Consider the following 230686-nt stretch of genomic DNA (forward strand, 5'->3'; position numbering starts at 1 on the left):
GACTTTGCCAAGGGTGCCTTCGGCCAATCCCTCCTTTGACTTCTTGTCGTACCAAGATTCGGCTGCAGCACGGAAGGTGGTATGGAGGGATTTGGCTGCGTGCTCAACGTCGCTGACCTTCTTCTCGACGGGGTCGACGCCCTGGTCGATCAGGGTAATGGCCTGGCCAGCCTTCTCTCGGGCCTTCTTTGCCGACACTTCGGGGTATCCGCCCAGGCCCATGAACGACCACTTGCCGTTAGCCTTTTTGTAGCGGAGCTCCCAGCGCTTCCGGCCATTGGGTGAGACGACAAAGTAGATTCGGTCGACGCCGTAGGTTTCGCGGTACTCCTTGGCCTCTGGCTCCAGGGACGCGAGCACTGTGTCGGCCAGCGGCCGGCGCTTGATGTCTGTGCGTTTCATGGCTTCTGTGTATGGGAAAGTTCGAGAATAAATCGACCATACACCTGGCCATACACGGCTTCAAGATTCATGGTGTTTTATGGCGCACCATGAAGAAACAAAAAAACCGCCTAAATAGGCGGTTTTATTGAGTTTCCTGGCCATGCTGCTGCATGAGGAAACATGCGGTTGGTGCCCCGAGGGAGACTCGAACTCCCACTCCTTTCGAAAACGGATTTTGAATCCGCCGCGTCTACCAATTCCGCCATCAGGGCTTGTGGGGGCGCAGTATAGAGAGCCGCCGTGGGTCGGTCAATCGGGTTTCATGGTCAATTTTCGTTCGTTGGGCTAAACTTTCCGACCCTGTCGAACCGAACACCATCATGCGCGTCGCCGATTTTTCCTTCGAACTCCCCGATTCCCTGATCGCCCGTCATCCCCTGGCCGAGCGCCATGGCAGCCGTCTGCTGGTCCTAGATGGGCCGAGCGGGGAGCTGGCGCACCGGCAATTCACCGACTTGCTGGAATACCTGCGCCCCGGCGACCTGATGATCTTCAACAATACCCGGGTCATCCCGGCGCGGTTGTTCGGCCAGAAGGCCTCCGGTGGCAAGCTGGAAGTGCTGGTCGAGCGCGTGCTGGACAGCTACCGGGTGCTGGCCCATGTGCGTGCCAGCAAGGCGCCCAAGCCGGGCACGCAAATCCTCATCGATGGCGGTGGCCAGGCCGAGATGGTGGCGCGCCACGAGACGCTGTTCGAGCTGCGCTTCACCGAGGAGGTGCTGCCGCTGCTGGACCGTGTCGGGCACATGCCGTTGCCGCCATACATCGATCGTCCGGACGAAGGTGCCGACCGCGAGCGCTACCAGACGGTCTATGCCGAGCGTGCGGGCGCCGTGGCGGCGCCGACCGCAGGCCTGCATTTCGATGAGGCCCTGCTGGAAAGGATCGCCGCCAAGGGCGTGGAACGTGCCTTCGTCACCTTGCATGTGGGCGCCGGTACCTTCCAGCCGGTGCGCGTGGACAAGATCGAAGACCACCACATGCACAAGGAGTGGCTGGAGGTCAGCCAGGAGGTGGTGGACGCTGTCCAGGCCTGTCGCGCCCGAGGTGGCCGGGTAATTGCCGTGGGTACCACCAGCGTGCGCTCGCTGGAGAGCGCCGCCCGTGATGGCCAGTTGAAAGCTTTCAGCGGCGACACCGATATCTTCATCTACCCGGGTCGGCCGTTCCATGTGGTCGATGCCTTGGTCACCAACTTCCACCTGCCGGAGTCCACGCTGCTGATGCTGGTCTCGGCCTTCGCCGGCTACCCCGAGACCATGGCTGCCTACGCGGCGGCGGTCGAACAGGGGTACCGCTTCTTCAGTTACGGTGATGCCATGTTCATCACCCGCAATCCGGCGCCACGCGGCCCCGAGGATCAAGCATGAGTCGCACCTGTCGAATGTCGTTCGAACTGCTGGCCACCGACGGCAAGGCCCGTCGCGGCCGTCTGACTTTCCCCCGTGGCACGGTAGAGACTCCGGCGTTCATGCCGGTGGGTACCTATGGCACGGTCAAGGGCATGCTGCCACGCGACATCGAAGCGATCGGCGCCGAAATCATCCTGGGCAACACCTTCCACCTGTGGCTACGTCCAGGCACCGAGGTGATCAAGAAGCACGGCAGCCTGCACAATTTCATGCAGTGGAAAGGCCCGATTCTCACCGACTCCGGTGGTTTCCAGGTGTTCAGCCTCGGCGCCATGCGCAAAATCAAAGAAGAGGGCGTAACCTTCGCCTCGCCGGTTGATGGCTCCAAGGTGTTCATGGGCCCCGAGGAGTCCATGCAGGTCCAGCGTGACCTGGGCTCGGACATCGTGATGATCTTCGACGAATGCACGCCATACCCGGCCGAGCACGACGTGGCGCGCACCTCCATGGAGCTGTCGCTGCGCTGGGCCCAGCGCTCGAAGAATGCTCACGCCGACAACACAGCGGCGCTGTTCGGTATCGTTCAGGGCGGTATGTATCAAGACCTGCGCATGCGCTCGCTCGAAGCGCTCGAAAACATCGGTTTTGACGGCCTGGCCATTGGCGGTCTGTCGGTGGGCGAGCCCAAGCACGAGATGATCAAGGTGCTGGACTACCTGCCAGGCCAGATGCCGGCTGACAAACCTCGTTACCTTATGGGGGTAGGCAAGCCGGAGGATCTTGTAGAGGGTGTGCGCCGCGGCGTCGACATGTTCGACTGCGTGATGCCGACGCGCAATGCGCGCAACGGTCATCTGTTCGTCGATACCGGGGTGATCAAGATCCGTAACGCGTTCCATCGTCATGATGATTCGCCGCTCGATCCGACCTGTGATTGCTACACCTGCACCAACTTCTCGCGCGCGTATCTTCATCATCTGGATAAATGCGGCGAAATGTTGAGCAGCATGCTGAATACCATCCACAACTTGCGCCATTACCAGCGCTTGATGGCCGGTTTACGCGAGGCTATTCAACAAGGTAAATTGGCCGCCTTTGTCGACGCCTTCTATGCCAAGCGCGGGCTGCCTGTGCCGCCTTTGGACTGACTATTCGCATCCATTATTAGAAAATATCCATTAGGAGTGCCCAATGAGCTTCTTGATTCCCGCCGCCTACGCGGACGCAGCAGCCCCTGCCGCCGGCCCTGCCGGTACCGGTTTTGAATGGATCTTCCTGGTCGGTTTCCTGGTCATCTTCTATCTGATGATCTGGCGCCCACAGGCCAAGCGTGCCAAGGAGCAGAAGAACCTGCTGAGCAACTTGCAAAAAGGTGACGAAGTTGTCACCAACGGCGGTATCGCCGGCAAGATCGTCAAAGTCTCCGATGACTTCGTGGTACTGGAAGTGTCCGACAACGTCGAGCTGAAGTTCCAGAAGGGCGCCGTTGCCGCGACCCTGCCAAAAGGTACGCTCAAGGCTATCTGAGTTACCGGTTATCTTTTCCAGTCGGGGCGCGCAACGCGCCCCGCGTCTTGAACGGGCGGCGTGATGCTGAACAAATACCCTCTGTGGAAATACCTGCTGATCCTGGTGGTACTGGCGATCGGCTTTATTTATTCCGCTCCCAACCTCTACCCGGATGACCCGGCGGTGCAGATCAGCGGTGCGAGCTCCGCGCTGCATGTGAGCCAGGCCGATTTGGATCGCGCCACCAAGGCGCTGACCGATGCCGGTATCGCCGTCAAGGGCGGCAGCCTGGGTGAGAAGGGCAGTGCGCTGGTGCGCCTGACCAACCAGGAAGACCAGCTCCCAGCCAAGGATGTGGTACGCAAGGCACTGGGCGATGATTACGTCGTGGCCCTGAACCTGGCCCAGACCACCCCGCAATGGCTGCGCAACCTCGGCGCCAGCCCGATGAAACTGGGCCTGGACCTGTCCGGTGGTGTGCACTTCCTGCTGGAAGTGGACATGGACAAGGCCATGAGCGCCCGTATGAAAGTCTACGAAGGCGAGGTCAAGACCTTGCTGCGCAAAGAGCGCATCCGCTATCGCAGCCTGCCCCAGCAGGACGGCGCGATCATGCTGGGCTTTGCCGACGATGCCACCCGCGAACAGGCTCGCAGCCTGGTCCGCAAGAATTTCAATGACTTCGACCTGACCACCACCGAGCGCAACGAGCTCGCCGTGCTGCGTCTGGCGCTGACCCCGGCCAAAGTCGCCGAGATCCGCGAATACTCGATCAAGCAGAACCTGACCACCGTCCGTAACCGGGTCAACGAGCTGGGCGTCGCCGAGCCGCTGGTTCAGCGTCAGGGTGCCAACCGTATCGTGGTCGAGCTGCCAGGCGTGCAGGACACCGCCGAGGCCAAGCGTATCCTGGGCAAGACCGCCAACCTGGAGTTTCGCTTCGGCGCCGAGCCGGGCGCGTCCAAGGCTACCACCGAGGTCTTCGAGTTCCGCGAAGGTGGCCGTTCCGCTGCAGTCGAGCGTGGCCTGATCATCACAGGCGACCAGGTGACCGACGCCCAGGCCAGCTTCGATGAGCATGGCCGTCCGCAGGTGAACATCCGTCTCGATGGTCACGGCGGCGAGCTGATGAGCCGCGCTACCCGTACCAACGTCGGGCGCAGCATGGCGGTGATCTTCATCGAGCAGAAGCCGATGACCCGCTACGAGAAGCAGATGGTCAACGGTGTCGAGAAAGACGTCGCGGTCCAGACCTTCAAGGAAGAGAAGAAGATCATCAGCCTGGCGACCATCCAGTCGCCGCTGGGCAGCCAGTTCCGTATCACCGGCCTGAACGGCCAGGGCGAATCGTCCGAGCTGGCCCTGCTGCTGCGCGCTGGTGGCCTGGCGGCGCCGATGTACTTTGCCGAAGAGCGCACCATCGGCCCGAGCCTGGGTGCCGACAACATCACCAAGGGTATCGATGCGTCCCTGTGGGGCATGCTGTTCGTCTCGCTGTTCATCATCGCCATCTACCGTGCCTTCGGCGTGCTGGCGACCATCGCCCTGGCGGGCAACATGGTATTGCTGTTGGCGCTGATGTCGCTGCTGGGCGCTACCCTGACCCTGCCGGGTATCGCCGGTATCGTACTGACCATGGGTATGGCGGTGGACGCCAACGTGCTGATCTTCTCGCGTATCCGTGAAGAGATCGCGGCGGGCATGTCGGTTCAGCGCGCCATTCACGAAGGCTTCAACCGTGCCTACTCGGCGATCGTCGATGCCAACCTGACCACGCTGCTGGTCGGCGGCATCCTGTTCGCCATGGGTACCGGTCCGGTCAAAGGCTTCGCCGTCACCATGTCCCTCGGGATTTTCACCTCGATGTTCACCGCCGTCATGATGACCCGTGCACTGGTCAACCTGACTTGTGGCGGGCGTGACATCAAGAAGCTGTGGGTTTGAGGGAGCTGACATGAAAACCATCAACTTCATGGGCGTACGCAACGTCGCGTTCGCCATCACTGCGCTCCTGACTGTCCTGGCGTTGTTCAGCTGGTGGCAAAAGGGCCTGAACTTCGGCCTGGATTTCACCGGCGGTACGCTGATCGAGCTGACCTATGAGCGTCCTGCGGACCTCAAGGCGGTCCGTGCCGAGCTGGTCGACTCCGGCTTCCACGAGGCTGTCGTGCAGAGCTTCGGCGCCACCACCGACCTGCTGGTGCGTATGCCTGGTGACGACCCGCAATTGGGTAATAAGGTGGCCGAAGCCCTGCAGAAGGCAGGTGGCGACAACCCGGCAACCGTCAAGCGTGTCGAGTTCGTCGGCCCTCAGGTGGGCGAGGAGCTGCGTGACCAGGGTGGCCTGGGTATGCTCCTGGCGCTGGGGGGCATCCTGGTCTACCTGGCATTCCGCTTCCAGTGGAAGTTCGCCGTTGGTGCAATCGTCTCGCTGATCCACGACGTGGTGGTGACGCTGGGTATCCTGTCGTTCTTCCAGATCACCTTCGACCTGACGGTGCTGGCGGCGGTCCTGGCGATCATTGGTTACTCGCTCAACGACACCATCGTCGTCTTCGACCGGGTACGTGAAAACTTCCGCGTCATGCGCAAGGCCTCGCTGATCGAGAACATCAACGTTTCGACCACCCAGACCCTGCTGCGTACCATCGCCACCTCGGTGTCGACCTTGCTGGCTATCGCTGCGCTGCTGTTCTTCGGTGGTGACAACCTGTTCGGCTTCTCCCTGGCGCTGTTCATCGGTGTCATGGCGGGTACCTACTCGTCGATCTACATCGCCAACGTGGTGCTGATCTGGCTGAATCTGAGCAGTGAAGACCTGATTCCGCCCGCCAAGACTGACGGTGTGGACGACCGTCCGTAAGGTTGTTTCCTACGCCATTTGGCGTAAAGAGAGGCGCGAGTATTGAACTCGCGCCTTTTTTTTTGCTCCAAGACTGGGAGAAGGCGGGCGCGAGCCCGCAGGTGCGATCAGGAGGTTCACGTGAATAAATCAATGCTGGTGGGTGCGGTTCTGGGTGCTGTCGGTGTTACCGCCGGAGGTGCTGTGGCGACCTACAGCTTGGTGAACAAGGGGCCGGAGTACGCCCAGGTCACGGACGTGCAGCCCATCAAGGAAACCATCAAGACGCCGCGTCAGGTCTGCCGGGACGTCGCGGTCACGCGTCAGGCGCCGGTCAAGGACCAGCACCAGATCGCCGGTACCGTGGTCGGAGCAATCGCAGGTGGCCTGCTGGGTAACCAGATCGGTGGCGGCACCGGCAAGAAGATCGCGACCGTGGCCGGTGCGGTCGGTGGCGGCTATGCGGGAAACAAGGTGCAGGAGGGCATGCAGGAGCGTGACACCTATACCACCACGCAAACCCGCTGCAACACCGTCAATGACCTGAGCGAGAAAGTGGTCGGCTACAACGTGACCTATTCCATTGGAGACAAGGTCGGACGGGTGAAAATGAACCACGAGCCGGGTTCGACCATCCCGCTGGACAAGAACGGCAACCTGGTCCTTAGCGAAAACCAGGCAGGACAATGACGCTCACGCCGGCACTCTGGTGCTGGCCGCTTCGCGGGTGAGTCCGCGCTCCCACAGGTTCTAGGCTTGCACAGCGCTTGTGGTCTTTCTCTGAACCATAAAAAAGAGCACCCCGAGGGGTGCTTTTTTTATGCGACAATCGGCGCTTAGCGTTTCATGTGCTCGGGCAGGTGTGGCTGGATGGCAGTCAGCACGGCCTTGAAGCACTTGATGTTGCCGGCCACGATGTGGCCTTTGTCGAGGAAGTCGTGGCCGCCATTGAAGTCGCTCACCAGTCCACCAGCTTCCTGGATCAGCAGTACACCAGCGGCCATGTCCCACTCGGACAGGCCCGACTCCCAGAAGGCGTCGAAACGGCCGGCAGCAACATAGGCCAGGTCCAGGCTCGCGGAGCCGGCCCGACGGATGCCGGCGGTCTGGCCAGTCAGGGCGCGGAACATACCCAGGTAGTTGTCCAGATCGGCCATCTGGTTGTCGCGGAACGGGAAGCCGGTACCCAGCAGGGCGCCTTCCAGGCTGGTGCGCGAGCTGACGCGCAGGCGACGGCCGTTGAGTTGCGCGCCGCGACCCCGGCTGGCGGTGAATTCTTCCTGGCGAACCGGATCGACGATGACGGCGTGCTCAAGGCGGCCACGGTACTTGCAGGCGATGCTGACGGCGAAGTGAGGAACGCCACGCAGGAAGTTGGTGGTACCGTCCAGTGGGTCGATGATCCACAGGTAGTCCTTGCCTTCCTCGCCGGAGCCGGCGTGCAGGCCGGTCTCTTCACCCTGGATGGAGTGGTTCGGGTAGGCCTTGCGCAGGGCGTTGACGATGGTCTGCTCGGCGGCGCGATCGACTTCGGAGACGTAATCCTTGGCGTCTTTCTCGTCGACCTTGAGGCTATCCAGGCGTTCGATGGAGCGGAAAATCAGTTCACTGGCGCTGCGAGCGGCGCGCAGCGCGATATTCAGCATAGGCTGCATGGGCGTTTCACCTGGGATGTTAAAGAAGAAAGCCGCACATTCTATCAGAAAACTGTTCCGGCAGAAGGGTGACATTTGCTTTCATGGCGTTACGTCTGTCGGTTCTGTAAGATCGACTCCCCCTTTTCCTGTCTCTGTGAGCTCTACACCTTGCTGCAAAATATTCGTGTTGTTCTGGTCAATACCAGCCACCCCGGCAATATCGGCGGCGCTGCGCGAGCCATGAAAAACATGGGCTTGTCGCGCCTGGTGCTGGTCCAGCCACTGGATTTCCCTTCGGTGGACGCCACCGCCCGCGCATCCGGCGCCGATGACGTGCTGGAAAACGCCCAAGTGGTCGACAGCCTGGAAGCGGCGCTGGTCGGCTGCAGTCTGGCGATCGGCACCAGTGCCCGCGATCGCAGCATTCCCTGGCCCTTGCTCGACCCCCGCGAATGCGGTGCAAAGACCGTCGAGCAGGCGGGGGCTGGTGAGGAAATCGCCCTGGTGTTCGGTCGTGAGCACGCCGGTCTGACCAACGAAGAACTGCAGCGATGTCACTTCCACGTGCACATTCCCTCGAACCCCGACTTCAGTTCGCTGAACCTTGCCGCCGCGGTCCAGGTGCTCGCCTACGAGGTGCGCATGGCTTGGCTGGCGGCCCAAGGTTCGCCAACCAAAGTCGAGAAGTTCGAAGCCAACTCGCTGCGTAGCGGTGAGCTGGCGACCATGGACGAAATGGAGCTGTTCTACGAACACCTGGAGAAGACTCTGGTGGAGATCGGCTTCCTCGACCCTGAAAAGCCCAAGCACCTGATGCCGCGACTGCGCAGGCTCTATGGGCGCAGCTCGGTCAATCGTTCGGAAATGAGCATTTTGCGCGGCATTCTCACCGAGACCCAGAAAGTCGCCCGGGGCGAGCCGCATAAACGGAAGGACTAGAAAGAGATGTTCGAGCGTCTGCGTGAAGATATCCAGAGCGTATTCCATCGGGACCCGGCGGCGCGCAACGCCTTCGAGGTGCTGACCTGCTACCCGGGCATGCATGCAATCTGGCTGCACCGCCTGGGCCACGCCTTGTGGATTCGTGACTTCAAGTGGCTGGCGCGCCTGGTGTCGAACTTCGGTCGCTGGCTCACCGGCATCGAGATCCATCCGGGAGCGACCATCGGACGGCGCTTCTTCATCGACCATGGCATGGGCATCGTCATCGGCGAAACCGCCGAAATTGGCGACGACGTCACCCTCTACCAGGGCGTGACCCTCGGCGGCACCAGCTGGAACAAGGGTAAGCGCCATCCGACCCTCGAGAATGGCGTGGTGGTGGGGGCGGGCGCCAAGGTGCTTGGTCCGTTCACCGTCGGGGCCGGGGCCAAGATAGGCTCCAACGCCGTGGTCACCAAGGCAGTGCCTGCGGGTGCCACAGCGGTCGGCATTCCGGGGCGTATCATCGTCAAGACCGAGGACACCGAGGTCGAAGCCAAGCGCAAGGCCATGGCTGAAAAAATCGGTTTCGATGCCTATGGCGTCAGTGGCGATATGCCTGACCCAGTTGCCCGTGCGATCGGTCAGATGCTCGATCATCTGCAAGCGGTCGACGAGCGGCTGGAAGGTATGTGCGGGGCGCTGACCAAACTCGGTAGCGATTATTGCGGCAAGGAGCTGCCTGCGCTGCCCGAGGAAGACTTCGTCGAAGTCAAGCAAGCCGCACAGAGCGACACTCAGCCGCATTGATTACGGCGCCATGACACACGGGGCGTGTGCTCGCGCCCCTGGTCTGTTAAACTCGCGCCCGCCTCCCTGATGCAAACCCGACTAAAGCAGTAGGTCTAATAGTTGACTTAAATGCTCGGGAATCGCATACTCGCTCACATCCTGTAACTCCCGTGGTACCCATTAGCCATGCGACTGACTACCAAAGGCCGATATGCCGTGACCGCCATGCTCGATCTGGCGTTGCACGCGCAGCATGGGCCGGTGTCTTTGGCCGACATTTCCGAGCGCCAGGGCATTTCCCTCTCTTATCTGGAGCAGCTGTTCGCCAAGTTGCGCCGCAGCAGCCTGGTTTCCAGCGTGCGCGGCCCGGGTGGCGGCTACCAGCTGTCGCGGGGCATGGAAACCATCCAGGTGGCCCAGGTCATCGATGCGGTCAACGAATCGGTCGATGCCACCCGTTGCCAGGGCCTGGGGGACTGTCACGCCGGTGACACCTGTCTGACCCATCACCTGTGGTGCGACCTCAGCCAGCAGATCCATGAATTCCTTAGCGGTATCAGCCTGGCCGACCTCGTCATGCGCCGCGAGGTGCAGGAAGTCGCCCACCGCCAGGACCTGCGACGCGTCGCGGGCCGTACCGCCCAGCTGGACAAGATTGAGACGTCCGCCGTCGACTGATAGCAGCGACGAGCGACGCCACCGCCTGATAGGAGATACTCAATGAAGTTGCCGATCTACCTCGATTACTCCGCGACCACTCCGGTCGATCCCCGTGTCGCCCAGAAGATGGCCGACTGCCTGCTGGTCGACGGGAACTTCGGTAATCCGGCCTCGCGCTCCCACGTCTTCGGCTGGAAGGCCGAGGAAGCGGTCGAGAACGGCCGTCGCCAAGTCGCCGAGCTGATCAACGCCGACCCGCGCGAGATCGTCTGGACCAGCGGTGCCACCGAGTCCGACAACCTCGCCCTCAAAGGCGTGGCGCACTTCTATCAGACCAAGGGCAAGCACATCATCACCTCCAAGATCGAGCACAAAGCGGTCCTGGATACCGCTCGCCAGCTCGAGCGTGAAGGTTTCGAAGTCACGTATCTGGAGCCGGGTGAAGACGGCATCGTCACCCCGGCCATGGTCGAGGCTGCACTGCGCGAAGACACCATCCTGGTCTCGCTGATGCACGTGAACAACGAAGTCGGCTCGATCAACGACATCGCCGCCATCGGTGAGCTGACCCGCTCGCGTGGTGTGCTGTTCCATGTCGACGCCGCGCAGTCGGCCGGCAAGGTCGAGATCGACCTGCAGAAGCTCAAGGTCGACCTGATGTCGTTCTCGGCGCACAAGGTATATGGTCCGAAGGGCATCGGCGCGCTGTACGTCAGCCGCAAACCACGTGTACGCCTGGAAGCCATCATCCATGGTGGTGGTCATGAGCGCGGCATGCGTTCAGGCACCCTGCCGACCCACCAGATCGTCGGCATGGGCGAGGCCTTCGCCATCGCCAAGCAGGAAATGGCCGCCGAGAACGCGCGCATCAAGGCCCTGAGCGACCGCTTCTTCGAGCAGGTATCCAACCTCGAAGAGCTGTACGTCAACGGCAGCCGCACTGCCCGCGTGCCGCACAACCTGAACCTGAGCTTCAATTACGTTGAAGGCGAATCGCTGCTGATGTCGCTCAAGGACATCGCCGTATCGTCCGGTTCGGCCTGTACCTCCGCTTCGCTCGAGCCGTCCTATGTGCTGCGCGCCCTGGGGCGCAACGACGAACTGGCGCACAGCTCGATCCGCTTCTCCTTCGGCCGCTTCACCACCGAGGAAGAAGTCGACTACGCCGCGCAGAAAGTCTGCGAGGCCGTGAACAAACTGCGTGAGCTGTCGCCGCTGTGGGACATGTACAAAGACGGCGTTGACATCTCCAAGATCGAGTGGGCCGCCCACTAAGCAGTCGCCAGCAAGAGCGGCTCCCTGATGAGGAAGGAATTGCACCATGGCATACAGTGAAAAGGTCATCGACCACTACGAAAACCCACGCAACGTCGGCAAGATGAACGCCGATGATCCGGATGTCGGTACCGGCATGGTCGGCGCGCCGGCTTGCGGCGACGTCATGCGCCTGCAGATCAAGGTCAACGAGCAAGGCGTCATCGAAGACGCCAAGTTCAAGACCTACGGTTGTGGCTCGGCGATCGCCTCCAGCTCCCTGGCCACTGAGTGGATGAAGGGCAAGACTCTGGACGAAGCCGAGACCATCAAGAACACCCAGCTGGCCGAAGAACTGGCGTTGCCGCCGGTGAAGATCCACTGTTCGGTACTTGCCGAGGACGCCATCAAGGCGGCCGTGCGCGATTACAAGCAGAAGAAAGGCTTGCTCTAAGTCGCCTGTCGCAAGGCCACTGACGTTGAGGAAAGAGTTCCGATGGCTATCAGCATGACAGAAGCCGCCGCCAACCACGTGCGGCGTTCCCTCGAAGGGCGCGGCAAGGGCGAAGGCATCCGCCTGGGCGTGCGCACCACCGGCTGCTCGGGCCTGGCTTACGTCCTGGAGTTCGTTGATGAGCTGGCCGCCGAAGACCAAGTGTTCGAGAACCATGGCGTGAAGGTCATCATCGACCCGAAGAGCCTGGTGTACCTCGATGGCACCGAGCTGGACTTCGTCAAGGAAGGGTTGAACGAAGGCTTCAAGTTCAACAACCCCAACGTGCGCGGTGAGTGTGGCTGCGGCGAAAGCTTCAATGTCTGAGGCTTGACGTGGGTACTCCTTGCCATTTCGCTCTGTTTGACCTCCAGCCTGGTTTCCGTCTGGACCTCGATAAACTGGCCAATCGCTATCGCGAGCTGGCCCGTGAGGTCCATCCGGACCGTTTCGCCGATGCCTCCGAGCGTGAGCAGCGCGTGGCGCTGGAAAAATCGGCGGCACTGAACGACGCCTACCAGACTCTGCGCAGCGCACCGCGCCGTGCCCGTTACCTGCTGGCCATCAGTGGCCATGAAGTGCCCCAGGAAGTCACCGTGCACGATCCGGACTTCCTCCTGCAGCAGATGCAGTGGCGCGAAGAACTCGAAGAGCTGCAGGACGAAGCCGATCTGGAAGGTGTGGCGGTGTTCAAGAAGCGCCTGAAGGCTGCGCAGGAGACGTTGAACGAGGACTTCGCCGCCTGCTGGGACGTGGCTGGCGAGCGTGACAGGGCCGAGCGCCTGATGCGCCGCATGCAGTTCCTCGACAAGCTCGCCCAGGAAGTGCGCCAACTCGAAGAGCGCCTCGACGATTAACTCCGGCGTTGCCCGTGACGACGCCTAAGGTACTCAGATAAGCATGGCCCTACTGCAGATCGCCGAACCCGGTCAAAGCCCTCAGCCTCACCAGCGTCGCCTGGCGGTGGGGATTGACCTGGGCACCACCAACTCCTTGGTCGCTGCCGTGCGCAGTGGTCGCAGCGAACCCCTGCCCGATGAGCAGGGCAACGTCATTTTGCCGTCCGCGGTGCGCTACCTCGACGGCCGCAGCGAAGTCGGCCTGGCTGCGCGCGAAGCCGCTTCAAGCGACCCGCTCAACACCATTCTTTCGGTCAAGCGCCTGATGGGGCGTGGCTTGGCCGACGTCAAGCAATTGGGTGAGCAACTGCCGTACCGCTTCGTCGGCGGCGAGTCGCATATGCCGTTCATCGACACTGTCCAGGGGCCCAAGAGCCCGGTGGAAGTGTCTGCAGACATTCTCAAGGTATTGCGCCAGCGCGCCGAGCAGACCCTCGGTGGTGAGCTGGTGGGGGCTGTGATCACCGTTCCGGCCTATTTCGACGATGCCCAGCGCCAAGCCACCAAGGACGCTGCGCGCCTGGCCGGTCTTAACGTCTTGCGCCTGCTCAACGAGCCTACCGCAGCTGCCGTGGCCTATGGCCTGGACCAGAACGCCGAAGGGCTGGTGGCCATCTATGACCTGGGTGGTGGCACCTTCGATATTTCCATCCTGCGCCTGACCGGTGGTGTCTTCGAAGTCCTCGCCACTGGCGGCGACACGGCCTTGGGTGGCGACGATTTCGACCATGCCATCGCCGGCTGGATCATCGAACAGGCCGGTCTTTCGTCCGACCTTGACCCATCTGCCCAGCGCCAGCTGTTGCAGGCTGCCTGTGCTACCAAAGAAGCCCTGACCGACGCCGATGTCGTCAGCGTGCGTCATGGCGACTGGCACGGAGAGTTGAGCCGTGCCGGTTTCGAAGCGCTGATCGAACCGCTCATTGCCCGTAGCCTCAAGGCCTGCCGCCGCGCCGTGCGCGACAGTGGCGTTGAGCTCGAGGAGGTCGGTGCGGTGGTGATGGTCGGTGGATCGACCCGCGTACCTCGCGTTCGCGAGGCGGTGGGTGGCCTGTTCGGCCGTACTCCGCTGACTTCGATCGATCCGGACCAAGTGGTTGCCATCGGTGCTGCCATCCAGGCCGATACGCTGGCCGGCAACCGTCGTGAAGGCGGCGAACTGCTCTTGCTGGACGTCATCCCGCTGTCCCTGGGCCTGGAAACCATGGGCGGGCTGATGGAGAAGGTGATCCCGCGCAACACGACCATTCCGGTGGCTCGCGCGCAGGAGTTCACCACCTACAAGGATGGCCAGTCGGCCATGATGATCCACGTCCTGCAGGGCGAGCGCGAGCTGATCAGCGATTGCCGTTCGCTGGCGCGCTTCGAGTTGCGCGGCATCCCGGCCATGGCGGCGGGCGCGGCGAAGATCCGCGTCACCTTCCAGGTGGATGCCGATGGCCTGCTCAGCGTCTCGGCCCGTGAGCTGGGTTCGGGCGTTGAGTCCAGTATCCAGGTCAAGCCGTCTTATGGGCTGACCGACGGCGAAATCGCCCGCATGCTCAAGGATTCCTTCGAGCATGCCGGTTCCGACAAGCAGGCGCGCCAGTTGCGCGAGCATCAGGTCGACGCTGAACGCCTGCTCGAAGCGGTGCAGGGCGCCTTGGATGCCGATGGCGATCGACTGCTCAGCAGCGACGAGCGCGAAGCGATCGAGTACCAGATGCAAGAATTGCGTGATTTGCTCAGCGGCACCGATGGCGCGGCCATCGAGCAGCAGACCAAGCGTCTGTCGCAGGTGACCGATGCATTTGCCGCCCGTCGCCTTGATTCGACGGTCAAAGCCGCACTGGCCGGGCGCAACCTGAATGAGATCGAGGAGTAACCGATGCCCCAGGTGATTTTCCTGCCGCACGAGAAGTTCTGCCCGGATGGGCTGGTGGTGGAGGTGGAGCCAGGCACCAATATCCTGGAGTTGGCTCACGAGCACCACATCGAAATGGAGAGCGCCTGCGGTGGCGTTTGTGCCTGCACCACCTGTCATTGCATCGTCCGCGAGGGTTTCGACTCGCTGGAGGAAGCCGATGAGCTGGAAGAGGATATGCTGGACAAGGCCTGGGGTCTGGAGGCGCAATCGCGTCTGGCCTGCCAGGTGATCGTCGGGGAAGAAGACCTGACCATCGAGATTCCCAAGTATTCGCTCAACCACGCCGCCGAAGCGCCGCACTGAGGTTTCAGCATGAGCCTGAAATGGATTGATGTACTTGAGATCGCCATCCAGCTTGCGGAAAGCAAGCCGGACGTCGATCCTCGTTATGTGAATTTCGTCGATCTGCACCGCTGGGTGCTGGCTTTGCCAGAGTTCAGCGACGATCCGTCACGCGGCGGTGAGAAGGTGCTCGAGGCCATCCAGGCGGCCTGGATCGAAGAAGCCGACTGAGCGTTACCTGCAGGTTAGGCAATCCCCTGGAACCCGCGTATAATTCGCGGGTTTAATTTTTCGCAACACTCAATTTTCTGGAGTTATCCATGGCTGTTCAACGTACTTTCTCCATCATCAAGCCTGACGCCGTCGCCAAGAACGTCATCGGCGAAATCACCACTCGTTTCGAGAAAGCCGGCCTGCGTGTCGTCGCTTCGAAAATGAAGCAACTGTCCAAAGCCGAAGCCGAAGGCTTCTACGCTGAGCACAAAGAGCGCGGTTTCTTCGCTGATCTGGTTGCCTTCATGACCTCTGGTCCAGTCATCGTTCAGGTTCTGGAAGGCGAAAACGCCGTTCTGGCCAACCGTGAGCTGATGGGCGCTACCAACCCGAAAGAAGCTGCTGCCGGCACCATCCGCGCCGACTTCGCCGTTTCCATCGACGAGAACGCTGTCCACGGTTCCGACTCGGAAGCTTCGGCTGCCCGCGAAATCGCTTACTTCTTCTCCGCTACCGAGCTGTGCGACCGCATTCGCTAAGCGAAGCAGGTCTTGGGTGATTCCATGAGTGACATGACTGGCAAGATCAACCTGTTGGGCCTGACCCTGCAGGAAATGGAAAAATTCTTCGAGTCCATCGGAGAGAAGCGTTTTCGTGCCGGTCAGGTCATGAAATGGATTCACCACTTTGGCGTCGATGATTTCGCTGCCATGACCAATGTCGGCAAGGCCTTGCGCGAAAAGCTCGAGGCCGTTGCCGAGATTCGGGCTCCGGAAGTGGTCAGCGAAGACATTTCCGCCGACGGTACCCGCAAGTGGGTGGTCCGCGTTGCCTCCGGCAGTTGCGTCGAGACCGTCTACATTCCCACCGACGATCGCGGCACCCTCTGCGTTTCGTCCCAAGCCGGCTGCGCGCTGGATTGCAGTTTCTGCTCCACCGGCAAGCAAGGCTTCAACAGCAACCTCACTGCCGCCGAAGTGATCGGCCAGGTGTGGCTTGCCAACAAATCCTTCGGGACCGTCCCGGCCAAGATCGACCGCGCCATTACCAACGTGGTCATGATGGGCATGGGCGAACCGCTTTTGAATTTCGACAATGTCATCGCCGCCATGAAGATCATGATGGATGATCTGGGCTATGGCATTTCCAAGCGCCGCGTCACGCTTTCCACCTCGGGCGTGGTGCCGATGATCGACGAGCTGGCCAAGCACATCGATGTGTCCCTGGCCCTGTCGCTGCACGCGCCCAATGACGAACTGCGCAACCAACTGGTACCGATCAACAAGAAGTACCCGCTGAAGATGCTGCTCGAATCGTGCATGGGCTACATGTCGACCCTGGGCGGCAAGCGTGTGCTCACCATTGAGTACACCCTGCTCAAGGACGTCAACGACCAGCCCGAGCATGCCGCCCAGATGATCGAGCTGCTGCGCGATGTGCCGTGCAAGATCAACCTGATCCCGTTCAACCCGTTCCCGCATTCGGGCTACGAGCGGCCGAGCAACAATGCCATCCGCCGCTTCCAGGATCTGCTGCACCACGGTGGCTTCAATGTCACCACCCGCACTACCCGCGGCGAAGACATCGATGCCGCCTGTGGTCAACTGGTCGGCCAGGTCATGGATCGCACCCGTCGCAGCGAGCGCTACATCGCCGTGCGCCAGTTGAGCGCCGATGCAGAGCGCCAAGACAACGCCCCGCGCCACTGACGGTACCCGCCCATGACCTTGCGCGCCGCGCTGTCGATCCTGTCGCTTTCGCTGCTGGCCGGCTGCGTGTCTGGTGGCGCAGGTGACCCTCTGGCCAGTCGCCAAGGGCGCGAAGAGGCCGGGCGGGCCTACGTGCAATTGGGTCTGGGTTATTTGCAACAAGGTTTGACCGGGCAGGCCAAGGCTCCATTGGTGCGAGCCTTGGCACTCAACGGCGGCGATGCCGATGCCCACGCCGCGCTGGCGCTGGTGTTCCAGGCCGAAGGCGAGCCAGAGCTGGCCGAAGCGCATTTCCGTAAGGCCCTGGCAGCGCGCCCGGGGGACACGCGTATTCGCAACAACTACGGCAGTTTCCTTTATGCTCAGGGGCAATTTGCCAAGGCCGAGCAGATGTTTCGCCAAGCCGCCGCCGATACCCTGTATCCTGAGCGCTCGCGAATCTACGAGAATCTTGGCCTGGTCGCCCTGAAGCTCGAGCGTCGGGACCGGGCGCATGAGTATCTGGTCAAAGCCCTGCAACTCAATCCGCAGCAACCGAAGGCGTTGCTCGAAATGGCTGAGTTGTCCTATGAAAACAGGCATTATGTGCCGGCCCGGGACTACTACGATCGTTTCAGCCAGCTGAACGACCCGAGCGCCCGTAGCCTGTTGCTGGGTAGCCGCCTTGCCCAGGCATTCGACGAGCCTGGCACGGTGGCCGAACTGGGCCAGCAATTACAACGACTTTATCCCGGTACGCCGGAATATCAGCAATACCTGTCGGAGCAACGATGAAAGCCGCGCACCCCGAAGTAGCAGCAGCGACTCGCCAGAATCCCGGTGAGGTCTTGCGCCAGGCCCGCGAGAATCGGGAATGGTCGCAAGCCGAGGTGGCCCGCAAGCTCAACCTCACGGTAAGTTCGTTGAACAACCTTGAAAACGGCGCCTTCGACAAGCTGCCGGGGCACACCTTCGCCCGCGGATACATCCGTGCCTATGCCAAGCTGATGGGCATGGACCAGGCGCCTCTGGTCGAGGCATTCGATCACTACACCGGCACTCATGCCAAGGGCAGCGAGGTCCATTCCCTGGGCCGGATCGAAGAGCCGGTGCGTCTGTCGCACAACATCCTGCGCGGCGTCAGCCTGCTGTTGCTGGTGGTCGTAGTCGGTGGTGGCTTCTTCTGGTGGCAGGACCAGAGCAGCCTGCGCGGCAAGGACCTGGCCAAGATCGCCCTGGAGCATGTCGAGGTCGAAAGCGCCGACGGCACCACCCAGATCCACCCGCTGGACGAGCCGGAAGACCAAGCTGTCACCGAAGGCCAGCAACCGGAAGCCTCACCGCTGCCGCTTGAGCAGGCCACCGAGGGCTCTACGCCTGAGGCGGTCATCAGCAGCGAAGCGCCGGCAAGCACGACCGAAACCCCTGCAGTCACGCCAGCGCCTCAGGCCCCAGCCGCAGCCCCAGCCGCCAACGCGCCTGTGGCACCTGCTGCTGCGCCCGTGCTGCCCGCCGCAGCTCCGTCGGCACCGGCCGCTCCTACCAATGCACCGCTCACGGCCGCTACGACCCCGTCCGAAGCGCCGGTGGGCAGCGCCAAGGTTCAAATCCAGTTCACCGCCGATTGCTGGACCCAGGTCACCGACGGCAACGGCAAGGTGCTGTTCAGCGCCATCAAACGCAAGGGCGACAGCCTCGACCTGAGCGGCAAACCGCCGTTCTCGGTACGCCTGGGCTTTGCCCGTGGCGCCCAGGTCAGTTACAACGGCCAGCCGGTCGACGTAGCTCCGTTCACCAGTGGCGAGACCGCTCGCCTGAAGTTGGGACAGTAACCATGCACGGCGAATCTCCGATCAAACGTCGCGAATCCCGGAAGATCTGGGTCGGCAATGTACCCGTGGGCGGCGATGCCCCCATCGCGGTGCAGAGCATGACCAACACCGACACCAATGACGTCGCTGCCACGGTCGCGCAGATCCAGCGCCTGGTCGATGCCGGCGTCGACATCGTTCGCGTTTCGGTACCGGACATGGACGCCGCCGAGGCGTTCGGCCGCATCAAGCAGCAGGTCAGCGTGCCGCTCGTCGCCGACATCCACTTCGACTATCGCATTGCGTTGCGTGTGGCCGAACTGGGCGTCGACTGTCTGCGCATCAACCCGGGCAACATCGGCCGCGAGGACCGCGTGCGTGCGGTGGTCGACGCTGCCCGTGACCGTGGTATCCCGATCCGTATCGGCGTCAACGCCGGTTCCCTGGAGAAGGACCTGCAGAAGAAATACGGCGAACCGACCCCGGCAGCGCTGGTCGAGTCGGCACTGCGCCATGTCGAGCACCTTGATCGCCTGGACTTCCAGGACTTCAAGGTCAGCGTCAAAGCGTCCGATGTATTCATGGCCGTGGAGGCCTACCGCTTGCTGGCCAAGCAGATCGTCCAACCGCTGCACCTGGGCATCACCGAAGCCGGTGGCCTGCGTTCGGGGACGGTGAAATCCGCTGTCGGCCTCGGTATGCTGCTGGCCGAAGGCATTGGCGATACCATCCGCATTTCCCTGGCCGCCGATCCGGTCGAGGAAGTGAAGGTCGGCTACGACATCCTCAAGTCGCTGCACCTGCGTTCGCGTGGTATCAACTTCATCGCCTGCCCGAGCTGCTCGCGCCAGAACTTCGATGTGGTCAAGACCATGAACGAGTTGGAAGGGCGCCTGGAAGACCTGCTGGTACCGCTTGACGTGGCCGTAATCGGCTGCGTGGTCAACGGCCCGGGTGAAGCCAAGGAGTCCCATGTAGGCCTGACCGGCGGCACGCCGAACCTGGTCTACATCGACGGCAAACCGTCGCAGAAGCTGACCAATGACAACCTGGTCGATGAGCTGGAAAAACTCATCCGCCAGAAAGCGGCCGAAAAGGCCGAGGCCGACGCGGCGCTGATCGCCCGCGGCTGATTCCCAGATTCGTAAGGACTTTTCGTGAGCAAATCGCTGCAAGCCATCCGTGGCATGAACGACATCCTGCCCGACCAGTCGCCCCTGTGGCGCTACTTCGAAGGTACCGTGGCCGGCCTGCTGGACACCTATGGCTACAGCCAGATCCGCACGCCGATCGTCGAATTCACCGAGCTGTTCAAGCGCTCGATCGGTGAAGTCACCGATATCGTCGAAAAAGAGATGTACACCTTCGAGGACCGCAACGGCGATTCGCTCACCTTGCGTCCTGAAGGCACTGCCGCCTGCGTGCGCGCCGTCCTCGAGCACGGCATCACCGGCAACGGCCAGGTGCAGAAGCTGTGGTACGTGGGCCAGATGTTCCGCCATGAGCGCCCGCAAAAGGGCCGCTACCGCCAGTTTCACCAGATCGGTGTCGAGGTGTTCAACCTCGAAGGGCCGGACGTCGATGCCGAGCTGATCATGCTGACCTGGCGCCTGTGGGGCCTGCTGGGCATCCAGGACGCGGTCAAGCTCGAACTCAACAGCCTGGGCACCAGCGAGGCCCGTGCCCGCTACCGCGAAGCGCTGGTCGAATTCCTGTCGGCACGTCTCGAGCAACTGGATGAAGACAGCCAGCGTCGCCTCAAGAGCAACCCGCTGCGTATCCTCGATAGCAAGGACCAGGGTACCCAGGCGGTGCTGGTCGGTGCGCCAAAGCTCGAAGACTACCTGGACGAAGCGTCCCGCGTGCACTTCGAGGGCCTCAAGGCTCGCCTGGACGCCGCCGGCATTCCGTTCGTGATCAACACCAAGCTGGTCCGCGGGCTGGACTACTACAGCAAGACCGTGTTCGAGTGGGTCACCGACAAGCTCGGCGCCCAGGGCACTGTCTGTGCCGGTGGCCGCTATGATGGGCTGGTCGAGCAGATGGGCGGCAAGCCGACCCCGGGCGTTGGTTTCGCCATGGGCATCGAGCGTCTGATCCTGCTGCTGGAGACCCTGGGCAAGGTGCCCGAATCCATTAGCCGTCAGATCGACGTCTACCTGTGCGCCTTTGGCGAGCAGGCGGAGCTGGCCGGCCTGCGTCTTTCCGAGGCCCTGCGCGATCGCCTGCCGGGTCTGCGCCTGGCGGTCAACGCCGGTGGCGGCAGCTTCAAGAGCCAGTTCAAGAAGGCCGACAAGAGCGGGGCGCTGTTCGCCCTGATCCTCGGTGATGACGAACTGGCGCAGCAAATGATTGGATTCAAGCCCCTGCGTGGCCAGGGCGAACAACAGAACATTGCCTGGGATGCTCTGGCCGAGCATCTGCAAGCCGCTGTCGCGCAGGCGTGACAGGGTCAAACAGCCGAATTGCTGAAAAGGAGTATTGGGGTGTCGAGTACCGATGATGAAGGCCTGGCCGCAGCCAAGGACTGGTGGAACCGCAACGGCAAGCCGCTGCTGACCGGTGCCCTGCTGGCCGGCGTGGTGGTTATGGGCTGGCAGACCTGGCACAAGTACCAGAACAACCAGTCGCAAGGCGCCTCGGCCCTGTACCAGGCCCTGCTGGAAACCAGCCTGACGCCAAGCGGTCAGCCAGACGCAACCAAGGTTGCGGAACTGTCCGGCAAGCTCAAGAGCGAGTTCGGTGGCTCGGCCTATGCCCAGTACGGCAGCCTGTTCGTGGCCAAGGTCGCGGTCGACAGCGGCAAGCTTGACGACGCTGCCGCCGAGCTTAAAAGCGTGATGGAAAAGCCGGCCGATGCCACCTTGGGTGAGATCGCACGTCAACGTCTGGCCCGTGTGCTCGCCGCCCAGGACAAAGCCGAAGAAGCCCTCAAGCTGCTCGACGGTGATGCCGACAAGGCCTTCCTGGCCAGCCGCGAAGAACTCAAGGGCGATTTGCTGGTTCAGCTGGGGCGAGCCGACGATGCCCATAGCGCCTATGAAAAAGCCAAGGCTGCGTTGTCCGATGACGCTGCGGTCGGTGGCTTGCAACTGAAGCTGGATGACCTGGCCAAAGGGGACGCCTGACGTGATCGGTTGGAAACAAGCAGCAGTGCTCACCCTGGCCGTGCTGGCCGCAGGTTGCAGCAGCAACAGCAAGAAGGAACTGCCTCCGGCCGAGCTGACCAAGTTCACCGAGGAAGTGGTCCTCAAGAAGCAGTGGAGCCGCTCGATCGGCGACGGCCAGGGTGAGACGTACAACACCTTGGTTCCGGCCATCGAGAACGACCGCATCTATGCCTCCGACGTCAACGGTCGGGTCATGGCCCTGAACCGCATCGACGGCGACGTGGTGTGGAAGAAGGACTTGGACCTGTCGGTCTCCGGCGCAGTCGGCGTGGGTTACGGTCTGGTCATGCTCGGCACCCTCAAGGGCGAAGTCATTGCCCTGGATGCCAGCACCGGCGAAGAGCGCTGGCGTTCTCGTGTGACCAGCGAAGTGCTGGCGCCGCCTGCCAACAACGGTGACGTGGTAGTGGTGCAGACCCAGGACGACCGTTTGATCGGCCTCGACGCTGCCACCGGTGACCGCCTGTGGATCTATGAGAACACTCCGGCGGTACTGACCCTGCGCGGCACCGGCGCACCGGTGGTGACCAACCGCCTGGCCGTGGCCGGCCTGTCCACCGGCAAGGTGGTCGCGGTGGATGTGCGCAACGGCGTGCCGGTGTGGGAGAGCCGCGTGGCCATTCCGCAGGGCCGTTCCGAGCTCGACCGCGTGGTGGACATCGACGGCGGCCTGCTGCTGTCCGGCGGCACCCTGTACGTGAGCACCTACCAGGGCCGTGTTGCGGGCCTGGACCTGGAAACCGGACGTGTGCTGTGGCAGCGCGATGCCTCCAGCTACGTCGGTGTCGCCCAGGGCTTCGGCAACGTCTATGTCAGCGAAGCGTCGGGCACCGTGGAAAGCGTCGATGAGCGCTCGTCCAGCGCCCTGTGGACCAACGACTCCATGGCACGCCGTCAGCTGTCAGCGCCGGAAGTGTTCTCCAGCTACGTGGCCGTAGGTGATTTCGAGGGCTACCTGCACCTGCTCAGCCAGGTCGATGGTCGCTTCGTGGGTCGCGAGCGGATCGACAGCGATGGCCTGCGCGCCCGTCCCCTGGTGGTCGGCGACACCATCTATGTCTTCGGCAACAGCGGCAAACTCGAGGCACTGACCATCCGCTGAAGCTAAGCTTGAGGCCGGATACGGCCTCGAGCCGCGGCGCTTGATGCGCCGCACGAACTCCGGCCGCTGCCTTGCAGCGGCCTTTGCATTTTCAAGAATTCAAGAGTGGAGAGCCGCATGGTTCCCGTAATCGCCCTGGTGGGACGGCCGAACGTCGGCAAATCCACCATGTTCAACCGCCTGACCAAGACCCGCGATGCCATCGTCGGTGACCTGTCGGGCCTGACCCGTGACCGCCAATATGGTGATGCCACCTGGCAGGGTCGTTCCTACATCCTGATCGACACCGGTGGTATCACCGGTGACGAAGTGGGCATGGACGAGAAGATGGCCGAGCAGTCGCTGATGGCCATCGAAGAAGCCGACTATGTGTTGTTCCTGGTGGATGCCCGCGCCGGTATGACCGCCGCTGACCAGATGATCGCCGAGCACCTGCGCAAGCGAAACAAAGAGGCAATCCTGGTCGCCAACAAGATCGACAACATCGATGCGGACGTTGCCCGCGCCGAGTTCTCGCCACTGGGCATGGGTAATGCCATCCCGGTCGCCGGCTCCCAAGGGCGTGGCATCAACGCCTTGATGGAAGCCGTGCTGGGCCACATTCCGCGCGACAAGGTCGAGGAAGCCCTCGACGAAGACGTTGCCGAAGGTGAAGAAGCCGCACGCATCCCGGGGCCGAGCGAGAAGGATGGCATCAAGATCGCCATTATCGGTCGTCCCAACGTCGGCAAATCGACCTTGGTCAACCGTATGTTGGGCGAAGAGCGCGTGGTGGTCTACGACCAGCCGGGCACTACCCGGGACAGTATTTACATCCCGTTCGAGCGTGACGACGAGAAGTACACCTTCATCGACACCGCCGGGGTGCGCAAGCGCGGCAAGATCCACGAGGAAGTCGAGAAGTTCTCGGTGGTCAAGACGCTGCAGGCGATCAAGGACGCCAACGTGGTGATCTTTGTCATGGATGCCCGTGAAGGCGTGGTCGATCATGACCTGAACCTGCTGGGCTTCGCTCTGGAAGCGGGTCGTGCCATCGTCATCGCCCTGAACAAGTGGGACGGCATGGAGCCGAGCGAGCGCGAATACGTGAAGACGGAGCTCGAGCGCCGGCTATTCTTCGTCGACTTCGCCGACATCCACTTCATCTCTGCGCTGCACGGCACCGGTGTGGGCCATCTGTACAAATCCGTGCAGGCTGCGTTCAAGTCGGCAGTCACCCGCTGGCCGACCAGCCGCCTGACCCAGATCCTCGAGGACGCCATCAGCGAGCACCAGCCGCCAATGGTCAACGGTCGTCGCATCAAGCTGCGTTATGCCCACCTCGGCGGCGCGAACCCGCCGCTGATCGTGATCCACGGCAACCAGACCGACAAGATCCCGCGGTCGTACTCGCGTTACCTGGAAAACACCTACCGCCGGGTGCTCAAGCTGGTCGGCACTCCGATCCGTATCGAGTACAAGGGCAGCGACAACCCGTTCGAGGGCAAGAAGAACACCCTCACCGATCGTCAGGTCAACAAGAAGCGCCGCCTGATGTCGCACCACAAGAAAGCCGAGAAGAAGCGCAAGGACAAGCGCAAGTAAGCGGCGAGCTTCAAGCTTCAAGCCTCAAGAGAGAGCAGTGCACCGAGTCCGCTCTTTCTTGCCGCTTGAAGCTTTTCGCGTGTGGCTTCGTCCTTTTTCCTGACCGCTCGATCCGCTATGCTCGGGCTCTACCCCGTGCCGTATGCAGTGTTCAGGAAAGAGGGCTTCATGATCCGCAGCAAATTGCCGAACGTCGGCACGACCATTTTCACCACCATGTCGCAGTTGGCCGTACAGACAGGTGCGCTCAACCTGTCCCAAGGCTTCCCAGACTTCGACGCGCCCCAGGCGCTGCTCGATGCCGTGTGCCGCCATGTCATGGCCGGCCATAACCAATACTCGCCGATGACCGGCCTGCCAGCCTTGCGCCAGCAAGTGGCGGCCAAGATCGCACGCCTGTATGGCGTGACGGTCGATGCCGATCAGGAAGTGACCATCACGCCAGGTGCCACCGAGGCGATCTTCTGTGCCATCCAGGCGGTGATCCAGGCGGGCGACGAGGTGATTGTCTTCGATCCGTCCTATGACAGCTACGAGCCGTCCGTTGAACTGGCCGGCGGACGCTGCGTGCACGTGCAACTGTGCGATGGCGAGTTCCGTATCGACTGGCAGAAGTTCAGCGATGCACTGACGCCGCGCACGCGCATGGTCATCCTGAATTCGCCACACAACCCCAGCGGCGCATTGATTAGCCGTGAGGAGCTGGACCAGCTGGCACACTTGATCGAAGGTCGTGATATCTACCTGGTCAGCGACGAAGTGTACGAGCACTTGATCTATGACGGCGTGCGCCATGCCAGTGTATTGGCCCATGAGCAGCTCTACTCACGTGCATTCGTGATCAGCTCGTTCGGCAAGACCTATCACGTCACTGGCTGGAAGACCGGCTATGTGGTGGCGCCACCGGCGTTGAGCGTGGAGTTGCGCAAGGTCCACCAATACGTCAACTTCTGTGGTGTAACGCCCTTGCAGTGTGCCTTGGCCGACTACATGGCCGAGCACCCTGAACATCTGGATGAGTTGCCGGGCTTCTATCAGGCCAAGCGCGACCTGTTCTGCGACTTGCTGCAGGACTCGCGTTTCACCTTCACTCGTACCCCAGGTACTTACTTCCAGCTGGTGGATTATTCGCAGATACGCCCGGATCTGGGTGATGTCGAAATGTCGCTGTGGCTGACCCGTGAGCACGGCGTGGCGACCATTCCGGTTTCGGTGTTCTACCAGCAACCTATCCCCGAGCAACGCCTGGTGCGCCTGTGCTTTGCCAAACGTGAGGAGACGCTGCGTCAGGCGGCGGAAAAACTATGCGCGATCTGAGCCAACTGCCTAACCTGAAAGTCGCCCTGGTGCAGACAACCCTGGCCTGGCACGACCGCGAGGCCAACTATGCGCATTTCGAAGAGCTGTTGGCCCAGGTCGGCGAGGCGGATCTGGTGATCCTTCCCGAGATGTTCACCACTGGCTTCTCCATGGAGTCCGAAAGCCTCGCCGAGCCTGAGAATGGCCCCACCTACAAATGGCTGAAGGCTCAGGCCAAGAAGTTCGATACGGTGATCACCGGCAGCGTGATCATCCAGGCCGCCGATGGCAGCCACCGCAACCGCTTGCTGTGGGCGCGGCCCGATGGCGAGATCCTGCATTACGACAAGCGCCACCTGTTCCGCATGGCCGGCGAGCACCGGCACTACACACCGGGCGAGCGCCAGGTGCAGTTCGAGCTCAAAGGTTGGCGCGTGCGTCCGCTGATCTGCTACGACCTGCGCTTCCCGGTGTGGAGCCGTGATGCCCAGGACACCGACCTTTTGCTTTATACCGCCAACTGGCCGGCCGCGCGCCGTCAGCACTGGAACCGTCTGTTGCCGGCGCGGGGGATCGAGAACCTGTGCTATGTGGCGGCAGTGAACCGTGTCGGCACCGACGGCAAGGGCTTTGCCTATTCAGGCGACAGCCAGGTGCTGGATTTCCAAGGGGAGAGCCTGCTCAGTGCCGGCGAAGCCGATGGGGTGTTCACCGTGGTGCTCCGGGCGGCGGAGCTGGCGGCGTATCGCGCACGTTTCCCGGCCAACCTGGATGCCGATACCTTCGAACTGCATTATTGAATCTTTCGCAGGTCAACCCGCTCCCACCAGTACTGCGCTGAGCCACAGGACAGCGCAATACCTGTAGGTGCGGGTTTGCTCAATCAATACACATCCCGCCGATACCGCCCATCCTCGATCAACTGCTGCACCATCTCGGCCCCGAGGATTCCATTGAGCGCTGCATCCACGCCAGCGGCCATCCCCTGCAAGCTGCCGCAGACATAGATACAAGCCCCCTCGGCCACCCAGCGCTTGAGCACCTCGGCCTGCTGCAACAGGACATCCTGCACATACACTTTCTCTGCCTGGTCCCGTGAAAACGCCAGGTCCAGTCGTTGCAGGTCGCCAGCGGTCAACCAGGCCTGCAGCTCGTTCCCGCACAGCAAGTCATGAGCGCGGTTGCGCTCGCCGAACAGCAACCAATTGCGTGTTTCGCCAGCGGCGATACGCGCCTTGAGCAGGCTGCGCAGGCCCGCAAGGCCTGTGCCGTTGCCGATCAGAATCATCGGCGCGGGTGCATCCGGCAGGCGGAAGCCGCTGTTGCGACGCAGGCGCAGGGTGACATTGCCCTGCAGCGGTAAGTATTCAGTCAGCCAGCCTGAGCCCAGGCCCAGGCTGCCGTCGGGGTGCAGTTCTTGACGAACGATCAGCTCCAGCATGCCGTCGCTGGCGATCGACGCGATGGAGTACTCCCGTGGGGTGATGGGAATCAAGGCATCGACCACTGCCTGGGCATGCAGACCCACCAGATGTTCCCGGCCCAGCGGCAACTGGCGGGTGGCCAGGGCCTTACCGAGAGGCTCGCACAGGCCGTCCAGTTGCACCGGGGTCGTCACGTCCAGCCCCAGGCCGGCGAGCAAGGCGTCAATGCGCGGTTGACCGTTGCGCGGCAGGACCTCTACCAGATCACCCGCTTCCCAGGTGTGGGGCTGGTCTGACTGCAGCGCCAGCAGGTAGACCGGTGCGCCCTGGCTGCCTGGGTTCAGGCATTGGCGCTGGCGCAGGGTCCAGTTGGCGAACGACGGCGCTGGCCAGGCAGTCACCGGTTCGGCTCCGGTCAGTCGGGCGAGTGCCTGATGCCATTGCAGCAGGGCTGCCGGATCAGCGTTGTCCACTTCCACTGGGCTGAAGGCACGGGTGGCGCCGCGCTCGCCCAGCCAGGCCTGGAGTCTGCGGGCGAAGCCACAGAAGTGCGGGTACTGGCGATCGCCCAGCGCGAGCACGGCGTAGTTCAGGTGGTCCAGCGCCCACGGTTGGCCGAGCACCTTGCGCTCGAAGGCGCGGGCGCTGTCAGGGGCTTCGCCGTCGCCGAAGGTACTGACCACGAACAGCGCGCGACGGGCCTGTTGCAGGTCGGCTTGACCCAATTCGGCGAGCGCACGGACTTGCACCGGCAGACCGGCTGCTTGCAGTTGGCCGGCGCTCTGCCAGGCCAGCTGTTCGGCGAAACCGCTCTGGCTGGCGAAACCGATCAGCCAGTTGTCGCCACCGGCCTTGGCGGGGGTTACCGAGCTGCGGGCCGCCTGCACTTGGCGTTTCTTGCGTCGGCGATCGAGGTACAGCAGCCAGCCGGTGATGAAGAACAGCGGCATGGTCAGGCTGGCCACGGTGACGATGATCCGACCTGGCAGGCCGAAGTAGCTGCCCACGTGCAAGGCATAGACGCTTTGCAGCAACTGCGCTTTGAACGGTTTGTCGGCGTAGCGCTCGTGGTGTTTCACCTGGCCGGTGGCCGGGTCCAGCGTGAGGGTGTTGAAAGCGCGCTCGTGGTCGGCACCTTCGAGGAGGTAGAAGAGCGTCGCCGGTCGCCCTCCGGCAGGCGGCAGGCGCAGGTTGTAAGTCAAAAGGCCGGGGCCTGCGGCCTCCTTGAGGCTGGTCCAGATGGCGTCGTAGTCCACCACCAGAGGCGGTGCGTCCTTGTCGAGCTTCTGCGGGCCGTGGCGGCCACGACCCTCTCCACGCTTTTGCTGCTGCCCGGCGGCGGGGGCCTCGGCCAATAGTTTGTTCAGGCCTTCGCGGTACCATTCGTAGGACCAGAACAAGCCCGTCAGGGCGAACAGCAGATAGAACAGCAGACACCAGGTCCCGGCGACGGCGTGCAGGTCCCAATTGAAGGCACGGCCTTTCTTGGCCCACTCCAGCGTCAGCCATGCCCGCCAGTTCAACGCCTGACGTGGCCAGCGCAGATACAGGCCTGAGAGGCAGAAGAACACCAGCATCAGGGTGCAGGCACCGGTAATTTGGCGACCGGTGTCGCCCATGGCCAAGAAGCGATGCAGCTGCAGCATCAGATTGAAGAAGCCTTGCCCCGTGACGTCACCCTGGAACTGGCCGGTGTAGGGGTCGACATAGCGCATCTGGCCGCGGCGCTCACCGGGTGGCGGCTGGAAGAAAATGCGTGCAGCGTTGCCCTCACGGGTATCGACCCACAGCATCGAGACGGTGTCGCCCTGGGCCGCCTCGACCCGGCGCACCAGCTCGGCCGGCGGTAGCACGCCTTCCTGGCGTACCTGCACCTTGAGCACGTGCGGATTGAACAGGCGCAGCAGTTCTTCCTGGAACGAATAAACCGCCCCGGTGACGCCCATCAACGCCAGCACCAGGCCGGCGGTGATGCCAAAGAACCAGTGCAATTGGAACAGCGACTTCTTCACCACATCATTCACCTTGTCTGGACGCCGGGCGAGGCGCGGCGAGCATTATGCCTTGGTGCGCGAAAGCCCCGGTCACCGGAAAGGTGAGCGGGGCTTTGGGGCGCGACTTGATTAGAAGTGGAAGTTCGCGCTCATCAGTGCAGTACGTCCTGGTGCGACGTGCGCATAGTGCGGAGCGAACACCTGATCGAAATAGCGCTTGTCGGTCAGGTTCTGCACGTTGAGTTGGAGATCGACGTTCTTGGTCAAGCGATAGGTCGCCATCGCATCGTAACGCCAGTACGACGGTACTTCGACCGAGTTGGCTTCATCGCCAAAGCGGGAATCCATGAAGGTAGCGCCTGCACCAACGGTCAGTTGCGGAACGATGTCGTAGGTAGACCAGAAGGTGAAGCTGTTACGAGGCGTGTTAGGCATGTGATTGCCCTTGTTCGCCGGGGTCGTGGTCTTCACGATCTCGCTTTCCATATAGGTGTAGCCGCCATAGACCTTCCATTTCTGGGTGAGGTTGCCCGCGTAGGTGAACTCGAGGCCTTGGACACGCTGTTCACCGTCCAGTACTTGGTAGCTGGCATTGTCAGGGTCCGTTACCCGCGCATTGGTCTTGTCGGTGCGGAACAGTGCAGCGGTCAGCGAGAGGTTGTCATCGAAGAAGTCCCACTTCGTGCCGATCTCGTAGTTGCGGTTACGTTCTGGGTCGAGGTCGCTGTTGTTTCTCGTCAGATCCAAGCCACCGTTGCCGCTGGTTTCACCCGAAGGGTTGCTCGAAGTTGACCATGCGGCATAGATGCTGCCATTGGGCAGAGGGTTGTAGACCACGCCCAATTGGTAGTTCCACAGGTGGGTATTGTTCTCGCGCGAGAAGCTGCCGGCCGGGCCATTACGACCTGCGTTGGCGTAACCACTGGACTTGGTCTGGTAGTCGTCGTAGCGCAGCCCCATGTTCAACGACCATTGCTCATTGAATTTCAACGTGTCGAAGACGTAGACAGCGCTGGTCTTGGTGTCGGTGTCGGTAAACGCCTTGCTGTCGGTGATGGTGCCGGACCATGCGTCATCTGGAGACGGATCGTGCAGACTGGTGCAGTCGCCAGATGCCAGCAAAGCAGGGGTGCACTTGGTGCCATTGCCCGCCGCGGATTTGATGTCGTAACCACGGTTGTGCGTATCGCTGTAGGTGAACTCCAAACCAGTGACGAGGCTGTGCTCGATGGAACCGGTATTGAACTTCGCGCTCAAGTCGGTCTGGTTGACCCAACCTTTGGAGGTCGAATTCCGGTTCTTGGTCGCACGGTAGACTGTGCCGTCGGCCACGTTGCCCTTGCTGTCGTCAGGGTTGGTGACGATGTAGTCCAAGGTTGAACGCGACATGCGGAAACTGTTGGACAGCGTCAGGTTTTCGTTGAAGTCGTGCTCGATCTTGATCGTGCCGCTGTCGTTGGTGGTCTTGCGATAGTCGCGATCGTTCAGGCCGTAGAAGTTGTCGCGGTCCACATGCGCGGGTTTGTCGACGTTGTATTTGCTGCGATTGGCGCTACGCGTGAGCGGAATGCCGTAGTCCGGCATGTCGTCGGTCTTGAGGTGGTAGTAGCCGACGGTCACGCGAGTATCGGTACCGAGGCCGAACGCGAACGAGGGGGCGACACCCCAACGGCTGACATCCACATCATCTCGGCCGGCTACGTTGGCTTCGTGCTTCATCAGGTTCAGGCGAAACGCCGAAGTGTCGGTCAGCTGCTTGTTCAGGTCCAACGTGGTCCGCTTGGTCTGGTCAGAGCCCCAAGTAAAACCACCATTGTAGGCATCACCGAGCTTGGCGGTTTTGGTGACCAGATTCAGGCTGCCACCCGTGGAGCCTGCGCCTGTGAAGGCCGAGCCAGGGCCTTTGCTGACTTCGATCGATTCGACGTTGAAGATTTCACGGCTCTGCGAAGCCACGTCGCGCATGCCATCGACGAATACATCGCTTTCTGCGTTGAAACCGCGAATGATCGGACGGTCGCCTGCCGGGTTGCCGCCTTCGCCAGCACCGAAAGTGATGCCAGGGGTCGTACGCAATGCGTCTACGAGACTGGTTGCGCCCGTATCACGAATGACCTGCTGTGGGATGACGGTGACACTCTTGGGTGTTTCGCGCAGCGGCGCCGTGTACTTCTTCGAGGTTGCCGTGTCGGTCTTGTAGCTGGTGGTGTCCTGTGCCGCGTTGACACTGGTGGCATCCAGCGAGACGACGCCATCGGTTGGCTGTTCCGCCGCTAGGGCAAGCTGGGCGGCGGAGGAAGCAGTGATGGCAACGCCGATGGCGGAGGCGAGCAGACGTGGTGAACTCACAGCAGATGGCACGTGACGCATTTCGATGAACCTTCCCCAAGGTTTGAAGTCGGCGGATCTTAATGCAAGCAATTGCGAGTCTCAATTGAGAATCGTTAACAGTCGCGAGAAACTTACAATCTTTACAATTTCTCTTTACGGTTTTGCTGTGCTGAAACGTCTTAAGCGGCTGGCGGGGCTTGTGTGGTGCAAAAGGGAATCAATATCATTGGCAGCCTTACTACCTCTCAGGTGCCACCGTCATGCTGCTTCACATTCCCGGTCTGTTCGACGCCGACGAACTCTCCCGCATCCGTGAGGCGCTGGAGCAGGCGGACTGGGCCGACGGCAAGGTCACCGCGGGTTATCAGTCGGCTAAGGCCAAGCACAACCTGCAGTTGCCAGAAGGGCACGCGCTGGCCAAGGAGATCGGCAGCGCCTTGATCGATCGTCTGTGGCGCAATCCGCTGTTCATGTCTGCGGCATTGCCGCACAAGGTGTTTCCACCGCTGATCAACTGCTACCGCGAAGGCGGCAATTTCGGCTTCCACATCGACAACGCGCTGCGTCAGCCCAAGGGCAGCGTCGAGCGGATACGCACGGATGTCTCTTCTACGTTGTTCTTGAGCGATCCGGACAGCTATGACGGTGGCGAACTCGTCATCCAGGACACCTATGGTGTGCAGCAGGTCAAGCTGGCGGCCGGCGACATGGTGCTGTATCCGGGCACCAGCCTGCACAAGGTCAATCCGGTTACCCGTGGGGCGCGCTATGCGGCGTTTTTCTGGACCCAAAGCCTGGTGCGCGAGGACAGCCAGCGTACCTTGCTGTTCGAGATGGACAATGCCATCCGCCAATTGACCGCCGATGTCCCCGATCACCCGTCGTTGCTGCAACTGACCGGCACCTATCACAACCTGCTGCGCCGCTGGGCCGAGGTCTGAGCCGTGTCATATCAGTTGCGTCGTGAGGAAGTCGTCGATATCGCAGGTCTGCAAGCCATGCTCGAACAAAGCCCTGGCAAGGCGGCCCAAGCCATCCTGGCCGCGGCGCAACGGGGGATTGTCGAGGCGCAGTTGATGCTCGGGCAGATTCTGCTGGATGGCCGCGGCATCGAGCAGGACCGGGCGCTGGCGCGGCAGTGGTTTGCTATAGCGGCCCAAGGCGCAAGCGCCATGGGGCACAACATGCTGGGACGATGCCTGGAGCATGGCTGGGGCGGGGAAAGCGACCTGCGGATGGCCGCTGCTCACTATCGCCAGGCGGCTGACGCCGGTCTGGACTGGGGGCTGTACAACTATGCCAACCTGCTGGCTACCGGGAGAGGCGTCGCTGTGGACCAGGCTCTGGCGTTGAGCTGTTATGAAAAGGCGGCGCACTTGGGCCATGCCAAGTCGATGAACCTGTATGGCCGTTACCTGGAGCAGGGGATCGCCACCGCTGCCAGTCCGGTGCGCGCGGTGCGCTGGTATCGCCGTTCGGCTGAGGCGGGTGATTTTCGCGGCATGTTCAGCCTGGCGATGGTACTGGTCGAACGTGGGCAGTTGGCCGAGGCCCAGCCTTGGTTGGAGCGGGCGCGGGTCGAGGGGAACCTGAATTTTCTGCGCAGTGCCTTGGTGACCTTGCAGCACGCGGGGCCGATGCTGATGGCGTTTGCCGCGCGGTATGCCCAAGAGCTGCAAAGGCGTAAGCCTTGAAGGCGTCTGTCTTTACAGTCCTTCGTGTAAATCCGCTCCACCAGGCCCGTAATGGACTTGATGGGGCGGGTTTACCCACGAAGAAGGCGCACATGAAAACGGGGCCTCGCGGCCCCGTCTTGCATTACAGGTAGTAGGCCTTCAGCGGCGGGAAGCCGTTGAACTCCACCGCGCTGTAGCTGGTGGTGTAGGCGCCGGTGGACAGCCAGTAGAGGCGGTCACCGATGGCCAGGTTCAGTGGCAGGCCGTACTTGTAGTGCTCGTACATGATGTCGGCGCTGTCGCAGGTGGGGCCGGCGATGACCACTTCTTCGGTCTCGCCTTTCTTCTCGGTCCAGATCGGGAACTTGATCGACTCGTCCATGGTTTCGATCAGGCCGGAGAACTTGCCCACGTCGGTGTAGATCCAGCGTTCGACAGCGGTGCGCGACTTGCGTGCCACCAGCACCACTTCGCTGACCAGGATGCCGGCGTTGGCGATCAGCGAGCGACCTGGCTCGAGGATGATTTCCGGCAGGTCGTCACCGAAGTCTTCCTTGAGGAAGCGGATGATTTCCTCGGCGTAGGTTTCGAGGCTGTTGGTACGGGTGATGTAATTGGCCGGGAAACCACCGCCCATGTTGATCAGCTTGAGCTCGATGCCGTCTTCTTCCTTCAGGCGCTCGAAGATCACCTTGACCTTGGCGATGGCCGCGTCCCAGACGCTGATGTCGCGCTGCTGGGAGCCGACATGGAAGGAGATGCCGTAAGGCACCAGGCCCAGGTCACGGGCCAGGATCAGCAGGTCCATGGCCATGTCGGTCTGGCAGCCGAACTTGCGCGACAGCGGCCAGTCGGCAGTGGTGGAGCCTTCGGTGAGGATGCGCACGTAGACTTTCGAACCCGGTGCGGCCTTGGCGATGTTGCGCAGGTCCGCCTCGGAGTCGGTGGCGTACAGGCGCACGCCCTTCTCGTAGAAGTAGCGGATGTCCTTGGACTTCTTGATGGTGTTGCCGTAGCTGATGCGGTCGGCGGTGACACCACGGCCCAGCACTTTGTCCAGCTCGTAGATCGAGGCGATATCGAAGCTCGAGCCTTTTTCCTTGAGCAGGTCGATGATCTCGACTGCCGGGTTGGCCTTGACCGCGTAGTAGACCTTGGCGAATTCGAAGCCTGCGCGCAGGTCGTCATAGGCCTGGCTGATCATCTGGGTGTCGATGAGTACGAACGGGGTTTCCTGCTTGTCGGCGAACGCCTTCATCTTCTGGAAGGTGTCACGCGCGAAATAGTCTTCGACCTGGATCGACATGCTGAGGGACTCCATGGGCAAACTGAAAAATTAAGTGGTGCAAACTGAACGTCCTCCGTATCCCCACTTTGGTTCGCCTACTTCCCAAGGCATGTCGCCGAAAGCAAAAAGGTCAACCGTGCCCGTGAAGCGGAGCGGCGGGTGACCTTGCTGTCTCGTCGTCAGTACTTGAGCCGGATGGATCGTTTCCAGCATGGACGTTCGGCGCGCACTTTAGGGCGTGAGGAATGCAGAATCAACAGGCAATCCCGGCACGTTCGTCGCGTTTTGGCCACCTGCCACTGGAATAACCGACCTGTGTGAACGGCCGATGTTCCCAAGCGTAAAGAATTGTGGAATGGACCGCGCCGCCCCCTTCAGAGGCGAGCCCCCGAAAAAGACGCCATGGTGTTCTCTTGGCGACGCGAGACCGAGCAAAGGCAACAGATCGATGGCGCCAAAGTGTTCATATTTATGGCCACTTGAGGGGCGCGTCAGATCGACCGAAATTCCTATAAATTTTTTGTTACCGATCTCTAGGTCGGGCTGGGTCATCGTTGATTTGCCGTCGTTTATGAGAAGCATTACTATTCGCGACCTTGCACCTGCCCCTAGATGGCCTCGACCATGTCTGGACACAAAGGCTTCCTCGATCACTATCACGAGCTGATCGGCACCTGGACGCGCAAGCTGCGCAACCGTCCACAGGCCGAGGACCTCGCCCATGACGCTTTCGTGCGGGTGCTGGAAAACCCGCGAGAGGTCATCGAGCAGCCGCGCGCCTACCTGCACCAGACGGCCCGCAACATTGCCGTCGACGGTTACCGCCGTGAGGACCGGCGCCAGGCCTTGGAAGAGGAGATGTTCGATGAAGGCGCCGCAGGCAATGGTGATCCGGAAGCCTATGTGCATGCCCTGGAACTGGCCGACAGCGTCGAGCGCGCCCTGGCCGAGCTGCCGGTCAATTGCCGGCAGGTGTTCGTCTGGCAGAAGCTCGAGGGGCTGACCCAGGCGGAGATTGCCGAGCGCATGGGCCTGAGCAAGAACATGGTCGAAAAGTATATGATCCGCACGCTCCGGCATCTGCGTGAGCAACTGGATGTGTCCACCCGATGAGTCAGGAGACCCTTTGCATGAAACAGCCCGGCGCCGAAGACGTGCGTGAGCAGGCCGCCGAATGGTTCGCGCGTATCCAGGATGCGCCGGGAGATACCCAGCTGCAGGCGCGCTTGCATCAGTGGCTTAAGGCCGATCCTCGCCACCGCCAGGAGTACGGCCTGCTCGAGCGGTTGTGGCAGGCCGCCGACCACATCCCGCCCCAGCGCCTGGAGGCGCTGTGCGTTCCTGAGCCTGTGCGGCATCTGCCCCGTCGGCGTTTCCTGCAGCAGGCCCTGGCGGCGGGAGTGGGCGCCGCCGCCCTTGGATTGGGCTGGCGTGGCTGGCAATACACCCGCGAAAACCATAGCGAAGACCTGCAGACCGCCTTGGGCGAGCGCCGTGATATCGAGCTGCCGGACGGCTCGCAGCTGCAACTCAATGGCGCGACTCGCCTGGGCGTGAGGTACAGCGCCGGGCAGCGACAGGTCGTGCTCGAAGCGGGTGAAGTGATGTTCAGCGTCGCCCACGACAGCGCACGGCCTTTCGTGGTCGACACCGCTCAGGGACGCGTCACCGTAACCGGGACCCGTTTCGATGTGCGCCTGGACCGCGGGCACACCCGGGTGGCCGTGGAACAGGGCTCCGTCAAGGTGGAAGGGGCTTCGGGTCCATCGGCGCAGCTCACCGCGGGCCTGGGCGCGCATATCGATCCGCAAGGCCAGGTCGTGGCGCCGTACCCTGTGGATGCGGCTGTCGTGACGGCCTGGCGTCACGGCAAGCTGGTGTTCGATAACGCCACCTTGGCCGAGGTGGTGGCGGAAGTCTCCCGTTACCGCAGCCAGCCACTGCGCGTCGCCCCTGGCAAGGCGGCGGGCCTGCGCCTGTCCAGCACCTTCAGTGTCGATGACACCGACGCGCTGCTTCGGGCCCTGCCGAGCATTTTGCCGGTGGCCATCAAGACCCACGGCGACGGCTCCAGCGAAATTATCGCGAAATAAATTCAGGTTTTTTTTCACTCGTTCGTCTTCCTCGCCAGCTGCAACTGCCAAGCATTTCCATTTGCGTGTGGTTGGCGTTCATCCGGACTTTCAGGATTCTTCGACGACGTGAATAACAACAAGCCTTTCCTGCGTTTGCCTTCCCTCGCGCTGGCCCTGGCGATCAGTGCCGCCACGGCCAATGCCTACGCCGAACAAACGCCGGCGACGATCCAAATCCAGGCTCAGCCCCTGGCTTCGGCCTTGAGCCAGTTGGGGCAACAGACCAACCTGCAATTGTTCTTCAGCCCTGAACTGGTGGCGGGCAAGCAGGCCCCGGCGGTCTCGGGAAATCTTGCGCCGGAGCAGGCGCTGCAACAATTATTGCAAGGCAGTGGGCTGACCTATGAGCTGTCCCAGGGCACCGTGGTGGTCAAGCCGGCCGAGAGCGCAGGCGTGTTGACCACCGGCAGCCTTGAGCTGGCGCCCACCGACGTCAAAGTGGTCGGCGACTGGCTGGGGGATGCCCAGCAGAGCGTGGTACAGAACCATCCCGGCGCGCGCACCGTGGTGCGTCGTGAGGCCATGGTGGAAAAGGGCGCGATGAACGTACGCGACGTGCTGCGCGGCATCCCCGGTGTGCAGGTCCAGGATTCCAATGGCACCGGTGGCAGCGACCTGTCGCTCAACGTGGGTGTGCGCGGACTGACATCACGCCTGTCGCCGCGCTCGACGGTGTTGATCGACGGTATCCCCGCCGCGTTCGCGCCCTATGGCCAGCCACAGCTGTCCATGGCGCCAATTTCCTCGGGCAACCTCGACAGCATCGATGTGGTTCGCGGCGCAGGCTCCGTGCGCTATGGCCCGCAGAACGTCGGCGGGGTGATCAACTTCGTGACCCGTGCCATCCCGGAGAAAGCTTCGGGTGAGTTGTCCACAACGCTGGAAACCTCTCGCCATGGCGGCTGGAAACACACCGAGTCGGCATTTGTCGGCGGCACTGCCGATAACGGCATGGGTGTGGCATTGCTCTATACCGGCGTGAACGGCAACGGTTACCGCAGCAGCAACAATGGCAATGACATCGACGACGTCATCCTCAAGACCCACTGGGCGCCCACCGACAGCGACGAGTTCTGGCTCAACTTCCATTACTACGATGGTCGGGCCGACATGCCCGGTGGCCTGACCCAGGCGCAGTTCGACCAAGACCCCTTCCAGTCGGTGCGCGACTACGACTACTTCGCCGGCCGTCGCAAGGACGTGTCGTTCAAGTGGCAGCGTCAGCTCGACGAGGCCACCCAGTTCGAAGTGCTGACCTATTACACCGACAGCTTCCGCGGCAGCTCCATCGCCGACCGCACCATGAAGACCCTGTCGTCGTACCCGCGCAATTACCATACCTTCGCCATCGAGCCGCGCCTGTCGCGGATCTTCTTCGCCGGCCCCACCACCCAGGAAGTCAGCGTCGGCTATCGCTACCTGAAGGAAGCCATGCGCGAGCAGTCTTCGCAGCTGGCGCTGATCGACAACGTGCCGACGCCGGTCCCGGGTTCCGACGGCCATGTCATCCAGGACCGCAGCGGGGGCACCGAAGCCAGTGCCTACTACGTCGACGACAAGATCGACGTCGGCAACTGGACCATCACCCCCGGCCTTCGCTTCGAGCACATCAATACCGACTGGCGCGACCGCCCGGTGCTGGATGGAGACTACCAGCGCGTCCCTGAGAAAAACCGCAGTGTCACCAGCAACGAACCCCTGCCAGCATTGAGCGTGATGTATCACCTGTCCGATGCCTGGAAGCTGTTCGCCAACTACGAGACCTCTTTCGGCAGCCTGCAGTACTTCCAGCTTGGGCAAGGTGGTAAAGGCGACAGCACCGCCAATGGCCTGGAGCCGGAAAAGGCCAAGACCTACGAGATCGGCACGCGTTATGACGATGGCCATTTCGCGGGCGAGCTGACCGCGTTCTACATCGACTTCGACGACGAGCTGCAATACATCAGCAACGAGGTCGGCTGGACCAACCTGGGGGCGACCAAGCACCAGGGCATCGAAGCTGCCGTGCGTTATGACCTGTCCGGGTTGGATGCACGCCTGCAAGGGCTGACGGCCAATGCAGGCTACACCTATACCCGCGCCACCTATGAAGGCGAGATCCCTGGCTTCAAAGGTCGTGACCTGCCGTTCTACTCCCGCCAGGTGGCCACGGCGGGGCTGCGCTACGAGATGAACCGCTGGACCTGGAATCTGGATGCTTATGCCCAGTCCAAGCAGCGCTCGCCAGGCACGGGGATCACCAATGGCCAGTTCAACGGCAACTACATCACCGAGCCGAGTGCCGATGGACGGTTCGGCGACATTCCGGGTTATGTCACCTGGCATGCCCGTGGTGGGTATGACTTCGGACCGCAGCTGTCGAACCTGAAGCTGGCGGCGGGCGTGAAGAACCTCTTCGACAAGCAGTACTACACCCGCTCCAGCGACAACAATGCCGGGCTCTATGTGGGGGAGCCGCGCACCTTCTATGTGCAGGCCAGTGTAGGGTTCTGACACCAGTGGTGCCTGACTCGCAGGTAAATCCGCTCCCGCAAATACAACGCTATTGGCTGTAGGAGCGGGTTTACCCGCGAAGCGGTCGGCACAACCGACACGCCTCTTAGAGGGCGACAACCGCCTCTGCCGGCGAAACGATACTGGTCTTGCCCCCACGCGAACGCCCCGAACTCAGGTAGGCCGCAATGGACTCCTGGGTCACCTCGCCCAGGAACACCTGCTCGGCATCGAGCACCGGCAACCAGGCACGATTGAACTCATACATCCGCGACAGGAGGATGCGCAGGTGTTCGTCGTGGGCTGCGGTGGCGTTGAACGGGCGCAGGAAATCGCCACAGCTCCCTTGCTGGCGATGCAGGTCGCGTCTGCGCACGTATCCCAACGCCCGGTTCTGCGCATCGGTGACCACCACGTAGCGGCGGTCATGCTCGTCCATCAGCTCCAGGGCATCGCTCACGGGCGTCTCGGGGCTCAGGGACGGGGCATTGTCTGCGGCATCCTCGGCACGGACCAGCAACAGGCGCTTCAAGGTGCTGTCCTGGCCGACGAAATTGCTCACGAAGTCATCCACCGGATGGGCCAGCAAGGTGTCCGGGTGGTCGAGCTGCAGCAGTTTGCCGGCGCGGAAGATGGCGATCTTGTCGCCCAGCTTGATCGCCTCGTCGATGTCATGGCTGACCATGATCACGGTCTTGTTCAGCGCCCGTTGCATCTCGAAGAACTCGTTCTGGATCATCTCGCGATTGATCGGGTCGACCGCGCCGAAAGGCTCATCCATCAGCAACACCGGTGCCTCGGCGGCCAAGGCACGGATCACGCCGATCCGCTGTTGCTGGCCGCCCGAAAGTTCACGCGGGTAGCGCTGCAGGTACTGCTTGGGCTCGAGCTTGATCATGTGCATCAGCTCGCGGGCGCGCTCGTGACATCTTTGCTTGTCCCAGCCCAGCAAGCGCGGGACGACTGTGATGTTTTCCTCGATGGTCATGTTCGGGAACAGGCCGATCTGCTGGATCACGTAGCCAATGTGGCGGCGCAGGGTCACCTCGTCTAGGGCGCTGGTGTCCTCGCCGTTGATCAATACCTGGCCGCTGGTCGGTGTGATCAGGCGGTTGATCATTTTCAGGGTTGTGCTCTTGCCGCAGCCCGAGGGGCCGAGAAACACGCAGATTTCGCCTTCGTTGACGGTGAGGCTGACCGCGTCGACGGCTTTGACGTCCTTGCCGTTGACGTTGAAGGTCTTGCTGAGGTTCTTCAGTTCGATCATGGGCGCAGTCCTTCCGGAGTCAGGGCACGTTGCAGGGTTTGCAGAAGCAGGTCGGCGATGATCGCCAGCAGGCTGACCAGCACGGCGCCGACCAGCAGCATGGACATGTCGCTGCGGCTGATGGAGGTGAGGATGAGTACACCCAGGCCGCCGGCGCCGATGGTGGCGGCGATGGTCATCACGCCGATGTTCATCACCACGGCGGTGCGCACGCCGGCGAGAATCACCGGCACCGCGATGGGCAACTCGACCATGCGCAGGCGCTGGCCGAAGGTCATGCCGATGCCGCGCGCCGCTTCACGGATGCCAGGTTCGACATTGGTCAGGGCCAGATAGGTGTTACGCATGATCGGCAGCAGCGAATAAAGGAATACCGCCGTGATCGCGGGCAATGGCCCCAGGCCCTGGCCGAACTTGGAGTAGAACGGCAGCAGCAGGCCGAACAGGGCGATCGAAGGGACGGTCAGCAGCACCGTGGCGCTGGCCTGCAGGGGGCCAGCCAAGGATGGGAAGCGGGTCATCAAGACCCCCAAGGGCACCCCGACCAAGATCGCCAGGCCCACGGCCACGCCCACCAGGGTGATGTGCTGGCCGGTCAGGTGCAGCACTTGGAACCAGTCCAGATGCGTGAACGTATCGAGCAGGTTCATGGCTGTACCTCGCTGATCGGGTGCTCGCGCAGAAATGCCGCGGCCACGGTCGCCGGGCTCTGGTGCTCGACATCGACCTTGGCGTTGAGTGCACGCATGGTCTGGTCGTCGAGCAGCTCGGCCAGAGGCTTGAGCAGGTCGGCCAGGCGCGGGTTGGCGTCGAGCGTCTGTTGGCGCACCACCGGGGCGGCGGTGTAGTCGGGGAAGTAGTGTTTATCGTCTTCGAGCAGCTTGAGGTTGAACGCGTTCAGGCGCCCGTCGGTGGTGTACACCAGGCCGGCGAAGACTTGGTTATTGCGCATCGCGGTATAGACCAAGCCGCCGTCCATCTGCCGAATGTTGCGCCGGTCGAGCGGCAGGTCATACAACTCGCGCAGCCCCACCAGGCCGTCCGGCCGATTGGCGAACTCGGTGTCCAGTGCCACCAGGTGGTTGCGCTCATGCTCGTCGCGCAGCACCCGCTGCAACTGACTGATGGTGTTGAGCTGCGGGTAAGCCTTGGCCACGGCTTGGGGCAGGCCCAGGGCATAGGTGTTGCTGAATTTCGACGGGGTTAGCCAGACCAGGCCCTTCTCGGCGTCCAGTGCCTTGACCCTGGCGTAGGTGGCCTCGGCGCTGGGCATGCGTTCGTCGATGTGGTTGTAGGAGACCAGCGAAACCCCGGTGTATTCCCACATCAGGTCGAGTTGGCCGGTTTCCTGGGCCTGGCGTGCAATGTTGCTGCCCAGGCCTTCGGTGACGCGCACGGTGTAGCCGTTGGCGCGCAGGTATTGGGCGGTGATTTCAGCGAGCACGGTCTGTTCGGTGAAGACCCGCGCGCCGATGCGAATCAGCGGTTTTTCCGAGGCCTGGGAGAGCCCTGCGAATAGCATGGCCGCGCCCAGGAGCAAGGCGATTTTCTTGTTCATTGGTTCCCTCTTTTTATTGGGACAGGCCGCGTTCCAGCCAGCGCTTGCTGGAAAGGCTCACCAAGGCATCGAGCGCCAGTGCCAGCAAGGCCGTGCAGGCTGCGCCCAGCAACAGTTGCGGCTGGTTGTTCAGGGCGATGCCGGGGAAGATCAGGCTGCCCAGGCTGTTGGCGCCGATCAGGAAGGCCAGGGGGGCCGTGCCCACGTTCAGCGCCAGGGCCACGCGCACACCGCCGACGATGATCGGCACAGCGTTGGGCAGCTCTACCTGCCAAAGTTGCTGGCGCGCGGTCATGCCGATGCCGGTGGCCGCTTCCTTGAGTGAGGCGGGGACGTTCTTCAGGCCTTCGTAGGTGTTGCGCACGATGGGCAGGAGGGAGGCGAGGAACAGGGCGAAGATCGCAGGGCCTGCGCCGATGCCCAGGACACTCAGGGCAATGGCCAGGACGGCCAGGGGAGGGATGGTGTTGCCAACGTTGAACAGCTGCATGAAGCGCTCGGCCTTGTCGACCCTGTGCGGTCGACTCAAGGCAATGCCGGCGGGGATACCCACGGCTAGCGCCGCCGCCATCGAAGCCAGCACCAGCACCAGGTGCGCTTGCAGATAGAACCAAAGGTCTTCGCGATAACGCGCGAAGGTATCGATGCCGATCCAGTGGACCAGCAGGGCCAGGATGACGAGCACGGCGGCCCATCCCAACAGCCCTTTGCCATAGCGTTCAGCCACAGGCGGACTCCTTTTCAGTCGGCGAACACACTCCCGTGGCGGGCGCCATACCTGGCGCCAGGCAGTGTGGTCGCGAGTAGCAGCGTGACGCACTGAAGACAGGCGGTCACGCCATGAGCCGAACCCCGTCGGGCCCGAAATGCAGATGAAACACGCCCTGAACCGAGGCGGGTTGCAGGGGAGTGGACGTCTCCGAGGCGTTAAAGGTTCCCATCTGAAGAGGCGTTTGGCCAGTGTTAATCACTGGCTCTTCAGAAAAATCACGCGATAAAAAAGCGTGGATAGCACGTGGAGGCGTTGAAGTACCTGCTATTCGGCGGTTTGCCGTACGGCGACTTGGCTGGGCAATTTTCTTGTTATTCGCTTGAATCGAGGCTCTCGGCGGAACACTTGAGCTTGAACCGCATATGGCTGGGCATGCACTGGTCACGCTTGAAGGCTCTCTGCGACACCGGCGACTCGCAAGATTCAAAGCTGATGCCCAATGGCCTCAGGCGGGTTTTGGCCCTGCTCCGACTTCAGGTATGATATTGCCCCTTTTTGATCCCAAGTCAGGCGATTTCCCATGACCAACCAGGCCGCCGAAGTCGCGAAGCGCCGCACTTTCGCCATCATTTCCCACCCCGACGCCGGTAAGACCACCATCACCGAGAAGCTCCTGCTGATGGGCAAGGCCATTGCCGTCGCCGGTACCGTGAAGTCGCGCAAGTCCGACCGCCACGCCACCTCCGACTGGATGGAAATGGAGAAGCAGCGCGGCATCTCCATCACCACCTCGGTGATGCAGTTCCCCTACCGCGAGCACATGATCAACCTGCTCGACACCCCCGGCCACGAGGACTTCTCCGAAGATACCTACCGCACCCTGACCGCGGTCGACTCGGCGCTGATGGTGCTCGACGGCGGTAAAGGTGTAGAGCCGCGGACCATCGCCCTGATGGATGTCTGCCGCCTGCGCGACACGCCGATCGTCAGCTTCATCAACAAACTCGACCGTGACATCCGCGACCCGATCGAACTGCTCGACGAGATCGAGGCGGTCCTGAAGATCAAGGCTGCGCCGATTACCTGGCCGATCGGTTGCTACCGCGACTTCAAGGGTGTGTACCACCTCACCGGCGACTACATCGTGGTCTATACCCCGGGTCATGGTCATGAGCGCACCGAAGCCAAGATCATCCAGAAGCTGGACTCCGACGAGGCCCGTGCGCACCTGGGCGACCAGTACGATTCGTTCGTCGAGCAGCTGGAACTGGTCCAGGGCGCCTGCCATGAGTTCAACCAGGACGAGTTCATCAACGGTCAGCTGACCCCGGTGTTCTTCGGTACCGCCCTTGGCAACTTCGGTGTCGACCATGTGCTCGACGCAGTTGTCGATTGGGCACCGCGTCCGCTGGGCCGCGTGGCGCACGAGCGTACCGTCGAGCCTGTGGAAGAGAAGTTCACCGGCTTCGTGTTCAAGATCCAGGCGAACATGGACCCGAAACACCGCGACCGCATCGCCTTCATGCGGATCTGTTCGGGCAAGTACGAAAAAGGCATGAAGATGCGCCACGTGCGCCTGGGCAAGGACCTGCGCATCGGCGATGCGCTGACGTTCTTCTCCTCCGAGCGTGAACAGCTCGAGGAAGCCTATGCCGGCGACATCATCGGCCTGCACAACCATGGCACCATCCAGATCGGCGACACGTTCACCGAAGGCGAGGCGCTGGGCTTCACGGGTATTCCGCACTTCGCCCCGGAACTGTTCCGCCGCGTGCGCCTGAAGGACCCGCTCAAGTCCAAGCAACTGCGCCAGGGCCTGCAACAGCTGGCCGAAGAAGGCGCGACCCAGGTGTTCTTCCCCGAGCGCAGCAACGACATCATCCTCGGCGCCGTGGGTGTGCTGCAGTTCGATGTGGTCGCCAGCCGCCTGAAGGAAGAGTACAAGGTCGAATGTGCCTACGAGCCCATCACCGTCTGGTCGGCGCGCTGGATCAGCTGCGACGACAAGAAGAAGCTCGAGGAATTCCAGAACAAGGCCATGGAGAACCTGGCCATCGACGGTGGCGGTCACCTGACCTACCTGGCGCCGACCCGGGTGAACCTATCGTTGATGGAAGAGCGCTGGCCGGACATCAAGTTCCGCGCCACTCGCGAGCATCACTAAAGAGCAGCGGCAAGCTACCAGCAGCAAGCTTCAAGCGGCGCGAGCCTGAACGGGCTCCGTTCTTCTTGCCGCTTGCCGCTGACGACTGTCAGTTGCCTGCTTTGATACTGGTCCAGATCCGTGTACGGATGCGGTCGATCTTCGCCGGCATCGCCTCCAGGGCATACAGCTTGCCCAGTACCTCGTCACTCGGGTAGATCATGCTGTTGGCCTTGAGTTTCGGGTCCACCAGGCTGTCTGCCTTCAAGTTGCCGTTGGCGTACTGCACAGAGTCGCTGATATTGGCCATCACCTCTGGCTGCAACAGGTAGTTCATGTAGGCGTAGCCGGCTTTTTCGTCCGGTGCGTCGGCGGGCATGGCGACCATGTCGAACCACAGCGGCGCCCCTTCCTTGGGTATCGAGTAGCCCACCTTCACCCCATTGTTCGCCTCTTCGGCGCGGTTCTTCGCCTGCAGCACATCCCCCGAGAAACCTACCACCACGCAGACATCGCCGTTGGCCAGGTCGCCGGTGTACTTGGATGAGTGGAAGTAGCTGATGTACGGCCGCACCTGCATCAACAGCGCCTTGGCTTTGTCGTAATCGGCCGGGTTCTGGCTGTGGTGCGGCAGGCCCAGGTAGTGCAGGGCGATCGGTAGCAGCTCCGGGCCGTTGTCCAGCACGGCAACGCCGCAGCTTTTGAGTTTGGAAATGTTCTCGGGCTTGAAGATCAGGTCCCAGGAGTCCACCGGCGGATTGTCGCCCAGTACCGCCTTGACCTTGTCGATGTTGTAGCCAATGCCCGTGCTGCCCCAGAGGTAGGGGAAGCCATAGCGATTGCCCGGGTCGTTCACCTCCAGCGCCTTGAGCAGCACCGGGTTGAGGTTATGCCAGTTGGGCAACTGGCTCTTGTCCAGCGGCTTGAGGGCTTTGCCCTGGATCTGCCGGGCCATGAAGTGGTTGGAGGGGAACACCACGTCGTAGCCGGAGTTGCCCGTCATCAGCTTGCCGTCGAGGGTCTCGTTGCTGTCGAACACGTCATAGGTCGGCTGGATGCCGGTGGCCTGCTGGAACTGCTTGAGGGTGTCGGGGGCGATGTAGCTGGACCAGTTGTAGATCTTCACCGAGTCGGCGGCGTTGGCCACGCAGGTGGCGAGCATCAGAGGGGCGAGCAGGAGGGTGCGCATGTCCGGTATACCTTGCTGTGCTTGTTGTAATCGAAGGGCGGCAGGCGATCGTCGGATCAGAAAATCAGAACGTAGGTCTTGCGCACTGTTTCCTGGATATCCCAGGTGCCGGTGCTGTTGGCCGGCAGCATCAGGGCGTCGCCGGCTTCGATGAGCAAGGGCTCGCCACCGTCGGGGGTGAAGGTGCAGCGGCCCTTGATGAAATGGCAGAACTCCTGCTGCACGATCTGCCGCCGCCAGCGCCCCGGGGTGCACTCCCAGATGCCGGTTTCGACGCCGTCGTTGCGCTCGACGCAGGTCACGGAGGTGACCGCAACCGGCTCGCCGAGAGGGACGGCGACAGGACTGGTGCTTTCCAGGGTGACGCTGCCCGTGTGCTTGAACTGGGTGATGCTCATGACCTTGGATCCTGTGTGTTGGTTTGGGTTGAATCAGCGCATGAAGCCTTCCATGAAGTCGGCAAGCGTGCTGGCCAGGCGCCTTCGCCAAGGAGCGCTGCCGGGCTGGGCGAGGGTCTGGTCCTCGTGCACGAAGCTTCGGATGATCGCGTTGTAGCCCAGCCAGCGGCAGGGCTCGGGCGGCCAGCTGGCCAGGCTCGACAGCGGGCGGTTGTCGTACACCCAAGGCTGCGCGGTCAGGGCGTTGTGCTGGCCGAGTATCAGCGCGGCCAGGGTGCGTCCGCCCAGGTTGGTGGCGCCGACACCTTCGCCGCCATAGCCGCCCGACAACGCAATGCCGCGCTGGCGATCGCACAGCATGTGCGGGTGGAAGCGCCGGGCCATGCCCAGGTTGCCGCCCCAGGAATGGGTGATGCGCACGTCCTTGAGCTGTGGGAACAGGTCGCCGAACAGGTAGCGGCGCAGGGCGATCTCGCTGTCGGTAAGGCTGAAGTCTTCCCGCAGCCGGCCGCCGAAGCGGTAGCCGCCACGGGCACCGAATACCAGGCGGTTGTCGGCGGTGCGTTGGCCATAGGTGACTTGGCGGCTGCCCTCGCTGAAGGCCTGGCCCTGATCCAGGCCGATCTGTGCCCAGGTCGATTCAGGCAGGGGTTCGGTGGCCACCAGCAGGCTCTGCACGGGCAACTGATGACGTCCCAGCGGCGGCAGACTGGCGGCGTAGCCTTCCACGGCTGGCACGATCCACTGGCTGCGGATCGTCGCCTGGGGCGTACGTACCTCGCCGGTTCGCCAGTCGATGGCCGGGGTGTTCTCGTAGATCAGTACGCCCAGGCGTTCGACCGCACGGGCCAGGCCGCGCACGAGTTTGGCCGGCTGGAGGGTAGCGACATGCGGGCTGAAGATCGCGCCATAGGCATTGCTCACCCGCAGTTGGCCATTCAACGCCTCAGGCCCCAGCCAGCGGTAGTCGTCTTCATTCATGCCTTGGCGATAGAGGTCATCCAGGTAGGCACGCAGACTGCGTTCCTGCTCCGGGTAACGGGCGGCGCAATAGAGCACGCCGCCTTTGCGGTAGTCGCAGTCGATGCCTTCGCGTTGCAGGACGCTGTGGACCTCGTTGGGGATGTCATGCAGCAAATCGGTGCTGGTGCGGCGTTGCTGGGGCGAGAGGGTGGCGAGCATCCGGTCCTCGCCCAGCAGGTTGCCCATCAGCCAGCCGCCATTGCGGCCCGAGGCGCCGTAACCTGCGATATTGGCGTCGATCACCGCGACGTTCAGTTGTGGCGCCTGGCGCTTGAGGTAATAGGCGGTCCATAGGCCTGTGTAGCCGGCGCCGATGATGCATACATCCACCTCCAGGTCCTGGTCCAGGGCCGGGCGGGCGCAGAGTGGCTCCTCGAGCTGGTCCATCCAAAGGCTGATCGTACGCCAGGCTTGCATCGGGTTCGGCTCCACATCCGTAAAGGTCTGCGGGCGATCCTAGTGGCGTGTGGGGAGGGTTGTCTTACGTGCGTGCACGCAGGGAAATCTGCTTCACATAGGCCTTGGGCGACAAACCGGTGTGCTCGCGGAAGCACTTGTAGAACGCCGACAGCGAATTGAAACCCGCGGCAAAGGCCAGATCGTCGACCGGGGTTGTCGCGTGCTGGGCGTCGAGGCTGGCCAACAGATGTTGCAGGCGGGCCTGGTTGACGTAACGGTAGAAGCTTTGGCCGAGCACCTGGTTGAGCAGGTAGGAAATCTGATTACGGCTGTAGCCGCTGTGGTCGGCGACCTGTTGCAGGTCCAGCTCCGGGTCAAGGTAGGGGCGCTGTCGCTGAAAGTAGTGCTCCAGGTCCTGGGCCATGGTGGAGAGCTGGCGCGGTGAAAGGCCCAGGCGGCTGGTGGCCGAACGCGGGTTGGCGCGGCGGGCGCCTTGGGCATCACGACGCACCAAGGTGGCGTATTCGTTGATACGCCAGATCAGCCCATCCTTGACGGTGATCGCCTCGCTGGCCTGGAACGCCACCAATCCGTCACCACCCTGGACCGTGACTTCGTACTGGATGAATGCCGTGCAGCCGTCCACGCGGATGCGGTCGCTGTGTACGATGTCTTCGCCGACCTGGTGGGGCAGCGAGGCGCGAACGTAATCGCGCAGCTCATCGATGCCGAGCACGCGGTTCTGGAAGAAGTCGTGGTATTGGATGTCGGGGTGGTACAGCGCCATGACGCCGTCGAGGTCGCGGTGCTTCCAGCACAGGTGGTAGCGCAACACGGTGTCGGCGGTGAGCGGGGTTTGCTCGGGGCCGTCGGGGAGGGTAGTGGCGGTCATGGACACTGATAGTGCATTGCAGAACACCCTGGCGCAAGGCTGCGGATCCAGCATATTGCACGGTGTTGCCAAGCGGCTTGTCGGCTAAGCCGTTGATTACGCTGAGGGTAATTTTTCAGTGAGGCTGGCATGGGCACTGCAGCTGTCTTTTCACCAACGAACGGGAGAAAGGCCATGCGCTCGATACTGCTTTGGATGATTGGGGTGCCGATTCCGGTGATCATTTTGATCTGGTTCTTCATGCATTGAGGCACAGGGCCACTGTGCGGCCTGTTCACGGCTAACCCGCTTCCACAGGGGGAGCGATGATCCTGGTGGAAGCGGGTTTACCCGCGAACAGGTCTAGACCGATCTAGAGAAACTGCTCGGCGTAGTGGCAGGCCACCTGCCGCGTACCCACTTGTCTCAACGCTGGTATTTCTTTGGCGCAGCGCTCGGTGGCATACGGGCAGCGCTTGTGGAACGCACAGCCGTCCGGTGGATTGAGTGGGTTGGGCAGCTCACCGGCGATACGGATCTTCGGCTTGAGTGGATCGGGGTGAATCGCCGGAGTCGCCGACAGCAGCGCCTGGGTATAAGGGTGCAGGGGCTTCTCGTAGATATCCTCCTTCGGTCCCATCTCCGCCGGTCGTCCCAGGTACATCACCAGCACCTGGTCGGCCACGTGTCGCACTACCGCCAAGTTGTGGGAGATGAACACGTAGGCGGTGTTGAACTCCTTCTGCAGGTCCATGAACAGGTTCAGCACCTGTGCCTGGATCGACACGTCGAGGGCCGACGTCGGCTCGTCGGCCACCAGTACTTTCGGCTGCAGCATCATCGCCCGGGCCAGGGCGATGCGCTGGCGCTGGCCACCGGAGAACATGTGCGGATAGCGCTGGTAGTGCTCCGGACGCAGGCCGACCTGCTCCATCATCTTCTGCACTTTCTCGCGGCGTTCGGTCTTGCTCAGCGAGGTGTTGATCAGCAGGGGTTCTGCGAGTTGGTCACCGATCTTCTGCCGCGGGTTGAGCGAGGCGTAAGGGCTCTGGAAGACCATCTGCACGTCGCGGCGCAGTTGCTTGCGCTCAGCCTTGCTGGCGCCTTTGACCTCCGTTCCGGCGATCTGCAGGGAGCCGGAGGACGGCTCCTCGATCAGCGTCAGGGCTCGGGCCAGGGTGGACTTGCCGCAGCCGGACTCGCCGACCACGGCAAGGGTCTTGCCGGCCTCCAGTTCGAATGACACGCCATTGAGGGCGCGCACCAGCGCATGGCCCTTGAACAGGCCGCGGGAGACTTCGTAATGGCGGGTCAGCTCACGGGCGGATAGGACGACGGTCATCACGCCACCTCCTGGTTCAGCGGATAGAAGCAACGCACCAGGCTATGGGCCTGGGGATCGAGGGGCGGACGCTGCTGGCGGCAGTTTTCCTGCACATAGGGGCAGCGCGGCGACAACAGACAGCCCTTGGGCCGGTCGTAACGCCCTGGCACGATGCCTGGCAGCGTGGCCAGGCGCTCGGCCCCGATGCTGTGCTCGGGGATGGCAGCCAGCAAGGCCTCGCTGTAGGGGTGAGCGGGGACGTCGAACAGCTCCGGCACCTGGCCCACTTCCACGGCTTGGCCGGCATACATCACGCATACGCGCTTTGCGGTCTCGGCCACCACGGCCAGGTCGTGAGTGATGAGAATGAGCGCCATGTTGCGCTCTTTCTGCAGGTTCACCAGCAGTTCCATGATCTGCGCCTGGATGGTCACATCCAGCGCCGTGGTCGGTTCGTCGGCAATCAGCAGCTTAGGTTCGCCGGCAATTGCCATGGCGATCGCCACACGTTGGCTCATGCCGCCGGAGAGCTGGTGGGGATAGGCGTCCAGACGGCTTTCGGCAGCCGGGATCTCGACTTTCTTGAGCAGCTCCAGGGCCCGCTGTCGAGCGGCCTTGCCCTTCAGGCCCAAGTGCTGGCGCAGGACTTCCTCGATCTGGTAGCCCACGGTGTAGCTGGGATTCAGGGCGGTCATCGGGTCCTGGAAGACCATGGCGATGTCCTTGCCCACGACCTTGCGCCGTTGCCGGCCGCTCAGCTTGAGCATGTCGGTGCCGTCGAAATTGAGCACGTCGGCGGTGATGCGCCCGGGGGCGTCGATCAGGCCCATCAGGGCCATCATGGTCACCGACTTGCCGGAGCCGGACTCGCCGACGATGGCGAGGATTTCGCCGGCGTCTACCGCAAGGTCCAGGCCGTCCACCACGGGTACGGCGTTGGCGTCGCCGAAGCGCACGTTCAGGTTGTTGATCTGCAACAGTGACATGGCGTTCTCCTCAGGCGGCGTTCTTGAGTTTCGGGTCCAGCGCATCGCGCAGGCCGTCGCCCATCAGGTTGATTGCCAACACACTGAGCAGGATCGTCAGGCCCGGCAGGCTCACCACCCACCAGGCGCGCTCGATGTAGTCGCGGGCCGAGGCCAGCATGGTGCCCCATTCGGGCGTCGGCGGCTGCACGCCCAGACCCAGGAAACCCAGGGCGGCGGCGTCGAGGATCGCCGAGGAGAAGCTCAAGGTGGCCTGTACGATCAGCGGCGCCATGCAGTTGGGCAGCACGGTGACGAACATCAGGCGCGGCAGGCCGGCTCCGGCCAGACGTGCGGCGGTGACGTAGTCACGGTTCAGCTCGCCCATCACCGCCGCGCGGGTCAGGCGTACGTAGGAGGGCAGCGAGACGATGGCGATGGCGATCACGGTGTTGATCAGGCCAGGGCCGAGGATGGCGACGATGGCCACGGCCAGCAGCAGCGATGGCAGCGCCAGCATCACATCCATCAGGCGCATGATCGAAGGGCCGAGGATCTGCGGGAAGAATCCGGCCAGCAGGCCCAGCAGGATGCCAGGGATCAGCGACATCACCACTGACGACAGGCCGATCAGCAGCGACAGCCGCGCGCCCTGGATCAGGCGTGAAAGCAGGTCCCGGCCGAGCTCGTCGGTGCCGAGGATGAACTGCCAGGTACCGCCTTCGAGCCACACCGGCGGGGTGAGCAGGAAGTCGCGGTATTGTTCGCTCGGGTTGTGCGGCGCGATCCAGGGGGCGAACAGTGCGCAGAACACGATCAGGCACATGAAGGCAAGGCCGGCCACGGCGCCTTTGTTGCGCGAGAACGCCTGCCAGAATTCCTTGTACGGGGAAGGGTAGAGCAGGCTCTGGTCCACTGGGCTGGCCGGTGTGACGGATTTTGGAATAGGGCTAGTCATGGCTTGGGCCTCAGCGCTGATGACGGATGCGTGGGTTGGCCAGGCCGTAGAGGATGTCCACGACGAAGTTGACCAGGATCACCAGGCAGGCGATGAGCAGGATGCCGTTCTGGACCACGGGGTAGTCACGGGCGCCGATGGCTTCGATCAGCCACTTGCCGATGCCCGGCCAGGAGAAGATGGTTTCGGTAAGCACGGCACCGGCGAGCAAGGTGCCGACCTGCAGGCCGAACACCGTCAGCACCGGGATCAGTGCGTTGCGCAGGCCGTGGATGAACACCACGCGGCTGGGCGACAGGCCCTTGGCGCGGGCGGTGCGGATGTAGTCTTCGCGCAGGACTTCGAGCATTGAAGAGCGGGTCATGCGGGCGATCACTGCCAGGGGGATGGTGCCCAGCACGATGGCCGGCAGGATCAGGTGCATGACGGCGTCCTTGAACGCGCCTTCCTCGTCGCTGAGCAATGTGTCGATCAACATGAAGCCGGTTTTCGGCTCGATGTCGTAGAGCAGGTCGATCCGCCCTGAGACCGGCGTCCAGCCAAGGCTCACCGAGAAGAACATGATCAGGATCAGGCCCCACCAGAAAATCGGCATGGAGTAGCCGGCCAGCGAGACGCCCATGACCCCGTGGTCGAACAGCGAGCCGCGCTTGAGCGCGGCGATCACCCCGGCCAACAAGCCAACGATGCCAGCGAACAGCAAGGCGGCGAAGGCCAGTTCGAGGGTGGCGGGGAACAGGGTGAGAAATTCGTTCCACACGCTCTCACGCGTGCGCAGGGACTCGCCCAGGTCGCCCTGGGCCAGCTTGCCGATGTAATCCACGTACTGCACCGGCAGCGGTTTGTTCAGGCCCAGGCGCTCCATGGCCTGGGCGTGCATTTCAGGGTCGACCCTGCGTTCGCCCATCATCACTTCCACCGGGTCGCCGGGGATCAGGCGTATGAGCGCGAAGGTCAGCAGGGTGATGCCGAAGAAGGTCGGAATCAGCAAGCCGAGGCGCCGGGCAATAAAACTCAACATCGTCGGGTGTACCTCATTAAGCCGGTCAGGCGGTGCCGCCGGTTCCCGTGTGGGTCGCTGGCGGTCGTTGTTGTTGTGTTACTTCACCTTGGTGGTGGCGAAGTTGTTGTTGGTCAGAGGGTTGATCACGTAACCCTCCACGTTGTCACGCATGGCGGTGAACATCTTGGGATGGGCCATGTTGATCCAGGGTTGGTCGTCATCGTACACCCTCATGGCCTCGGCATAGACCCATCCGCGCTCTTCATCCTTGGTGATCGTGCGTGCGCGGGTGATCAGATCCTGGAACGTCTTGTTGCACCAGCGGGCGTAGTTCTCACCGTTCTTTGCAGCCTCGCAGCTGAGCAACGGGCCGAGGAAGTTGTCCGGGTCACCGTTGTCGCTGGCCCAGCCGGCAGACACCAGGTCGGCTTCACCGGCTTTGGCACGGCGCAGCATTTCGGCCCATTCCATCACCCGGATGTCCAGCTTGATGCCGATCTGGGCCAGGTCCGCCTGGAGCATCTCGGCGGAGAGCCGCGGGTTGGGGTTGGTTGGCCCGCCACCGTTGCGGGTGAAGAGGCTCATCACGGTCCCCTCCGGCACGCCAGCTTCCTTCAACAGCGCTCGGGCCTTGTCCAGGTCGCGTGGCGGATTCTGGATCGTCACGTTGTTGCCCAACATGGTATGCGGGTACGGATTGACCGCCTCGGTCGCGTTGCCTTTGCCGAACAGCTGGTCAATGTGATGCTGACGGTCGAAGGCCATATTGAGGGCTTTGCGCACCCGTACGTCATTCAGGTACTTGTGCTCTGTGTTCATGGCGATGTAACCGGTGACCAGCGCCTCGATCTCGGCAACCTTGAGTTTCGGATCGGCCTTGATCGCCGGCACGTCGTCCGGCTTTGGATACAGGGCGATCTGACACTCGTTGGCACGCAGCTTTTGCAGACGCACGTTGCTGTCGGTGGCGATGGCGAAGATCAACGCGTCTGCCGGTGGTTTGCCCCGGAAGTAATCCGGGTTGGGCTTGTAGCGAACCTGGGCGTCCTTGTTGTAGCGCTGGAAGATGAACGGCCCGGTGCCGATCGGCTTGCTGTTGAGCTCGCCAGTCTTGCCGGCCTTGAGCAACTGGTCGCCGTACTCGGCGGAGTAGATCGAGGTGAAGGCCATGGCCATGTCGCGCAGGAAGGGGGCTTCCGGACGGGTCAGGGTGATCACCACGGTGTGGTCGTCGGTCTTGCTTACCGACTTGAGCAAGTCCTTGAAGGCCATGCTCTCGAAGTAGGGATAGCCGACGCTGGTCTTGTCGTGCCAGGGATGCTTCGGGTCAAGCTGGCGGTTGAGGCTCCAAAGCACGTCATCGGCATTGAAGTCGCGTGTGGGTTTGAAGTACGGGGTGGTGTGGAACTTTACGCCTTCGCGCAGGTGGAAGGTGTAGGTCAGCCCGTCCGGGCTGATGTCCCAGCTTTTGGCCAGCGCTGGCTGGATATCGGTGGTACCGGGCTTGAAGTCGACCAGGCGATTGAAGAGCGTCTCGGCCGAGGCGTCGGCGGTGACCGCGGTGGTGTACTGGACGATGTCGAAGCCTTCCGGGCTCGCCTCGGTGCACACCACCAACGGCTTGGCCGCGAGCTGGGTCGCGGCGCCGAGAAGGACGGCCGCCAGGGCGGCACGTAATGGTAGCGATGTCATGAAACCTCCCTGCAGATTGTTCCAGCGTAGCGCTTCGGCCCGCACAAGGCGGGCCGGCGCGGGGGTCAGAGGATGTTGAATGGAATGGTGGTGACGATACGCAGCTCGTCCAGGCTACCGTCGGCCTGGGCTTTGCTGGCGCGGTGCGCGGTGTAGGTGGCGCGGATGCTGGTGTCTTTCAGCGGACCGCTCTGCACGGCGTAGCTGGTACCGATGCCCCACTCGTAGTGGGTCTCGCCATCCATGCCTTTGACGTCGTAGGCATCGCCCCGGTAGTGGGTGCCGTCGATACCCCAGCCACGGGCGTTGTAGACGTTGAACTTCAAGCCCGGCACGCCATAGGGGGCCATGTTCAGCACGTAGGAGATCTGCAGGGACTTCTCGTTGGGGCCGTTGAAGTCCGACAGCAGCGAGTTGGCCAGGTAGATGCCGTTGGTTTCGTGCAGGTAGTCGAAGTACTCGTTGCCGTTGACCTGTTGCCAGGAGGCGCTGAGCGTGTGGGCCTGATGGGTGAGGCCGAACGACAGGCTGTAGGTGTCGTTGTCGATCTCGCCCATCTTCTTGCTGCCGGTATCCACGGTCTTGTAGTAGTTCAGGCCCGTGGTCAGGCTCAGCACCGCGCTGTCGCCCAGCACGTGGTTGGCGCCGAAATAGTACTGGTTCCAGAAGTCGTCGACCTTGGTGGCGTAGAGGCTGGTGGAGAGGCTCTTGAACGGCTGGTAGTTGACCCCGGCGGTGCTGGCACGGTCGGTTTCCACGCCATTGCCATACTCGCTGCGGAACTTGCTCAAGCTCTGCTCGGTACGGGGCGAGACGCGGTCGAAGGTGCCCAGGTCGAACGACAGGTTGTCGAATTCGGCGCTGTGCAGGAATGCACCCTGGAAGCTCGACGGCAACGCGCGGTTGCCGATGTAGGAAATCATCGGCGTGTCCACCGACTGACGGCCCACGGTAAGGGTACTGTTGGATACCCGTGCCTTGACGTTGCCCAAGCCCATCTTGCTCCACTGGCCGATCACGTCGCCATCGCTGTGGGTCAGCGTGCGGTTGTTCGGCCCGGCCACCGCGGCGCGGCCACGCTCGAGGGCGATGGCGTTGTAGCCGGCGGCTTCGACAGCGAAGCCCACGGTGCCTTGGGTGAAGCCTGAGCTGTAGTTCAGGATGGTGCCCTGCATCCAGTTGTCACGGCTGTGAGTCCGGTGCAGAGTGCCGTCGCTCTTGTAGTACCTGAACAGCGGTGCGCGGGTGGCGCGTTCGCGGGCGTACCAGTTGCGCGTGCTACCGGTCAGGCTCTGGCCTTCGAGAAAGCCTGTGGCCTCGGCCTGCTCGCTGCTGGATTTGAGGGTGACCGGGACGAAGTCCTGGCTGACGGGTTCGGCCTGGGCTGTGGCGGACAATGCGCCTAACGACAGGGCCAGTGCGGTAAAGGTTGTACGTCTCAAGGTGAAGCTCCCTTTCTATTTCTAGTTATTCCCGCGCCTTGTGGGCTGGGTGTTTTGCTGCGGTGTTGCCAGGGGTGCCGCGGGATCGCCGGGCAGAGTCGGGGGCGTTGTGCTGGCGGTGCCGGTCTGTTCATGGATAAACCCGCTGCCGCAGGGGCGGTGATCAGTGCGGGAGCGGGTTTACTCGCGAAGAGAGGGGCTAATCAGTCAACACTCACACCGGAAAAGTCGTTGCGTCCAAAGGGGCTGACGCGAAAGTCCTTGACCTTGGCGCTGATCGGCTGGTTGACCGTGGAGTGGGCCACCGGGGTGATCGGCACCTGTTGCTTGAGACGTTGCTGGGCTTGCTGATAGAGCCGGGTGCGCTGCTCGCGGTCGGTGACCTGCTTGGCCTGCTTGACCAGCGTGTCGTACTCACGGTCGCACCACAGGGAGTAGTTGTTGCTGCCGATGGCATCGCAGCTGTACAGAGTCCCCAGCCAGTTGTCCGGGTCGCCGTTGTCGCCGGTCCAACCGATCAGGGCGATGTCGTGCTCGCCGTTTTTCATGCGCTTGAGGTATTCCCCCCATTCGTAACTGACGATCCTGGCCTTGATGCCGACCTTGGCCCAGTCGGCTTGGAGCATCTCGGCCATCAGCTTGGCATTGGGGTTGTAGGGCCGCTGTACCGGCATGGCCCACAGGGTCACTTCGGTGCCCTCCTTGACGCCGGCGGCCTGGAGCAGTTCGCGGGCTTTGGCCGGGTTGAAACCTGCGTCCTTGATGGTTTTGTCATAGGACCACTGAGTCGGCGGCATGGCGTTGACCGCCGCCTGGCCGGAGTCTTGGTACACGGCCTGGATGATCGCCTGCTTGTTCACGGCCATATCCATGGCCTGGCGTACCTCGAGGCGATCGAAGGGCGGATGCTGGGTGTTGTAGGCGATATAGCCAAGGTTGAAGCCCGGCTTGTGCAGCACGCTCAGCTTGCTGTCGGCCTTGATCGCCGGCAGGTCGGCGGGGCGGGGGTGCAAGGTGACCTGGCATTCGTTGCGGCGGAGTTTCTGGATGCGTACCGAAGGGTCGATGTTGATGGAGAACACTAAGTTGTCGAGCTTGACCTGCTCCGGCGCCCAATAGGCCGGGTTGCCCTTGTAGCGAATCTGCGAATCCTTCTGGTAACGCTGGAACACGAACGGGCCGGTGCCGATCGGCTTTTGGTTGATGTCGCTGGCGCGACCTTCGGCCAGCAGGTGGTCGGCGTATTCGGCGGAGAGGATCGAGGCGAAGCTCATGGCGAGGTTCTGGATGAACGCGGCATCGACACTGTTGAGGGTGAACACCACCGTCAGCGGGCCGGTCTTTTCGACCTTGGCGATGTTCTTGTCCAGCCCCATGCTGACGAAGTAGGGGAACTCGGTGGGGTAGGCCTTGCGGAAGGGGTGTCGTTTGTCGAGCATGCGATTGAAGGTGAACAGCACGTCGTCGGCGCTGAAATCACGGCTTGGCGTGAAGTCCTTGTTGCCATGGAACTTGACGCCTTCGCGCAGGTGGAAGGTGTAGCGCATGCCATCCTCGGAGATCTCCCAGAAGGTCGCCAGCGCCGGATGCACGGCAGTGCCGCCTCGCTCGAATTCGACCAGGCGGTTGTAGATCGGCTCGGCGGCATCGTTGTCGGTAGCGCTGGTGTACTGGGCGGTGTCGAAGCCGGCCGGGCTGCCTTCGGAACAGAACACCAGGTTCTTGGCGAGCAGGTCGGGGGCCTGGGTCATCAGGCCGAGGCCAAGCAGGGTGCCGAGGAGAGTGATGGGGCGCATGGCTAGTCCTTTTGCATCTGTCGTGCCGCAACTTTGTAGGAATCGCGGCAACAGGAATCCGATCCCGCTGCGGGTGGCATCGGGAGGGCGCTCGTTTCTGGGGGGCGCTCGTGGCGCGGAATGTCACCGTGGGCGCTCAGGCCCACGGCGCAGGGGCTGGCCCTATTTCTCCACGCTGACGCCGTAGAAGGAGTTCAGGCCGAACGGGCTGATCTTGAAGTCCTTCACCTTGTCGCTCATCGGCTGATAGACAGTGGAGTGAGCGATCGGCGTGATCGGCACTTGCTCCTTGAGGATGTGTTGCGCTTTTTGATACAGCTCGGTGCGCTTGGCCTGGTCGGAAGTGGCCTTGGCCTGCTTGATCAGGTCGTCGTAGGGCTTGTAGCACCACTTGGAGAAGTTGTTCCCATCCATGGCATCGCAGCCGTAGAGGGTACCCAGCCAGTTGTCGGGGTCACCGTTGTCGCCGCTCCAGCCGATCAGCATGGCGCCTTGCTCGCCGCCTTTGGAACGCTTGATGTACTCGCCCCACTCGTAGCTGACGATCTTGGCCTTGATGCCGATCTTGGCCCAGTCGGACTGGAGCATTTCGGCCATCAACTTGGCGTTGGGGTTGTAGGGGCGCTGCACGGGCATGGCCCACAGGGTGATCTCGGTGCCTTCCTTGATGCCGGCTTCCTTGAGCAGCTGCTTGGCTTTCTCCGGGTCGTACTTGGCATCCTTGATGGAGGTGTCGTAGGACCACTGCGTCGGCGGCATGGCGTTGACCGCCAGTTGGCCTGCGCCCTGGTACACCGATTCGATGATCTGCTGCTTGTTCACCGCCATGTCCAGTGCCTGGCGAACCTTCAGCTGGGACAGGGGGTTGGCTTCGTTGCTGCCCTTGATCTTGTCCATCACGTTGTAGGCGATGTAGCCAAGGTTGAAGCCGGCCTGTTCAGGCATTTGAAGTTTCGGATCTTTCTTCAGCGGCTCGATATCGGCAGGGCGTGGGAACAGAGTGACCTGGCACTCGTTCTTCTTGAGCTTCTGCATGCGTACCGAGGCGTCGGTACTGATGGCGAAGATCAGGTTGTCGATCTTCACGTCATCGGGGTTCCAGTAGTCCTTGTTGCCCTTGAAACGGATCTGGGCGTCCTTCTGGTACTTGCTGAACACGAACGGGCCGGTGCCGATCGGTTTCTGGTTGATGTCGGCGGCCTTGCCCTGCTTGAGCAACTGGTCGGCGTACTCGGCGGACTGGATCGAGGCGAAGCTCATGGCCAGGTTCTGGATGAAGGCGGCGTCCACCTCGTTGAGGGTGAAGCGTACGGTGTGATCGTCGACCTTTTCGAGACGGGCGATGTTCTTGTCCATGCCCATGTCGGTGAAGTAGGGGAATTCGGTGGGGTAGGCTTTGCGGAACGGATGGTTCTTGTCGAGCATGCGGTTGAAGGTGAACAGCACGTCGTCGGCGTTGAACTCGCGGGTCGGCTTGAAGAAGTCGGTGGTGTGGAACTTGACGCCTTCGCGCAGGTGGAAGGTGTAGGTCTTGCCGTCGTCGGAGACGTCCCACTTGGTTGCCAGCCCCGGAATGACCGCGGTGCCGCCGCGCTCGAACTGGGTGAGGCGATTGAAGACGGTTTCGGCCGAGGCGTCGAAGTCGGTTCCTGTGGTGTATTGGCCCGGGTCGAAGCCTGCGGGGCTGCCTTCGGAGCAGAACACCAGGTTGGTCGCGGCTAGCGCGGAGGGTGCGCCGGCGAGCAAGCCTGCGCTGACCAGGAACGGAATGACTGCGTGTTTAAGCATGGTGGCCTCATTGTTGTCATTTTTCGATTGAGGCGGCCTCGTGAGCCGACCTGCGGATACTTATGCAGGGTAGATCGCCAATGCAACAGGCAGAGGGATAGTTGACGTCAAAATTGTGGGACTAACGTACATGGATGTCGCATCCATGTAATTTTCATGAAAGTTGAACGTTTGCGCTGGTTTTTTGCAGGCAATTTGCCAGATGTTTTTCAACTTTGAAGTCAATAGGAAAGCAGCTATAGCGCTGTAGGAATGAGGCTTTGAAACTGTCAGTTCTGGAAATGACATCAAAGCGACGGGCATTGCACCCGTCGCTTCGGTTCACTGAGGTCGATCAGGGCATCTGGACTTCGATCAGGCCATCGGCGTTCATGCTGACTTCGCTGGTACCGGCTTCGATGTCCGGCGCGGGAGCGGCTTCATCGGCTGCCATGGCCTTCATGGCCATCGGCGCGCTGCGCAGGTAGGGGCGTGGGTAGCCGCTGCTGTTGAGGTTCAGGCTGACCACTTTGTAGCCTTTGCCGCCGAGGGCTTCGGTGGCCAACTGGGCGCGTGCCTTGAAGGCGTCGACGGCCTCCTTGAGCAGGGCGTCCTCGTTGCTCTTGCGGGTGGCTTGGGCAATGGAGAAGTCCATGCCGCCCATTTTCAGGTCTTGGAGCAGCTCCCCGGTGAGTTTGGACAGGGCTGGGAAGTCGGCGCTTTCCAGGCGCAGTTCGGCGCGTTCGCGCCAGCCAGTGATCTTCTGGCCTTTGCTGTCATAGACCGGGTAGCTGTTGCGGCTACCCTGGCTGATCTTCACGTCCTTGACCTGGCGTGCCTGCTGCACGGCTTTGTTCATGGTCTCGGTGATTTCCTTGGCCAGCTTGCCTGGGTCGTTGTTCTGGGCTTCGCTGTACAGGGTTACGACCATCAAGTCGCGCGCCACTTCCTTGGTGACTTCGGCGCGCAGCGATACCTGGTTGTAGCGCGGCGCATCGTCCGCCAACGCCGGCAGGCTGGCCAGCAGGCCACAGGACAGGATCAGCGCGGTGCCACGACGGGGGATGTGCATGTAGGACTCCTTGGCAAATAAAGGCGCGGGCATTGTCCATCCCGCGCATGGCCCATCAGACCGGGAACAGTGTAGTGGGTTCCTAAATGCCATCATTAACCTGTGACAAAGTGTGGCGCTTTGCCGCATCGCTGCAGCGGGGCGCCTGGCTTCGGTATACTCCGGTCGATTTTCCTGGAGCACTCATCAGGAGAGCTCATGCTCGCTGCCGCACATCCGCTGTCCGCTACGCGCCAGAACCTCTGGCGTCTGACCTTCATCCGTATCCTGGTCCTGGCCGCCCAGGCTGGCTCCGTTGGCGTGGCCTACTGGACCGAACTGGTCCCGCTGCCCTGGCTGTCGCTGGCTATCACACTGGCCTTGTCGTCGTTGCTGTGTGCCTTCACCGCCTTGCGCCTGCGCTTGTCGTTGCCGGTCACCGAACTCGAGTATGCCCTGCAGCTGGCCTGTGACCTGCTGATCCACAGTGCCTTGCTGTACTACTCCGGCGGCTCGACCAACCCGTTCGTTTCCTACTACCTGGTACCGCTGGCGATCGCCGCGGTGACCTTGCCATGGATCTATTCGCTGGTGCTGTCTGGCATTGCTCTGGTGGCCTATAGCCTGCTGCTGGTGCAGTTCTACCCGCTCGAGACCCTGCCCATGGCGCGGGAAAAGATGCAGGTCTATGGCATGTGGTTGAGCATCGCCTTGGCGGCCGGCGTGATCACGTTCTTCGCCGCACGCATGGCTGAAGAGCTTCGTCGCCAGGAGAAACTGCGCGCCGATCGCCGCGAGGAGAGCCTTCGAGACGAGCAACTGCTCGCCGTGGCCACCCAGGCCGCCGGGGCCGCCCATGAACTGGGCACGCCTCTGGCGACCATGAGCGTGCTGCTCAATGAAATGCGTCAGGACCACACAGACCCGCAATTGCAGGAAGACCTGGAGATCCTTCAGGACCAGGTCAAGCTGTGCAAGGAGACCTTGCAGCAACTGGTCCGCGCCGCCGAAGCCAACCGTCGTCTGAGCGTGGTCGAGCAGGAGGTGACCGCCTGGCTGGATGAAGCGCTCAACCGCTGGCACCTGATGCGCCCGGAGGCCACCTACCGCTTCCAGCGCCTGCGCGATGGCCAGGTTCCGCGTCTGACGCCTTCCCCGGACTTGACCCAGGCCTTGCTCAATCTGCTTAACAACGCCGCCGATGCCTGCCCCGAGGATCTGGAAGTGCGCCTGGACTGGAACGCCCAGGACATCATCATCACGATCCGCGATCACGGCCCTGGCGTTCCCGTCGCCATCGCCGAGGCGATCGGTAAACCCTTCTTTACCACCAAGGGCAAAGGCTTCGGCCTGGGCCTGTTCCTGAGCAAGGCCAGCGTGACCCGTGCTGGCGGCTCGGTGAAACTCTATAGTCATGAACAGGGCGGCACCCTCACCGAGCTGCGCCTGCCCCATGGCAAGCGAGGAGATGAACGATGAGCGAAGAAAACCTGGTCGAAGGCGAAGAGCTGCCGCACTTGTTGCTGGTGGACGACGACGCCACCTTCACCCGCGTCATGGCGCGCGCCATGAGCCGTCGCGGTTTCCGCGTGAGCACCGCCTCCTCGGCCGAGGAGGGGTTGGTGCTGGCCAAGCAGGACGTGCCTGATTACGCGACCCTAGACCTCAAGATGGACGGCGATTCCGGGCTGGCGCTGCTGCCCAAGCTGCTGGAGCTGGACCCTGAAATGCGGGTGTTGATCCTGACGGGTTATTCGAGCATCGCCACCGCGGTTGAGGCTATCAAGCGCGGTGCCTGCAACTACCTGTGCAAGCCGGCGGACGCCGATGATGTGTTGGCGGCGCTGTTGTCCGAGCATGCGGATCTGGATTCGCTGGTGCCGGAGAACCCGATGTCGGTGGATCGTCTGCAGTGGGAGCATATCCAGCGGGTGTTGGCCGAGCATGACGGGAACATATCCGCGACGGCGCGGGCCCTTGGGATGCATCGGCGTACGTTGCAGCGTAAGTTGCAGAAGCGGCCTGTGCGGCGGTGAGGCTTTGTGGTTTGTGGTTGTGGGTTTTGAGGTTTGTGGGCTTATCCGTTTTATTTGTCGACGGTTAATCACCTTTCCGCCTTTACGGCGGGTCACTTTTGGTCTTGGCCAAAAGTAACCAAAAGCCGCGCGCCCCTGCATCCGGCCCGGCGCTTCGCACCGGGTTCCCTCGCTGCGGTGTCTTACGGGGCCTCGCGGCCTCCGGCTGGCTGCGCCAGCCTCCATCTCGCGACTTCGGCTACGCCGAAGGGCGCTACGCGCCTGCCCCTACAGACACCTCCGCTCGGCCTGCTGATGGGGCGCAAGTTACGGGCGGCGCCTGGGCTGGCGTTGTTTCGTTGAGTGGTTTTTGTGGTGAGCTTTTGGGCCTATTTGCGATTAAATCGGGACGCCGAACCGCCGTTCACACAGGCTCACCGCCGCTCTTTAGAACGGCGCTGTGCCTGTAGGAGCGGCGGTTCGACGTTCCTACTCGTGAATAGGCAGGAATAAACACCCAAACAATTAACTTGTTTGCCGTTGCCGTTGCCGTTGCCGTTGCCGTTGCCGTTGCCGTTGCCGTTGCTTTTGATGCGCGATAGTCCAGACACCACCCATCGCGACCTCAGAAGGCCGAGTGGAGGTGTCTGTAGGGGCAGGCGCGCAGCGCCCTTCGGCGTGAGCCGAAGTCGCGAGATGGAGGCTGGCGTAGCCAGCCGGAGGCCGCGGAGCCCCGTAAGGCACCGGAGCGGAGGGAACCCCGGAGCGCAGCGCAGGGGCCGCATGTGGGAGCCAGCGGTTTTTGCCTACTTTTGCCCAAGAGCAAAAGTAGGTCGCCGTAAAGGCGAAAAGCGCCGGTGGCGCCCCCACCAAACCCGGATATTCACCCAGCCTGAAAGCCAAACTTGCAGGAAGCTTCCTAAATCACCGCCAATTCCCCGCAACTCCCACCGCTCGCGTATCATTAGCCCCCTAACGGCAACCCCCAGGACCCGCAATGCTCGCCCTCCTCATCCAGACGCTGAACATCACGGCCCCGGTGTTCGCCATGCTGTTCATGGGCGTGCTCCTCAAACGCATCCGCCTGATCGACGACAGCTTCATCAAGGTCGCCTCGACCCTGGTCTTCAATGTCTGCATGCCAGCCTTACTGTTCCTGGGTATCTATCACGCCGACCTCGCCACCGCAGTCAAGCCCGGAGTACTGGTCTATTTCATCATCGCCACCCTGGCAGGCTTCGCCATGGCCTGGGGCCTGGCCATCTGGCGCTGTCCGCCTGTCGACCGGGGCATCTACACCCAGGGCGCCTTTCGCGGCAACAACGGTGTGATCGGCCTGGCCCTGGCGGCCAGTCTGTACGGTGACTACGGCATTTCCCTGGGGGCAGTGCTCGCGGGGTTGGTAATCCTTTTGTACAACTCCCTGTCGGCAGTGGTCCTGGCGGTCTACAGCCCGGACCTGAAGTCCGACCCCTGGAGCATCTGCAAGAGCATCCTGAGCAACCCGCTGATCATCAGCGTGCTGCTTGCCGCCCCCATGGCTTACGCCCAGATTCCATTGCCCAACTGGTTGCTCATCTCCAGCGACTACTTGGCGCAAATGACCCTGCCGCTGGCACTGATCTGCATCGGTGGCACCTTGTCCCTCGCGGCGCTGCGTGACAGCGGCAGGCTGGCGATCGATGCCAGCCTGGTCAAGGTTGTCTGGCTGCCATTGCTCGGCACGCTGGGCGCCTGGTTATGGGGTTTTCGAGGAGCGGAACTGGGCATCCTGTTCCTCTATATCGGCAGCCCGACCGCCGCTGCCAGCTATGTGATGGCGCGGGCCGCCAATGGCAATCATGAGCTGGCAGCCTCGATCATCGTGATTACTACGCTACTTGCTGCGATCACCACCAATATTGGCATTTTCATCTTGCAGTGGGGCGGATGGATCTAGATCCTTGACTGCAAACAACACCAACAACACTGCCTCCCGAATTGAGGACACTTCATGCAAGACCAGAGCACGCCCGAGCGGTTGCAGCGCGGGCTGAAGAATCGCCACATCCAGCTTATCGCGCTGGGCGGGGCCATCGGCACCGGGCTTTTCCTGGGAATCGCCCAGACCATCCAGTTGGCCGGCCCGTCCGTTCTGCTGGGCTACGCCATCGCTGGCTTGATGGCTTTTCTGATCATGCGCCAACTCGGCGAGATGGTGGTCGAAGAGCCGGTCGCTGGCAGCTTCAGCCACTTCGCCCATAAGTACTGGAGCGAGTTCGCAGGTTTTGTCTCAGGCTGGAACTACTGGGTGGTGTATGTGCTGGTCGGCATGGCCGAACTCACGGCCGTCGGTATCTACGTGCAGTACTGGTGGCCGGATTTCCCCACCTGGGCCACCGCAGCGATCTTCTTCGTGGTGATCAACGCCATCAACCTGACCCAGGTGAAGGTCTACGGTGAACTGGAGTTCTGGTTCGCCCTGGTCAAGGTGGTGGCCATCGTCAGCATGATCGGCTTTGGTGCCTGGCTGCTGGGCAGTGGCCATGGCGGGCCGGACGCCAGTGTTGCCAACCTGTGGCAGTACGGTGGGTTCTTCCCCAACGGCATCACCGGGCTGATCATGGCCCTGGCGGTGATCATGTTCTCCTTCGGCGGGTTGGAGCTGGTGGGAATCACCGCTGCTGAAGCGGACAACCCCCGTGAAAGCATTCCGAAGGCCACCAACCAGGTGGTCTATCGCATCCTGATTTTCTACATCGGCGCCCTGGCGGTGCTGTTGTCGCTCTACCCTTGGCAGAAAGTCGTGCAAGGCGGCAGCCCGTTCGTGATGATCTTCCACGAACTGGATAGCGATCTGGTGGCGACCATCCTCAACATCGTGGTGCTCACCGCTGCGCTGTCGGTGTACAACAGCTGCGTATACGCCAACAGCCGCATGCTGTTCGGCCTGGCCAGCCAGGGCGATGCCCCGCGTCAATTGCTGAAAGTCAGCCGCCGGGGTGTGCCGTTGACCGCGTTGGGTGTCTCTGCGCTGGCGACAGGGCTTTGCGTGCTGATCAACTATCTGATGCCGGGGGAGGCCTTCGGCTTGCTGATGGCGCTGGCAGTATCGGCACTGGTTATCAACTGGGCGAGCATCAGCATCACCCACCTGAAGTTCCGCAAGGCCAAGCTGGCGGCGGGCATCATGCCGTTCTACCGCAGTCTGGGACATCCGCTGACCAACTACCTGTGCCTGGCATTCATCGTGTTGATCTTGGTGGTGATGTACCTGACGCCACCGATCCGCATTTCCGTGATGCTGATCCCGCTGTGGATCGCGGTCTTGTGGGTGGCGTTCAAGTTGAAGAAGGCTCGCCAAGCCAGATAAGAACGGCGGCGGCTTCGTCGCGGATGAATCCACTTCCACAGGTGTTGCGCACTGAATGAAGGCAGCGCAATACCTGTGGGTGTGGTAAGGCCGCGAAGCGGCGGGGCATTGAAGACGGCTTCAGCCTTCGTAGCTGTCGATCACTTCCTGTGCCGCGCGGAACGCATCGATTGCCGCTGGCACCCCCGCATACACAGCGCAGTGCAGCAGCGCTTCGCGAATCTCTTCCACGGTGCAGCCGTTGTTCAATGCACCGCGGACATGGCCTTTGAGCTCTTGAGGGCATTTGAGGGCGGTCAAGGCGGCCAAGGTGATCAGGCTGCGGGTCTTGAGTGGCAACCCTTCACGGGCCCAGACGCTGCCCCAGGCGTGTTCGTTGACGAAGTCCTGCAGTGGCTGGGTGAAGTCGGTGGCGTTGTTCAGTGCCCGGTCGACGAACGCATCGCCCATGACCTGGCGGCGTATCTGCTCGCCGGATTTTCTCGAGTCGGTCATATCCAATTCCTTAGTGTTGACGGCGCCAGGCGCGTACCGTGGTGTACAGCAGCACCAGGCCGAGCACGGGCATTACGTAGAACAGCATGAGCCGCTCCAGGCGGCCAGCCAGCGGCATGCCGGTGGTGAACGCCACCACATGCAGGCCATAGGCCAGATACAGGCAAAGGAACACCAGGCCTTCAGCGCGGGTGACCCGGTAGCCGGAATAGAACACCGGCAGGCTCAGTGCCGCGACGCCCAACATCACCGGTAAGTCGAAGTCCAAGGCATTGGGTGAGATCGACAAGGGTGTCGGGGTGACCAGGGCGGTCAGACCCAGCACGGCCAGCAGGTTGAACAGGTTGCTGCCGATCACCGTGCCTACTGCGATCTCCCGTTCACCTCGCAAGGCGGCGATCAATGCTGCTGCGAGCTCGGGCAGCGATGTGCAGACCGCGACGACCGTAAGGCCGATGATTCGCTCGGAAAGACCCAGGTCGGTGGCGACCTCGACCGCCGCCTCCAGCAGCAGGTGGCCTCCCAGGCTCAGCAAGCCCAGGCCGAACAATACTTGCAGCGCGGCGCCGCTCCAGAAGCGTGGAGCGCTGCTATGAACGGCCTCGGGGGCCGGGTAGGTCCGGGCGTAGTGGCGTGACTGGTGCCAGAGCATGGCCAGATAACCCAGCAGACCAAGCAAGAGCAGCAGGCCTTCGAGCCGCCCCAGCTGTCCGTTGATTGCCAGCAGATAGACCAGCGCGCTGGCGGCGATCATCAGCGGGATGTCCAGACGCACCAGTTGCCGGGAAACCCGCAAGGGAATGATCAACGCAGCCAGGCCGAGAATCACCAGCACATTGAAGATGTTGCTGCCGACCACGCTGCCCACTGCGACGTCCGGTGCCCCCTGGTAGGCCGCTTGCAGGCTCACGGTCAGTTGCGGCGCGGTACTGCCGAAAGCCACCAGACTCAGACCGATGATCAGCGGGCGTACGTGCAGGCGCGTGGCCAGGCGCAAGGCGGCGCGTACCAAAAGCTCCGCGCCGATGACGAGCAGCACGAGGCCCACGCCCAGTTGCAGAAGGCTGAAGGTGGGAAGGGTGGCCAGGTCGAAAATGGTTGGGACTCCTGTCAGATCAGTCGCTCAGCCCTTGTACCCGGACGCGCGCCGTTCCGCTACGGATCATCCCGATTTTTTCTGCGGCAGCCCGTGACAGGTCGATCAGTCGGCCTCGCGTGTGTGGGCCGCGGTCGTTGATACGCACGACGACGCTGCGCTTGTTGCTCAGGTTGGTCACCAGTACGCGGCTGCCAAAAGGCAGGCTGCGGTGGGCGGCGGTCAGGCCATGCTGGTTGAAGGGTTCGCCACTGGCGGTGCGTTTGCCGTGGTGACGGGAGCCGTAATAAGAGGCAGTGCCGGTCTGGTCGTAACCGCGGGAATCGATATCGTGACTGGCGCAGCCGGCCAGCAGGGAAAAGAGGGCGAGGGTGCCGAGGGAACGCTTGATCAAGTCGAAAGCTCCAGGACTGCGGTTTCAGGGCGCTACGCACCCCATCGCCGGCTTCGCCAACGTCCACAGGATAGCGGCTATACCTCCTGTGGAAGCTGGCGATGCCTGCGTTGGGCTGCCTAGCAGCCCCAGAACAGAATCACCCTTCGAGCTTGGCTTTGAGCAATTGGTTCACTTGCCCCGGGTTGGCTTTGCCCTTGGATGCCTTCATTGCCTGGCCGACGAAGAAGCCGAACATCTTGCCACGCTTGGCCTCGTCGGCGGCTCGGTACTGTTCGACCTGTTCGGCGTTGGCAGCGAGCATCTCGTCGAGCATCTTGTCGATCGCACCGGTGTCGGTCACCTGCTTGAGGCCTTTGCTTTCGATGATGCTGTCAGCGTCGCCTTCACCGGCGGCCATGGCCTCGAACACCGTCTTGGCGATCTTGCCGCTGATGGTGTTGTCACGGATGCGCAGCAGCATGCCGCCGAGCTGCTCGGCAGTGACGGGGGCTTGGTCGATCTCCACCCCCAGCTTGTTGAGCAGGCTGCCCAGCTCGACCATCACCCAGTTGGCGGCGAGCTTGGCGTCGCCACCGATGCGGGCGACTTCCTCGAAGTAGTCGGCCTGTTCGCGGCTAGCTGCCAATACGTTGGCGTCATAGGCCGACAGGCCGTACTGGCTCTGGAAACGCTCGACTTTCTGCTGCGGCAGTTCCGGCAGGCTGGCGCGGGTAGCTTCGAGGAAGGCGTCCTCGATCACCACTGGCAGCAGGTCCGGGTCGGGGAAGTAACGGTAGTCGTTGGCCTCCTCCTTGCTGCGCATCGAGCGCGTTTCGTCTTTGTTCGGGTCGTACAGACGGGTTTCCTGGACAACCTTGCCGCCGTCCTCGATGAGATCGATCTGGCGTTGGATCTCGCTGTTGATCGCACGCTCGATGAAGCGGAACGAGTTGACGTTCTTGATCTCGCAGCGGGTGCCGAACTCGGTCTGGCCTTTCGGGCGGACCGAAACGTTGCAGTCGCAGCGCAGCGAGCCTTCGGCCATGTTGCCGTCGCAGATACCCAGGTAGCGGACCAGGGCGTGGATTGCCTTGACGTAGGCCACGGCTTCCTTGGCGCTGCGCATGTCCGGTTCGGAGACGATTTCCAGCAGTGGCGTACCGGCGCGGTTCAGGTCGATGCCGGTGGAGCCGCTGAAGTCTTCGTGCAGGCTCTTGCCGGCGTCTTCCTCCAAGTGCGCGCGGGTGATGCCGATGCGCTTGATGGTGCCGTCTTCCAGGGCGATGTCCAGGTGGCCCTTGCCGACGATCGGTAGGTCCATCTGGCTGATCTGGTAGCCCTTGGGCAGGTCCGGGTAGAAGTAGTTCTTGCGCGCGAACACGTTGCGCTTGCCGATTTCGGCGTCGATCGCCAGGCCGAACATGCAGGCCATGCGCACGGCTTCCTGGTTCAGCACCGGCAGAACGCCGGGCATGCCGAGGTCGACCAGGCTGGCCTGGGTGTTCGGCTCGGAGCCGAAGGTGGTGGCGCTGCCGGAGAAGATCTTCGACTGGGTGGCGAGCTGGGTATGAATCTCCAGCCCGATCACAACTTCCCATTGCATGTGTGAATTCCTCAGAAGCCGTTAGGGGCGCGGGTGTGCCAGTCGGTGACTTGCTGGTAACGGTGCGCGACGTTGAGCAGGCGGCCTTCCTGGAAGTACGGCGCCAGCAGCTGCACGCCGACCGGCAGGCCTTCGACGAAGCCGGCTGGCATCGACAGGCCCGGCAGGCCGGCCAGGTTGGCGGTAATGGTGTAGACGTCTTCCAGGTAGGCGGCGACCGGGTCGCTGCTCTTGGCGCCGAGCTTCCAGGCCGGGTTCGGCGTGGTTGGGCCGAGGATTACGTCGACCTGCTCGAAGGCGGCCATGAAGTCGTTCTTGATTAGTCGGCGGATCTGCTGCGCCTTGACGTAGTAGGCGTCGTAATAGCCAGCCGACAGGGCGTAGGTGCCGACCATGATGCGCCGTTGCACTTCGATGCCGAAGCCTTCGCCGCGGGAGCGCTTGTACAGGTCGGTGAGGTCCTTGGGCTCCTCGCAGCGGTAGCCGAAGCGCACGCCGTCGAAACGCGACAGGTTGGAGGAGGCCTCGGCGGGCGCGATCACGTAGTACGCCGGGATCGCGTGCTGCATGTTCGGCAGGCTGATTTCCTTGATTACCGCGCCGAGCTTTTCGAGCTCCTTGACGCTGGCCTGGATCAGGTCGGCGATGCGTGGGTCGAGGCCGGCACCGAAGTATTCCTTCGGCAAGCCGATGCGCAGGCCTTCGAGCGGTGCATTCAGGCTGGCGCTGTAGTCCGGCACCGGCTCGTCGATGCTGGTGGAGTCCTTGGTGTCGAAGCCGGCCATGCCCTGCAGCAGCAAGGCGCAGTCCTCGGCGGTGCGAGCCATCGGGCCGCCTTGGTCGAGGCTCGAGGCGTAGGCGATCATGCCCCAGCGCGAGACGCGACCGTAGGTCGGCTTCAGACCGGTGAGGTTGGTCAGTGCAGCCGGCTGGCGGATCGAACCGCCGGTGTCGGTGCCGGTGGCGGCCGGCAGCAGGCGCGCGGCCACTGCAGCGGCGGAACCACCCGAAGAACCGCCGGGGACGTGCTCGAGGTTCCAGGGGTTCTTCACCGGGCCATAGTGGCTGGATTCGTTGGCCGAGCCCATGGCGAACTCGTCCATGTTGGTCTTGCCCAGGGTGACCATGCCGGCTTCGGCCAGCTTGGCGACCACGGTGGCATCATAGGGCGCCTTGAAGTTGTCGAGCATCTTCGAGCCGCAGCTGGTGCGGATGCCGTTGGTGCAGAACAGGTCCTTGTGGGCGATCGGTGCGCCGAGCAGGGGGCTGTTCTCGCCGGCAGCGCGACGGGCGTCGGCGGCGCGGGCCTGTTGCAGGGCCTGCTCTTCGGTAATGCTGATGAAACTGTTGATCTGAGGGTCGAGCTGCTTGATGCGCGCCAGCAGGGCGCCGGTCAGCTCTTCGGAGGAAAACGACTTGTCGGCGAGTCCACGGGTGATCTCGGCCAGGGTCAATTGATGCATGGCAGGCTGTTTCCCTTACTCGATGACTTTCGGAACCAGGTACAGGCCGTTTTCGGTCGCCGGGGCGATGGCCTGGTAGCGGTCACGCTGATTGCTTTCGGTAACCTGGTCGGGGCGCAGACGCTGGCTGGCCTCCAGAGGGTGGGCCAGGGGTTCGATGCCGTTGGTGTCGACGGCTTGCATCTGGTCGACCAGCCCGAGAATACTGTTCAAGGCATCGGTAATGCGTGGCAGTTCGCCTTCATTCAGGCCCAGGCGGGCCAGATGGGCGATCTTTTCCACGTCGCAGCGTTGAAGCGCCATGGGGATCTCCAGGAAAAACGGAACGGATAGGGTCCGTGGTGAGGAACATGCCAGCCGATCGATGGTCATACGGCCGCGATCATCTGCTGGCGTGCTCGGAAAAACTGCCAATTTAACATATTGGCTCCTTGCCCAAAATCCCCGCCATTGTTAGAGTTTGCCGCACTTTTTTACCCACGCTTTGCCTAGGGTCACTTTCCCATGTTCAAGAAACTGCGTGGCATGTTTTCCAGCGATCTGTCCATCGACCTGGGTACTGCCAACACCCTTATCTACGTGCGTGAGCGCGGTATCGTCCTGAATGAACCCTCGGTCGTTGCCATTCGTACCCACGGCAACCAGAAAAGCGTCGTCGCGGTCGGTACCGAGGCCAAGCGCATGCTGGGCCGTACGCCTGGCAACATCGCTGCCATTCGTCCGATGAAGGACGGCGTGATCGCCGATTTCAGCGTTTGTGAAAAAATGCTGCAGTACTTCATCAACAAGGTTCACGAGAACAGCTTCCTGCAGCCCAGCCCGCGTGTGCTGATCTGCGTGCCGTGCAAATCGACCCAGGTAGAGCGCCGCGCCATTCGCGAGTCCGCCCTGGGAGCCGGTGCCCGTGAGGTGTTCCTGATCGAAGAACCGATGGCCGCAGCCATTGGTGCCGGCCTGCCGGTAGAGGAAGCCCGCGGCTCGATGGTCGTGGACATCGGCGGTGGCACCACGGAGATCGCGCTGATTTCCTTGAACGGTGTGGTCTACGCCGAATCCGTGCGGGTAGGTGGTGATCGCTTCGACGAAGCCATCGTGACTTACGTACGCCGCAACTATGGCAGCCTGATCGGCGAATCCACCGCCGAGCGCATCAAACAGGAAATCGGCACCGCCTACCCGGGCGGCGAAATTCGCGAAGTCGACGTTCGTGGCCGTAACCTGGCTGAAGGCGTGCCGCGGGCCTTCACCCTCAACTCCAATGAGGTGCTCGAAGCCCTGCAGGAATCCCTGGCAACCATCGTCCAGGCGGTCAAGAGCGCCCTGGAGCAGTCGCCGCCAGAGCTGGCTTCGGACATCGCCGAACGTGGCCTGGTGTTGACCGGTGGCGGTGCGCTGCTGCGCGACCTCGACAAGCTGCTGGCGCAGGAAACCGGCCTGCCGGTGATCGTCGCCGAAGATCCTCTGACCTGCGTTGCCCGCGGTGGTGGTCGTGCACTGGAGATGATGGACAAGCACGCCATGGATCTGCTCTCCAGCGAGTGATCCCATACGGTCCATGCATGCATGGATTGTGTTCGCCCGGTTTACAGGTAGCACGCACAGTGCTACCTGTATGCGCTGGGCTGGCGTCCGTCCGGGCGTCGTTTCCGTTAACCCGCAAGCAGGCCGGTGCATTGCTTCATGTCCAATGACCTCCTGAATCGTCGTCCACGAGGAACGGCCCATTAAACCGCTTTTCTCCAAGGGCCCCTCGCTGGGCGTTCGTCTCCTGGTACTGGTGGTGCTATCGGTCGCGCTGATGGTGGTCGATTCGCGCTTCGCGGTGCTCAAGCCAGTGCGCAGCCAGATGGGGCTGGTACTGATGGAGTCCTATTGGGTCACCGACTTGCCGCAACGCCTGTGGCAGGGTGTGGCCAGCCAGTTCGGCAGCCGTACCGAATTGATCGCGGAAAACGAAAAACTCAAGACCGAAGCCCTGTTGCTGCAAGGGCGGCTGCAGAAGCTGGCGGCCCTGACCGAGCAGAACGTACGGTTGCGCGAATTGCTGAACTCCTCGGCGCTGGTCAATGAGAAGGTCGAAGTGGCCGAACTCATCGGCGTGGACCCCAACCCCTTCACTCACCGCATCCTCATCAACAAGGGCGAGCGTGACGGCGTGTTCCTCGGTCAGCCGGTGCTCGATGCCCGTGGCCTGATGGGGCAGGTGGTCGAGTTGATGCCTTACACCTCGCGCGTTCTGTTGCTGACCGACACCACTCACAGCATTCCGGTCCAGGTCAACCGCAACGGCCTACGGGCCATCGCCAGCGGCACCGGCAATCCGGAGCGTCTGGAGCTGCGTCATGTGGCTGACACGGCTGACATCAAAGAGGGCGACCTGCTGGTCAGCTCCGGGATGGGCCAGCGCTTCCCTGCAGGTTACCCGGTGGCCACCGTCAACGAAGTGATCCACGATTCCGGTCAGCCATTTGCGATCGTGCGCGCGATTCCCACCGCCGCGCTCAACCGCAGCCGCTACATGTTGCTGGTGTTCAGCGACCGGCGCACGGCCGAGCAGCGTGCTACCGATGCCGGGATAGCCCAGGAAGAGGCCGATCGCAAAGGCGCGACGGGCACCAACGGCCAGGGTACCGGCGAAGGCGGGCAGGGTACGCCTGCCACGACACCTGCCCCAGCGGCCGCCCCCGCCGCGCCTGTGGTCCCTGCACCTGCTGCTGCCCCTGCCACACCGGCAGCGGCTCCCGCAGCACCGCCCCCCTCCCGGAGACAATGATGGCTCGCTCCCGCAGCAAGAACGGCTGGGTGATCTGGCTGACATTCATCATCGGCCTGTTGCTCAGCGTTTCGCCAATGCCCCAGTTCATGGAAGTGTTCCGGCCCATGTGGCTGGCCATGCTGGTGTCCTTCTGGACCTTGGCGGTGCCCAACAAGGTCGGCATGACCACTGCATTCATTCTCGGTCTGGCAGAGGATGTGCTGTACGGCACCCTGTTAGGGCAGAACGCCCTGATCCTGACGCTGATCACGTTCCTGGTACTGTCCTTGCAACAGCGCCTGCGTATGTATCCCATGTGGCAGCAGAGCCTGGTGATCCTGGTGATCTTCGGCATCGCCCAGCTGATCCAGCTGTGGCTCAGCGCCCTGACCGGTAACCGCCTGCCCACGCTTGCGTTGGTCTGGTCGGCGGTCATCAGTGCCTTGCTCTGGCCATGGATCAGCTTTGCCCTGCGCGATTTGCGCCGACGCTTGCACATCAACTGACGGCAACGCCGAATCTGACAGGGAGATGTCGACATGACCCCGCTGTACCTGGCCTCAGGCTCGCCACGCCGTCGTGAACTGCTGGCTCAGATAGGCGTCCCGTTCACCCTGGTCGCTGCCCCCATCGATGAAACTCCGCTACCAGGCGAAGGCGCTGCCGATTATGTCGAGCGTCTGGCCCGGGCCAAGGCGGCTGCAGGCCTCGCCCAGGTTCAAGGCGCTGGGGTGGTGTTGGGGGCCGACACCGCCGTGGTGCTCGATGGCCGCATCCTCGGCAAGCCCGAAAACCGTGAACATTCCCTGGCCATGCTGGCCGAACTTTCCGATCGCGAGCACCAGGTGCTCACCGCCGTCGCCTTGACCGATGGCCAGCGGTGCCTGAGCGCCTGCGTGGCGAGCACCGTGCGTTTCCGTGCGATCGGCGCAAGCGAGGCCGAGCGCTATTGGGCCAGTGGCGAACCGCAGGACAAGGCCGGTGGCTATGCCATCCAGGGCCTTGGTGCGGTCTTCGTCACCGGTCTTACCGGCAGCTACTCGGCCGTGGTCGGCCTGCCTTTGAGCGAAACCGCCGATCTGCTCGGGCAGTTCGCGATTGCCTGCTGGCAACAGCACGAGGTTCCAGCGCCGCGCTAGCCAGCTACTCGACCGCGATCCATCATTACCGAACACCTTTGACGAGAGCCTGCCATGAGTGAAGAGATCCTGATCAACATCACCCCGATGGAATCACGTGTGGCAGTGGTGGAAAACGGTGTCCTGCAAGAGGTCCACGTCGAGCGCACACAGCGTCGGGGCATTGTCGGCAACATCTACAAAGGCAAAGTGGTACGCGTCCTGCCCGGCATGCAGGCGGCTTTCGTCGACATAGGCTTGGAACGCGCTGCCTTCATCCACGCCTCGGAAATCTCCCAACGTGAAGGTTCGGCGGTGGAGAACATCACCGCCTTGGTCCATGAAGGCCAGGCGCTGGTGGTCCAGGTGACGAAGGATCCGATCGGCACCAAGGGCGCCCGCCTGACCACCCAGTTGTCGATCCCGTCGCGCTACCTGGTATACATGCCACGCAGCAGCCACGTGGGTATTTCCCTGAAAATCGAGGATGAGGCCGAGCGCGAGCGCCTCAAGCAAGTGGTCAGCGATTGCGTGGAAAAAGAAGACATCAAGGACGCTGGTGGCTTCATCCTGCGTACCGCCGCCGAGGGCGCCCGCACCGACGAAATCCTCCAGGACATCCGTTACCTGCGTCGCTTGTGGGAGCAGATCGGCAGCCAGATCCAGACTTGCGGTGCCCCGTTGGTCATCTACGAGGATCTGGGACTGGCCTTGCGCACCCTGCGCGACCTGGTCAATCCGAAGATTGAGAAGATCCGCATCGATTCTCGAGAAACCTTCCAGAAAACCACGCAGTTCGTCGCCGAACTGATGCCTGAGATCGCCGACCGCCTCGAACACTATCCGGGCGAGCGGCCGATCTTCGACTTGTATGGCGTCGAGGACGAGATCCAGCGCGCCCTGGAGCGCAAGGTGCCGCTCAAGTCCGGTGGCTATCTGGTGGTCGATCCTGCCGAGGCGATGACCACGATCGATGTCAACACCGGTGCCTTCGTCGGCCATCGCAACCTCGAAGAGACCATCTTCAAGACCAATCTCGAAGCGGCTACTGCCATTGCCAGACAACTGCGCCTGCGCAACATCGGCGGGATCATCATCATCGACTTCATCGACATGGAGGACGAGGAGCATCAGCGCCAGGTGCTGCGCACCCTGGAGAAGCAGCTCGAGCGGGATCACGCCAAGACCAACATCATCGGCATCACTGAGCTGGGCTTGGTTCAGATGACCCGCAAGCGCACCCGTGAAAGCCTCGAGCAAGTGCTGTGCGAGCCCTGCATCGCGTGCCAGGGGCGCGGCAAGCTGAAGACGCCCGAGACCGTGTGTTACGAAATTTTCCGGGAGATCCTCCGTGAGGCCCGGGCATACCAGGCCGAGGGTTACCGGGTTCTGGCCAATCAGAAAGTCGTCGATCGCCTGCTGGACGAGGAGTCCGGCAACGTTGCCGAACTGGAGGCTTTCATCGGTCGGACCATTCGCTTCCAGGTCGAATCCATGTACTCGCAGGAACAATACGATGTGGTGCTGCTCTGACTCGTTCTGAAACCTTTATGCGGTCGGGCGTGCTGGCAAAGCCACGGTACCGGGCCATAGTTAAGGCACGACTTGGAGGGCCATGGCCATGGGACGTCTGACCCACGTTCTAGGCGCCTTGACCCGCTGGGGGCTGGGATTCTGCGCCCTGCTGGCGGTGCTGGTGGCGCTGTACGTCAGCCTCGGTCGGGAACTGGTCCCCTTGGTGGCCGAATACCGTGCCGAAGTAGAAAGCAAGGCCGAGCAAGCCTTGGGGCTGCCGGTGCATGTCGGTGCCCTCGAGGGACGCTGGAGTGGCCTGGCACCGGTGCTGCGGGTGCGCGACCTGCAAGTGGGCGAGGGCGCCTCGGCATTGCGCCTGGATGAAGTCAAGGCCGTTCCTGACCTGTGGGCCAGCCTCAAAGCGCGCGAACTGCGTCTGGCGCGTATCCAGCTGGGCGGTCTGCAACTGATCCTGCGTGAGGACGAACAGGGCGCATGGGCGCTCGAAGGGCTGCCCCGCAAGGACGATACGCCTTTGGACCCCGCCCAGGTCCTGCAACGCTTGCGACAACTGGGCAGGGTCGATGTCTTCGACAGTCAGGTGACCCTCCATCCCTGGCAACGCGATCCTCTGACCCTCACCTATGTGAGCCTGGGTTTGCAGGCCGGTGCGTCCCGCCAGGCTCTGGATCTTCGCGCGACATTGCCGGATGGTCAGCCCATGGCCATCAATGTGCATAGCCGCGCCAATGCCAAGGCCTGGCGCGACGGTGAATTCGAAGCCTACCTGAGCCTGCCGCAAAGCGATTGGGCCCGCTGGCTGCCGCCACGTCTGTTGGGGCAGTGGAAGGCTCGTACCTTGCGGGCGGGGGGAGAATTCTGGGTCGATTGGGGGCGGGGCCAGTTGCAACGGGCGGTAGTGCGGCTCAATGCGCCGCAGCTGCGCGGTGCCTACAGCGAGCGCAAAGCGGTGACCCTCGATAACCTGGCTTTGACCGCCTGGCTCCAGCGCGGCAAGGACGGTTTCGAAGGTGTGGTCGATTCGTTGGCCGTCAGCATCGGCAAGCAGCGTTGGGAAACCCATGTACAGCTCAAGCAGCAGGTCGGCCAGGAGGCGAACCAGGAAAGCTGGCAGATCCAGGCCGACCGGCTTGACCTGACGCCGCTCACGCCGCTGGTCCAAGGGCTGGCGCCGTTGCCGGAAAAACTCATGGCCGTGGTAGACGCCCTAAAGGTCACCGGAGCGCTGCGCAATGTGCGCCTGGACGTGCGCCCCAAGGCCGAGGGAGACCAGCGCCTGCAGTTCGCCGCCAACCTCGAGAAGGTCGGCTTCGATGCCTATCACGGCGCCCCGGCAGCCGGTAACGTGAGCGGTAGCATCAGCGGCGACCTGGGCAAAGGCGAACTGCGCCTGGATACCGACGCCTTCATGTTGCATCTGTATCCCATCTTCGCCAAACCCTGGCACTACCAGAAGGCCAACGCACGGCTCACCTGGCGCCTGGACCAGGAAGGCTTCACCCTGATCGCCCCTTACATCAAGGTGCTGGGTGAAGAAGGCAAGATTGCCGCTGACTTCCTCATCCGCTTGTTGTTCGAGGAAGGCCGGGAGGATTACATGGATTTGCGCGTCGGCCTGACCGAAGGTGACGGGCGCTACACTGCCAAGTACCTGCCCGAGGTGCTCAGTCCTGCCCTGGACGAGTGGCTGCGCAGCGCTATCGTCAAAGGCAACGTCGATGAAGGCTATTTCCAGTATCAAGGCTCGCTGAACCATGGCGCATCGCCCGAAGCGCGGAGCATCAGCCTGTTCTTCAAGGTGCACGATGCGGCGCTGGACTTCCAGCCCGGCTGGCCGCAGGTGCAGCAGGTCGATGGCGATGTGCTGATCGAGGACAGCGGCGTGCGCATCAAGGCCCGGCATGGCCAACTGCTCGACACCCAGGTCAGGGATGTCAGCGTCGATATCCCTCATGTGGCGGCTGGCGAGCACAGCCATCTGTACCTTGATGGGGATTTCGATGGTCGTCTGAGCGATGGCTTGAAGATTCTCCAAGAGGCTCCGATCGGCACTGGCGAGATGTTTGCCGGTTGGGAGGGCGAAGGGCCGCTCAAGGGTAAGGTCAAGCTCGATATTCCCCTGGCCCATGGCGAGCACCCCAAGGTGCAGGTCGATTTCGCCACCGCCGATGCGCGCCTGAAGGTCGCCCCGCCGAGCCTGGAGTTGAACCGTTTGAAAGGCGACTTCAGTTTTGATCTGGACAAAGGCCTAAGTGGCAAGAGCATCACCTTGCAGGCCTTCGGCAAACCGGTCACCGCGCAGATTTTCGCTGAGGGCAAGCCCGGTCAGATCCAGACCCGCATCGATGCCAGTGGCCAGATGCCCCTCAAGGCACTGACCGACTGGCTGAAATTCACCCAGCCGCTGCCCGCATCAGGCGATCTCCCCTTCCAGTTACAAATCAACCTGGGCAGTCGCGATAACCGGCTGAGCGTCAACTCCTCGCTCAAAGGCCTGGCAATCGATCTGCCTGCCCCATTCGGCAAGGCCTCTCAGGACACCCGCGACAGCCGTTTCAGCATGACGCTCAAAGGGCCTGAACGGCGTATCGATGCCAGCTACGGTGAGCTTGCCCGCTTCGCCTATGCTGCACCAGCCGCCACGCTGGCCCAGGGGCGCGGGGAGCTGCTGCTGGGCGGTGGCACCGCACAACTGCCGTCTGGCCAGGGCCTGCGGGTGCGGGGGCGGATCGAATCGCTGGATATTGCACCCTGGCAAGCGCAAATGGAGCGCTTCGCAGGTCAAGATCCAGGCGGCAATGCCCGGCAGAACCTGCAGGGCGTGGACTTGAGCATTGGCCAGCTCAAGGCGTTTGGCCTCGATCTGAACCAGGCGGTCGTGCGTCTGGCCCGTGGCAGTGGTGCCTGGGACGCGCGTCTGGACAGCCGGGAGGTCATTGGCAACGCGCGCCTTCCCGATGCCAAGTCGGCGCCGATTGTCGTCAGATTGCAAACCTTGCGCCTGCCGCCTGGGGATCCTGCGGGCAAGCAGCCTGAGGATGCGCCGGACCCGCTCGCGGATTTCGACCCGCGCAAGGTGCCGGCCCTGGATGTGACGATCGACAAGCTGTACCGCGGAGATGATCTGTTCGGTAGCCTGGCGGTCAAACTGCGCCCTACACCGCGCGGCATGATTTTCGATGACGTCGACCTGGACCTTAAAGGCCTGCGTATCGATGGAAGCGGTGGCTGGGAAGGCGAGCCAGGGAGTACCGGCAGCTGGTACAAAGGCCGCCTGGAGGGCAAGAACCTGGCCGATGTACTCAAGGCGTGGGGCTTCGCGCCCACCGCCACCAGCCGTGATTTCCGCCTCGACGTGGATGGTCGCTGGCCTGGCTCGCCGGCGTGGGTGGCGCTCAAGCGTTTCTCCGGAAGCCTGGATGCCGCCTTGCGCTCCGGTCAGTTCGTCGAAGTCGAAGGCAGTGCCCAGGCACTGCGGGTATTCGGCCTGCTCAACTTCAACTCCATTGGTCGGCGTCTACGCCTGGACTTCTCCGATCTGTTCGACAAAGGCCTGGCCTACGACCGGGTCAAGGGCTTGCTGGTAGCAAGCCAGGGGGTGTATGTGACCCGCGAGCCGATCACTATCAAAGGCCCCTCGAGCAACTTCGAACTCGATGGCACGTTGGACCTGGTGAGCGATCGCGTCGATGCAAACCTGCAGGTGACCTTGCCGGTCACCAACAACCTGCCGCTAGCCGCCTTGATCGTCGGCGCACCGGCTGTCGGTGGCGCCCTGTTCCTGGTGGACCGGCTGATCGGTGATCGTGTGTCGCGCTTTGCCAGCGTGAACTACCGCATCGAGGGGCCCTGGAAAGAGCCTAGAATGACCTTTGTGAAACCTTTCGAGAAACGCTAATGAAGTCAGCGGTCATCCAGATGGTCAGCCAGGACGATGTGCTGGCCAACCTGCAGCGCGCCAGGGCTCTGTTGGAGCAGGCTGCCGACGGCGGCGCCCGGCTGGCGGTGCTGCCGGAGAACTTCGCCGCCATGGGGCGGCGCGATGCGGCGGCGATCGGCCACGCCGAAGCCCTTGGTCAGGGCCCGATCCTGCCCTGGTTGAAACGCACGGCCCGCGACCTCAGGTTATGGATTGTGGCCGGCACCCTGCCATTGCCGCCTGCCGACCAGCCAGATGCAAAGGCCCATGCCTGCTCTTTGCTGATCGACGAGGACGGTGAGGTCGCGGCGCGTTACGACAAGCTGCACTTGTTCGATGTGGATGTGGCTGACAGCCGCGGGCGCTATCGTGAGTCCGATGACTATGCCCACGGCAGCCAGGTGGTGGTCGCCGATACGCCGGTCGGTCGTCTGGGTCTCACGGTGTGCTACGACTTGCGCTTTCCCGAGCTGTACAGCGCCTTGCGCGAGGCCGGTGCGGAACTGATCAGCGCTCCGGCGGCCTTCACCGCTGTGACCGGCGCGGCCCATTGGGAAGTGCTGATTCGTGCGAGGGCGATCGAAACCCAGTGCTACCTATTGGCGGCAGCCCAGGGCGGCACTCATCCGGGACCACGGGAAACCCATGGTCATGCGGCGATCATCGACCCTTGGGGACGGATCATCGCCGAACAGGCGCGCGGCGAAGGCGTATTGCTGGCCGAGCGCGACAGCGCAGAACAGGCGTCCATCCGGACGCGAATGCCGGTTGCCTTGCACCGGCGCTTTTTCTCGCAGGACGCCTTGCGGCCTGCGCACACCTCGGAGTGACTATGAGCCAGATGTTATCCACCGTCAGCGAACAGCTGCTGGCCCCGGGCGGACTGACCCTGGACAGCCTGCAGGCTGTGCTTGGCGAGTTGGCGGGGCCCGGTATCGATGCAGCCGACCTGTACTTCCAGGGGCAGATTTCAGAGACCTGGGCGCTGGAGGACGGCATCGTCAAGGAAGGCAGTTTCAACCTTGACCAAGGCGTGGGCGTGCGTGCTCAGTCCGGTGAGAAGACCGGCTTCGCCTACAGTAATGCCATTAACCTCGAGGCCCTTACCTCGGCGGCCCGTGCCGCGAGATCGATTTCACGCGCTGGGCAGGAAGGCCGCGTACAGGCCTTCCGCAGCCAGGATGTGGTGGCCCTGTACGCTCCAGACAATCCGCTGGACGTGCTCAGTCGCGCCGAAAAAGTCGAGCTGCTCAAGCGCGTGGATGCGGCCACTCGCGCTCTGGATCCACGTATCCAGCAGGTCACCGTGAGCATGGCCGGGGTCTGGGAACGGATCCTGGTGGCCGCGGTCGATGGCAGCCTGGCAGCTGATGTTCGCCCGCTGGTGCGCTTCAACGTCAGTGTGATCGTCGAGCAGAACGGTCGCCGCGAGCGCGGTGGCCAAGGCGGAGGCGGGCGTACCGACTACCGCTATTTCACCGAGGAGCGGGTCATGGGGTATGCCCGGGAGGCGCTTCGCCAGGCGCTGGTCAACCTCGAAGCCAAGCCGGCCCCGGCAGGTACCTTGCCGGTGGTCCTCGGCCCGGGCTGGTCCGGCGTACTGCTGCATGAAGCGGTGGGCCATGGCCTGGAAGGGGACTTCAACCGCAAGGGCAGTTCGGCCTACAGCGGGCGCATTGGCGAGCAGGTGGCCTCGACGCTGTGCACCATCGTCGACGACGGCACGCTCGAGGGGCGCCGTGGTTCGCTGAGCGTGGACGACGAGGGGACCCCGACCGAGTGCACCACGTTGATCGAGAACGGCATTCTCAAGGGCTACATGCAAGACAAGCTCAATGCACGCCTGATGGGCATGGCGGTCACCGGCAACGGACGGCGCGAATCCTATGCCCACCTGCCGATGCCGCGCATGACCAACACCTACATGCGCGCCGGTGACAGCGACCCACAGGAAATCATCGCCTCGGTGAAAAAGGGTATCTACTGCGCCAACCTCGGTGGTGGCCAGGTTGATATCACCAGCGGCAAGTTCGTGTTCTCGACCAGCGAGGCCTACCTCATCGAGGATGGCAAGATCACAGCGCCGGTCAAGGGTGCGACCCTGATCGGCAATGGTCCGGAGGCGATGAGCCGGGTTTCGATGGTCGGCAACGACCTGGCTTTGGACAGCGGCGTCGGGACGTGCGGCAAGGATGGGCAATCGGTGCCGGTAGGCGTTGGCCAACCGACCCTGAAACTGGACGCGATCACCGTGGGTGGTACAGGCGCGTGACAAGGGTAAAGGACCGCATTGCGGTCCTTTGGGATTTCACCGGGGTTGCATGTCAGCCCCGGGACGAGGACCTCAGCGCAGGCCCCGTTGGGTCTCGTCGAGGTCGCGTATGTATTTGAAGACCTTGCGCGCGGCGGCCGGCGGTTTGTTCCGGGCCTTCTCGTGCTGGGCATGACGGATCAGCGAGCGCAGGTGCTGGCGGTCGGTGTCGGGATACTCGTTGACGAAGCGCTCGAGGTCTTCGTCATTGCCATCGACCAGGCGATCGCGCCAACGCTCCAGGTTATGGAAACGTTCGTTGTACTGGCGGCTCGAGCTGTCGATTTGTTCGAGCAGGGCATGGATGGCATCGATGTCCTGATCGCGCATCAGCTTGCCGACGAACGACATATGGCGTTTGCGAGCACCATGAGCAGTGTGCTTGTGGGCTTCGGCCAGTGCCCGGCGCAGCTCGTCGGTCAGGGGCAGGCGAGCCAGGGTATCGGCCTTGAGCGTGGTGAGGCGCTCTCCGAGCTCGACCAGCGCATGCAGCTCGCGCTTGATCTGGGTTTTGCTTTTTTCGCCGTCGAAGGCGTCGTCGTAAGAATCAACCATGGTGGCAGTCCGCTAGAAATCGCCGCCATGATAACCAGTCGGGGGCCGCTTGTCCGGCCCGGTCGTAGAATGACCCTAGCCGTACGCAGAATTTCGAGTGGAGAGAACCATGAGTGCAGTCCAGAGCGTAGGCCCCAAGGACCTGCCGGCGTTGCAGGAACAGGTCGAGGCGATCATCGCCGAAGCACGTCGCCAGGGCGCCAGCGCCTGCGAAGTTGCGGTGTCGCTGGAGCAGGGCTTGTCCACCACGGTGCGTCAACGTGAGGTCGAGACGGTCGAGTTCAACCGCGATCAAGGTTTTGGTATCACCCTTTATGTTGGCCAGCGCAAAGGCTCGGCCAGTACATCGGCCAGCGGCCCGGACGCGATTCGCGAGACTGTGGCGGCTGCGCTGGCCATTGCCCAGCACACCTCCGAGGATGAATGCGCAGGCCTGGCCGATGCGGCGCTGATGGCCCGCGAGATCCCTGATCTCGACCTCTACCATGATTGGGCCCTGGAGCCGGAAAAGGCCGTCGAGATGGCATTGGCCTGTGAGGCCGCAGCCTTCGATGCCGACCCGCGCATCCTCAATGCCGATGGCACGACCCTGAATACCCACCAAGGCTGCCGAGTCTATGGCAACAGCCACGGTTTCATCGGCGGTTATGCCTCCACGCGCCATAGCCTGAGCTGCGTGATGATCGCCGAAGGCGAAGGACAGATGCAGCGTGACTACTGGTACGACGTCAATCGCCAGGGCCAATTGCTGGCCGACCCGCGTAGCATCGGGCAGCGCGCCGCACAGCGTGCAGCCAGCCGCCTGGGTGCTCGTCCGGTGCCGACCTGCGAGGTGCCCGTGCTGTTTTCCGCGGAACTGGCCGGCGGGTTGTTCGGCAGCTTCCTGTCGGCCATCTCCGGCGGCAATCTGTACCGTAAATCCTCCTTCCTTGATGGCGCTATCGGCCAGCGTCTGTTCCCCACCTGGCTGACGCTCGATGAACGTCCCCACTTGCCGCGAGCCCTGGGAAGCGCAGCTTTCGACGGCGATGGCCTGGCAACCTATGCAAAGCCATTCGTGGAAAAAGGCGAGCTGGTCTCCTACCTGCTGGGCACCTATTCCGGACGCAAGCTGGGACTGCCAAGTACTGCCAACGCTGGTGGTGTGCATAACCTGTTCGTCACCCATGGGGTGGAGGACCAGGCCGCACTGATCCGCCGCATGGGGCGTGGCTTGCTGGTAACCGAACTGATGGGGCACGGCCTCAACATGGTGACGGGGGATTACTCCCGCGGCGCGGCGGGCTTCTGGGTAGAGAATGGCGAGATCCAGTTCCCCGTCCAGGAGGTGACGATCGCCGGCAACATGAAGGACATGTTCCAGCAGATCGTAGCGATCGGCAGTGATATCGAAACCCGGAGCAATATTCATAGCGGCTCGGTGCTGATCGAGCGGATGACGGTGGCGGGGAGCTGATACCTGCCAGCAGGCGGGACGATTGAAACTCAGGGCCGCATAGCGGCCCTTTGCTTTTGTTCTGTGTGGGGGATGTTGCCATCCCAGAATTGGATCTGAGCCGGTACGGCTACGCGGCAAGGTCAGCCAGGTCGGCTCGATTTGAGCCCTTCGCGGCGGATTACTCGCCTTCGTCGAAATAGTTGTTGATCAACTCGACCAAGGCGTCCATGGCCTCATTGTCCTGTTCTCCCTCGGTCATCAGGTGCACCTGGGTGCCCTTGCCCGCGGCGAGCATCATCACTGCCATGATGCTCTTGCCATCCACCATTTTGTCCGGCGCACGCCCCACCCTGACCTGGCAGGGGAAGCGCCCGGCTACGCCAACGAACTTGGCTGCCGCCCGGGCGTGGAGCCCCAGCTTGTTGATGATGGTGATTTCGCGGGCGGGCATTGGGGTGCGGATCCTGTGGGCTAGAGGTCGCGATGGCGGACCTGGACGTTTTTCAGGGTGGGTTGCAAAAGTTGGCCCAGGCGCTCGGTCAGGTAGACAGAACGGTGGTGACCGCCTGTGCAGCCAATCGCGATGGTGACATAGGCGCGATTGCTGGCGGCGAATCGAGGCAGCCATTTGAGCAGATAACTGGAGATGTCCTGGAACATCTCTTCGACATCCGGTTGGGCGGCCAGGTAGTCGATTACCGGCTGCTCCAGCCCGGAGTGTTCGCGTAGCTCGGGCTTCCAATACGGATTAGGCAGGCAACGGACATCGAACACCAGATCGGCATCCACGGGCATGCCGCGCTTGAAGCCAAAGGACTCCACCAGAAACGCTGTGCCTGGCTCGGGCTGATTGAGCAGACGCAGCTTGATCGAGTCGCGCAACTGGTAAAGGTTGAGGTTGGTGGTGTCGATCTTGAGATCGGCCAGATCGGCGATCGGGCCCAGCAGTTCGCTTTCGACACGGATCGCTTCGGCGAGGGAGCGATTGGCGTTGGTCAGCGGGTGTCGACGACGCGTTTCGGAGAAGCGCTTGAGCAGGGTCTCCTCGTCGGCATCCAGATACAGCACGTCGCACTGGATATGCTGGGCTCGCGCGCCCTCAAGCAGTTCGGGGAAGCGCGTCAGGTGACTGGGCAGGTTGCGCGCGTCGATGGAGACAGCCACCTTGGGTTGCAGCAGTTCGGTATTGATCAACGCGTTTTCTGCCAACTGCGGCAATAGCCCGGCGGGTAGGTTGTCGATGCAGTAATAACCGTTGTCTTCCAGCACGTCGAGGGCGGTGCTTTTGCCGGAGCCAGACCGGCCGCTGACGATGATCAGGCGCATGTTCAGTGCTCGTTCTGTGCGTCCAGGACTACCTGGTACAGGGCCTCGCTGCTGTTGGCGGCACGCAGGCGATCGCGGACCTCCTTGCGATCGAGCATGCTGGCAATCTGGCGCAGCAGTTCAAGGTGGGCGTCGGTGGCGGCTTCTGGCACAAGCAGGACGAACAGCAGATCCACCGGCGCGCCATCGATGGCGTCATAGTCGATGGGGGCATCCAGGTGCAGCAGGGCGCTGACCGGAGCGGTGCAGCCTTCGAGGCGACAATGGGGGATGGCGATGCCGTTGCCGAAACCGGTGGATCCGAGCTTTTCACGGCCAACCAGTTTTTCGAATACGTCTTCCATCTCCAGTTCGGGCACTTCCCTGGCGATCAGGGTGGCGATTTCCTGGAGCACGCGCTTTTTACTGCCGCCCGGCACGTTCACGAGGGAACGGCCGGGGGTCAGGATGGTTTCAAGTCGGATCATGGATGAGAGGGATCAGCGGGCGGCTGCACCTTGCAGCAGGCTTTGCTGTTTTTCCTTATGTTTTTTCAGTTGGCGGTCGAGCTTGTCAGCCAGGGCGTCGATCGCTGCATACATGTCTTGGTGTTCGGCATTGGCGACCACTTCACCGCCGGGAATCTGGAGTGTGGCCTCCACCTTCTGCTGCAGTTTTTCGACCTTCATGATCACCGTCACGTTGGTGATCTTGTCGAAATGCCCCTCCACGCGGGCGAGCTTTTCAAGGACATACTCGCGCAGTGGTTGAGTGACTTCTACATGCTGTCCACTGATGTTGACTTGCATACAGCTTCTCCTTTGTTGCCCGTGCATAAAGGGCAGGTATTGCACCTGCCACTGAAACGCTATGGCTCTTCCAGGGGCTACATCAGTCGCTTGCGCTCACTCGACGGTGCGATGCCGAGGGACTCGCGGTACTTGGCGACGGTGCGACGGGCTACCTGGATGCCTTGTGCCTCCAGTAAACCAGCGATCTTGCTGTCACTCAATGGCTTTTTCTGATTTTCCGCCGCAACCAGTTTCTTGATGATCGCGCGGATCGCCGTAGACGAGCATTCACCGCCTTCGGAGGTGCTTACATGGCTCGAGAAAAAGTATTTCAGTTCGTAGATACCGCGCGGGGTATGCATGTATTTCTGCGTGGTGACCCGGGAAATGGTCGATTCGTGCATGCCTACCGCTTCGGCGATATCGTGCAGTACCAGCGGCTTCATCGCCTCGTCACCATGGTCCAGGAAGCCTCGCTGGTGCTCGACGATCTGGGTGGCGACCTTCATCAGCGTCTCGTTGCGACTTTGCAGGCTCTTGATGAACCAGCGCGCTTCTTGCAACTGGTTGCGCATGAAGGTGTTGTCGGCGCTGGTATCGGCGCGGCGGACGAAGCCGGCATACTGCGGGTTGACCCGCAGGCGTGGTATCGCTTCCTGGTTCAGTTCGACCAGCCAGCGGTCGCTGTCCTTGCGCACGATGACGTCGGGAACCACGTACTCGGGCTCGCTGGACTCGATCTGCGAACCAGGGCGCGGGTTCAGGCTCTGCACCAGTTCGATGACCTGGCGCAGCTCGTCCTCCTTGATCTTCATGCGACGCATCAGCTGGCTGTAGTCGCGGCTGCCGAGCAAGTCGATGAAATCAGTGACCAGGCGCTGCGCCTCAGCCATCCAGGGGGTGTTCGCCGGAAGCTGACGTAGCTGCAGCAGCAGGCACTCGCCAAGGCTGCGGGCGCCAATGCCTGCGGGTTCGAATTGCTGGATGCGGTGCAGTACCGCTTCGACTTCGTCGAGCTCGATATCCAGTTCGGGGTCGAAGCCTGCGCAGATTTCTTCGAGGCTGTCCTCCAGGTAACCCTGTTCGTTGATGCTGTCGATCAGGGTCACGGCGATCAGCCGGTCGGTGTCGGACATCGGCGCCAGGTTGAGTTGCCACAGAAGATGGCTCTGCAGGCTTTCGCCGACGGAAGTGCGGGTGGTGAAGTCCCACTCGTCGTCATCGCTGGCGGGCAGGTTGCTGGCACTGGTCTGGTAGATGTCTTCCCAGGCAGTGTCCACGGGTAATTCGTTGGGGATGCGCTCGTTCCATTCGCCTTCCTCCAGGTTCTCGGCACTGCTGGTGCTTTCCTGGAAGCTGCTCTCTTGGGCTTCGGCAGCCGGCTTGCTTTCGGCGTTGTCGGCCATCGGGTCGCTGTTGTCGAAGTCGTCGCCGTCTTCCTGACGTTCGAGCATCGGATTGGACTCCAGCGCTTCCTGGATTTCTTGTTGCAGGTCCAGGGTGGATAGCTGGAGCAGACGGATGGCCTGTTGCAACTGCGGGGGCATCGTCAGTTGCTGGCCCATTTTTAGGACGAGCGATGGTTTCATGGCTGGGGCTTAATACCTTGTTCGCCGGCGCGCATGCGCCATCCACTACACGTAGGGCGCCGAGGCGCCAATTTTAAGCAAGTTATATGCCTGAAATTGTAGCGTTTGCCTAGAGCACTGTGTCACTTCCTTCAGTGCTCCAAGCAGACTCCGGGCCTTTAAAGTCGGAACTCGTGGCCCAGGTAAACCTCCTTGACCAAATCGTTGGCCAGGATGGTCTCGGCGTCGCCCTCGGCGATCAGCTGACCATCATTGACGATGTAGGCGGTTTCACAGATATCAAGGGTTTCACGTACGTTGTGGTCGGTGATCAGCACCCCGATGCCCTTGGCCTTGAGGTGGTGGATGATCTGTTTGATATCGCCAACGGAGATCGGGTCTACACCAGCGAAAGGTTCGTCCAGCAGGATGAACTTCGGTGCGGTGGCCAGGGCGCGGGCGATCTCGACCCGGCGGCGTTCGCCACCGGAGAGGCTCATGCCAAGGTTGTCGCGGATGTGGCTGATGTGGAATTCCTGCAGAAGGCTTTCCAGCTCCTTTCTGCGGCCGTCACGGTCGAGCTCCTTGCGGGTCTCGAGGATGGCCATGATGTTGTCGGCCACCGACAGCTTGCGGAAGATCGAGGCTTCCTGGGGCAGATAGCCGATGCCGGCGCGGGCGCGACCGTGCATGGGCTGGTGGCTGACGTCCAGGTTGTCGATCAGTACGCGTCCCTGGTCGGCGCGGACCAGGCCAACGATCATGTAGAAGCAGGTGGTCTTGCCGGCGCCGTTGGGGCCGAGCAGGCCGACGATCTGACCGCTGTCGATCGACAGGCTGACGTCGCGGACAACCTGGCGGCTCTTGTAGCTCTTGGCCAAGTGCTGGGCTTTGAGGGTTGCCATTTACTCGGCCTTCTTCTTCGGCTGGATCACCATGTCGATACGCTGACGTGGTGAAGTCACATTGCCACCACGACCGGCGGTAGCCACCTGGGTCTTGGTGTTGTAGACGATCTTCTCGCCTTCGGTGGTGTTGCCTTCGTTCTCGACCTTGGCGCGGTCGGTGAGGATCACCATGTCCTTTTGCGCCTGGTACTGGATGGTCACGCCCCAGCCTTTCATCTTGTCGGGTTTGGCGGCGCTCTGCTGTTGCTCGAAGTAGGCCAGGTTGCCCACCGAGGTGACCACGTCGATATCGCCGGAGGCGGCACGGGTGATGGTCACGGTGTTGCCTTTGATCATCATCGAACCCTGGGTGATGATCACGTCGCCGGTGTAGGTGGCGACGCCTTGCTTGTCGTCCAGGTGAGCGTTGTCAGCCTGGATGCGGATAGGCTGGTCACGATCGTTCGGCAGGGCCAAGGCGCTCGCGCTTCCCAGTGCCGCGCTCAGGCTGAGCAAAAAGGGGAGGGTGTTAACGAGCCTCATACTGTCCTCTTACGTTGGACAGCAGGTCCATCCTGCCGTCTTTCAAATACGCTTTCATTCCTTTGCCCGTAGTCGTCCCACCGGCGCCGTCGATTCTAACGGCTTGCTCGGTCTGCGCATATTGCTTCTGCGGGAAGACGGTCATGCGGGTGGTGGTGATGATCGTTTCGCGCTGCTTTTCATCGGTGCGGGCAACCCGGACCTTGTCGATCAGCTCGACCTCGCTGCCATCCGGGTTGACCTCGGCGCGCACGCTCTGCACGTGCCAGGGATACTGGGTGCCCCGGTACATGTGCAGGTCCGGCGTGGTCACCAGGGTGATCTCGCTGGACTTGAGGTGCTCCACCTTGTCGGCGGTCATTTCGTATTGCACCTTGCCATCAGGCAGGTACTGCACGCTGTGGGCATTGATCGCATAGTAGTCGATGGCATTCTCATCGACCTGGGCCACCGGCTTTTCGAGGAAACTCTCGGGGCTGATGTTCCAGTAGCCGACGGCCACCAGCAGTGCGGCGATCGCACCGAGCAGCACGATATTCCTGGCTTTCTTGCTGAACATGTCTGGCCTTAGAGGTAGTTGGCGTTGGCAGCGTCCAGGGTGCCCTGGGCCTGCATGATCAGTTCACAGAACTCGCGTGCGGCACCTTCGCCGCCGCGGGCCTGGGTCACGCCATGGGCGTGCTGGCGAACGAACGGGGCGGCGCTTGCCACCGCCATGCCAAGGCCTACGCGGCGGATCACCGGCAGGTCTGGCAGGTCATCGCCCAAGTAGGCGACCTGTTCATAGCTTAGGCCCAGTTCGGCGAGCAGGCTGTCGAGCACTACCAGTTTGTCCTCGCGGCCTTGGAACAGGTGCGGGATGCCGAGGTTTTTTGCTCGGCGCTCGACCACCGGGGTCTTGCGCCCGCTGATGATCGCTGTGGTCACGCCCGAAGCCATGAGCATCTTGATGCCGTGGCCATCCAGGGTGTTGAAGGTCTTGAACTCGCTGCCGTCTTCAAGGAAATACAGACGTCCGTCGGTCAGCACGCCATCGACATCGAACACGGCCAGCTTGATGGCCTTGCCGCGTTGCAGAAGATCCGGGTTCATTGCATTGCACTCCATCACATCACGCCTGCGCGCAGCAGGTCATGCATGTTCAAGGCGCCGGTGGGGCGGTCGTTCTGGTCGACCACCACCAGCGCGTTGATCTTGTTGTCTTCCATGATGCGCAAGGCCTCGGCGGCGAGCATCTCGGCGCGTGCGGTTTTGCCGTGGACGGTCATCACCTGGTCGATGATGGTCTTGTGCACATCGATGTTGCGCTCCAGGGCGCGGCGCAGGTCGCCGTCGGTGAACACCCCGGCCAGACGGCCGTCGGCCTCCAGGACCACGGTCATGCCTACCAAACTCTTGCGCGACATCTCTACCAGGGCGTCCTTGAGCAGGGTGCCACGCGGCACGATCGGCAGTGCTTCGCCGGTGTGCATGACGTTTTCCACCTTCAGCAGCAGGCGGCGACCCAGCGCGCCTCCCGGATGGGAGAAAGCGAAGTCTTCGGCCGTGAACCCGCGTGCCTCGAGCAGGGCGATGGCCAGGGCGTCACCCAGCACCAGCGCGGCAGTGGTGGAGGAGGTGGGCGCAAGATTGAGCGGGCAGGCCTCCTGGGCGACGCTGGCATCGAGGTTGACCTCGGCGGCCTGGGCCAGGGGAGAGTCCGGGTTGCCAGTGAGGCTGATCATCTGGATGCCCAGGCGCTTGATCAATGGCAGCAGGGTAACGATCTCGGCGGTGCTGCCTGAGTTGGACAGTGCCAGGATGACATCGTCGCGGGTGATCATGCCCATGTCGCCGTGGCTGGCCTCGGCCGGGTGCACGAAAAACGCTGGGGTGCCGGTGCTGGCGAGGGTCGCGGCGATCTTGTTGCCGATATGGCCCGACTTGCCCATGCCGAGCACGACGACTCTGCCTTTGCTGTTCAGAATCAGCTCACAAGCTTTGACGAAATTGCCGTCGATGCGGGGCAGCAGGCCCTCTACGGCTTCGAGTTCCAGGCGCAGGGTGCGCTGGGCGGATTGGATCAGCTCGCTGGATTGGCTCATGTCGGAAAGCAATGTCTGGTAAAAAAGGTGCCGATTATAACGGCAATGTGCGAAACCCTCATCTTTCGTTTGCCTGGGTTGCTGTCGCGGGCCTGAACAGCCCCTGCAATGGCCTTGGGGGCGGCATTGCAGCGGTGCTATAGTTCGCCGCTATTGCGCCCGGCAGGGACGCGTGTGCCTTCATGAAGAGGGTAGGCGTCCATTGCAGACGAGGCTGCATCGCAAGGAGTCTAGATGAGTGTGGATAGCGCCTACGCGGTCGAGTTGAAGGGGGTTACCTTCAAGCGCGGTTCGCGCAGCATTTTCAGCAATGTCGACATACGCATCCCACGGGGTAAGGTCACCGGCATCATGGGGCCTTCCGGGTGCGGCAAGACAACCCTGTTGCGCCTGATGGGCGCGCAGTTGCGTCCCTCCAGCGGCGAGGTTTGGGTCGCCGGGCAGAACCTGCCGAGCCTGTCGCGCAGCGACCTGTTCGATGCGCGCAAGCAGATGGGCGTTCTGTTCCAGAGCGGTGCCTTGTTCACCGATCTCGACGTTTTCGAGAACGTTGCATTCCCGTTGCGGGTGCACACCCAATTGTCGGACGAGATGATCCGCGACATCGTTCTGATGAAGCTGCAGGCCGTGGGCCTGCGCGGGGCTATCGACCTGATGCCGGACGAGCTGTCCGGTGGCATGAAGCGCCGGGTGGCGCTGGCTCGGGCGATCGCGCTGGATCCACAGATCCTCATGTACGACGAACCTTTCGTCGGTCAGGATCCCATCGCCATGGGGGTGCTCGTGCGCCTGATCCGGCTGCTCAACGACGCCCTTGGGATCACCAGTATCGTGGTCTCCCATGACCTGGCCGAGACCGCGAGCATCGCTGACTACATCTATGTGGTCGGTGATGGCCAGGTGCTGGGGCAGGGCACGCCCGACGAGCTGATGGGGTCGGATAATCCGCGTATCCGCCAGTTCATGAAGGGCGATCCGGATGGCCCGGTGCCATTTCACTTTCCTGCGCCTGACTATCGCGCCGATCTGCTGGGGGCGCGGTGATGCGCAGAAAATCCATACTCGAACGCATTCGTTTGTTCGGCCGCTCGGCCATCGACGTCCTGGCTGTGCTCGGCCGCTCCTGCCTGTTCCTCGGGCACGCCATGGGTGGGCGCGGAGGCATCGGTGGCGGCTTCCAGTTGCTGGTCAAGCAGCTTTATTCGGTAGGTGTACTGTCGCTGGCGATCATCGTGGTTTCCGGCGTGTTCATCGGCATGGTGCTGTCGCTGCAGGGCTACAGCATTCTCACCAAGTACGGATCGGAGCAGGCCGTTGGCCAGATGATCGCCCTGACCTTGCTGCGTGAGCTCGGGCCGGTTGTGACTGCCTTGCTGTTCGCAGGGCGCGCGGGCTCGGCCCTGACCGCCGAAATCGGCAACATGAAGTCGACCGAACAACTGTCCAGTCTGGAGATGATCGGTGTCGACCCACTCAAGTACATCGTCGCCCCGCGTCTGTGGGCCGGTTTCATCTCGCTGCCGATGCTGGCGCTGATCTTCAGTGTGGTCGGTATCTGGGGCGGATCCTGGGTGGCCGTGGATTGGCTGGGCGTCTACGAGGGCTCGTTCTGGGCCAACATGCAAAACAGTGTTTCCTTCACCGACGACGTGCTCAACGGGTTGATCAAAAGCGTTGTGTTCGCCTTCGTCGTGACCTGGATCGCCGTGTTCCAGGGGTATGACTGCGAACCCACTTCGGAAGGGATCAGCCGTGCCACCACCAAGACCGTGGTCTATGCCTCGTTGGCAGTCCTGGGTCTGGACTTTATTCTGACCGCCTTGATGTTTGGAGATTTCTGATGCAAAACCGCACCCTGGAAATCGGTGTCGGCCTGTTCCTGCTGGCCGGGATCCTGGCGTTGCTGCTGCTGGCCTTGCGCGTCAGTGGTTTGTCCGCAAGCCCCAGCAGCGACACCTATAAAGTTTATGCGTACTTCGACAATATCGCTGGTTTGACGGTCAGAGCTAAAGTGACCATGGCCGGTGTGACCATCGGCAAGGTCACGGCCATCGATCTGGATCGCGACTCCTACACCGGTCGGGTGACCCTGCAGCTGGACAAAAGCGTCGACAATCTGCCGACCGACTCCACTGCTTCTATCCTGACCGCCGGATTGCTCGGCGAGAAGTACATCGGCATCAGCGTGGGTGGTGAAGAAGACGTGCTCAAGGATGGCTCTACCATCCATGACACCCAGTCGGCACTGGTGCTGGAAGATCTGATTGGCAAGTTCCTGCTCAATTCCGTTGGCAAGGAACCCAAAGAAGCCCAACCCGCTAATTAAGGAGTTTCCATGATCTCGATCCTGCGACGCGGCCTGCTGGTCCTATTGGCGGCCTTCCCTCTGCTGGCCCTGGCGGCACCTGGGCAAACCCCACGTGACGTGGTGCAAGGCACCACCGATGCCCTGTTGAGCGACCTCAAGGCCAATAAGGAACAGTACAAGACCAACCCTCAGGCCTTCTACGATGCGCTCAATCGTATTCTCGGCCCAGTGGTCGATGCCGATGGCATCTCCAAGAGCATCATGACCGTGAAGTATTCGCGCAAGGCCACGCCCGAGCAGATGCAGCGTTTCCAGGAAAACTTCAAGCGTAGCCTGATGCAGTTCTATGGCAACGCACTGCTGGAGTACAACAACCAAGGCATCACCGTCGATCCGGCCAAGACTGAAAATGGCGATCGCGCCAGCGTGGGCATGAAGGTCACCGGCAACAACGGTGCGGTTTATCCGGTCCAGTACACCCTGCAAAAGCTCGGTGACGAGTGGAAGGTACGTAACGTGATCGTCAATGGCATCAACATCGGCAAGCTGTTCCGCGATCAGTTCGCAGATGCCATGCAGCGCAATGGCAACAATCTGGACAAGACCATCGACGGCTGGGCCGGCGAGGTGGCCAAGGCCAAGGAAGCGGCCGACAATTCGCCAGACAAGGAAGTGAAATGAGCGAAGCTGGCGTGAGCATGACCGAGCCGGGCGTCCTGCGCCTGGCCGGGGTTCTGGACTACCGCAGCGGTCCGGCCCTGCGCAAGGAGGGCAAGGCGCTGATCGCGGCTTGTCGTGAGTCTAGGCTGGTGTTCGATTGCTCGTCGGTGGCCAAGTCCAGCAGTGTCGGCCTCTCCCTGCTGCTGGGCTTCATCCGTGATGCCCAGGCCGCAGGCAAGGGCTGGGAACTGCGTGGCATGCCTGATGACATGCGGGAAATCGCCGGGGTTTATGACCTCGATGAAGTGTTGGCGGGCTGATGGTTCGCCACTAAGGGATAGCCCCTCGGTCAGCGCACCCCACCATGGGCTTCGCAGGCGAGGGGCTTTTTTGTATGATGGCCGACCCGCGCGCACTGGGCGCCGATTGAGGTTGAGCATGCAGGCCGTAGAAGTTAAAAGCTTCCTTGAAGAGAAATTGCCGGGAACCCGGGTCGAAGTTGAGGGCGAAGGCTGCAACTTCCAGTTGAACGTGATCAGCGACGAGCTGGCCGGCCAGAGCCCGGTCAAGCGCCAGCAGGCGATCTATGCTCACCTGAATCCGTGGATCGCCGATGGCAGCATCCATGCGGTAACCATGAAATTTTTCAGCAGCGCAGCCTGGGCTGAGCGCACCTGAGCCAACGTTGGCGGCGAGATTGCAATGGACAAACTGATTATCACTGGCGGCGCGCGCCTCGACGGCGAGATCCGCATTTCCGGGGCGAAGAACGCCGCCCTGCCAATTCTTTCGGCGACCCTGCTGGCTGACGGCCCGGTCACCGTAGGCAACCTGCCACACCTGCACGACATCACCACCATGATCGAGCTGTTCGGCCGCATGGGCATCGAGCCTGTGATCGACGAGAAGCTCTCGGTGGAGATCGACCCGCGCACCATCAAGACCCTGGTTGCGCCCTACGAGCTGGTCAAGACCATGCGTGCCTCGATCCTCGTGCTCGGCCCGATGGTCGCCCGTTTCGGTGAAGCTGAAGTCGCGCTGCCTGGCGGTTGCGCCATCGGTTCGCGCCCTGTAGACCTGCACATCCGCGGTCTCGAGGCCATGGGTGCGAAGATCGAAGTCGAAGGTGGCTACATCAAGGCCAAGGCGCCTGAAGGCGGCCTGCGTGGTGCGCACTTCTTCTTCGACACCGTCAGCGTGACCGGTACCGAGAACATCATGATGGCTGCTGCCCTGGCCAAGGGCCGCAGTGTGCTGCAGAACGCCGCCCGCGAGCCTGAAGTGGTCGACCTGGCCAACTTCCTGATCGCGATGGGCGCCAAGATCCAAGGCGCCGGCACCGACACCATCACCATCGATGGCGTCGAACGCCTGCACTCGGCCACCTACCGCGTGATGCCCGACCGTATCGAGACCGGCACCTACCTGGTCGCCGCTGCCGTCACCGGCGGTCGCGTGAAGGTCAAGGACACCGATCCGACCATCCTTGAAGCCGTACTGGAAAAACTCAAGGAAGCGGGTGCTGAAGTCACCGCCGGCGAAGACTGGATCGAGCTGGACATGCACGGCAAGCGACCGAAGGCCGTCAACCTGCGTACTGCTCCGTACCCGGCCTTCCCGACCGACATGCAGGCGCAGTTCATCTCGCTCAACGCCATCGCCGAAGGCACTGGCGCGGTGATCGAGACCATCTTCGAAAACCGCTTCATGCACGTCTATGAAATGCACCGCATGGGTGCGCAGATCCAGGTCGAAGGCAACACCGCCATCGTGACTGGGGTCAAGGCGCTCAAGGGTGCACCGGTCATGGCTACGGACCTGCGGGCTTCGGCCAGCCTGGTGCTGTCGGCCTTGGTCGCCGAGGGCGATACCCTGATCGACCGCATCTACCACATCGACCGTGGTTACGAGTGCATCGAGGAAAAACTGCAGGTGCTCGGGGCGAAGATCCGCCGCGTACCGGGCTAGTCTGTTCGGCGCAGGGATGCGCCACCGAATTCCACGCGGCCGGGCGCTTGCCCGGTCGGCTGTAGCCGCTTAAGGACCGACGTTTCCCATGTTGACCATCGCGCTATCCAAGGGCCGAATCCTCGACGATACCCTGCCATTGCTGGCCGAGGCCGGTATCGTGCCGACCGAGAATCCGGACAAGAGCCGCAAGCTGATCATCCCGACGACCCAGGACGATGTGCGCCTGCTGATCGTGCGCGCCACCGACGTGCCGACTTATGTCGAGCATGGGGCCGCTGACCTCGGTGTGGCCGGCAAGGACGTGTTGATGGAATACGGCGGTCAGGGTCTGTACGAGCCGCTGGACCTGCAGATTGCCCGCTGCAAGCTGATGACCGCCGGGGCGGTTGGCGCGCCGGAACCCAAGGGGCGTCTGCGCGTGGCTACCAAGTTCGTCAATGTAGCCAAGCGCTATTACGCCGAGCAGGGCCGTCAGGTCGACATCATCAAGCTGTACGGTTCCATGGAGCTGGCACCTCTGATCGGCCTGGCCGACAAGATCATCGACGTGGTCGACACCGGCAACACGCTGCGTGCCAACGGTCTGGAACCCCAGGAGCTGATCGCAACCATCAGCTCGCGCCTGGTGGTCAACAAAGCCTCCATGAAAATGCAGCATGCCCGCATTCAGAGCTTGATCGACACCCTGCGCCAAGCCGTCGAATCGCGACACCGCGGCTGACCTTCGCACGCGACTTTCTGTCGCGTCCGTCTATCCGCGTCATAGCCATTTTTCTCGGGTGCCCGCGCGGATGGACTGGTAGCCTAGGGCGCCTGAGCATTCGCTAATAAAACGAGGCCCTCGTCATGACCGTGTCCACTGCAATTGCCCGTCTCAATGCCGCTGATCCGGATTTCGCCCGACATCTGGATCATCTGCTGAGCTGGGAAAGCGTGTCCGATGACGCGGTCAATCAGCGCGTGCTCGACATCATCAAGGCTGTCCGCGAGCGGGGCGATGCCGCGTTGGTCGAGTTCACCCAGCGTTTCGATGGCGTCGAGGCCAAGGGTATCGACGACCTGATCCTAGGCCGTGAACGCCTGGAGCTGGCATTGACCCGCATCACGCCCACCCAGCGCGAAGCTTTGGAGATCGCCGCCAGCCGAGTGCGTAGCTACCACGAGCGGCAGAAGCAGGATTCCTGGCAATACACCGAGGCCGATGGCACCGTGCTCGGCCAGAAAGTCACGCCGCTGGACCGCGCCGGCCTGTACGTGCCGGGCGGCAAGGCCTCGTACCCATCGTCGGTGCTGATGAACGCCATCCCGGCCAAAGTCGCCGGTGTGTCCGAAGTGGTGATGGTGGTGCCGACCCCACGCGGGGAGGTCAACGAACTGGTGTTGGCCGCCGCGTGCATCGCAGGCGTCGATCGCGTCTTCACCATCGGTGGCGCTCAAGCCGTTGCGGCCCTGGCCTACGGGACCGAGAGCGTGCCCCAGGTGGACAAGATCGTCGGTCCGGGCAACATCTACGTAGCCACTGCCAAGCGCCACGTGTTCGGCCAGGTTGGCATCGACATGATCGCCGGTCCGTCGGAGATTCTCGTTGTCTGCGACGGCCAGACCGACCCGGACTGGATTGCCATGGACCTGTTCTCCCAGGCTGAGCACGACGAGGATGCCCAGGCGATTCTCGTCAGCCCTGACGCCGCCTTCCTCGATCGCGTGGCGGCCAGTATCGCCAAGCTGTTGCCGACCATGGAGCGGGCCGAGATCATCGAGAAATCGATCAATGGTCGTGGCGCGCTGATCCAGGTTCGCGACATGCAACAGGCCATGGACGTTGCGAACCGCATTGCTCCCGAGCACTTGGAGCTTTCGGTCGCCGATCCGCAGGCATGGTTGCCGCAGATCCGTCATGCGGGCGCGATTTTCATGGGGCGTCACACCAGCGAAGCCTTGGGCGACTACTGCGCCGGCCCCAACCACGTGCTGCCGACCTCCGGCACCGCGCGCTTTTCCTCGCCGTTGGGCGTGTATGACTTCCAGAAGCGTTCGTCGATCATCTTCTGCTCGGAGCAGGCCGCTTCCGAGCTGGGCCACACGGCATCGGTCCTGGCGCGCGGCGAATCGCTGACCGCCCACGCCCGCAGTGCCGAATACCGCATCCTCACCGAAAGCAAGGGGAACTGAACATGAGCCGTTTCTGGAGCCCCTTCGTCAAGGACCTGGTGCCTTACGTACCGGGGGAGCAACCCAAGCTGACCCGCCTGGTCAAGCTCAATACCAACGAGAACCCCTACGGCCCGTCGCCCAAGGCCTTGGAGGCCATGCAAGGCGAGCTGAACGACAACCTGCGCCTGTACCCGGATCCGAACGGTGATCGGCTCAAGCAGGCGGTCGCCGACTACTATGGCGTCACTGCCCAGCAAGTGTTCGTCGGCAACGGCTCGGATGAAGTGTTGGCGCACATCTTCCACGGCTTGTTCCAGCATGATGCGCCGCTGTTGTTCCCGGACATCAGCTACAGCTTCTACCCGGTCTACTGCGGCCTTTACGGAATCGCATTCGAGCAGGTGGCGCTGGATGAGCAATTCCAGATCCGCATCGAGGACTATAAGAAGCCCAACGCCGGCATCATCTTCCCCAACCCCAACGCACCGACCGGTTGCCTGTTGCCGTTGCAGGCGATCGAGCAACTGCTGCAGGCCAACCGTGACTCGGTGGTGGTGGTGGATGAAGCCTATATCGATTTCGGCGGCGAGACCGCCATCAGCCTGGTGGACCGCTACGATAACCTGCTGGTGACCCAGACCCTGTCCAAGTCGCGCTCCCTGGCGGGCCTGCGGGTCGGCCTGGCGGTGGGGCATCCTGCGCTGATCGAGGCGCTGGAGCGGATCAAGAACAGCTTCAACTCCTACCCGCTCGACCGCATGGCGATCGTGGGCGCGGCGGCAGCGTTCGAAGACCGAGCCTACTTTGACCAGACCTGCCACAAGGTGATCGAGAGCCGTGAGGCGTTGGTCGAGCAATTGACGGCGCGCGGTTTTGAAGTGCTGCCTTCGGCGGCCAACTTCATCTTTGCACGGCACCCTGAGCGGGACGCTGCCCAGGTGGCGGCGCGCTTGCGCGAGCAAGGGGTGATCGTGCGGCACTTCAAGCAAGAGCGGATTGCGCAGTTCCTTCGGATTACCATCGGGACACCGGAGCAGAACCAGGCGTTGCTTGATGCGCTGTGAGTGAGTAGGTGGATGGGTGGTTGGTGGTTCGACGGGCGTGGAGTTATCCGTTGATGTGCTGACACTGATCACCTGTTCGCCCTTATGTTGGTTGTTGGTTGTTGGTTGTTGGTTGTTGGTTGTTGGTTGTTGGTTGTGGGTTTTGAGGTTTGTGGGCTTATCCGTTTTATTTGTCGACGGTTAATCACCTTTCCGCCTTTACGGCGGGTCACTTTTGGTCTTGGCCAAAAGTAACCAAAAGCCGCGCGCCCCTGCATCCGGCCCGGCGCTTCGCACCGGGTTCCCTCGCTGCGGTGTCTTACGGGGCCTCGCGGCCTCCGGCTGGCTACGCCAGCCTCCATCTCGCGACTTCGGCTACGCCGAAGGGCGCTACGCGCCTGCCCCTACAGACACCTCCGCTCGGCCTGCTGATGGGGCGCAAGTTACGGGCGGCGCCTGGACTGGCGTTGTTTCATTGAGTGGTTTTTGTGGTGAGCTTTTGGGCCATTCGCGGGTAAACCGGGGCGCCGAACCGCCGCTCCTACCCGCAAATAGGCCGGAACAAACACCCAAACAATTAACTTGTTTGCCGTTGCCGTTGCCGTTGCCGTTGCTTTTGATGCGCGATAGTCCAGACACCACCCATCGCGACCTCAGGAGGCCGAGTGGAGGTGTCTGTAGGGGCAGGCGCGCAGCGCCCTTCGGCGTGAGCCGAAGTCGCGAGATGGAGGCTGGCGTAGCCAGCCGGAGGCCGCGGAGCCCCGAAAGGCACCGGAGCGGAGGGAACCCCGGAGCGCAGCGCAGGGGCCGCATGTGGGAGCCAGCGGTTTTTGCCTACTTTTGCCCAAGAGCAAAAGTAGGTCGCCGTAAAGGCGAAAAGCGCCGGTGGCGCCCCCACCAACACCGGATATTCACACAGCCTGAAAGCCCAAGCCCAAGCCCAAGCCCAAGCCCAAGCCCGAAACCTTGCCCCACCCCCACCACCCAGCTATCTTACTAAAAATTCATCCGATGACCGGATCTACCCATGACCCTACTCATCAAACGCTCCCTAGTTGAACAAGCCGTCGACCAACTCCGCACCCGCATCACCAGCGGTATCTGGTCCATCGGCCAACGCCTGCCCACTGAACCCGAACTCGCCCACGAACTAGGCATCAGCCGCAATACCGTTCGTGAAGCCATGCGCGTGCTCGCCTTCAGCGGCCTGGTCGAGATCCGCCAAGGCGATGGTAGTTACCTGCGCACCGCCCAAGACCCGCTCCAGGCGGTCCAGGCCATGGCCCGCTGCACGTCGGAACAGGCCCGGGAAACTCGCCGTATTCTGGAAACCGAAGCGATCGGCCTGGCCGCCCAGCGCCGCACCGAAGCGGATATACACCGCCTGCGCCAGGCTTTGCAGAACACTGCTGCGCATTTTCATGGCGATATAAAGACTTACGTTGAGTGCGACTTGGTCTTTCACCAGCAGTTAGTGGACGCCGCCCACAACCCTGCGTTGAGCGAGCTCTACCGTTACTTTTCCGGCGTTGTGGCCGCGGCGTTGGAGCACAACATGGCGACCACCCCCCGGTGCCAGACGGTATTCGATCTGCACGGTCAGATCGTCGATGCCATCGAACAATGTGATCCGGAACGTGCCAAGCACTTGAGCCGTACCCTAATTGAATCCTGACAATGAGACGCCCATGGCCGAACCCACCATTCACGAAACTGCTCATCGCCAGCAGGAATTCGAAGAACTGCTGATCGACGCCGAAGCCGACGACGAGCAGGTCCAGCAGCAGCCTGTAGTGCTGCAGCGGCCATGGTTGCTGTTGCTTGGCTTGGTACTGGTGGCACTGAACCTGCGTCCTGCGCTGTCGAGCATGGCGCCGGTACTGGGCCAAGTATCGGAGGGACTAGGGCTGAACGCGTCCCAGGCGGGCCTGCTGACGACTTTGCCGGTGCTGTGTCTTGGCCTGTTCGCTCCATTGGCACCGGTCCTGGCTCGACGCTTTGGCAGTGAGCGGGTGGTGCTGGGCATTCTGCTGACCTTGGCGCTGGGTATTTGGGTACGCAGTGTCCTGGGGGTGACCGGCGTGTTTCTGGGCAGTGTCATGGCCGGCGCGAGCATCGGCATCATCGGCGTGTTGCTTCCGGGCATCGTCAAACGGGACTTCCCACAGCATGCCGGTACCCTGACCGGTGTCTATACCATGGCCTTGTGCCTGGGGGCGGCTCTGGCCGCCGGTGCCACGGTGCCATTGGCGCGCCACTTCGATGACAGTTGGGCCTTGGGCTTGGGCTTCTGGCTGGTGCCTGCGTTGATCGCGATGGTGGTATGGCTGCCCCAGGCGCGCCAGGGGCACGGCCTGCACAAGGTGGCCTATCGGGTGCGCGGTCTATGGCGCGATCCGCTGGCCTGGCAGGTCACGCTGTACATGGGCTTGCAGTCTTCGCTGGCCTACATCGTGTTTGGCTGGCTCCCCTCGATGCTCATCGGCCGAGGCCTGAGCCCTACGGAGGCTGGGTTGGTGTTGTCCGGGTCGGTGATCGTGCAACTGGTGAGCTCGCTCAGCGCGCCTTGGCTGGCCACCCGAGGCAAGGACCAGCGCCTGGCTATCGTCATCGTCATGCTGGTCACCCTGGCAGGGTTGTTCGGTTGCTTGTATGCACCGGTTTCAGGGCTGTGGGGCTGGGCCGTCGTGCTCGGACTGGGGCAGGGTGGTACGTTCGCCCTGGCGTTGACGTTGATCGTGCTGCGCTCGAAGGATTCCCATGTAGCTGCGAATCTTTCGAGCATGGCGCAAGGGGTCGGCTATACGTTGGCGTCCGCAGGGCCGTTTGCCGTAGGCCTGGTGCATGACCTGACGGGGGGCTGGACGGCTGTGGGCTGGATATTCGCGGCGCTGGGCATTGGGGCGATTCTGTTCGGCCTTGGGGCTGGGCGGGCATTGCATGTGCAGGTGGTCAGCGAGAAGGTGTGACAAAGCCTATTCATGGCGCGAATGAGCATGGCGCTCCCATGCGGGGCACATTATCGTTGAGGTTTGCCCCCGGAGGGACCCGCCCCATGAGCGACGCCAATCGTGAGCTGATCACACGTTTCTACCAAGCCTTCCAGCGCCTGGACGCCGAGGCGATGGTGGCTTGCTACAGCGATGACATCACCTTCAGTGACCCTGTCTTCGGTACCTTGCGAGGCCGTGATGTGGGGGACATGTGGCGGATGCTGACCAGCCGTGCCAAAAATTTCTCCCTGACCTTCGACAGCGTCAGCGCCAATCAGGACGGGGGGAATGCGCACTGGGTGGCGCGCTATCTGTTCACCCAGACCGGGCGCACTGTTGTCAATGACATACAGGCCCGCTTCGTGATCCGCGATGGGCTGATTTGCCAGCATGACGACAGTTTCGACCTGTGGCGCTGGTCGCGTCAGGCCCTGGGCCTGCCGGGTTTGCTGCTGGGCTGGTCGCCGTTGCTGCAGAACAAAGTTCGCCAGCAAGCGTTCAAGGGGTTGCGGACATACCAGCAAAGCGCGGTATAGCCACGGGCTGTTCATTTTCGTGTTAGGTGTAGTGGGGCTTTGGGTTTCAAATTAATGACGCAAAGAGTGGATGCTCCGAGTGAAAAACCTCCGGGCGGGGATGTGAAACCCTGGTATGTCTATCTGGTGCGGGCTGCCAACGGTTCGCTGTATTGCGGTATCAGTGATGACCCACAGCGGCGGTTCCTGAAGCATCAGAGGGGGCAGGGGGCGCGTTACTTCAAGACCAGCCCGGCCCAGGCGCTGGTATATATGGAGCAGTGGCCGGACAAAGGCGAGGCACTGCGTCAGGAGCGGTTGGTGAAAAAACTGCGCAAATCGGCCAAGGAAGCGCTGGTGGCAGCCTATGCAGGTACCGAAGGCTAGATGAGGGGCTGCGCTGCAGCCCCGGCTATGCTCAATCCTTGCGCCGCTTGAGCTGATCGACCAGTTGGGTCGGCAGGCCCTTGATGATCAAAGTGCCGGCTTCTTCGTCATATTCCACCTTCGATCCCAGCAAGTGGGCCTCGAAGCTGATCGACAGGCCTTCGGCGCGGCCGGTGAAACGGCGGAACTGGTTGAGGGTGCGTTTATCCGCAGGAATCTCCGGCGACAGGCCGTAATCCTTGTTGCGAATGTGGTCGTAGAAGGCCTTGGGTCGATCTTCATCGATCAGGCTGGACAATTCTTCCAGTGTCACCGGCTCACCGAGTTTGGTCTGAGTGGTGGCGTAGTCGACCAAGGTCTGGGTCTTTTCGCGGGCGGCCTCCTCGGGCAGGTCCTCGCTTTCGACGAAGTCGCTGAAGGCCTTGAGCAGGGTACGGGTCTCACCTGGGCCGTCGACACCTTCCTGGCAACCGATGAAGTCGCGGAAGTAGTCCGACACCTTCTTGCCATTCTTGCCCTTGATGAACGAGATGTACTGCTTGGAGTTCTGGTTGTTCTTCCACTCCGACAAGTTGACCCGCGCCGCCAGGTGCAACTGGCCGAGGTCGAGGTGACGCGACGGGGTGACATCGAGCTCGGCGTTCACAGCCACGCCTTCGCTGTGGTGCAGCAGGGCGATGGCCAGGTACTCGGTCATGCCTTGCTGGTAATGGGCGAACAGGATATGGCCGCCGGTGGACAGGTTGGATTCTTCCATCAGCTTTTGCAGGTGCTCTACAGCGATGCGGCTGAAGGCGGTGAAGTCTTTTTCTTCATCCAGGTACTGCTTGAGCCAGCCGCTGAAGGGGTAGGCCCCCGATTCGCTGTGGAAGAACCCCCAGGCCTTGCCTTGCTTGGCGTTGTAGCTGTCGTTGAGGTCGGCCAGCAGGTTTTCGATGGCGTCGGAAGCGCCGAGTTCGGAGTCTCGGGCATGCAGGACTGCTGGGCTGCCATCGGGTTTCTTGTCGATCAGGTGAACGATGCAATGACGGATTGGCATGGAAATCTCGAGCGGGGTTGGGCGGTGCTAGGCCGCGCTGCAAAGTCGTGCAGTTTAACCCAGGCAGAGGGCGATGCAGTGGTCAGATAGTGGCGTAAATGTCTGTTGTTCGTTTTTTGTTCAATTTTTTGCGTTTTACGATAAAAGCCCCGAAAAACCTGCATAAAATCGAAGTCGGCAGCGGATATTTATCTATTCCTGTGGTAGCTTTGCGCGGTCTTGCGCCCCTTGGGTGGCGCATTGCTGGCAGATCGCTGGGCTCGTGTCGAACCAAACGCCGATTTTCGTATCTACATACGCGATTGGCGCGGCCCGCCGGATTTTTCAGGGGCTGGCCCGATTACCGACCTGGCACGCTGCATAACCACTGAATTTGATAGGGAAGGAACACCACCATGGCATTGACCAAAGACCAACTGATTGCCGATATCGCCGAAGCCATCGACGCGCCGAAAACCACCGCGCGTAACGCCCTGGAGCAACTGGGCCAGATCGTCGCCGACCAACTGGAAAACGGCGCTGAAATCACCCTGCCAGGCATCGGCAAGCTGAAAGTCTCCGAGCGTCCTGCCCGTACCGGCCGCAACCCTTCGACTGGCGCTGCCATCGAAATCGCTGCCAAGAAAGTCGTCAAGTTCGTACCTGCCAAGGTCCTGAACGACGCCGTCAACAAGTAATTGTTGAAGCTTTGAAAAAACCGCGCCCGGCTTGTCCGGGCGCGGTTTTTTCATGCCCGCGAAAGGGGTATCAGCGTGAGCGATGCCAGGCTTGGCGCGCGGCGGCGTCTTGGAAGCTCCAGGCTACCATGCGGCTCTGTTTCTGGCCTTGCCCCATGGCCACTACCTGTTGTGCCTTCACGCCTGCCTTCCTCAGCGCCGCCTCGATACCGGGCAAGTTGCTGGCCTTGGATACCAGGCTGGTGAACCACAGCACCTGGCCGGCGTACTGCACGCTCTCTTCCACCAACTGGGTGACGAAGCGGATCTCTCCGCCCTCGCACCACAGCTCGTTGTTCTGCCCGCCGAAATTGAGCACTGGCAGCTTGCGCTTGGGATCCTGTTTGCCAAGGTTCTTCCATTTGCGCTGGCTACCGCGGGTGGCTTCGTCGCGGGAGGCATGGAACGGCGGGTTGCACAGGGTGACCTCGAAACGCTCGTCATCCTGCAGCAGGCCGGTGAGGATGTGCTTGCGGTTGGCTTGCTGGCGCAAGGAGATGACCTTGCCCAGGCCGTTGGCCTGGACGATGGTCCGGGCCGATGCCAGGGCCACCGCGTCGATGTCCGAACCCACGAAACGCCAGCGGTAGTCGCTGTGGCCAAGCAGCGGGTAGATGCAGTTGGCACCGACGCCGATGTCCAGCGCGCGCACCTGTACGCCTCGGGGGATCTCGCCGCCGCAATCCTCGGCCAGCAAGTCGGCCAGCACATGGATGTAGTCGGCCCGTCCAGGGATGGGCGGGCACAGGTAGTCGGCCGGGATGTCCCAGTGTTGGATGCCGTATTGGGCCTTGAGCAAAGCGCGGTTGAAGACCCGTACCGCTTCGGGATTGGCGAAGTCGATGCTCGGCTTGCCATAGGGGTTGGTAATGGTGAATTTGCCCAGCTCAGGATGGGCTTTGATCAGGCTGGGGAAATCGTAGCGGCCCTGATGGCGATTGCGCGGGTGCAGGGTGGGTTTTTGATTCATGGGGTGAAATCTCAAAAGCATCGCGGGACAAGCCCACTCCCACATGATCGTCGTTGATCTGTGGGAGCGGGCTTGTCCCGCGAGGGCATCACTGAGGTCTGCGGCTGTTACAGTGCCGCGATCCGCGCATGTTGCTCTGTCAAGTTGGCCAGGGCCTGTTCGGACTCGGCCAGCTTGGCGCGTTCTTTTTCGATCACGGCAGGCGGGGCCTTGTCGACGAACGCGGCATTGGACAGCTTGCCGCCTACGCGCTGGACTTCGCCTTGCAGGCGCTGGATTTCCTTGCTCAGGCGTGCCAGTTCCGCGTCCTTGTCGATCAGGCCGGCCATCGGCACCAGTACCTGCAAGTCACCCACCAGTGCGGTGGCCGACAGCGGTGCTTCGTCCTGCTCGCCGAGCACGGTGAACGACTCGACCTTGGCCAGCTTCTTGAGCAGCGCCTCGTTCTCCTGCAGGCGACGCTGGTCGTGCGCATTGGCGTTCTTGAGGAACAGCGGCAGCGGCTTGCCAGGGCCGATGTTCATCTCGGCGCGAATGTTGCGCAGACCTACCATCAGTTGCTGCAGCCACTCGATATCGCCTTCGGCGGCGGTGTCGATGCGGCTTTCATTGGCCACAGGCCAAGGTTGCAGCATGATGGTCTTGCCTTCGATACCGGCCAGCGGCGCGATGCGCTGCCAGATTTCTTCGGTGATGAACGGCATGAACGGGTGTGCCAGGCGCAAGGCGACTTCCAGCACGCGAACCAAGGTCCGGCGAGTGCCGCGGGCGCGCTCGACCGGGGCATTCTCGTCCCACAGTACCGGCTTGGACAGCTCCAGATACCAGTCGCAGTACTGGTTCCAGATGAACTCGTACAAGGCCTGGCTGGCCAGGTCGAAGCGGAACTGCTCGAGCTGGCGGGTCACCTCGGCTTCGGTGCGCTGCAGCTGCGAGATGATCCAGCGATCGGCCAGCGACAGTTCGTAGGTCTCGCCGTTCTGGCCGCAATCCTCGCCTTTGTCCAGCACGTAGCGGGCGGCGTTCCAGATCTTGTTGCAGAAGTTGCGATAACCCTCGACGCGGCCCATGTCGAACTTGATGTCGCGGCCGGTGGAAGCCAGCGAGCAGAAGGTGAAGCGCAGGGCGTCGGTGCCGTAGCTGGCGATGCCTTCGGGGAACTCGGCCTTGGTCTGCTTGGCGATCTTTTCGGCGAGCTTGGGCTGCATCATGCCGCTGGTGCGTTTTTCCAGCAGGGCCTCAAGGGTGATGCCGTCGACGATGTCCAGTGGATCGAGGACGTTGCCCTTGGACTTGGACATCTTCTGGCCCTGGCCGTCACGTACAAGGCCGTGGACGTACACGGTCTTGAACGGTACCTGCGGGGTGCCATCTTCGTTCTTGATCAGGTGCATGGTCAGCATGATCATGCGCGCAACCCAGAAGAAGATGATGTCGAAACCGGTGACCAGCACATCGGTGGAGTGGAACTTCTTGAGGAATTCGGTCTGCTCCGGCCAGCCCAAGGTGGAGAAGGTCCACAGGCCCGAACTGAACCAGGTGTCGAGGACGTCCTCGTCCTGGCGCAGCGCCACGTCGGCGCCCAGGTTGTGCTTGGCACGGACTTCTTCTTCGCTGCGACCGACATAGACCTGGCCGGCTTCGTCGTACCAGGCCGGGATGCGGTGCCCCCACCACAGCTGGCGGCTGATACACCAGTCCTGGATATCACGCATCCAGGAGAAGTACATGTTTTCGTACTGCTTGGGCACGAACTGAATGCGGCCGTCTTCCACGGCGGCGATGGCAGGTTCTGCCAGCGGCTTGGTAGAGACGTACCACTGGTCGGTCAGCCACGGCTCGATGACCGTGCCGGAACGGTCGCCCTTGGGTACCTTCAGGGCGTGGTCGTCGATGCTGACCAGCAGGCCCTGGGCGTCCAGGTCGGCGACGATCTGCTTGCGCGCGACGAAGCGGTCCAGGCCTGCGTACTGGGCCGGCAGGCTGGTGTCGATCTGCTCGTTGACGCTGCCGTCGAGGTTGAAGGCCTGGGCGCTTGCCAGCACCAGGGCGTTCTTGTCGAAGATGTTCAGCAGTGGCAGGTTGTGGCGCTTGCCGACTTCATAGTCGTTGAAGTCGTGGGCCGGGGTGATTTTCACGCAGCCGGTGCCGAACTCCGGATCGCAGTAATCGTCGGCGATGATCGGGATGCGGCGGCCGACCAGCGGCAGCTCGACGAACTTGCCGATCAGGGCCTGGTAGCGCTCGTCGTTCGGGTTCACGGCAACGGCCGCGTCACCCAGTAAGGTTTCCGGACGGGTGGTGGCAACGACCAAGTGGTCCTTGCCTTCGGCGGTCTTGGCGCCATCGGCCAGTGGGTAGCGCAGGTTCCACAGGTGGCCTTTCTCGTCGTGGTTTTCCACTTCGAGGTCGGAAATGGCGGTATGCAGCTTGGTGTCCCAGTTGACCAGGCGCTTGCCACGGTAGATCAGGCCGTCTTCATGCAGGCGCACGAAGGCTTCCTTGACCGCTTCGGACAGACCGTCGTCCATGGTGAACCGTTCGCGGGTCCAGTCGACCGACGAGCCCAGGCGGCGAATCTGGCGGCTGATGTTGCCGCCGGACTGATCCTTCCACTCCCAGACCTTCTCCAGGAACTTCTCGCGGCCCAGGTCATGACGGTTCTGGCCCTTGGCCTCGAGCTGGCGCTCCACCAGCATCTGGGTGGCGATACCGGCGTGGTCGGTGCCTGGCTGCCACAGGGTGTTGCGGCCCTGCATGCGGCGGAAGCGGATCAGGGCGTCCATGATCGCGTTGTTGAAGCCGTGGCCCATGTGCAGGCTGCCGGTCACGTTCGGCGGCGGGATCATGATGGTGTAGGACTCGCCTGCACCTTGCGGGGCGAAATAGTTCTCGGACTCCCAAGTGTTGTACCAGGAAGTTTCGATGGCGTGCGGCTGGTAGGTCTTATCCATGCGCGGCGGGACCCTATGGCATTAATTCGGGAAAGCCGGGAAGTATAACCAAGCCAGGGGCCGCAGGCGACAAGCTGCTGATATCTGTAGGCGCAACGGTGTCTTCTTTGTGGACAAACCTGCTCCCACGGACCTCGTGCGCGCCTTGAGCGCGGCGGTGTACCGGTAGTGACGGGTTTGCCCGCAAAGAAAAGCGGCGTTTATTCGGAGCGCTTGAGCAGACGTTCCATGCGCGCATCGAGGCGTCGTTTGATCTCGTTCTCGATGTGCGGGGTGAAGTCGTTGATCACGTCTTGCATGATCTGTTGGGCAGCGGCGCGCAGGTCGGCTTCAAGGTGCAGCAGGGTGTCCTGGCGGCGGGTCTGCGGATCGTCTGCGGTGGTTGCGACCGAGAGAGGCTCGGCCACCGGCGAGGTGTTGCCTGCTGGCTCGTCGAGCAGCAGGGGAATCTGCTCCACCGTTTCGGTCAGCAGGGGCGGTTGCAGATCGGCATCGCCCAGCAACTGGCGGATCGACTCTAGGTCGTCGAGCAGATGAGCGGAATCGGGCAGGGGAGAGTGCTTGTCCATCGTCGTCAAAGTCGCTGTAAGCGGTGGTCTTGCAGAGCATAGCCCTGTTCGCGGTAGAAACGGAATCGTTCTCGCGCAGCCTGGCGAATGCCCGGCTCCTCGACGACGATCTCGGCAACCCGTTCGAACTGGCCGACGAACCCCGGTACCTCGGCGCCGAGGTTGATCAACAGGTCGCGGTGGGTGCCGGCGTCATCACCCAGCCCCAGGGCTACTGCCGCCTCGGCGTTGGCCTCGGCAGGGTCGTGCGGGACGAAGGCCTCGCCCTTGAAGTGCCACAGGCGCTCGTCCAGCGCGTTGCGCTGCTCGGCGTCCTGACAGTGCAGATAGACCCGATGGCCCAGGCGCCAGGCCTTTTCGCACAGCTTGCAGGCGAAATCCAGGCGCGCCGACAATGCATCGGTGGGCAGGATATAGAAATCGACTTTACTCATGTTCGGTCAACCGGCCGGCAGCGCGCGGGCGCCACCGGCCTTGTGGCATCAGGCGTTGGCGCGATCGAGCAGGTATTGGGTCAGCAGCGGGACCGGGCGGCCCGAGGCGCCTTTGTCCTTGCCGCCGCTGATCCAGGCGGTGCCGGCAACGTCCAGATGCGCCCAGTTATAAGCTTTGGCGAAGCGCGACAGGAAGCAGCCTGCGGTGATGGTGCCAGCCTTGGGGCCACCGATGTTGGCGATGTCGGCGAACGGGCTGTCCAACTGCTCTTGGTACTCATCGAACAGCGGCAGTTGCCAGGCACGGTCGTCGGCGCGCTTGCCGGCGTCGAGCAGTTGGCCGACCAGTTCGTCGTTGTTGCCCATCAGCCCCGAGGTATGGCTGCCCAGGGCGACGATGCAGGCGCCGGTCAGGGTAGCGATGTCGATCACTGCCTGAGGTTTGAAGCGTTCGGCGTAGGTCAGGGTGTCGCACAGCACCAGACGGCCTTCGGCGTCGGTGTTGAGGATCTCGACGGTCTGGCCGCTCATGGTGGTGACGATGTCGCCCGGGCGCGTGGCGCCGCCGCTGGGCATGTTCTCGGCGCAAGCCAGCAGGCACACCAGGTTGATCGGCAGCTGCAGCTGCAGCACGGCGCGCAGGGTGCCGAAGACACTGGCCGCACCACACATGTCGTACTTCATTTCATCCATGCCGGCGCCAGGCTTGAGGCTGATGCCGCCGGTGTCGAAGGTGATGCCCTTGCCGACCAGCACGAACGGTTTTTCGCTCTTCTTGCCGCCCTGGTAGTTGAGCACGATCAGCCGTGGCGGCTGGTCGCTGCCCTGGCCAACGGCGTAGAACGCGCCCATGCCCAGGTCCTTGATCTTTTTCTCGTCCAGCACCTCGACCTTGAGGTTCTTGTGCGCCTTGCCCAGCTCCTTGGCCTGTTCGGCGAGGAACGTCGGGTGGCACAGGTTCGGCGGCAGGTTGCCCAGGTCGCGGGTGAAGGACATGCCCGAGGCGATGGCGCTGGCGTGCTTCACGGCGCGCTCGACTTCAGCCTGGCCGGGCTTGTCGGTCAGCAGGGTGACTTTCTTGAGGGCGCGGGGCTCGGCCTTCTGGCTCTTGAAACGGTCGAAGACGTACTCGCCATCGAGCAGGGTCTCGGCCAGAAGGCGGTATTTGGCGTAATGGGCGTCGCGGGCGGTGACGCTGACGTCATCCAGAGCCAGCACCGCGTCGCTGCCGTTCAGGCCCTTGAGCACACCGGCGACACTGGCGACCAGCTTGCGCCAGCTGCGATCCCCCAGCGCTTCCTTGCCGCTGCCGACCAGCAGCACGCGCTCGGCCTTCAGGCCCGGCAGGCTGTGCAGCAGCAGGGTCTGGCCCGGCTTGCCTGCCAGGTCGCCGCGCTTGAGCACCGCGCTGATTGCGCCATTGCTGGCCTGGTCGACGGCTTTGGCGATGTCGCCGAGCTTGCGCCCTTCACCGACGGCCAGCACCAAGGTGGCGGTTTTCAAGGAGGCGGCGGCTACACTTTTTACAACCAGTTCCATGTCAGGGTCCCCGAATGATCTGTCAGTTGGCGCAGTCTCGTGCAAGCGCCCGAAACAGGTGTGGCCGCAAGGTCGCGTGCCACTTGAAAAGCTGCCAGTTTGAGCCTGGGGGAACCTGGATGACAACCCCGACATGCGCCGTCATGCGCGGCCAAGTGACAGGCGCGGTCAATCACAGGATAATGCGCGCACTTTATATGGAGGTTCGCCGTCGGCGAACCGGCAAGTCATTGTTTGGCTCTGCGCCCCTGACAACCCAGGAGTGTCTGGTTTGATCGTCTTTCGTTATCTGTCCCGCGAGGTCCTGGCGACCTTGAGCGCCGTCAGCGCCGTGCTGCTGGTGATCATCATGAGCGGGCGCTTCATCAAGTACCTGGCTCAGGCCGCCCAGGGCGTGCTCGATCCGAGCGTGCTGTTCCTGATCATGGGCTTCCGTTTGCCGGGCTTCCTGCAACTGATCCTGCCCTTGGGCCTGTTCCTCGGCATCCTGCTGGCTTATGGCCGGCTCTACCTCGAAAGCGAGATGACCGTGCTTTCTGCCACTGGCATGAGCCAGCAGCGCCTGCTGGCGCTGACCATGGCGCCGGCCGCGCTGGTCGCCCTGCTGGTGGCCTGGCTGAGCCTGAGCCTGGCGCCCCAGGGCGTTGCCCAGGTGCAGCAGATCATCAACCAGCAGGACGCCCTCACCGAGTTCGATACCCTGGTGCCAGGGCGCTTCCAGACCCTGCGCGATGGCTCGCGGGTGACCTACACCGAGCAGCTGTCGGACGATCGCGTCAATCTGAGTGGTGTGTTCATTTCCGAGAAGCGCTTCAACCAGGACAAGACCAAGGATCGTGCGCCTTCGGTGCTGGTCGCCGAGAAGGGGCACCAGGAAGTGCAGGCCGACGGCAATCGCTACCTGATCCTCGAGAACGGCTATCGCTACGACGGTAACCCCGGCCAGGCCGATTACCGCGCGATCAAGTACGACACCTATGGCGTGTTGCTGCCCAAGCCCGAAGTCAGCGAAGAAGTGACCGAGCGTGAAGCCATCCCGACGTCCGAGCTGTTCGGCAAGGACGGTCTGCGTGAACAGGCCGAGCTGCAATGGCGCCTTTCCCTGCCGCTGCTGGTGTTCATCGTGACGCTGCTGGCGGTGCCGCTGTCCCGGGTCAATCCACGCCAAGGCCGCTTCCTCAAGCTGCTGCCGGCCATTCTTCTGTACATGGCTTATCTAACGATGCTCATTTCCGTACGCGGCGCCTTGGAGAAGGGCAAGATCCCGATCGCCCTGGGCATGTGGTGGGTCCACGGGCTGTTCCTGCTGATCGGCCTGGGCCTGATGTACTGGGAGCCGCTGCAGCTCAAGCGTGCCGCCCGTCGTACGGAGGTGGCCCATGGCTAAACTGGATCGCTATATCGGCCAGAGCGTGCTCCTGGCCATCCTGGCGGTGCTGGGCATCATCCTTGGCCTGGCTTCGCTGTTCGCCTTCATCGACGAGATGAGCGACCTGAGCGATACCTACACCGTGATGGACGCCGGCAGTTTCGTCCTGCTCACCGCGCCGCGCCGGTTGTACGAGATGTTGCCGATGGCTGCGCTGATTGGGTGCCTGATCGGCCTGGGCAGCCTGGCCAGCAGCAGTGAGTTGACCATCATGCGCGCCGCTGGCGTGTCCATCGGCCGTATCGTCTGGGCGGTGATGAAGCCCATGCTGGTGCTGATGTTGGTCGGCCTGCTGATCGGCGAGTACGTGGCGCCAGTCACCGAGAACAAGGCCCAGGCCGAGCGCTCCCTGGCCCAGGGTGGCGGTGATGCGCAGAGCTCCAAGCGCGGCATGTGGCACCGCCAGGGCGAAGAGTTCGTGCATATCAACTCGGTGCAGCCCAACGGCTTGCTGCTGGGGGTGACCCGCTACCGCTTCGACGCCGAGCGACACATCGTGACGTCCAGCTTTGCGCGCCGTGCGCAGTACAACGAGGACCACTGGGTGCTGAGCGACGTGGCCACCACCTACTTCCGTGGCGACCACACCGAAGTGGTTAAGGCGCCGCAGGAGCGCTGGGACGTGTCGGTAACGCCGCAACTGCTCAACACAGTGATCCTGGCGCCGGAATCCCTGTCGATCACCGGTTTGTGGGACTACATTCACTACCTGTCCGACCAGGGCCTGAACAACGCCCGTTACTGGTTGGCCTTCTGGACGAAGGTGCTGCAACCGATGGTGACCGCGGCCCTGGTGCTGATGGCGATCTCCTTCATCTTCGGCCCGCTGCGTTCCGTGACCCTGGGCCAGCGTGTGTTCACCGGTGTACTGGTGGGCTTCGTGTTCCGCATTGGCCAGGACCTGCTCGGCCCTTCCAGTCAGGTATTCGGCTTCCCGCCGCTGCTGGCGGTAGTGATCCCGGCCGGTATCTGTGCGCTGGCGGGTGTGTGGTTGTTGCGTCGGGCAGGGTAATGGCCCGAGCGACATGAAAAAGCCGACCCTAGGGTCGGCTTTTTTGTGGGTGGCGTTCTGCTTTGGCGGGTAAATCCGTTCCCACAGCTTTTGCAGTCTGCCGGCCGGAGGTGATTCTGCGGGAGCTGGCGAAGCCTGCGAGGGGGCGTAGTAACTACGACATTACGGCTTACGCTTGGGCACACGCACCAGCTGTGTGTCCGAATAGATGTCGTGCCAGCCACGCTTGCGCTTGTCGATCAACGCCCAGAAGAACCCGAGCCCCAGGCATAGCCACGAAGCGATGGAAACGACAAAGCGCAGCAGCGCCTGCCATAGGCTGATCGCGCTTCCATCGGCGTTCTGCACGCGAACGCCCCACACCTGCATGCCCAGGGTCTGACCGCCGTGGGTCCAGAACTTGGCGAAGAAACCGAAGAGGGCGAACAGCAGCAAGGTCGACAATAGGGGGTCGCCGTCCAAGGCGCCGGCCTCGGTCAGCTCGCGCATGCGGGCTTCGCCGATGATCGACATCTGCACCATCTTGTAGACGCCTGCTGTCACGATCAGCAGGGCGGTACACAGCAGGAAGTCATAGAACATGGCGGCCAGTCGACGGCCCAGGCCAGCCGGGGGGAAGTCACCCTGAGGGGTGAGCAAGGGCTTTGACATGCATGACGCTCCGTATGACGAAGCCGCTATTCTACGGGCAAAAAAAAGCCCCTGCACTTGGCAGGGGCTTTTGGGAGTCTGGATCTCGCTTAGGCGATGACCTGAACCTTGTCAGCTTGCATGCCTTTTTGGCCTTGCACGGCTTCGAAGGAGACTTTCTGGCCTTCTTTCAGGCTCTTGAAGCCGTTGCCTTCGATGGCACGGAAGTGCACGAACAGATCCGGACCGCTTTCTGGGGTGATGAAGCCGTAACCTTTCTCGTCATTGAACCACTTGACGGTACCGTTCTGACGCTCAGCCATTGTCTTGTTTCCTATGAAGCTTAATTTTTGATGACAGTTACTTTCATATCTATCCGATATAAAAGATTACCGGGCTGGGTTGCAGGAAAGTAAGAGACGTCGAACGGGTTGTAGCAGATTCAGCTACTGGCCCAGGTCACGAACTGTTGCGACCCATGCAAACACAGTGCAGTGACTCTACGCTAACTCCGCCGACAAAAACAAGCCCTCCAGACCGCCGGAATTCAGGGTTTTTCCGATAACCGACAAAATTGTCGGAAACGGCATGGCGCCTGGGCTGGCGCTATGTTCAAAAGTTATTGGGCAGGTTCGAAAACGAATATGACGAACCTGCCCACAGTCAATCAACCGCGATAGTAACGTTGCGCAACGAAAGGCATTTTGCTGACCTTCAAGGCAACCTGCTTGCCGCGCACTACAGCAAACAATGCGGTATCGAGCGCGGCATGTTCGCTCTCGACATATCCCATGGCGACCGGTGCACCGAGGGTCGGGCCGAAACCACCACTGCACACTTCACCGACGGTGCGTCCGTCTGCGTCGACGATCTGTGCGCCTTCGCGAACCGGGGTGCGCTCCTGCGGCAGCAGGCCAACACGCTTGCGAGCAACACTTTGCCATTGCTGCTCGAAGATGGCGTGGGCGCCAGGGAAACCACCGGCACGTTCGCCATCGGCGCGGCGTACTTTGGAGATGGCCCACAGCAAGCTGGCCTCCACCGGCGTGGTGCTGGTGTTCATGTCGTGGCCATACAGGCACAGACCAGCTTCCAGGCGCAGCGAGTCACGGGCGCCCAAGCCGATCGGCTGTACCTCGGGCTCGGCCAGCAGTCGGCGGGCCAAGGCTTCGGCATTGGCTGCCGGGACCGAGATCTCGTAACCGTCTTCACCGGTGTAGCCCGAGCGGCTGACATAGCAGTCGGCGCCGAGCAAGGTGACAGGGCGGAACTGCATGAACGTCATGCTGGCGACTTCCGGCGCCAGGCGCTCGAGCACCTTGACCGCCGCCGGGCCTTGCAGGGCGAGCAGGGCGCGCTCCTCGAACAGCGGCTCGATCTCGCAGCGGGAGCCGATGTGCTTTTGCAGGTGGGCCAGGTCCTGGTCCTTGCAGGCAGCGTTGACCACCAGGAACAGCTCGTCGTCACCCAGGTTGGCGACCATCAGGTCGTCGAGGATGCCACCTTGCTCGTTGGTGAACATCGCGTAGCGCTGCATGCCTACCGGCAGATCGATGATGTCCACTGGCACCAGCGATTCCAAGGCCTTGGCCGCATCGCTGCCGCGCAGACGGATCTGCCCCATGTGCGAGACGTCGAACAGACCTGCCTGCTCGCGGGTGTGCAAGTGTTCCTTGAGCACGCCCAGCGGGTACTGCACCGGCATGTCGTAGCCGGCGAACGGCACCATGCGTGCGCCCAGTTCCAGGTGCAGGGCGTGCAAGGGGGTCTTTTGCAGTGTTTCGGACATCGGTGACTCCTCGTTTTTTGTTCGGGTCAACATTCGATGATGTTGACGGCTAGACCACCGCGGGCGGTCTCCTTGTATTTGCTTTTCATGTCTGCGCCGGTCTGGCGCATGGTGCGGATGACCTTGTCGAGCGACACGTAATGTTGCCCATCGCCACGCAAGGCCATGCGTACCGCATTGATCGCCTTGACCGAGCCCATGGCGTTGCGCTCGATGCAGGGCACCTGGACCAGTCCGCCGATCGGATCGCAGGTCAGGCCCAGGTTGTGTTCCATGCCGATTTCGGCAGCGTTCTCGACTTGCTGCGGGGTGCCCCCCATGACCTCGCACAGTGCACCGGCGGCCATGGAGCAAGCCACGCCGACTTCCCCTTGGCAGCCGACTTCGGCGCCGGAGATCGAGGCGTTTTCCTTGTAAAGGATGCCGATGGCGGCGGCGGTGAGCAGAAACCGCACCACCCCGTCCTCGCTGGCGCCGGGCACGAAGCGCATGTAGTAGTGAAGGACCGCCGGGACGATGCCCGCCGCACCGTTGGTGGGCGCCGTGACCACCCGTCCGCCGTAGGCGTTTTCTTCATTGACCGCCAGCGCATAGAGGTTGACCCAGTCGAGCACCGACAAGGCGTCGCGCAGGTTCGCCTCGGGATGCCGGCTGAGCTGGCGGTACAACGCCGGAGCCCGTCGCTTGACCTTCAGCCCACCGGGTAGGATGCCCTCATGACGGCAACCCGCCTCGACGCAGTCCTGCATGACCTGCCAGATATGCAACAGGCGTGCGCGCGTCTGGCCCTCCGGGCGCCAGGCCGCTTCGTTGGCCAGCATCACCTGGCTGATCGACAGGTGCTGCTCGCTGCAGTGGGCGAGCAGTTCCTTGGCCGTGCGGAACGGGTAGGGCAGCACGGTGCTGTCCTCGACGATCCGGTCGTGACCGGCAGCGTCCTCGTCGACCACGAAACCTCCGCCCACCGAGTAATACTCCCGGCTACGGATTTGCAATCCGGCTTCATCGAAGGCGCGGAAGATCATGCCGTTGGGGTGGTAGGGCAGGGGTTTGCGGATCATCGCCAGGTGCTGTTTTTCGACGAAGCCGATCTCGTGCTCACCCAGCAGGCGCAGCCGGCCGCTGTCGCGGATCGCCTGCAGTCGCGCGGGAATCGATTCGGTGTCGATGGTGTCTGGATGCTCGCCTTCAAGGCCCAACAGGACAGCCTTGTCGCTGCCATGGCCCTTGCCGGTAGCTCCCAGCGAGCCATACAGCTCGGCCTTGATGCTGTCGGTCTGTGCCAACAGGCCATCACGGCGTAGCCCTTCGGCAAAGCGTGCGGCCGCCCGCATGGGGCCGACCGTGTGGGAGCTGGAGGGGCCGATGCCGATCTTGAACAGGTCGAAAACGCTCAAAGACATGGTGACCTCCTGCCAGATTGATTGGGCGGACGGTGAGCTCTGTGGGAGCAGGTTTACCCGCGAACGCGGCGGTTAAGCCACCCTCGCATGTGCGGGTAACCCCGCGCCCACAGGTCGCCACCCAAGTCAGGTGGCGGGCAAGGGCTATCAGGCGTCCTGGTAGCTCTCGATCGACGGGCACGCGCAGACCAGATTACGGTCGCCGAACACGTTGTCGACCCGACCCACCGGCGGCCAGTACTTGGCCTCCACCAGACTCGGCAGCGGGTACACCGCCTGCTCACGGCTGTAACCGTGGGCCCACTCGCCGACCAGCTCCGCCGCGGTGTGCGGGGCGTTCTTCAGCGGGTTGTCGTCCTTGTCCAGAGTGCCGTTCTCGACCGCGCGGATTTCCTCACGGATCTGGATCATTGCGTCACAGAAACGGTCCAGTTCTTCCTTGGACTCACTTTCGGTCGGTTCGATCATCAGGGTGCCGGCCACCGGGAAGGACATGGTCGGGGCGTGGAAGCCGAAGTCGATCAGGCGCTTGGCCACGTCGTCGACACTGATGCCGCTGGTGTCCTTGAGCGGGCGAAGGTCCAGGATGCATTCATGGGCGACCAGGCCATTGCCGCCGGTATAGAGGACAGGATAGTGCTCTTCCAGGCGGCGGGCGATGTAGTTGGCATTGAGGATCGCCATCTGCGAGGCGCGTTTGAGGCCCGCGCCGCCCATCATGCGGATATACATCCAGGTGATCGGCAGGATGCTGGCGCTGCCGAACGGTGCGGCGCAGACCGCGCCTTCGGTGTTCTCCAGCGTCGCATGGCCCGGCAGGAACGGCGCCAGGTGCGACTTGACACCGATCGGGCCGACGCCCGGGCCGCCACCACCGTGAGGGATGCAGAAGGTCTTGTGCAGGTTCAGGTGCGAGACGTCGCCGCCGAACTTGCCGGGGGCGCACAGGCCGACCATGGCGTTCATGTTGGCGCCGTCGATGTACACCTGGCCGCCGTTGTCGTGGATGATCGCGCAGATCTCGCCGATCGCTTCCTCGAACACGCCGTGGGTCGACGGGTAGGTGATCATGATCGCGGCGAGGCGGTCACGGTGTTCGATGGCCTTGGCGCGCAGGTCCTCGACATCGACGTTGCCGCGGGCGTCACAGGCGGTGACCACCACGCGCATGCCTGCCATGTGGGCGGTGGCAGGGTTGGTGCCGTGGGCCGAGGAGGGGATCAGGCAGATGTCGCGATGGCCTTCGCCGCGGCTGCGGTGATAGGCGCGGATCGCCAGTAGGCCTGCGTACTCGCCTTGGGAACCGGCGTTCGGCTGCAGCGACACGGCGTCATAGCCGGTGGCGGCGCAGAGCATGGCTTCCAGCTCGGTGGTCATCTGCAGATAGCCCTGGCTCTGCTCGGCAGGCGCGAACGGGTGCAGGTTGCCGAATTCCGCCCAGGTCACCGGGATCATTTCGCTGGCGGCGTTGAGCTTCATGGTGCACGAGCCCAGCGGGATCATGCTGCGGTCCAGCGCCAGGTCCTTGTCGGCCAGGCGGCGCAGGTAGCGCATCAGTTCGGTTTCGCTGTGGTAGCGGTTGAACACCGGATGCTCGAGGATCGCCGACTGGCGCAGCAGTGCGGCCGGCAGGCGCGAGGCAGTGGTGGCGGCCAAGCTGTCGAACGCCGGTACTGCCTTGCCTTCGGCGAACAGGCGCCACAGGGTCTCGACGTCGGCCTGGGTGCTGGTTTCGTCCAGAGACAGGCCCAGATGGGCGGCATCGATCTGGCGCAGGTTGATGCGCTGGGCGCGGGCCAGTTCATGCAGGCGGGCGGTGGCATCACCGGTGGCCAGGGTCAGGGTGTCGAAGTAGGCGCGGGTGACGACCTTGACGCCCAACTGCTCGAACCCGGCGGCCAGGATCGCGGTCAGGGCGTGGGTGCGTTCGGCAATGCGCTTGAGGCCAGCCGGGCCGTGGTACACAGCGAACATGCTGGCGATGTTGGCCAGCAGCACCTGGGCGGTGCAGATGTTGCTGGTGGCCTTTTCGCGGCGGATGTGCTGTTCGCGGGTCTGCATGGCCAGACGCAGGGCTGTCTTGCCGAAACGGTCGATCGAAACGCCCACCAGACGGCCTGGCATGTCGCGCTTGAAGGCGTCGCGGGTAGCGAAGTACGCCGCGTGCGGGCCACCGAAGCCCAGCGGCACACCGAAGCGCTGGGCGCTGCCGATGGCGACGTCGGCGTCGAATTCACCGGGCGGCGTGAGCAGGGTCAGGGCCAGCAGGTCGGCGGCCACGGCCACCAGGGCGTTGGCGCCATGGAAGCGCTGTACCAGCTCGCGGTAGTCGAATACGTCGCCATTGCTGGCCGGGTATTGCAGCAGAGCACCGAAGAAGCTGCTGACATCGGTCAGTTCACGCTCGTCGCCAACCACCACTTCGATACCCAGCGGTTCAGCACGGGTGCGCAGCACGTCAAGGGTCTGCGGATGGCAATGGCTGGAAGCGAAGAAGGCATGGCCGGCCTTGTTCTTCGACAGGCGCTTGCAGAAGGTCATGGCTTCGGCGGCGGCGGTGGCTTCATCGAGCAGCGAGGCGTTGGCGATCGGCAGACCGGTCAGGTCACTGATCAAGGTCTGGAAATTGAGCAGCGCTTCCAGGCGGCCTTGGGAGATCTCTGGCTGGTAGGGGGTGTAGGCGGTGTACCAGGCCGGGTTTTCCAGCAGGTTGCGCAGGATCGGTGCGGGGGTATGGGTGTTGTAGTAGCCCTGGCCGATGTAGTTCTTGAACAGTTGGTTCTTACCGGCGATGGCTTTGAGGTCGGCGAGGGCATCGGCCTCGCTCTGGCCGTCGTGGCCGCCGAGCACGCTGGTGCCTTTGATGCTGTCAGGGATGACCGCAGCGGTCATGGCTTGCAGCGACTCGAAGCCCAGGGCGGCGAGCATGGCCTGCTCATCGGCGCTGCGTGGGCCGATGTGGCGAGCGATGAATTCATTGGCGGTGCCGAGGTTGATGGTCATGGCAGGTCCTCAGGCGTCGTCGTTGGCGTTGAGCAGGCGGTCATAGGCGCCTTGGTCGAGCAGGCCACTGATGGCGCTGGCATCGGCGGGGATGAAACGGAAGAACCAGCCTTCGCCCATCGGGTCTTCGTTGACCAGTTCAGGGCTTGCGTCGAGCTGGTCGTTGACTGCGACCACTTCGCCGGACAATGGCATGTAGACGCCGCTGGCGGCTTTCACCGATTCCACGGTGGAGGCTTCTGCGCCTTTGTCGTAGTGCTGCAGTTCCGGCAGTTGCACGAAAACCACATCGCCGAGGGCATTCTGGGCGTAGGCGGTGATGCCCACGGTGACGCTGCCGTCAGCTTCGACGCGCAGCCATTCGTGATCTTCGGTGAAACGCAACTCGCTCATGGGGGATCCTCGCGAAGCAGGGAAGTGGGCACGGTGGTTCCGCGCTCTTGGTTGTAATTCCCGTAGCAATAATGCGGCCAAGTCACTCCAGGCCTTGTAAATCAGGGGGTGAGTCCGAATGTGCGTGCGCTTAGGTCATCTGCCTGTAATGAAATCGCTACGCAGCAGCGACGATTGAAAAGCCTTGTCGGATCAAACCGTTGCGTAGACGGTGTCAACGCGCCGTGTATCGATTTCAATACGTCGTATCGAAATCGATACGGTTGCGGCGGTGTCCTGTTTCCGATCGCGGCTATCCTGTTGATTTTTGTCCGGTCCGGATTAATGTAACGCGACAATTCAGAAGCCTCGATGATCGCCTCGAGCGCGGCTGCGCGCGGATCCCGCCGCACGTCGCCGGAGGGTCTGACGGCGCTCTCATACGAGGAAACCCTATGGTCAAGAGACCCAGCGCGGTAAGCGAACAGTCGGCGTCGCATGCTGCCCGGCAGCCGGTCGGTTGGTTCGAAGCCTTCCTGTTCTGGCTCAAGCTAGGGTTCATCAGCTTTGGCGGGCCGGCTGGACAGATCTCGATCATGCATCAGGAGCTGGTGGAGCGGCGACGCTGGATCAGCGAAAAGCGCTTTTTGCATGCGTTGAACTACTGCATGTTGTTGCCAGGCCCCGAGGCGCAGCAACTGGCCACTTACATCGGTTGGCTGATGCATCGCTCTTGGGGTGGGTTGATCGCTGGCGCCCTGTTCGTGCTGCCTTCGTTGTTCATCCTGATCGGCTTGTCTTGGGTCTACATTGCTTTCGGTGAAGTGCCTGTGGTGGCGGGGATTTTCTACGGCATCAAGCCCGCGGTGACGGCGATCGTCGTGCACGCGGCTCACCGGATCGGCTCGCGTGCGCTCAAGAACGGCTGGCTATGGGCCATGGCTGCGGCGTCATTCGTGGCCATCTTCGCGCTCAACGTGCCGTTCCCGCTGATCGTGCTGGTGGCGGGGATCATCGGCTACCTGGGCGGGCGATTCGCGCCGAGCACGTTCGTGATCGGTGGTGGACATGGCGCGGCCAAGAGCAACCATGGGCCGGCGGTGATCGATGACGATACCCCCACGCCCGCACATGCACGTTTTCAGTGGAAGCATCTGTTGCGCCTGGTTGTGATCGGAGCGGTGCTCTGGACCCTGCCCATGGCGCTTCTGACGCTCTCGTTTGGCTGGAGTGGAACCCTCACGCAGATGGGCTGGTTCTTCACCAAGGCCGCGCTGATGACGTTTGGCGGCGCCTACGCGGTGCTGCCGTACGTCTACCAGGGCGCTGTCGGGCATTATGGTTGGCTCACGCCCACCCAGATGATCGATGGGCTTGCCCTGGGGGAAACCACGCCAGGCCCACTGATCATGGTGGTTGCTTTCGTTGGCTTCATCGGCGGGTATGTGTATCCGATGTTTGGCGCTGAGCACCCGTTTCTCGCCGGAGCAGTGGCGGCGAGCCTGGTCACCTGGTTCACCTTTTTGCCGTCATTTTTGTTCATTCTCGCCGGCGGCCCGGTGGTGGAATCGACGCACAACGAGATCAAGTTCACAGCGCCGCTGACCGGCATCACGGCTGCTGTGGTGGGCGTCATTCTCAACCTGGCGCTGTTCTTCGGTTACCACGTGCTTTGGCCGCAGGGCTTCAGTGGTGCATTCGATTGGCCGTCTGCGCTGATCGCCATCGCTGCGGCCATCGCGCTGTTTCGCTTCAAGCGTGGTGTCATTCAAGTGCTGCTGGCGTGCGCATTGGTAGGGTTGGCGGTGCACTTGCTGCGCACCTGATAGCGGTTGCCGGCCGATGTGTCGTCGGCCGGCTTGGCAGGCTTTGGCCCCTTGCCTCACATCTCGACCTGCGTACCGAGTTCGATCACCCGGTTCAACGGCAACTTGAAGTATCTCAGGTTGCTGTTGGCATTCTTGAGCAAGAAGGCGAACAGGTACTCACGCCACCGGGCCATGCCGATTCGCTTGGTCGCGATGACGGTTTCGCGGCTGAGGAAGTAGGTGGTACGCATGGGGCCGAAATCGAGGCCGTCGCGTTGGCATCCGCCTAGCGCCTTCGGTACGTCCGGCTCCTCCATGAAGCCAAAGTGCAGGGTCACGCGGAAGAAGCCTTCGCCGAAAGCCTCGACCTCGAAGCGTTTGTTGGCGCTGACACGCGGCTCGTCTTCGGACATGACGGTCAACAGGACAACCTGTTCATGAAGCACCTGGTTGTGCAGCAGGTTGTGCAGCAGCGCATGGGGCACCGCCTCGGCCCTGGCAGTGAGGAACACCGCCGTACCTTGTACCCGATGCGGAGGCTGGAACTGCAGGCTGGCGATGAACAGGTCGAGCGGCAGTGCGCTTTCGTCGAGTCGCTCGACGATGATCCGGCGGCCGCGCTTCCAGGTGGTCATCAGCACGAACAGGGCAACCCCGGCGATGACCGGGAAGGCTCCGCCTTGCAGGATTTTCGGCGCGTTGGCGGAAAAGTACAGGCTGTCGACCAGCAAGAAGCCTAGCAACAAGGGAACGGCCAACCAACGCGGCGCCTTCCACAGCAACAGCACCACCGCCGATGACAGCAGCGTGGTGATCAGCATGGTGCCGGTGACGGCCACGCCATAGGCGGCAGCCAGGGCGCTGGAGGATTCGAAGCCGATCACCAGTAGTACGACGCCGACCATCAGTGCCCAGTTCACCATACCAATGTAGATCTGGCCCTGTTCCTCGCTGGACGTGTGTTGGATGAACATGCGCGGTACATAGCCCAACTGAATCGCCTGGCGGGTGAGGGAAAAGGCGCCGGAAATCACCGCTTGTGAGGCAATGATGGTGGCAAGGGTGGCCAGCCCGACCATCGGCAACAAGGCCCAGCCGGGCGCCAGCAGATAGAACGGGTTGCGCACGGCGTCTGGGTTGCCCAGGATCAACGCGCCCTGCCCGAAGTAGTTCAGCACCAACCCGGGCAACACCAACACAAACCAGGCCCGCGCGATGGGCTTGCGGCCAAAATGCCCCATGTCGGCATAGAGCGCCTCCGCGCCGGTCAATGCCAGTACCACCGCCCCCAGAATGGCGACACCCATGCCCGGGTGGACAACGAAGAACTGCACCGCCCAAGTGGGATTGAGCGCTTGCAATACCTCGGGGCGCTGCGCGATGCCATGAACGCCAAGCGCCCCGAGCACCACGAACCACAGCACCATGATCGGCCCGAAGAGGATGCCGATGCGCGCTGTGCCGTGTCGCTGGATCATGAACAGCGCGACCAGTACCACCACCGAGACGGGCACGACCCAATGCTCGATGCCATCGAAGGCCAGTTGCAGCCCTTCGACCGCCGACAGCACGGAAATCGCTGGAGTGATCATGCTGTCGCCATAGAACAAGGCAGCGCCGAACAGGCCGAGCAACACCAGCACCCGGCTCAGTCGCGCATAAGGCGCCGCGGCCCGGTGCGCCAGCGCCGTCAGGGCCATGATGCCGCCTTCGCCCTGGTTGTCGGCCCGCAGGATGAACAACACGTATTTGATCGAGACGACCCAGATCAACGACCAGAACACTAACGACAGCACGCCCAATACGCCGGCTGCGTTGACCTGGACGCCATAGTGGCCTGAGAAGACTTCTTTGAGGGTGTACAACGGGCTGGTACCGATGTCGCCATACACCACGCCGACTGCGGCAACGAGCATGCCGACGCCTGAGGTTTTGCTGGGAAGGGTTTGATGTGCAGTGGTCGCAGTCTGGCTCACGGATGACTTCTCTGGACGGGCGGGTCGAGAGCGCGTGCCTTCCCTATGCTGCGCGCTTCCCTGGCGCCTGAACGGTCCATGCTGGCGCTACGCAGAGGCGCAACGCCGGCATGGACCGTTCAAGCAGCAAGCGCAGCCAGTATCGTTTCAACTGCTTTTGGTGAGTGTAAAAAGAGCGTAAAAATTGCCGCTGCGACCAGGGCCGTCCTGCCGCTGCCGCGTGTCCCGATGATTCAGTTGGTCGTTACACGGCGGCAAAAAATGGCAACGCCAAGTACAGCTTGATGACAATGGCGTTGATGATGTCGATGAAGAATGCCCCCACCATCGGCACCACCAGAAACGCTATCTGCGATGGGCCATAGCGTTGCGTCACAGCCTGCATATTGGCAATCGCCGTTGGCGTGGCGCCCAGGCCAAAACCGCAATGGCCGGCTGCAAGTACGGCAGCATCATAGTTGCGGCCCATGACCCTGAAGGTCACGAAGATCGCAAAGAGCGCCATCACCAATGCCTGGACTGCCAAAAGAATGAAGAACGGCAATGCCAGCGCCGCAAGATCCCATAACTTCAGCGACATCAATGCAATGGCCAGAAACAACGACAAACTGACATTGCCCATGACCGAAACTTCGCGCTCGAATACTTGATACAAACCAAACATCGAAAGCCCGTTTCGTAGCAGTACGCCTACGAACAAGACGCACACGAAGGTCGGTAGTTCGAATGCGGTCCCGTGCAGAAACTTATTCAATAGGGAACCTGCCAGTAAGCTGACCGAAATCAGCGCGATGGTTTCGATCAGAGAAAAGGGTGTGATCAGGCGCTCTTTGTTGGGTTGTTCAAACCCCTGTGGCAAGCGGGGCGTCTCTTGCTCGACACCCGGCGTCTGGACGCGGGCGATGAGCAAGCGTGCGACCGGACCACCAATCAAACCGCCCAACACCAGGCCGAACGTGGCGGAGGCCAGTGCCAGTTCGGACGCTGAGGCCAGACCGAACTTCTCGCTGAAGGTGGCTCCCCACGCAGCGCCTGTGCCGTGCCCGCCCGACAAGGTGATCGAACCTGCCAGCAAGCCCATCAGCGGGTCCAATCCAAGCGCCGTGGCAAGTCCGATGCCCATGGCGTTCTGGACCACCAGCAATCCGGTGACCACCAGCAGGAAGATGCCGACGACACGGCCGCCTTTCTTCAGGCTGGCGAAATCCGCACTCAAGCCGATGGTGGCGAAGAATGCCAACATCAAAGGTGTTTGCAGTGAAGTATCGAATTGGACCTGGATATCGAAACTGCGCAGTCCCAATAACACCACGGCGACCAGCAAGCCACCGGCGACCGGTTCGGGAATATTGTAAGTGCGCAGAAAAGCGATGCGTGCAACGAGGCCTCGTCCTAATAGCAGCACCAGGGAGGCGGCGACGAGTGTCCCATAGAAATCGAGCTCAAGCATGTGATGCGTACTCTTTGTAAATTCAGAAGAATATTTACTTGGGCGCGCCATTCTAGGGACGGCCATTACGCGAGTACGTAGGTTTATTCTGAAAGTTATCGGCTTATGACGGTTATTTTTGTGGTTTTATGCGTCACCCCGACGCTGGCGGGGCGCTGTCGAACCGAGGCGCGAGCCCCGCTTCATGCTTTGTTTGGAATCCCGTACTTGCGTAGCCGCTGGGCAATCGCGGTGTGGGAGGTTTGCAGGCGGCTGGCCAATTGGCGGGTGGACGGATAGCTCAGGTATAGGCGCTGCAGCAGATCGCGCTCGAAGGCCTGCACGGCCTGCTCGAGGCTGGCCACTTCGCCGTCCTGGCCACGGGCCACGGCGGTGCCGGCAATGTCCAGATCGTCGATGTCCACCAGGCTATGTTCGCTGATGGCTGCGGCGCGGAAGATCACGTTCTGCAATTGGCGCACGTTACCCGGCCAGGGGTTGGCCAAGAGCGCCGAGTGTGTGGCCGGGGCCAGGCGGCAGGGTGGGCGCTGGATCTGTGTGCAGGCCTGTTGCATGAAGAAATGCGCCAACAGCAGGATGTCCTGGCCACGTTCGCGCAGGGGGGGAACCTGCAGATTCAGCACGTTGAGGCGATAGAACAGGTCCTCGCGAAAGCTTCCCTCGGCCACCATGCGCTCCAGGTCGCGGTGGGTGGCGCTGATGATGCGCACGTCCACTTTGATTTCCCGGTCGCCGCCGACCCTGCGAAAGCTCCCGTCACTCAGAAAACGCAGCAGCTTGGCTTGAAGGTAAGGCGACATTTCGCCGATCTCATCCAGGAACACGGTGCCCTGGTTGGCCAGCTCCATCAGCCCCGGCTTGCCGCCGCGTTGTGCCCCGGTGAATGCCCCTGGGGCATAGCCGAACAGCTCGCTTTCGGCCAAGCTCTCGGGCAGGGCCGCGCAGTTCAACGCAAGGAATGGCGCGGCATGGCGACTGCTGATGGCATGGCAGGCACGGGCCACCAACTCCTTGCCGGTGCCGGTCTCGCCGTGCACCAGCAGTGGCGCGTCCAGGGCCGCGACGCGCAGGGCGCGGGCCTTGAGGGTGCGGATCGCCGGGGAGTCGCCGAGCAAGGCATCGAACCCTTCGGCATGGTCGTGATGCAGGGCCGACAGGCGTTCGCCCATGCGGTTCGGCGGGTAAAGCGTGAGCAGACCGCCAGCATGGGTGATCGGTGTAGCGTCGAGCAGCAAGCTCTGGCCATTGAGCTGCATCTCGCGCATCGGCAGGTGGAAATTGTTGTCCAGCAGAGCCTGCAGCAGACCTGGGTCATTGAACAGCTCGCCCACGGAGCGGCCGGCCGATTCGCGCCCGCACAGGGCGATCAACGCCGGGTTGGCCAGCAGCACCTTGCCTGCGCTGTCCACCGCCAGCACCGGGTCGCTCATGGCGGCCAGTAGAGCATCGAGCTGCAGGTGTCGGCGTTGGCCGGGAAGGATGTCGACCACTTCCACCGACTGCACGCCCTGGACTTCGAACAACGCATCGTGGAGCTCTTCGAGCACGGCAGGGCTAAGGGTGGGCGCATCGATGTAGACGTTCGGCGGCACCATCTCCACGGCGTCCAGGTTGAGATTGCGGGCACCGAGCAGGGCCAGGACTTCCTGGGTGATGCCGACGCGGTCGATGAAACTGACGTGGATGCGCATGGGGTTGAGGGGGCTGTGGCCAGGGGAGGGCGGTAGTATGCCTCGGTCGGTCGATCAAGCCCAATATTGCCGGGGCCGCTGTGCGGCCCCTGATCGTGAAGTCATTCCAGGTGTTCAGGCTTGATCGGGTCGCCCGATTTCACGTCCAGCTTCTCGCGGATGTCCTTGAACATCCAGTCGTAGATCTTGTGCGGCGAACCCAGGTTCTCGAACTTCTTGGGCGGCGCCAGGTAGGACTGGGCCCGGCGGGAGAGTTGCATGAGGAAGCTGGGCAGCACCTGGTCCTTGGCCAGGAAGAATTTTTCCTCGACCGTCTTGCCCTCGATGATGCCGTGCATGTGGAACTGGATGCCTCTGCCTTCCTTGGGGTCCGACGCGGCCTCGTATTCGATGTTCAAGTCATAGCTGTGGTCATTCTTGTTCAGCGCGGTGCGCTCGATATGGACATGACCGGGGTGGTATTGGGCCATTGACACGCTCCTCTGGAAGGTCGAAAACGGCGGGCGTCAGACGCCCGCCTACTGCATTCAACGGTAGCTGATCCCCGGCTTGGCGGTGGACACGCGGGTACCGGCGGTGCCTTTGACAATCTCTTCGATGTCCGACAGCGAGCCGATCACCGCCACCTTGCCGGTGTGGCGGGCGAAATCGCAGGCCGCTTGCACCTTGGGCCCCATGGAGCCGGCGGCAAAGCCCAGGCGTTCCAGTTCGTCGGGGTGGGCCTGGGCAATGGCTTTCTGGGTCGGCTTGTTGAAGTCGATGTATGCGGCGTTGACGTCGGTGGCAATCACCAGCAGGTCGGCATCGAGTTGTTCGGCCAGCAAGGCCGAGCACAGGTCCTTGTCGATGACGGCTTCGATGCCTTTGAGCTTGCGGTTTTCATCGTACATGGTAGGGATGCCGCCGCCGCCTGCGCAGATCACGATGCTGCTCTTTTCCAGCAGCCACTTGATCGGGCGGATTTCGAAGATGCGCTTGGGTTTGGGGCTGGCCACTACGCGGCGGTATTTGTCGCCGTCGGCCTTGACCACCCAGCCTTTCTCCTTGGCCAGGCGCTCGGCCTCTTCCTTGCTGTAGACCGGGCCGATGAACTTGGTCGGGTCCTTGAAGGCTGGGTCGTTGGCATCCACTTCCACTTGGGTCAGCAGCGTGGCGAACGGCACTTCGAAGGCCAGCAGGTTGCCCAGCTCCTGTTCGATCATGTAGCCGATCATGCCTTCGGTCTCGGCACCCAGCACGTCCAGCGGGTAAGCCTCGTCGGGTTTGTAGGACAGGCCCTGGAGCGACAGCAGGCCGACTTGCGGACCATTGCCGTGGGCGATGACCAGTTCGTTGCCAGGATGGATCTTGGCGATCTGCTCGGTGGCGGTGCGGATATTGGCGCGCTGGTTTTCAGCGGTCATGGGCTCGCCGCGACGCAGCAGGGCGTTGCCGCCCAATGCAACAACGATACGCATGGTGAATGTCCTTCTCAGGTCAGCTTCAAGCTTCAAGTCGCAAGCTGCAAGCAGAGGCGGGTCGGTGTGAGGCGCCGCGTTTCTTGTGGCTTGGAACTTGAAGCTTGCAGCCAATAGCGTTAGAGATCAGCCAGGGTCGACACCAGGATCGCCTTGATGGTGTGCATGCGGTTTTCCGCCTGCTCGAAGGCGATGCACGCTGGCGACTCGAATACGTCCTCGGTGACTTCGATGCCGTTGGCCAGGTGCGGGTACTGTTCGGCGATCTGCTTGCCGACCTTGGTCTCGGAGTTGTGGAATGCCGGCAGACAGTGCATGAACTTGGTGCGAGGGTTGCCGGTGGACTTCATCAGTTCCTTGTTCACCTGGTAGGGCAGCAGCAGCTTGATGCGCTCGCCCCAGGCTTCGACCGGCTCGCCCATCGACACCCAGACATCGGTGTGGATGAAGTCGACGCCCTTGACCGCAGCCTTGGCGTCCTCGGTCAGGGTGATGCGTGCGCCGCTTTCTTCGGCGTACTGCTTGCAGCGCTGGACCAGATCGTCATGAGGCCACAGTTCCTTGGGCGCGGCGATGCGCACGTCCATGCCAAGCTTGGCGCCGATCAGCAGCAGCGAGTTGCCCATGTTGTTGCGGGCATCGCCCAGGTAGGCATAGCTGATGTCGTGCAGCGGCTTGTCGCTGTGCTCACGCATGGTCAGCACGTCGGCGATCATCTGGGTCGGGTGGTACTCGTCGGTGAGACCGTTGAACACCGGCACACCGGCGAACTTGGCCAGCTCCTCGACGATTTCCTGCTTGAAGCCACGGTACTCGATGGCGTCGTACATGCGGCCCAACACGCGAGCGGTGTCCTTCATGCTCTCTTTGTGGCCGATCTGCGAGGAGTTCGGGTCGATGTAGGTGACGTTGGCGCCTTGGTCATAGGCGGCGACTTCGAAGGCGCAGCGGGTGCGGGTCGAGGTCTTCTCGAAGATCAGGGCGATGTTGTTGCCCTTCAGGTGCTGTTGTTCGGTGCCGGTGTACTTGGCGCGCTTGAGGTCGCGGGACAGGTCCAGCAGGTATTTCAGCTCGCGGGTGGTGTGGTGTTCGAGGCTGAGCAGGTTGCGGTTGTGAATGTTGAACGCCATGACGGTTCTCCTTGAGTTCGGGTCGGCCCGGCCGTCGCCTTGTGAGGACGGCCGGGGAAATGGTCGTTAGTAGTCGATTGGGTCGCGAACGATCGGGCAGGTCATGCAGTGGCCGCCGCCACGGCCCCGGCCCAGTTCGCCGGCACTGATGGTGATGACTTCGATTCCGGCCTTGCGCAGCAGGGTATTGGTGTAGGTGTTGCGGTCGTAGCCGATGACCACGCCGGGCTCGACCGCCACCACGTTGTTGCCGTCATCCCACTGTTCGCGCTCGGCAGCGAAACTGTTGCCGCCGGTCTCGACCACGCGCAGCTTGACGCCCAGTTGCTCGCCGACCACCTCGATGAACGACTTGTTCTCGCGGCGCACGTCCATGCCGTAAGGCTTGCTTTCGTCCGGGCGAATGATGAACGGCACGATTTCGCGGACCACTTCCGGGAAAACCGTGACCAGGTCGCGGTCGCAGAAGCTGAACACGGTGTCCAGGTGCATGGCCGCGCGAGATTTAGGCAGCCCGGCGACGATGACTTTCTCCACCGCACCTTTGGCGAACAGGTTCTGTGCCAGTTGGCCGATGGCTTGGCGCGAGGTGCGCTCGCCCATGCCGATCAACACGATGCCCTTGCCGATCGGCATCACATCGCCGCCTTCGAGGGTGGCCTGACCGTGGTCTTTGTCCGGGTCGCCGTACCAGACCTGGAAGTCGGCTTTGGTGAACTCGGGGTGGAACTTGTAGATGGCGGTGGTCAACAGGGTTTCCTGGCGTCGTGCTGGCCAGTACATCGGGTTGAGGGTCACGCCGCCGTAGATCCAGCAGGTGGTGTCGCGGGTGAATTGGGTGTTGGGCAGAGGTGGCAGGATGAAGCTGGAATGGCCCAGGTAGTCGTTGTACATCTTGACCACGCTGGCACCTTCGCTTTCCGGCAGATCCTGGCCGGCCACACCGCCGATCAGGAATTCGGCCAGGTGACGCGGTTCCAGGCCTTCCAGCCAGCTGCGCACTTCGTTGGTCAGGCCGACACCGACGGTGTCAGGGGTGATCTTGCGGTCGAGGATCCATTTCAGTGCTTCGGGGTTCTGCACGATGTCGGTGAGCAGGTTGTGCATCTCCAGCACCTCGACGCCGCGCTCGCGCATCTTGGTGACGAAGTCGAAGTGGTCGCGCTTGGCCTGGTCGACCCAGATCACGTCATCGAACAGCAGCTCGTCACAGTTGCTCGGGGTCAGGCGCTTGTGAGCAAGACCTGGAGCGCACACCATCACTTTGCGCAGTTTGCCGGCTTCGGAGTGGACACCGTACTTCTGTTTTTCCGTGGACATGTTCATTCCTCCAAGAATGCGAAGACGTGGATCAAAGCGTCAGGAAGCCGTCGTAGAGTCCGTAGGCGGCCACCAGGGCGCCCACCACGACGGCGGCAAAGATCAGTTTTTCAACCGAGGTGAAGATCGGTTGGCCGACCTCGCGCTTGGCCTTGGCGAACAGGATCGCGCCAGGGGCATAGAGCAGGGCCGAGAGCAGCAGGTATTTCACGCCGCCGGCATACAGCAGCCAGATGGCGTACAGCAGGGCGATGCCACCAATGATCAGGTCTTTCTGGCGTTCGGCCAGGGCCTGTTCGTAGGTTTCGCTCCGTACCGCAAGCAGCACCGCATAGGCCGCCGACCACAGGTAAGGCACCAGGATCATCGAGGTGGCGAGGTAGATCAGCGACAGGTAGGTGCTGTTGGAGAACAGGGTGATGACCAGGAAGATCTGCACCATGGCGTTGGTCAGCCACAGCGCATTGGCCGGTACATGGTTGGCGTTCTCGCGGCGCAGGAACTCCGGCATGGTGTGGTCCTTGGCCGCGGCGAACATGATCTCGGCGCACAGCAGCACCCATGACAGCAGCGCACCGAGCAGCGAGATGATCAGCCCGACGCTGATCAGCACCGCGCCCCAGTGCCCGACCACGTGCTCGAGCACGGCAGCCATCGAGGGGTTCTGCAGCTTGGCCAGTTCCGGTTGGGTCATCACGCCCAGCGACAGTACGTTGACCAGCACCAGGAACAGCAGCACGGTGATGAAACCGATGACGGTAGCCTTACCTACGTCGGAGCGTTTTTCCGCCCGGGAGGAGAAGATGCTCGCGCCCTCGATGCCGATGAACACCCATACGGTGACCAGCATCATGTTGCGCACCTGGTCCATCACGCTGCCTAAGTCAGGGGAGCCTTTACCCCAGATGTCGGCGGTGAAAATGTCCAGCTTGAAGGCGAACAGGCAGATCAGCGCGAACAGCGCCAGTGGCACGACCTTGGCCACGGTGGTGACCAGGTTGATGAACGCCGCTTCCTTGATGCCGCGCAGTACCAGAAAGTGCACCGCCCACAGCAGGATCGAGGCGCCGATCACGGCCGCCGGCGTGTTGCCCTCACCGAAGATCGGGAAGAAATAGCCCAAGGTGCTGAACAACAGGACGAAGTAGCCGACGTTGCCCAGCCAGGCGCTGATCCAGTAGCCCCAGGCTGAGGAAAAGCCCATGTAGTCGCCGAACCCTGCCTTGGCGTAGGCATACACCCCGCCGTCCAGATCCGGTTTGCGATTGGCCAGCGTCTGGAACACGAAGGCGAGGGTCAACATGCCGACCGCCGTGATGGCCCAGCCGATCAATACAGCACCGACACCGGCGCTGGCGGCCATGTTTTGCGGCAACGAAAATATCCCGCCGCCAATCATGGAACCGACGACAAGTGCAACAAGTGCACCCAGTTTTAGTTTTCCGGGAGAATCAGACATTTAACAACTCCATACCAGGAGAAAGTTGACCTCAGAGTAAATCCGACGCCTGTGCCATGTGCTGACATGGGTCAGTTTCATGGTGATGCGAAGTAGGAAAACTCCTTCACATGACTCCTGGAGAGTGCCGACTGCTTATGCTGCAGGCCTTATGCGCTGGCACCTCCGTGTCCTTCTAGAGCAAAAGCTCGTGTGGCCTGCGAGGTTTCAAGCTAGCCGCTTTTGGGCAATAAGCAAATTTTCGAGAAAACCCCGTCTTAACTATGTTTGTCACTGACCTGCCTCATGGAACGCGCAGTATTAATGCCAACTATATAGACCGACTCGTTATGAGGGTTTTAGCCTTGATCGCTTGGTCTAATATGAGTTGACCGCTCCGTTATAAGAATCAACAAGGTGTTTCATGCGTATGACAACAGCCCAAAGGGGAGCCCTATGAGTGAACCGGGACAGAAGCTACGCCTGGGTGCGTTGATCGCGCTGGTGGTCGGCTCGATGATCGGCGGTGGGATCTTTTCGTTGCCGCAGAACATGGCGGCGCGCGCCGATGTGGGCGCGGTGCTGATCGGTTGGGGCATCACTGCCGTGGGCATGCTGGCACTGGCGTTCGTGTTCCAGACCCTGGCCAACCGCAAGCCGGAGCTGGACTCAGGGGTGTACGCCTACGCCAAGGCCGGCTTTGGCGAGTACATGGGCTTTTCCTCGGCCTGGGGGTACTGGATCAGCGCATGGCTGGGCAATGTGGGCTATTTCGTGTTGCTGTTCAGCACCCTGGGTTTCTACTACCCGGTCTTCGGCGAGGGCAATACGCCGGTAGCCATCGCCTGTGCGTCTTTGCTGTTGTGGGCAGTGCACTTTCTGGTACTGCGCGGCATCAAGGAAGCGGCGTTCATCAACCAGGTGACCACCGTGGCCAAGGTGGTGCCGCTGCTGATCTTCATCGTCATTGCCGCCTTCGCCTTCCGGGCCGATATCTTCACCCGTGACATCTGGGGGCTGAGCAACCCCAAGTTCGGCAACGTGCTGGAGCAGGTGCGCAACATGATGCTGGTGACCGTGTTCGTGTTCATCGGCATCGAGGGCGCCAGTGTGTATTCGGGGCGGGCGCTGCATCGCTCGGACGTGGGCAAGGCCACGGTCATCGGCTTTCTCGGGGTGCTGGCATTGTTGGTGCTGGTCAATGTGCTGTCGTTGGGGGTGATGACCCAGCCAGAGCTGGCCAATCTGCAGAACCCCTCGTTGGCTTCGGTGCTGGAACACATCGTCGGGCCCTGGGGCGCCTTGCTGATCAGCATTGGCTTGGCGATATCGCTGCTGGGTGCGCTGCTTTCCTGGGCGCTGCTGTGCGCCGAGATCCTCTTTGCCACGGCGCGGGACCAGACCATGCCGCGTTTCCTGGCCAAGGAGAACGCCAACCATGTACCGGCCAACGCCCTGTGGCTGACCAATGTGATGATTCAGGGCTTCTTGCTGATCACATTGGTCTCGGCGGGCACCTACACCAGCCTGATCTACCTGGCGTCGTCGATGATTCTGGTGCCGTACTTCTGGTCGGCGGCCTACGCGGTGCTGCTGACCCTGCGTGGCGAAGGCTATGCCGAGCAGCCGCAGTTGCGTCGCAAGGACCTGGTAGTCGCCCTGGTGGCGCTGCTCTATGCCGTCTGGTTGCTGTATGCCGGGGGGCTCAAGTACCTGCTGCTCTCGGCCCTGCTCTATGCGCCGGGCGTGATCCTGTTCGCCCGAGCCAAGCACGAACAAGGCAAGGCTTTGTTCACTGGCTGGGAAAAGCTGATCTTCGCAGCGGTGCTGGCCGGAGCGGGGCTAGCTGCCTATGGCTTGTATTCAGGGGTGCTGAGTTTGTGAGGGGCAGGGCGGGACAGGTCGCTCCGGGCGCGACCAGATCCACAGATTGCCCAAGGTCATGCCGCCAATGGCCAGAAACACTGGCCAGCGATGCTCGAAGAACGTCAGCATCAGCCCCGCGCACAGCAGCATGCTGAGCGTGGCGCTGACCTTGGCACGGCGCTGGATCACCTTGCCATTGCGCCAGTTATGGAGGATCGGCCCGAACAGCCGATGGTTTTCCAGCCAGGCGCTCAGACGCGGGGAGCTGCGAGTCGCTGCCCAGGCGGCCAGGAGAATGAATTCGGTGGTGGGCAGGCCGGGTACGACGATCGCGACCAGCCCAATACCCAAGCTGACATAGGCCAGGATTGCGTAGAGCAGGCGGGCGAGTTTCGAGCGGGCTGGTCGGGTCATGGTCTCACTGCGAAAAAACGGTCCGGCCAACGGAGCGGTGACCGGGTGAAGCCTCTCAGGCCAGTGCGGCATCCGCGGCATAGGCATGCTTGAGCAGTTCGGTGAAGCGCTCGAAGGCCGCCACTGCGCCACGTTCGGCGGCGGCATCCTCCTCGGCCGAAAGCTCGAGGTTATCGAGGATTCGGGTGAACTGCTTCCAGCCTTCGGCGCGACCACCGGCCGGCTCGCCCAGATGACGGGCGCCGAAGCTGTCGGACAGCCCAAGAGCCACGGCACGCTTGATCAGGAACGCGGCGCCCAGTTTGGAGCCTTCGGAGACGAAGATCCAGCCCAAGGCCTGGCCCAGGCTCGGCCCTTGCAACGCGCCGGGCAAAGGGACGGGAACGTCGGTGTCCAGGTCGGCCAGGTCCAGACGTGCCTGCTCGGCACGGCAGCGCTGGGCCAGGTCCGGCACGATGGCGATCAGTCGCGGGTCGTTGTACAGGGCCTGCAGTTCGGACTGGAACAGGTACTGGGCGACCACGAAGCGGGCGAAGCTTTCGCGGCTGTCGAATGGCTTGTGGGATTTGACCAGGGCGTCCAGCTCGGTGTGCGGTGCGTGGGTGACCTGGTTCAGGCGCTGCGAGCGCAGGGCGGGGGTGGCGGTCATGGAAAGGTCCTTGGCAGATGAGGGCTCTAGACGAGACGAATCGGGTCGGGTCCGACCGTAAAAAAGGTGTTTGCAGAGGGGTGAAGGCCCCACTGGTACCGCGCCGATCCTGAGACCGGCGCAGTCCCTGTGGGAGCGGCTTCAGCCGCAAAGCAGGCGATGCGGTGCCGTCGCACGACGGCACTCAGATATCCCAGATCAAATTGATGGCGAAGTTGCGTCCCGGCGCGGTCAGGCGATCGAGGTTGGCGGGCTGGGTGACGGCGGCTTCGCTCTGGCCGTTCTGGCCGACAGTGGCATAGCTGCGTACGTCATCCCACTGCCAGTACTTCTTGTCGGTCAGGTTGTACAGACCGGCATTGACGGTCAAATCGTCCGTGATCTTGTAGAAGCCGCTCAGGTCGAGCACGCCATAGCCGGGAGTACGCCAGCGCGAAGTGCCGCCGTCGGGGGAGAAGAACGTGGTGTCGTCGACGCGGTTCTTGCGCTTGACCAATGTCCAGCTCAGCAGGCCGCCATAGCTGTCCTGCTCATACCCCAGGCCAAACACGCCAGTGAGTGGGTTGACGCTGTTCAGCGGCTGGCCGGTGTCATCGTTGCGGCCATAGGCGTAGGCCACCGAGCCTTGGGTGTACAGGCCTTGCGGTGCGCCAAAGCGATCCAGGTTCAGACGACCTCTGACCTCGGCGCCCTTGATGGTGGCGTGCTTGATGTTCTGCGCCTGGAAGTCGAGCGCGTCGTTGCCGTTGAGCAGGGCGTCTTCATTGATGAAATCGCGGTACTTGTTATAGAAGGCGGCGACATCGAAGTTGCCCGCATCGAAGTTGCCGCGCAGACCGGTCTCGTAGCTTTTGCTCTTTTCCGGCTCAAGGTTCGGATTCGGCTGGACCACATAGCCGCCGGCCGGGTTCTCGAAGCGGCCATACAATGCCTTGGCCGTCGGCGTGCGGAAGCCTTCGGCGTACTGCCCGTACCAGGTGTAGTGGTCGTTGAAGGCGTAGGTGACGCCCAGCTTGGGCGAAACGCGGTGCCAGTTCTTCTGTTTGTCGCTGACGGTGGTGTTGCCCGAGGTCGGCAGGGTGGCCAGGAACTCATCGGTCAGGTGCGGCTTGAGCCGGGTGTAGTCGTAGCGTGCGCCCGGCAGGAAGGTCCAGTTGTTCCAGCGGATCTCGTCCTGGGCGAATAGGCTGTAGGTGTTGATGGTCGGGTCGGGGAAGTCGCTGACCCGGGCCAGGCTGTCGGGGGGACTGATCTGGCCGATGGCTGTGCAGGAGCCACCAACATTCAGGCAGACGCCCGTACCGCTACGAGAACCGGTGACTTTTTCTTGCTTGAGCGTTGTGCCGTAGGTCAGCAGATGGTCGGTGGCGCCAACGGTGAACGCTTTGTCGAGCTGTGCATCGAGCACCCATTGGCGGTCCTTGTAGGTCGTCTGCCGATCACGAAGCACTTCGCGGCCACGGGCGAAGTACAGCTCCTCGGTGCGTTGATCGGTCTTGGCGATCTGGTAGTTCAGGCTCCATTTCATGTGATCGGCCAGCAGGCTGTCGAGGCCGAACTCATGAGTGATGCCGAAGCGTTCCCGCGTGATGGTGTCATCGGCGCTTCGGGCGCGATACATGTTCGAAGCGCCCATGCCGGGAATGAACGGTCCACCCACGGCACTGAGCACATTCTGGTCGCGATCGTCCTTGTAACGCTCGTAGGTAACGCCCACTCGCGCGTCCTCGGCGTAGTTCCAGCCAAGTTTGGCCAGTACGTTGGTGGTGCGCGCATCCTCGGGGTTGGCCTTGGTGCGGTCAAGGCCGGTGCCACCGTGCTCGCCGTAGGATTCGGTTTCGTGGCCGTTGCGCTGGCTCAGATGCAACAGGCCGTCGAAGTCGCCCTGGCGGCCGGCGGCGGTGGCGGAGGTCAGCCAGCTTTCATCGGCCGAGCTGTAGCCGGTCTTGAGGCGGGCGCCCATGTCCTTGCCAGGCTTGATGATGTCGTCCGGATCGAGGGTGAAGTAGCTGACCGCGCCGCCAATGGCATTGCTGCCATAGAGCACCGAGGCTGGGCCGCGAAGGATCTCCACGCGCTTGACGATCTCGGGATCGACATAGTTGCGTTGGGTCTGGGCATAGGGGCCGTAGAAGAAACCATCCGGAACCGAGACGCCGTCGACCTGGGTGAGGATCCGTTCGCCATCGATGCCGCGGATGTTGTAGCCGTTCAGGCCGCTGCGCTGGCCGACGCCGCCGACGGAGACGCCGGGCTCGTAACGGACCAGTTCCTTGATGTCGTTGACGTTCCTGCGATCCAGTTGCTCGCGGGTCTGCACGCTGACGGTGCTTGGCACCTGGCTGACGTCCTGGGCGCTGCGGGTGGCGCTCACGGTCAGTTGCTGCAGGGCGATGGTGTTGCCGGCCTGCTGGCGCTCCAATACCACGTTGGCGTTGCCGATCTTGCGCAGGCTCAGCCCGGTGCCTTGCAGCAGACGGCGCAATGCGGCTTCAGCAGACAGCGAGCCCCGTACCCCCGGTGACGACACGCCCTCGGCCAATTCGGCACTGAACCCGACCTGCCAGCCGGTGATCTGGCTGAACGCGTTGATCGCCGAGACCAGTGGCTGCTGCTCGATGGCAAAGCGGTAGTCGCCCAGGCGTGGGCTGCTGGCATTGGCCGGTTCTGCGGCCAGGGTAGGCAGGCTGCAGGCGCCGCTGGCGAGCAGGGCGAGGGTCAGCAGGGACAATTGCCCCATGCGGCGGGAAGGGGTGGACGGGCGAGTTGGACCTGTGGACATCGAAGGCGCTCCCTGACGCGCGAACTGTTATAGGTGGTGACCGTTCTTGTTTCAAACAAGAATCAGTTGCATTGGCTATAACGAGACGGACGGGAAGGCGCGATCGCGTAAAAAAACTTCAGGGCGTCAATTGAGGATCACCAGCGCCGGATACTCATGCACTTGTGCAGAGGTGATGTGGGCCAGGGCGCGCAGGGTTTCCAGAGGTTGGTCCAGGCGGTAGTTGCCGGTCACCGCAACCTGTTCGAGCTTCGGGTTGCGGTTGATGATCCAACCGGGGTAGTAGCGGCGCACTTCAGCAAGCACTTGGCTGAGCGGGCAGTTCTCGAACACCAGACGGCCTTCGACCCAGGCTAGGTCTTTGTGCATGTCCGGGCGTTGGCGCTGGCCGAACCCCTGAGGGCCGACGCTGATGCTGTCGCCGGCCGACAGGCGGATGCGCTGGTCACGGGCACCCTGCAAGTCGATATCGCCACGCTGCACCCGCACTTGCGCTTCGCCATCGAGGTAACGCACGGCGAAGTCGGTGTCTTGTGCCTGCGCGCGCAGTGGGCCTGCTTCCAACTCCAGCGGGGCAGGGCTGTTGCCCGGTACCTGGAAGTAAGCCTCGCCTTGCAACAGACGTGCGATCTGGCGGCCGTCACGCAGGTCGTTGGCGAAGGCTGAATTGGTGTTGAGCAATACCTGGGCGCCGTCGTCCAGTTGCAGGCGCTGACGTTCGCCGACCACGGTCAAGTGGTCGGCCTGCAGGCGCACGGGCAGGTTGCCGAAGGTAAGCAGCCCGACCAGCAGCACGGCGGCGGTGGCCAAAGGTTTCCAGTGGGTACGCAGGCGACCGCGCAAGGCGGTGCGGTGACGGTGGTTCAATTGCACGGCGGCCTGATGCAGCGGTGCGCCGTTCCACAGGGCTTCGGCTTCGACATAGGCTTCGGCGTTCTCTGCGGCGGCGCCCAGCCAGGCTTCGAAATCCCGAGTGTCTTGCTCACTGGCGCATTGCAGACGTACCAGCCAGTCCAGCGCTTCGTCCATGGCACGCGCTCGGGCATCAGGCGCGTCGGGAGACGGGCGAGGGGCAGGGCTGTCTGTCACAGAAAATCCTTGCTGTGGGTTTTTCGCGAATGATCATGGCTGCGAGCAGGCGTGGCAAGTGGGGGGCGCTGCCGACCGGCGAATGGTCGGCTCAGCGCAGGCGCTCGGCGACGCCCATGCAGATGGCCATGATCAGTTTCAGCTCTTTCTGTACGGTGCTGGCGGACACCTTCAACTGCTCGGCGATTTCCAGGTAACTGGCGCCATGCAGTCGGTTGAGGATGAAAATGCGCTGCTGGCGTGGGGTGAGCTGATCGAGACTGACGCTCAGGTGCTTGAGCAGTTGCTCGGCGTGAGCGGCCTCTTCGCTGCTGCTCGTCGGCGCGGCGACGTTGTGCAGCACCTCCTCAGGGACATCGTCAACCAGCGTGCGGGCCTGCACGCGGCGCGCGCGCAGGTGATCGAGCGCAAGGTTGCGCGCAGTCTGGAACACGAAAGGCTCCAAGTGCTCGATGGGGCGTTCGCCCAAGGCGCGGGTGACCCGCAGGTAGGTCTCCTGGAGCAGATCCTCGGCCGTGCTGGGGTTGCCCACCATGCGCTGCAACGTGCGCAGCAAAGGGAGGCGCTGGGTGAGGAACACTGTGTTGAACCGGGACTGACTCACGAGGAAACCTGACCGACGAAAGGCAAATGATAATGCTTATCATCTTGTGGTTTGGTCAAGCCTCATCGATGTAAAGAGTGGGTGAGTGTCGCGGTGTTGCGACCCGTCGCAGGCTTCGCCAGGTCCTACAAAAGAACCCATCAGGCACTGGCGCAGCGTGCGATGGTCTGCCAGGTCAACCCGCGTTGCACAGCGCCAGGCAGTTGTCGAGCATGCGGTTGGAGAAGCCCCATTCGTTGTCGTACCAGGCCATCACCTTGAGCATCCGGCCATTGGCGCGGGTGTGGTTGGCGTCGAAGATCGACGACAGCGGGTTATGGTTGAAATCGCAGGACACCAGCGGCAGGGCGTTGTAGCCCAGGATGCGCGAGTGCCGGCTGGCTTCGAGGAACAGTTGGTTGACCTCCTCGGCGCTGGCTTCGCGCTTGAGGTTGACGGTCAGGTCTACCAGCGACACATTGATCACCGGCACCCGCACCGCCATGCCCGTGAGCTTTCCGGCCAGCTCCGGCAGCACCAGGCCCACGGCCTCGGCGGCGCCGGTCTTGCTCGGGATCATCGACTGGGTGGCCGAGCGCGCGCGATAGGGGTCTGTGTGGTAGACGTCGGTAAGCACCTGGTCATTGGTGTAAGCGTGGATGGTGGTCATCAGCCCGTGCTCGATGCCGAACTCACGGTGTAGCACCTGGGCGATCGGCGCCAGGCAGTTGGTGGTGCAAGAAGCATTGGAGATGATCTGGTGCGAGGCGCGCAAGGTGTCGTGGTTGACCCCGTACACCACCGTGGCGTCGGCTCCCTTGGCGGGCGCCGAGATGATCACCTTGCTTGCGCCGGCGCTCAGGTGGGCTGCTGCCTTGGCGCGGTCGGTGAACAAGCCCGTGCATTCGAACACCACATCCACCGCTTCGGCCTTCCAGGGCAGCTCCGCCGGGTTGCGAATGGCACTGACCGAGATACGGTCGCCATTGACCGTCAGGCTCTCCTGGTCGGATTCGACTTGAGCGTCGAACGTGCCGTGCACGCTGTCGTACTTGAGCAGGTGGGCATTCATCGCACTGTCGCCCAGGTCGTTGATGGCGACGACTTGCAGGTCCTGGCGGTAGCCTTGGGTATAGAGTGCGCGCAGGACGTTGCGTCCGATGCGGCCAAATCCATTGATGGCGATCCGAAGGGTCATGGCATTACCTCTGGCAGTCCGAGTGAAGCTTGTGGCAAAAAGGTCACTTCACTGAAACGGTTTTGTTATTGGAATTACAAGATTATTCACTGCTTGATAGAAAACAAGCCTTTTTGATGGCAGTATTTTGTTAAACCTACAACGAGTGGTCGGGCAGACCACCCCCAGATCGCGTCAGGCCCCCTTACCTTGAGCCTAGGCCGCAATCGTTTGAAGGGGAAATGCCCATCGACGCCACCCTTACAGTCAGCCTGGAGTCCAGTACATGCATCCGCGCATCCTTGAGGTCACCGCACGGTTGGTCGAACGCAGCCGTGCCACCCGTGAACGCTACCTGGAGCTGATTCGCGGCGCGGCCAGCGACGGTCCCATGCGCGCCCGCCTGCAATGTGCCAACTTCGCCCACGGCGTGGCCGGCTGCGGCGCCGAGGACAAAAACAGCCTGCGGATGATGAACGCCGCCAACGTGGCCATCGTCTCGGCCTACAACGACATGCTGTCGGCGCACCAGCCGTACCAGCACTTCCCGGAACAGATCAAACAGGCTCTGCGCGAGATCGGCTCGGTCGGCCAGTTCGCCGGTGGCGTGCCCGCCATGTGCGATGGCGTCACCCAAGGCGAACCGGGCATGGAGTTGGCCATTGCCAGCCGTGAAGTGATCGCCATGTCCACCGCCATCGCCTTGTCCCACAACATGTTCGATGCCGCATTGATGCTCGGCATCTGCGACAAGATCGTGCCCGGCCTGATGATGGGCGCCCTGCGCTTTGGTCATCTGCCGACCATCTTCGTCCCAGGCGGGCCAATGCCTTCGGGGATCTCCAACAAGGAAAAGGCCGACGTACGCCAGCGCTACGCCGAAGGCAAGGCCAGCCGCGAAGAGCTGCTGGAATCGGAGATGAAGTCCTATCACAGCCCTGGCACCTGCACTTTCTATGGCACGGCCAACACCAATCAGCTGGTGATGGAGGTCATGGGCCTGCACTTGCCCGGCGCATCGTTCGTCAATCCCTATACACCGCTGCGTGACGCCCTGACCGCCGAGGCGGCGCAACAGGTCACACGCATGACCAAGGCCAGCGGCAGCTTCATGCCCTTGGGCGAGATCGTCGATGAGAAGGCACTGGTCAACTCGATCGTCGCCCTGCACGCCACCGGCGGTTCCACCAACCACACCCTGCACATCCCGGCCATCGCCCAGGCTGCCGGCATCCAGTTGACCTGGCAGGACATGGCGGACCTCTCCGAGGTGGTACCGACCTTGTCCCACGTCTATCCCAACGGCAAGGCCGACATCAACCACTTCCAGGCGGCGGGCGGCATGGCGTTTCTCATCCGCGAACTGCTCGACGCCGGGCTGTTGCATGAGGACGTCAACACCGTGGCCGGCCACGGCCTGCGCCGCTACACCCAGGAGCCCTTCCTCGAGGGGGGCAAGCTGGTCTGGCGTGAAGGGCCGCGCCAGAGCCTGGACGAGAGCATCCTGCGCCCAGTGGCGCGACCGTTCTCCGCCGAAGGTGGCCTGCGGGTGATGAACGGCAACCTCGGGCGAGGTGTGATGAAAGTCTCGGCCGTGGCACCTGAGCACCAGGTCGTAGAGGCGCCGGCCCGGGTATTCCATGACCAGCAGTCCCTGGCCGATGCGTTCAAGGCCGGCGAGCTGGAGCGCGACTTCGTCGCGGTGGTGCGCTTCCAGGGGCCGCGCTGCAACGGCATGCCTGAGTTGCACAAGCTGACCCCTTTCCTAGGGGTGTTGCAGGACCGTGGCTACAAAGTGGCGCTGGTCACCGACGGGCGGATGTCCGGCGCTTCGGGCAAGATCCCGGCGGCCATCCATGTGTGCCCCGAGGCTTACGACGGTGGCCCGCTGGCGCGGGTGCGCGATGGCGATATCGTGCGGGTCGATGGCGTCGAAGGCACGCTGCAGCTGATGGTGTCGGCCGAGGAGCTGGCCACCCGTGACCTGCCGGCACCACCCCAGGGCAACGACTTGGGAATGGGGCGCGAGCTGTTCGGCTTCATGCGGGTGGCGTTCAGCCCGGCCGAGCAAGGCGCCAGCGCCTTCACCTCGGCCCTGGAGCAGCTCAAATGACTGCGCTGCTGGTTGGCGATATCGGCGGCACCAATGCCCGCTTTGCCTTGTGGCACGACAACCAGTTGCAGGCGGTGCAGGTTCTGGCCACTGCCGACTACACCAGCCCCGAGCAGGCCATCGAGGCTTATCTGGCCGGGCAAGGCATTGCCCGCGGCGGGCTGGCGGCCGTATGCCTGGCAGTCGCCGGGCCTGTGAGCGGCGACGCATTTCGCTTTACCAACAACCACTGGCGTCTGAGCCGCCGTGCCTTCTGCCAGGCTTTGCAGGTCGAGCACCTGCTGTTGATCAACGACTTCAGTGCCATGGCACTGGGCATGACGCGCCTTCAGCCGGGCGAGTATCGCCAGGTGTGTCCGGGCGCAGCCGACCCTGCACGCCCGGCTCTGGTCATCGGCCCAGGTACCGGCCTGGGCGTGGGCAGCCTGTTGCGCCTGGACAACCAGCATTGGCTGGCCTTGCCGGGTGAGGGAGGTCATGTCGATCTGCCGGTGGGCAACGAACGCGAAGCGGCGATCCATCAGCAGATCCATCGGCAGATTGGCCATGTCAGCGCCGAGACGGTATTGAGTGGCGGCGGGCTGGTGCGTCTGTACCAAGCCATGTGCGCGCTCGATGGCGACATCCCCAGGCACAAGACGCCTGCGCATATCACCGATGCCGCGCTGGGCGGCGAGCCGCGGGCATTGGCGGTGATCGAGCAGTTCTGCCGTTTCCTCGGGCGCGTGGCCGGTAACAATGTACTGACCTTGGGAGCACGGGGCGGGGTTTACATTGTCGGCGGCGTGATTCCGCGTTTTGCCGAACTGTTTCTACACAGTGGCTTTGCCGCGAGCTTTGCCGACAAGGGCTGCATGAGCGGCTATTTCGAAGGGGTGCCGGTGTGGCTGGTGACTGCGGAGTTTTCCGGGTTGCTGGGGGCCGGTGTGGCGTTGCAGCAGGCATTGGGTCATTGATCGCCAGGCCCTTGATGCCCATCCGTTATCACTACCAGAGGAAGGTTCAGTGACCACTGCTGGCAAATCGATCCTGATGGTCGACGACGACCAGGACATTCGCGAATTGTTGCAGGCGTACCTGAGCCGGTCAGGTTTTCAGGTGCATGCCGAGGCCGATGGCAAAGGCTTTCGCCAGGCGCTGGAGGCCGAGCCCTGCGATCTGGTGATTCTCGATGTGATGCTGCCCGACGAGGATGGCTTCAGCCTGTGTCGTTGGGTGCGTCAGCATCCGCGTCTGGCGCGGGTGCCGATCATCATGCTGACTGCCAGCTCCGATGAAACCGATCGGGTGATCGGCCTGGAGCTGGGTGCCGACGATTACCTGGGCAAACCCTTCAGCCCGCGCGAGTTGCAGGCGCGGATCAAGGCGTTGCTGCGCCGCGCCGAGTTCGGTCAGGCGGCACCCAGTCAGGCGGTGCTGGCCTTCGACGATTGGCGCCTGGATACCATCAGTCATCGCCTGTTCCATCGCGATGGCGAAGAAGTGATTCTCTCCGGCGCCGACTTCGCCTTGCTCAAGCTGTTTCTCGACCATCCGCAGCAGATCCTCGACCGCGACACCATCGGCAATGCCACCCGAGGCCGTGAGCCGATGCCGCTGGACCGCATCGTCGACATGGCGGTCAGCCGCCTGCGCCAGCGGCTACGTGACACGGATAAACCGCCACGGCTGATCCGCACCGTGCGCGGCAGTGGCTACCTGCTGGCGGCCCATGTCTGCCCTGCCTGCTGAGCGGCGTTGGCGCTTGCTGCCGCGCTCGCTGCTCGGGCGCATGTTGTCGTTGACGTTGTTGGTGGTGCTGCTGGCCCAAGGGTTGTCGAGCGTGATCTGGGTCTCCCAACTGCGTGCCAGCCAGCTCCAGGGCCTGCAGGCCAGTGCCCGTAGCCTGGCCCATTCGATGAGCGCCAGTGTCAGCTACTTCCGCTCATTGCCAGTCGCCTATCGGCCGATGGTGCTGGACCAGTTGCGCAGCATGGGGGGCACGCGGTTCTTCGTCTCGCTCAACGACAAGCCGCTGGATATGCCGGTGCTGCCGATCACGCCACGCAAGCAGGCGGTGATCGACGTGTTCCAGTCGGTACTGCACGAGCGGCTGGGGCCGCAGATGGAAATCTCCGTGGAATTCGTCAGCCCCCAGGAGCTGCGCATTTTCAATAGTGGCCTGAAGCTCGACGAGCTGCCGCGCTCCTGGGCGCATTACTCACTGACCCTGGAGCCGCTCAACCCGCCGGTGCTGGTCACCCAGATCCGCCTGGACAAAGACGAGTGGCTGTACATCGCCTCGCTGTTGCCTGAGCCCTACACGAGCCTGGAAACCGAGCGCTTGCCGCGTCAGCAGATCGGCTTCATCGCGTTGACCACCGCTTTGCTGTTGCTGTTCATCGGTCTGCTCGTGCATTGGCAGAGCCGCCCGCTCAAGCGTCTGGCACGGGCGGCGCGGGAGATGTCCCTGGGCGCCGATGTCGCGCCAGTCACTGAAGGTGGGGGCAGCGAAGTGGCAGAAGTGGGGCGGGCCTTCAACAGCATGCGCGAGCGCATCAGTCGCTACCTGACTGAGCGCGCGCAGCTGTTCAGCGCCGTTTCCCATGACCTGCGCACGCCTATCACGCGTTTGCGCCTGCGGGTCGAACTGCTCGAGGACGAACAGCTACAGGCCAAGTTCAGTCGTGATCTGGACGAGCTCGAACTGCTGGTCAAAGGGGCATTGCAGTGTGTGAAGGACACCGACATCCACGAGAACATCGAGCCGGTGGACCTCAACCAGGTGCTGGAGATACTCGCCGAGCCCTACTTGGGCGACGGCCGCATCACCCTCGAAGGCTGTGCCCTGGCGCCCTACGCGGGCAAGCCCCTGGCCCTGCGTCGGTGCATTGGTAACCTGATCGACAACGCCATCAAGTATGGCGAACGGGCCCATCTGCGCATTCTCGACAGCGCCACGGGGTTTGTCCTGCAGGTGGATGATCAGGGGCCTGGAGTTCCCGAACAGCGCCTTGAGCAGGTCTTCGAACCGCATTTTCGCCTGGCCGGTCAGCAGCAGGGCTACGGCCTGGGGCTGGGCATCGCGCGCAACATCGCCCATAGCCATGGCGGAGAGGTCAGCCTGCTGAACCTGCGTCAGGGTGGCCTGCGGGTCACTCTCAGCCTGCCGCGCAGCACCGATTGAGCGGCGAATGTCACCGCTTTGTGACATTCGCGCATCCCTTCGTTACCTGGCGGCCTTCGACGGCTGTTTAGACTCCAAGGCAAGCGCAAGCACCACGACTTGCCTCGCATAACAACAAGAAAGGTTCTCCACGATGAATGCGATCACTCGCCTAGCCGCTGTCGTTTCCCTCGCCTCATTCATGCCGCTGACCGCCCTTGCTGCCGAAGCAAAGGGCTCTGTCGAAGTCCTGCATTGGTGGACCTCCGGCGGTGAGGCCGCCGCCGTCAACACCCTCAAGCAGCAGGTCGAAAAAGACGGTTTCACCTGGAAGGACAACGCCGTGGCCGGTGGCGGCGGTGCTGCGGCCATGACCGTGCTCAAGAGCCGCGCCGTGGCCGGCAACCCACCCGCCGCCGCCCAGATCAAGGGCCCGGATATCCAGGAGTGGGGTGCCTTGGGCCTGCTCGCCGAGCTCGACGAGGTGGCCAAGGCCAACCAATGGGACGCACTGCTACCGGCCAAGCTGACCCCTATCTGGAAGTACGATGATCACTATGTAGCCGTGCCGGTGAACATCCACCGGGTCAACTGGCTGTGGGTCAATCCGGTGGTGTTCGAGAAGGCAGGCGCCAAGGTGCCGCATACGCTCGATGAACTGTTCGTCGCCGCCGACAAGCTCAAGGCCGCAGGCTTCCAGCCACTGGCCCATGGCGGCCAGCCTTGGCAGGACAGCACGGTGTTCGAAAGCCTGGTGCTGAGCATCCTGGGGCCTGAGGGCTACCACAAGGCGTTCGTCGAGCTGGACGAACAGACGCTCACCGGCGACAAGATGGTGCAGACCTTCAAGACCTTGCAGCGCCTTGGCACCTATATGGACGCCAACCGCGCCGGCCGAGACTGGAACATCGCTGCCGCCGACGTCATCAACGGCAAGGCCGGCATGCAGATCATGGGTGACTGGGCCAAGAGCGAATGGACCGCCGCCCACAAGGTGGCCGGCAAGGACTACCAGTGCGTGCCATTCCCCGGCACCCAGGGTAGCTTCACCTACAACATCGACTCCCTGGCGATGTTCAAACTCAAGAACGAGCACGATATCGAGGCCCAGAACGACCTGGCCAAGGTCGCGCTGGAGCCGGCCTTCCAGACCGCCTTCAACCAAGCCAAGGGCTCGCTGCCAGTGCGCCAAGGCATGGACATGACGCCGTTCGATGCCTGCACCCAGCAGTCGCAAAAGGACTTCCAGGAGGCCGAGAAAGGCCAGGGGCTGCAACCTAGCATGGCGCACAACATGGCCTCATCGCTGGCGGTGCAGGGGGCCATCTTCGATGTGGTCACCAACTTCCTCAACGACCCCAAGGCAGACCCTGCCAAGGCGGCCAAGCAGCTGGGCGCGGCGATCAAGGCCGCGCAGTAGCACCGCTGGCGGTCTCTCTGACCTTACTGGCCCCTGTGGAGGCGGATAAACCCGCTTCCACAGGACTCGCGCTAGATGCATGTTCTTCGGTACTTCACATGAACACAGCAACCGCAACCCTGCGGGCCTCCCCCCTGGACGCCCTGCAACGCTGGCTCCCGAAACTGGTGCTGGCGCCTAGCATGCTGATTGTCCTGGTGGGCTTTTACGGCTACATCCTCTGGACCTTCGTGCTCTCCTTCACCAACTCCAGCTTCATGCCCAGCTACAAATGGGCCGGGCTGAGCCAGTACGCCAAACTGCTGGCCAACGACCGCTGGTGGGTCGCTAGCAAGAACCTGCTGGTATTCGGTGGCTTGTTCATCGCCATCAGCCTGGTCGTGGGGGTGCTGTTGGCGGTGTTGCTCGATCAGCGCATCCGCCGCGAAGGCGTCATCCGCACGGTCTACCTGTACCCGATGGCGCTGTCGATGATCGTCACCGGTACCGCCTGGAAGTGGCTGCTCAACCCAGGTCTTGGCCTGGACAAACTGCTGCGGGACTGGGGCTGGGAGGGCTTTCGCTTCGACTGGCTGGTGGACCCGGACCGGGTGGTCTATTGCCTGGTGATCGCTGCGGTGTGGCAGGCCTCAGGCTTTGTCATGGCGCTGTTCCTGGCCGGCCTGCGTGGGGTCGACCCGTCGATCATTCGGGCTGCCCAGGTCGATGGCGCGAGCCTGCCGAGGATCTATTTGCGCATCGTGCTGCCGAGCCTGCGGCCGGTGTTCTTCAGTGCCTTGATGATCCTGGCGCACATCGCCATCAAGAGCTTCGACCTGGTGGCCGCAATGACTGCTGGCGGCCCGGGCTACGCCTCCGACCTGCCGGCGATGTTCATGTACAACTTCACCTTCAGCCGTGGGCAGATGGGCATGGGCTCGGCCAGTGCGATCCTCATGCTCGGCGCCATTCTGGCGATCCTGGTGCCCTATCTGTATTCGGAACTGAGGACCAAGCGCCATGACTAGTCCACGTTGGTTCTCCCCCAGCCGCCTGGCCATCCATGCCACTTTGCTGGCTGCCTGTGCGCTGTACCTGATACCGCTGGTGGTGATGCTGCTGACCAGCTTCAAATCGCCGGAAGACATCCGCGCAGGCAACCTGCTGAGCTGGCCGGAAGTGATCACTGGGATCGGCTGGATCAAGGCCTGGGACACGGTCGGAGGCTACTTCTGGAACTCGGTGAAGATCACCGTGCCAGCCGTGCTGATATCCACCTTGATGGGCGCCTTGAACGGCTATGTACTATCGATGTGGCGCTTCCGGGGTTCGCAGCTGTTCTTCGGCCTGCTGTTGTTCGGTTGCTTCCTGCCGTTCCAGACCGTCTTGCTGCCGGCCTCGTTCACCCTCGGCAAGCTTGGCCTTGCCAGCACCACCACAGGACTGGTGCTGGTGCATATCGTGTACGGGCTGGCCTTCACCACGCTGTTCTTTCGTAATTACTACTGCAGCGTGCCCGAGGCCCTGGTACGTGCGGCGCGGCTGGATGGCGCGGGGTTCTTCACGATCTTCGGGCGGATCCTGCTGCCGATGTCGGTGCCGATCATCATGGTCTGCCTGATCTGGCAGTTCACTCAGATCTGGAACGACTTTCTCTTTGGTGTGGTGTTCGCCAGCGGCGACGCCCAGCCCATCACCGTGGCCCTGAACAACCTGGTCAACACCAGCACCGGGGTCAAGGAATACAACGTCGACATGGCGGCGGCAATGATCGCGGGGCTTCCGACCCTGCTGGTCTATGTGCTGGCCGGCAAATATTTCCTGCGCGGCCTGACCGCCGGCGCGGTCAAGGGGTGACACATGGCACGGCTCGAACTTCGCAACGTCAACAAGCGCTACGGCAGCGGCCTGCCCGATACCCTCAAGGCCATTGACCTGGGTATCGAGTCCGGTGAGTTCCTGATTCTGGTCGGCCCATCAGGGTGCGGAAAGTCGACCTTGATGAACTGCATCGCCGGGTTGGAGGACATCAGTGGCGGCGAAATCCTCGTCGACGGCACCGACATCAGCGGCATGAGCCCCAAGGATCGGGACATCGCCATGGTGTTCCAGTCCTATGCGCTGTACCCGACCATGAACGTGCGCGACAACATCGCCTTCGGGCTGAAGATCCGCAAAATGCCTCAGGCGGCGATCGACGACGAGGTGGCGCGGGTGGCCAAGCTACTGCAGATCGAACACCTGCTCACGCGCAAGCCAGGCCAGCTTTCCGGCGGCCAGCAGCAGCGGGTGGCCATGGGCCGGGCCTTGGCGCGGCGGCCGAAGATCTACCTGTTCGACGAGCCGTTGTCGAACCTCGACGCCAAGCTGCGGGTTGAGATGCGCACCGAAATCAAGCTGATGCACCAGCGTCTGAAAACCACCACCGTGTACGTCACCCATGACCAGATCGAGGCCATGACCCTGGGTGACAAGGTGGCGGTAATGAAGGACGGCGTCATCCAGCAGTTCGGCACCCCGCAGCAGATCTACAACGACCCGGCCAACCAGTTCGTCGCCAGCTTCATCGGCTCACCGCCAATGAACTTCATCCCGGCGCGCCTGACGAAACAACAAGGGCGTCTGGTGGCGTTGCTCGACAGCGGGCAGGCCCGTTGCGAGTTGCCCGTCGGGCATCTGTCGGACGAACTCGAAGGGTGCGAAGTGGTGCTAGGCATTCGCCCCGAGCAGATCGGCGTGGGCGCGGGCGAGGGCATGCATGGCATCCGCGCTGAGGTGCAGGTGACTGAGCCCACCGGGCCGGACCTGCTGGTGTTCGTCACCCTCAACCAGGTCAAGGTTTGCTGCCGGCTGGCGCCGGATGTCGCCTGCCGTGTGGGAGACAGCCTGCAGCTGCAGTTCGATCCTTCGCGGGTGCTGCTGTTCGATGCTGCCAGCGGGGAGCGCCTGGGGCAGGTTGCCCCTACGCCGGTCGCTGGGGGCAATGTGGCGCGTTTCAAAGGGCGCTGAGTCGTCTAAACCATCAATAACAAGAAAAGTGAGGAACAAGGGATGGACCATCGCAAACGCATCAGGACGCTGGGCTCGCTGGCGGTGCTGACCTTTGTCGGCAGTGGTGGGGCACACGCGGCCGAGGCCTTCTCGGCGGATTCGAAATGGATGACCGGGGACTGGGGCGGCACCCGAACCGAGCTATTGGAAAAAGGCTACGACTTCACCCTCGATTATGTCGGCGAGGTGGCCGGCAACCTGCACGGCGGCTACAACGACGACAAGACTGCCCGTTACAGCGACCAGTTCGCCCTGGGCGCGCACCTGGATCTTCAGAAGATCCTTGGCTGGCACGACGCCGAATTCAAGCTGGCAATCACCGAACGAAGTGGTCGCAACCTGTCCAACGACCGCATCAGTGACCCGCGCGCTGGGCAGTTCAGCTCGGTCCAGGAAGTCTGGGGCCGTGGCCAGACCTGGCGGCTGACGCAGATGTGGATCAAGCAGAAGTACTTCGATGGGGCCCTGGATGTGAAATTCGGGCGCTTCGGTGAGGGCGAGGACTTCAACAGCTTCCCCTGCGACTTCCAGAACTTGGCCTTCTGCGGCTCCCAGGTGGGCAACTGGGTGGGCGGTATCTGGTACAACTGGCCGGTCAGCCAGTGGGCGCTGCGGGTCAAGTACAACATCAACCCGGAGTTCTTCGTGCAGGTGGGGGCCTTCGAGCAAAATCCGTCGAACCTTGAGACCGGCAACGGCTTCAAACTCAGCGGCAGCGGCACCAAGGGCGCGATCCTGCCGGTGGAGATGGTCTGGTCGCCCAAGGTCAACGGCCTGCCGGGTGAATACCGCCTGGGCTACTACTACAGCACCGCCAAGGCTGACGATGTCTATGAGGACGTCAACGGCCAGCCCCAGGGCATCACCGGCAATGACTTCAAATCCCACTCCAGCAAGCACGGCTGGTGGGTCGTGGCCCAGCAGCAGGTGACGGCGCACCAGGGTGATGTCAACCGGGGCCTGAGCCTGTTCGCCAATTTCACCGTGCACGACAAGGCTACCAACGTCGTCGACAACTACCAGCAGATAGGCATGGTCTACAAAGGCCCCTTCGATGCCCGGCCCAAGGACGACATTGGCTTTGGCATCGCGCGGATCCATGTCAATGATGACGTCAAGAAGCGCGCCGAGCAGCTCAATGCCAGCAGTGGTATCGACGATTACGACAATCCGGGCTTCGTGCCGCTGCAGCGCACCGAATACAACGCCGAGCTCTACTATGGCTTTCACGTCACCAACTGGCTGACCGTGCGGCCGAACCTGCAGTACATCAAGAGCCCTGGGGGAGTGGATGAGGTCGACAATGCGCTGGTCGCAGGATTGAAGATTCAGTCGTCATTCTGAGAAAAATTGTTGTAAATTTACGCCATCCATTTCCCGGCCACTTCATTTCCACTGGATCTCGGTGGAAATGAAGCCCGCGCCGAGACAGCGCTATCTCAAACAACAAGAGCTTGGAACCATGCCCGAACATCCGCTACATCGCTTCTTTGGCGCGCAGAGGCCCAGGCCGACGTTCGAGTGGGAGCGTTACCAGCAGCGCGATGTGTTGATTATCGATCACCCCCGTTGCCAGGCTGTATTCAGTCGCCAGGGCGCGCAGCTGGTGCATTTTCAGCCTGCCGGCGAACGTCCGTGGCTATGGTGTGCCGAGCAGTGGCCGCTGGCCGGGGCGATCCGAGGTGGCGTGCCGGTTTGCTGGCCTTGGTATGGACGTCATCCCAGCGAAGATTTGTGGCCGTCCCATGGTTGGGCGCGCCTGCTCGACTGGAAGCTGGTCGAGAGCCAGGAGGACGAGGAGGGCGTGACCCTTACCTGGCGCCTGCAGCTGTGCGACTGGCAAGTGGACTTGCACGCGCGCTTGGGCAGCGGCATGGAACTGAGCCTGACCACCGAGCACCAGGACAGCGAACCTTGCCAGTTGAGTCATGCGCTGCTGGCTTATTGGCGTATCAGTGACGTGTCTGAGATAGCGCTGTCTGGGCTTGAGGACATCGAAGGCTATGACCGCCTCAACCGCCAGGCGTGCCGCGAGGACGGTGCGCTCAAGGTCAAGGGCGGTTGCCAGAAGGTTTATCCGGGTACGCCCCGGGTGCAGCTGCAGGACCCTGCGTGGGAGCGTGAACTGTGCATCGACAGTGGGGATTCCGACGACACAGTGGTCTGGCACCCGGGCAAGCGCCCGCTGGTGGGTGTCAGCGGCCGCGAGTGTCAGCGGTTTGTCTGCGTCGAGATCGCCAGCGGCAGCGGCGAGGGCTTGAGCCTGGCGCCGGGGCAGCAGGCTCACCTGAGCCTGCAGGCACACCGGCTCAGTTGAGCTCGTCGTCCTCGATCGGGTAACGGCTGGCGTTGAGGCTTTCCTTGATCTTGCGCAGGTGCGGTTGGAAGTCCACGCCGCGGCGCAGGGTCATGCCGGTGGCCAGCACATCGAGCACGGTGAGTTGGATGATCCGCGAGGTCATTGGCATGTAGATGTCGGTGTCCTCCGGCAATGGGATGTGCAGGCTCAGGCTGCAGGCCTTGGCCAGGGGCGAGCCGGCGGCGGTCAGGCCAAGGACGGAGGCGCCGTTTTCACGCGCCACGCGGGCCACCTCCACCAGTTCGCGGGTGCGACCGGTGTAGGAGATGATCACGAACAAATCGCCGGTATGCGCGACCGAGGCCAGCATGCGTTGCATGAGCACGTCGGCATGGGCCGACACCGCCAGGTTGAAGCGGAAGAACTTGTGCTGGGCGTCGAGGGCCACGGGGGCCGAGGCGCCCAGGCCGAAGAAGTGGATTTGCCGAGCCTGGATCATCATGTCCACGGCGCGGCTGACCTGTTGCGGGTCGAGCGCCTGGCAGGCGCTGTCGAGCGATGCAATGGCGCTGCCGAAGATCTTCTGGGTGTAGGCGGCTGGGTCATCGTCGGCCTCCACCGCGCGGCTGACGTAAGCGGCGCCGCTGGCCAGGCTCTGGGCCAGCTGGAGCTTGAGTTCGGGGTAGCCACTGACACCGAAGGAGCGGCAGAAACGGTTGACCGTCGGTTCGCTGACCTTGGCGGCCTGGGCAAGCGCTGCGATGCTGAAGCGGGTGGCTTGTTGCGGGTTGAGCAGGATGACTTCGGCGACTTTGCGTTCGGCCTTGTTCAGCTCGTCGAGGCGTCCCTGGATCTGCTCCAGGAGGTTTCTCACGCGGTCCATGGTGTGTCCTTGGGTCGGGAAGGCAGCCGGCTGATGGAACAGCGGGCTTTTTGCACGGTGTCTATCGTACTGTCGGCGAGGTTGCCGCACCACTTGTCTGTCACAGTTGTAGGGTAATGTTGTGGTTTTTACTACATTACCCCTTGAAAACCGCGGTTGAAAACGATATTCCTAGGCCAACTTTAGGAAAGAACCAACATCATGGCTGCGATCAGTGTAGAACCTTGCACCTTTGCCCTGTTTGGCGCCCTTGGCGACCTGGCACTGCGCAAGCTGTTTCCCGCGCTTTATCAGCTCGACCGCGCCGGCTTGCTGCACGCCGATTCGCGCCTGCTGGCCCTGGCCCGTGAAGCCGGCGATGGCGAGCAGCACCTGGCGACCATCGAGGCGCACCTGCGCCGCTTCGTGCCGGAGGCGGACATCGATCCCGGTGCGCTGGGGCGTTTCCTCGCCCGCCTGAGCTACGTGCGCCTGGACTTCCTCCAGGCCGATGGCTACCAGGCGCTGGCCGAACAGGTGGCCGCAGACCTGCCTTTGATCGCCTATTTCGCCACGCCCGCCTCGGTGTACGGCGCGATCTGCGAGAACCTGGACAAAGCCGGCCTGGCCGCCCGTACTCGGGTCGTGCTGGAAAAGCCCATCGGTCACGACTTGGAGTCGTCCCGTCGGGTCAACGATGCCGTGGCGCGGTTCTTCCCGGAAAGTCGGGTCTATCGTATCGATCACTACCTGGGCAAGGAGACGGTGCAGAACCTCATCGCACTGCGTTTTGCCAACAGCCTGTTCGAAACCCAGTGGAACCAGAACTCTATCTCCCACGTGGAAATCACCGTGGCTGAAAAGGTGGGGATCGAAGGGCGCTGGGGCTATTTCGACAAGGCCGGCCAGCTGCGCGACATGATCCAGAACCACCTGTTGCAGCTGCTGTGCCTGATTGCCATGGACCCGCCCAGCGATTTGTCCGCCGACAGCATCCGCAACGAAAAGGTGAAGGTGCTCAAAGCCCTGGCGCCAATCACCGGCGAAGCCCTGAGCACCCGGGTGGTGCGCGGCCAGTACATTGCCGGCTACAGCGATGGTGCACCGGTGCCGGGCTACCTGGAAGAAGACAACGCCAATGCTCAGAGCGACACCGAGACCTTCGTCGCCCTGCGTGCCGACATCCGCAACTGGCGCTGGTCCGGCGTGCCGTTCTACCTGCGTACCGGCAAGCGTATGCCGCAAAAGCTGTCGCAGATCGTCATCCACTTCAAGGAAACGCCGCACTACATCTTCGCCCCCGAGCAGCGTTTGCAGATCGGTAACAAGCTGATCATCCGCCTGCAGCCGGACGAAGGCATTTCTTTGCGGGTCATGACCAAGGAGCAAGGCCTGGACAAAGGCATGCAACTGCGTAGCGGGCCCTTGCAACTGAATTTCTCCGACACCTGGCGCAGCGCGCGCATCCCGGATGCCTATGAGCGTCTGTTGTTGGAAGTGATGCGCGGCAACCAGAACCTGTTCGTGCGCAAAGATGAAATCGAATATGCCTGGACGTGGTGCGATCAGCTGATTGCCGGCTGGAAGAACGCTGGCGACGCACCCAAGCCTTATGCGGCGGGGTCCTGGGGGCCGATGAGCTCCATCGCACTGATCACACGTGATGGGAGGGCGTGGTATGGCGATATCTGAACTGCAACTGCCGGCGAGCGTAACGATGCATTCGCTGGCTGATGGCAAGGCCTTGGCGGCGACATTGGCCCATGATGTGGCCGAGCGCCTGCGCCAGGCCATTGTCGATAAGGGGCAGGCGTGCCTGGTCCTGTCGGGTGGCCGCAGCCCGGTACCCTTCCTGGAGAAGCTCGCAGGCGAAGCGCTGGACTGGTCGAAGGTCACGGTCAGCCTGGCCGACGAGCGCTGGGTACCGGTCGAGCATGCCGACAGCAATGCCGGATTGCTGGTACGTCACCTGTTCAAGGGCCCGGCCGCCAAGGCTCGCTTCGTGGGCTTGTATCACTGTGCCGAGAGTCTCGATGCCGCCGCTGTTCTGGCCGACCAGGCCCTGGCTGCGTTGCCCCCAATCGATGTGCTGGTGCTGGGCATGGGCGATGACGGTCACACGGCCTCGTTGTTCCCGGCCAGCCCCAACCTGCCTGAAGGCCTGGACCTGCGAAGCACGCACCGCTGCCTGCCGATGCTGGCACCGAGTGTGCCGCGCCAGCGCCTGAGCATGACCCGAGCCCTGTTGGCCAGCGCCGGTTTCACCGCGCTGTCCGTGCAAGGCCTGGGCAAACTCGCTACCCTGCGCGCCGCATTAGCGGCCGCTGACCCAACCGAAATGCCGATTCGCGCCTTTCTTCACGACCCCCTGGACATCTACTGGTGCCCATGAGCCAAGGATCCACTCTCATGACCACGCTCGAACGCCAACAGCCTCTGCTCTCGATGGCCGAGAAAGCCGCCCGGATCGACGCGATCTGCGGCAAGGCGCGCATTCTGCCGGTGATCACCATCGCCCGTGAGCAAGATATCCTGCCCCTGGCCGACGCCCTCGCCGCCGGCGGCATCCGTACCCTGGAAGTGACCCTGCGTTCCGAGCATGGCCTCAAGGCCATTCGAGTGCTGCGCGAACAGCGTCCGGAGCTGTGCATCGGTGCCGGCACCGTGCTCGATCGGACCATGTTCACTGCCGTGGAAGCGGCTGGCGCACAATTCGTGGTGACCCCTGGAGTGACCCAGGATCTCCTCCAGGCGGGCGTCGAAAGCGATATCCCGCTGTTGCCTGGCATCAGTACGCCGTCTGAAATCATGATGGGCTATGCCCTGGGCTATCGTCGCTTCAAGCTGTTCCCCGCCGAAATCAGTGGCGGCGTGGCGGCCATCAAGGCCTTCGCCGGCCCGTTCGGCGACATCCGCTTCTGCCCCACCGGTGGTGTCAACCCGGCCAACGTGCGCAACTACATGGCCCAGCCCAACGTGATGTGCGTGGGCGGGACCTGGATGCTCGACAGCAGCTGGATCAAGAACGGCGACTGGGCACGGATCGAGGCCTGCAGTGCCGAGGCGATGGCGCTGTTGGACTGAAAACGAATTTGTTGTGTGCTACAACGCTTGTGGGGCGCCTGATTGGCGCCCTTTTTTTGCCTGGGTTTTCTGTTGCCTGGGCTGGCCCGTTTGCAGGTAGACCTGGTTCCCAAGGATCACCGGCAACCCTCTGAGAGCGGATTTATCCGCGAAAAGGGCAGGGCAAAAAAAAGCCCGCGTCCAGGACGCGGGCTTTTCAGGTAGGGCTGACGTTTACGCCGCCTTGGCTGCCTGCTGGCTCAGCGAACGGTTCAGTGCGCTGAACAGCGCCTTGAAGCTGGCGGTGGTGATGTTCTCGTCGATCCCCACGCCATGTACCGGACGACCACCGGCCACGCGCAATTCAATATAGGCCGCAGCCTTGGCATTGGTGCCGGCACCGATGGCGTGTTCGTTGTAGTCCATGATTTCCACGCTGATGGGCAGGCCGGCGACCAGCGCTTCCAGCGCGCCGTTGCCTTTACCGCGCCAGTGCAGGGTGGTTTCGCCTTCGCCGGCGACTTCCACTTCCACGGCGCTGTGGCCGTTCTCTTCCTGCAGACGATGGCTGACCAGTGCATAGGGCGTGTTGGCCTGGAGGTATTCCTTGTGCAGCAGGCTGTAAATCTGCTGAGCAGTCATCTCCAGGCCCAGGCGGTCGGTCTCGCCCTGTACCACCTGGCTGAACTCGATCTGCATGCGACGTGGCAGGCTGATGCCGTACTCCTGCTCGAGCAGGTAGGTGATGCCGCCTTTGCCGGACTGGCTGTTGACGCGGATCACCGCCTCGTAGCTGCGGCCGATGTCGGCCGGGTCGATCGGCAGGTAAGGCACTTCCCAGAGTGCGTCTTCCTTCTGCTTGGCGAAGCCCTTGCGGATGGCGTCCTGGTGCGAGCCGGAGAATGCGGTGTGGACCAGATCGCCCACGTACGGGTGACGTGGGTGCACAGGCAGCTGGTTGCACTCCTCGACGACCTTGCGTACGCCGTCGATGTCGGAGAAGTCCAGTTTGGGGTCGATGCCCTGGGTGTAGAGGTTCAGGGCCAGGGTCACCAGGTCGACGTTGCCGGTACGCTCGCCGTTGCCGAACAGGCAGCCTTCGGCGCGGTCGGCGCCGGCCATCAGGCCCAGTTCGGTGGCTGCGATGCCAGTGCCGCGGTCGTTGTGGGTGTGCAGGCTGATGATCACGCTGTCGCGGCGGTTGACGTTGCGGCAGAACCATTCGATCTGGTCGGCATAGACGTTGGGCGTCGACACTTCGACGGTGGCCGGCAGGTTGAGGATGATCTTGTGTTCAGGGGTCGGGTTCCATACCTCGATCACCGCGTCGCAGACCTCCTTGGCGAACTCCATCTCGGTGGCGCTGAAGGTTTCCGGCGAGTACTGGAACGTCCACTGGGTTTCCGGCTGCTGAGCGGCATACTTGACGAACAGCTTGGCGGCATTCACCGCGATGTCCTTCACGCCCTGCTTGTCCTGGTTGAAGACGATGCGGCGGAACGACGGCGAAGTGGCGTTGTACAGGTGGACGATGGCTTTCTTGGCGCCACGCAGGGATTCGAAAGTACGCGCGATCAAGTCTTCACGGGCCTGGGTGAGCACCTGGATGGTGGTGTCGTCCGGGATGTGGCCGTCTTCGATCAGGGTGCGCACGAAGTCGAAGTCGGTTTGCGAGGCGGACGGGAACGAGGCTTCGATTTCCTTCACGCCGACCTGCACCAAGGTCTTCCAGAAACGCAGTTTCTTCTCCGAATCCATCGGCTCGATCAGCGACTGGTTGCCGTCACGCAAGTCGGAGCTGCACCAGATCGGCGCCTGGGTGATGGTCTTCGACGGCCAGGTACGGTCCGGCAGATCGATGGTCGGGAAGGCGCGGTATTTCTTCGAAGGGTCTTTGAGCATGGTCATGGAAGCAATCCTTTTATGTGCGGCCGAGATCGGGCCTGCCGAGCGATAACGAGATGAAGAGGCGAGGCGACACGATCAGCCTGGTAGTCGGGCGCTGACCAGGCAGAGGCTGCGATGTTGTCGGAGCAGAATGAGGGTGCTGAAGGTTTTCATGCCTCAACCCTAACCAGTGACCGGTGGGATGGCAAGCATTCGGAAAAAATTGAGAGGAATGCTTAAAAAAAGCGCTTGTGCGAGATTTTATGGCTGATATCGAACGGCGACTTCGGTATTTTTGCGCGCTATTTTTTGATGGCGCAACTCAAGGGAAAGGTTGTTGGCGGTGTGAGCCTTTTCGCGGGTAAACCCGCCGCCACAGGGTTCTGTGAACGCCTCCAATACAGCGTCGGCCTTGTGGATGCGGGTTCACTCGCGAAGTCGGTACGCCTGGATCAGGGCTGAAACGCCCCGATGAAAATTGCCGGATCCACCCGCGCGTCGTTGAGACTGACGTTCCAGTGCATATGCGGCCCGGTCGCCCGGCCTGTGGCGCCCACGCGGCCGACCACCTCGCCGCGACGCAGCGTCTGGCCAGGTTTCACATCGATCTTGGACATGTGGCAAAACATGCTGATGAAGCCCTGTCCGTGATCGACGAACACGGTACGGCCATTGAAGAAGTAATCCCCCACCAAGATCACCTTGCCATTGGCCGGGGTCTTGATAGGCGTACCGGCGGGCACGGCGAAGTCCAGGCCGGCATGGGGGTTGCGCTCCTCTCCGTTGAAGAAGCGACGCACGCCGAACTTGCTCGACAGTGGCCCGCTGACCGGTTTGTCGAGGATCAGGTTGCTCGGCAGGGCAGGGCTGAAGCTGCGGTAGGCCTTGAGCTGTTCGGCCAGCTCGCGCTCGATGCGTTTGAGGTCGGCGGGGTCAGGATTGACCTGGCGCTTGTTCTTCAACGTGATGTGTTGCTCGGGGTACTTCTTGCTGCCGACCGTGAAGGGCAGGGTACGCGAACCTTGGGTGAGCACCGCGGTGCCGGGCTTCTGGGTCAGAGGAATGCCGACGATGGCCAGCCAGTTGCCCTGCTCCTGGACCACCAGCACCGGCTTGCCATCGAAGCGTGCGCTGGGTGCCGAGGGGGCAGGGCCCAGGTCGACCACCGCCACGCCTCCGGGCACCGGCTTGTTCAGCTGGCGCGTGATGTAGCTGGCCTGGGCGTGGGTACCGAGCAACAGCAAGAAGAAGGCGAGCAGAGGGGCGAGCAGGCGGGGCATGTGTCAGTCCAGTAGCGAGAGGGTGACCGGAGTCTGGTGGTTGTCCTCGACCCGCACCTTGAGCTCGCCTTCGTTCAGGCGGGCAGTCAGGCGCTGGCCGTTGTGGGTCTGGGCGGCGCTGCGGATGGCCTGGCCGCGCTCGTCGAGCAGGATGCTGTAGCCGCGGGCCAGGGTCGCCAGGGGGCTGACCACGTGCAAGGTCTGCAGTTGGGCCTGGAAGCGCTGGCGACGATCCTTGAGCACTTCGCGCATTGCTCGCGGGAGGCGTTCGGCGAGGCTGTCCAGGCGCTGGCCAAGCAGTTTAAGCGCGCGCCCCGGATGTTGCGCGGCCAGGCGGGTGTCCAGACGGCCCAGGCGCTCGTGGCGCTGGTTCATGTTGAGCATGAAGGCGCGGCGCAGGCGCATATCCAGGTCATCCAGGCGCTGTGCCTGTTGGCGCAAGCGCTCGCCGGGATGGCGCAGGCGGCGGGCCAGGCCATCCAGGCGCAGATGATCATGAGCCAGGCGGTTTTTCATGCGTAGCAACAGGCGCCGCTGCAGGCTGTCCAGGCGCTGTTGCAGACCGCTGCTGTCCGGCGCCAGCAATTCGGCGGCGGCCGATGGGGTCGGCGCGCGCACATCGGCGACGAAGTCGCTGATCGACACATCGGTCTCATGGCCCACGGCGCTGACGATGGGCGTCACGCACGCGGCCACGGCGCGGGCGACGGCCTCTTCATTGAAGCACCAGAGGTCTTCCAGCGAACCCCCGCCGCGAGCCAGGATCAACGCATCGAAGCCCATGCTGTCGGCCAGGCGCAGGGCATGGACAATCTGGGCGATGGCCTCCCGACCCTGTACTGCGGTGGGGATCAGGTTCAGTTCCACTTGGGGGGCGCGGCGGCGGAACACGCTGATGATGTCGCGGATCACTGCGCCGGTGGGGGAGGTGATGATGCCGATGCGGCGCGGGTGGGCCGGCAGAGGTTGCTTGCGTTCGGCACTGAACAGGCCTTCGGCACCGAGCTTTTCCTTCAAGGCTTCGAAGGCCAGGCGCAGGGCGCCATCGCCGGCGGGCTCGACCGTGTCGAGGATCAGTTGGTAGTCGCCGCGCCCCTCGAACAACGACACCTTGCCGCGCACCCTGACCGCCAGGCCATCGCGCAGGGCCTGGCGCACGCGCGCGGCATTCTGCCGGAACAGCGCGCAGCGTACCTGGGCGCCGCTGTCCTTGAGGGTGAAGTACATGTGCCCGGAGGCCGGGCGGGCGAGGTTGGATATCTCGCCTTCCACCCAGACACTGCGGAACACATCCTCGAGCAGCACGCGCGCGCGGCCGTTGAGCTGGCTGACGGTGAGGACCTCGCGGTCCAGGCCGAGTCGTTCGAAGGGGTCTTTGATCATGGCCGGCATCATAAAGGACATCACGCCTGGTTGTCTGTGCTGGCGCTTGAGCCGGACATTGTCGAGACGAACTGGCGCACCAGTTCCCCCGCGTCTCGTCGACACGCCAGGGCCACGGTGCTCGGGCAAGCCTCTTGCAACGGTATGAAACGCACCGAGGCCGGCGCGATGTCGCGCATGCAAGCTGGTAACAGCGCCACCCCGAATCCTGCCTGTATCAGCTGCAGTTGCGTGGTCTTGCGAGACACGACCTGGGCGGCGCGTGGAAAGAATCCTGCCTCCATGCACAACGAAGCGGACAGGTAGCTCAAGCCCCCTCGCTGTCGATGAGGGATGGAAATGAAACGCTCATCATGCAATTGCGCCAGTGCCACCTGGGGGGCATCGGCCAGTGGGTGGTCTGCCGCCACGGCCAGGAGCAATGGCTCGCTGAACAGGGCATGGATCTCCACCTCCTGGTGTTGGCGCAGCACCGGCAGACGCAACAGACCGAGCTCTAGCCGGCCTTCGGCGATGTCTTCCAGCTGGGCTTCGGAGGACTGCTGGGCAATCTCCAAGGACACGCCAGGATTGTTGTTCAGGTAGCTGCCCAGGCTCGCCAGCAGCCGGCCGGTCAAGGGGACGGTGCTGGAGTGATTGAGGCGCAGACTGCCGCGCAGACCCTGACCGATCTCCTGGGCCAGGCGCTCGGCTTGGTCCAGATCGGCCAGCAGGCGCTGCGCGCGATCGAGAAAGGCCAGGCCAGCCGAGGTCAGCCGAGGCTGGCGGGCAGTTCGCTCGAACAAAGGCGTACCGAGCTGATGTTCCAGCTCCTTGATCTGACGGCTTAGCGCAGACTGGGCGATGTACAGCCGCTCGGCAGCCGCGCTGAAGCTGCCGCTCTGGGCTATTTCAACGAAGTAGCGCAACTGGCGGATGGAAGTCATGTCATGCCTTTTCGAGATATCTCAGGGTGAAAAGGCATATTAGTCGGCATGGCTCGTGCCTGGCTAACCTGTCTCGGTGTTTTCAGGAGTCATGCCCATGCTTGCTCAATTGCCGTTTTCAGGTCTCGACTGGCTGCCCATCCTGCTGGGGGTAGGCGTGGCCTACATCGTGTTCGGTATCGCCGGTTTCGGTACGGCGTTGGTGGCGGGGCCGGTGCTGATCCACTTCATGCCATTGTCGCGGATCATTCCGTTGCTGGTGCTGCTGGACTTCGTCGCGGCCTTTGGCAACTGGTTGCCATCGCGCCAGTCGGTGGTGCGTGGCGAACTGCTGCGCTTGCTGCCGTGCATGGCGCTGGGCTGTACCTTGGGCGTGGTCTTTCTGCTACGCCTGAAATCGGACCTTCTGCTGTTGCTGATGGGCCTGTTCGTGACCGGGTATGCGTTGTATGGCCTGGCCGTAAAGGTGCGGCCGGCGCGACTCGCAGGCGCCTGGGCGGTGCCGATGGGCACGGCGGGTGGGCTGTTCGGCGCCTTGTTCGGCAGCGGTGGCTTTCTGTATGCGATCTACCTCAATGCCCGGCTGGATTCAACGGAACAGGCAAGGGCGACCCAGAGTGCGCTCATCAGTTGCAGTACTGTTGTGCGCCTGTCGTTGTTTGTTGCTGCCGGGGTATACGCCGATGCCAGCCTGTTGTTTGTCGCGGCCTGCCTGCTGCCGGTGATGGCTGCCGGGCTGTGGCTGGGGCGGCACCTGTCCTTGAGGCTGTCCCGCGAAGCCTTCGTGCGTGTGGTCACCTGGCTGGTGCTGGGCAGTGGCGTGGCGTTGATCGGTCGCTACCTGGGCGGCTGAGCGGTAGAATCTCGCTATTACCGCAGTCCGCAGGCCCGTTTCGTTCATGAACACCCAGAGCATCATCGTTCCCAAACTCTCCACCGTCCCGGTCCACGAAGCCCGTGCCCGGGCGATCCTGCGCTGGTTGGTGCGCGAGAAGATCGTCGAGGAGCAGCTCAGCACCTGTGGGCGCACCGGCAATCGCATGGGGTACGCCTTGGCCCAGGGCGCACGCAAGGTCGCGTTGCATCCGGAACGACTCCCCTTCGGCGAGCAGATCAACGGCCTGGAGGTGATGCTCAAGCGCTGCATCTATACACCGACCGAGGGCTTTCTCGAAGAAGCGGGTTGCCCTGAGTGTCGGCGCGAAATCGGCGAGCCGCTGTTCGAGAGCCTGGAGGAGTGGATGCCTGGGGTGAGCGACAACTTCACCTGCCCGCTGTGCGGCTTCGAGGACGATATCAACGGCTTTTTGTTCCTGCAGCCGTGCGCCTTTTCCAACCTGGGGTTCATCTTCAACAACTGGGGCGAGGCCGGGTTCACCCAGGCCTTTCTCGACAGCTTCGCCGACTGGTTGGACCAGCCGGTGGCGGTGGTGCAGGTCAACTGCCAGCCATAAGTGGCAAGCGACAGCAAAAGCGCAGACGTGGGTGGAGTGAATCTCGTCGCTTGCCGCTTGTAACTTGGAGCTTGAATTGCATTGAGCGGCGCGCCGTGGATGAGTATAATGGCGCGCTTCCATTTTTCCCGCCCGGGAGCCCCCGCGATGCTGCGTATCAGCCAAGAAGCCCTGACCTTCGACGATATTCTCCTTGTACCTGGCTATTCTGAGGTACTGCCCAATGAAGTCAGTCTCAAGACCCGTTTGACCCGCGGCATCGAGCTGAACATTCCCCTGGTTTCCGCCGCCATGGATACCGTGACCGAAGCGCGCCTGGCCATCGCCATGGCCCAGGAAGGCGGCATCGGCATCATCCACAAGAACATGACCATCGAGCAGCAAGCTGCCGAAGTGCGCAAGGTCAAGAAGTTCGAGGCTGGCGTGGTCAAGGACCCGATCACCATCGACGCCGACGCCACCGTGCGCGACCTGTTCGACCTGACCCGCCTGAACAACATCTCCGGTGTTCCAGTGCTGGAGAACGGCGACCTGGTCGGCATCGTCACCTCCCGTGACGTGCGCTTCGAAAGCCGCCTGGACGCCAAGGTTCGTGAAGTGATGACGCCCAAAGAGCGTCTGGTCACCGTGCGCGAAGGCGCCGACAAGAACGAAGTCCGCGAGCTGCTGCACAAGCACCGCCTGGAAAAAGTCCTGATCGTCGACGACAAGTTCAGCCTCAAGGGCATGATGACCGTCAAGGACATCGAAAAAGCCAAGGCCTACCCGCTGGCCAGCAAGGACGACCAAGGTCGTCTGCGCGTCGGCGCTGCGGTCGGCACCGGCAAGGATACCGGCGAGCGCGTTGCCGCCCTGGTTGCCGCCGGCGTTGACGTGGTGGTGGTCGACACCGCCCACGGCCACAGCAAGGGCGTGATCGATCGCGTTCGCTGGGTCAAAGAGACCTACCCGCAAGTGCAGGTGATCGGCGGCAATATCGCCACCGGCGCCGCTGCCAAAGCCCTGGCCGAAGCCGGCGCTGACGCGGTCAAGGTCGGTATTGGCCCGGGCTCGATCTGCACCACCCGTATCGTCGCCGGTGTCGGTGTGCCGCAGATCAGCGCCATCGCCAACGTCGCCGCCGCACTGGAAGGCACTGGCGTACCGCTGATCGCCGACGGTGGCATCCGCTTCTCCGGTGACCTGTCCAAGGCCATCGTCGCTGGCGCCTCCTGCGTCATGATGGGTTCGATGTTCGCCGGCACCGAAGAGGCGCCGGGTGAGGTCGAGCTGTTCCAGGGCCGTTCCTACAAGGCTTACCGCGGCATGGGCTCGCTGGGCGCCATGGCACAGGCCCAAGGCTCCTCGGACCGTTACTTCCAGGACTCCTCGGCTGGCGCCGAGAAGCTGGTTCCGGAAGGCATCGAAGGCCGTGTGCCGTACAAGGGCGCCCTGGCTGCGATCATCCACCAACTGATGGGTGGCCTGCGTTCTTCCATGGGCTACACCGGCAGCGCGACCATCGAAGAGATGCGCACCAAGCCTGAATTCGTGCGCATCACCGGTGCCGGCATGGCCGAGTCCCATGTGCATGACGTGCAGATCACCAAAGAAGCCCCTAACTACCGCGTAGGCTAAGGCTTCCAGCAATACCTGTTAGCGGGGCTGTCACGACAGCCCCGCGTCGTTTCCGATTTCCACTGACGAGATTGAGTCATGGCCCTCGACATTCACGCTCACCGCATCCTGATCCTCGATTTCGGTTCCCAGTACACCCAGTTGATCGCCCGCCGCGTGCGCGAGATCGGTGTCTACTGCGAACTGCACCCGTTCGACATGGACGATGAAGCGATCCGCGAATTCAACCCACGCGGCATCATCCTCGCTGGCGGCCCCGAGTCGGTCCACGAAGCCAACAGCCCGCGCGCACCGCAAGCGGTCTTCGACCTGAACGTGCCGATACTGGGCATCTGCTACGGCATGCAGACCATGGCCGAGCAGATGGGCGGCAAGGTCGAAGGTTCCGACCTGCGCGAGTTCGGTTACGCCCGTGTTGATGTGGTCGGTAAGAGCCGCCTGCTCGACGGTATCGAAGACCACGTTGATGACGACGGTGTACTGGGTCTGGACGTTTGGATGAGCCACGGCGACAAGGTCACCCAGATGCCGGGCAACTTCCACGTGCTGGCCAGCACCCCGAGCTGCCCGATCGCCGGCATGTTCGACGACGCGCGTGGCTACTACGGCGTGCAGTTCCACCCGGAAGTGACCCACACCAAGCAGGGCGGTCGCATCCTGTCCCGCTTCGTCCAGGACATCTGCGGCTGCGAGGCCCTGTGGACCCCGTCCAACATCGTTGAAGACGCCATCGCTCAGGTCCGTGAGCAAGTCGGCTCGGCCAACGTGCTGCTGGGCCTGTCCGGCGGTGTCGACTCCTCGGTGGTCGCCGCGCTGCTGCACCGCGCCATCGGCGACCAACTGACCTGCGTCTTCGTCGACAACGGCCTGCTGCGCTTGCACGAAGGCGACCAAGTGATGGCCATGTTCAAGGAGAACATGGGCGTCAAGGTGATCCGCGCCGATGCCGAGCAGCAGTTCCTCGACAACCTGGCCGGCGAAACCGACCCGGAGAAGAAGCGCAAGATCATCGGTCGCACCTTCATCGACGTGTTCGATGCCGAAGCCAGCAAGCTGGAGAACATCCAGTTCCTTGCCCAGGGCACCATCTACCCGGACGTGATCGAGTCGGCGGGCGCCAAGAGCGGCAAGGCCCATGTGATCAAGTCGCACCACAACGTTGGCGGCCTGCCGGAAGAAATGAACCTCAAGCTGGTCGAGCCACTGCGCGAGCTGTTCAAGGACGAAGTACGCAAGATCGGCCTGGAACTGGGCCTGCCGTACGACATGGTCTACCGTCACCCGTTCCCGGGCCCAGGCCTGGGCGTGCGTATCCTGGGTGAAGTGAAGAAGGAATACGCCGACCTGCTGCGTCGCGCTGACCATATCTTCATCGAAGAACTGCGCAAGGCCGACTGGTACCACAAGACCAGCCAGGCATTCGTGGTCTTCCAGCCGGTCAAGTCGGTCGGCGTCGTTGGCGATGGCCGTCGCTACGCCTGGGTCGTGGCCCTGCGCGCCGTCGAGACCGTGGACTTCATGACCGCTCGCTGGGCGCACCTGCCATACGAGCTGCTGGAAACCGTCAGCGGCCGTATCATCAACGAGATCGACGGCATCTCCCGCGTCACCTACGACGTGTCGAGCAAGCCGCCAGCCACCATCGAGTGGGAATGACCGGCTTGCCGGAGTAACCCGGCAACTGAAGCGCCAACAAAAAGCCCGCATATCTGCGGGCTTTTTGTTGGGCGCGCCGCAGCGGATGGCGGGTTCTCAGCAGGTGGTAAATAGTTGGATTTTTAAGAATCGACAGACTTCGCATGCTATGGCCTTCATTGCGAAGGACTGTCGAAATGACCGAGCGAAGCGTTTTCCAGGATTTATACGACGAAGTAACTGCCTCCAGGCAGGAAGCAAGTGGGCCTTTTTTATTGAAGGACTTCGTGAACCAGCAGGCATTGGACTATCCATCGCCGCGCAAATTCGCCCATGACGTGGCCAAGGCCTATGTATTGCAAGCGTTGGCGCTGGATATCGACCCTGATGATCTGTTCATCACGACCTTGTATATCGATGCCTGGGATGAGGGTGATCAACGCGCAAACATCGCATCGTCCATGACCTTGACCGATGCCCTGATGCGTAATTGGCAGCAACAGGGTGATGGCAGCCTCTTTAGTCATCTTGGGACATTGGAGGCGTTCAGGGTCGAGGGCTATCCCACGGTCATCAGCGAGGCGCCTCTGCCGTTGGATAACTGCTTTGCCTATGAGGCGATCTATCGCAAGACCACGCCTCAGCGCTTTTCCAGTGATACGCAAGTCCGCCTGGACCCGAAGCAGTTCAAACATTTCGCCTGGGAGGCCGATCTTCAAGCGAACTATCTGAGGCACTTGGAGAACTTCTGGCGTCTTCATGAGCGCGATTACAACTTGCTGATCAAGGCATCGGTGCTCAGGGCTGCCTTTGTTCAGCATGAAGAAGGTTCGCTGACGCTCAATGACAAGTACATGGTGCTCAGGGCCTTGGGGCTTGAGGTGTCCACCACTTGGGAAACACTGACTTACCAGGCGTTCGAACAAGCGGCGCTCGATCAGCATGTCGTTAGCATTCGCGAGCTCTTGGTTTATCGCTATACGGCGAGCGACATTATTGTCTTCAAGGATGAACAGTCCGGACGCCTGCTGGTTTACATCCCCGGCAATTCTTCGCCGCTGCAGGGTTTTGAGGATATGGCAGCGTTTTGCGACTGGTTCGCCCTGCAGTGCAGATTCACTCAGCGACGCACGGTTCTGGAAGGTCATTTCAAGGCCGAAGACGACCCGGACGGGATATTCGTGTCAGGCCTAAAGACAGCGCTGTTGGGGCTGGGGGCTTTTCCCTCTTGGCATGTGGGCAATTACTCCCGCTGGAATCCGCACGATGAAATTAGCCTCGGCCCCGCTCTACATCCTTGGCCGTTCACACATTTCAAAAACTCTCTGAAAAGCCGTCTGCAGTCCGATGCCGTGCGGCTGATTCGAAGCCGTGCCGCTTACAATCAAGGGGTCGCAGGCGAGGTACTGTCCACCGCATTGACTATCACCAGTATCGTTGCAATGGCGATCCCGGCACTTTGGCTGCCCGTGGCAACGATGTCCGCTGCGCTGATCGGCTTGGGAGCCGATGAGGTCGTCAACGGCACGGTCGAGGATCAGGCGCAAGGCAAGCGCCGCATCTTCTTTGGCATTCTCAACGCTGTGCCAGCCACCTTGGAGCTGGCCAAGGCTGCAGGCGCTGCGGCGCGGGTAGGCGATACGGTCACCCCAGGGGCTGCGGACGAGATAGGGCAGAAGGCAAATACGCTCACCCCCCAGGAAAAACTGGAAAATGCCACTACGGCAGAGCAGCAGGAGCAAGAGATTGCCCGTCAGCGAGAAGAGCGGGCCAATGAATCGGCCGATGAGCGAATGGCCCGTCGCGCGCATGAAGAGACGCAAAGGCAGGCGCGCGCCAACCTCCATGCTCAAACCTTTGACAGTGTGAAGGCGTTCGGTATCGAGCCCGACGGCCTTCGTTCATTGTCACCCCAACTGCGCGATGAACTGGCCAAGTTCGAATACAACGGGTCGCTGGGCGAGGGCGGCAAATGGGTGGTGGATGATTTCGGCGCTGTCTATCAGGAAACCGACGCAGCTTCCGGAGTCCTCACTCGCTACGCTCGGGTACATGCCAAGGTATACCGTGTCGAGCGCATCGAGCGCGCAGGGCAGTACAGAATCGTTTCTCCATACGAGGCCGATATCCAAGGCCCCTATATCAAACGGTTGAAGGGGTTTTATTCCGATATCGATGTCAAACCTGGCCTGCGCGGTGGTGAGAGTTTCATCGAGGTGACAGCGCAGGCTGAGCCGTTGCCGGAGCGTGTCAAACCGGGCATTACCCTGGTTCGTGCACATCCTCCCGTACAGATCGAAGTGCCCCTGGATGGTATCGAGGTGCGCCCGGCGTTCGAAGAAGAACAACAGATAGACACGTATTACGCGATGAACTCCGCCGAGGGCACGCGCGTCACTTTCGATGCCGATATCGGGGGATGGAAATCTTATGATGGAAAGGTCCACTGGCTGAACAATAAGGGTGTCTGGAAGCAAGGCAGTGTGAAGTCGTTTCTTGCGGCTCGGGCATCGCTTCGGTTCGGCGTGCGTTATGAGATCTACACGTTTCCTCGTATTCCGGGCGTCTCGCAGGAGGCCCGTGCGATCAACCGGGAAGTTCACCAGATTTGGCTTGGTGAGCGAGGGCCCAGGGGAGAATTGATTGAAACGATGAAGACGAACATTCGTGCCAATCCTGGCTTGAAGTTCACGCTGCATCTGGACGTCGATAATGCCGCGTTCACGGGTGAACTGGATCGGTTGAAACAGGCGTTCGCCGAGTTCCCCAACATGGTGGTTTCAGAGCTGAGGGACGAGCCGTTTTTCTTCAAGTTTCTTACCGATAATGAAACCGTGGTGCCTTATCGTTACTTTCGCAGTGGCACCGGACAAAATCTGGCGGCCGCTTCGGATATCTTGAGGTATCGCCTGATTCACGAATACGGCGGTCTTTACATGGATTGTGATGACGTCATGGTCGGGGCGTTCGAAGACGCTGAACTCAATGCGGGGCCGGATGATGTATTGACCGGTGGGGCAGTCTCGTCACCAAGAATGGGCTTTTACGGCCCAGGTAACAGCCATTTTGCGAGTCACGCCGGTAATCCGGTCCTGCAGGAGATCCAGCAGGCGGCCTATCGTCGTTGGATCAATGAGATCGACGCACTGCGGGAGCTGGAAAGTTCCCGCGGGCTAAACGCTGACGGGACCAATCCCTATATGCGCAAGATCTTTGCAATCAGTGGTCCTCAGATGTTCCTCGACACACTTAAGCGCGTACGTCCAGATTACGCGGACCTGCTTGACGATGTGTTGAAGCCCAAGGCGGGGATGCGTTCTCTGGCGTATCTCGAATTTCGAGATGCTGCCGTTGATTTCTATGCCCCCTTTGGGCGGCGGTTGAAAATCCGGGCAGGAGCGGAGAATTCCTGGAGTGCGACGGTGGGACAGGCGGGCAATTGATAGCGAGGCGCGTAGAGGGTTATGGGGAGTCAGGCCTTCTGCGCGCTCCCGCTGCGACAAGGTGATCCAGTCGCCCGCTCAATACTTCACTTAATCTTTCGCAAATGCAGGTGTATCGTATTCGCCCTTCATTGCCAGCACTGCTGGCAGACTGATTGCGCAGAAACGAGGTACCCGCACCGATGTCCTTTACCCGTCGACAAATGCTCAAGGGCCTGACCGGCCTTGCCGTGGTTGGCTTGGGCGCCGGAGGCGCGGCGCGTTACTGGTTGGGCAAAGTCGAGGACGAGAACGCCGGGCACGATTATGAACTGATCGCTGCTCCGCTGGACGTGGAGCTGGTGCCGGGGTTCAAAACCCAGGCCTGGGCCTTTGGCCCCTCGGCGCCAGGTACTGAACTGCGTGTCCGTCAGGGCACCTGGTTGCGGGTGCGCTTCATCAATCACCTGCCCGTGGAAACGACCATCCATTGGCATGGCATCCGTCTGCCGTTGGAAATGGACGGGGTGCCCTACGTTTCGCAATTGCCAGTCAAGCCGGGCGAGTTCTTCGACTACAAGTTCCGTGTGCCCGATGCTGGCAGCTACTGGTACCACCCCCACGTCAGCAGTTCCGAAGAGCTGGGGCGTGGCCTGGTCGGTCCGTTGATCGTCGAGGAGCGCGAGCCTACCGGTTTCCTGCATGAGCGGACCTTGAGCCTGAAGAACTGGCACGTGGACGAACAGGGGGGCTGGCTGCCGTTCAGTATCCCTCGCGAAGCCGCGCGCAACGGTACGGCTGGGCGCCTGATCACCATCAACGGCCAGGCGGACGCGGTCACCGAGCTGCCGGCAGGCCAGGTGGTGCGGGTGCGTCTGTTGAACTTGGACAACACCTGGACCTACCGCATCAACCTCAAGGGCAACTGCGAGGCGCGGGTGTACGCGCTCGATGGCAATCCCGTCACTCCGCGTGTATTGGAAGAGGATTACTGGCTCGGCCCAGGCATGCGCATTTGCCTGGCGATCCGCATCCCCGAGGCAGGCGAGGAGATTTCTCTGCGTGACGGCTTCGTGCGCTTGGGGACCCTGCGTTCGGTGGCCAGCGACCAGGCGCCGGGGGATTGGCCCAAGGCGCTACCGGCCAACCCGATCGCCGAGCCGGACTTGGAGAATGCGCAAAAGCTCAACTTCAATTTCGAATGGGCCGGCAAGGTGTCGGTGGATACCGACAACGGTCGTCCACCGAGCTTGTGGCAGATCAACGGTCAGGCCTGGGACATCACCGACAAGACCTGCGCCGATCGCCCGATCGCCACGCTAAAGAAGGGCAAGAGTTACATCTTCGAATTGAAAAACATGACCCAGTACCAGCATCCCATTCATTTGCATGGCATGAGTTTCAAGGTAATTGCGTCCAATCGCCGCAAGATCGTCGAACCTTGGTTCACCGATACCTATTTGCTGGGCAAGAACGAGCGCGCCCAGGTAGCGCTGGTGGCTGATAACCCTGGTACCTGGATGTTCCATTGCCATGTGATTGACCACATGGAAACCGGCCTTATGGCCGCGATAGCGGTGGTCTGATGCGTCCGCAGATCATCGATCGCAGCCGCGATCAGGAATTCATGCAATTAGCCTTGGAACTCGCCGCACAGGGGGCGGCCATGGGCGAGGTGCCGGTTGGCGCGGTGCTGGTGCAGCATGGCCAGGTCATCGGACAGGGCTTCAACCGTCCTATCACCGACAGCGATCCCAGTGCGCACGCCGAGATGGTAGCTATCCGTGCGGCCGCGCAGGCCGCCAGCAACTACCGACTGCCCGGCAGTACGCTGTACGTGACACTGGAGCCGTGCAGCATGTGCGCCGGGCTGATCGTGCATTCGCGCATTGCGCGGGTGGTTTATGGCGCGTTGGAGCCCAAGGCCGGGATCGTGCAGAGCCAGGGGCAGTTCTTCACCCAGGGCTTTTTGAATCATCGGGTGATGTTCGAGGGAGGGGTATTGGCCGAGGCGTGCGGGCAGATTCTGAGCGATTTCTTCAAGGCACGGCGGGCCAAGTGCTAGCAACGCCTGTGCGTCACATCGGCGAGGGCTGTTCGGCCGGCTTGTCCTTGTTGACCCCTGGCACGTGCAGGTTGCCTTCGGCCACCTGCCCCTCGAGCTGCGGCTGGGTCACCCAGGTAAGGATGTCGTAGTAACGGCGGATGTTGGCCACGAAGTGCACCGGTTCGCCACCGCGGGCATAGCCGTAGCGGGTCTTGCGGTACCACTGCTTCTGCGACAGGCGCGGCAGCATTTTCTTCACGTCCAGCCACTTGTTCGGATTCAGGCCTTCTCGTTTGGCTAGCATGCGTGCGTCTTCCAGGTGGCCGCTGCCGACGTTGTAGGCGGCCAGGGCGAACCAGGTGCGATCCGGTTCCTTGATGCTCTCGTCGAGCTGGTCCTTGACGAGCATGAAATATTTGGCGCCGCCCTGGATGCTCTGTTTCGGGTCCAGGCGATTGGACACGCCCATGGCCTGGGCGGTGCGTTGGGTCAGCATCATCAAGCCGCGCACGCCGGTCTTGGAGGTAACCTCCGGCTGCCACATCGATTCCTGGTAACCGATCGCCGCCAGCAGGCGCCAGTCCACCTGCTCGGCCTTGGCGGTGGTGCGAAAATGCTTCTCGTACTTGGGCAAGCGCTGCTGCAAGTGTTGAGCGAAGGTGTAGGCCCCGACATAGCCGAGCACGTCGACATGGCCGTAGTAGCGATCCTTCAGGCGCTGAAGGGTGCCGTTCTTCTGCGACTTGTCGAGAAAATCGTTGACCTCGTTGAGCAGGCTGTTGTCTTCGCCGGCGGCAACCGCCCAGCGTTGATCGCGGGAATCCCCCAGGTCGAAGGCCACTCGGACGTTGGGGAAGTAGACTTGGTTCATGGCCAGTTCGTTGGAATCCACCAAGGTCAGGTCGATCTGGCCTTCATCGACCATGCGCAGTAGATCAACGACCTCGACCGCGTCGGACTCTTCGTATACCAGGGCAGGATTCTGCTTTTTCAGTTCGGCCAGTTGATCGGCGTGGCTGCTGCCCTTGAGCACCATGATCTTCTTGCCGATGAGCCCCTTGACGTTGGTGGGGCGTGAGCGGCCGTTGCGGTAGATGACCTGCGGGGTCACCTCAAGGTAAGGGTGGGAGAACCTTGCCTGGGCCGTGCGTTTTTCGCTGCTGACCAGTCCGGCGGCGGCCAGCACCGGGCCGGAGGGCTTGCCCAGCTGGTCGAACAGTTCATCGAGGCTGTCGGCGGTCTCGATCTCGAGTTTCACGCCCAGTTCGTCGGCAAAACGCTTGACCAGTTCGTACTCGAAACCGGTTTCACCGTTGCGGTCCTGGAAATAGGTGGCGGGGCTGTTGCGAGTTATCACGCGCAGCACGCCGTCCTCCTTGACGCGCTCGAGGGTGCTGGGTTTTTCAACACAGGCACCGAGCAGCAGGAAGAGTCCGGTTGCGAAGAGCCATCTGGCGCAGCGCTGGCGCAAAGCAGTGAGGGCGAACATAGGTTGCAGTATACGCAAAGGACCGGTCCCGCCATATCTCGACAATGGTTGGCAGGTCTGCTAGCTGATTCAGGCGGCAAGCGATAAGCGAAAAGCGGACCGTGGCGGCCTGCATTTTCTTTGCGCTTGAGGCTTGCCGCTTGAAGCGATATTTCTGACCCCGAAGTCCGGTTCCGCCGCCCGGCAGCATTGGCTTAGAGCGGGTGCCGAAAGTCTGCGAATTAGGCTAGAATGCACGGCCTCTAAGCACACCCCTTCCTGAGGCTGTCCCGACGATGTTGATCCTGCGCGGCGCTCCTGCCCTTTCTGCCTTCCGCCACGGTAAGTTACTCGAGCAACTGAGCCAGAAAGTCCCCGCTGTTACTGGTTTGTATGCCGAATTCGCCCACTTCGCCGATGTCGATGGCGAGCTGACCGCCGACCAGCAGCAGGTGCTGGGGCGTCTGCTCAAGTACGGTCCGAGCGTTCCGGTCCAGGAGCCGGCCGGTCGCCTGTTCCTGGTGGTCCCGCGCTTGGGCACCATCTCGCCCTGGGCCAGCAAGGCCAGTGACATCGCCCATAACTGCGGCCTGCAGAGCATCCAGCGTCTGGAGCGCGGTATCGCCTACTACGTCGCCGGGGAGCTGTCCGATGCCGACGTCGCGCTGATCGCCGCCGAGCTGCACGACCGCATGACCCAGCGCGTGCTGGCCCGTCTGGAGGACGCAGCGGACCTGTTCAGCCATGCCCAGCCCAAGCCGATGACCTCCGTGGACATTCTCGGCGGTGGCCGTGCCGCACTGGCCCAGGCCAACGTCGACCTGGGCCTGGCCCTGGCCGAAGACGAGATCGACTACCTGGTCAATGCCTTCCAGGGCCTCAAGCGCAACCCGAACGACATCGAGCTGATGATGTTCGCCCAGGCCAACTCCGAACACTGCCGCCACAAGATCTTCAACGCCAGTTGGGACATCGACGGCCAGGCTCAGGAAAAGAGCCTGTTCGGCATGATCAAGAACACCTACCAGATGCACAGCGAAGGCGTGCTGTCCGCGTACAAGGACAACGCCTCGGTCATCGTCGGCCACGTGGCGGGCCGCTTCTTCCCGAATCCTGAAACCCGCCAGTACGGCGCGGTCCAGGAGCCGGTGCATATCCTGATGAAGGTCGAGACCCATAACCACCCGACCGCCATCGCCCCGTTCTCCGGCGCCTCCACCGGCTCCGGCGGCGAGATCCGCGACGAAGGCGCCACCGGTCGTGGGGCCAAGCCCAAGGCCGGCCTGACCGGCTTCACCGTTTCCAACCTGCGCATCCCTGGCTTCGAACAGCCGTGGGAGCAGGCCTATGGCAAGCCGGGCCGTATCGTCGACGCTCTCGACATCATGGTCGAAGGCCCCCTGGGCGGCGCCGCATTCAACAACGAGTTCGGCCGTCCGGCCCTGACCGGCTACTTCCGTACCTTCGAGCAGGCCATCGATACCCCGCGTGGTGAAGAAGTGCGCGGCTACCACAAGCCGATCATGCTCGCCGGCGGTATGGGCAACATCCGTGAAGACCACGTGCAGAAGGGCGAAATCACTGTCGGCGCCAAGCTGATCGTGCTCGGCGGCCCGGCCATGCTGATCGGCCTGGGTGGCGGCGCGGCTTCGTCGGTTGCCACCGGCGCCAGCTCCGCCGACCTGGACTTCGCCTCGGTACAGCGCGAAAACCCGGAAATGGAACGCCGTTGCCAGGAGGTCATCGACCGCTGCTGGCAACTGGGCGACAAGAACCCGATCGCCTTCATCCATGACGTCGGCGCCGGTGGTATTTCCAACGCCTTCCCTGAACTGGTCAACGACGGTGGTCGCGGTGGGCGTTTCGAACTGCGCAACGTGCCCAACGACGAGCCGGGCATGGCCCCGCACGAGATCTGGAGCAACGAGTCCCAGGAACGTTACGTGCTTGCGGTCAGCGCCGAGGACTTCGAGCGCTTCAAGGCCATCTGCGAGCGCGAGCGCTGCCCGTTCGCCGTGGTCGGCGAAGCCACCGAGGAGAAACACCTCACCGTCACCGACAGCCATTTCGACAACACCCCGGTGGACATGCCGCTGGATGTGCTGCTCGGCAAGCCGCCGCGCATGCACCGCTCGGTCACCCGTGAAGCCGAGCTGGGCGATGACTTCGACCCGAGCACGCTGGACCTGGACAACGCCGTCGAGCGCGTCCTGCACCACCCGGCCGTTGCCAGCAAGAGCTTCCTGATCACCATCGGCGACCGCACCATCACCGGCCTGGTCGCCCGCGATCAGATGGTCGGCCCGTGGCAGGTCCCGGTGGCCGACTGCGCCGTCACCGCCACCAGCTTCGACGTCTACACCGGCGAAGCCATGGCCATGGGCGAGCGCACCCCGCTGGCCCTGCTCGATGCCCCAGCCTCTGGCCGTATGGCCATCGGCGAAGTACTGACCAACCTGGCCGGTGCCCGTATCGAGAAACTCTCCGACATCAAACTGTCGGCCAACTGGATGTCCGCGGCTGGGCACCCGGGTGAAGACGCCCGCCTGTACGACACCGTCAAGGCCGTCGGCATGGAGCTGTGCCCTGAGCTGGGCCTGACCATTCCGGTGGGCAAGGACTCCATGTCGATGAAGACCAAATGGAGCGAGGACGGCGTCGAGAAGAGCGTCACCGCACCGATGTCGCTGATCGTCAGCGGCTTCGCACCGGTGGTCGACATCCGTGACACCCTGACGCCGCAACTGCGCATGGACAAGGGCGAGACCGACCTGATCCTGATCGACCTGGGCCGCGGCAAGAACCGCATGGGCGCCTCGATCCTGGCCCAGACCTTCGGCAAGCTCGGCGCCCAGGCACCGGATGTCGACGACCCAGAGGATCTCAAGGCCTTCTTCGCAGTGGTTCAGGGCCTGAACGCCGACGGCCACCTGCTGGCCTACCACGACCGTTCCGACGGCGGCCTGCTGACCACCGTGCTGGAGATGGCCTTCGCTGGCCACTGCGGTCTGGACCTGCAACTCGATCCGCTGACCGACAGCAAAGGCGACGTACCGGCCATTCTCTTCAACGAAGAGCTGGGCGCGGTCATCCAGGTTCGCCAGGACGCCACCCCGGACGTGCTGGCACAGTTCAGCGCCGCTGGCCTGGGCGACTGCGTCGCGGTGATCGGTAAGCCGGTCAACAACGGCGAAGTGTCCATCAGCCTCAATGGCGAAGTGCTGTTCGACGACCAGCGTCGTCTGCTGCAGCGCCAGTGGGCCGAGACCAGCTACCAGATCCAGCGCCTGCGTGACAACGCCGATTGCGCTGACCAGGAATACGACGTCCTGCTGGAAGAAGAAAACCCAGGCCTGTCGGTCAAGCTGGGCTTCGACGTCAACGACGACATCGCAGCGCCGTACATCAAGAAGGGCGTGCGCCCGCAAGTGGCCATCCTGCGCGAGCAGGGCGTCAACGGCCAGGTCGAGATGGCTGCCGCCTTCGACCGCGCAGGCTTTGCCGCCATCGATGTGCACATGAGCGACATTCTCGCCGGTCGTGTCGACTTCGCCGAGTTCAAGGGCCTGGTGGCCTGCGGTGGCTTCTCCTACGGTGACGTGTTGGGCGCCGGTGAAGGCTGGGCCAAGTCGGCGCTGTTCAACAGCCGTGCCCGTGAAGCCTTCCAGGCGTTCTTCGAGCGTAACGACAGCTTCGCCCTGGGCGTGTGCAATGGTTGCCAGATGATGTCCAACCTGCACGAACTCATCCCGGGCACCGAGTACTGGCCGCACTTCGTGCGCAACCGTTCGGAGCAGTTCGAGGCGCGGGTGGCGATGGTCGAGGTGCAGAAGTCCAACTCGATCTTCCTGCAGGGCATGGCCGGTTCGCACATGCCGATCGCCATCGCCCACGGTGAAGGCCATGCCGAGTTCGCCAGCGAGGAAGCCCTGTTGGAAGCGGACCTGTCCGGTTGCGTGGCCATGCGCTTTGTCGACAACCACGGCAAGGTCACCGAGGCCTACCCGGCCAACCCGAACGGCTCGCCGCGCGGCATCACCGGCCTCACCAGCCGCGACGGTCGCGTGACCATCATGATGCCGCACCCTGAGCGTGTATTCCGTGCCGTGCAGAACTCCTGGCGTCCGGACGAGTGGCAGGAAGACGGCGCCTGGATGCGCATGTTCCGCAATGCGCGCGTCTGGGTGAACTAAACGTGTACAAGCTCGCTTTCTTCGTGCCGCCGAGCCATGTGGAAGTGGTCAAGGCCGCTGTGTTCGCCGCAGGCGGCGGACGCATCGGCGACTATGACCACTGTGCCTGGCAGACGCAGGGCCTGGGCCAGTTCCGCCCGTTGGACGGCAGCCAGCCGTACCTCGGGCAGACCGGTCAGGTCGAGCAGGTGGAGGAGTGGAAGGTCGAGCTGGTGGTGGCGGATGAGTTGATCGCCCAAGTCGTCGCCGCGCTCAAGGCGAGCCACCCGTACGAGACGCCAGCCTACGAGGTCTGGCGGCTCGCCGAGTTCTGAACCCGTTCGTGTGATATCCCAGGGGCCGCTATGCAGCCCATCGCAGCGCGCTCGACGCTTGCGATGGGACGCGTAGCGGCCCTTTCTACAGGCATCAGCCGATGCCGATCTCTCCTCCATCCTTGCGTTGAATCACCACGGTCGACGACCGAGGCCGCACGCGGCTGCCCGTGGGGGTGGCGTCGGTAGCGATGTCACTGCGGGGCCAGTTGGCCGGATGCTGGATGTTGACGAACAACGTCTTGTTGTCGGGAGTGAAGGTGATGCCAGTCACTTCGCAGCCGTTCGGCCCGACGAAGAAGCGGCGCAAGTCTGCCTGGTTGCGGGCATCGATCGGCACTTGCCTGCCGTTTGCGTCCACCAGATCGGTGGGGATCACCGCGAGCAACTGGTCATTGGTATAGCGGGTCACGCTCGATTCGCTGTTGTCGGTCTCGAACCACAGCACACCGCGGCTATCGAAACTCATTCCATCGGGGCTGGCGAACTGGTTCAGTTCGGTCAGGCCCGAACGATTGATGTCGGCACCGCCATCGGCATTGGCGCCAAAGACGAAGATATCCCAGGTGAAGCTGCGCTGATCGTCGCTGTCGTGCCAACGGATGATGTGGCCGTGGCGGTTCGGGCCGCGTGGGTTGGCCGCATCGACCGTGGCCGGTGTGCGTTCGCTGTTGTTGGTCAGGGTGACATAGACGTCACCATTGAGGGGATTGACCGCCGTCCACTCCGGGCGGTCCATGGGCGTTGCGCCCACGGCATCGCCAGCACCCCGGGTATTGAGAATGATCCCGGCCAGGTCGCCGTACAGCGCACCCAAGGTGCTGCCGCCGGTGGTGGCTGTGCCGGGGGCGAGCAACAGCCAGTGGCCGGTGCCGTCAGCATCGAAGCGCGCCACGTAGAGCTTGCCGTGGTCCAGGTACTTGGCGCCGGTGGCCAGTCGATCGCTCGGGTTGGCGTCGGCAGGGTCCCAGACAGCGTCAGAGACGAACTTGTACAGGTATTCATTGTTGGAGTCGTCGCCCATGTACCAGACCAGCGGCTTGCCGGCTACCGCCAGGCCAGGACAGCAGCCCTCGTGGCGGAACCGGCCCAGCGCGGTGCGTTTTACGGCGCGCGTGCGGGCGTCGTACGGGTCGATCTCGACGATGTAGCCGTAAGTGCTGGCTTCGTTGCGGTAGTCCTCGGTGGCACTGGCGCCGCGAGGGGTGATGTCGAAGCGGGCGAACTCGTCGTTGGCTTCGCTGCGGTCACCTGCGGCGCTCTCCCAGCCGTACTGGCCGCTCGAGGTGGCCACGCCGATGCGCACTTGGTCGGCAGGGCGGGTGCCCTTGTTGACGAAGATGCCGGGCCAGTTCTCCTCGCACGTGAGGTAAGTGCCCCAGGGTGTATAGCCGTTACCGCAGTTGTTGTTGGTGCCACGGCACTGGGTGCCGGTGGGCGAGAATCGGGTCTTGACGTGCTCGCTGCCGCGCAGAGGGCCGGCGATCTCCATCAGCGAGGCGGTGGTGAAGCGGCGGTTGAGCGGGTCATTGTCGACCACCTGCCAGCGCCCGTTGAGTTTGCGCAGGCGAACCACGCCGGCGCCGTGGGCGTTGATTTCCTTGCGCACTTCTTCGGCCGGGCGCTTGCCATTGGCAGAGGTGGTCGGGCCGTTCGGGTGCAGCGCGGCAGGGTCGATGTATTCGAAGTTGATTGCCAGCAGGCCATCGTCGGAACTGCCACCGATGGGAAAGAAGTGCATGCCGTCGTGGTGCATGCCCATGGCGTTGGCCTGATCTGTGGATGTGTTACTGCCGTCGGCTTTCCAGGGGCTGGCCTTGCTGTTCAACGGTGTGCCCCAGGGCGCCAGTACATAGGCGCTGTAGCCGGCGGCCACGGCGCAGCCATCGGTACGCGAGCCGGGGATCGACTGGAACCCTAGTCTGGGCCTGGGAGTGGCGGGACGGGCCGGAGCGGGCGTGCCTTGGTTGGCGCCACTGCCCAGGCAGCCGGTCAGGCCTGCCCCTGCGATCAGCGCGATGGCCGCCCCCAAGCTGCCGCGCATGACGCTGCGCCGGCTCAGGTAGGCATCCATGACACTGGCCATGGGCAGGTTCCCGCTGGAGTTGCGATCAAGGTTATCGCCGCTTTCTCGACTCATCAGGGTGTCCTTGCGTTGCTGAGTGGAAGGAAGACCGCGACTTTGAACGCAAAGTATGACGATTTTTTGGCAAAACCATGAAAGGGTCGCCGAAACCCGTTCGTCACGGCCAGGATTGGTTTTCAAGATGTGTGATGGATGGCCTTGCCCTCGAAAACGAGCAGGCATGCCTGCTCGTGCCACGGTTGGCCTAGCGGCGCTTCTGCTCGATGTGCGAGGCCCATTGCTCCGTGCGGTTGTGTCCACTGGTGCGTACCAGGCCCAGATCCAGTGGGTTGTCGCCCTCGGCCGCGCCTTTGTCCTTGGCCAGCTCGGCGATGGCTGTCCCCAGGTCGACCGGCGAGTTGGACGCGTCGATCGAGACATCTCGACGGTAGTCGGTGCCCGAGAGGGTTTGGCGGGTGACGGAGGCTGCATCTAGCTCGACAGAGCCGTTTGCCGACAGCAAGCGCGCACCCACCAGCTTCGCATCGCCACCGACCTTGAGGGCGATGCCGTCGGTGCCCTTGAAGGTGGCTTGATGGGCCACGGTGTCGCGCTGTTGATGGGACAGGTCCAGCTTGAAGGTAGGGGACAAGCCGGGCTCGGCCTGGCTCAGGGCGGAGCTGGTCTTATTGCCGACTTTGCCTGATGCCGGGCCCGCCAGGGCTTTGGCCGCGTTGGTATAGCTTTGTGGGTTCTTCTCTTGGCTCAAGCGCGCATCTACCCCGACGGTCAGGGTATCGATGCGGTCCTTGCGACTGGCCAGCAACAGGTCGCCGCCAACCGAACCCTGGATACGTCCGGCTCCCAGGCTGGTACCTTCGAAGCGGGCATCGCCCTGGGTGTACAGGTTGATGTGGTCTGCGCGTAGGGTGTTGGCATTCCAGGTCTGGTTGTCGCGTTTATCGAGGTCGAGCTTGATCCGGCCATACAGGCCGCGGCTGTCGAGTTCGCCTCGGCTGAGGGTCAGGCCGGCGCCGCCGGTGATGTCCAGGTTACTGCGCTTGTCCTGGTTGCCTGAAGCCTCTAGCAGCAGGCCGCCATTGGGCGTCTGCAGATCGAGCCGCGTGGCCGAGACGTGCAGACCTTGCGCGTGCAGGGCGACGTCCTCGCGGGCGCGGCTGCTCATATGCACTTCTGCGCGGGTGGATGACCACGCGTGTACCACTTTGGATCTCGCCCGGTAGCAGGTCGGCGTTCAAGTCGTAGGCCCGCAGGCGATTGAGCTGGTCCAGGCCTTGCTCGAGTGCGGGCAGGTACAAGGGGTGACCGAGCAGGTCGGGAAAGGCGCCTCGCAAGGAAAGCGGCAGGTCGGCACCGGCCAGTTCGATGGATTCGACGAAGCCTTCGACGATGACGATAGCCAGTGGCTTGCCGGCCTGGGGCCGATGCGCCAGGTAAGGGCGGCTGGCCGGATAACCTGCCTGGACGTAGCTGTCGGTGATGGCCCTGAGCAGCGTGTTGACGTCGTCGACGCTCAGGCAAGGGCGCCACAGGGGACGCAGGACCGCTTCCAGCTGCTGATTCGATAGCACTCGGTTCCCGCTCAGGCGTAACCCGGCGGTGGGCCAGCAGTGTGAATCTGCGCGAGTAGGTGGGGCAGGGTCGACCCGTACCGGGCCTGGCTGACGACGGCGTTGCCATCGCTCGAGGCGCTGCCGGCGTTCTTGAAGCTGCAGGGTGCGTTGTTGCTCGCGTAGTTGCGAGGTGGCGGGATCGTTGGCCCACGCAGTTGGGTGGACCATCAAGGCAAGGGCCAGGCTGGCCAGTATTGGCCTGGCGAAGCGACGCAAGGAAGTCGACATGGAGAAGCCCCGCAATGGCTGCACGTATGTGCTTTTTTGCGGGGATTCTAAGAATCCGACTTACCGTTTGGATGCGGTCCCGTACCCATCTGGGCGTCAGGTGGGGGTGGGTTTAATGTGTGTAATTTCCTACAAAGTTAATCGAATTGTAGGAATCAGGGACGGATCTCGATCAAGGTCCCGTCCTTGACCATGTCCCAGACCTCGCGCATGTCATTGTTGCGCATGGCGATGCAGCCTTCGGTCCAGTCCAGGGTATGGAAGTACCACTCCGGGTAGTCCTCGTTGATCGGCGTGCCATGGATCATGATCATGCCGCCTGGGCTCACGCCCTCGCGGCGGGCGCGGGCGGCATCGCTGATGTTCGGGTAGGAAATGTGCATGGCCAGGTTGAAGCGGTCACTGACCTTGCGCCAGTCAAGCCAGTACAGGCCTTCGGGCGTCTTGCTGTCGCCTTCGCGCTCTTTGGTGCCTTTGGGTTGCTTGCCCAGGGAGATGCGGTAGGTCTTGAGTGGCTCGCCACGGCTGATCAGTTGCAGGCGGCGCTCGGACTTGATCACCAGGACCTTGTCGATCAGCGGTTGGTTGGCGACCGCAGACGGTTCGACAGGCTTGCGAATGATGGTCTCGGTGAAGGCGGCCTGGGACACCGATGCAACGGAAAGGCAGAAAAGGGCAAGCAACCAACGCATGAAACCGTATCCCTGAGAGCTAAGTGGTGGACGACGAGACGTTCATCGGCGGCAGGTACTCATGGCCTACGGGGTAGTGCTGCCCGATGCGGTCGCGATAATAGCATTCTAGTGTCCGTACGACGGTGCGGAAAGCCAACTCGTTCCAGGGAATTTCATGTTCCTCGAACAAGCGCACCTCCAGGCTCTCGACGCCAACGGCAAAATCCAGGTCAGCCAGCTCGGCGCGGAAGAATACATGTACCTGGTCGATGTGAGGCAGGTCGAACAACTGGTACAGGCTCATCTGCCCGACCCGGGCGCAGGCCTCCTCGACGGTTTCGCGTCGGGCGGCTGCATCGAGGGTTTCACCGTTCTCCATGAACCCGGCGGGCAGCGTCCAGAACCCCCGGCGCGGTTCGATCGCCCGTCGACAAAGGAGCACTTGGCTGCCCCAGGTGGGGAGCACGCCAGCAACGATGTTGGGGTTCTGGTAATGAATGGTATGGCAATGCTCGCAGACATACCGCAGGCGGCTGTCGCCCTCGGGGATCCGCTGAATGACCGCCTGGCCGCACGCGCTGCAGAATTTCATGCTGTTCTTCCCTTTATCTGCAGCTATCTTGGCGTGCCGGCCCTGCGCTGCGCAAGCGGCCTGCTGGCGGGGCTTGGGTGCTTCACGGCTTTGGTGCATCATGCAGGGCAGGCCTTGGAATCGAGAGAGTGCAATGCTGGACGAGCTTCTTCGCCGAATGAGCAATCACACCCCCACGTCACTGGAAACCGACCGGCGTTTCCCCGAGGCGGCGGTGCTCTTGCCCATCACGCGTAGCGAAGAGCCCGAGCTGGTGCTGACCCTGCGGGCCAAAGGGCTTTCCACCCATGGAGGCGAGGTGGCCTTCCCCGGTGGTAGACGCGACCCGGAGGATCCGGACCTGGTGTTCACCGCCCTGCGCGAGGCCGAGGAGGAAATCGGTCTGCCGCCGGGACTGGTGGAAGTCATCGGTCCGCTGAGCCCGGTGATCTCCCTGCATGGCCTTAAAGTGACGCCATTCGTCGGGATCATCCCCGATTATGTCGAATACCGTGCCAACGACGCGGAGATCGCCGCCGTGTTCACGGTTCCGCTGGCGTTTTTCCGCCAGGACCCGCGCGACCATACCCACCGTATCGACTACCAAGGGCGCAGTTGGTACGTGCCGGCCTACCGCTACGGCGAGTACAAGATCTGGGGGTTGTCGGCGATCATGATCGTCGAACTGGTCAATGTGCTGTTCGACGCTGGCATCAGCCTGCACCAGCCCCCTGAGCGCTATACCCAGATCTGAGCGGGGCCCAACCCGCCATCTGCCTTCAACCGTGAGGAGCAAGACATGAAATACCGCCTGGGCGACCTGCGGGTCGAGACCCATCCCACCAGTTGGGCCGCCCCCAATGCCACCCTGATCGGCAAGGTGCGCCTGCAGGCCGGGGCCAGTGTCTGGTTCGGCGCGGTGCTGCGCGGCGACAACGAACTGATCGACATCGGCGAAGGCAGCAACGTCCAGGATGGCACGGTGATGCACACCGACATGGGCTCGCCGCTGACCCTCGGCAAGGGCGTGACCGTCGGCCATAACGCGATGCTCCATGGCTGCACGGTGGGCGATCACAGCCTGATCGGTATCAATGCCGTGATTCTCAACGGCGCGCGCATCGGCAAGCATTGCATCATCGGCGCCAACGCACTGATTCCTGAGGGCAAGGAAATTCCGGACGGCTCGCTGGTCATGGGTTCGCCAGGCAAGGTGGTGCGCGAGTTGACCGAGGCGCAGAAGCGCATGCTCGAAGCCAGCGCCGCACATTATGTCCATAATGCCGAGCGCTACGCGCGCGAGCTGGCCCCCCAGGATGACTGACATGCAGAACGCCGAACGCCCGGTCGCCTCGCCGTGCGTCAATGTCTGTGCGCTGGACGAGCAGGACATCTGCGTCGGTTGCCAGCGCACGGTGAGCGAGATCACCCGCTGGTCGCGCATGAGCAACGACGAGCGCCGTCAGGTGCTGGTGCTGTGCCACGAGCGGGCGGTGGCGTCAGGCTTGATCATCGGGTCGGGGCTGTAGTTGACTCCAAAATCAAGTATTCTGTGCCGCTTGCCCAACGTGTGATCCCATGTTCTATCTCATTGCCTATATCAGTAGCGTAGTGCTGATCAACTACGCCTTTTCCAGTGCTCCGCACCTGGATGTGATCTGGTCCGCCTGGGGTGGGCTGGTGTTCATCCTGCGCGACATGGTGCAGACCCGCTATGGTCATGGCGCGTTGTTGGCCATGCTGGCGGCGTTGGTGCTGTCCTATGTCACCTCGGAGCCTGCCATTGCCCTGGCCAGTGCGACCGCGTTCTTCGTCTCCGAGCTGATCGACTGGCTGGTGTTCAGCATCACCCGTCGGCCGTTGCGTGACCGTCTATGGCTCAGCTCGGCCCTGAGCATTCCGGTGGACACCTTCATCTTCTTCGGCATGATCGGCGCCCTGACCCCGGCAGTGATTGGTACGGCTCTGGCGTCCAAGTTTGCCGGCGTCACTGCCGTGTGGCTGGCCATGGCCTGGCGCGCCCGACGCGAGGTCGTCGCAGGGTGATGTGATCGGGGTTGCGCAGCGGCCCCGGAATGCCTCGGCGGGTGTAGAATATCGGTCCTTTTTCAGCGGGCAGCAGCCAATCCGGCGCAGCCCCGGACGCCTTCGAGGACCTGAAATGACCCGTATCGGAACCCCATTGTCGCCCACCGCGACCCGTGTACTGCTGTGTGGCTGCGGCGAGTTGGGCAAGGAAGTGGTGATCGAGCTGCAGCGTCTGGGTGTCGAAGTCATCGCCGTGGACCGCTACGCCAATGCCCCCGCCATGCAGGTCGCGCACCGCAGCCACGTCATCAACATGCTCGATGGCGTTGCCCTGCGTGCGGTGATCGAAGCCGAAAAGCCGCACTACATCGTCCCTGAGATCGAAGCCATCGCCACCGCGACCCTGGTCGAGCTGGAGAACGAAGGCTTCAATGTCGTTCCCACCGCCCGCGCCACCCAGCTGACCATGAACCGTGAGGGCATTCGCCGGCTGGCCGCCGAAGAGCTGGACCTGCCGACCTCGCCCTACCATTTCGCCGATACCTTCGAAGACTACGCCAAGGCCGTCGCCGACCTGGGCTACCCCTGCGTGGTCAAGCCGGTGATGAGTTCCTCGGGCAAGGGGCAAAGCCTGCTGCGCAGCGATGCCGATCTGCAGAAGGCCTGGGACTATGCCCAGGAAGGCGGCCGCGCCGGCAAAGGCCGGGTGATCATCGAAGGTTTCATCGATTTCGAATACGAAATCACCCTGTTGACCGTGCGTCATGTAGGCGGCACCACCTTCCTCGCACCGGTCGGTCACCGTCAGGAGAAGGGCGACTATCAGGAATCCTGGCAGCCACAGGCCATGAGCCCGAAGGCCCTGGCCGAGTCCCAGCGCGTGGCTCAGGCGGTCACTGACGCCCTGGGCGGTCGTGGTCTGTTCGGCGTGGAGCTGTTCGTCAAGGGTGACCAAGTGTGGTTCAGCGAAGTCTCGCCGCGTCCCCACGATACCGGGCTGGTGACCCTGATTTCCCAGGACCTCTCGCAATTCGCCTTGCATGCTCGCGCGATTCTGGGTCTGCCGATCCCGGTAGTGCGTCAGTTCGGTCCGTCGGCTTCGGCGGTAATCTTGCCTGAAGGCCGGTCACAGCAGACCACCTTCGCCAACCTGGGTGCGGCCCTGAGCGAGCCCGATACCGCCATCCGCCTGTTCGGCAAGCCGGAAATCAATGGCCAACGTCGCATGGGCGTATGCCTGGCGCGTGACGAGTCGATCGAAGCGGCGCGGGCCAAAGCGACCCGGGCTGCCCAGGCGGTCACGGTCGAATTTTAAGCCATAAGCCTCAAGCCTCAAGCTGCAAGAAAAAGCAAATCCGCGCAGGCTTTGGCTTTTTCTTGCCGCTTGAAGCTTGCCGCTCCCCACTTACAGCTCTGTATTGCGTGTCTCTTTCAGGCACAAGACGGCGATCAGGCTGATCACCGCGGCTACCGACACATAGCCGCCCACCCAGCTCAATCCCCCCATGCTGACCAACTGTTGGGCAAAGAACGGTGCCGCTGAGGCGCCGACGATGCCGCCGAGGTTGTAGGCTGCCGAGGCGCCGGTGTAGCGCACATGGGTCGGGAACAGCTCAGGCAGCAATGCCCCCATCGGTGCGAAGGTCACGCCCATCAGGAACAGCTCGATGGCCAAAAACAGCGCAACGCCGGTGGTCGAGCCTGAGGTCAGCAGCGGCTCCATGGTGAATCCCGATGCAACCGCCAGCAGGCCGCCGACGATCAGCACCGGCTTGCGTCCATAGCGATCGCTCAGCCAGGCCGACAGCGGCGTGGCCAAGGCCATGAACACCACGGCAAAGCACAGCATGCCCAGGAAGCTCTCGCGACTGTAGCCCAGTGTCGAGACCCCATAGCTCAGGGAGAACACCGTGGAGATATAGAACAGCGCGTAGCACACAACCATCGCCGCCGCGCCCAGCAAGGTGGGCAGCCAGTACTTGGCGAACAGATCGACCACCGGCAGCTTCACCCGCTCGTGGCGTGCCACGGCTTTGGCGAATACCGGGCTCTCCTCGAGCTTCAGTCGCACGTACAGGCCGACGATCACCAGCGCGGCGCTGAGCAGGAACGGAATGCGCCAGCCCCAGTCACGGAATTGCTCGTCGCTGAGCACCAGCGCCAGGGTCAGGAACAGCCCATTGGCCGCCAGAAAACCGATGGAGGGGCCAAGCTGCGGGAACATGCCGAACCAGGCACGCTTGCCTTCAGGGGCGTTTTCGGTGGCCAACAGTGCCGCCCCGCCCCATTCGCCGCCCAGGCCCAGGCCTTGGCCGAAGCGCAGCAGGCAAAGGATGATCGGCGCCCAGACGCCGATGCTGTCATAGCCCGGAAGAACCCCGATCAGGGTGGTCGAAACGCCCATCAGCAGCAACGAGGCGACCAAGGTGGATTTGCGGCCGATACGGTCGCCGAAATGGCCGAACAGTGCCGAACCCAGCGGGCGGGCGAGGAAGGCGATACCGAAGGTCAGAAAGGCCGCGAGCATCTGCGCGGTGCCCGAACCCGACGGGAAGAACACCGGGCCGATCACCAGCGCGGCGGCGGTGGCGTAGACGTAGAAGTCGTAGAATTCGATGGCGGTGCCGATGAAGCTGGCGGTGGCCACACGGGCGGGGGAATTGACGGGGGCTGCCGAGGTGTCGGCGCAGGTACTGCTGATAGTCATGTTGTAGGTCCCTGACAGTCATTGCTCCCTATGGGCGGGTCGCTCCCTGCCAGGCAGGCATGGGCGTGCGGGCGCCGGAGCGTCATAGTGTGAGTCGCTCGACCGACGATAGCCCAAGGGTAGGGACGGGAGCGGGCTGTTCTGGGTGTCGAAGCAGGACCGCGGGGCGTGTCAGTGGAGCGCACCGGCCGTGTGGTGCCGGAAGCGGGTAGCAGGCGGGACGGCAGGGCTGGGTAAGCGTGACCGGAGTATAGCTATCGGGTCACGGTCCACACCAGTACCTTGCTGGCGCAATTGTCCTCTGTTTCGAGGATTTCCAGGCGATAGCGGCCAATCTTCAGGCATACAGCGCTTTCCGGAATGCTTTCCAGCGCCTCGGTGACCAGCCCGTTGAGTGTCTTCGGGCCACCGTCGCAGGGCAGGTGCCACCCCAGACTGCGGTTTATTTCGCGCAGCGAGGCGGTGCCTTCGATCACGTAGCGGCCGTCGGCCAGGGGGTGGACGTGCGGGTTTTCCAGCGAGTGCTCATCCTCGAACTCGCCGACGATCTCCTCGAGGATGTCCTCCAAGGTGACGATGCCTTGGACCTCTCCGTACTCGTCCACCACCACGCCCAGGCGTCTCTGCTGCTTGTGGAAGTTCAGCAACTGCCGTTGCAGCGGAGTGCTCTCGGGAACGAAGTAGGGTTCGTAGCAGGCCGCGCGCAGCGCCTGGAGGGTCAGCTCGCCATGGGGCAGCAGATGGCTGATCAGCTTGGTATTGAGGATGGCTTCGACCTGGTTGATATCACTGTGGTAGACCGGCAGGCGGGTATGGCGGCTGACGATCAGTTGTTCAGCGATCTGCTCGAGCGAGTCGTCCAGGTTGATGCCGTCCACCTCGTTGCGGGGCACCAGGATGTCGTTGACGGTGATCTTGTCTAGGGATTGCAGCCCTTCGAGCAGCCCTTGGCGTGGTGCTTCGTAGGGCTCTGGTTCGTCGAAATCATCGTGCTCCTGTGGGTGCAATGCCACGGCGGCGGGTTGCGCGCGCAATGGGCGAAGGATCAACTTGGCGCAGCCGTCGAGCACGCAGGCCAACGGTTGCAATGCGAGCAGAGGCCATCTGAGCAGGGGGCCGAGGTTGAGGAAGGCGTGCGGATTGCGTCGGGCGGCGCGCCTTGGCAGGTACTCGGCCAAGACCAACAGGGCGCCGCTTGCGGCAAGGCCCGCCAGCCAGAAGCCGTGTTCGCCGTTGTAGCGCTGGCCGATCAGGCAGGCCAGGCCAAGCACCAGCAGCTTGCCGAGGCCTGCGCAGAGCACCACGGCTTGGGCGGGCAGTGCGGGCTCGGCGCTGTCAGCAGGGCGCTGATGGCCGTTCAATTGCTGGCGGGCCGCGTCGACGGCGGTGAATAGCGCCGACCAGAGCAGCGCCAGTGCCAGAGTGCCGAATAGCGGAGCGTACGGCAGGGTGTCCATGGGCGGTCGTCAGATATGCAGGATGAATTCACGTACCAGCTTGCTGCCGAAATAGGCCAGCATCAGCAGGCAGAAACCGGCGAGGGTCCAGCGAATCGCCTTGTGGCCGCGCCAGCCCAGGCGGGTGCGTCCCCACAGCAGCAGGCCGAACACCACCCAGGCCACACAGGATAGCAGCGTCTTGTGCACCAGATGCTGGGCGAACAGGTTGTCCAGGAACAGCCAGCCGGACACCAGCGACAGCGACAGCAGACCCCAACCGGCCCAGAGGAAGCCGAACAGCAGGCTTTCCATGGTTTGCAGGGGCGGGAAGTTACGGATCAGCCCGGAAGGATGCTTGTGCTTGAGCTGGTAGTCCTGCAACAGCAGCAGCAGGGCCTGGAACACGGCAATGGTGAACAAGCCATAGGCCAGGATCGAGAGCAGGATATGCGCCAGGATCCCAGGCTCCTCATTGACCAGCGGTACGGTGCCGGGCGGGGCGAACTGGGCCAGCAGGGCGGTCACCGCGCCGAGCGGGAACAGCAGCATGAGCAGGTTTTCGACCGGGATGCGCAGGCAGGCCAGCAAGGTCAGCGCGATCACCGCGACGGCGATCAGACTGGCGGCGCTGAAGAAGTCGAGGCTAAGGCCCAGCGGGGTGATCAGCTGGAAGAACAGGGCGCTACCCTGGGCAATGACCGCAAGGGCACCGAGCAGACCGAGCAGCCGTTTGTCGGCGCGGCTGCCCTGGGCCAGGCGACTGCCTTGGTAGAGAGCGGCGGCGATGTAGAGGCCGGCGGCGAGCAGGTTGGGGATGAGGCTGGGGGAAGAGAGCATAAGTCCTGGTAGGCAAGCCCTAAAGGGACGGAGTTTGGCATAGATCCCGCCGCTCTAGGAAGACTGGAAACGGTAGGGCCTACCCCATCTGCAAGATTCCACAGGGCCGGCGCTGGCCTTGTAGGCGCGGGTTCGCCCGCGAACAAGTCACCTGGACCCCAGTGGTCAGCACCCAGGTGTGCGCCGCCCTCGCTCTTCGCTATAATCGCCGCCTTGCTGTGCCCAGCGCGTGTGCATATTCACCTGGGCGCCTGAAAAACCTCGGCTTCATTAGGGCCTGAAAGGATCACCATGTTCGAAAACCTGACCGACCGCCTGTCACAGACGCTGCGCCATGTCACCGGCAAGGCCAAGCTGACCGAAGACAACATCAAGGACACGCTGCGCGAAGTGCGCATGGCCCTGCTCGAGGCCGACGTCGCCCTGCCGGTGGTCAAGGATTTCGTCAACAGCGTCAAGGAGCGCGCGGTCGGCACCGAAGTGTCGCGCAGCCTGACCCCGGGCCAGGCGTTCGTGAAGATCGTCCAGGCCGAACTCGAAGGCCTGATGGGCGCGGCCAACGAAGACCTGGCGCTCAATGCCGCACCACCAGCCGTGGTGCTCATGGCCGGTCTGCAAGGTGCGGGTAAGACCACCACTGCCGGCAAGCTGGCGCGCTTCCTTAAAGAACGCAAGAAAAAGAGCGTGATGGTGGTCTCTGCCGACGTCTATCGTCCGGCAGCGATCAAACAGCTCGAAACCCTCGCCAATGACATCGGCGTGACCTTCTTCCCGTCGGACATCAGCCAGAAGCCTGTGGCCATTGCCGAGGCGGCGATCCGCGAAGCCAAGCTCAAGTACATCGATGTGGTCATCGTCGACACTGCAGGTCGTCTGCACATCGACGCCGACATGATGGACGAGATCAAGGCGCTGCACGCCGCGGTCAAGCCGGTCGAGACGCTGTTCGTGGTCGACGCCATGACCGGCCAGGACGCCGCTAACACCGCCAAGGCTTTCGGCGATGCCTTGCCGCTGACCGGTGTGGTGCTGACCAAGGTCGACGGTGACGCCCGTGGGGGTGCAGCCCTGTCGGTTCGCGCGATCACCGGCAAGCCGATCAAATTCATCGGTATGGGCGAGAAGACCGAAGCGCTCGAGCCCTTCCACCCTGACCGTATCGCCTCGCGCATCCTGGGCATGGGTGACGTGCTCAGCCTGATCGAACAGGCCGAGCAGAACATCGACAAGGCCAAGGCCGACAAACTCGCCAAGAAGCTCAAGAAGGGCAAGGGCTTCGACCTCGAAGACTTCCGCGACCAACTGCAGCAGATGAAGAACATGGGCGGCCTGGGCGGCCTGATGGACAAGCTGCCGAGCATCGGTGGGGTCAACCTGTCGCAAATGGGCAATGCCCAGGGTGCGGCCGAGAAGCAGTTCAAGCAGATGGAAGCGATCATCGACTCCATGACCCCTGCCGAGCGTCGCGACCCGGAAATCATCAGCGGTTCGCGCAAGCGCCGCATCGCCCTCGGCTCCGGCACCCAGGTGCAGGACGTCGGTCGGTTGATCAAGCAGCACAAGCAGATGCAGAAGATGATGAAGAAATTTTCCGCCAAGGGCGGCATGGCCAAGATGATGCGTGGCCTTGGCGGGATGCTGCCAGGTGGCGGCATGCCGAAGCTCTAATTCGATTCTGGGAGGTTGCCTTCTATCTATAGGCAGCTCTCCCGAAATCCCGCTTCGGCGGGAACGATGTCGCGAAATTCGCGGCTTAACCGGCAGATCTGAACGGTGTGGTAGCCCCGCGCCGAAAAAGGCATTTGCAAATGTCCGTGTATTCCCCGAGAATATGCGGCCTTTTGGGCACCCTGTGCCCATTTGGGCATTCAGATTTGCAGCACCGACTATAGGAACGATGTTCACATGGTAACCATCCGTCTTGCCCGTGGCGGCTCCAAGAAGCGCCCTTTCTATCACCTGACCGTGACCAACAGCCGTAACGCCCGTGACGGCCGTTTCGTTGAGCGCGTTGGCTTCTTCAACCCGGTTGCTTCCGGCGCTGAAGTCAAGCTGTCGGTCAATCAGGAACGCGTCAACTACTGGCTGAGCCAGGGCGCACAGCCGTCTGAGCGCGTTGCTCAGCTGCTGAAGGACGCTGCCAAGGCCGCTGCCTGAGCAGTATGAACGCGACGCCAGAAAACGCTGACGCTCTCATTGTCGTCGGCAAGATTTTTTCGGTTCACGGCGTTCGCGGCGAGGTGAAGGTGTATTCCTTTACCGATCCGATTGAAAACCTGTTGGATTATCCGCGCTGGACGCTTCGGCACGAAGGCAAGGTAAAACAGGTCGAGCTGGTCAACGGTCGTGGCTCCCAAAAGGGCCTCGTCGTGAAACTGAAGGGCCTTGATGATCGTGATGAAGCCCGTCTTCTGAGCGGTTATGAAATCTGCATTCCGCGGAGCCTTTTGCCCAACCTGGCCGCTGACGAGTACTACTGGTACCAGTTGGTAGGTCTGAAGGTCATCAATCAGGACGAACAACTGTTCGGCAAGATCGATCACCTGTTGGAGACCGGTGCGAACGATGTAATGGTGGTCAAGCCTTGCGCAGGCAGCCTGGATGATCGCGAGCGACTGTTGCCCTATACGGAGCAATGCGTGCTGGCAGTCGACCTGGAAGCAGGTGTGATGCGGGTCGAGTGGGACGCGGATTTCTAAACGATGGGTAACCTTCGCGTAGAAGTCGTCACGTTGTTCCCCGAGATGTTCTCGGCCATCACGGAGTACGGCATTACCAGCCGCGCGGTGAAACAGGGGTTGCTGCACGTGACCTGCTGGAACCCGCGGGACTACACCACTGATCGTCACCACACGGTGGATGATCGGCCGTTTGGCGGTGGTCCGGGCATGGTGATGAAGATCAAGCCTCTGGAAGACGCCCTGGCCAGCGCCAGGCAAGCGACCGGAGCATCGGCGAAGGTGATTTACCTCTCGCCACAAGGCCGCAAGCTGACCCAGCAGGCGGTCAAAGACTTGGCGCAACAGGAATCGTTGATCCTGATCGCCGGTCGTTACGAAGGCATTGACGAGCGTTTTATCGAGGCTCATGTCGATGAAGAGTGGTCGATTGGTGACTATGTGCTTTCCGGTGGCGAGCTGCCGGCCATGGTACTGATCGATGCGGTTACGCGACTGCTGCCCGGAGCTTTAGGGCATGTGGACTCGGCGGAGGAAGACTCCTTCACCGACGGTCTGCTCGACTGCCCGCACTACACCCGACCGGAGGTGTATGCGGATCAGCGCGTTCCCGACGTGTTGCTTAGTGGCAACCATGCACACATCCGGCGTTGGCGATTGAAGCAGTCCCTTGGTAGGACCTTCGAACGACGCGCCGATCTTCTGGAAAGTCGCTCGCTTTCTGGAGAAGAGAAGAAGCTGCTCGAGGAATATCTCCGCGAGCGGGACGATAGTTAACGTATCGATGGTGGATCGAGTTATCCGCCTTAGGAGCACAGCATGACCAACAAGATCATCCAGCAGCTCGAAGCCGAGCAGATGAACAAGGAAATCCCAACCTTCGCACCAGGCGACACCATTGTCGTCCAGGTTAAAGTGAAGGAAGGTGACCGTTCCCGTCTGCAGGCGTTCGAAGGTGTCGTTATCGCCAAGCGCAACCGCGGTCTGAACAGCGCCTTCACCGTGCGCAAGATCTCCAGCGGCGTTGGCGTAGAGCGTACCTTCCAGACCTACAGCCCGCAGATCGACAGCCTGTCCGTGAAACGTCGTGGTGACGTGCGTAAGGCCAAGCTGTACTACCTGCGCGACCTGTCCGGCAAAGCCGCTCGCATCAAGGAAAAACTGGCCTGAGTGCCGTTTGACCGGTGGCCCCAGTGGCCACCTTGCGAGAAAAAAAGCAGCCTTCGGGCTGCTTTTTTGCTTTTTGAATTTCTGTATTGGCGGTGTGAGCTTCTTCACGGGTAAACCTGCCCCCACCACGATTGCGCCAACCCTGTGGAATCAGGGCTCCCCGCGAATCAGGCGACACCGCTTTCAAGCCCCTGCGACAAGAGCCCTTCATGACCACCCCTCGAGATCAGGAAATCCAGCGCCGCACCGAACTGTCGGTGACCCGCGTGACCAAGGCTGTCTTCCCCAGCACCACCAACCACCACAACACCCTGTTCGGCGGTACTGCGCTGGCCTGGATGGACGAAGTGTCGTTCATCGCCGCCACGCGGTTCTGTCGTTTGCCGCTGGTGACCGTGTCGACCGACCGCATCGACTTCAAACACCCGATTCCTGCGGGCTCGATCGTCGAGCTGGTGGGGACGGTGATCAAGGTCGGCAATACCAGCCTGCAGGTACAGGTGGATGTCTTTGTCGAGAACATGTACCTGGATGGCCGCGAACGGGCCATCCATGGTGTGTTCAGCTTCGTCGCCATCGATGAGGACAAGCGGCCGGTGCCCGTGCTTCCCGCTCACTGATCCAGGGTCTGCGCCTCGACCTTGGTAGTCGCCTCCAGGTCTGCCTCCACCAGTGCCACCAAGGTCCACCCAGGCTGGGGCTTGAGAGGGGAGTCCGGGCTGGCGACATGGACCCAGCCGTTGCTGTCACGGGCGAAAAGCAAGGTTGCGCGTTCGCCATGCAGCGCTTGGTAGTCCTGCCAGTTGAAACTGTCGGTCAGGTGGGTGCTGTACAGCTCGGCGCCTTGATGCAGGCGATTGGCCAGTTGCCCATAGGTCATCGTGCTCGAACCGAGCAGCTGGCCGCGATGCTCCTCGCTGGCACGGTGCTTGTCGCTGCGCTGCTTTTCCAGGCCACTGGCCAATACGAACAATCGATTGTGGCCAAAGTCATGGCGAAAGCGTGCGCAGGCTAGGGCGTTGAGTTCACCGGCGGGCGAAAGGCCCAGCAGATGGCCCAGGCCGACCAGGTCGAGGTGGGCGTCGGCGTGCTGAGACGCTGGGTTGCCGAAGTAAGTCGGCAGCCCATCCATGCGCGCGGCGCGGATATTCTCCCAGCTCGAATCGGTCAGTAACACCCGGCTGCCCAATTGCTGCAAGGCCTTTGCAATGGCGCGGGCTGGCGGGTTGGCGCCGACGATGAGAAAGCCGCTTGGGGCAGGCTCGGCCACCCTGAGCAGACGGGCCAGTGGCCTTGCGGTGGCGCTTTGCAAAACCACAGTGCCGATGATGACCGCGAAGGTCAAAGGGACGAGCAGCAGTGCCCCCTCGTGGCCGGCTTCATCCAGGCGAATGGCGAAGATCGCCGAAACGGCTGCTGCGACAATGCCCCGTGGCGCGATCCAGGCCAGCAGCAGGCGCTCGCGCCAGTTCAGGTTCGAGCCCCAGGTAGACAACAAGACATTGAGCGGCCGGGCCAGCAACTGGATGACCAGCAGCAATGCCAGCACCGCTGGGCCCAGTGCCAGCAGTGCATGCAGGTCGAGGCGGGCGGCCAGCAGAATGAACAGCCCGGAGATCAACAGCACGCTGAGGTTTTCCTTGAAGTGCAGGATCTGCCGCACATCCACGCCGGGCATGTTGGCCAGCCACATACCCATGACCGTCACGGCCAGCAGTCCCGACTCATGGACGATCTGGTTGGCGGCGATGAAGATGCCCAGCACCGCTGCCAGCGACGCCAGATTGTGCAGGTACTCTGGCAGCCATTGCGCGCGCATGATCTGGCCCAGCAGCCAGCCACCCGCGGCGCCCAGGGTACTGCCGCAGAAAATCACGCCGGCAAAGGTCACCAGGCTCTGACTCAGCCCGTCACCGTCGGTACGGGCGATGATGAAGCTATAGACCACCACTGCCAGCAGCGCACCGATCGGATCGATGACGATCCCTTCCCAGCGCAGGATATTGGCGATTGCAGCCTTGGGTCGCACCACTCGCAGCATTGGTACGATCACGGTCGGGCCTGTGACCAGGGTAAGGGTGCCGAAGAGGATCGCCAGGGGCCACTCGAAGCCCAGTAACCAGTGGGTGGCGAGGGCGATCACCAGCCAGGTGCTCAAGGCACCCACCGTTACCAGTCGATGCACTACGCTGCCGATCTCGCGCCATTGGGACAAGTGCAGGGTCAGGCTGCCCTCGAACAGGATCAGGGCTACGGCCAGGGACACCAGTGGCATCAGCAGCGGGCCGAACAGTTGCTGCGGCGATAACCAGCCCAGCACGGGCCCGGCCAGAATTCCACACAGCAGCAGAAAGAGTATCGCTGGCAGTTTCAGGCGCCAGGCCAGCCATTGGCAGGCAAGGGCGGCCGCGCCGATGCCACCGAAACTCAGGAGAATCTGCTGTTCGCTCATATGGGCTCCCTATGCCATCGTTGTTATGAAAGACTAAGCGCCATTGCACCGTTTGCCACCGAGTTTTCATGCCCGCTCTCGACCATCCCCTGATCGACCAGTTTCTTGATGCCCTCTGGCTGGAAAAAGGCCTGTCCGACAATACCCGCGTCTCCTATCGCAGCGACTTGGCGCTATTCAACGGCTGGCTGCAAGAGCGCGGCGTGGCTTTGCCTGATGCCGGCCGGGACCTGATTCTGGACCATCTGGCCTGGCGCCTGGAGGAAGGCTACAAGCCGCGCTCCACGGCACGCTTTCTCTCCGGTCTGCGTGGCTTCTTCCGGTATCTGCTGCGAGAAAAGCTGGTAGGCGTCGACCCGACCTTGCAAGTGGAAATGCCGCTATTGGGGCGACCATTGCCCAAATCCTTGTCGGAGGACGATGTCGAGGCCCTGTTGCAGGCGCCGGACCTGGCCGAAGCCATCGGTCAGCGCGACCGGGCCATGCTTGAAGTGCTCTATGCCTGTGGCCTGCGAGTGACCGAACTGGTCAGCCTGACCCTCGATCAGGTCAACCTGCGCCAGGGGGTTCTGCGGGTGATGGGCAAGGGCAGCAAGGAGCGCTTGGTGCCGATGGGCGAAGAGGCGGTGATCTGGCTCGAACGCTACTTGCGCGACGGCCGCAACGACCTGTTGAACGGGCGCCCGAGTGATGTGCTGTTCCCCAGCCAGCGCGGGGAGCAGATGACCCGCCAAACCTTCTGGCACCGCATCAAGCATCAGGCGCGGGTTGCCGGCATCGACAAACCGCTGTCGCCGCATACCTTGCGCCACGCTTTTGCCACGCATCTGCTCAATCATGGGGCCGACTTGCGTGTGGTGCAGATGTTGCTCGGTCACAGTGACTTGTCCACCACCCAGATCTATACCCATGTCGCAAAGGCACGGTTGCAGCAGCTGCATGCCCAGCACCATCCTCGTGGATGAATGATTTTCATGTTCCGACCTATGGAGGTTGAGAGGGCATTTAGCATCAGCCTGTTGTGGTAGGCTTGGACGGTTTGCATCAAGGGCCGTCCACTCGCCGCGTTTTTGCCGCGGATCGACATCCTCCGGCCCCGTCCGCCTTCAGGAGTACCCCATGCGCGTGACCCAGATTTTCGCCGCCGCCGCCCTGGCGTTGGCCAGTACTTTTGCCGTCGCCGCGGCCACCGATGCCAGCGCCGGTGCCGAGCAGGCCATTCGTAATACCCTCAAGACCCTTGCGCTGGAAGTGCCAGTCGAAAGCGTCGCCAGCAGCCCGGTCAACGGCCTGTATGAAGTCAAGCTGCAAGGTGGTCGTGTCCTGTATGCCAGTGGCGATGGCCAGTTCGTGATGCAGGGGTACCTGTACCAGATCCAGGATGGCAAGCCGGTCAACCTCACCGAGAAGACCGAACGCCAGGGCATCGCCAAGCTCATCAACGGCATTCCAGCTGCCGAAATGGTGGTTTATCCTGCCAAGGGCGAGACCAAGTCGCATATCACCGTCTTCACCGACACCACCTGCCCGTATTGCCACAAATTGCATGCTGAAGTGCCGGAGCTCAATCGCCGCGGTATCGAGGTGCGCTATGTCGCCTTCCCGCGCCAGGGCCTCGGCTCGCCAGGTGACGAGCAGTTGCAGGCAGTCTGGTGCTCCAGTGACCGCCGCGCGGCGCTGGACAAGATGATCGATGGCAAGGAAATCAAGGCCGCCAAGTGCGCCAACCCGGTCAGCAAGCAGTTCGAGCTCGGGCAGTCGATCGGCGTCAACGGCACGCCGGCGATCGTCCTGCAGAGCGGTCAGGTGATCCCGGGCTACCAGCCGGCACCGCAGGTCGCCAAGCTGGCCTTGGCCAGCGACGGCAAGGCTGCCAAGTAATTCAATCAGTACGCCGTCACCATGGGGAGACGGCATGTTTCACGGTCGGCGCAGGTGCCGGCCGTTCAATGGGGAGTTCACAGTGAAACCGGTCAAAGTAGGCATCTGTGGGTTGGGGACCGTCGGTGGCGGAACCTTCAATGTACTTCAGCGCAACGCCGAGGAGATTGCCCGCCGTGCCGGGCGCGGTATTGAAGTGGCACAGATCGCCATGCGCTCGCAGAACCCGAACTGCCAGATTACCGGTACCCCCATTACCGCTGATGTGTTCGAAGTCGCGAGCAACCCCGAGATCGATATCGTCATCGAACTGATCGGTGGCTACACCATCGCCCGCGACCTGGTCCTGAAGGCCATCGAGAACGGCAAGCACGTGGTCACTGCCAACAAGGCGCTGATTGCCGTGCATGGCAACGAGATCTTCGCCAAGGCCCGCGAGAAGGGCGTCATTGTTGCCTTCGAAGCAGCCGTGGCCGGCGGCATCCCGGTGATCAAGGCGATCCGCGAAGGCCTGTCTGCCAACCGCATCAACTGGCTGGCGGGCATCATCAACGGCACCGGCAACTTCATCCTCACCGAGATGCGTGACAAGGGCCGTGCCTTCCCCGACGTATTGGCCGAAGCCCAGGCCCTGGGTTACGCCGAAGCCGACCCGACCTTCGATGTCGAAGGTATCGATGCTGCCCACAAGCTGACCATCCTGGCCTCCATTGCCTTCGGTATTCCGCTGCAGTTCGACAAGGCCTACACCGAAGGCATCACCCAGCTGACCACCGCCGACGTCAATTACGCCGAGGCGCTGGGTTATCGCATCAAGCACCTGGGCGTGGCCCGCAGCACCGACGCTGGCATCGAGCTGCGTGTCCACCCGACCCTGATTCCCAATGATCGTCTGATCGCCAACGTCAATGGCGTGATGAACGCTGTCATGGTCAACGGTGATGCTGCCGGCTCCACCCTGTATTACGGCGCCGGCGCCGGCATGGAGCCGACCGCCTCTTCGGTGGTCGCCGACCTGGTCGATGTGGTCCGTGCCATGACCTCCGACCCCGAAAACCGCGTGCCACACCTGGCCTTCCAGCCCGACTCGCTGTCGGCTCACCCGATCCTGCCGATCGAAGCCTGTGAAAGTGCCTACTACCTGCGTATCCAGGCCAAGGACCACCCGGGCGTATTGGCTCAAGTGGCGAGCATCCTCTCCGAGCGTGGTATCAACATCGAGTCGATCATGCAGAAGGAAGCCGAGGAGCAGGACGGCCTGGTGCCGATGATCCTCCTGACCCACCGAGTGGTGGAAAAGCGCATCAACGACGCCATCGTCGCCCTGGAAGCTTTGCAGGACGTGGTCGGCAAAGTCGTGCGTATCCGCGTCGAACAGCTCAATTAAGCGGCAAGCTTCAGGCTGCAAGCTGCAAATGAAGGCAGTGCGGTGTTGAGGCTTCGAACAGAGTAAATTCGCGGCAGGGCGAGACGCAAAGCACGAGAGCAACGCCGGTCGGCATCTCTTTTAGCTTGCATCTCAAACGTGCCGCTCAAACCAAAGGTTTGCACCCATGCGCTATATCAGTACCCGTGGCCAGGCACCGGCCCTGAATTTCGAAGACGTCCTGCTGGCGGGCCTCGCCAGCGATGGCGGTCTGTACGTGCCGGAGAACCTGCCACGCTTCACTCAGGAAGAGATCGCTTCCTGGGCTGGCCTGCCGTACCACGAGCTGGCTTTCCGGGTGATGCGCCCGTTCGTCGATGGCAGCATCGCTGACGCCGACTTCAAGAAGATTCTCGAAGAAACCTATGGTGAGTTCGCCCATGCCGCGGTGGCGCCGCTGCGCCAACTGGCGGGCAACGAGTGGGTGATGGAGCTGTTCCACGGCCCGACCCTGGCGTTCAAGGACTTCGCCCTGCAGTTGCTCGGCCGCCTGCTCGACCACGTCCTGGCCAAGCGCGGTGAACGCGTGGTGATCATCGGAGCCACCAGCGGTGACACCGGTTCGGCCGCCATCGAAGGTTGCCGCCGCTGCGACAACGTCGACATCTTCATCCTGCATCCGCACCAGCGTGTCTCGGAAGTGCAGCGTCGCCAGATGACGACTATCTTCGGCGACAACATCCACAACATCGCCATCGAAGGCAACTTCGACGACTGCCAGGAGATGGTCAAGGCCAGCTTCGCCGACCAGTCGTTCCTCAAGGGCACCCGTCTGGTGGCGGTGAACTCGATCAACTGGGCGCGGATCATGGCCCAGATCGTCTACTACTTCCATGCGGCGCTGCAGCTGGGCGGCCCGGCCCGTTCGGTGGCCTTCTCTGTGCCGACCGGCAACTTCGGCGATATCTTCGCTGGCTACCTGGCACGCAACATGGGCCTGCCGATCAGCCAACTGATCGTGGCGACCAACCGCAACGACATCCTGCATCGCTTCATGAGCGGTAACCAGTACGTCAAGGACACCTTGCACCCGACGCTGTCGCCGTCGATGGACATCATGGTCTCCTCCAACTTCGAACGCCTGCTGTTCGACCTGCACGGGCGCAGCGGCGCCGCCATCGCCGAGCTGATGGAGCGCTTCAAGCAGGGCGGCGGCTTCAGTGTCGAACAGGATCGTTGGACCGAGGCGCGCAAGCTGTTCGATTCGCTGGCCGTGACCGACGAGCAAACCTGCCAGACCATCGCCGAGGTGTTCGCCACCACCGGTGAGGTGCTCGATCCGCACACTGCGATCGGCGTCAAGGCCGCCCGTGAGTGCCGTCGCAGCCTGGATACGCCGATGGTTGTCCTGGGTACCGCGCATCCGGTCAAGTTCCCGGAAGCGGTGGAAAAGGCAGGCGTCGGCAAAGCCCTTGAGCTGCCAGCGCACCTGAGCGACCTGTTCAGCCGTGACGAACGCTGCACGGTCCTGGCCAACGATCTGAAGGCTGTCCAGGCATTCGTCGCCCAGCATGGCAACCGCGGTAAACCGCTCTAAGATTCAACCCGCTCGGGGTCGCGCAGCGGCCCCAGACGGTTTCCTACTCGTCTGCAAAAGATGAGTCAGATCTTTCTTTAGAAGCTTAAGTAATTTCCTATTCCAGCCGCCGCATGGGGCTTTTAGAGTGGCTCGCCCGTCCATATGGGCATAGTGCTACTCCAGGAGCGGTTCATGCATTGGCTCAACGTACTGATTCACGCACGACCTTCCCACGATATCTCGCTGCATCAGGCCTGCAATGCCCAAGGCGTCTTCAATGTGCGCGTGGCCCAGAACCTGGCCGAGGCAAAAGATTGTCTGGCTCAGCGGGGCATCATCGACCTGTTGATCCTCGATCACGGCTTGCCGGTACATTACGGGCGAACACTGCTCCGGCAGGTGGCGCAAGCGCAGCAACCCTGTGCATTGTTGTTCGTCGGACAATCGATCGACCATGACGAAGGCCTGGCCCGGGAGGCTAGGCGCCAGGGGGTTCGGGTTATCGGTGAGCTGTCCTGGCCGTTGGTGATGCCGAGGTTGCAGCGGGCGTTGGAGCGTATCCATCATGAAGTCGAGGGGCATATTCAAACTGTCATGTACCCCGCGCATGCTCACTGATACCGGCGCGGCATAAACGAACTTTGCAGGGCGTCTGGTGGTCAGTTCCGATATGTTCCACGAACAGCGAGTACGCCGGATGGAAAGAATCTGCAAACTGCTCAACGACGCCTTGACCCCTTACCAGGCCCTGCTCGGCGAAACAGACGCCAGCGGCAACCGTCAACTGACCGTGATCGATCAACAGGGTGACGTGACACTCAGGCGTTCGGTCAGCCCGCATCAGCTCCAGGACCAGCGCCTGCTGGTTGACTTGGTTGACGGCCTGCACCGAGACCTGCAAATCGCCGAGGGGCGTCTGCAACCCTGTGTAATCGCAGCCTTGCAGCATCAGCGAGCATTTTCCGGAACCTTTGCCTGAAGGTTTCGTCAGAATCCTTAAGAGCAGTTCGACAGCACTTGGCTCCGGTGCTCAAGGCTGTTCCGGAAAGTCCCCCTGACTTTCGTTCGACCCTGGGTGTTCCTTCCTGCGCCCGGGGTTTCTTTTTTTTAAAGCCAGTCGAGGCAGTTTCAGTACTTCTCGGCGCTTTCGGTCTGGGTGCCGAAAAAGTGCTGGCTATCGATCAAGTATTGTTCGTGCTCTTCCGGGGCCAGCCAGCGAGCATAAAACGCTGGCAGTGTCTCGCGACGCAGGGTGAGCAGCAGTTGGTCGATATGACGGACGGCCTCGCGTCCCAGAACCGTATCGGAGCAGCCCACATGCAGAAACTGGTAGCGGTTTACGCCCTGGATCGGGTGGAAGGCGTATTCATCCGGGTTGTTGCCCTGAGCCTGGATCAAGTAGCGGATTTCCGGCCAGTAGCCCAACACCAGCTGCAGACGGCCCAAGCGCTGCATCTGTAGCAAATTGGCGGTAGCTTCATTGCCGTAATGGCGGCTCAAGGCCGTGTCGGGTAGTTCTCGGAGGATTTCGTCGATTTGAACGCTGTAACTGCGTTCGGCGACGATGCCCAGCTTGAGTGGAGTCTGGCTGAGCAGGCTTTTGAGGTCGACCTGTTGGTTGTCGAGAAACGGGGCCAGGGCCGCCTGGTCTTGCTTGCGTATCACCAATCCGCTGCTCAATACCCCCAGCGAAGGGATGGAAAAGCGCACGAACTTGGCGCGCTCAGGCGTCCATAGCAGCGTCGGATCGCAGGTAAAGCTGGGCTCCTGGAGCATCTGCAGGCCCCGTGCACGGTTCACCCTGACGATACTGTGATCGTACTCAGGCATCTGCGCGATCAGCCGCGGCAGCAGGTTGTCAACGACACCCTGGCCTTTGGCCGTGCCTTCGAAGATGGTGAAAGGCGGCAGATCGCGCACCAGCCAGATCAAGCGCTCCTTGGACTGCCCCATGGTCGGCAGCATCCCACACAGGATGATCAGCAGCCCAAGCAGGTGCCTGGCGATTGCGCGCATCGGTGGGCGTTCAGACCGCACCGGTTTCGCGCAGTCGACCGATGGCGGCGGCGTCGTAGCCCAAGCGCGTCAATACCGACTCGGTGTGTTCGCCGAGGGTCGGACCGACCCACTCGCTGGAGCCTGGCGTGGCCGAAAGCTTGGGAACGATGCCTGGCATCTTGAACGGCTTGCCATCGGGCAATTTGGCCTGGAGGAACATTTCGCGAGCCAGGTACTGTGGGTCGCTGAACATGTCTTCGGCCGAATAGATGCGGCTGGCTGGTACCTCGGCCTGGGTGAGGACCCGCATGACCTCTTCGAGCGGCAGACTGTTGACCCAGCGGTCGATCACGCCGTACAGCTCGTCGCGGCGCAGGTCACGCCCGTCGTTGATGGCCAGGCCTGGATCATTGGCCAGATCGTCGCGGCCAATGGCCTGCATAAAACGCTTGAAGATGGCATCGCCATTGGCGCCGATCTGCACATGCTTGCCGTCGGCGCTGGTGTGGATGGAGGAGGGCGTGATCCCGGGCATGATGTTGCCGGTGCGTTCGCGGATGAAGCCGAACACGTCGAACTCCGGCACCATGCTTTCCATCATCGCGAAGATGGCCTCGTACAGCGCTACGTCCACCACTTGCCCCTGACCCCCGTTGACCTCGCGGTGGCGCAAGGCCATCAACGCACCGATCACACCCCACAAGGCGGCGATCGAGTCGCCGATGGAGATGCCCGTGCGTACCGGTGGCCGGTCCTCGAAGCCTGTGATGTAACGCAGGCCGCCCATGGACTCACCGACCGCGCCGAAGCCGGGCTGGTCCTTCATCGGCCCCGTCTGGCCGAAGCCTGACAGACGCACCATGACCAGGCGCGGGTTGAGCGCGTGCAACACATCCCAGCCCAGGCCCAGTTTTTCCAGCACGCCCGGACGGAAGTTCTCGATCAGGATGTCCGCTTCGGCCAGCAGGCGTTTGAGCACTTCACGGCCTTCGGGGTGCTTGAGGTTGAGCGTCAGCGATTGCTTGTTGCGCGCCTGGACGAACCACCACAGCGAAGTGCCCTCATACAGCTTGCGCCACTTGCGCAGCGGGTCGCCGCCGTCGGGCGACTCGACCTTGATCACCTCGGCACCGAACTCGGCACAGATACGCGAGGCGAAGGGGCCGGCGATCAGGGTGCCGAGCTCGATCACTTTCAGGCCGGCGAGGGGTTTGCTTGGCGTGGGCATGGGGCATCCGTGGCAGCTGGGCTTAGCCCGTGGTTTTATCATAGGTCGTCGACGTCAGGTACTGCCGCGGCGCAACGAAGAGTGGGATCGGTTAGACTGTGTGACTTTTATTTCGCAAGAAGCCCCCGCCCATGGCCCAGCCGTCGACCACTTATAAGTTCGAACTGAATCTGACCGACCTCGACCGCGGTGTGTACGAGAACGTTCGTCAGACCATCGCCCGTCACCCATCGGAAACCGAGGAGCGCATGGCTGTACGCCTGTTGGCCTACGCGCTCTGGTACAACGAGAACCTGTCATTTGGCCGTGGTCTGTCCGACGTGGACGAAGCAGCCCTGTGGGAAAAGAGCCTGGACGACCGCGTCCTGCACTGGATCGAAGTGGGCCAACCGGACGCCGAGCGCCTGACCTGGTGCTCGCGTCGCACCGAGCGTACCAGTCTGCTGGCCTACGGCAGCCTGCGGGTGTGGCAGAACAAAGTGGTCGATGCGGTCAAGGGCCTGAAGAACCTCAGCATCGCCGCGGTTCCCCAGGACGTGCTGGAGATTCTGGCCACCGACATGCCCCGCTCGATCAAGTGGGACGTCATGATCAGTGAAGGCACCGTGTTCGTGACCGACGACCGTGGCCAGCACGAAGTGCAGCTGGAATGGCTGCTCGGTGAGCGTGGCTGACCTGTCCCCAACCTGACTGCCGAAGACCTCATGCGTATCGAACCCCGTCCCCTGCCACCGAGCCTGCCGTTCCTCGGTAACCTGCCCCCCTTGCTGACCCGCCTGTACGCCGCCCGTGGCGTGCAGTCCGAGGCCGAACTGGACAAGAGCCTGGCGCGCCTGCTGCCGTATCAACAGCTCAAGGGCATCGACGCGGCGGTGGACCTGTTGCTGGAGGCGCTGGACCAGCGCCAGCGTATTGTCATTGTCGGCGACTTCGATGCCGACGGGGCCACGGCCAGTACGGTCGGTGTGCTGGGGCTTCGCCTGCTGGGCGCGGCCCATGTCGATTACCTGGTGCCCAACCGTTTCAAGTACGGCTATGGCCTGACGCCTGAGATCGTCGAAGTGGCTTTGCAGGGGGAGCCACAACTGCTGATCACGGTGGACAACGGTATCTCCAGTGTCGAGGGCGTGGCAGCAGCCAAGGCCGCCGGGCTCAAGGTATTGGTGACCGACCATCACCTGCCGGGTGCGCAATTGCCCGATGCCGATGCCATCGTCAACCCGAACCAGCCAGGGTGCGATTTCCCCAGCAAGGCGCTGGCCGGCGTAGGGGTGATCTTCTACGTGCTCATGGCGCTGCGTGCTCGTCTTCGCGCCCTGGGGCGCTACGATCATCAGCCGCAGCCGAACATCGGTGAACTGCTTGACCTGGTGGCGCTGGGCAGTGTCGCTGACGTTGTCCCGCTGGACGCCAACAATCGCATTCTGGTGCACCAGGGTCTGGAGCGCATCCGTGCCGGCCGCGCCCGCCCCGGCCTGAAGGCCATCCTCGAAGTCGCCCGGCGCGATCATCGGCGCATCACCTCCACTGACCTGGGCTTCATCCTAGGGCCGCGCCTGAACGCCGCCGGCCGCCTGGACGATATGAGCCTGGGGATCGAATGCCTGCTCTGCGACGATCCGGTCGCGGCGCTGGAGATGGCCCAAGCGCTGGATGGCCTGAACCAGGACCGCAAGTCCATCGAGCAAGGCATGCAGCGTGAAGCGCTGGCCCAGCTCAAGGACCTGCCGGTCGAATCCATGCCTTATGGCCTGTGCCTGTTCGAGGCCGACTGGCACCAAGGCGTGATCGGCATCCTCGCCTCGCGCATGAAAGAGCGCTATCACCGCCCGACCATCGCCTTCGCCGATGTCGGCGATGGCATGCTCAAGGGGTCTGCGCGCTCGGTGCCGGGGTTCCATATTCGCGATGCGCTGGATGCGGTGGCGGCGCGTCAGCCGCACCTGATCAGCAAGTTCGGCGGGCACGCCATGGCGGCTGGCCTGTCATTGCCGGTGGAAAACTTCCAGGCGTTTGCCGCGGCCTTCGATGAGGAGGTTCGTCGGCATCTGGTGGAAGAGGACCTGACCGGGCGATTACTGTCTGACGGTACCCTCGCGGTCGAGGAGTTCCACCTGGACCTGGCCCGCGCTCTACGTCATGCGGGGCCTTGGGGGCAGCACTTTCCGGAGCCACTGTTCCATGGTGTGTTCCAACTGATCGAACAACGGGTAGTGGGCGAGCGCCATCTGAAGGTGGTGCTCAAGAGCGAGTGCGGCTCGGTCAAGCTCGATGGCATCGCCTTTGGCATCGATCGGGATGTCTGGCCGAATCCGACGGTGCGCTGGGTGGAGTTGGCGTACAAGCTGGATGTGAATGAGTTTCGGGGGAATGAGAGTGTGCAGTTGATGATTGCGCACATGGAGCCGCGGTGAGCTGGTTGTTGGTTGTTGGTTTTGAGGTTTGTGGGCTTATCCGTTTGATTTGGCGACGGTTAGTCACCTTTCCGCCTTTACGGCGGGTCACTTTTGGTCTTGGCCAAAAGTAACCAAAAGCCGCGCGCCCCTGCATCCGGCCCGGCGCTTCGCACCGGGTTCCCTCGCTGCGGTGTCTTACAGGGCCTCGCGGCCTCCGGCTGGCTGCGCCAGCCTCCATCTCGCGACTTCGGCTACGCCGAAGGGCGCTGCGCGCCTGCCCCTACAGACACCTCCGCTCGGCCTGCTGATGGGGCGCAAGTTACGGGCGGCGCCTGGGCTGGCGTTGTTTCATTGAGTGGCTTTTGTGGTGAGCTTTTGGGCCATTCGCGGGTAAACCGGGGCGCCGAACCGCCGCTCACACAGGCTCACCGCCGCTCTTGAGAGCGGCGCTGTGCCTGTAGGAGCGGCGGTTCGGCGTTCCTAGCCGTGAATAGGCAGGAATAAACACCCAAACAATTAATTTGTTTGCCGTTGCTTTTGATACGCGATAGTCCAGACGCCACCTATCGCGACCTCAGAAGGCCGAGTGGAGGTGTCTGTAGGGGCAGGCGCGCAGCGCCCTTCGGCGTGAGCCGAAGTCGCGAGATGGAGGCTGGTGTAGCCAGCCGGAGGCCGCGGAGCCCCGCAAGACACCGCAGCGAGGGGACCCCGGAGCGCAGCGCAGGGGCCGCATGTGGGAGCCAGCGGTTTTTGCCTACTTTTGCCCAAGAGCAAAAGTAGGTCGCCGTAAAGGCGAAAAGCGCCGGTGGGGCCACCACCAACACCGGATATTCACACAACCTGATAACCCAAACCCAACACAAAAAAACCACCACCCCCTATCTGGTCTAGTCTGAAAAAGACCGATACCGGACCAAGGCCCCACACAAGTGCCCGGACCGGCCAAACCATTGGAGTCCCTGGGAGGTGCCCTCATGAGCCTGCTGCTCGAGCCTTACACCCTGCGTCAGCTGACCCTGCCCAACCGCATCGCCGTTTCCCCCATGTGCCAGTACTCCGCTGTAGATGGTCTGGCCAATGACTGGCACCTGGTGCACCTGGGCAGCCGCGCCGTTGGCGGTGCTGGCCTGGTGATCACCGAAGCGACGGCGGTGACCCCTGACGGCCGTATCAGTGCCGAGGACCTGGGGCTGTGGAATGACGCACAGATCCCACCCCTGCAACGCATCACCCGCTTCATCACTGCCCAAGGCGCTGTGCCGGGCATCCAGCTTGCCCACGCCGGACGCAAGGCCAGCACCCATCGCCCCTGGCTGGGCAAGCATGGCAGCGTCACGGTCGAAGAGGGCGGTTGGCAGCCGGTCGGCCCGTCCCGGATCGCCTTCGATCCAGAGCACACCGTGCCCCGCGAGCTCTCTGAGGACGAGATCGCCGGGATCGTCCAATCCTTTGCCGATGCCGCCCGTCGGGCATTGGTCGCGGGTTTCAAGGTAGTCGAAGTGCATGCCGCCCACGGTTATCTGCTGCACCAGTTCCTTTCGCCGCTGAGCAACCAGCGCCGGGACCGCTACGGCAGTTGCTTCGAGAACCGTATCCGCCTGACCCTGGAGGTGACCGAGGCGGTACGCAATGTGTGGCCTCAGGAGTTGCCGCTGTTCGTGCGTGTGTCGGCCACCGATTGGGTGGAAGACGGCTGGAACCCGGATGAAACCGTCGAACTGGCCCGGCGCCTGCGCACCCTCGGCGTGGACTTGATCGACGTGTCTTCAGGCGGTACCTCGGTCAACGCCGAGATTCCCACGGGGCCTGGCTACCAGACTCGTTTCGCCGAGCGTGTACGCAAGGAGTCGGAAATCGCCACCGGCACGGTAGGCATGATTACCGAACCGGCCCAGGCCGAACACATCCTGCGAACCGGTCAGGCAGACATCATCTTCCTCGCCCGCGAACTGCTACGCGACCCCTACTGGCCCCTGCACGCCGACGATGACCTGGGCGGCAACAAGGCCACCTGGCCGGCCCAGTATCAGCGGGCGACCAGCCGGGCCAACCCGATCCATGAGTCGGACTTGAGGGATTGAAGCCCACCGCTTCGCGTTTCATCCCACAAGCAGGTTATCCGCGAATGGACGGCGAGTTCACTGACGCATTCGCGGATAAACGCCCCAGTTGCTCTCACACGGTAGTTCGGAAACAAACCGAGGCTGCAAGCAGCCTCGATCCGTTCGCCTCTGGCTCAGTGCTTGATCATCACATGCCGTACGCAGGTGTAGTCCTCTAGCCCATACATCGACATGTCCTTGCCATAGCCCGAATGCTTCTGGCCGCCATGAGGCATTTCGCTGACCAGCATGAAGTGGGTGTTGACCCAAGTGCAGCCATATTGCAGGCGCGCGGCCAGGCGGTGCGCTCGGCCGGTGTCGCGGGTCCAGACCGACGAGGCCAGCCCGTAGTCCGAATCGTTGGCCCATGCCAGGGCCTGGGCTTCGTCGCTGAAACGCGTCACCGAGACCACCGGCCCGAAGACTTCATGGCGCACGATTTCATCGTCCTGCAGGGCATCGGCGAGCACGGTTGGTTCGAAGAAGAACCCTTCTCCCGGAATGACCTTGCCGCCGGTGACCAGACGAATGTGCGGCTGGGCGATGGCGCGCTCTACCATGCCTGCGACTTTGTCGCGGTGCTGGGCGCTGATCAGCGGGCCGAGCTCGGTGTCAGGCGCATCCTGAAGACCAGGTTTGAGGCTTGCCACTGCCTCGCCCAGACGTTCGACGAAGCGATCATAGATGCCGTCCTGTACATAGAGGCGACAGGCGGCGGTGCAGTCCTGGCCGGCGTTGTAGAAGCCGAAGGTGCGTATCCCCTCGATGGCCGCGTCGAGGTCGGCGTCGTCGAAGACCAGCACCGGCGCTTTGCCGCCCAGCTCCATGTGCATGCGTTTCACGCTGTCAGCGGTGGAGCTTACGATACGTGCGCCGGTGGGGATGGAACCGGTCAGCGAGACCATGCGCACTTTTGGATGGGTGACCAGCGGCGCGCCGACCGTCTGGCCACGGCCAAAGACGATGTTGAGTACCCCGGCCGGCAGCAGGTTCTGGGCCAGCTCCGCCAGGCGCAGGGCTGTGAGCGGGGTCATCTCCGAAGGTTTGAGCACCACGGTGTTGCCTGCCGCCAGGGCCGGGGCAATCTTCCAGGCCAGCATCATCAGCGGGTAGTTCCATGGGGCGATGGAGGCAACCACACCCAGTGGGTCGCGGCGGATCATCGAGGTGTGTCCCGGCAGGTACTCACCCGCCGCCGAACCACCCAGGCAGCGCGCGGCGCCGGCGAAGTAGCGGAACACATCGGCGATGGCCGGAATCTCGTCACCCAGCGCGGCGGCAAAGGGCTTGCCGCAGTTCTGCGACTCCAGCCTGGCCAATTCCTCGCCATGCTGTTCGATGGTGTCGGCCAGGGCCAGCAACGCCGCTGAGCGTTCCTTCGGAGTGGTTTGCGACCAGGCGTCGAAGGCCAGGTCTGCGGCGCGCACGGCGGCATCGACCTGGGCTTCGGTCGCTTCGTTGATCTGCGCCAAGGCACTGCCAAGGGCAGGGTTGAGCACGGTCCAGGCGGGGCCTTCGCCTGCGACCAGGCGACCGTTGATCAGCATTCGGGTTTGCATCGGGACTCCTCCTAGGTCATTTGCCGCTGCCCGCGACGCTCTCGCCGCCACGGGTCAGGTAATAGGCGCCGAGTATCGGCAGCATGGTCACCAGCATCACCAGCATGGCGACCACGTTGGTGACTGGCACGTCGCGCGGGCGGCTGAGCTGATTGAGCAACCAGATCGGCAGTGTGCGCTCATGGCCGGCGGTAAAGGTAGTGACGATGATCTCATCGAACGACAGGGCGAATGCCAGCATGCCACCCGCGAGCAGCGCCGAGCCGAGATTGGGCAGGATGATGTAGCGGAAGGTCTGCCAGCCATCGGCGCCCAGGTCCATCGAGGCTTCGATCAGACTCTGGGATGTACGGCGCAGGCGGGCGATGACGTTGTTGTAGACGATCACCACGCAGAACGTGGCGTGGCCCACCACAATGGTGAGCAGCCCAGGTTCGATGCCCAGGGTCTTGAAGGCCGAGAGCAGGGCGATGCCAGTGATGATGCCGGGCAGGGCGATGGGCAGGATCAACATCAGCGAGATGCTCTCCTTGCCAAAGAAGCTGCGCCGGTACAGCGCCGCCGCGGCCAGGGTGCCAAGCACCAAGGCGATCACCGTGGCCAGACAGGCTACCTGCAGCGACAGCTTGATCGCCTCCAGTACATCCTGGCGGGCGAAGGTCACGGCGAACCACTTGAGGGTGAATCCGCGCGGAGGAAAGCTGAATGCCGCATCTTCGGTGTTGAACGCATAGAGCAAGATGATCAGGATCGGAAAGTGCAGGAACACCAACCCGCCCCAGGCCGCCAGGCGCAGGCCCAGCGAGGCTTTTTCAGAGTGCATCGAAGGCCCCCAACCGTTTGACGATCGACAGGTAGATGGCGATCAGCACGATGGGCACCAGGGTAAATGCCGCGGCCATGGGCATGTTGCCGATCGCCCCTTGCTGGGCATACACCATGCTGCCGATGAAATAGCCCGGCGGGCCGATCAGTTGCGGCACGATGAAGTCGCCGAGGGTCAGGGAAAACGTGAAGATCGACCCCGCGGCGATACCCGGTACCGCAAGTGGCAGCACCACCAGCAAAAAGGTCTGGCTCGGCCGGGCGCCCAGGTCGGCCGAGGCCTGTAGCAGCGAGGGCGGCAAGCGCTCCAGCGAGGCCTGGATCGGCAGAATCATGAACGGCAGCCAGATATAGACGAACACCAGGAACCGTCCAAGGTGCGAGGTGGACAGGGTGCTGCCACCCACCCCGGGCACGGCGAGGATCGCCTGCAACACAGCCTGCAGGTGCATCTGCTGGATGAACCACTGGGCCACGCCACCTTTGGCCAGCAGCAGTGTCCAGGCATAGGTCTTGACGATGTAGCTGGCCCACATCGGCATCATGACGGCGATGTAGAAAAATGCCTTGGTCCGCCCCGAGGTGTAGCGGGCCATGTAATAGGCGATCGGAAACGCCAGCACTGCGCTGGCCACTGACACGGCGAGCGCCATGGCCAAGGTGCGCAGGATGATGTCGAAGTTCGCCGGGGCGAACAGGGCCGCGAAGTTGGCCAGCGTCAGGTCCGGCGTCACCGCCATGGTGAAGTCGTCGAAGGTGTAGAACCCCTGCCAGAGCAGGTTCAGCAGCGAGCCCAGATAGATCGCGCCAAACCAGGTCAACGGCGGGATCAACAACAGCAACAAGTACAGGTTCGGACGCCGGTAGAGCAGAGTGCCGAGCCGTCTGACCAGTGACGGGCTTTGCATCGCCAGGGTCATCTGGCCTGGCCCTCGTCCAGGATGGTTTCGCGCAAGCGCCTCATTGCCGCGCGGGGCCAATGGGCCTGCACACGCTGTCCCAGTTGCCAGGGCTGGGGGCGCTCCTGCCAACGGTCATTGGCCTGGCTGACGGTCAGCAGCAGGCCGTTGTCCAGCCGCACTTCGTAGCGCGTGGCACTGCCCTGGTACTGGATGTCGTGCAGCAAGCCGCTGACCTGGATGTCCTCGGCGATTGCCGCGTGCTCTGCCAGGCGGATGTGTTCGGGGCGTATGGAAAAAGGCGAGACGTCTGCGGTGAGCTGCTGGGCCAGCTCGCCGCGGATCACGTTGGAGGTCCCGACGAATTCGGCGACGAAGGTGGTCGCCGGTTTCATGTACAGGTTGCGTGGGCTATCGACCTGTTCGATGCGGCCCCGGTTGAACACCGCGACGCGATCGGACATCGACAAGGCTTCGGTCTGGTCGTGGGTGACGAAGATGAAGGTGATGCCCAATTGCCGCTGCAGTTTCTTCAGCTCGCCTTGCATCTGTTCGCGCAGCTTCAGGTCCAGGGCACCGAGTGGTTCGTCGAGCAACAGCACCCGTGGCCGATTGACCAGGGCGCGGGCCAGGGCAACACGCTGGCGCTGGCCGCCGGAGAGCTGCGCCGGCTTGCGCTCGGCATAGCCTGCCAGGGCGACCATCGCCAGGGCCTCGTCGGCACGGCTGTAGCGTTCGGCCTTGGCCACCCCCTTGACCTTCAGGCCATAGGCGATGTTGTCGCGCACGTTCATGTGCGGAAACAGGGCGTAGTCCTGGAATACCGTGTTCACGTCACGCTGGTAAGGCGGCAGTCCGGCAGCCTCTACATCATGCAGACGGATCGAGCCGCTGCTCGGTTGTTCGAAGCCTGCGATCAGGCGTAGGCAGGTGGTCTTGCCCGAGCCCGAGGGGCCGAGCATGGAGAAGAACTCGCCTTCCTGGATGTCGATGCTGACACGGTCGACGGCCCTGACGTCGCCGAACGTGCGGGATACCTCGGTGAGCTGGACTGCTAGGGGCATTGCGCTGGCTCCGTGCATTTTATCTACTGCGTGAACCCTTTCGCGGATGAACCCGCTCCAACGGCGATCACGCCGTACCGAGCGGGTTCACCCGCGAAGAAGCCGGAACAACAATCAGTCGATCTGTCAGCGTCCGCCCATGATCGCAATATAGTCCTGGGTCCAGCGGCTATAAGGGACGAATTTGCCGCCGCTGGACTGCGGCGTCTTCCAGAACGCGATCTTGTCGAAGTTGTCGATCCCGTTGACCTTGCAGCCCTCGGCGCCCAGCAGCTCGCTGCCGGTGCAGGCGGCGGGCACAGCCGGCACCGAGCCGAACCAGGCCGCGACGTCGCCCTGGACCTTCGGTTGCAATGACCAGTCCATCCATTTGTAGGCGCAGTTGGGGTGCTTGGCTTCGCTGTGCAGCATGGTGGTGTCGGCCCAGCCGGTGGCGCCTTCCTTTGGGATGGTCGAGGCGACCGGCTGTTTGTCGGCCTTCAGGCCATTGACCATGTAACCCCAGGAACTGGAGGCGGCCACGCCTTCGTTCTTCACATCGCTCATCTGCACGGTCGCATCGTGCCAGTAGCGGTGGATCAGCGGCTGTTGCTGACGCAGCAGGTCGAGTACGGCCTTGTACTGGGTTTCGCTGAGCTCGTAGGGGTCCTGGATGCCCAGCTCAGGCTTGGTGGATTTCAGGTAGAGCGCAGCGTCGGCGATATAGATCGGGCCATCGTAGGCCTGTACCCGACCTTTGTTCGGTTTGCCGTCCGGCAGGTTCTGGGGCTCGAAGACCACACTCCAGCTGGTGGGCGGTTGCTTGAACACTGCGGTGCTGTAGAGCAGCACGTTCGGGCCCCATTGGTAAGGCGTGCCGTAAACCTGCTTATCGACCACGTACCAGCCGCCATTCTGCAGGCGTGGGTCGATGTTCTTCCAGTTGGGGATCAGCGCCGTGTTGATCGGCTGTACCCGCTTGCCAGCGATCAGCCGCAGCGAGGCGTCGCCCGAGGCGGTCACCAGGTCGTAGCCGCCCTTGGTCATCAGGCTGACCATTTCGTCGGAGGTCGCGGCGGTCTTCACGCTGACCTTGCAGCCGGTCTCTTTCTCGAATCCGGTGACCCAGTCGTAGGCCTTGTCGCTTTCGCCGCGTTCGATGTAGCCGGGCCAGGCGACGATATCCAGGCGCCCCTCGCCATCGCCGATGCTCTGGGGCAGGCCTGCGGCCTGCAGATTGGCGCTGGCCAGCAGGGCGCCGATCACGGCGCTGGACAATGCGGTCTTGTGCACTGACATGGTGTTCCCTCTTTTGGAATTTTTGATCGGGGCAGTCATCAAGAAAGCAGCGAAGCGATGGGATAAGCGTAGTGCGCTTGTCGCGCACCTGCGGCCGGTTCGGGCAGGCGCATGCGATGTCGAGTCTAGTTCGTTTTTTGCCGGTGGTTACGCAACATCCGGATGCAAATGCATTAAGCGTGAGTTCAGTCCACAGGCCTAATCTGGGGCTTTCCTTTTCAGCAAGAGGTAATGCCAGATGAACACCCGTGGCTTGCTCGATCAACTGCTCAAATCCGGCCAGGAGCTGCTGCAAAACCAGCAAGGCAAGGGCGGCGGCGCCAAGGGAGCGGGCGTGGCTGATCTGCTGGGCGGCCAGTCAGGCAAGGGCGGGCTGGGCAGCTTGCTCTCCGGTGCCGGTGGCGGTGCCCTGGCGGCAGGTGCCATGGGCCTGCTTCTGGGCAGCAAGAAGGCCCGCAAGTATGGTGGCAAAGTGCTCACCTACGGTGGCCTGGCTGCGCTTGGTGTACTGGCGTACAAGGCCTACGGCAACTGGCAGGCGCGCCAGGGCCAGACCGCGGCCCACGAGCCTCGTACCCTCGATCGCCTGCCTGCGGCCCAGGCCGAGCAGCACAGCCAGGCGGTGCTGCGCGCCCTGGTGGCGGCGGCCAAATCGGACGGGCATATCGATGAGCGCGAGCGCGCCTTGATCGAAGGTGAGTTCGTCCGCCTGGACAGCGACCGCGAGCTCCAGCATTGGCTGCACGCCGAACTGAACAAACCGCTGGACCCCGCCGAAGTGGCCGCTGCCGCGCAGACGCCCGAGATGGCGGCTGAAATGTACCTGGCCAGCGTGATGATGGTCGATCAGGAAAACTTCATGGAACGCGCTTATTTGGATGAACTGGCCCGCCAGTTGCGTCTGGATCCTGGCCTGCGCCAGGCGCTCGAGGATCAGGTCCGCCTCGCTGCGGGGTAAGCCACGGGGCGTCCTTCCACTCAGGTAAGGGACGCCTCCACAGCCTGCAAAATCAGCCGCGAACGGGCGGGGCGCCTAGGCTATACTCTGGCGATTTTTCCCCGCTCGTAATGAATTCCTGAGGGCTGAACGTGAAGAACTGGACCTTGCGCCAACGGATCCTGGCAAGTTTCGCCGTGATCATCGCCATCATGCTGCTGATGATCGTCGCCGCATACTCGCGGTTGGTGGCGATCGAGGCCAGTGAAGAGGCAGTAGGCTCCGACAGCATCCCTGGCTTCTACTACAGCTCGATGCTTCGCAGCGCCTGGGTCGACAGCTACGTCACCAGCCAGCAGTTGGTGGGGTTGTCCGGTCGCCGGGAAATCACCCCGGCGGACCTGGCCGAGTTCAAGAGCTTCGATGAGCGCCTCAAACAGGAGATGGCCAGCTACCAGGCGACGATCCATAATCCGGACGATCAGGCCGCGCTCGATGCGTTCAGGGTGCTTGAAGCCGACTACATGAAGCTCGTCGACCAGGTGCTCGAAGCCTACCAGCAGAAGCGCTATGCCGAAGCCGAGCGTCTGATCAACGAATCCCTCACCCCGGCCTGGATCAACGGCCGCCAGCACCTGAACCGGGTCATTGAAAGCAATCGCGAATCCGCCGAAGCGGCCACCAACGACATCGTCTCTGCCGTAGCCACGGCCAAGGGCAGCATGATCGTCTCGTTGCTGCTGGCAATCCTGGCTGCCGGTATCTGCGGTCTGCTATTGCTGCGTGCCATCACTGCGCCCGTGCAGCGCATCGTCCATGCCTTGGACAAGCTGCGTTCGGGTGACCTGAGCATGCGCCTGAGCCTGGCCCGCAAGGATGAGTTCGGTAGCATCGAGACCGGCTTCAACGAAATGGCCGTGGCGCTGGCCGACCTGGTCGCCCAGGCCCAGCGTTCGTCGGTGCAGGTGACCACTTCGGTCACTGAAATCGCCGCCACGTCCAAGCAGCAACAAGCGACTGCCACCGAAACCGCCGCCACCACCACCGAGATCGGTGCCACTTCGCGAGAGATCGCCGCTACCTCCCGTGACCTGGTCCGTACCATGACCGAGGTGACCTCCGCCGCCGACCAGGCCTCGGTCCTTGCCGGCTCTGGCCAGCAGGGCCTGGCACGCATGGAAGAGACCATGCATCAGGTGATGGGCGCCGCCGATCTGGTCAACGCCAAGCTGGCGATCCTCAACGAGAAGGCCAGCAACATCAACCAAGTGGTCGTGACCATCGTCAAGGTGGCCGACCAGACCAACCTGCTGTCGCTCAATGCCGCCATCGAGGCGGAGAAGGCCGGTGAGTACGGCCGTGGTTTCGCCGTGGTGGCCACCGAGGTGCGTCGCCTGGCCGACCAGACCGCCGTGGCAACCTACGACATCGAGCAAATGGTGCGGGAAATCCAGTCCGCCGTCTCGGCCGGGGTCATGGGCATGGACAAGTTCTCCGAGGAAGTGCGGCGGGGCATGTTCGAGGTCCAGCAGGTGGGCGAACAGCTCACCCAGATCATCCACCAGGTCCAGGCACTGGCGCCGCGGGTGCTGATGGTCAACGAAGGCATGCAGGCCCAGGCCACCGGTGCCGAGCAAATCAACCAGGCCCTGGCCCAGCTCAGCGATGCGAGCACCCAGACCGTGGAGTCCTTGCGCCAGGCGAGCTTCGCCATCGACGAGTTGAGCCAGGTGGCTGCCGGGCTGCGCGGCGGTGTGTCGCGCTTCAAAGTCTGACGGCGATGAACGACGTGCAACCCCATCAGGAGCAGGCCGACGGTGCCAAGGCAGCGCTGTATCTGCAGTTCTGCATCGGCGAGCAGCGCTTTGCCCTGGACGTGCGCGAGGTGATCGAGGTATTGCCACGGCGCACGCTCAAGCCCATCGCCCAGGCGCCTGCGTGGGTCGCCGGTATCCTTGCCCATCGCGGCACCTTGGTACCGGTGATCGATCTCTCGGCGCTGAGCTTCGCCACCCCGGCCCCCTTGCGTACCAGCACCCGGCTTGTGCTGGTGCACTATGGCGGCGACCGGCAACTGGGGTTGATTCTGGAGCAGGCCACCGACACCTTGCGATGCCGGCCCGATGAGTTCCAGCCCTATGGCCTGGACAACGCCGATGCGCCTTACCTGGGGCCGGTGCGCCAGGATGCCTGGGGGCTGCTGCAGCGGATCGAGGTGGACGACTTGCTGCCGGACGATGTCCGCGATCTGCTGTTCCCCGAGCCGCCAGGGCAGGTGCCGGCATGATCGAACAGCACTTCTTCCGTTTCCTGCAGGAGCGCATCGGCCTGGACGTCGAGTCGGTCGGCGCGCCCATGGTCGAACGTGCCTTGCGCCAGCGCTGCGCTGCCGTGCAGGCCGATGGCCTGGACGATTACTGGTCGCGCCTGCAGCAATCGGCCAGTGAGCAGCAGGCACTGATCGAGGCGGTGATCGTCCCGGAAACCTGGTTCTTCCGCTATCCCGAATCTTTCACCGCGCTGGTGGGGTTGGCCCACAAGCGCCTGACCGAACTTGCCGGTCTGCGACCGCTGCGAATCCTCAGCCTGCCATGCTCCACGGGCGAGGAGCCCTACTCGATCGCCATGGCGCTGCTCGAGGGTGGTCTGGACCCGGCTGCATTTCGTGTCGACGCCATGGACATCAGCCCCAGTTCCATTGCCCGCGCGAAACAGGCCATCTATGGGCGCAACTCTTTTCGGGGCAGCGAGCTGGCGTTCCGCGACCGGCATTTCAGCGAAACCGACGAAGGCCACCAATTGGACGAGCGGGTAAGACGCCAGGTCGATCTGCAAGTCGGCAACGTGCTCGATCCTGCACTCAAGAGTCAGCAAGGGCTGTACGACTTCGTCTTCTGCCGCAATTTGCTGATCTACTTCGACGTCCCGACCCAGCGCCGGGTGTTCGAAGTGCTCAAGCACCTGACCCATGCCCAGGGCGTGCTGTTCATCGGCCCTGCCGAGGGCAGCCTGCTGGCCCGCCTGGGCATGCGTCCATTGGGCATCCCCCAGTCGTTCGCCTATGTGCGCCAGGAGGCGCCAGCCCCGGCGCCTGCACCCGTCGGGCAAGTTGCACCAATCAGTCGTCCCCCCTCCGTGCCTCCACAGGCCCCACGGCCTGCCAGCCGTCCGGTGCGCCTGTCGCGCCCCCTTTCGTCGCCACCGCGCTCGCCGTCGCACGCCCAAGGTGAGAGCGAGCTGCTGGCCACCATCGCCCGTCAGGCCAACGCCGGTGAAAGCGCGCAGGCCCGCGCCAGCTGCCAGCGCTACCTGCAGCAGTTCGCGCCGAAAGCGCAGGTGTTCTACTGGCTCGGTCTGCTCAGCGACACCGAAGGCGACAGCCAGGAGGCCATCAGCCAGTATCGCAAGGCACTGTACCTGGAGCCGCAACATGCCGAGGCCTTGATGCACTTGGCGGCATTGCTGGCCTCCCAGGGCGACGAGGCGGGCGCGCGGCGTATGCAGGAGCGGGCGGCACGTGTGGGACGGGAGTCTGAACGATGAGTGAAACCATGCACCTGATCGCACGGGACGATGAGCTCATCGACGATTGCTGGAACCGTATCGGTGTGCACGGCGACAAGCAGTGCCCATTGCTCGAACGTCACATTCATTGCCGCAACTGCCAGGTCTACGCCAGTGCGGCCACGCGGCTGCTCGATCGCTATGCACTGTTGCAGGACGAGCAGGTCGAGGCGCCGCCGCCGGACGAAGACAGCGTCGGGCGCTCGATGCTGTTGTTCCGCCTGGGCGAGGAGTGGCTGGCGCTGGCCTGTGCCTGTCTGGCCGAAATCGCGCCGCTACAGTCGGTGCATTCGCTGCCGCACCAGCGCTCCGGGGTATTGCAGGGCGTGGCCAATGTGCGTGGCGCGCTGGTGCCCTGCCTGTCGCTGGCGGGCTTGCTGGGCGTCGAGGTGTTGCCGGCCCAGGAGCGTACCGGGCGCGTGATGCCGCGCATGCTGATCCTCGCCGCGGAGGGCGGCCCGGTGGTGATGGCGGTGGACGAGATCGACGGTATCCATCGCCTGGATCCGGCACGCCTGGCCGATGGCCAGGACGCTGCGCACTTCACCGCAGCGGTACTGCAATGGCGTGGACGCAGCGTGCGGGTGCTGGATGAACAACATGTACTGTCGGCCGTGAAGCGGAGCCTGTCATGACCCCTGAGCAAATGCGCGACGCCTCGCTGCTCGAACTGTTCAGCCTGGAGGCCGAGGCCCAGACCCAGGTGCTCAGTGCCGGGCTCATGGCGCTCGAGCGCAACCCGACCCAGGCCGACCAGCTCGAAGCCTGCATGCGCGCGGCCCATTCCCTGAAAGGGGCTGCACGGATCGTTGGCATCGATGCCGGTGTCAGCGTCGCCCACGTCATGGAAGACTGTCTGGTGGCGGCCCAGGAAGGGCGCCTGCGACTGCGCCCCGAGCATATCGATGCCTTGCTGCACGGCACTGACCTGTTGATGCGCATCGCAACACCCAATGACCGTGATGGCGAAGCCGCGGTGCCGGCGTTCCTGGTGCAGATGGCTAATCTGCTCGACCCCACGGCAGCGCCCGTGCCTGAGCCTGCCGCACCTGTCGAACCTGCACCACTGCAGACCACGCAGGTCGAACCGGTGGTGGCAGAGCCAGAGCCCGAGGCCGAGCCTGAGCCCAGCCTGCCTCGCAAGGTCGGCAAGCGCGGTGGCGAGGGTGGCGAACGGGTGCTCAGGGTCACCGCCGATCGTTTGAACAGCCTGCTCGACCTTTCCAGCAAGTCGCTGGTGGAAACCCAGCGACTCAAGCCCTACCTGGCCAGCCTGCAGCGGCTCAAGCGCATGCATGGCCAGGGCATGCGGGCCCTCGATGGCCTGAAGCAACAGCTCGAAGGCAGCGGCCAGAGCCACGAAGTGCTCGAGGCCTTGGCCCAGACTCAACGCCTGCTGGGCGAAACCCAGCAGATCCTGCAGCAACAGGCTGCCGATATCGACGAGTTCGGCTGGCAGGCCAGCCAGCGCGCCCAGCATCTCTACGACACCGCGCTGGCCTGCCGCATGCGGCCGTTCGCCGATGTCCTGACCGGTCAGAGCCGCATGGTCCGCGACCTTGGACGATCGCTGGGCAAGCAGGTGCAGTTGCAGATCGAAGGTGAGAAAACCCAAGTCGACCGTGACGTACTGGAAAAGCTCGAAGCGCCCTTGACCCATCTGCTGCGCAACGCCGTCGATCACGGTATCGAGCTGCCCGAGCGGCGCCTGCTGGCAGGCAAGCCCGTCGACGGCACGATTCGCCTGCGCGCCTCGCACCAGGCAGGCCTGCTGATCCTCGAACTGACCGACGATGGCGCCGGCATCGACCTTGATCGGTTGCGGCGTAGCATCGTCGAACGGGCTCTGTCACCGGCCGAGACCGTAGCGCAAATGAGCGAGTCGGAGCTGCTCACGTTCCTGTTCCTTCCTGGCTTCAGCATGCGTGACAAGGTCACCGAGGTGTCGGGCCGAGGCGTCGGCCTTGATGCGGTTCAGCACATGGTGCGCGAGCTGCGTGGCTCGATCGAGCTGACCCAGGTGTCCGGCCAGGGGTGCTGCTTCCATCTGGAGGTGCCGCTGACGCTGTCGGTGGTGCGCAGCCTGGTGGTAGAGGTGGGGGGCGAAGCCTATGCCTTCCCGCTGGCGCACATCGAGCGCACCCTGGCGGTGGCTGCCGAGGACATCGTGCAGATCGAAGGGCGCCAGCACTTCTGGCACGAAGGACGGCATGTCGGGCTGGTCTCGGCCAGCCAGTTGCTCAACCGTCCGACCGGGCAGGATGACGAGCGCAGCCTGCCCGTGGTGGTGATTCGTGAGCGTGACCAACTGTACGGCGTGGCTGTGGAGCGGTTGATCGGCGAGCGGGTGCTGGTAGTGATGCCGCTGGATGCGCGCCTGGGCAAGGTCCAGGACATTTCCGCCGGGGCCTTGCTCGATGATGGTTCGGTGGTGCTGATCATCGACGTCGAGGATTTGCTGCGCTCGGTCGAGAAACTGCTCAGCACCGGCCGGCTGGAGCGCATCGAGCGCGGTGCCCGGGGCGGTCGCGCCATGGTGCGCAAGCGCATCCTGGTGGTCGACGACTCGCTCACCGTCCGTGAGCTGCAGCGCAAACTATTGGGCAACCAGGGCTACGACGTGGCCGTGGCGGTGGACGGCATGGATGGCTGGAATGCCCTGCGCGCCGATGATTTCGATCTGCTGATCACCGATATCGACATGCCGCGCATGGACGGCATCGAACTGGTCACCTTGGTGCGTCGAGACCAGCGCCTGCAATCGCTGCCGGTCATGGTGGTGTCCTACAAGGATCGTGAAGAAGACCGGCGACGTGGACTGGACGCCGGTGCCGACTACTATTTGGCTAAAGCCAGTTTCCATGACGATGCGTTGCTGGACGCCGTGGTGGAGTTGATCGGGGGTGCACAGGGATGAAGATCGCCATCGTCAACGACATGCCCATGGCAGTGGAGGCGCTGCGCCGGGCCTTGGCCTTCGAGCCCGAGCACCAGGTGGTCTGGGTGGCCAGCGATGGCGCCGAAGCCGTGGCCCGGTGCGCCGAGTTCACCCCTGACCTGATTCTCATGGACCTGATCATGCCGGTGATGGATGGCGTCGAGGCGACCCGGCGGATCATGGCCGAAACACCCTGTGCCATCGTTATTGTCACGGTCGACCGCAAGCAGAATGTGCATCGGGTATTCGAAGCCATGGGCCATGGCGCCCTGGACGTGGTGGATACGCCTTCGCTGGGCGCGGGGGATGCACGGGAAGCGGCAGCCCCGCTGTTGCGCAAGATCCTCAATATAGGCTGGCTGATCGGCCAGCAACGCTCCGCGGCGCCCCGCGCTGTGTCCGCTCCACTGGTGGGGGCGTCCCAGCGTCGTGGCCTGGTGGCCATCGGCTCTTCGGCGGGCGGTCCAGCGGCGCTGGAAGTCCTGCTCAAAGGCTTGCCGCGCGAGTTTCCCGCGTCGATCGTGCTGGTGCAGCACGTTGATCAGGTATTCGCCAGTGGCATGGCCGAATGGCTCAGCGGGGTCTCGGGCTTGCCGGTGCGCCTGGCGCGAGAGGGCGAGCCACCCCAGCCAGGGCAAGTGCTGCTGGCCGGCACCAATCATCACATCCGCCTGCTGCAGGGCGGCCAGCTTAGCTATACGGCCGAGCCTGTCGGTGAAATCTACCGCCCCTCGATCAACGTGTTCTTCGAGAGTGTGGCGCGTTTCTGGACGGGCGATGCCGTGGGCGTCTTGCTCACCGGCATGGGCCGCGACGGCGCCCAAGGCCTGAAACAGATGCGCCAGCGTGGTTTCCTCACCATCGCCCAGGACCAGCAGAGTTCGGCGGTCTACGGCATGCCCAAGGCGGCTGCGGCGATCGAGGCTGCCGTGGAGATACGGCCGCTGGAACGCATCGCGGGCCGACTGATGGAAATCTTTTCGAAATGACGATATGTATTGAGTCACGCCGCCTGGCCGGCAGTGACCTGGTGAATAGGCATGAATGATCTACCGATCGAAGGTTTCACGACCATCAACGAAAGTGCGGCGATGGTCCTGCTGGTCGACGATCAGGCGATGATCGGCGAGGCGGTGCGCCGTGGGCTGGCCCACGAGGAGAACATCGACTTCCATTTCTGCGCCGATCCCCACCAGGCGGTGGCCCAGGCCATGCGGATCAAACCTACGGTGATTCTCCAGGACCTGATCATGCCGGGGCTGGACGGCCTGACGTTGGTGCGCGAATACCGCAACAACCCGGCCACCCAGGATATTCCGATCATCGTCCTGTCGACCAAGGAGGACCCGCTGGTCAAGAGCGCGGCCTTCGCCGCCGGGGCCAACGACTACCTGGTCAAGCTGCCGGACACCATCGAGCTGGTGGCGCGGATCCGCTACCACTCCCGCTCCTACCTGACCCTGCTGCAACGTGATGAAGCCTATCGCGCGCTGCGGGTCAGCCAGCAGCAGTTGCTCGACACCAACCTGATGCTGCAGCGGTTGATGAACTCCGATGGCCTCACCGGGCTGTCCAATCGGCGCCATTTCGACGAGTACCTGGAGCTTGAATGGCGACGGGCGATACGCGAGCAACAACAGTTGTCGCTGCTGATGATCGACGTCGACTACTTCAAGGCCTACAACGACAGCTTCGGCCATTTGGCCGGCGACGAGGCCCTGCGCCAGGTCGCCGAGGCCATCCGCGGTTCCTGCTCGCGTCCCACCGACTTGCCGGCGCGCTATGGGGGCGAGGAGTTCTCCTTGGTGCTGCCCAATACCTCGCCCGGCGGTGCGCGGCTGATCGCCGAGAAACTGCGCCAGACCGTCCTGGGTCTGAACATCCCCCATACCGCGCCCGAGGCAGACGCGCGCCTGACAGTGAGCATAGGCCTTGCGACCCTCACGCCAAGCGTTGGCAGCCACAGCCGGCAGCTGATCTCGGCTGCGGACAAGGGGCTGTATCTGGCCAAGAACAATGGTCGCAATCAGGTGGGCGTTGCCTGACGCTCTTAGGGTCTGCCGCCAGCGTCCACACCATTAGCGGCGGCCCTCGCGGTTACCGCCCGGCGGGTCTGCCGTCGGGGCGAGGACTGCGTTATACTCGCGGGCTTTTCACCGAATTCGCACGAGTAGCCCGCCCATGGAAATCCAACCGATCCTGAACACCATCAAGGACCTCACCGAACGCTCCCAGTCCATTCGGGGGTATCTTTGACTACGATCAAAAAGCTGATCGCCTGATCGAAGTCAATCGCGAACTGGAAGACCCTGCCGTCTGGAACAAGCCCGAGTACGCTCAGGGCTTGGGCCGTGAGCGCGCCATGCTGGCGCAGGTCGTCGAGACCCTGGACAAACTGTCCAATGGCCTGTCCGACTGCAAGGACCTGCTCGACATGGCCGTCGAGGAAAACGACGAAGGCGCCGTCAACGACGTTGTGACCGAGCTGCAAGGCCTGGAAGAAAACCTGGCCCAGCTTGAGTTCCGTCGCATGTTCAGCGGCGAGATGGACATGAACAACGCCTACCTGGACATCCAGGCCGGTTCCGGTGGCACCGAGGCGCAGGACTGGGCCAATATCCTGCTGCGCATGTACTTGCGCTGGGCCGACAAGCGTGGTTTCGATGCCACCATCATCGAGCTCTCCGAGGGTGAAGTCGCCGGCATCAAAGGCGCGACCGTACACATCAAGGGCGAATACGCGTTCGGCTGGCTGCGTACCGAGATCGGTGTGCACCGCCTGGTGCGCAAGAGCCCGTTCGACTCCGGAGCCCGTCGCCACACCTCGTTCTCGGCGGTGTTCGTCTCGCCCGAGATCGACGACAAGGTCGAGATCGAGATCAACCCGGCCGACCTTCGCATCGACACCTACCGCTCCTCCGGTGCAGGTGGTCAGCACGTGAACACTACCGATTCGGCGGTCCGTATCACCCACGTGCCGACCAACACCGTGGTGGCCTGCCAGAACGAACGTTCCCAGCACGCCAACAAGGACACCGCCATGAAGATGCTGCGGGCCAAGTTGTACGAGCTGGAAATGCAAAAGCGCAATGCCGCCTCCCAAGCTCTGGAAGACAGCAAGTCGGACATCGGCTGGGGTCACCAGATCCGCTCCTACGTGCTCGATGACTCGCGCATCAAGGACCTGCGTACCGGCGTCGAGCGCAGCGACTGCCAGAAGGTCCTGGACGGCGACCTCGACCAGTACCTGGAAGCGAGCCTCAAGCAGGGGCTGTAAACCGCACACGACCGCCGCGATACGAGGCCTGCGGCCCGTATCGCATGCCCTGCCCGACAGGGGCAACGAACACCTGATGGAAACAATGACGACATGAGCGACCTCAAGACCGAATCGCAAGACCTGCAACAGGAAGAAAACGCCCTGATCGCACTGCGCAAGGAAAAACTTGCCGCCGAGCGTGCCAAGGGCAACGCCTTCCCCAACGACTTCCGTCGCGACAGCTACTGCAACGACCTGCAGAAGCAGTACGCGGACAAGACCAAGGAAGAGCTGGAAGCAGCCGCGATTCCGGTCAAGGTAGCCGGTCGCATCATGCTCAACCGTGGCTCGTTCATGGTCATCCAGGACATGACTGGTCGCATCCAGGTCTACGTCAACCGCAAGACCCTGCCCGAAGAGACCCTGGCCGCTGTCAAGACCTGGGACCTGGGCGACATCATCAGTGCCGAAGGCACCCTGGCCCGTTCGGGCAAGGGCGACCTGTACGTCGAGATGACCAACGTGCGCCTGCTGACCAAGTCGCTGCGCCCGCTGCCGGACAAGCACCACGGCCTGACCGACACCGAGCAGCGCTACCGCCAGCGCTATGTCGACCTGATGGTCAACGAGGAAACCCGCCACACCTTCCGTGTCCGTTCCCAGGTCATCTCGCACATCCGCAAGTTCCTGATCGAGCGCGACTTCCTCGAAGTCGAGACGCCGATGCTGCAGACCATTCCAGGTGGCGCGGCGGCAAAGCCGTTCGAAACCCACCACAACGCCCTGGACATGGCCATGTTCCTGCGTATCGCGCCGGAGCTGTACCTCAAGCGGCTGGTTGTGGGTGGCTTCGAGAAAGTGTTCGAGATCAACCGCAACTTCCGTAACGAAGGCGTCTCGACCCGGCACAACCCCGAGTTCACCATGCTCGAGTTCTACCAGGCCTACGCCGACTATCGCGACAACATGGACCTCACCGAAGAGCTGTTCCGCGAGCTGGCGCAACTGGTTCTGGGCACCACCGATGTGCCGTACGGCGACAAGGTGTTCCACTTCGGCGAGCCGTTCGCCCGCCTGTCGGTGTTCGAGTCGATCCTCAAGTACAACCCTGAGCTCACCGCCGCCGACCTGCAGGACGTCGACCGCGCCCGTGAGATCGCCAAGAAGGCCGGCGCCAAGGTGCTCGGCCATGAAGGCCTGGGCAAGCTGCAGGTGATGATTTTCGAAGAGCTGGTCGAGCACAAGCTGGAGCAGCCGCATTTCATCACCGAGTACCCGTTCGAAGTGTCGCCGCTGGCCCGTCGCAACGACGAGAACCCTGCCGTCACCGATCGCTTCGAGCTGTTCATCGGTGGCCGCGAGATTGCCAACGCCTACTCCGAGCTCAATGACGCCGAAGACCAGGCTGAGCGTTTCCTGGCCCAGGTGGCCGAGAAGGACGCCGGTGACGACGAGGCCATGCACTACGATGCCGACTTCGTTCGCGCTCTGGAATACGGCATGCCACCTACCGCAGGTGAAGGCATCGGCATCGACCGCCTGGTCATGCTGCTGACCAATTCGCCGTCGATCCGTGATGTGATCCTGTTCCCGCACATGCGTCCACAGGCCTGAGCATCCTGAACAAGCCGCCTTTCGGGGCGGCTTTTTCATGCCTGCGGTTCGAAAGTGACTGATTGGTCACGGCGCAGGTGCCGAGTCGTTTTTGAAGCACCACCGAACCTATCAGGCGTGGCCTTGATCGTAATTGGGCCGCAACAAGCTACAACCGTCTTTACTCAAAGCAGAGGGGATCGACCCTCACCGAGATTCAACGAGGTATTCATCGTGACTCCCGCAATGGCCCAACAAGGCGCGGCAGGCGTGGCAAGCGCCGTCGCCGAAAGCGTGCAATACCAGGGGCGCAAGACAGCCCGCCAAGGCAGCGAGCAGCGCCGGCAGCAAATTCTCGACGCGGCAATGCGCATCATCGTGCGTGACGGCGTGCGCGGTGTACGTCACCGAGCGGTGGCCGCCGAGGCCGGCGTTCCGCTGTCGGCGACCACTTATTACTTCAAGGACATCGAAGACCTGCTGACCGACACCTTCGCTCAGTACGTCGAGCGCAGCGCCGCCTACATGGCCAAGCTCTGGGCCAGTTCCGAAGTGGTGCTGCGCCAGTTGCTCGCCCAGGGCGACGGCAGCCCCGAGGCCCGGGCACGCCTGGCGGACGAGGTGGCGCGCATGATGGCCGATTATGTCAGCCGTCAGTTGCACACTCGGCGTGACTTCATCATGGCCGAGCAAGCCTTCCGCCAGGAGGCCTTGCTGTGCCCGCGTCTGGCTGAACTGGTCAGCGCCCACGAGCAGATCCTCCTGCACGGCGCACGGCAAATGCTGCAGGTGGTGGGGTCGCGTCAGCCCGAGCAGGATGCTCAGATGTTGACGGCCATAATCGAGCAGATGGAATATCAGGGCCTGCTCAAGGATGCGAATGCGCAAGCCGATGGGCAGATGCTCGCTATCCTTACCCGATACCTGCACCTGGTGCTGGCATCGGCCTAGGCCACGACCGGCCCGAGGGGCGATCGATCTTTTCAAGGAGAACCTGATGAAAGCCTGGCGTCTGGTGTTGTTGACTTTGTCATTCCTGCTGCTCGGTGGATGTCTGGTGACCTTCCATGAGCCTCTGCCCAGCAACCAGGCAGCGCCCAAGGCTCTGCTTGGCAAGTGGAGCAGCAAGGACGCCTGGGGCGAGCCGCTCAAACTCAGCATCAGCCGTGTGGGCGGGGATGCCTATAAAGCGGTGGCCACGGCCAAGGGCAAGGCGCCGGAAGAATATGTCTTTACCGTGTCCCAGCATGGCAATCGCTGGTATCTGTCGGCCGGTGTGCCCAAGCGCCTGGGCGGCAACTTCCTGATCGGCGGCTTCGAGGTCGTCGATGGCAAGGAGCTTGTGCTCTACAACCTCGATGTCGACCAGGTGCAGCAGGCGGTCAAGAAGAAGGAGTTGACCGGACGCAGCACCGAGGTGCCGGAGGACAACGGCGAAGGTGTGCTGATCGACAGCCCGTCGGCGCGGGTGCTGGCCTATCTGGACGATCCG

The 230686-nt window shown here is 62.5% G+C and carries 207 protein-coding genes and 1 tRNA gene (2 of these 208 cut by a window edge); 119 read left to right on the forward strand and 89 right to left on the reverse strand.

The features are described from left to right. Together R6G97_RS03255 and R6G97_RS03260 are read right to left on the reverse strand one after the other, a co-directional pair. Positions 1-402, reverse strand: partial view of a tyrosine-type recombinase/integrase gene (locus R6G97_RS03255; protein ID WP_317847812.1) — the beginning only. The gene continues 858 nt to the left of window position 1, outside the view; the window shows 402 of its 1260 coding nt (coding positions 1-402); its start codon is at positions 400-402; its stop codon lies off the left edge, out of view. A 169-nt stretch (positions 403-571) separates the two neighbouring features. Then, a tRNA-Leu gene (locus R6G97_RS03260) sits at positions 572-656 on the reverse strand. A 108-nt stretch (positions 657-764) separates the two neighbouring features. Between R6G97_RS03260 and queA the strand changes: the two genes are divergently transcribed. From queA to R6G97_RS03290, 6 genes are all read left to right on the forward strand, one after another. Further along, the gene (queA, locus tag R6G97_RS03265) at positions 765-1814 is read left to right on the forward strand and encodes a tRNA preQ1(34) S-adenosylmethionine ribosyltransferase-isomerase QueA (protein ID WP_102081237.1); all 1050 of its coding nucleotides are present in this window, start codon (positions 765-767) and stop codon (positions 1812-1814) included. A 14-nt stretch (positions 1815-1828) separates the two neighbouring features. Continuing rightward, positions 1829-2944: a tRNA guanosine(34) transglycosylase Tgt gene (gene tgt, locus R6G97_RS03270; RefSeq protein WP_317848185.1), complete on the forward strand. Its 1116-nt coding sequence runs from the start codon at positions 1829-1831 to the stop codon at positions 2942-2944. Between the two features lie 43 nt (positions 2945-2987). Beyond that, positions 2988-3323, forward strand: a complete 336-nt coding sequence (gene yajC / locus R6G97_RS03275; protein WP_023382222.1) for a preprotein translocase subunit YajC — start codon at positions 2988-2990, stop codon at positions 3321-3323. Between the two features lie 63 nt (positions 3324-3386). After that, positions 3387-5249, forward strand: a complete 1863-nt coding sequence (secD, locus tag R6G97_RS03280) for a protein translocase subunit SecD (protein ID WP_043208070.1) — start codon at positions 3387-3389, stop codon at positions 5247-5249. Positions 5250-5259: 10 nt separating this feature from the next. Continuing rightward, positions 5260-6168, forward strand: coding sequence for a protein translocase subunit SecF (gene secF, locus R6G97_RS03285; protein WP_043208072.1), 909 nt, complete (start codon positions 5260-5262; stop codon positions 6166-6168). Positions 6169-6288: 120 nt separating this feature from the next. After that, entirely contained in the window at positions 6289-6837 is a 549-nt protein-coding gene (locus R6G97_RS03290; RefSeq protein ID WP_043208074.1) for a glycine zipper 2TM domain-containing protein, read from the forward strand. A 146-nt stretch (positions 6838-6983) separates the two neighbouring features. On the opposite strand, the gene suhB is transcribed toward R6G97_RS03290, so the two are convergent. Continuing rightward, the gene (gene suhB / locus R6G97_RS03295; RefSeq protein ID WP_043208077.1) at positions 6984-7802 is read right to left on the reverse strand and encodes a type III secretion system regulator SuhB; all 819 of its coding nucleotides are present in this window, start codon (positions 7800-7802) and stop codon (positions 6984-6986) included. 150 nt (positions 7803-7952) lie between these two features. Between suhB and trmJ the strand changes: the two genes are divergently transcribed. From trmJ to R6G97_RS03400, 21 genes are all read left to right on the forward strand, one after another. Beyond that, positions 7953-8723, forward strand: coding sequence for a tRNA (cytosine(32)/uridine(32)-2'-O)-methyltransferase TrmJ (gene trmJ / locus R6G97_RS03300; RefSeq protein WP_090345276.1), 771 nt, complete (start codon positions 7953-7955; stop codon positions 8721-8723). Positions 8724-8729: 6 nt separating this feature from the next. Beyond that, positions 8730-9515, forward strand: a complete 786-nt coding sequence (gene cysE, locus R6G97_RS03305) for a serine O-acetyltransferase (protein ID WP_043208082.1) — start codon at positions 8730-8732, stop codon at positions 9513-9515. 168 nt (positions 9516-9683) lie between these two features. Beyond that, positions 9684-10175, forward strand: coding sequence for a Fe-S cluster assembly transcriptional regulator IscR (iscR, locus tag R6G97_RS03310; RefSeq protein ID WP_043208084.1), 492 nt, complete (start codon positions 9684-9686; stop codon positions 10173-10175). 42 nt (positions 10176-10217) lie between these two features. Further along, on the forward strand, positions 10218-11432 hold the full coding sequence (locus R6G97_RS03315) for an IscS subfamily cysteine desulfurase (protein ID WP_043208086.1): 1215 nt from the start codon (positions 10218-10220) through the stop codon (positions 11430-11432). Between the two features lie 46 nt (positions 11433-11478). After that, positions 11479-11865 carry a Fe-S cluster assembly scaffold IscU gene (gene iscU / locus R6G97_RS03320; RefSeq protein ID WP_043208088.1) on the forward strand — a complete coding sequence of 129 codons (387 nt, stop codon included), beginning with the start codon at positions 11479-11481 and terminating at the stop codon, positions 11863-11865. Between the two features lie 42 nt (positions 11866-11907). Further along, on the forward strand, positions 11908-12231 hold the full coding sequence (gene iscA / locus R6G97_RS03325) for an iron-sulfur cluster assembly protein IscA (RefSeq protein ID WP_043208089.1): 324 nt from the start codon (positions 11908-11910) through the stop codon (positions 12229-12231). A gap of 8 nt (positions 12232-12239) precedes the next feature. Then, positions 12240-12761 carry a co-chaperone HscB gene (gene hscB, locus R6G97_RS03330; RefSeq protein WP_090345278.1) on the forward strand — a complete coding sequence of 174 codons (522 nt, stop codon included), beginning with the start codon at positions 12240-12242 and terminating at the stop codon, positions 12759-12761. A 43-nt stretch (positions 12762-12804) separates the two neighbouring features. Then, positions 12805-14667, forward strand: coding sequence for a Fe-S protein assembly chaperone HscA (hscA, locus tag R6G97_RS03335; protein WP_317847813.1), 1863 nt, complete (start codon positions 12805-12807; stop codon positions 14665-14667). Positions 14668-14670: 3 nt separating this feature from the next. Beyond that, positions 14671-15012, forward strand: coding sequence for an ISC system 2Fe-2S type ferredoxin (fdx, locus tag R6G97_RS03340; RefSeq protein WP_043208095.1), 342 nt, complete (start codon positions 14671-14673; stop codon positions 15010-15012). 9 nt (positions 15013-15021) lie between these two features. Further along, positions 15022-15222: a Fe-S cluster assembly protein IscX gene (iscX, locus tag R6G97_RS03345; protein ID WP_023382209.1), complete on the forward strand. Its 201-nt coding sequence runs from the start codon at positions 15022-15024 to the stop codon at positions 15220-15222. An 89-nt stretch (positions 15223-15311) separates the two neighbouring features. Next, the gene (gene ndk, locus R6G97_RS03350; RefSeq protein WP_023382208.1) at positions 15312-15743 is read left to right on the forward strand and encodes a nucleoside-diphosphate kinase; all 432 of its coding nucleotides are present in this window, start codon (positions 15312-15314) and stop codon (positions 15741-15743) included. Positions 15744-15767: 24 nt separating this feature from the next. Beyond that, positions 15768-16913 (forward strand): 23S rRNA (adenine(2503)-C(2))-methyltransferase RlmN, encoded by a 1146-nt coding sequence (gene rlmN, locus R6G97_RS03355; RefSeq protein WP_043208097.1) that lies wholly within the window; start codon positions 15768-15770, stop codon positions 16911-16913. 12 nt (positions 16914-16925) lie between these two features. Next, entirely contained in the window at positions 16926-17687 is a 762-nt protein-coding gene (pilW, locus tag R6G97_RS03360) for a type IV pilus biogenesis/stability protein PilW (protein WP_090345282.1), read from the forward strand. Continuing rightward, entirely contained in the window at positions 17684-18724 is a 1041-nt protein-coding gene (locus R6G97_RS03365; protein ID WP_090345284.1) for a RodZ domain-containing protein, read from the forward strand. The genes pilW and R6G97_RS03365 overlap by 4 nt, the downstream gene beginning before the upstream one ends. 2 nt (positions 18725-18726) lie before the next feature. Further along, entirely contained in the window at positions 18727-19836 is a 1110-nt protein-coding gene (ispG, locus tag R6G97_RS03370; protein ID WP_043208105.1) for a flavodoxin-dependent (E)-4-hydroxy-3-methylbut-2-enyl-diphosphate synthase, read from the forward strand. Positions 19837-19860: 24 nt separating this feature from the next. Then, positions 19861-21150 carry a histidine--tRNA ligase gene (hisS, locus tag R6G97_RS03375; RefSeq protein WP_043208106.1) on the forward strand — a complete coding sequence of 430 codons (1290 nt, stop codon included), beginning with the start codon at positions 19861-19863 and terminating at the stop codon, positions 21148-21150. A 39-nt stretch (positions 21151-21189) separates the two neighbouring features. Further along, positions 21190-21831, forward strand: coding sequence for a tetratricopeptide repeat protein (locus R6G97_RS03380; protein WP_043208108.1), 642 nt, complete (start codon positions 21190-21192; stop codon positions 21829-21831). A gap of 1 nt (position 21832) precedes the next feature. Further along, the gene (bamB, locus tag R6G97_RS03385) at positions 21833-22975 is read left to right on the forward strand and encodes an outer membrane protein assembly factor BamB (protein ID WP_070577057.1); all 1143 of its coding nucleotides are present in this window, start codon (positions 21833-21835) and stop codon (positions 22973-22975) included. A gap of 117 nt (positions 22976-23092) precedes the next feature. Then, positions 23093-24559: a ribosome biogenesis GTPase Der gene (gene der / locus R6G97_RS03390; protein ID WP_043208112.1), complete on the forward strand. Its 1467-nt coding sequence runs from the start codon at positions 23093-23095 to the stop codon at positions 24557-24559. 168 nt (positions 24560-24727) lie between these two features. Further along, positions 24728-25876 (forward strand): pyridoxal phosphate-dependent aminotransferase, encoded by a 1149-nt coding sequence (locus R6G97_RS03395; protein ID WP_317847814.1) that lies wholly within the window; start codon positions 24728-24730, stop codon positions 25874-25876. After that, entirely contained in the window at positions 25864-26658 is a 795-nt protein-coding gene (locus R6G97_RS03400) for an amidohydrolase (protein WP_043208116.1), read from the forward strand. Before R6G97_RS03395 ends, R6G97_RS03400 begins: the two co-directional genes overlap by 13 nt. A gap of 83 nt (positions 26659-26741) precedes the next feature. Here R6G97_RS03400 and R6G97_RS03405 read toward each other — a convergent pair whose 3' ends face one another. Together R6G97_RS03405 and R6G97_RS03410 are read right to left on the reverse strand one after the other, a co-directional pair. Continuing rightward, positions 26742-29297 carry a sulfite reductase flavoprotein subunit alpha gene (locus tag R6G97_RS03405; RefSeq protein ID WP_102081241.1) on the reverse strand — a complete coding sequence of 852 codons (2556 nt, stop codon included), beginning with the start codon at positions 29295-29297 and terminating at the stop codon, positions 26742-26744. 108 nt (positions 29298-29405) lie between these two features. Further along, entirely contained in the window at positions 29406-31646 is a 2241-nt protein-coding gene (locus R6G97_RS03410) for a TonB-dependent receptor (RefSeq protein WP_070577065.1), read from the reverse strand. Between the two features lie 221 nt (positions 31647-31867). Between R6G97_RS03410 and R6G97_RS03415 the strand changes: the two genes are divergently transcribed. Beyond that, the gene (locus R6G97_RS03415) at positions 31868-32548 is read left to right on the forward strand and encodes a Fe2+-dependent dioxygenase (protein WP_102081242.1); all 681 of its coding nucleotides are present in this window, start codon (positions 31868-31870) and stop codon (positions 32546-32548) included. Between the two features lie 3 nt (positions 32549-32551). Next, positions 32552-33301: a tetratricopeptide repeat protein gene (locus R6G97_RS03420; RefSeq protein WP_197853155.1), complete on the forward strand. Its 750-nt coding sequence runs from the start codon at positions 32552-32554 to the stop codon at positions 33299-33301. Between the two features lie 124 nt (positions 33302-33425). Here R6G97_RS03420 and R6G97_RS03425 read toward each other — a convergent pair whose 3' ends face one another. Then, positions 33426-34589, reverse strand: a complete 1164-nt coding sequence (locus tag R6G97_RS03425) for a type III PLP-dependent enzyme (protein ID WP_043208127.1) — start codon at positions 34587-34589, stop codon at positions 33426-33428. Between the two features lie 213 nt (positions 34590-34802). After that, positions 34803-35123: a hypothetical protein gene (locus R6G97_RS03430; RefSeq protein ID WP_317847815.1), complete on the reverse strand. Its 321-nt coding sequence runs from the start codon at positions 35121-35123 to the stop codon at positions 34803-34805. Positions 35124-35183: 60 nt separating this feature from the next. Between R6G97_RS03430 and R6G97_RS03435 the strand changes: the two genes are divergently transcribed. The 3 genes from R6G97_RS03435 (at position 35184) to R6G97_RS03445 (ending at position 39199) form a co-directional block, all read left to right on the forward strand. After that, entirely contained in the window at positions 35184-35684 is a 501-nt protein-coding gene (locus tag R6G97_RS03435; RefSeq protein WP_317847816.1) for an RNA polymerase sigma factor, read from the forward strand. Positions 35685-35701: 17 nt separating this feature from the next. Continuing rightward, entirely contained in the window at positions 35702-36664 is a 963-nt protein-coding gene (locus R6G97_RS03440) for a FecR family protein (RefSeq protein WP_043208130.1), read from the forward strand. Positions 36665-36772: 108 nt separating this feature from the next. Beyond that, positions 36773-39199, forward strand: a complete 2427-nt coding sequence (locus tag R6G97_RS03445; RefSeq protein ID WP_182817246.1) for a TonB-dependent siderophore receptor — start codon at positions 36773-36775, stop codon at positions 39197-39199. Between the two features lie 106 nt (positions 39200-39305). Here the strand turns inward: R6G97_RS03445 and R6G97_RS03450 are convergent, their stop codons facing one another. From R6G97_RS03450 to R6G97_RS03465, 4 genes are read right to left on the reverse strand one after another with little or no spacing between them, the layout of a single operon-like run. Further along, on the reverse strand, positions 39306-40466 hold the full coding sequence (locus R6G97_RS03450; protein WP_090345298.1) for an osmoprotectant ABC transporter ATP-binding protein OsmV: 1161 nt from the start codon (positions 40464-40466) through the stop codon (positions 39306-39308). After that, on the reverse strand, positions 40463-41116 hold the full coding sequence (locus tag R6G97_RS03455; protein ID WP_043208136.1) for an ABC transporter permease: 654 nt from the start codon (positions 41114-41116) through the stop codon (positions 40463-40465). Before R6G97_RS03455 ends, R6G97_RS03450 begins: the two co-directional genes overlap by 4 nt. Beyond that, the gene (locus R6G97_RS03460) at positions 41113-42024 is read right to left on the reverse strand and encodes a glycine betaine ABC transporter substrate-binding protein (RefSeq protein WP_253131234.1); all 912 of its coding nucleotides are present in this window, start codon (positions 42022-42024) and stop codon (positions 41113-41115) included. Before R6G97_RS03460 ends, R6G97_RS03455 begins: the two co-directional genes overlap by 4 nt. Before the next feature lie 13 nt (positions 42025-42037). After that, a complete protein-coding gene (locus R6G97_RS03465; protein WP_043208139.1) occupies positions 42038-42751 on the reverse strand; it encodes an ABC transporter permease in 714 nt (237 codons plus the stop codon). A 565-nt stretch (positions 42752-43316) separates the two neighbouring features. Here R6G97_RS03465 and R6G97_RS03470 point away from each other — a divergent pair. Next, a complete protein-coding gene (locus R6G97_RS03470) occupies positions 43317-44900 on the forward strand; it encodes a peptide chain release factor 3 (RefSeq protein WP_043208143.1) in 1584 nt (527 codons plus the stop codon). Between the two features lie 88 nt (positions 44901-44988). Here R6G97_RS03470 and R6G97_RS03475 read toward each other — a convergent pair whose 3' ends face one another. From R6G97_RS03475 to R6G97_RS03535, 13 genes are all read right to left on the reverse strand, one after another. After that, entirely contained in the window at positions 44989-46068 is a 1080-nt protein-coding gene (locus R6G97_RS03475; protein ID WP_102081244.1) for a polyamine ABC transporter substrate-binding protein, read from the reverse strand. Positions 46069-46124: 56 nt separating this feature from the next. Then, positions 46125-46466 (reverse strand): cupin domain-containing protein, encoded by a 342-nt coding sequence (locus R6G97_RS03480; protein ID WP_043208147.1) that lies wholly within the window; start codon positions 46464-46466, stop codon positions 46125-46127. A 33-nt stretch (positions 46467-46499) separates the two neighbouring features. Further along, positions 46500-47906, reverse strand: a complete 1407-nt coding sequence (locus R6G97_RS03485) for an NAD(P)/FAD-dependent oxidoreductase (RefSeq protein ID WP_317847818.1) — start codon at positions 47904-47906, stop codon at positions 46500-46502. A gap of 64 nt (positions 47907-47970) precedes the next feature. Beyond that, the gene (locus R6G97_RS03490) at positions 47971-48780 is read right to left on the reverse strand and encodes an AraC family transcriptional regulator (protein ID WP_043208151.1); all 810 of its coding nucleotides are present in this window, start codon (positions 48778-48780) and stop codon (positions 47971-47973) included. Between the two features lie 352 nt (positions 48781-49132). Then, a complete protein-coding gene (locus R6G97_RS03495; RefSeq protein WP_043208153.1) occupies positions 49133-50101 on the reverse strand; it encodes a peptide ABC transporter ATP-binding protein in 969 nt (322 codons plus the stop codon). Further along, on the reverse strand, positions 50101-51069 hold the full coding sequence (locus tag R6G97_RS03500) for an ABC transporter ATP-binding protein (protein WP_043208155.1): 969 nt from the start codon (positions 51067-51069) through the stop codon (positions 50101-50103). Before R6G97_RS03500 ends, R6G97_RS03495 begins: the two co-directional genes overlap by 1 nt. A 10-nt stretch (positions 51070-51079) precedes the next feature. Continuing rightward, positions 51080-52006, reverse strand: coding sequence for an ABC transporter permease subunit (locus R6G97_RS03505; RefSeq protein WP_043208158.1), 927 nt, complete (start codon positions 52004-52006; stop codon positions 51080-51082). A 10-nt stretch (positions 52007-52016) separates the two neighbouring features. Continuing rightward, positions 52017-53027, reverse strand: a complete 1011-nt coding sequence (locus tag R6G97_RS03510) for an ABC transporter permease subunit (RefSeq protein WP_043208159.1) — start codon at positions 53025-53027, stop codon at positions 52017-52019. Between the two features lie 78 nt (positions 53028-53105). Next, a complete protein-coding gene (locus R6G97_RS03515; RefSeq protein ID WP_043208161.1) occupies positions 53106-54701 on the reverse strand; it encodes an ABC transporter substrate-binding protein in 1596 nt (531 codons plus the stop codon). A gap of 65 nt (positions 54702-54766) precedes the next feature. After that, positions 54767-56143, reverse strand: a complete 1377-nt coding sequence (locus R6G97_RS03520) for an OprD family porin (RefSeq protein ID WP_253131231.1) — start codon at positions 56141-56143, stop codon at positions 54767-54769. A 203-nt stretch (positions 56144-56346) separates the two neighbouring features. After that, positions 56347-57939, reverse strand: coding sequence for an ABC transporter substrate-binding protein (locus tag R6G97_RS03525; RefSeq protein ID WP_090345308.1), 1593 nt, complete (start codon positions 57937-57939; stop codon positions 56347-56349). Between the two features lie 162 nt (positions 57940-58101). Continuing rightward, positions 58102-59727: an ABC transporter substrate-binding protein gene (locus R6G97_RS03530; protein ID WP_090345310.1), complete on the reverse strand. Its 1626-nt coding sequence runs from the start codon at positions 59725-59727 to the stop codon at positions 58102-58104. 334 nt (positions 59728-60061) lie between these two features. After that, positions 60062-60778 (reverse strand): SIMPL domain-containing protein, encoded by a 717-nt coding sequence (locus R6G97_RS03535; RefSeq protein WP_043208170.1) that lies wholly within the window; start codon positions 60776-60778, stop codon positions 60062-60064. A 198-nt stretch (positions 60779-60976) separates the two neighbouring features. On the opposite strand from R6G97_RS03535, the gene R6G97_RS03540 reads away from it, so the two are divergent. From R6G97_RS03540 to R6G97_RS03555, 4 genes are all read left to right on the forward strand, one after another. Beyond that, positions 60977-62236, forward strand: a complete 1260-nt coding sequence (locus tag R6G97_RS03540) for an ATP-binding protein (protein ID WP_317847819.1) — start codon at positions 60977-60979, stop codon at positions 62234-62236. Further along, on the forward strand, positions 62233-62793 hold the full coding sequence (locus R6G97_RS03545) for a response regulator transcription factor (protein ID WP_070093026.1): 561 nt from the start codon (positions 62233-62235) through the stop codon (positions 62791-62793). The genes R6G97_RS03540 and R6G97_RS03545 overlap by 4 nt, the downstream gene beginning before the upstream one ends. A gap of 976 nt (positions 62794-63769) precedes the next feature. Beyond that, a complete protein-coding gene (locus R6G97_RS03550) occupies positions 63770-64711 on the forward strand; it encodes an AEC family transporter (RefSeq protein WP_317847820.1) in 942 nt (313 codons plus the stop codon). A 54-nt stretch (positions 64712-64765) separates the two neighbouring features. Continuing rightward, entirely contained in the window at positions 64766-66124 is a 1359-nt protein-coding gene (locus tag R6G97_RS03555; protein WP_317847821.1) for an amino acid permease, read from the forward strand. A gap of 120 nt (positions 66125-66244) precedes the next feature. Here the strand turns inward: R6G97_RS03555 and R6G97_RS03560 are convergent, their stop codons facing one another. The 6 genes from R6G97_RS03560 to gatC all read right to left on the reverse strand — a co-directional run bounded on the left by R6G97_RS03560 (position 66245) and on the right by gatC (position 71460). After that, positions 66245-66619 carry a carboxymuconolactone decarboxylase family protein gene (locus R6G97_RS03560; protein WP_043213226.1) on the reverse strand — a complete coding sequence of 125 codons (375 nt, stop codon included), beginning with the start codon at positions 66617-66619 and terminating at the stop codon, positions 66245-66247. Positions 66620-66629: 10 nt separating this feature from the next. After that, positions 66630-67673 carry a calcium/sodium antiporter gene (locus R6G97_RS03565; protein WP_102082752.1) on the reverse strand — a complete coding sequence of 348 codons (1044 nt, stop codon included), beginning with the start codon at positions 67671-67673 and terminating at the stop codon, positions 66630-66632. A 61-nt stretch (positions 67674-67734) separates the two neighbouring features. Then, positions 67735-68109: a septal ring lytic transglycosylase RlpA family protein gene (locus tag R6G97_RS03570; RefSeq protein ID WP_090346600.1), complete on the reverse strand. Its 375-nt coding sequence runs from the start codon at positions 68107-68109 to the stop codon at positions 67735-67737. Positions 68110-68248: 139 nt separating this feature from the next. Further along, complete coding sequence (gene gatB / locus R6G97_RS03575; RefSeq protein ID WP_043213231.1) at positions 68249-69694, reverse strand: Asp-tRNA(Asn)/Glu-tRNA(Gln) amidotransferase subunit GatB; 1446 nt, start codon at positions 69692-69694, stop codon at positions 68249-68251. 11 nt (positions 69695-69705) lie between these two features. Then, positions 69706-71157 carry an Asp-tRNA(Asn)/Glu-tRNA(Gln) amidotransferase subunit GatA gene (gene gatA / locus R6G97_RS03580; protein WP_317847822.1) on the reverse strand — a complete coding sequence of 484 codons (1452 nt, stop codon included), beginning with the start codon at positions 71155-71157 and terminating at the stop codon, positions 69706-69708. A gap of 15 nt (positions 71158-71172) precedes the next feature. Next, on the reverse strand, positions 71173-71460 hold the full coding sequence (gene gatC, locus R6G97_RS03585) for an Asp-tRNA(Asn)/Glu-tRNA(Gln) amidotransferase subunit GatC (RefSeq protein ID WP_043213235.1): 288 nt from the start codon (positions 71458-71460) through the stop codon (positions 71173-71175). Positions 71461-71661: 201 nt separating this feature from the next. On the opposite strand from gatC, the gene mreB reads away from it, so the two are divergent. The 8 genes from mreB (at position 71662) to tldD (ending at position 82757) form a co-directional block, all read left to right on the forward strand. Then, positions 71662-72699, forward strand: coding sequence for a rod shape-determining protein MreB (gene mreB, locus R6G97_RS03590; protein ID WP_039575577.1), 1038 nt, complete (start codon positions 71662-71664; stop codon positions 72697-72699). 181 nt (positions 72700-72880) lie between these two features. Beyond that, on the forward strand, positions 72881-73930 hold the full coding sequence (gene mreC, locus R6G97_RS03595) for a rod shape-determining protein MreC (protein ID WP_102082750.1): 1050 nt from the start codon (positions 72881-72883) through the stop codon (positions 73928-73930). Next, on the forward strand, positions 73930-74418 hold the full coding sequence (gene mreD / locus R6G97_RS03600) for a rod shape-determining protein MreD (protein ID WP_043213239.1): 489 nt from the start codon (positions 73930-73932) through the stop codon (positions 74416-74418). Before mreC ends, mreD begins: the two co-directional genes overlap by 1 nt. A gap of 33 nt (positions 74419-74451) precedes the next feature. Continuing rightward, positions 74452-75051, forward strand: coding sequence for a Maf family protein (locus R6G97_RS03605; protein ID WP_043213242.1), 600 nt, complete (start codon positions 74452-74454; stop codon positions 75049-75051). A 54-nt stretch (positions 75052-75105) separates the two neighbouring features. Beyond that, positions 75106-76563 (forward strand): ribonuclease G, encoded by a 1458-nt coding sequence (gene rng / locus R6G97_RS03610; RefSeq protein WP_043213244.1) that lies wholly within the window; start codon positions 75106-75108, stop codon positions 76561-76563. A gap of 82 nt (positions 76564-76645) precedes the next feature. Next, positions 76646-80464: a YhdP family protein gene (locus R6G97_RS03615; protein WP_317847823.1), complete on the forward strand. Its 3819-nt coding sequence runs from the start codon at positions 76646-76648 to the stop codon at positions 80462-80464. Continuing rightward, the gene (locus R6G97_RS03620) at positions 80464-81315 is read left to right on the forward strand and encodes a carbon-nitrogen hydrolase family protein (RefSeq protein ID WP_090346610.1); all 852 of its coding nucleotides are present in this window, start codon (positions 80464-80466) and stop codon (positions 81313-81315) included. The genes R6G97_RS03615 and R6G97_RS03620 overlap by 1 nt, the downstream gene beginning before the upstream one ends. Before the next feature lie 2 nt (positions 81316-81317). Then, positions 81318-82757, forward strand: a complete 1440-nt coding sequence (gene tldD / locus R6G97_RS03625; protein WP_043213252.1) for a metalloprotease TldD — start codon at positions 81318-81320, stop codon at positions 82755-82757. Positions 82758-82829: 72 nt separating this feature from the next. Here tldD and yjgA read toward each other — a convergent pair whose 3' ends face one another. Further along, the gene (gene yjgA, locus R6G97_RS03630; protein WP_043213253.1) at positions 82830-83351 is read right to left on the reverse strand and encodes a ribosome biogenesis factor YjgA; all 522 of its coding nucleotides are present in this window, start codon (positions 83349-83351) and stop codon (positions 82830-82832) included. A gap of 109 nt (positions 83352-83460) precedes the next feature. Between yjgA and pmbA the strand changes: the two genes are divergently transcribed. Then, a complete protein-coding gene (pmbA, locus tag R6G97_RS03635) occupies positions 83461-84807 on the forward strand; it encodes a metalloprotease PmbA (RefSeq protein ID WP_043213256.1) in 1347 nt (448 codons plus the stop codon). Positions 84808-84967: 160 nt separating this feature from the next. Here pmbA and R6G97_RS03640 read toward each other — a convergent pair whose 3' ends face one another. The 10 genes from R6G97_RS03640 to R6G97_RS03685 all read right to left on the reverse strand — a co-directional run bounded on the left by R6G97_RS03640 (position 84968) and on the right by R6G97_RS03685 (position 91967). Next, positions 84968-85240: an HPr family phosphocarrier protein gene (locus tag R6G97_RS03640; RefSeq protein WP_043213258.1), complete on the reverse strand. Its 273-nt coding sequence runs from the start codon at positions 85238-85240 to the stop codon at positions 84968-84970. Between the two features lie 20 nt (positions 85241-85260). Continuing rightward, positions 85261-86115, reverse strand: a complete 855-nt coding sequence (rapZ, locus tag R6G97_RS03645; protein ID WP_043213260.1) for an RNase adapter RapZ — start codon at positions 86113-86115, stop codon at positions 85261-85263. A gap of 2 nt (positions 86116-86117) precedes the next feature. Continuing rightward, positions 86118-86582, reverse strand: a complete 465-nt coding sequence (gene ptsN / locus R6G97_RS03650; RefSeq protein WP_043213263.1) for a PTS IIA-like nitrogen regulatory protein PtsN — start codon at positions 86580-86582, stop codon at positions 86118-86120. 12 nt (positions 86583-86594) lie between these two features. Then, on the reverse strand, positions 86595-86903 hold the full coding sequence (gene hpf / locus R6G97_RS03655) for a ribosome hibernation-promoting factor, HPF/YfiA family (protein ID WP_043213265.1): 309 nt from the start codon (positions 86901-86903) through the stop codon (positions 86595-86597). A gap of 77 nt (positions 86904-86980) precedes the next feature. After that, positions 86981-88474 (reverse strand): RNA polymerase factor sigma-54, encoded by a 1494-nt coding sequence (locus tag R6G97_RS03660; RefSeq protein WP_317847825.1) that lies wholly within the window; start codon positions 88472-88474, stop codon positions 86981-86983. A gap of 158 nt (positions 88475-88632) precedes the next feature. Next, complete coding sequence (lptB, locus tag R6G97_RS03665) at positions 88633-89358, reverse strand: LPS export ABC transporter ATP-binding protein (RefSeq protein ID WP_043213270.1); 726 nt, start codon at positions 89356-89358, stop codon at positions 88633-88635. Continuing rightward, complete coding sequence (gene lptA / locus R6G97_RS03670) at positions 89359-89883, reverse strand: lipopolysaccharide transport periplasmic protein LptA (protein ID WP_043213272.1); 525 nt, start codon at positions 89881-89883, stop codon at positions 89359-89361. After that, the gene (gene lptC / locus R6G97_RS03675; RefSeq protein WP_043213277.1) at positions 89870-90442 is read right to left on the reverse strand and encodes an LPS export ABC transporter periplasmic protein LptC; all 573 of its coding nucleotides are present in this window, start codon (positions 90440-90442) and stop codon (positions 89870-89872) included. Before lptC ends, lptA begins: the two co-directional genes overlap by 14 nt. An 8-nt stretch (positions 90443-90450) precedes the next feature. Next, positions 90451-90975, reverse strand: coding sequence for a KdsC family phosphatase (locus R6G97_RS03680; protein WP_043213281.1), 525 nt, complete (start codon positions 90973-90975; stop codon positions 90451-90453). Positions 90976-90989: 14 nt separating this feature from the next. After that, complete coding sequence (locus R6G97_RS03685; RefSeq protein WP_043213283.1) at positions 90990-91967, reverse strand: KpsF/GutQ family sugar-phosphate isomerase; 978 nt, start codon at positions 91965-91967, stop codon at positions 90990-90992. A gap of 234 nt (positions 91968-92201) precedes the next feature. On the opposite strand from R6G97_RS03685, the gene R6G97_RS03690 reads away from it, so the two are divergent. From R6G97_RS03690 to R6G97_RS03755, 14 genes are all read left to right on the forward strand, one after another. Further along, complete coding sequence (locus R6G97_RS03690; RefSeq protein ID WP_043213285.1) at positions 92202-93011, forward strand: ATP-binding cassette domain-containing protein; 810 nt, start codon at positions 92202-92204, stop codon at positions 93009-93011. Beyond that, positions 93011-93808, forward strand: a complete 798-nt coding sequence (gene mlaE, locus R6G97_RS03695) for a lipid asymmetry maintenance ABC transporter permease subunit MlaE (protein WP_043213287.1) — start codon at positions 93011-93013, stop codon at positions 93806-93808. The genes R6G97_RS03690 and mlaE overlap by 1 nt, the downstream gene beginning before the upstream one ends. Next, positions 93808-94293 carry an outer membrane lipid asymmetry maintenance protein MlaD gene (gene mlaD, locus R6G97_RS03700; protein WP_009683030.1) on the forward strand — a complete coding sequence of 162 codons (486 nt, stop codon included), beginning with the start codon at positions 93808-93810 and terminating at the stop codon, positions 94291-94293. The genes mlaE and mlaD overlap by 1 nt, the downstream gene beginning before the upstream one ends. 9 nt (positions 94294-94302) lie before the next feature. Continuing rightward, positions 94303-94956, forward strand: a complete 654-nt coding sequence (locus tag R6G97_RS03705; protein ID WP_043213291.1) for an MlaC/ttg2D family ABC transporter substrate-binding protein — start codon at positions 94303-94305, stop codon at positions 94954-94956. After that, on the forward strand, positions 94953-95255 hold the full coding sequence (locus R6G97_RS03710; protein ID WP_043213294.1) for an STAS domain-containing protein: 303 nt from the start codon (positions 94953-94955) through the stop codon (positions 95253-95255). The genes R6G97_RS03705 and R6G97_RS03710 overlap by 4 nt, the downstream gene beginning before the upstream one ends. 118 nt (positions 95256-95373) lie before the next feature. After that, positions 95374-95613, forward strand: coding sequence for a BolA family protein (locus R6G97_RS03715; RefSeq protein WP_029613593.1), 240 nt, complete (start codon positions 95374-95376; stop codon positions 95611-95613). 24 nt (positions 95614-95637) lie between these two features. Beyond that, positions 95638-96903 (forward strand): UDP-N-acetylglucosamine 1-carboxyvinyltransferase, encoded by a 1266-nt coding sequence (gene murA, locus R6G97_RS03720; protein WP_317847826.1) that lies wholly within the window; start codon positions 95638-95640, stop codon positions 96901-96903. Between the two features lie 88 nt (positions 96904-96991). After that, positions 96992-97627, forward strand: a complete 636-nt coding sequence (gene hisG, locus R6G97_RS03725) for an ATP phosphoribosyltransferase (protein WP_043213301.1) — start codon at positions 96992-96994, stop codon at positions 97625-97627. Between the two features lie 125 nt (positions 97628-97752). Beyond that, positions 97753-99078, forward strand: a complete 1326-nt coding sequence (gene hisD / locus R6G97_RS03730) for a histidinol dehydrogenase (protein WP_043213303.1) — start codon at positions 97753-97755, stop codon at positions 99076-99078. 2 nt (positions 99079-99080) lie between these two features. After that, complete coding sequence (hisC, locus tag R6G97_RS03735; protein WP_043213305.1) at positions 99081-100124, forward strand: histidinol-phosphate transaminase; 1044 nt, start codon at positions 99081-99083, stop codon at positions 100122-100124. A 1006-nt stretch (positions 100125-101130) separates the two neighbouring features. Next, positions 101131-101778, forward strand: coding sequence for a FadR/GntR family transcriptional regulator (locus R6G97_RS03740; protein ID WP_043210736.1), 648 nt, complete (start codon positions 101131-101133; stop codon positions 101776-101778). Between the two features lie 13 nt (positions 101779-101791). Then, positions 101792-103072, forward strand: coding sequence for a CynX/NimT family MFS transporter (locus R6G97_RS03745; RefSeq protein ID WP_250034503.1), 1281 nt, complete (start codon positions 101792-101794; stop codon positions 103070-103072). Positions 103073-103158: 86 nt separating this feature from the next. Next, the gene (locus R6G97_RS03750; RefSeq protein ID WP_090346628.1) at positions 103159-103632 is read left to right on the forward strand and encodes a nuclear transport factor 2 family protein; all 474 of its coding nucleotides are present in this window, start codon (positions 103159-103161) and stop codon (positions 103630-103632) included. Positions 103633-103686: 54 nt separating this feature from the next. Then, the gene (locus R6G97_RS03755) at positions 103687-103998 is read left to right on the forward strand and encodes a GIY-YIG nuclease family protein (RefSeq protein WP_052352455.1); all 312 of its coding nucleotides are present in this window, start codon (positions 103687-103689) and stop codon (positions 103996-103998) included. Between the two features lie 31 nt (positions 103999-104029). On the opposite strand, the gene yejK is transcribed toward R6G97_RS03755, so the two are convergent. Further along, the gene (yejK, locus tag R6G97_RS03760) at positions 104030-105037 is read right to left on the reverse strand and encodes a nucleoid-associated protein YejK (RefSeq protein ID WP_043210730.1); all 1008 of its coding nucleotides are present in this window, start codon (positions 105035-105037) and stop codon (positions 104030-104032) included. Positions 105038-105432: 395 nt separating this feature from the next. On the opposite strand from yejK, the gene R6G97_RS03765 reads away from it, so the two are divergent. Next, complete coding sequence (locus R6G97_RS03765) at positions 105433-105714, forward strand: HU family DNA-binding protein (RefSeq protein ID WP_043210728.1); 282 nt, start codon at positions 105433-105435, stop codon at positions 105712-105714. Between the two features lie 70 nt (positions 105715-105784). On the opposite strand, the gene rlmF is transcribed toward R6G97_RS03765, so the two are convergent. The 5 genes from rlmF to R6G97_RS03790 form a co-directional block, all read right to left on the reverse strand. After that, positions 105785-106723, reverse strand: coding sequence for a 23S rRNA (adenine(1618)-N(6))-methyltransferase RlmF (rlmF, locus tag R6G97_RS03770; RefSeq protein WP_102082397.1), 939 nt, complete (start codon positions 106721-106723; stop codon positions 105785-105787). 107 nt (positions 106724-106830) lie between these two features. Then, entirely contained in the window at positions 106831-109677 is a 2847-nt protein-coding gene (locus R6G97_RS03775; RefSeq protein ID WP_317847827.1) for a valine--tRNA ligase, read from the reverse strand. Positions 109678-109877: 200 nt separating this feature from the next. Beyond that, positions 109878-110246 (reverse strand): DNA polymerase III subunit chi, encoded by a 369-nt coding sequence (locus tag R6G97_RS03780; RefSeq protein ID WP_102082399.1) that lies wholly within the window; start codon positions 110244-110246, stop codon positions 109878-109880. Positions 110247-110251: 5 nt separating this feature from the next. Next, entirely contained in the window at positions 110252-110680 is a 429-nt protein-coding gene (locus R6G97_RS03785) for a DNA polymerase III subunit chi (RefSeq protein WP_043210720.1), read from the reverse strand. A 48-nt stretch (positions 110681-110728) separates the two neighbouring features. Then, a complete protein-coding gene (locus R6G97_RS03790; protein WP_043210717.1) occupies positions 110729-112219 on the reverse strand; it encodes a leucyl aminopeptidase in 1491 nt (496 codons plus the stop codon). A gap of 271 nt (positions 112220-112490) precedes the next feature. Between R6G97_RS03790 and lptF the strand changes: the two genes are divergently transcribed. Both lptF and lptG read left to right on the forward strand, forming a co-directional pair. Beyond that, entirely contained in the window at positions 112491-113606 is a 1116-nt protein-coding gene (gene lptF, locus R6G97_RS03795) for an LPS export ABC transporter permease LptF (RefSeq protein ID WP_317847828.1), read from the forward strand. Beyond that, positions 113599-114660, forward strand: coding sequence for an LPS export ABC transporter permease LptG (lptG, locus tag R6G97_RS03800; RefSeq protein ID WP_043210713.1), 1062 nt, complete (start codon positions 113599-113601; stop codon positions 114658-114660). Before lptF ends, lptG begins: the two co-directional genes overlap by 8 nt. A gap of 162 nt (positions 114661-114822) precedes the next feature. Here lptG and R6G97_RS03805 read toward each other — a convergent pair whose 3' ends face one another. The 6 genes from R6G97_RS03805 to gcvH form a co-directional block, all read right to left on the reverse strand. After that, entirely contained in the window at positions 114823-115311 is a 489-nt protein-coding gene (locus tag R6G97_RS03805) for an RDD family protein (protein WP_043210711.1), read from the reverse strand. Positions 115312-115400: 89 nt separating this feature from the next. Then, complete coding sequence (locus tag R6G97_RS03810) at positions 115401-115613, reverse strand: cold-shock protein (protein WP_043210709.1); 213 nt, start codon at positions 115611-115613, stop codon at positions 115401-115403. A gap of 344 nt (positions 115614-115957) precedes the next feature. Next, on the reverse strand, positions 115958-117079 hold the full coding sequence (gcvT, locus tag R6G97_RS03815) for a glycine cleavage system aminomethyltransferase GcvT (RefSeq protein ID WP_317847829.1): 1122 nt from the start codon (positions 117077-117079) through the stop codon (positions 115958-115960). A gap of 26 nt (positions 117080-117105) precedes the next feature. Next, positions 117106-118482, reverse strand: coding sequence for an L-serine ammonia-lyase (locus tag R6G97_RS03820; protein ID WP_043210706.1), 1377 nt, complete (start codon positions 118480-118482; stop codon positions 117106-117108). A 147-nt stretch (positions 118483-118629) separates the two neighbouring features. Then, the gene (gcvP, locus tag R6G97_RS03825; RefSeq protein ID WP_043210703.1) at positions 118630-121485 is read right to left on the reverse strand and encodes an aminomethyl-transferring glycine dehydrogenase; all 2856 of its coding nucleotides are present in this window, start codon (positions 121483-121485) and stop codon (positions 118630-118632) included. A 9-nt stretch (positions 121486-121494) separates the two neighbouring features. Continuing rightward, positions 121495-121878, reverse strand: a complete 384-nt coding sequence (gene gcvH / locus R6G97_RS03830) for a glycine cleavage system protein GcvH (protein ID WP_250034505.1) — start codon at positions 121876-121878, stop codon at positions 121495-121497. Positions 121879-122312: 434 nt separating this feature from the next. Here gcvH and chrA point away from each other — a divergent pair, with 434 nt between their 5' ends. Continuing rightward, entirely contained in the window at positions 122313-123683 is a 1371-nt protein-coding gene (gene chrA / locus R6G97_RS03835; RefSeq protein ID WP_043210698.1) for a chromate efflux transporter, read from the forward strand. Between the two features lie 56 nt (positions 123684-123739). Here the strand turns inward: chrA and R6G97_RS03840 are convergent, their stop codons facing one another. From R6G97_RS03840 to arcD (R6G97_RS03875), 8 genes are all read right to left on the reverse strand, one after another. Continuing rightward, positions 123740-125641: a potassium transporter Kup gene (locus R6G97_RS03840; RefSeq protein ID WP_043210696.1), complete on the reverse strand. Its 1902-nt coding sequence runs from the start codon at positions 125639-125641 to the stop codon at positions 123740-123742. Positions 125642-125885: 244 nt separating this feature from the next. After that, positions 125886-127091 (reverse strand): sodium/glutamate symporter, encoded by a 1206-nt coding sequence (gltS, locus tag R6G97_RS03845; RefSeq protein WP_043210694.1) that lies wholly within the window; start codon positions 127089-127091, stop codon positions 125886-125888. 182 nt (positions 127092-127273) lie between these two features. Further along, positions 127274-128782: a sigma-54-dependent transcriptional regulator gene (locus tag R6G97_RS03850; protein ID WP_043210693.1), complete on the reverse strand. Its 1509-nt coding sequence runs from the start codon at positions 128780-128782 to the stop codon at positions 127274-127276. Between the two features lie 101 nt (positions 128783-128883). After that, on the reverse strand, positions 128884-129252 hold the full coding sequence (locus R6G97_RS03855; protein WP_070574787.1) for a DUF5064 family protein: 369 nt from the start codon (positions 129250-129252) through the stop codon (positions 128884-128886). A 57-nt stretch (positions 129253-129309) separates the two neighbouring features. Beyond that, entirely contained in the window at positions 129310-130239 is a 930-nt protein-coding gene (arcC, locus tag R6G97_RS03860) for a carbamate kinase (protein WP_043210691.1), read from the reverse strand. Between the two features lie 119 nt (positions 130240-130358). Beyond that, entirely contained in the window at positions 130359-131369 is a 1011-nt protein-coding gene (locus tag R6G97_RS03865) for an ornithine carbamoyltransferase (RefSeq protein WP_043210689.1), read from the reverse strand. A gap of 66 nt (positions 131370-131435) precedes the next feature. Next, positions 131436-132689 (reverse strand): arginine deiminase, encoded by a 1254-nt coding sequence (arcA, locus tag R6G97_RS03870; RefSeq protein ID WP_043210687.1) that lies wholly within the window; start codon positions 132687-132689, stop codon positions 131436-131438. A gap of 31 nt (positions 132690-132720) precedes the next feature. After that, the gene (arcD, locus tag R6G97_RS03875; RefSeq protein WP_043210686.1) at positions 132721-134148 is read right to left on the reverse strand and encodes an arginine-ornithine antiporter; all 1428 of its coding nucleotides are present in this window, start codon (positions 134146-134148) and stop codon (positions 132721-132723) included. A gap of 435 nt (positions 134149-134583) precedes the next feature. On the opposite strand from arcD (R6G97_RS03875), the gene arcD (R6G97_RS03880) reads away from it, so the two are divergent. Then, positions 134584-136011, forward strand: a complete 1428-nt coding sequence (arcD, locus tag R6G97_RS03880; protein ID WP_090346647.1) for an arginine-ornithine antiporter — start codon at positions 134584-134586, stop codon at positions 136009-136011. Here arcD (R6G97_RS03880) and R6G97_RS03885 read toward each other — a convergent pair. From R6G97_RS03885 to gap, 6 genes are all read right to left on the reverse strand, one after another. Next, positions 135991-136407 carry a YbaN family protein gene (locus R6G97_RS03885; RefSeq protein ID WP_043210682.1) on the reverse strand — a complete coding sequence of 139 codons (417 nt, stop codon included), beginning with the start codon at positions 136405-136407 and terminating at the stop codon, positions 135991-135993. The genes arcD (R6G97_RS03880) and R6G97_RS03885 overlap by 21 nt on opposite strands. Before the next feature lie 55 nt (positions 136408-136462). Then, positions 136463-137056 carry a biliverdin-producing heme oxygenase gene (locus R6G97_RS03890; RefSeq protein ID WP_317847830.1) on the reverse strand — a complete coding sequence of 198 codons (594 nt, stop codon included), beginning with the start codon at positions 137054-137056 and terminating at the stop codon, positions 136463-136465. Between the two features lie 184 nt (positions 137057-137240). Further along, complete coding sequence (locus R6G97_RS03895) at positions 137241-139838, reverse strand: TonB-dependent receptor (protein ID WP_317847831.1); 2598 nt, start codon at positions 139836-139838, stop codon at positions 137241-137243. Positions 139839-139964: 126 nt separating this feature from the next. Beyond that, positions 139965-140927, reverse strand: coding sequence for a FecR family protein (locus tag R6G97_RS03900; protein WP_317847832.1), 963 nt, complete (start codon positions 140925-140927; stop codon positions 139965-139967). Positions 140928-141018: 91 nt separating this feature from the next. Next, positions 141019-141531 carry an RNA polymerase sigma factor gene (locus R6G97_RS03905; protein ID WP_250034510.1) on the reverse strand — a complete coding sequence of 171 codons (513 nt, stop codon included), beginning with the start codon at positions 141529-141531 and terminating at the stop codon, positions 141019-141021. Between the two features lie 175 nt (positions 141532-141706). Further along, on the reverse strand, positions 141707-142708 hold the full coding sequence (gene gap, locus R6G97_RS03910) for a type I glyceraldehyde-3-phosphate dehydrogenase (protein WP_090346664.1): 1002 nt from the start codon (positions 142706-142708) through the stop codon (positions 141707-141709). 265 nt (positions 142709-142973) lie between these two features. On the opposite strand from gap, the gene edd reads away from it, so the two are divergent. The 10 genes from edd (at position 142974) to R6G97_RS03960 (ending at position 154712) form a co-directional block, all read left to right on the forward strand. Further along, complete coding sequence (edd, locus tag R6G97_RS03915; protein ID WP_317847833.1) at positions 142974-144800, forward strand: phosphogluconate dehydratase; 1827 nt, start codon at positions 142974-142976, stop codon at positions 144798-144800. After that, entirely contained in the window at positions 144797-145756 is a 960-nt protein-coding gene (locus R6G97_RS03920) for a glucokinase (protein WP_250034512.1), read from the forward strand. The genes edd and R6G97_RS03920 overlap by 4 nt, the downstream gene beginning before the upstream one ends. Positions 145757-145832: 76 nt before the next feature. Next, complete coding sequence (gene gltR / locus R6G97_RS03925; RefSeq protein WP_232111710.1) at positions 145833-146531, forward strand: two-component system response regulator GltR; 699 nt, start codon at positions 145833-145835, stop codon at positions 146529-146531. Continuing rightward, positions 146512-147966 (forward strand): ATP-binding protein, encoded by a 1455-nt coding sequence (locus tag R6G97_RS03930; RefSeq protein WP_090346669.1) that lies wholly within the window; start codon positions 146512-146514, stop codon positions 147964-147966. The genes gltR and R6G97_RS03930 overlap by 20 nt, the downstream gene beginning before the upstream one ends. Positions 147967-148099: 133 nt before the next feature. After that, a complete protein-coding gene (locus R6G97_RS03935; RefSeq protein ID WP_182817282.1) occupies positions 148100-149365 on the forward strand; it encodes an ABC transporter substrate-binding protein in 1266 nt (421 codons plus the stop codon). Positions 149366-149463: 98 nt separating this feature from the next. After that, complete coding sequence (locus R6G97_RS03940) at positions 149464-150372, forward strand: carbohydrate ABC transporter permease (protein WP_043210655.1); 909 nt, start codon at positions 149464-149466, stop codon at positions 150370-150372. After that, positions 150365-151201 carry a carbohydrate ABC transporter permease gene (locus R6G97_RS03945; protein WP_043210652.1) on the forward strand — a complete coding sequence of 279 codons (837 nt, stop codon included), beginning with the start codon at positions 150365-150367 and terminating at the stop codon, positions 151199-151201. The genes R6G97_RS03940 and R6G97_RS03945 overlap by 8 nt, the downstream gene beginning before the upstream one ends. Before the next feature lie 3 nt (positions 151202-151204). Continuing rightward, positions 151205-152353 (forward strand): ABC transporter ATP-binding protein, encoded by a 1149-nt coding sequence (locus R6G97_RS03950; protein WP_182817284.1) that lies wholly within the window; start codon positions 151205-151207, stop codon positions 152351-152353. A 42-nt stretch (positions 152354-152395) separates the two neighbouring features. After that, complete coding sequence (locus R6G97_RS03955; RefSeq protein ID WP_182817286.1) at positions 152396-153739, forward strand: carbohydrate porin; 1344 nt, start codon at positions 152396-152398, stop codon at positions 153737-153739. Between the two features lie 118 nt (positions 153740-153857). Continuing rightward, the gene (locus tag R6G97_RS03960; RefSeq protein ID WP_043210647.1) at positions 153858-154712 is read left to right on the forward strand and encodes a D-hexose-6-phosphate mutarotase; all 855 of its coding nucleotides are present in this window, start codon (positions 153858-153860) and stop codon (positions 154710-154712) included. On the opposite strand, the gene hexR is transcribed toward R6G97_RS03960, so the two are convergent. Beyond that, the gene (gene hexR / locus R6G97_RS03965; protein WP_178113806.1) at positions 154705-155568 is read right to left on the reverse strand and encodes a DNA-binding transcriptional regulator HexR; all 864 of its coding nucleotides are present in this window, start codon (positions 155566-155568) and stop codon (positions 154705-154707) included. The two genes, R6G97_RS03960 and hexR, sit on opposite strands and share 8 nt — an antisense overlap. Before the next feature lie 210 nt (positions 155569-155778). On the opposite strand from hexR, the gene zwf reads away from it, so the two are divergent. Genes zwf through R6G97_RS03980 form a run of 3 tightly spaced genes read left to right on the forward strand, consistent with a single transcriptional unit; the run spans position 155779 to position 158640 of the window. Beyond that, on the forward strand, positions 155779-157248 hold the full coding sequence (gene zwf / locus R6G97_RS03970; RefSeq protein WP_182817289.1) for a glucose-6-phosphate dehydrogenase: 1470 nt from the start codon (positions 155779-155781) through the stop codon (positions 157246-157248). Then, on the forward strand, positions 157235-157948 hold the full coding sequence (pgl, locus tag R6G97_RS03975; RefSeq protein WP_102082411.1) for a 6-phosphogluconolactonase: 714 nt from the start codon (positions 157235-157237) through the stop codon (positions 157946-157948). Before zwf ends, pgl begins: the two co-directional genes overlap by 14 nt. Positions 157949-157965: 17 nt before the next feature. Next, the gene (locus tag R6G97_RS03980) at positions 157966-158640 is read left to right on the forward strand and encodes a bifunctional 4-hydroxy-2-oxoglutarate aldolase/2-dehydro-3-deoxy-phosphogluconate aldolase (RefSeq protein WP_043210636.1); all 675 of its coding nucleotides are present in this window, start codon (positions 157966-157968) and stop codon (positions 158638-158640) included. 213 nt (positions 158641-158853) lie between these two features. Here R6G97_RS03980 and leuA read toward each other — a convergent pair whose 3' ends face one another. The 4 genes from leuA to R6G97_RS04000 form a co-directional block, all read right to left on the reverse strand. Then, positions 158854-160527, reverse strand: coding sequence for a 2-isopropylmalate synthase (gene leuA, locus R6G97_RS03985; RefSeq protein ID WP_043210635.1), 1674 nt, complete (start codon positions 160525-160527; stop codon positions 158854-158856). A gap of 431 nt (positions 160528-160958) precedes the next feature. Continuing rightward, complete coding sequence (locus tag R6G97_RS03990; protein WP_043210631.1) at positions 160959-161786, reverse strand: M23 family metallopeptidase; 828 nt, start codon at positions 161784-161786, stop codon at positions 160959-160961. Positions 161787-161789: 3 nt separating this feature from the next. Then, a complete protein-coding gene (gene xseA / locus R6G97_RS03995; protein WP_102082424.1) occupies positions 161790-163169 on the reverse strand; it encodes an exodeoxyribonuclease VII large subunit in 1380 nt (459 codons plus the stop codon). A 20-nt stretch (positions 163170-163189) separates the two neighbouring features. Next, positions 163190-164095 (reverse strand): LysR family transcriptional regulator, encoded by a 906-nt coding sequence (locus R6G97_RS04000; RefSeq protein ID WP_182817300.1) that lies wholly within the window; start codon positions 164093-164095, stop codon positions 163190-163192. Between the two features lie 97 nt (positions 164096-164192). On the opposite strand from R6G97_RS04000, the gene R6G97_RS04005 reads away from it, so the two are divergent. From R6G97_RS04005 to tadA, 7 genes are all read left to right on the forward strand, one after another. Further along, on the forward strand, positions 164193-164948 hold the full coding sequence (locus R6G97_RS04005) for a sulfite exporter TauE/SafE family protein (RefSeq protein ID WP_182817301.1): 756 nt from the start codon (positions 164193-164195) through the stop codon (positions 164946-164948). A 46-nt stretch (positions 164949-164994) separates the two neighbouring features. Next, complete coding sequence (locus R6G97_RS04010) at positions 164995-165549, forward strand: sugar ABC transporter ATPase (RefSeq protein WP_090346696.1); 555 nt, start codon at positions 164995-164997, stop codon at positions 165547-165549. Positions 165550-165696: 147 nt separating this feature from the next. Continuing rightward, complete coding sequence (gene guaB / locus R6G97_RS04015; RefSeq protein WP_043210622.1) at positions 165697-167166, forward strand: IMP dehydrogenase; 1470 nt, start codon at positions 165697-165699, stop codon at positions 167164-167166. A gap of 78 nt (positions 167167-167244) precedes the next feature. Next, the gene (guaA, locus tag R6G97_RS04020) at positions 167245-168822 is read left to right on the forward strand and encodes a glutamine-hydrolyzing GMP synthase (protein WP_182817303.1); all 1578 of its coding nucleotides are present in this window, start codon (positions 167245-167247) and stop codon (positions 168820-168822) included. Positions 168823-168998: 176 nt separating this feature from the next. After that, entirely contained in the window at positions 168999-172244 is a 3246-nt protein-coding gene (locus R6G97_RS04025) for a dermonecrotic toxin domain-containing protein (RefSeq protein WP_317847834.1), read from the forward strand. Between the two features lie 182 nt (positions 172245-172426). Then, positions 172427-173809, forward strand: coding sequence for a multicopper oxidase family protein (locus R6G97_RS04030; RefSeq protein ID WP_043212423.1), 1383 nt, complete (start codon positions 172427-172429; stop codon positions 173807-173809). Next, positions 173809-174288, forward strand: a complete 480-nt coding sequence (tadA, locus tag R6G97_RS04035; protein WP_043212425.1) for a tRNA adenosine(34) deaminase TadA — start codon at positions 173809-173811, stop codon at positions 174286-174288. The genes R6G97_RS04030 and tadA overlap by 1 nt, the downstream gene beginning before the upstream one ends. 13 nt (positions 174289-174301) lie before the next feature. Here the strand turns inward: tadA and mltF are convergent, their stop codons facing one another. Further along, a complete protein-coding gene (mltF, locus tag R6G97_RS04040) occupies positions 174302-175759 on the reverse strand; it encodes a membrane-bound lytic murein transglycosylase MltF (RefSeq protein WP_317848186.1) in 1458 nt (485 codons plus the stop codon). Between the two features lie 275 nt (positions 175760-176034). Between mltF and purL the strand changes: the two genes are divergently transcribed. Both purL and R6G97_RS04050 read left to right on the forward strand, forming a co-directional pair. After that, positions 176035-179931 carry a phosphoribosylformylglycinamidine synthase gene (purL, locus tag R6G97_RS04045; protein WP_317847835.1) on the forward strand — a complete coding sequence of 1299 codons (3897 nt, stop codon included), beginning with the start codon at positions 176035-176037 and terminating at the stop codon, positions 179929-179931. A 2-nt stretch (positions 179932-179933) separates the two neighbouring features. Then, positions 179934-180245 carry a Nif3-like dinuclear metal center hexameric protein gene (locus tag R6G97_RS04050; RefSeq protein ID WP_043212432.1) on the forward strand — a complete coding sequence of 104 codons (312 nt, stop codon included), beginning with the start codon at positions 179934-179936 and terminating at the stop codon, positions 180243-180245. A 94-nt stretch (positions 180246-180339) separates the two neighbouring features. Here R6G97_RS04050 and R6G97_RS04055 read toward each other — a convergent pair whose 3' ends face one another. The 5 genes from R6G97_RS04055 to R6G97_RS04075 all read right to left on the reverse strand — a co-directional run bounded on the left by R6G97_RS04055 (position 180340) and on the right by R6G97_RS04075 (position 185438). Further along, positions 180340-182385, reverse strand: a complete 2046-nt coding sequence (locus R6G97_RS04055; RefSeq protein WP_317847836.1) for a PhoX family protein — start codon at positions 182383-182385, stop codon at positions 180340-180342. 190 nt (positions 182386-182575) lie between these two features. After that, on the reverse strand, positions 182576-183466 hold the full coding sequence (locus R6G97_RS04060; RefSeq protein ID WP_442800220.1) for a hemagglutinin repeat-containing protein: 891 nt from the start codon (positions 183464-183466) through the stop codon (positions 182576-182578). Continuing rightward, a complete protein-coding gene (locus tag R6G97_RS04065; RefSeq protein WP_442800213.1) occupies positions 183363-184172 on the reverse strand; it encodes a POTRA domain-containing protein in 810 nt (269 codons plus the stop codon). The genes R6G97_RS04060 and R6G97_RS04065 overlap by 104 nt, the downstream gene beginning before the upstream one ends. 155 nt (positions 184173-184327) lie before the next feature. Then, complete coding sequence (locus R6G97_RS04070) at positions 184328-184864, reverse strand: L,D-transpeptidase family protein (protein WP_043212440.1); 537 nt, start codon at positions 184862-184864, stop codon at positions 184328-184330. A gap of 19 nt (positions 184865-184883) precedes the next feature. Further along, a complete protein-coding gene (locus R6G97_RS04075; protein WP_043212441.1) occupies positions 184884-185438 on the reverse strand; it encodes an NUDIX hydrolase in 555 nt (184 codons plus the stop codon). A gap of 133 nt (positions 185439-185571) precedes the next feature. On the opposite strand from R6G97_RS04075, the gene R6G97_RS04080 reads away from it, so the two are divergent. From R6G97_RS04080 to purT, 5 genes are all read left to right on the forward strand, one after another. Next, positions 185572-186171, forward strand: coding sequence for a CoA pyrophosphatase (locus R6G97_RS04080; RefSeq protein ID WP_070574714.1), 600 nt, complete (start codon positions 185572-185574; stop codon positions 186169-186171). Positions 186172-186216: 45 nt separating this feature from the next. After that, positions 186217-186741, forward strand: a complete 525-nt coding sequence (locus tag R6G97_RS04085; RefSeq protein ID WP_090346712.1) for a gamma carbonic anhydrase family protein — start codon at positions 186217-186219, stop codon at positions 186739-186741. A gap of 1 nt (position 186742) precedes the next feature. Then, the gene (locus R6G97_RS04090) at positions 186743-186946 is read left to right on the forward strand and encodes a DUF1289 domain-containing protein (RefSeq protein WP_090346714.1); all 204 of its coding nucleotides are present in this window, start codon (positions 186743-186745) and stop codon (positions 186944-186946) included. 49 nt (positions 186947-186995) lie between these two features. Next, positions 186996-187463, forward strand: coding sequence for a VUT family protein (locus R6G97_RS04095; protein ID WP_043212443.1), 468 nt, complete (start codon positions 186996-186998; stop codon positions 187461-187463). A gap of 115 nt (positions 187464-187578) precedes the next feature. Next, positions 187579-188760, forward strand: a complete 1182-nt coding sequence (gene purT, locus R6G97_RS04100; protein WP_043212445.1) for a formate-dependent phosphoribosylglycinamide formyltransferase — start codon at positions 187579-187581, stop codon at positions 188758-188760. 90 nt (positions 188761-188850) lie between these two features. Here purT and R6G97_RS04105 read toward each other — a convergent pair whose 3' ends face one another. The 3 genes from R6G97_RS04105 to R6G97_RS04115 form a co-directional block, all read right to left on the reverse strand. Next, positions 188851-190152: an MFS transporter gene (locus R6G97_RS04105; RefSeq protein ID WP_090346717.1), complete on the reverse strand. Its 1302-nt coding sequence runs from the start codon at positions 190150-190152 to the stop codon at positions 188851-188853. Between the two features lie 254 nt (positions 190153-190406). Then, positions 190407-191609, reverse strand: coding sequence for a transporter associated domain-containing protein (locus R6G97_RS04110; protein WP_043212450.1), 1203 nt, complete (start codon positions 191607-191609; stop codon positions 190407-190409). A 9-nt stretch (positions 191610-191618) separates the two neighbouring features. Continuing rightward, positions 191619-192428, reverse strand: a complete 810-nt coding sequence (locus R6G97_RS04115; RefSeq protein ID WP_043212451.1) for a cytochrome C assembly family protein — start codon at positions 192426-192428, stop codon at positions 191619-191621. 291 nt (positions 192429-192719) lie between these two features. Between R6G97_RS04115 and ffh the strand changes: the two genes are divergently transcribed. The 6 genes from ffh (at position 192720) to R6G97_RS04145 (ending at position 196896) form a co-directional block, all read left to right on the forward strand. Further along, entirely contained in the window at positions 192720-194096 is a 1377-nt protein-coding gene (gene ffh, locus R6G97_RS04120; RefSeq protein WP_043212452.1) for a signal recognition particle protein, read from the forward strand. Positions 194097-194333: 237 nt separating this feature from the next. Further along, positions 194334-194585 carry a 30S ribosomal protein S16 gene (rpsP, locus tag R6G97_RS04125; protein WP_043212455.1) on the forward strand — a complete coding sequence of 84 codons (252 nt, stop codon included), beginning with the start codon at positions 194334-194336 and terminating at the stop codon, positions 194583-194585. A gap of 5 nt (positions 194586-194590) precedes the next feature. Then, positions 194591-195127 (forward strand): ribosome maturation factor RimM, encoded by a 537-nt coding sequence (rimM, locus tag R6G97_RS04130; protein ID WP_070574704.1) that lies wholly within the window; start codon positions 194591-194593, stop codon positions 195125-195127. A 3-nt stretch (positions 195128-195130) separates the two neighbouring features. Beyond that, the gene (trmD, locus tag R6G97_RS04135; RefSeq protein WP_043212458.1) at positions 195131-195883 is read left to right on the forward strand and encodes a tRNA (guanosine(37)-N1)-methyltransferase TrmD; all 753 of its coding nucleotides are present in this window, start codon (positions 195131-195133) and stop codon (positions 195881-195883) included. Positions 195884-195925: 42 nt separating this feature from the next. Then, a complete protein-coding gene (gene rplS, locus R6G97_RS04140) occupies positions 195926-196276 on the forward strand; it encodes a 50S ribosomal protein L19 (RefSeq protein WP_043212460.1) in 351 nt (116 codons plus the stop codon). A 209-nt stretch (positions 196277-196485) separates the two neighbouring features. Continuing rightward, a complete protein-coding gene (locus tag R6G97_RS04145) occupies positions 196486-196896 on the forward strand; it encodes an acyl-CoA thioesterase (protein WP_070094672.1) in 411 nt (136 codons plus the stop codon). Here the strand turns inward: R6G97_RS04145 and R6G97_RS04150 are convergent. After that, positions 196890-198728, reverse strand: a complete 1839-nt coding sequence (locus R6G97_RS04150) for a cation:proton antiporter (RefSeq protein ID WP_317847838.1) — start codon at positions 198726-198728, stop codon at positions 196890-196892. The two genes, R6G97_RS04145 and R6G97_RS04150, sit on opposite strands and share 7 nt — an antisense overlap. Positions 198729-198796: 68 nt before the next feature. Between R6G97_RS04150 and xerD the strand changes: the two genes are divergently transcribed. The 6 genes from xerD (at position 198797) to R6G97_RS04180 (ending at position 204533) form a co-directional block, all read left to right on the forward strand. Continuing rightward, positions 198797-199693 (forward strand): site-specific tyrosine recombinase XerD, encoded by an 897-nt coding sequence (gene xerD / locus R6G97_RS04155; protein ID WP_043212466.1) that lies wholly within the window; start codon positions 198797-198799, stop codon positions 199691-199693. A gap of 154 nt (positions 199694-199847) precedes the next feature. Then, positions 199848-200609 (forward strand): DsbC family protein, encoded by a 762-nt coding sequence (locus tag R6G97_RS04160; protein ID WP_043212468.1) that lies wholly within the window; start codon positions 199848-199850, stop codon positions 200607-200609. Positions 200610-200691: 82 nt separating this feature from the next. Continuing rightward, complete coding sequence (locus R6G97_RS04165) at positions 200692-201996, forward strand: homoserine dehydrogenase (RefSeq protein ID WP_043212471.1); 1305 nt, start codon at positions 200692-200694, stop codon at positions 201994-201996. A 166-nt stretch (positions 201997-202162) separates the two neighbouring features. Further along, entirely contained in the window at positions 202163-203572 is a 1410-nt protein-coding gene (thrC, locus tag R6G97_RS04170) for a threonine synthase (protein WP_043212473.1), read from the forward strand. A 174-nt stretch (positions 203573-203746) separates the two neighbouring features. Beyond that, on the forward strand, positions 203747-204172 hold the full coding sequence (locus R6G97_RS04175; protein ID WP_043212476.1) for a response regulator: 426 nt from the start codon (positions 203747-203749) through the stop codon (positions 204170-204172). Positions 204173-204251: 79 nt separating this feature from the next. Further along, positions 204252-204533, forward strand: coding sequence for a DUF3509 domain-containing protein (locus R6G97_RS04180; protein WP_043212477.1), 282 nt, complete (start codon positions 204252-204254; stop codon positions 204531-204533). A gap of 149 nt (positions 204534-204682) precedes the next feature. Here R6G97_RS04180 and R6G97_RS04185 read toward each other — a convergent pair whose 3' ends face one another. After that, a complete protein-coding gene (locus tag R6G97_RS04185) occupies positions 204683-205570 on the reverse strand; it encodes a TIGR02285 family protein (RefSeq protein ID WP_197853355.1) in 888 nt (295 codons plus the stop codon). Between the two features lie 10 nt (positions 205571-205580). Then, the gene (locus R6G97_RS04190; protein ID WP_317847840.1) at positions 205581-206780 is read right to left on the reverse strand and encodes a CaiB/BaiF CoA transferase family protein; all 1200 of its coding nucleotides are present in this window, start codon (positions 206778-206780) and stop codon (positions 205581-205583) included. Positions 206781-206911: 131 nt separating this feature from the next. Between R6G97_RS04190 and R6G97_RS04195 the strand changes: the two genes are divergently transcribed. The 3 genes from R6G97_RS04195 (at position 206912) to R6G97_RS04205 (ending at position 211257) form a co-directional block, all read left to right on the forward strand. Beyond that, positions 206912-207454 carry a YaeQ family protein gene (locus R6G97_RS04195; protein ID WP_043212483.1) on the forward strand — a complete coding sequence of 181 codons (543 nt, stop codon included), beginning with the start codon at positions 206912-206914 and terminating at the stop codon, positions 207452-207454. A gap of 30 nt (positions 207455-207484) precedes the next feature. Beyond that, complete coding sequence (gene recJ, locus R6G97_RS04200) at positions 207485-209194, forward strand: single-stranded-DNA-specific exonuclease RecJ (protein ID WP_043212485.1); 1710 nt, start codon at positions 207485-207487, stop codon at positions 209192-209194. 956 nt (positions 209195-210150) lie between these two features. Beyond that, on the forward strand, positions 210151-211257 hold the full coding sequence (locus R6G97_RS04205; protein ID WP_043213733.1) for an NADH:flavin oxidoreductase/NADH oxidase: 1107 nt from the start codon (positions 210151-210153) through the stop codon (positions 211255-211257). A gap of 155 nt (positions 211258-211412) precedes the next feature. On the opposite strand, the gene R6G97_RS04210 is transcribed toward R6G97_RS04205, so the two are convergent. The 5 genes from R6G97_RS04210 to ydcS all read right to left on the reverse strand — a co-directional run bounded on the left by R6G97_RS04210 (position 211413) and on the right by ydcS (position 216903). Beyond that, positions 211413-212837 carry a gamma-aminobutyraldehyde dehydrogenase gene (locus tag R6G97_RS04210; protein WP_043213735.1) on the reverse strand — a complete coding sequence of 475 codons (1425 nt, stop codon included), beginning with the start codon at positions 212835-212837 and terminating at the stop codon, positions 211413-211415. 16 nt (positions 212838-212853) lie between these two features. Further along, positions 212854-213660, reverse strand: a complete 807-nt coding sequence (locus R6G97_RS04215) for an ABC transporter permease (protein ID WP_043213737.1) — start codon at positions 213658-213660, stop codon at positions 212854-212856. Next, on the reverse strand, positions 213650-214582 hold the full coding sequence (locus tag R6G97_RS04220; protein WP_043213739.1) for an ABC transporter permease: 933 nt from the start codon (positions 214580-214582) through the stop codon (positions 213650-213652). The genes R6G97_RS04215 and R6G97_RS04220 overlap by 11 nt, the downstream gene beginning before the upstream one ends. Continuing rightward, entirely contained in the window at positions 214579-215625 is a 1047-nt protein-coding gene (locus R6G97_RS04225) for an ABC transporter ATP-binding protein (protein ID WP_070575152.1), read from the reverse strand. The genes R6G97_RS04220 and R6G97_RS04225 overlap by 4 nt, the downstream gene beginning before the upstream one ends. Positions 215626-215751: 126 nt before the next feature. Next, positions 215752-216903, reverse strand: a complete 1152-nt coding sequence (gene ydcS, locus R6G97_RS04230) for a putative ABC transporter substrate-binding protein YdcS (protein ID WP_090346020.1) — start codon at positions 216901-216903, stop codon at positions 215752-215754. A 238-nt stretch (positions 216904-217141) separates the two neighbouring features. On the opposite strand from ydcS, the gene R6G97_RS04235 reads away from it, so the two are divergent. The 12 genes from R6G97_RS04235 to R6G97_RS04290 form a co-directional block, all read left to right on the forward strand. Continuing rightward, entirely contained in the window at positions 217142-217861 is a 720-nt protein-coding gene (locus tag R6G97_RS04235; protein ID WP_182941662.1) for a tellurite resistance TerB family protein, read from the forward strand. 131 nt (positions 217862-217992) lie between these two features. Continuing rightward, positions 217993-219615, forward strand: coding sequence for a methyl-accepting chemotaxis protein (locus R6G97_RS04240; protein ID WP_043213746.1), 1623 nt, complete (start codon positions 217993-217995; stop codon positions 219613-219615). A gap of 5 nt (positions 219616-219620) precedes the next feature. Beyond that, positions 219621-220127: a chemotaxis protein CheW gene (locus R6G97_RS04245; protein WP_090346027.1), complete on the forward strand. Its 507-nt coding sequence runs from the start codon at positions 219621-219623 to the stop codon at positions 220125-220127. After that, complete coding sequence (locus tag R6G97_RS04250; protein ID WP_043213751.1) at positions 220124-221383, forward strand: CheR family methyltransferase; 1260 nt, start codon at positions 220124-220126, stop codon at positions 221381-221383. Before R6G97_RS04245 ends, R6G97_RS04250 begins: the two co-directional genes overlap by 4 nt. After that, entirely contained in the window at positions 221380-222039 is a 660-nt protein-coding gene (locus R6G97_RS04255; protein WP_043213753.1) for a chemotaxis protein CheW, read from the forward strand. Before R6G97_RS04250 ends, R6G97_RS04255 begins: the two co-directional genes overlap by 4 nt. Then, on the forward strand, positions 222036-224321 hold the full coding sequence (locus tag R6G97_RS04260; protein WP_090346033.1) for a hybrid sensor histidine kinase/response regulator: 2286 nt from the start codon (positions 222036-222038) through the stop codon (positions 224319-224321). Before R6G97_RS04255 ends, R6G97_RS04260 begins: the two co-directional genes overlap by 4 nt. Further along, entirely contained in the window at positions 224318-225331 is a 1014-nt protein-coding gene (locus R6G97_RS04265; protein WP_043213756.1) for a chemotaxis response regulator protein-glutamate methylesterase, read from the forward strand. Before R6G97_RS04260 ends, R6G97_RS04265 begins: the two co-directional genes overlap by 4 nt. A 51-nt stretch (positions 225332-225382) precedes the next feature. Then, a complete protein-coding gene (locus R6G97_RS04270) occupies positions 225383-226387 on the forward strand; it encodes a response regulator (RefSeq protein ID WP_043213758.1) in 1005 nt (334 codons plus the stop codon). A 136-nt stretch (positions 226388-226523) separates the two neighbouring features. Further along, positions 226524-227619 (forward strand): peptide chain release factor 2 gene (prfB, locus tag R6G97_RS04275; RefSeq protein ID WP_102082206.1). Its coding sequence is split into 2 segments (ribosomal slippage): positions 226524-226595 and positions 226597-227619, totalling 1095 coding nucleotides; the frame shifts between segments, so codons are not numbered across the junction. Between the two features lie 93 nt (positions 227620-227712). Beyond that, on the forward strand, positions 227713-229215 hold the full coding sequence (lysS, locus tag R6G97_RS04280; protein ID WP_043213762.1) for a lysine--tRNA ligase: 1503 nt from the start codon (positions 227713-227715) through the stop codon (positions 229213-229215). A gap of 225 nt (positions 229216-229440) precedes the next feature. After that, positions 229441-230145 (forward strand): TetR/AcrR family transcriptional regulator, encoded by a 705-nt coding sequence (locus R6G97_RS04285; RefSeq protein ID WP_043213763.1) that lies wholly within the window; start codon positions 229441-229443, stop codon positions 230143-230145. A gap of 46 nt (positions 230146-230191) precedes the next feature. Further along, positions 230192-230686, forward strand: partial view of a hypothetical protein gene (locus tag R6G97_RS04290; RefSeq protein WP_043213765.1) — the 5' portion only. The gene runs 54 nt beyond the window's last position; 495 of the gene's 549 nt are visible here — the first part of the coding sequence; it begins with the start codon at positions 230192-230194; its stop codon lies off the right edge, out of view.

Origin of the sequence: Pseudomonas sp. HTZ2, from assembly GCF_033173945.1 — a bacterium.
Classification (GTDB): domain Bacteria; phylum Pseudomonadota; class Gammaproteobacteria; order Pseudomonadales; family Pseudomonadaceae; genus Aquipseudomonas; species Aquipseudomonas guariconensis.

Excerpts from the sequence above, each read along its gene's own strand:
- gcvT (WP_317847829.1), bottom strand. The coding sequence starts at position 117,079 with ATGTCCGAAACACTGCAAAAGACCCCCTTGCACGCCCTGCACCTGGAA.
- R6G97_RS03530 (WP_090345310.1), bottom strand. The coding sequence starts at position 59,727 with ATGCTTAAACACGCAGTCATTCCGTTCCTGGTCAGCGCAGGCTTGCTC.
- R6G97_RS03865 (WP_043210689.1), bottom strand. The coding sequence starts at position 131,369 with ATGGCGTTCAACATTCACAACCGCAACCTGCTCAGCCTCGAACACCAC.
- der (WP_043208112.1), top strand. The coding sequence starts at position 23,093 with ATGGTTCCCGTAATCGCCCTGGTGGGACGGCCGAACGTCGGCAAATCC.
- arcA (WP_043210687.1), bottom strand. The coding sequence starts at position 132,689 with ATGTCCACGGAAAAACAGAAGTACGGTGTCCACTCCGAAGCCGGCAAA.
- R6G97_RS03945 (WP_043210652.1), top strand. The coding sequence starts at position 150,365 with ATGACTAGTCCACGTTGGTTCTCCCCCAGCCGCCTGGCCATCCATGCC.
- R6G97_RS04010 (WP_090346696.1), top strand. The coding sequence starts at position 164,995 with ATGAACACCCAGAGCATCATCGTTCCCAAACTCTCCACCGTCCCGGTC.
- R6G97_RS04265 (WP_043213756.1), top strand. The coding sequence starts at position 224,318 with ATGAAGATCGCCATCGTCAACGACATGCCCATGGCAGTGGAGGCGCTG.
- gltS (WP_043210694.1), bottom strand. The coding sequence starts at position 127,091 with ATGCTTGAGCTCGATTTCTATGGGACACTCGTCGCCGCCTCCCTGGTG.
- R6G97_RS04075 (WP_043212441.1), bottom strand. The coding sequence starts at position 185,438 with ATGAAATTCTGCAGCGCGTGCGGCCAGGCGGTCATTCAGCGGATCCCC.
- chrA (WP_043210698.1), top strand. The coding sequence starts at position 122,313 with ATGGTCAAGAGACCCAGCGCGGTAAGCGAACAGTCGGCGTCGCATGCT.
- R6G97_RS03485 (WP_317847818.1), bottom strand. The coding sequence starts at position 47,906 with ATGCAAGCCTGGCGTACGATCAGCCTTTGGATGGACCAGCTCGAGGAG.
- mlaD (WP_009683030.1), top strand. The coding sequence starts at position 93,808 with ATGCAAAACCGCACCCTGGAAATCGGTGTCGGCCTGTTCCTGCTGGCC.
- R6G97_RS04055 (WP_317847836.1), bottom strand. The coding sequence starts at position 182,385 with ATGAGTCGAGAAAGCGGCGATAACCTTGATCGCAACTCCAGCGGGAAC.
- tadA (WP_043212425.1), top strand. The coding sequence starts at position 173,809 with ATGCGTCCGCAGATCATCGATCGCAGCCGCGATCAGGAATTCATGCAA.
- R6G97_RS04210 (WP_043213735.1), bottom strand. The coding sequence starts at position 212,837 with ATGCAAACCCGAATGCTGATCAACGGTCGCCTGGTCGCAGGCGAAGGC.
- pgl (WP_102082411.1), top strand. The coding sequence starts at position 157,235 with ATGGCGATATCTGAACTGCAACTGCCGGCGAGCGTAACGATGCATTCG.
- R6G97_RS03685 (WP_043213283.1), bottom strand. The coding sequence starts at position 91,967 with ATGAGCCAATCCAGCGAGCTGATCCAATCCGCCCAGCGCACCCTGCGC.
- gap (WP_090346664.1), bottom strand. The coding sequence starts at position 142,708 with ATGACCCTTCGGATCGCCATCAATGGATTTGGCCGCATCGGACGCAAC.
- gatA (WP_317847822.1), bottom strand. The coding sequence starts at position 71,157 with ATGCATCAATTGACCCTGGCCGAGATCACCCGTGGACTCGCCGACAAG.
- gatB (WP_043213231.1), bottom strand. The coding sequence starts at position 69,694 with ATGCAATGGGAAGTTGTGATCGGGCTGGAGATTCATACCCAGCTCGCC.
- R6G97_RS03400 (WP_043208116.1), top strand. The coding sequence starts at position 25,864 with ATGCGCGATCTGAGCCAACTGCCTAACCTGAAAGTCGCCCTGGTGCAG.
- rpsP (WP_043212455.1), top strand. The coding sequence starts at position 194,334 with ATGGTAACCATCCGTCTTGCCCGTGGCGGCTCCAAGAAGCGCCCTTTC.
- R6G97_RS03850 (WP_043210693.1), bottom strand. The coding sequence starts at position 128,782 with ATGCGCATCCACGTCAGTTTCATCGACCGCGTCGGCATCACCCAGGAA.
- R6G97_RS03435 (WP_317847816.1), top strand. The coding sequence starts at position 35,184 with ATGGCCTCGACCATGTCTGGACACAAAGGCTTCCTCGATCACTATCAC.
- zwf (WP_182817289.1), top strand. The coding sequence starts at position 155,779 with ATGGCTGCGATCAGTGTAGAACCTTGCACCTTTGCCCTGTTTGGCGCC.
- R6G97_RS03505 (WP_043208158.1), bottom strand. The coding sequence starts at position 52,006 with ATGACTAGCCCTATTCCAAAATCCGTCACACCGGCCAGCCCAGTGGAC.
- R6G97_RS03450 (WP_090345298.1), bottom strand. The coding sequence starts at position 40,466 with ATGATCGAACTGAAGAACCTCAGCAAGACCTTCAACGTCAACGGCAAG.
- R6G97_RS04145 (WP_070094672.1), top strand. The coding sequence starts at position 196,486 with ATGACCACCCCTCGAGATCAGGAAATCCAGCGCCGCACCGAACTGTCG.
- ydcS (WP_090346020.1), bottom strand. The coding sequence starts at position 216,903 with ATGTCAGTGCACAAGACCGCATTGTCCAGCGCCGTGATCGGCGCCCTG.
- R6G97_RS03640 (WP_043213258.1), bottom strand. The coding sequence starts at position 85,240 with ATGCCCGCCCGCGAAATCACCATCATCAACAAGCTGGGGCTCCACGCC.
- R6G97_RS04110 (WP_043212450.1), bottom strand. The coding sequence starts at position 191,609 with ATGGACACCCTGCCGTACGCTCCGCTATTCGGCACTCTGGCACTGGCG.
- rimM (WP_070574704.1), top strand. The coding sequence starts at position 194,591 with ATGAACGCGACGCCAGAAAACGCTGACGCTCTCATTGTCGTCGGCAAG.
- recJ (WP_043212485.1), top strand. The coding sequence starts at position 207,485 with ATGCGTATCGAACCCCGTCCCCTGCCACCGAGCCTGCCGTTCCTCGGT.
- gatC (WP_043213235.1), bottom strand. The coding sequence starts at position 71,460 with ATGGCGCTTCAACGCTGCGACGTGGAAAAGATCGCCCATCTGGCCCGC.
- yejK (WP_043210730.1), bottom strand. The coding sequence starts at position 105,037 with ATGCCAATCCGTCATTGCATCGTTCACCTGATCGACAAGAAACCCGAT.
- ffh (WP_043212452.1), top strand. The coding sequence starts at position 192,720 with ATGTTCGAAAACCTGACCGACCGCCTGTCACAGACGCTGCGCCATGTC.
- ndk (WP_023382208.1), top strand. The coding sequence starts at position 15,312 with ATGGCTGTTCAACGTACTTTCTCCATCATCAAGCCTGACGCCGTCGCC.
- R6G97_RS03715 (WP_029613593.1), top strand. The coding sequence starts at position 95,374 with ATGCAGGCCGTAGAAGTTAAAAGCTTCCTTGAAGAGAAATTGCCGGGA.
- arcD (WP_043210686.1), bottom strand. The coding sequence starts at position 134,148 with ATGTCTGATTCTCCCGGAAAACTAAAACTGGGTGCACTTGTTGCACTT.
- R6G97_RS04225 (WP_070575152.1), bottom strand. The coding sequence starts at position 215,625 with ATGCCCCTAGCAGTCCAGCTCACCGAGGTATCCCGCACGTTCGGCGAC.
- R6G97_RS03740 (WP_043210736.1), top strand. The coding sequence starts at position 101,131 with ATGACCCTACTCATCAAACGCTCCCTAGTTGAACAAGCCGTCGACCAA.
- R6G97_RS03930 (WP_090346669.1), top strand. The coding sequence starts at position 146,512 with ATGTCTGCCCTGCCTGCTGAGCGGCGTTGGCGCTTGCTGCCGCGCTCG.
- R6G97_RS03500 (WP_043208155.1), bottom strand. The coding sequence starts at position 51,069 with ATGTCACTGTTGCAGATCAACAACCTGAACGTGCGCTTCGGCGACGCC.
- R6G97_RS03955 (WP_182817286.1), top strand. The coding sequence starts at position 152,396 with ATGGACCATCGCAAACGCATCAGGACGCTGGGCTCGCTGGCGGTGCTG.
- R6G97_RS03980 (WP_043210636.1), top strand. The coding sequence starts at position 157,966 with ATGACCACGCTCGAACGCCAACAGCCTCTGCTCTCGATGGCCGAGAAA.
- pilW (WP_090345282.1), top strand. The coding sequence starts at position 16,926 with ATGACCTTGCGCGCCGCGCTGTCGATCCTGTCGCTTTCGCTGCTGGCC.
- R6G97_RS03535 (WP_043208170.1), bottom strand. The coding sequence starts at position 60,778 with ATGCACATCCCCCGTCGTGGCACCGCGCTGATCCTGTCCTGTGGCCTG.
- trmD (WP_043212458.1), top strand. The coding sequence starts at position 195,131 with ATGGGTAACCTTCGCGTAGAAGTCGTCACGTTGTTCCCCGAGATGTTC.
- R6G97_RS03460 (WP_253131234.1), bottom strand. The coding sequence starts at position 42,024 with ATGAACAAGAAAATCGCCTTGCTCCTGGGCGCGGCCATGCTATTCGCA.
- R6G97_RS03430 (WP_317847815.1), bottom strand. The coding sequence starts at position 35,123 with ATGACCCAGCCCGACCTAGAGATCGGTAACAAAAAATTTATAGGAATT.
- R6G97_RS03560 (WP_043213226.1), bottom strand. The coding sequence starts at position 66,619 with ATGACCGACTCGAGAAAATCCGGCGAGCAGATACGCCGCCAGGTCATG.
- R6G97_RS03605 (WP_043213242.1), top strand. The coding sequence starts at position 74,452 with ATGACCCCGCTGTACCTGGCCTCAGGCTCGCCACGCCGTCGTGAACTG.
- R6G97_RS03890 (WP_317847830.1), bottom strand. The coding sequence starts at position 137,056 with ATGACCGCCACCCCCGCCCTGCGCTCGCAGCGCCTGAACCAGGTCACC.
- iscA (WP_043208089.1), top strand. The coding sequence starts at position 11,908 with ATGGCTATCAGCATGACAGAAGCCGCCGCCAACCACGTGCGGCGTTCC.
- R6G97_RS03550 (WP_317847820.1), top strand. The coding sequence starts at position 63,770 with ATGCTCGCCCTCCTCATCCAGACGCTGAACATCACGGCCCCGGTGTTC.
- gltR (WP_232111710.1), top strand. The coding sequence starts at position 145,833 with ATGGTCGACGACGACCAGGACATTCGCGAATTGTTGCAGGCGTACCTG.
- R6G97_RS03490 (WP_043208151.1), bottom strand. The coding sequence starts at position 48,780 with ATGACCGCCACTACCCTCCCCGACGGCCCCGAGCAAACCCCGCTCACC.
- arcD (WP_090346647.1), top strand. The coding sequence starts at position 134,584 with ATGAGTGAACCGGGACAGAAGCTACGCCTGGGTGCGTTGATCGCGCTG.
- R6G97_RS04160 (WP_043212468.1), top strand. The coding sequence starts at position 199,848 with ATGCGCGTGACCCAGATTTTCGCCGCCGCCGCCCTGGCGTTGGCCAGT.
- R6G97_RS04065 (WP_442800213.1), bottom strand. The coding sequence starts at position 184,172 with ATGTCGACTTCCTTGCGTCGCTTCGCCAGGCCAATACTGGCCAGCCTG.
- R6G97_RS04255 (WP_043213753.1), top strand. The coding sequence starts at position 221,380 with ATGAGTGAAACCATGCACCTGATCGCACGGGACGATGAGCTCATCGAC.
- arcC (WP_043210691.1), bottom strand. The coding sequence starts at position 130,239 with ATGCGTATCGTTGTTGCATTGGGCGGCAACGCCCTGCTGCGTCGCGGC.
- iscX (WP_023382209.1), top strand. The coding sequence starts at position 15,022 with ATGAGCCTGAAATGGATTGATGTACTTGAGATCGCCATCCAGCTTGCG.
- R6G97_RS03455 (WP_043208136.1), bottom strand. The coding sequence starts at position 41,116 with ATGAACCTGCTCGATACGTTCACGCATCTGGACTGGTTCCAAGTGCTG.
- hscA (WP_317847813.1), top strand. The coding sequence starts at position 12,805 with ATGGCCCTACTGCAGATCGCCGAACCCGGTCAAAGCCCTCAGCCTCAC.
- R6G97_RS04190 (WP_317847840.1), bottom strand. The coding sequence starts at position 206,780 with ATGCCCACGCCAAGCAAACCCCTCGCCGGCCTGAAAGTGATCGAGCTC.
- edd (WP_317847833.1), top strand. The coding sequence starts at position 142,974 with ATGCATCCGCGCATCCTTGAGGTCACCGCACGGTTGGTCGAACGCAGC.
- R6G97_RS04095 (WP_043212443.1), top strand. The coding sequence starts at position 186,996 with ATGTTCTATCTCATTGCCTATATCAGTAGCGTAGTGCTGATCAACTAC.
- R6G97_RS03480 (WP_043208147.1), bottom strand. The coding sequence starts at position 46,466 with ATGAGCATCACCCAGTTCAAGCACACGGGCAGCGTCACCCTGGAAAGC.
- gcvP (WP_043210703.1), bottom strand. The coding sequence starts at position 121,485 with ATGACCATCAACCTCGGCACCGCCAATGAATTCATCGCTCGCCACATC.
- R6G97_RS03885 (WP_043210682.1), bottom strand. The coding sequence starts at position 136,407 with ATGACCCGACCAGCCCGCTCGAAACTCGCCCGCCTGCTCTACGCAATC.
- R6G97_RS03365 (WP_090345284.1), top strand. The coding sequence starts at position 17,684 with ATGAAAGCCGCGCACCCCGAAGTAGCAGCAGCGACTCGCCAGAATCCC.
- R6G97_RS04215 (WP_043213737.1), bottom strand. The coding sequence starts at position 213,660 with ATGCACTCTGAAAAAGCCTCGCTGGGCCTGCGCCTGGCGGCCTGGGGC.
- rlmF (WP_102082397.1), bottom strand. The coding sequence starts at position 106,723 with ATGAATCAAAAACCCACCCTGCACCCGCGCAATCGCCATCAGGGCCGC.
- R6G97_RS04070 (WP_043212440.1), bottom strand. The coding sequence starts at position 184,864 with ATGCGTTGGTTGCTTGCCCTTTTCTGCCTTTCCGTTGCATCGGTGTCC.
- R6G97_RS04000 (WP_182817300.1), bottom strand. The coding sequence starts at position 164,095 with ATGACTTCCATCCGCCAGTTGCGCTACTTCGTTGAAATAGCCCAGAGC.
- leuA (WP_043210635.1), bottom strand. The coding sequence starts at position 160,527 with ATGACCATGCTCAAAGACCCTTCGAAGAAATACCGCGCCTTCCCGACC.
- gcvH (WP_250034505.1), bottom strand. The coding sequence starts at position 121,878 with ATGAGCGAGTTGCGTTTCACCGAAGATCACGAATGGCTGCGCGTCGAA.
- R6G97_RS03615 (WP_317847823.1), top strand. The coding sequence starts at position 76,646 with ATGGCCATGGGACGTCTGACCCACGTTCTAGGCGCCTTGACCCGCTGG.
- R6G97_RS03990 (WP_043210631.1), bottom strand. The coding sequence starts at position 161,786 with ATGCCCCGCCTGCTCGCCCCTCTGCTCGCCTTCTTCTTGCTGTTGCTC.
- R6G97_RS03710 (WP_043213294.1), top strand. The coding sequence starts at position 94,953 with ATGAGCGAAGCTGGCGTGAGCATGACCGAGCCGGGCGTCCTGCGCCTG.
- iscR (WP_043208084.1), top strand. The coding sequence starts at position 9,684 with ATGCGACTGACTACCAAAGGCCGATATGCCGTGACCGCCATGCTCGAT.
- tldD (WP_043213252.1), top strand. The coding sequence starts at position 81,318 with ATGAGCCAGATGTTATCCACCGTCAGCGAACAGCTGCTGGCCCCGGGC.
- R6G97_RS03475 (WP_102081244.1), bottom strand. The coding sequence starts at position 46,068 with ATGCGCACCCTCCTGCTCGCCCCTCTGATGCTCGCCACCTGCGTGGCC.
- R6G97_RS04205 (WP_043213733.1), top strand. The coding sequence starts at position 210,151 with ATGAGCCTGCTGCTCGAGCCTTACACCCTGCGTCAGCTGACCCTGCCC.
- xseA (WP_102082424.1), bottom strand. The coding sequence starts at position 163,169 with ATGATCAAAGACCCCTTCGAACGACTCGGCCTGGACCGCGAGGTCCTC.
- hpf (WP_043213265.1), bottom strand. The coding sequence starts at position 86,903 with ATGCAAGTCAACATCAGTGGACAGCATGTAGAAGTCACTCAACCACTG.
- lptC (WP_043213277.1), bottom strand. The coding sequence starts at position 90,442 with ATGTTCAGCAAGAAAGCCAGGAATATCGTGCTGCTCGGTGCGATCGCC.
- R6G97_RS03525 (WP_090345308.1), bottom strand. The coding sequence starts at position 57,939 with ATGCGCCCCATCACTCTCCTCGGCACCCTGCTTGGCCTCGGCCTGATG.
- mreB (WP_039575577.1), top strand. The coding sequence starts at position 71,662 with ATGTTCAAGAAACTGCGTGGCATGTTTTCCAGCGATCTGTCCATCGAC.
- R6G97_RS04235 (WP_182941662.1), top strand. The coding sequence starts at position 217,142 with ATGAACACCCGTGGCTTGCTCGATCAACTGCTCAAATCCGGCCAGGAG.
- cysE (WP_043208082.1), top strand. The coding sequence starts at position 8,730 with ATGTTCGAGCGTCTGCGTGAAGATATCCAGAGCGTATTCCATCGGGAC.
- rplS (WP_043212460.1), top strand. The coding sequence starts at position 195,926 with ATGACCAACAAGATCATCCAGCAGCTCGAAGCCGAGCAGATGAACAAG.
- guaA (WP_182817303.1), top strand. The coding sequence starts at position 167,245 with ATGGCCCTCGACATTCACGCTCACCGCATCCTGATCCTCGATTTCGGT.
- R6G97_RS03410 (WP_070577065.1), bottom strand. The coding sequence starts at position 31,646 with ATGCGTCACGTGCCATCTGCTGTGAGTTCACCACGTCTGCTCGCCTCC.
- R6G97_RS03705 (WP_043213291.1), top strand. The coding sequence starts at position 94,303 with ATGATCTCGATCCTGCGACGCGGCCTGCTGGTCCTATTGGCGGCCTTC.
- R6G97_RS03855 (WP_070574787.1), bottom strand. The coding sequence starts at position 129,252 with ATGGCCCAATACCACCCCGGTCATGTCCATATCGAGCGCACCGCGCTG.
- R6G97_RS04115 (WP_043212451.1), bottom strand. The coding sequence starts at position 192,428 with ATGCTCTCTTCCCCCAGCCTCATCCCCAACCTGCTCGCCGCCGGCCTC.
- pmbA (WP_043213256.1), top strand. The coding sequence starts at position 83,461 with ATGAGTGCAGTCCAGAGCGTAGGCCCCAAGGACCTGCCGGCGTTGCAG.
- R6G97_RS04285 (WP_043213763.1), top strand. The coding sequence starts at position 229,441 with ATGGCCCAACAAGGCGCGGCAGGCGTGGCAAGCGCCGTCGCCGAAAGC.
- yajC (WP_023382222.1), top strand. The coding sequence starts at position 2,988 with ATGAGCTTCTTGATTCCCGCCGCCTACGCGGACGCAGCAGCCCCTGCC.
- rlmN (WP_043208097.1), top strand. The coding sequence starts at position 15,768 with ATGAGTGACATGACTGGCAAGATCAACCTGTTGGGCCTGACCCTGCAG.
- lptG (WP_043210713.1), top strand. The coding sequence starts at position 113,599 with ATGGCTAAACTGGATCGCTATATCGGCCAGAGCGTGCTCCTGGCCATC.
- R6G97_RS03425 (WP_043208127.1), bottom strand. The coding sequence starts at position 34,589 with ATGTCGATCCAGGTCGAAGACTATTTCGCGCGTGACACCTTCCAGAAG.
- R6G97_RS04195 (WP_043212483.1), top strand. The coding sequence starts at position 206,912 with ATGGCCCAGCCGTCGACCACTTATAAGTTCGAACTGAATCTGACCGAC.
- hisD (WP_043213303.1), top strand. The coding sequence starts at position 97,753 with ATGACCGTGTCCACTGCAATTGCCCGTCTCAATGCCGCTGATCCGGAT.
- R6G97_RS04085 (WP_090346712.1), top strand. The coding sequence starts at position 186,217 with ATGAAATACCGCCTGGGCGACCTGCGGGTCGAGACCCATCCCACCAGT.
- R6G97_RS03690 (WP_043213285.1), top strand. The coding sequence starts at position 92,202 with ATGAGTGTGGATAGCGCCTACGCGGTCGAGTTGAAGGGGGTTACCTTC.
- ispG (WP_043208105.1), top strand. The coding sequence starts at position 18,727 with ATGCACGGCGAATCTCCGATCAAACGTCGCGAATCCCGGAAGATCTGG.
- R6G97_RS04030 (WP_043212423.1), top strand. The coding sequence starts at position 172,427 with ATGTCCTTTACCCGTCGACAAATGCTCAAGGGCCTGACCGGCCTTGCC.
- R6G97_RS03785 (WP_043210720.1), bottom strand. The coding sequence starts at position 110,680 with ATGAGTAAAGTCGATTTCTATATCCTGCCCACCGATGCATTGTCGGCG.
- R6G97_RS03620 (WP_090346610.1), top strand. The coding sequence starts at position 80,464 with ATGAAGTCAGCGGTCATCCAGATGGTCAGCCAGGACGATGTGCTGGCC.
- R6G97_RS03680 (WP_043213281.1), bottom strand. The coding sequence starts at position 90,975 with ATGAACCCGGATCTTCTGCAACGCGGCAAGGCCATCAAGCTGGCCGTG.
- R6G97_RS03515 (WP_043208161.1), bottom strand. The coding sequence starts at position 54,701 with ATGACATCGCTACCATTACGTGCCGCCCTGGCGGCCGTCCTTCTCGGC.
- queA (WP_102081237.1), top strand. The coding sequence starts at position 765 with ATGCGCGTCGCCGATTTTTCCTTCGAACTCCCCGATTCCCTGATCGCC.
- R6G97_RS03790 (WP_043210717.1), bottom strand. The coding sequence starts at position 112,219 with ATGGAACTGGTTGTAAAAAGTGTAGCCGCCGCCTCCTTGAAAACCGCC.
- yjgA (WP_043213253.1), bottom strand. The coding sequence starts at position 83,351 with ATGGTTGATTCTTACGACGACGCCTTCGACGGCGAAAAAAGCAAAACC.
- mlaE (WP_043213287.1), top strand. The coding sequence starts at position 93,011 with ATGCGCAGAAAATCCATACTCGAACGCATTCGTTTGTTCGGCCGCTCG.
- R6G97_RS04185 (WP_197853355.1), bottom strand. The coding sequence starts at position 205,570 with ATGCGCGCAATCGCCAGGCACCTGCTTGGGCTGCTGATCATCCTGTGT.
- rapZ (WP_043213260.1), bottom strand. The coding sequence starts at position 86,115 with ATGCGCCTGATCATCGTCAGCGGCCGGTCTGGCTCCGGCAAAAGCACC.
- R6G97_RS03745 (WP_250034503.1), top strand. The coding sequence starts at position 101,792 with ATGGCCGAACCCACCATTCACGAAACTGCTCATCGCCAGCAGGAATTC.
- mltF (WP_317848186.1), bottom strand. The coding sequence starts at position 175,759 with ATGTTCGCCCTCACTGCTTTGCGCCAGCGCTGCGCCAGATGGCTCTTC.
- R6G97_RS03950 (WP_182817284.1), top strand. The coding sequence starts at position 151,205 with ATGGCACGGCTCGAACTTCGCAACGTCAACAAGCGCTACGGCAGCGGC.
- purT (WP_043212445.1), top strand. The coding sequence starts at position 187,579 with ATGACCCGTATCGGAACCCCATTGTCGCCCACCGCGACCCGTGTACTG.
- R6G97_RS04090 (WP_090346714.1), top strand. The coding sequence starts at position 186,743 with ATGCAGAACGCCGAACGCCCGGTCGCCTCGCCGTGCGTCAATGTCTGT.
- R6G97_RS03755 (WP_052352455.1), top strand. The coding sequence starts at position 103,687 with ATGACGCAAAGAGTGGATGCTCCGAGTGAAAAACCTCCGGGCGGGGAT.
- R6G97_RS03960 (WP_043210647.1), top strand. The coding sequence starts at position 153,858 with ATGCCCGAACATCCGCTACATCGCTTCTTTGGCGCGCAGAGGCCCAGG.
- fdx (WP_043208095.1), top strand. The coding sequence starts at position 14,671 with ATGCCCCAGGTGATTTTCCTGCCGCACGAGAAGTTCTGCCCGGATGGG.
- R6G97_RS04005 (WP_182817301.1), top strand. The coding sequence starts at position 164,193 with ATGCTTGCTCAATTGCCGTTTTCAGGTCTCGACTGGCTGCCCATCCTG.
- R6G97_RS04220 (WP_043213739.1), bottom strand. The coding sequence starts at position 214,582 with ATGACCCTGGCGATGCAAAGCCCGTCACTGGTCAGACGGCTCGGCACT.
- R6G97_RS03545 (WP_070093026.1), top strand. The coding sequence starts at position 62,233 with ATGAGCGAAGAAAACCTGGTCGAAGGCGAAGAGCTGCCGCACTTGTTG.
- R6G97_RS04105 (WP_090346717.1), bottom strand. The coding sequence starts at position 190,152 with ATGACTATCAGCAGTACCTGCGCCGACACCTCGGCAGCCCCCGTCAAT.
- R6G97_RS03415 (WP_102081242.1), top strand. The coding sequence starts at position 31,868 with ATGCTGCTTCACATTCCCGGTCTGTTCGACGCCGACGAACTCTCCCGC.
- R6G97_RS03555 (WP_317847821.1), top strand. The coding sequence starts at position 64,766 with ATGCAAGACCAGAGCACGCCCGAGCGGTTGCAGCGCGGGCTGAAGAAT.
- hisC (WP_043213305.1), top strand. The coding sequence starts at position 99,081 with ATGAGCCGTTTCTGGAGCCCCTTCGTCAAGGACCTGGTGCCTTACGTA.
- R6G97_RS04150 (WP_317847838.1), bottom strand. The coding sequence starts at position 198,728 with ATGAGCGAACAGCAGATTCTCCTGAGTTTCGGTGGCATCGGCGCGGCC.
- R6G97_RS04025 (WP_317847834.1), top strand. The coding sequence starts at position 168,999 with ATGACCGAGCGAAGCGTTTTCCAGGATTTATACGACGAAGTAACTGCC.
- R6G97_RS03810 (WP_043210709.1), bottom strand. The coding sequence starts at position 115,613 with ATGGCTGAGCGTCAGAACGGTACCGTCAAGTGGTTCAATGACGAGAAA.
- guaB (WP_043210622.1), top strand. The coding sequence starts at position 165,697 with ATGCTGCGTATCAGCCAAGAAGCCCTGACCTTCGACGATATTCTCCTT.
- R6G97_RS03495 (WP_043208153.1), bottom strand. The coding sequence starts at position 50,101 with ATGACCGTCGTCCTATCCGCCCGTGAGCTGACCCGCCATTACGAAGTC.
- R6G97_RS03780 (WP_102082399.1), bottom strand. The coding sequence starts at position 110,246 with ATGGACAAGCACTCTCCCCTGCCCGATTCCGCTCATCTGCTCGACGAC.
- R6G97_RS04175 (WP_043212476.1), top strand. The coding sequence starts at position 203,747 with ATGCATTGGCTCAACGTACTGATTCACGCACGACCTTCCCACGATATC.
- R6G97_RS03935 (WP_182817282.1), top strand. The coding sequence starts at position 148,100 with ATGAATGCGATCACTCGCCTAGCCGCTGTCGTTTCCCTCGCCTCATTC.
- R6G97_RS03895 (WP_317847831.1), bottom strand. The coding sequence starts at position 139,838 with ATGTCCACAGGTCCAACTCGCCCGTCCACCCCTTCCCGCCGCATGGGG.
- R6G97_RS04250 (WP_043213751.1), top strand. The coding sequence starts at position 220,124 with ATGATCGAACAGCACTTCTTCCGTTTCCTGCAGGAGCGCATCGGCCTG.
- rng (WP_043213244.1), top strand. The coding sequence starts at position 75,106 with ATGAGTGAAGAGATCCTGATCAACATCACCCCGATGGAATCACGTGTG.
- iscU (WP_043208088.1), top strand. The coding sequence starts at position 11,479 with ATGGCATACAGTGAAAAGGTCATCGACCACTACGAAAACCCACGCAAC.
- R6G97_RS04245 (WP_090346027.1), top strand. The coding sequence starts at position 219,621 with ATGAACGACGTGCAACCCCATCAGGAGCAGGCCGACGGTGCCAAGGCA.
- R6G97_RS03805 (WP_043210711.1), bottom strand. The coding sequence starts at position 115,311 with ATGTCAAAGCCCTTGCTCACCCCTCAGGGTGACTTCCCCCCGGCTGGC.
- secD (WP_043208070.1), top strand. The coding sequence starts at position 3,387 with ATGCTGAACAAATACCCTCTGTGGAAATACCTGCTGATCCTGGTGGTA.
- ptsN (WP_043213263.1), bottom strand. The coding sequence starts at position 86,582 with ATGATCCGACTTGAAACCATCCTGACCCCCGGCCGTTCCCTCGTGAAC.
- murA (WP_317847826.1), top strand. The coding sequence starts at position 95,638 with ATGGACAAACTGATTATCACTGGCGGCGCGCGCCTCGACGGCGAGATC.
- R6G97_RS03940 (WP_043210655.1), top strand. The coding sequence starts at position 149,464 with ATGAACACAGCAACCGCAACCCTGCGGGCCTCCCCCCTGGACGCCCTG.
- secF (WP_043208072.1), top strand. The coding sequence starts at position 5,260 with ATGAAAACCATCAACTTCATGGGCGTACGCAACGTCGCGTTCGCCATC.
- tgt (WP_317848185.1), top strand. The coding sequence starts at position 1,829 with ATGTCGTTCGAACTGCTGGCCACCGACGGCAAGGCCCGTCGCGGCCGT.
- R6G97_RS03540 (WP_317847819.1), top strand. The coding sequence starts at position 60,977 with ATGCTCGCTGCCGCACATCCGCTGTCCGCTACGCGCCAGAACCTCTGG.
- purL (WP_317847835.1), top strand. The coding sequence starts at position 176,035 with ATGTTGATCCTGCGCGGCGCTCCTGCCCTTTCTGCCTTCCGCCACGGT.
- R6G97_RS03750 (WP_090346628.1), top strand. The coding sequence starts at position 103,159 with ATGAGCGACGCCAATCGTGAGCTGATCACACGTTTCTACCAAGCCTTC.
- xerD (WP_043212466.1), top strand. The coding sequence starts at position 198,797 with ATGCCCGCTCTCGACCATCCCCTGATCGACCAGTTTCTTGATGCCCTC.
- R6G97_RS03775 (WP_317847827.1), bottom strand. The coding sequence starts at position 109,677 with ATGGATAAGACCTACCAGCCGCACGCCATCGAAACTTCCTGGTACAAC.
- R6G97_RS03510 (WP_043208159.1), bottom strand. The coding sequence starts at position 53,027 with ATGTTGAGTTTTATTGCCCGGCGCCTCGGCTTGCTGATTCCGACCTTC.
- R6G97_RS03660 (WP_317847825.1), bottom strand. The coding sequence starts at position 88,474 with ATGAAACCATCGCTCGTCCTAAAAATGGGCCAGCAACTGACGATGCCC.
- R6G97_RS03920 (WP_250034512.1), top strand. The coding sequence starts at position 144,797 with ATGACTGCGCTGCTGGTTGGCGATATCGGCGGCACCAATGCCCGCTTT.
- R6G97_RS04080 (WP_070574714.1), top strand. The coding sequence starts at position 185,572 with ATGCTGGACGAGCTTCTTCGCCGAATGAGCAATCACACCCCCACGTCA.
- mreD (WP_043213239.1), top strand. The coding sequence starts at position 73,930 with ATGGCTCGCTCCCGCAGCAAGAACGGCTGGGTGATCTGGCTGACATTC.
- hisG (WP_043213301.1), top strand. The coding sequence starts at position 96,992 with ATGTTGACCATCGCGCTATCCAAGGGCCGAATCCTCGACGATACCCTG.
- R6G97_RS03765 (WP_043210728.1), top strand. The coding sequence starts at position 105,433 with ATGGCATTGACCAAAGACCAACTGATTGCCGATATCGCCGAAGCCATC.
- R6G97_RS04260 (WP_090346033.1), top strand. The coding sequence starts at position 222,036 with ATGACCCCTGAGCAAATGCGCGACGCCTCGCTGCTCGAACTGTTCAGC.
- R6G97_RS04180 (WP_043212477.1), top strand. The coding sequence starts at position 204,252 with ATGGAAAGAATCTGCAAACTGCTCAACGACGCCTTGACCCCTTACCAG.
- R6G97_RS03315 (WP_043208086.1), top strand. The coding sequence starts at position 10,218 with ATGAAGTTGCCGATCTACCTCGATTACTCCGCGACCACTCCGGTCGAT.
- lysS (WP_043213762.1), top strand. The coding sequence starts at position 227,713 with ATGAGCGACCTCAAGACCGAATCGCAAGACCTGCAACAGGAAGAAAAC.
- R6G97_RS03470 (WP_043208143.1), top strand. The coding sequence starts at position 43,317 with ATGACCAACCAGGCCGCCGAAGTCGCGAAGCGCCGCACTTTCGCCATC.
- R6G97_RS03820 (WP_043210706.1), bottom strand. The coding sequence starts at position 118,482 with ATGTCTTTGAGCGTTTTCGACCTGTTCAAGATCGGCATCGGCCCCTCC.
- R6G97_RS04270 (WP_043213758.1), top strand. The coding sequence starts at position 225,383 with ATGAATGATCTACCGATCGAAGGTTTCACGACCATCAACGAAAGTGCG.
- R6G97_RS03395 (WP_317847814.1), top strand. The coding sequence starts at position 24,728 with ATGATCCGCAGCAAATTGCCGAACGTCGGCACGACCATTTTCACCACC.
- lptA (WP_043213272.1), bottom strand. The coding sequence starts at position 89,883 with ATGAGGCTCGTTAACACCCTCCCCTTTTTGCTCAGCCTGAGCGCGGCA.
- R6G97_RS03440 (WP_043208130.1), top strand. The coding sequence starts at position 35,702 with ATGAAACAGCCCGGCGCCGAAGACGTGCGTGAGCAGGCCGCCGAATGG.
- suhB (WP_043208077.1), bottom strand. The coding sequence starts at position 7,802 with ATGCAGCCTATGCTGAATATCGCGCTGCGCGCCGCTCGCAGCGCCAGT.
- thrC (WP_043212473.1), top strand. The coding sequence starts at position 202,163 with ATGCGCTATATCAGTACCCGTGGCCAGGCACCGGCCCTGAATTTCGAA.
- lptB (WP_043213270.1), bottom strand. The coding sequence starts at position 89,358 with ATGGCAACCCTCAAAGCCCAGCACTTGGCCAAGAGCTACAAGAGCCGC.